This is a genomic window from Proteus mirabilis HI4320, from assembly GCF_000069965.1.
GTDB lineage: Bacteria > Pseudomonadota > Gammaproteobacteria > Enterobacterales > Enterobacteriaceae > Proteus > Proteus mirabilis.
Genome location: NC_010554.1, coordinates 1,845,485 through 2,076,170 on the forward strand (window position 1 = coordinate 1,845,485; position 230,686 = coordinate 2,076,170).

The 230,686-nt window shown below is 38.6% G+C and carries 197 protein-coding genes, 10 tRNA genes, 1 other RNA gene and 5 pseudogenes (2 of these 213 cut by a window edge); 70 read left to right on the forward strand and 143 right to left on the reverse strand.

All coding sequences use genetic code 11. The features are described from left to right. Together rcsD and rcsB are read left to right on the forward strand one after the other, a co-directional pair. Window positions 1-2,213 carry the 3' portion of a phosphotransferase RcsD gene (gene rcsD / locus PMI_RS08485; RefSeq protein WP_004243645.1) on the forward strand. The gene continues 481 nt to the left of window position 1, outside the view, so only the last 2,213 of its 2,694 coding nucleotides appear in the window; the start codon falls outside the window, past its left edge; the stop codon is at window positions 2,211-2,213. 17 nt (window positions 2,214-2,230) lie between these two features. Then, window positions 2,231-2,887, forward strand: coding sequence for a response regulator transcription factor RcsB (rcsB, locus tag PMI_RS08490; protein WP_004243646.1), 657 nt, complete (start codon window positions 2,231-2,233; stop codon window positions 2,885-2,887). Window positions 2,888-3,134: 247 nt separating this feature from the next. Here the strand turns inward: rcsB and rcsC are convergent, their stop codons facing one another. Both rcsC and gyrA read right to left on the reverse strand, forming a co-directional pair. Then, complete coding sequence (gene rcsC, locus PMI_RS08495) at window positions 3,135-5,963, reverse strand: two-component system sensor histidine kinase RcsC (protein ID WP_012368095.1); 2,829 nt, start codon at window positions 5,961-5,963, stop codon at window positions 3,135-3,137. A 200-nt stretch (window positions 5,964-6,163) separates the two neighbouring features. Next, complete coding sequence (gene gyrA / locus PMI_RS08500) at window positions 6,164-8,797, reverse strand: DNA topoisomerase (ATP-hydrolyzing) subunit A (protein WP_004248375.1); 2,634 nt, start codon at window positions 8,795-8,797, stop codon at window positions 6,164-6,166. Window positions 8,798-8,981: 184 nt separating this feature from the next. Between gyrA and ubiG the strand changes: the two genes are divergently transcribed. From ubiG to tyrP, 6 genes are all read left to right on the forward strand, one after another. Further along, on the forward strand, window positions 8,982-9,719 hold the full coding sequence (gene ubiG, locus PMI_RS08505) for a bifunctional 2-polyprenyl-6-hydroxyphenol methylase/3-demethylubiquinol 3-O-methyltransferase UbiG (RefSeq protein WP_004243650.1): 738 nt from the start codon (window positions 8,982-8,984) through the stop codon (window positions 9,717-9,719). A 361-nt stretch (window positions 9,720-10,080) separates the two neighbouring features. Continuing rightward, a complete protein-coding gene (gene nrdA, locus PMI_RS08510) occupies window positions 10,081-12,372 on the forward strand; it encodes a class 1a ribonucleoside-diphosphate reductase subunit alpha (protein WP_004243653.1) in 2,292 nt (763 codons plus the stop codon). 11 nt (window positions 12,373-12,383) lie between these two features. After that, complete coding sequence (gene nrdB / locus PMI_RS08515) at window positions 12,384-13,514, forward strand: class Ia ribonucleoside-diphosphate reductase subunit beta (RefSeq protein ID WP_004248376.1); 1,131 nt, start codon at window positions 12,384-12,386, stop codon at window positions 13,512-13,514. A 24-nt stretch (window positions 13,515-13,538) separates the two neighbouring features. Then, a complete protein-coding gene (gene yfaE, locus PMI_RS08520; protein ID WP_004243655.1) occupies window positions 13,539-13,817 on the forward strand; it encodes a class I ribonucleotide reductase maintenance protein YfaE in 279 nt (92 codons plus the stop codon). Between the two features lie 107 nt (window positions 13,818-13,924). Beyond that, the gene (locus tag PMI_RS08525) at window positions 13,925-14,158 is read left to right on the forward strand and encodes a YgdI/YgdR family lipoprotein (protein ID WP_004243656.1); all 234 of its coding nucleotides are present in this window, start codon (window positions 13,925-13,927) and stop codon (window positions 14,156-14,158) included. 190 nt (window positions 14,159-14,348) lie between these two features. Continuing rightward, window positions 14,349-15,560: a tyrosine transporter TyrP gene (gene tyrP / locus PMI_RS08530; RefSeq protein WP_012368096.1), complete on the forward strand. Its 1,212-nt coding sequence runs from the start codon at window positions 14,349-14,351 to the stop codon at window positions 15,558-15,560. A 104-nt stretch (window positions 15,561-15,664) separates the two neighbouring features. On the opposite strand, the gene PMI_RS08535 is transcribed toward tyrP, so the two are convergent. Next, window positions 15,665-16,207 carry a YfaZ family outer membrane protein gene (locus PMI_RS08535; protein WP_004248380.1) on the reverse strand — a complete coding sequence of 181 codons (543 nt, stop codon included), beginning with the start codon at window positions 16,205-16,207 and terminating at the stop codon, window positions 15,665-15,667. 282 nt (window positions 16,208-16,489) lie between these two features. On the opposite strand from PMI_RS08535, the gene PMI_RS08540 reads away from it, so the two are divergent. Continuing rightward, on the forward strand, window positions 16,490-17,944 hold the full coding sequence (locus tag PMI_RS08540) for a catalase (protein WP_004248382.1): 1,455 nt from the start codon (window positions 16,490-16,492) through the stop codon (window positions 17,942-17,944). Between the two features lie 95 nt (window positions 17,945-18,039). Here PMI_RS08540 and menE read toward each other — a convergent pair whose 3' ends face one another. The 6 genes from menE to PMI_RS08570 form a co-directional block, all read right to left on the reverse strand. Beyond that, the gene (gene menE, locus PMI_RS08545) at window positions 18,040-19,464 is read right to left on the reverse strand and encodes an o-succinylbenzoate--CoA ligase (RefSeq protein ID WP_012368097.1); all 1,425 of its coding nucleotides are present in this window, start codon (window positions 19,462-19,464) and stop codon (window positions 18,040-18,042) included. Beyond that, window positions 19,452-20,423, reverse strand: a complete 972-nt coding sequence (menC, locus tag PMI_RS08550; RefSeq protein WP_004243667.1) for an o-succinylbenzoate synthase — start codon at window positions 20,421-20,423, stop codon at window positions 19,452-19,454. The genes menE and menC overlap by 13 nt, the downstream gene beginning before the upstream one ends. After that, window positions 20,423-21,280, reverse strand: a complete 858-nt coding sequence (gene menB / locus PMI_RS08555) for a 1,4-dihydroxy-2-naphthoyl-CoA synthase (protein WP_004243669.1) — start codon at window positions 21,278-21,280, stop codon at window positions 20,423-20,425. Before menB ends, menC begins: the two co-directional genes overlap by 1 nt. A gap of 12 nt (window positions 21,281-21,292) precedes the next feature. Further along, window positions 21,293-22,060: a 2-succinyl-6-hydroxy-2,4-cyclohexadiene-1-carboxylate synthase gene (gene menH / locus PMI_RS08560; protein ID WP_004243671.1), complete on the reverse strand. Its 768-nt coding sequence runs from the start codon at window positions 22,058-22,060 to the stop codon at window positions 21,293-21,295. Then, window positions 22,044-23,729: a 2-succinyl-5-enolpyruvyl-6-hydroxy-3-cyclohexene-1-carboxylic-acid synthase gene (menD, locus tag PMI_RS08565; protein WP_012368098.1), complete on the reverse strand. Its 1,686-nt coding sequence runs from the start codon at window positions 23,727-23,729 to the stop codon at window positions 22,044-22,046. The genes menH and menD overlap by 17 nt, the downstream gene beginning before the upstream one ends. Before the next feature lie 341 nt (window positions 23,730-24,070). Further along, complete coding sequence (locus tag PMI_RS08570) at window positions 24,071-25,399, reverse strand: isochorismate synthase (RefSeq protein ID WP_012368099.1); 1,329 nt, start codon at window positions 25,397-25,399, stop codon at window positions 24,071-24,073. Window positions 25,400-25,610: 211 nt separating this feature from the next. Between PMI_RS08570 and PMI_RS08575 the strand changes: the two genes are divergently transcribed. Together PMI_RS08575 and PMI_RS08580 are read left to right on the forward strand one after the other, a co-directional pair. Further along, window positions 25,611-26,822 (forward strand): alpha-xenorhabdolysin family binary toxin subunit A, encoded by a 1,212-nt coding sequence (locus PMI_RS08575; RefSeq protein WP_004243675.1) that lies wholly within the window; start codon window positions 25,611-25,613, stop codon window positions 26,820-26,822. A 14-nt stretch (window positions 26,823-26,836) separates the two neighbouring features. Beyond that, entirely contained in the window at window positions 26,837-27,844 is a 1,008-nt protein-coding gene (locus tag PMI_RS08580) for an alpha-xenorhabdolysin family binary toxin subunit B (protein WP_004243678.1), read from the forward strand. Window positions 27,845-28,208: 364 nt separating this feature from the next. Here PMI_RS08580 and nuoN read toward each other — a convergent pair whose 3' ends face one another. The 14 genes from nuoN to hexA form a co-directional block, all read right to left on the reverse strand. After that, window positions 28,209-29,678 (reverse strand): NADH-quinone oxidoreductase subunit NuoN, encoded by a 1,470-nt coding sequence (nuoN, locus tag PMI_RS08585; RefSeq protein ID WP_012368100.1) that lies wholly within the window; start codon window positions 29,676-29,678, stop codon window positions 28,209-28,211. A 6-nt stretch (window positions 29,679-29,684) separates the two neighbouring features. Then, window positions 29,685-31,214, reverse strand: coding sequence for an NADH-quinone oxidoreductase subunit M (gene nuoM / locus PMI_RS08590; RefSeq protein WP_004243685.1), 1,530 nt, complete (start codon window positions 31,212-31,214; stop codon window positions 29,685-29,687). Between the two features lie 19 nt (window positions 31,215-31,233). Beyond that, window positions 31,234-33,069 carry an NADH-quinone oxidoreductase subunit L gene (gene nuoL, locus PMI_RS08595; protein ID WP_012368101.1) on the reverse strand — a complete coding sequence of 612 codons (1,836 nt, stop codon included), beginning with the start codon at window positions 33,067-33,069 and terminating at the stop codon, window positions 31,234-31,236. Beyond that, window positions 33,066-33,368: an NADH-quinone oxidoreductase subunit NuoK gene (gene nuoK, locus PMI_RS08600; protein WP_004243687.1), complete on the reverse strand. Its 303-nt coding sequence runs from the start codon at window positions 33,366-33,368 to the stop codon at window positions 33,066-33,068. Before nuoK ends, nuoL begins: the two co-directional genes overlap by 4 nt. Further along, window positions 33,365-33,898: an NADH-quinone oxidoreductase subunit J gene (gene nuoJ, locus PMI_RS08605; RefSeq protein ID WP_004243688.1), complete on the reverse strand. Its 534-nt coding sequence runs from the start codon at window positions 33,896-33,898 to the stop codon at window positions 33,365-33,367. Before nuoJ ends, nuoK begins: the two co-directional genes overlap by 4 nt. 12 nt (window positions 33,899-33,910) lie before the next feature. Beyond that, complete coding sequence (nuoI, locus tag PMI_RS08610; protein WP_004243689.1) at window positions 33,911-34,453, reverse strand: NADH-quinone oxidoreductase subunit NuoI; 543 nt, start codon at window positions 34,451-34,453, stop codon at window positions 33,911-33,913. Between the two features lie 14 nt (window positions 34,454-34,467). Next, window positions 34,468-35,445, reverse strand: a complete 978-nt coding sequence (nuoH, locus tag PMI_RS08615; RefSeq protein ID WP_004243690.1) for an NADH-quinone oxidoreductase subunit NuoH — start codon at window positions 35,443-35,445, stop codon at window positions 34,468-34,470. After that, window positions 35,445-38,168 carry an NADH-quinone oxidoreductase subunit NuoG gene (gene nuoG, locus PMI_RS08620; protein ID WP_170827684.1) on the reverse strand — a complete coding sequence of 908 codons (2,724 nt, stop codon included), beginning with the start codon at window positions 38,166-38,168 and terminating at the stop codon, window positions 35,445-35,447. The genes nuoH and nuoG overlap by 1 nt, the downstream gene beginning before the upstream one ends. Before the next feature lie 62 nt (window positions 38,169-38,230). After that, window positions 38,231-39,595 carry an NADH-quinone oxidoreductase subunit NuoF gene (gene nuoF, locus PMI_RS08625; protein WP_004243692.1) on the reverse strand — a complete coding sequence of 455 codons (1,365 nt, stop codon included), beginning with the start codon at window positions 39,593-39,595 and terminating at the stop codon, window positions 38,231-38,233. Beyond that, a complete protein-coding gene (nuoE, locus tag PMI_RS08630) occupies window positions 39,592-40,137 on the reverse strand; it encodes an NADH-quinone oxidoreductase subunit NuoE (protein ID WP_004243693.1) in 546 nt (181 codons plus the stop codon). Before nuoE ends, nuoF begins: the two co-directional genes overlap by 4 nt. Before the next feature lie 2 nt (window positions 40,138-40,139). Further along, window positions 40,140-41,936, reverse strand: coding sequence for an NADH-quinone oxidoreductase subunit C/D (gene nuoC / locus PMI_RS08635; protein WP_004243696.1), 1,797 nt, complete (start codon window positions 41,934-41,936; stop codon window positions 40,140-40,142). 76 nt (window positions 41,937-42,012) lie between these two features. Further along, window positions 42,013-42,687: a NuoB/complex I 20 kDa subunit family protein gene (locus PMI_RS08640; protein WP_004243697.1), complete on the reverse strand. Its 675-nt coding sequence runs from the start codon at window positions 42,685-42,687 to the stop codon at window positions 42,013-42,015. Window positions 42,688-42,704: 17 nt separating this feature from the next. Continuing rightward, window positions 42,705-43,157, reverse strand: coding sequence for an NADH-quinone oxidoreductase subunit A (locus PMI_RS08645; RefSeq protein WP_004243698.1), 453 nt, complete (start codon window positions 43,155-43,157; stop codon window positions 42,705-42,707). Between the two features lie 795 nt (window positions 43,158-43,952). Further along, entirely contained in the window at window positions 43,953-44,870 is a 918-nt protein-coding gene (gene hexA, locus PMI_RS08650) for a transcriptional regulator HexA (protein ID WP_004243703.1), read from the reverse strand. Between the two features lie 842 nt (window positions 44,871-45,712). On the opposite strand from hexA, the gene PMI_RS08655 reads away from it, so the two are divergent. Both PMI_RS08655 and yfbR read left to right on the forward strand, forming a co-directional pair. Then, complete coding sequence (locus PMI_RS08655) at window positions 45,713-46,927, forward strand: pyridoxal phosphate-dependent aminotransferase (protein ID WP_012368102.1); 1,215 nt, start codon at window positions 45,713-45,715, stop codon at window positions 46,925-46,927. Between the two features lie 132 nt (window positions 46,928-47,059). Continuing rightward, a complete protein-coding gene (yfbR, locus tag PMI_RS08660; protein ID WP_012368103.1) occupies window positions 47,060-47,641 on the forward strand; it encodes a 5'-deoxynucleotidase in 582 nt (193 codons plus the stop codon). Between the two features lie 69 nt (window positions 47,642-47,710). On the opposite strand, the gene PMI_RS08665 is transcribed toward yfbR, so the two are convergent. The 4 genes from PMI_RS08665 to yfbV all read right to left on the reverse strand — a co-directional run bounded on the left by PMI_RS08665 (window position 47,711) and on the right by yfbV (window position 51,437). After that, on the reverse strand, window positions 47,711-49,540 hold the full coding sequence (locus PMI_RS08665) for an SLC13 family permease (RefSeq protein WP_012368104.1): 1,830 nt from the start codon (window positions 49,538-49,540) through the stop codon (window positions 47,711-47,713). Window positions 49,541-49,649: 109 nt separating this feature from the next. Then, on the reverse strand, window positions 49,650-50,312 hold the full coding sequence (locus tag PMI_RS08670) for a sugar phosphatase (protein ID WP_012368105.1): 663 nt from the start codon (window positions 50,310-50,312) through the stop codon (window positions 49,650-49,652). 34 nt (window positions 50,313-50,346) lie between these two features. Then, the gene (locus PMI_RS08675) at window positions 50,347-50,841 is read right to left on the reverse strand and encodes a YfbU family protein (RefSeq protein ID WP_023843594.1); all 495 of its coding nucleotides are present in this window, start codon (window positions 50,839-50,841) and stop codon (window positions 50,347-50,349) included. A gap of 140 nt (window positions 50,842-50,981) precedes the next feature. Continuing rightward, window positions 50,982-51,437 carry a terminus macrodomain insulation protein YfbV gene (gene yfbV, locus PMI_RS08680; protein WP_004243712.1) on the reverse strand — a complete coding sequence of 152 codons (456 nt, stop codon included), beginning with the start codon at window positions 51,435-51,437 and terminating at the stop codon, window positions 50,982-50,984. A 391-nt stretch (window positions 51,438-51,828) separates the two neighbouring features. Here yfbV and ackA point away from each other — a divergent pair, with 391 nt between their 5' ends. The 6 genes from ackA to PMI_RS08695 all read left to right on the forward strand — a co-directional run bounded on the left by ackA (window position 51,829) and on the right by PMI_RS08695 (window position 59,446). After that, entirely contained in the window at window positions 51,829-53,031 is a 1,203-nt protein-coding gene (gene ackA, locus PMI_RS08685; protein ID WP_004243716.1) for an acetate kinase, read from the forward strand. A gap of 77 nt (window positions 53,032-53,108) precedes the next feature. Beyond that, window positions 53,109-55,253 carry a phosphate acetyltransferase gene (gene pta / locus PMI_RS08690; protein WP_004248391.1) on the forward strand — a complete coding sequence of 715 codons (2,145 nt, stop codon included), beginning with the start codon at window positions 53,109-53,111 and terminating at the stop codon, window positions 55,251-55,253. A 338-nt stretch (window positions 55,254-55,591) separates the two neighbouring features. Next, complete coding sequence (locus tag PMI_RS19000) at window positions 55,592-55,735, forward strand: Hok/Gef family protein (protein ID WP_004247166.1); 144 nt, start codon at window positions 55,592-55,594, stop codon at window positions 55,733-55,735. Between the two features lie 397 nt (window positions 55,736-56,132). Next, the gene (locus PMI_RS19005) at window positions 56,133-56,276 is read left to right on the forward strand and encodes a Hok/Gef family protein (protein ID WP_004247166.1); all 144 of its coding nucleotides are present in this window, start codon (window positions 56,133-56,135) and stop codon (window positions 56,274-56,276) included. Between the two features lie 396 nt (window positions 56,277-56,672). Next, complete coding sequence (locus tag PMI_RS19010; RefSeq protein ID WP_004247166.1) at window positions 56,673-56,816, forward strand: Hok/Gef family protein; 144 nt, start codon at window positions 56,673-56,675, stop codon at window positions 56,814-56,816. Window positions 56,817-57,046: 230 nt separating this feature from the next. Continuing rightward, window positions 57,047-59,446: a membrane-bound PQQ-dependent dehydrogenase, glucose/quinate/shikimate family gene (locus PMI_RS08695; protein WP_012368106.1), complete on the forward strand. Its 2,400-nt coding sequence runs from the start codon at window positions 57,047-57,049 to the stop codon at window positions 59,444-59,446. A gap of 77 nt (window positions 59,447-59,523) precedes the next feature. Here PMI_RS08695 and alr read toward each other — a convergent pair whose 3' ends face one another. From alr to PMI_RS08715, 4 genes are all read right to left on the reverse strand, one after another. Beyond that, entirely contained in the window at window positions 59,524-60,747 is a 1,224-nt protein-coding gene (gene alr, locus PMI_RS08700; protein WP_012368107.1) for an alanine racemase, read from the reverse strand. 256 nt (window positions 60,748-61,003) lie between these two features. Beyond that, the gene (gene ulaA, locus PMI_RS08705) at window positions 61,004-62,260 is read right to left on the reverse strand and encodes a PTS ascorbate transporter subunit IIC (RefSeq protein ID WP_004243721.1); all 1,257 of its coding nucleotides are present in this window, start codon (window positions 62,258-62,260) and stop codon (window positions 61,004-61,006) included. Between the two features lie 10 nt (window positions 62,261-62,270). Continuing rightward, window positions 62,271-62,558: a PTS sugar transporter subunit IIB gene (locus PMI_RS08710; protein ID WP_012368108.1), complete on the reverse strand. Its 288-nt coding sequence runs from the start codon at window positions 62,556-62,558 to the stop codon at window positions 62,271-62,273. Between the two features lie 29 nt (window positions 62,559-62,587). Continuing rightward, entirely contained in the window at window positions 62,588-63,031 is a 444-nt protein-coding gene (locus PMI_RS08715; protein ID WP_004243724.1) for a PTS sugar transporter subunit IIA, read from the reverse strand. 226 nt (window positions 63,032-63,257) lie between these two features. Here PMI_RS08715 and PMI_RS08720 point away from each other — a divergent pair, with 226 nt between their 5' ends. Next, window positions 63,258-64,304 carry a LacI family DNA-binding transcriptional regulator gene (locus tag PMI_RS08720; protein WP_004243725.1) on the forward strand — a complete coding sequence of 349 codons (1,047 nt, stop codon included), beginning with the start codon at window positions 63,258-63,260 and terminating at the stop codon, window positions 64,302-64,304. Here the strand turns inward: PMI_RS08720 and yfcD are convergent. Further along, a complete protein-coding gene (yfcD, locus tag PMI_RS08725; RefSeq protein WP_004243726.1) occupies window positions 64,301-64,843 on the reverse strand; it encodes an NUDIX hydrolase YfcD in 543 nt (180 codons plus the stop codon). The two genes, PMI_RS08720 and yfcD, sit on opposite strands and share 4 nt — an antisense overlap. Before the next feature lie 195 nt (window positions 64,844-65,038). On the opposite strand from yfcD, the gene PMI_RS08730 reads away from it, so the two are divergent. Both PMI_RS08730 and PMI_RS08735 read left to right on the forward strand, forming a co-directional pair. Continuing rightward, complete coding sequence (locus PMI_RS08730; RefSeq protein WP_004243727.1) at window positions 65,039-65,653, forward strand: glutathione binding-like protein; 615 nt, start codon at window positions 65,039-65,041, stop codon at window positions 65,651-65,653. Between the two features lie 64 nt (window positions 65,654-65,717). Then, entirely contained in the window at window positions 65,718-66,623 is a 906-nt protein-coding gene (locus PMI_RS08735) for a TIGR01777 family oxidoreductase (RefSeq protein ID WP_004250688.1), read from the forward strand. Between the two features lie 19 nt (window positions 66,624-66,642). Here the strand turns inward: PMI_RS08735 and PMI_RS08740 are convergent, their stop codons facing one another. The 11 genes from PMI_RS08740 to PMI_RS08790 all read right to left on the reverse strand — a co-directional run bounded on the left by PMI_RS08740 (window position 66,643) and on the right by PMI_RS08790 (window position 77,472). Further along, on the reverse strand, window positions 66,643-67,224 hold the full coding sequence (locus PMI_RS08740; RefSeq protein ID WP_004243729.1) for a UbiX family flavin prenyltransferase: 582 nt from the start codon (window positions 67,222-67,224) through the stop codon (window positions 66,643-66,645). Between the two features lie 121 nt (window positions 67,225-67,345). After that, entirely contained in the window at window positions 67,346-68,863 is a 1,518-nt protein-coding gene (gene purF, locus PMI_RS08745; RefSeq protein ID WP_004243730.1) for an amidophosphoribosyltransferase, read from the reverse strand. Between the two features lie 30 nt (window positions 68,864-68,893). Beyond that, entirely contained in the window at window positions 68,894-69,385 is a 492-nt protein-coding gene (gene cvpA, locus PMI_RS08750; RefSeq protein ID WP_004243731.1) for a colicin V production protein, read from the reverse strand. Between the two features lie 182 nt (window positions 69,386-69,567). Beyond that, window positions 69,568-70,206 carry a cell division protein DedD gene (dedD, locus tag PMI_RS08755; protein WP_004243732.1) on the reverse strand — a complete coding sequence of 213 codons (639 nt, stop codon included), beginning with the start codon at window positions 70,204-70,206 and terminating at the stop codon, window positions 69,568-69,570. Continuing rightward, window positions 70,196-71,494, reverse strand: a complete 1,299-nt coding sequence (folC, locus tag PMI_RS08760) for a bifunctional tetrahydrofolate synthase/dihydrofolate synthase (RefSeq protein WP_012368109.1) — start codon at window positions 71,492-71,494, stop codon at window positions 70,196-70,198. The genes dedD and folC overlap by 11 nt, the downstream gene beginning before the upstream one ends. Then, window positions 71,487-72,449, reverse strand: coding sequence for an acetyl-CoA carboxylase, carboxyltransferase subunit beta (gene accD / locus PMI_RS08765; RefSeq protein WP_004243734.1), 963 nt, complete (start codon window positions 72,447-72,449; stop codon window positions 71,487-71,489). Before accD ends, folC begins: the two co-directional genes overlap by 8 nt. 296 nt (window positions 72,450-72,745) lie before the next feature. Next, window positions 72,746-73,447, reverse strand: a complete 702-nt coding sequence (locus PMI_RS08770) for a DedA family protein (protein ID WP_004243735.1) — start codon at window positions 73,445-73,447, stop codon at window positions 72,746-72,748. Window positions 73,448-73,486: 39 nt separating this feature from the next. After that, window positions 73,487-74,356, reverse strand: coding sequence for a tRNA pseudouridine(38-40) synthase TruA (gene truA / locus PMI_RS08775; protein ID WP_004243736.1), 870 nt, complete (start codon window positions 74,354-74,356; stop codon window positions 73,487-73,489). Beyond that, entirely contained in the window at window positions 74,356-75,366 is a 1,011-nt protein-coding gene (locus PMI_RS08780) for an aspartate-semialdehyde dehydrogenase (RefSeq protein ID WP_004243737.1), read from the reverse strand. The genes truA and PMI_RS08780 overlap by 1 nt, the downstream gene beginning before the upstream one ends. A gap of 44 nt (window positions 75,367-75,410) precedes the next feature. Beyond that, entirely contained in the window at window positions 75,411-76,538 is a 1,128-nt protein-coding gene (gene pdxB, locus PMI_RS08785; RefSeq protein WP_004243739.1) for a 4-phosphoerythronate dehydrogenase PdxB, read from the reverse strand. Window positions 76,539-76,686: 148 nt separating this feature from the next. Next, window positions 76,687-77,472, reverse strand: coding sequence for an AraC family transcriptional regulator (locus tag PMI_RS08790; RefSeq protein WP_004248400.1), 786 nt, complete (start codon window positions 77,470-77,472; stop codon window positions 76,687-76,689). 121 nt (window positions 77,473-77,593) lie between these two features. Here PMI_RS08790 and PMI_RS08795 point away from each other — a divergent pair, with 121 nt between their 5' ends. After that, complete coding sequence (locus PMI_RS08795; RefSeq protein ID WP_004248401.1) at window positions 77,594-78,514, forward strand: DMT family transporter; 921 nt, start codon at window positions 77,594-77,596, stop codon at window positions 78,512-78,514. Window positions 78,515-79,082: 568 nt separating this feature from the next. On the opposite strand, the gene fabB is transcribed toward PMI_RS08795, so the two are convergent. After that, the gene (fabB, locus tag PMI_RS08800) at window positions 79,083-80,294 is read right to left on the reverse strand and encodes a beta-ketoacyl-ACP synthase I (RefSeq protein ID WP_004243743.1); all 1,212 of its coding nucleotides are present in this window, start codon (window positions 80,292-80,294) and stop codon (window positions 79,083-79,085) included. Between the two features lie 204 nt (window positions 80,295-80,498). Here fabB and mnmC point away from each other — a divergent pair, with 204 nt between their 5' ends. Further along, the gene (mnmC, locus tag PMI_RS08805) at window positions 80,499-82,538 is read left to right on the forward strand and encodes a bifunctional tRNA (5-methylaminomethyl-2-thiouridine)(34)-methyltransferase MnmC2/FAD-dependent 5-carboxymethylaminomethyl-2-thiouridine(34) oxidoreductase MnmC1 (RefSeq protein WP_012368111.1); all 2,040 of its coding nucleotides are present in this window, start codon (window positions 80,499-80,501) and stop codon (window positions 82,536-82,538) included. An 87-nt stretch (window positions 82,539-82,625) separates the two neighbouring features. On the opposite strand, the gene PMI_RS08810 is transcribed toward mnmC, so the two are convergent. The 7 genes from PMI_RS08810 to prmB all read right to left on the reverse strand — a co-directional run bounded on the left by PMI_RS08810 (window position 82,626) and on the right by prmB (window position 88,499). Then, window positions 82,626-83,174 (reverse strand): GNAT family N-acetyltransferase, encoded by a 549-nt coding sequence (locus PMI_RS08810; protein ID WP_004243745.1) that lies wholly within the window; start codon window positions 83,172-83,174, stop codon window positions 82,626-82,628. A gap of 101 nt (window positions 83,175-83,275) precedes the next feature. Continuing rightward, window positions 83,276-84,172, reverse strand: coding sequence for a hypothetical protein (locus PMI_RS08815; RefSeq protein ID WP_004243747.1), 897 nt, complete (start codon window positions 84,170-84,172; stop codon window positions 83,276-83,278). Between the two features lie 321 nt (window positions 84,173-84,493). Further along, the gene (locus PMI_RS08820; RefSeq protein WP_004243748.1) at window positions 84,494-84,766 is read right to left on the reverse strand and encodes a YfcL family protein; all 273 of its coding nucleotides are present in this window, start codon (window positions 84,764-84,766) and stop codon (window positions 84,494-84,496) included. Window positions 84,767-84,902: 136 nt separating this feature from the next. Continuing rightward, entirely contained in the window at window positions 84,903-85,457 is a 555-nt protein-coding gene (locus tag PMI_RS08825; protein WP_004243749.1) for an elongation factor P hydroxylase, read from the reverse strand. Window positions 85,458-85,473: 16 nt separating this feature from the next. Then, a complete protein-coding gene (locus tag PMI_RS08830) occupies window positions 85,474-86,274 on the reverse strand; it encodes a sulfite exporter TauE/SafE family protein (protein ID WP_004243750.1) in 801 nt (266 codons plus the stop codon). A gap of 172 nt (window positions 86,275-86,446) precedes the next feature. Beyond that, complete coding sequence (aroC, locus tag PMI_RS08835) at window positions 86,447-87,532, reverse strand: chorismate synthase (RefSeq protein WP_004243753.1); 1,086 nt, start codon at window positions 87,530-87,532, stop codon at window positions 86,447-86,449. An 88-nt stretch (window positions 87,533-87,620) separates the two neighbouring features. Next, entirely contained in the window at window positions 87,621-88,499 is an 879-nt protein-coding gene (gene prmB / locus PMI_RS08840; protein ID WP_046334445.1) for a 50S ribosomal protein L3 N(5)-glutamine methyltransferase, read from the reverse strand. A 448-nt stretch (window positions 88,500-88,947) separates the two neighbouring features. Here prmB and PMI_RS08845 point away from each other — a divergent pair, with 448 nt between their 5' ends. Both PMI_RS08845 and smrB read left to right on the forward strand, forming a co-directional pair. Beyond that, on the forward strand, window positions 88,948-89,502 hold the full coding sequence (locus tag PMI_RS08845) for a Dps family protein (protein WP_004250672.1): 555 nt from the start codon (window positions 88,948-88,950) through the stop codon (window positions 89,500-89,502). A 152-nt stretch (window positions 89,503-89,654) separates the two neighbouring features. Further along, the gene (gene smrB, locus PMI_RS08850; protein ID WP_004243759.1) at window positions 89,655-90,197 is read left to right on the forward strand and encodes an endonuclease SmrB; all 543 of its coding nucleotides are present in this window, start codon (window positions 89,655-89,657) and stop codon (window positions 90,195-90,197) included. Between the two features lie 42 nt (window positions 90,198-90,239). On the opposite strand, the gene sixA is transcribed toward smrB, so the two are convergent. From sixA to PMI_RS08870, 4 genes are all read right to left on the reverse strand, one after another. Beyond that, a complete protein-coding gene (gene sixA / locus PMI_RS08855; RefSeq protein ID WP_012368112.1) occupies window positions 90,240-90,725 on the reverse strand; it encodes a phosphohistidine phosphatase SixA in 486 nt (161 codons plus the stop codon). Window positions 90,726-91,158: 433 nt separating this feature from the next. Next, a complete protein-coding gene (gene fadJ, locus PMI_RS08860) occupies window positions 91,159-93,327 on the reverse strand; it encodes a fatty acid oxidation complex subunit alpha FadJ (RefSeq protein ID WP_012368113.1) in 2,169 nt (722 codons plus the stop codon). Further along, complete coding sequence (gene fadI / locus PMI_RS08865; protein WP_004243765.1) at window positions 93,327-94,631, reverse strand: acetyl-CoA C-acyltransferase FadI; 1,305 nt, start codon at window positions 94,629-94,631, stop codon at window positions 93,327-93,329. Before fadI ends, fadJ begins: the two co-directional genes overlap by 1 nt. A gap of 236 nt (window positions 94,632-94,867) precedes the next feature. After that, window positions 94,868-95,164 (reverse strand): YfcZ/YiiS family protein, encoded by a 297-nt coding sequence (locus PMI_RS08870; protein ID WP_004243769.1) that lies wholly within the window; start codon window positions 95,162-95,164, stop codon window positions 94,868-94,870. A gap of 345 nt (window positions 95,165-95,509) precedes the next feature. Here PMI_RS08870 and fadL point away from each other — a divergent pair, with 345 nt between their 5' ends. After that, entirely contained in the window at window positions 95,510-96,871 is a 1,362-nt protein-coding gene (fadL, locus tag PMI_RS08875; RefSeq protein ID WP_012368114.1) for a long-chain fatty acid transporter FadL, read from the forward strand. Window positions 96,872-96,946: 75 nt separating this feature from the next. On the opposite strand, the gene mlaA is transcribed toward fadL, so the two are convergent. Further along, window positions 96,947-97,690, reverse strand: coding sequence for a phospholipid-binding lipoprotein MlaA (gene mlaA, locus PMI_RS08880; RefSeq protein WP_004248410.1), 744 nt, complete (start codon window positions 97,688-97,690; stop codon window positions 96,947-96,949). Window positions 97,691-99,012: 1,322 nt separating this feature from the next. Here mlaA and PMI_RS08885 point away from each other — a divergent pair. From PMI_RS08885 to phsC, 6 genes and pseudogenes are all read left to right on the forward strand, one after another. Next, the gene (locus PMI_RS08885) at window positions 99,013-99,708 is read left to right on the forward strand and encodes a fimbrial protein (protein WP_004243775.1); all 696 of its coding nucleotides are present in this window, start codon (window positions 99,013-99,015) and stop codon (window positions 99,706-99,708) included. 326 nt (window positions 99,709-100,034) lie between these two features. Further along, a tRNA-Arg gene (locus tag PMI_RS08890) sits at window positions 100,035-100,109 on the forward strand. A gap of 228 nt (window positions 100,110-100,337) precedes the next feature. Continuing rightward, the gene (locus PMI_RS08895) at window positions 100,338-101,141 is read left to right on the forward strand and encodes a sulfite exporter TauE/SafE family protein (RefSeq protein WP_004250658.1); all 804 of its coding nucleotides are present in this window, start codon (window positions 100,338-100,340) and stop codon (window positions 101,139-101,141) included. Window positions 101,142-101,922: 781 nt separating this feature from the next. Then, window positions 101,923-104,202 (forward strand): thiosulfate reductase PhsA, encoded by a 2,280-nt coding sequence (phsA, locus tag PMI_RS08900; protein ID WP_012368115.1) that lies wholly within the window; start codon window positions 101,923-101,925, stop codon window positions 104,200-104,202. Between the two features lie 14 nt (window positions 104,203-104,216). Then, window positions 104,217-104,799 (forward strand): annotated as a pseudogene (locus PMI_RS08905) (4Fe-4S dicluster domain-containing protein). Further along, window positions 104,796-105,563 carry a thiosulfate reductase cytochrome B subunit gene (gene phsC / locus PMI_RS08910; RefSeq protein ID WP_004248413.1) on the forward strand — a complete coding sequence of 256 codons (768 nt, stop codon included), beginning with the start codon at window positions 104,796-104,798 and terminating at the stop codon, window positions 105,561-105,563. Before PMI_RS08905 ends, phsC begins: the two are co-directional and overlap by 4 nt. Before the next feature lie 570 nt (window positions 105,564-106,133). Here the strand turns inward: phsC and PMI_RS08915 are convergent. From PMI_RS08915 to PMI_RS08955, 8 genes are all read right to left on the reverse strand, one after another. After that, window positions 106,134-106,436 carry a helix-turn-helix domain-containing protein gene (locus tag PMI_RS08915; protein WP_004243781.1) on the reverse strand — a complete coding sequence of 101 codons (303 nt, stop codon included), beginning with the start codon at window positions 106,434-106,436 and terminating at the stop codon, window positions 106,134-106,136. A 2,067-nt stretch (window positions 106,437-108,503) separates the two neighbouring features. Then, a tRNA-Val gene (locus PMI_RS08925) sits at window positions 108,504-108,579 on the reverse strand. Window positions 108,580-108,593: 14 nt separating this feature from the next. Next, window positions 108,594-108,669, reverse strand: a tRNA-Lys gene (locus tag PMI_RS08930). Window positions 108,670-108,709: 40 nt separating this feature from the next. Next, window positions 108,710-108,785: transfer RNA gene (locus PMI_RS08935), tRNA-Lys, on the reverse strand. A 38-nt stretch (window positions 108,786-108,823) separates the two neighbouring features. Then, a tRNA-Lys gene (locus tag PMI_RS08940) sits at window positions 108,824-108,899 on the reverse strand. A 41-nt stretch (window positions 108,900-108,940) separates the two neighbouring features. Beyond that, window positions 108,941-109,016 (reverse strand) — tRNA-Val (locus PMI_RS08945). Between the two features lie 43 nt (window positions 109,017-109,059). Further along, window positions 109,060-109,135 (reverse strand) — tRNA-Val (locus tag PMI_RS08950). Between the two features lie 39 nt (window positions 109,136-109,174). Next, window positions 109,175-109,250, reverse strand: a tRNA-Val gene (locus PMI_RS08955). A 348-nt stretch (window positions 109,251-109,598) separates the two neighbouring features. On the opposite strand from PMI_RS08955, the gene gltX reads away from it, so the two are divergent. The 3 genes from gltX to PMI_RS08970 all read left to right on the forward strand — a co-directional run bounded on the left by gltX (window position 109,599) and on the right by PMI_RS08970 (window position 111,353). Continuing rightward, window positions 109,599-111,017: a glutamate--tRNA ligase gene (gene gltX / locus PMI_RS08960; RefSeq protein WP_012368116.1), complete on the forward strand. Its 1,419-nt coding sequence runs from the start codon at window positions 109,599-109,601 to the stop codon at window positions 111,015-111,017. A 158-nt stretch (window positions 111,018-111,175) separates the two neighbouring features. Beyond that, a tRNA-Ala gene (locus PMI_RS08965) sits at window positions 111,176-111,251 on the forward strand. Between the two features lie 26 nt (window positions 111,252-111,277). Beyond that, a tRNA-Ala gene (locus PMI_RS08970) sits at window positions 111,278-111,353 on the forward strand. A 94-nt stretch (window positions 111,354-111,447) separates the two neighbouring features. On the opposite strand, the gene PMI_RS08975 is transcribed toward PMI_RS08970, so the two are convergent. Then, on the reverse strand, window positions 111,448-112,200 hold the full coding sequence (locus PMI_RS08975) for an SDR family NAD(P)-dependent oxidoreductase (RefSeq protein ID WP_012368117.1): 753 nt from the start codon (window positions 112,198-112,200) through the stop codon (window positions 111,448-111,450). Window positions 112,201-112,356: 156 nt separating this feature from the next. Between PMI_RS08975 and PMI_RS08980 the strand changes: the two genes are divergently transcribed. Next, entirely contained in the window at window positions 112,357-112,797 is a 441-nt protein-coding gene (locus PMI_RS08980; protein WP_004248417.1) for a MarR family winged helix-turn-helix transcriptional regulator, read from the forward strand. Here PMI_RS08980 and PMI_RS08985 read toward each other — a convergent pair. From PMI_RS08985 to zipA, 4 genes are all read right to left on the reverse strand, one after another. Continuing rightward, window positions 112,794-113,015, reverse strand: a complete 222-nt coding sequence (locus tag PMI_RS08985) for a DUF3820 family protein (protein ID WP_012368118.1) — start codon at window positions 113,013-113,015, stop codon at window positions 112,794-112,796. The two genes, PMI_RS08980 and PMI_RS08985, sit on opposite strands and share 4 nt — an antisense overlap. Window positions 113,016-113,178: 163 nt before the next feature. Further along, a complete protein-coding gene (locus PMI_RS08990; RefSeq protein ID WP_004248418.1) occupies window positions 113,179-114,363 on the reverse strand; it encodes a NupC/NupG family nucleoside CNT transporter in 1,185 nt (394 codons plus the stop codon). Between the two features lie 228 nt (window positions 114,364-114,591). Beyond that, a complete protein-coding gene (ligA, locus tag PMI_RS08995) occupies window positions 114,592-116,619 on the reverse strand; it encodes an NAD-dependent DNA ligase LigA (RefSeq protein ID WP_004248419.1) in 2,028 nt (675 codons plus the stop codon). A 174-nt stretch (window positions 116,620-116,793) separates the two neighbouring features. Continuing rightward, window positions 116,794-117,849: a cell division protein ZipA gene (gene zipA, locus PMI_RS09005; RefSeq protein WP_012368119.1), complete on the reverse strand. Its 1,056-nt coding sequence runs from the start codon at window positions 117,847-117,849 to the stop codon at window positions 116,794-116,796. Between the two features lie 222 nt (window positions 117,850-118,071). Here zipA and cysZ point away from each other — a divergent pair, with 222 nt between their 5' ends. From cysZ to crr, 5 genes are all read left to right on the forward strand, one after another. Beyond that, window positions 118,072-118,842, forward strand: coding sequence for a sulfate transporter CysZ (cysZ, locus tag PMI_RS09010; protein ID WP_004243796.1), 771 nt, complete (start codon window positions 118,072-118,074; stop codon window positions 118,840-118,842). 148 nt (window positions 118,843-118,990) lie between these two features. Next, window positions 118,991-119,944, forward strand: a complete 954-nt coding sequence (gene cysK / locus PMI_RS09015) for a cysteine synthase A (RefSeq protein WP_004248422.1) — start codon at window positions 118,991-118,993, stop codon at window positions 119,942-119,944. A 330-nt stretch (window positions 119,945-120,274) separates the two neighbouring features. Then, complete coding sequence (gene ptsH, locus PMI_RS09020; protein ID WP_004243798.1) at window positions 120,275-120,532, forward strand: phosphocarrier protein Hpr; 258 nt, start codon at window positions 120,275-120,277, stop codon at window positions 120,530-120,532. Between the two features lie 143 nt (window positions 120,533-120,675). Further along, window positions 120,676-122,403, forward strand: a complete 1,728-nt coding sequence (ptsI, locus tag PMI_RS09025) for a phosphoenolpyruvate-protein phosphotransferase PtsI (RefSeq protein WP_004243799.1) — start codon at window positions 120,676-120,678, stop codon at window positions 122,401-122,403. Window positions 122,404-122,452: 49 nt separating this feature from the next. Further along, window positions 122,453-122,962 carry a PTS glucose transporter subunit IIA gene (gene crr, locus PMI_RS09030; RefSeq protein ID WP_004243800.1) on the forward strand — a complete coding sequence of 170 codons (510 nt, stop codon included), beginning with the start codon at window positions 122,453-122,455 and terminating at the stop codon, window positions 122,960-122,962. Between the two features lie 90 nt (window positions 122,963-123,052). On the opposite strand, the gene cysM is transcribed toward crr, so the two are convergent. From cysM to PMI_RS09070, 8 genes are all read right to left on the reverse strand, one after another. Then, the gene (cysM, locus tag PMI_RS09035) at window positions 123,053-123,934 is read right to left on the reverse strand and encodes a cysteine synthase CysM (protein WP_004243801.1); all 882 of its coding nucleotides are present in this window, start codon (window positions 123,932-123,934) and stop codon (window positions 123,053-123,055) included. Between the two features lie 209 nt (window positions 123,935-124,143). After that, entirely contained in the window at window positions 124,144-125,232 is a 1,089-nt protein-coding gene (cysA, locus tag PMI_RS09040; protein WP_004248424.1) for a sulfate/thiosulfate ABC transporter ATP-binding protein CysA, read from the reverse strand. A 19-nt stretch (window positions 125,233-125,251) separates the two neighbouring features. After that, window positions 125,252-126,094: a sulfate/thiosulfate ABC transporter permease CysW gene (gene cysW / locus PMI_RS09045; RefSeq protein ID WP_004243804.1), complete on the reverse strand. Its 843-nt coding sequence runs from the start codon at window positions 126,092-126,094 to the stop codon at window positions 125,252-125,254. Continuing rightward, entirely contained in the window at window positions 126,094-126,927 is an 834-nt protein-coding gene (gene cysT, locus PMI_RS09050; protein ID WP_012368120.1) for a sulfate/thiosulfate ABC transporter permease CysT, read from the reverse strand. The genes cysW and cysT overlap by 1 nt, the downstream gene beginning before the upstream one ends. After that, a complete protein-coding gene (gene cysP, locus PMI_RS09055; RefSeq protein ID WP_004248426.1) occupies window positions 126,927-127,958 on the reverse strand; it encodes a thiosulfate ABC transporter substrate-binding protein CysP in 1,032 nt (343 codons plus the stop codon). Before cysP ends, cysT begins: the two co-directional genes overlap by 1 nt. A 251-nt stretch (window positions 127,959-128,209) precedes the next feature. Beyond that, window positions 128,210-129,106, reverse strand: coding sequence for a Dyp-type peroxidase (locus tag PMI_RS09060; RefSeq protein ID WP_004243807.1), 897 nt, complete (start codon window positions 129,104-129,106; stop codon window positions 128,210-128,212). Window positions 129,107-129,254: 148 nt separating this feature from the next. After that, complete coding sequence (locus tag PMI_RS09065; RefSeq protein WP_012368121.1) at window positions 129,255-129,845, reverse strand: RpoE-regulated lipoprotein; 591 nt, start codon at window positions 129,843-129,845, stop codon at window positions 129,255-129,257. Between the two features lie 294 nt (window positions 129,846-130,139). Then, window positions 130,140-130,577 (reverse strand): GNAT family acetyltransferase, encoded by a 438-nt coding sequence (locus tag PMI_RS09070; protein ID WP_004243811.1) that lies wholly within the window; start codon window positions 130,575-130,577, stop codon window positions 130,140-130,142. Between the two features lie 133 nt (window positions 130,578-130,710). Between PMI_RS09070 and hemF the strand changes: the two genes are divergently transcribed. Next, a complete protein-coding gene (gene hemF / locus PMI_RS09075; protein WP_012368122.1) occupies window positions 130,711-131,619 on the forward strand; it encodes an oxygen-dependent coproporphyrinogen oxidase in 909 nt (302 codons plus the stop codon). A gap of 79 nt (window positions 131,620-131,698) precedes the next feature. Here the strand turns inward: hemF and PMI_RS09080 are convergent, their stop codons facing one another. From PMI_RS09080 to trmJ, 23 genes are all read right to left on the reverse strand, one after another. After that, a complete protein-coding gene (locus PMI_RS09080; protein WP_223232020.1) occupies window positions 131,699-132,058 on the reverse strand; it encodes a hypothetical protein in 360 nt (119 codons plus the stop codon). A gap of 200 nt (window positions 132,059-132,258) precedes the next feature. Next, the gene (gene der / locus PMI_RS09085) at window positions 132,259-133,749 is read right to left on the reverse strand and encodes a ribosome biogenesis GTPase Der (RefSeq protein ID WP_012368124.1); all 1,491 of its coding nucleotides are present in this window, start codon (window positions 133,747-133,749) and stop codon (window positions 132,259-132,261) included. Between the two features lie 119 nt (window positions 133,750-133,868). Beyond that, entirely contained in the window at window positions 133,869-135,041 is a 1,173-nt protein-coding gene (gene bamB / locus PMI_RS09090) for an outer membrane protein assembly factor BamB (protein ID WP_004243816.1), read from the reverse strand. A 14-nt stretch (window positions 135,042-135,055) separates the two neighbouring features. Then, the gene (locus PMI_RS09095; RefSeq protein WP_004243818.1) at window positions 135,056-135,676 is read right to left on the reverse strand and encodes a YfgM family protein; all 621 of its coding nucleotides are present in this window, start codon (window positions 135,674-135,676) and stop codon (window positions 135,056-135,058) included. A 10-nt stretch (window positions 135,677-135,686) separates the two neighbouring features. Next, entirely contained in the window at window positions 135,687-136,970 is a 1,284-nt protein-coding gene (gene hisS, locus PMI_RS09100; RefSeq protein ID WP_004243819.1) for a histidine--tRNA ligase, read from the reverse strand. 122 nt (window positions 136,971-137,092) lie between these two features. After that, window positions 137,093-138,214, reverse strand: coding sequence for a flavodoxin-dependent (E)-4-hydroxy-3-methylbut-2-enyl-diphosphate synthase (gene ispG / locus PMI_RS09105; protein ID WP_004243820.1), 1,122 nt, complete (start codon window positions 138,212-138,214; stop codon window positions 137,093-137,095). A gap of 47 nt (window positions 138,215-138,261) precedes the next feature. Continuing rightward, window positions 138,262-139,224, reverse strand: a complete 963-nt coding sequence (rodZ, locus tag PMI_RS09110; protein ID WP_004243822.1) for a cytoskeleton protein RodZ — start codon at window positions 139,222-139,224, stop codon at window positions 138,262-138,264. A gap of 72 nt (window positions 139,225-139,296) precedes the next feature. After that, entirely contained in the window at window positions 139,297-139,731 is a 435-nt protein-coding gene (locus PMI_RS09115; RefSeq protein ID WP_004243824.1) for a hypothetical protein, read from the reverse strand. Between the two features lie 85 nt (window positions 139,732-139,816). After that, complete coding sequence (gene rlmN / locus PMI_RS09120; RefSeq protein ID WP_004243825.1) at window positions 139,817-140,998, reverse strand: dual-specificity RNA methyltransferase RlmN; 1,182 nt, start codon at window positions 140,996-140,998, stop codon at window positions 139,817-139,819. Window positions 140,999-141,139: 141 nt separating this feature from the next. Beyond that, complete coding sequence (gene ndk, locus PMI_RS09125) at window positions 141,140-141,565, reverse strand: nucleoside-diphosphate kinase (protein ID WP_004243827.1); 426 nt, start codon at window positions 141,563-141,565, stop codon at window positions 141,140-141,142. Between the two features lie 235 nt (window positions 141,566-141,800). Further along, on the reverse strand, window positions 141,801-144,122 hold the full coding sequence (gene pbpC / locus PMI_RS09130; protein ID WP_012368125.1) for a peptidoglycan glycosyltransferase PbpC: 2,322 nt from the start codon (window positions 144,120-144,122) through the stop codon (window positions 141,801-141,803). Between the two features lie 48 nt (window positions 144,123-144,170). Then, window positions 144,171-149,255: an alpha-2-macroglobulin family protein gene (locus PMI_RS09135; RefSeq protein WP_004248434.1), complete on the reverse strand. Its 5,085-nt coding sequence runs from the start codon at window positions 149,253-149,255 to the stop codon at window positions 144,171-144,173. A gap of 267 nt (window positions 149,256-149,522) precedes the next feature. Further along, a complete protein-coding gene (locus PMI_RS09140; RefSeq protein WP_004248435.1) occupies window positions 149,523-149,948 on the reverse strand; it encodes an enhanced serine sensitivity protein SseB C-terminal domain-containing protein in 426 nt (141 codons plus the stop codon). A 27-nt stretch (window positions 149,949-149,975) separates the two neighbouring features. Beyond that, window positions 149,976-151,271 carry an aminopeptidase PepB gene (pepB, locus tag PMI_RS09145; RefSeq protein ID WP_004243837.1) on the reverse strand — a complete coding sequence of 432 codons (1,296 nt, stop codon included), beginning with the start codon at window positions 151,269-151,271 and terminating at the stop codon, window positions 149,976-149,978. 280 nt (window positions 151,272-151,551) lie between these two features. After that, the gene (gene iscX, locus PMI_RS09150; protein ID WP_004243841.1) at window positions 151,552-151,746 is read right to left on the reverse strand and encodes a Fe-S cluster assembly protein IscX; all 195 of its coding nucleotides are present in this window, start codon (window positions 151,744-151,746) and stop codon (window positions 151,552-151,554) included. A gap of 15 nt (window positions 151,747-151,761) precedes the next feature. Then, window positions 151,762-152,097 carry an ISC system 2Fe-2S type ferredoxin gene (gene fdx / locus PMI_RS09155; protein WP_004243842.1) on the reverse strand — a complete coding sequence of 112 codons (336 nt, stop codon included), beginning with the start codon at window positions 152,095-152,097 and terminating at the stop codon, window positions 151,762-151,764. A 2-nt stretch (window positions 152,098-152,099) separates the two neighbouring features. Then, entirely contained in the window at window positions 152,100-153,950 is a 1,851-nt protein-coding gene (hscA, locus tag PMI_RS09160) for a Fe-S protein assembly chaperone HscA (protein ID WP_012368127.1), read from the reverse strand. A gap of 11 nt (window positions 153,951-153,961) precedes the next feature. Further along, the gene (gene hscB / locus PMI_RS09165) at window positions 153,962-154,483 is read right to left on the reverse strand and encodes a co-chaperone HscB (RefSeq protein ID WP_004243844.1); all 522 of its coding nucleotides are present in this window, start codon (window positions 154,481-154,483) and stop codon (window positions 153,962-153,964) included. Between the two features lie 48 nt (window positions 154,484-154,531). Next, entirely contained in the window at window positions 154,532-154,855 is a 324-nt protein-coding gene (gene iscA, locus PMI_RS09170) for an iron-sulfur cluster assembly protein IscA (RefSeq protein ID WP_004243846.1), read from the reverse strand. A 90-nt stretch (window positions 154,856-154,945) separates the two neighbouring features. Then, window positions 154,946-155,332, reverse strand: a complete 387-nt coding sequence (gene iscU, locus PMI_RS09175; protein ID WP_004243847.1) for a Fe-S cluster assembly scaffold IscU — start codon at window positions 155,330-155,332, stop codon at window positions 154,946-154,948. 24 nt (window positions 155,333-155,356) lie between these two features. Beyond that, complete coding sequence (locus tag PMI_RS09180) at window positions 155,357-156,571, reverse strand: IscS subfamily cysteine desulfurase (protein ID WP_004243849.1); 1,215 nt, start codon at window positions 156,569-156,571, stop codon at window positions 155,357-155,359. A 67-nt stretch (window positions 156,572-156,638) separates the two neighbouring features. Beyond that, window positions 156,639-157,133, reverse strand: a complete 495-nt coding sequence (gene iscR / locus PMI_RS09185; protein WP_004248437.1) for a Fe-S cluster assembly transcriptional regulator IscR — start codon at window positions 157,131-157,133, stop codon at window positions 156,639-156,641. Window positions 157,134-157,262: 129 nt separating this feature from the next. Next, entirely contained in the window at window positions 157,263-157,991 is a 729-nt protein-coding gene (gene trmJ / locus PMI_RS09190) for a tRNA (cytosine(32)/uridine(32)-2'-O)-methyltransferase TrmJ (protein WP_012368128.1), read from the reverse strand. Window positions 157,992-158,115: 124 nt separating this feature from the next. On the opposite strand from trmJ, the gene suhB reads away from it, so the two are divergent. After that, on the forward strand, window positions 158,116-158,919 hold the full coding sequence (suhB, locus tag PMI_RS09195; RefSeq protein WP_012368129.1) for an inositol-1-monophosphatase: 804 nt from the start codon (window positions 158,116-158,118) through the stop codon (window positions 158,917-158,919). Window positions 158,920-159,025: 106 nt separating this feature from the next. Here suhB and PMI_RS09200 read toward each other — a convergent pair whose 3' ends face one another. The 4 genes from PMI_RS09200 to glyA all read right to left on the reverse strand — a co-directional run bounded on the left by PMI_RS09200 (window position 159,026) and on the right by glyA (window position 163,670). Continuing rightward, a complete protein-coding gene (locus PMI_RS09200; RefSeq protein WP_004248440.1) occupies window positions 159,026-159,700 on the reverse strand; it encodes a CerR family C-terminal domain-containing protein in 675 nt (224 codons plus the stop codon). 25 nt (window positions 159,701-159,725) lie between these two features. After that, on the reverse strand, window positions 159,726-160,994 hold the full coding sequence (locus PMI_RS09205; protein ID WP_012368130.1) for a M24 family metallopeptidase: 1,269 nt from the start codon (window positions 160,992-160,994) through the stop codon (window positions 159,726-159,728). A 175-nt stretch (window positions 160,995-161,169) separates the two neighbouring features. Next, entirely contained in the window at window positions 161,170-162,324 is a 1,155-nt protein-coding gene (locus PMI_RS09210; protein ID WP_012368131.1) for a 3-phenylpropionate MFS transporter, read from the reverse strand. Between the two features lie 92 nt (window positions 162,325-162,416). Next, window positions 162,417-163,670 (reverse strand): serine hydroxymethyltransferase, encoded by a 1,254-nt coding sequence (gene glyA / locus PMI_RS09215; RefSeq protein WP_004243862.1) that lies wholly within the window; start codon window positions 163,668-163,670, stop codon window positions 162,417-162,419. 366 nt (window positions 163,671-164,036) lie between these two features. Here glyA and hmpA point away from each other — a divergent pair, with 366 nt between their 5' ends. After that, the gene (gene hmpA, locus PMI_RS09220; protein WP_004243863.1) at window positions 164,037-165,227 is read left to right on the forward strand and encodes an NO-inducible flavohemoprotein; all 1,191 of its coding nucleotides are present in this window, start codon (window positions 164,037-164,039) and stop codon (window positions 165,225-165,227) included. Window positions 165,228-165,322: 95 nt separating this feature from the next. Here the strand turns inward: hmpA and PMI_RS09225 are convergent, their stop codons facing one another. The 7 genes from PMI_RS09225 to purL form a co-directional block, all read right to left on the reverse strand. Further along, entirely contained in the window at window positions 165,323-165,964 is a 642-nt protein-coding gene (locus PMI_RS09225) for a hypothetical protein (protein WP_004243864.1), read from the reverse strand. A gap of 383 nt (window positions 165,965-166,347) precedes the next feature. After that, on the reverse strand, window positions 166,348-166,686 hold the full coding sequence (gene glnB / locus PMI_RS09230) for a nitrogen regulatory protein P-II (RefSeq protein ID WP_004243865.1): 339 nt from the start codon (window positions 166,684-166,686) through the stop codon (window positions 166,348-166,350). 15 nt (window positions 166,687-166,701) lie between these two features. Further along, entirely contained in the window at window positions 166,702-168,318 is a 1,617-nt protein-coding gene (locus PMI_RS09235) for an NAD+ synthase (protein ID WP_012368132.1), read from the reverse strand. Window positions 168,319-168,392: 74 nt separating this feature from the next. Then, complete coding sequence (gene glrR, locus PMI_RS09240) at window positions 168,393-169,730, reverse strand: two-component system response regulator GlrR (protein ID WP_004243867.1); 1,338 nt, start codon at window positions 169,728-169,730, stop codon at window positions 168,393-168,395. A gap of 11 nt (window positions 169,731-169,741) precedes the next feature. Then, on the reverse strand, window positions 169,742-170,668 hold the full coding sequence (gene qseG, locus PMI_RS09245; protein WP_012368133.1) for a two-component system QseEF-associated lipoprotein QseG: 927 nt from the start codon (window positions 170,666-170,668) through the stop codon (window positions 169,742-169,744). An 83-nt stretch (window positions 170,669-170,751) separates the two neighbouring features. Further along, window positions 170,752-172,200: a sensor histidine kinase gene (locus tag PMI_RS09250; protein WP_004248446.1), complete on the reverse strand. Its 1,449-nt coding sequence runs from the start codon at window positions 172,198-172,200 to the stop codon at window positions 170,752-170,754. 687 nt (window positions 172,201-172,887) lie between these two features. After that, window positions 172,888-176,778: a phosphoribosylformylglycinamidine synthase gene (gene purL / locus PMI_RS09255; protein ID WP_012368134.1), complete on the reverse strand. Its 3,891-nt coding sequence runs from the start codon at window positions 176,776-176,778 to the stop codon at window positions 172,888-172,890. Between the two features lie 264 nt (window positions 176,779-177,042). Here purL and mltF point away from each other — a divergent pair, with 264 nt between their 5' ends. The 6 genes from mltF to PMI_RS09285 all read left to right on the forward strand — a co-directional run bounded on the left by mltF (window position 177,043) and on the right by PMI_RS09285 (window position 185,002). After that, on the forward strand, window positions 177,043-178,512 hold the full coding sequence (gene mltF / locus PMI_RS09260) for a membrane-bound lytic murein transglycosylase MltF (RefSeq protein ID WP_012368135.1): 1,470 nt from the start codon (window positions 177,043-177,045) through the stop codon (window positions 178,510-178,512). An 831-nt stretch (window positions 178,513-179,343) separates the two neighbouring features. Beyond that, window positions 179,344-179,898, forward strand: a complete 555-nt coding sequence (locus tag PMI_RS09265) for a fimbrial protein (RefSeq protein WP_004243875.1) — start codon at window positions 179,344-179,346, stop codon at window positions 179,896-179,898. 174 nt (window positions 179,899-180,072) lie between these two features. Continuing rightward, a complete protein-coding gene (locus tag PMI_RS09270) occupies window positions 180,073-182,559 on the forward strand; it encodes a fimbria/pilus outer membrane usher protein (protein WP_012368136.1) in 2,487 nt (828 codons plus the stop codon). Window positions 182,560-182,590: 31 nt separating this feature from the next. Continuing rightward, complete coding sequence (locus PMI_RS09275) at window positions 182,591-183,355, forward strand: fimbrial biogenesis chaperone (protein WP_004243877.1); 765 nt, start codon at window positions 182,591-182,593, stop codon at window positions 183,353-183,355. Between the two features lie 25 nt (window positions 183,356-183,380). Then, entirely contained in the window at window positions 183,381-184,454 is a 1,074-nt protein-coding gene (locus tag PMI_RS09280) for a fimbrial protein (RefSeq protein WP_004248451.1), read from the forward strand. Continuing rightward, a complete protein-coding gene (locus PMI_RS09285) occupies window positions 184,454-185,002 on the forward strand; it encodes a fimbrial protein (RefSeq protein ID WP_012368137.1) in 549 nt (182 codons plus the stop codon). The genes PMI_RS09280 and PMI_RS09285 overlap by 1 nt, the downstream gene beginning before the upstream one ends. A 19-nt stretch (window positions 185,003-185,021) precedes the next feature. On the opposite strand, the gene tadA is transcribed toward PMI_RS09285, so the two are convergent. Then, a complete protein-coding gene (gene tadA, locus PMI_RS09290) occupies window positions 185,022-185,552 on the reverse strand; it encodes a tRNA adenosine(34) deaminase TadA (protein WP_012368138.1) in 531 nt (176 codons plus the stop codon). 312 nt (window positions 185,553-185,864) lie between these two features. Here tadA and PMI_RS09295 point away from each other — a divergent pair, with 312 nt between their 5' ends. Next, on the forward strand, window positions 185,865-186,125 hold the full coding sequence (locus tag PMI_RS09295) for a YfhL family 4Fe-4S dicluster ferredoxin (protein ID WP_004243886.1): 261 nt from the start codon (window positions 185,865-185,867) through the stop codon (window positions 186,123-186,125). A gap of 29 nt (window positions 186,126-186,154) precedes the next feature. Here PMI_RS09295 and acpS read toward each other — a convergent pair whose 3' ends face one another. The 12 genes from acpS to trmN all read right to left on the reverse strand — a co-directional run bounded on the left by acpS (window position 186,155) and on the right by trmN (window position 196,769). Then, a complete protein-coding gene (gene acpS, locus PMI_RS09300; protein ID WP_012368139.1) occupies window positions 186,155-186,535 on the reverse strand; it encodes a holo-ACP synthase in 381 nt (126 codons plus the stop codon). Then, window positions 186,535-187,266 carry a pyridoxine 5'-phosphate synthase gene (gene pdxJ, locus PMI_RS09305; RefSeq protein WP_004243888.1) on the reverse strand — a complete coding sequence of 244 codons (732 nt, stop codon included), beginning with the start codon at window positions 187,264-187,266 and terminating at the stop codon, window positions 186,535-186,537. Before pdxJ ends, acpS begins: the two co-directional genes overlap by 1 nt. Window positions 187,267-187,335: 69 nt before the next feature. Beyond that, on the reverse strand, window positions 187,336-188,076 hold the full coding sequence (recO, locus tag PMI_RS09310; protein ID WP_004248456.1) for a DNA repair protein RecO: 741 nt from the start codon (window positions 188,074-188,076) through the stop codon (window positions 187,336-187,338). Between the two features lie 12 nt (window positions 188,077-188,088). Beyond that, window positions 188,089-188,997 carry a GTPase Era gene (gene era / locus PMI_RS09315; RefSeq protein ID WP_004243892.1) on the reverse strand — a complete coding sequence of 303 codons (909 nt, stop codon included), beginning with the start codon at window positions 188,995-188,997 and terminating at the stop codon, window positions 188,089-188,091. Continuing rightward, window positions 188,994-189,674: a ribonuclease III gene (gene rnc, locus PMI_RS09320; protein WP_004248457.1), complete on the reverse strand. Its 681-nt coding sequence runs from the start codon at window positions 189,672-189,674 to the stop codon at window positions 188,994-188,996. Before rnc ends, era begins: the two co-directional genes overlap by 4 nt. A 195-nt stretch (window positions 189,675-189,869) precedes the next feature. Continuing rightward, complete coding sequence (lepB, locus tag PMI_RS09325; RefSeq protein ID WP_004248458.1) at window positions 189,870-190,841, reverse strand: signal peptidase I; 972 nt, start codon at window positions 190,839-190,841, stop codon at window positions 189,870-189,872. A 14-nt stretch (window positions 190,842-190,855) separates the two neighbouring features. Next, on the reverse strand, window positions 190,856-192,652 hold the full coding sequence (lepA, locus tag PMI_RS09330) for a translation elongation factor 4 (RefSeq protein WP_004243894.1): 1,797 nt from the start codon (window positions 192,650-192,652) through the stop codon (window positions 190,856-190,858). A 321-nt stretch (window positions 192,653-192,973) separates the two neighbouring features. Then, entirely contained in the window at window positions 192,974-193,438 is a 465-nt protein-coding gene (gene rseC / locus PMI_RS09335) for a SoxR-reducing system protein RseC (protein ID WP_004243895.1), read from the reverse strand. A 12-nt stretch (window positions 193,439-193,450) separates the two neighbouring features. Further along, a complete protein-coding gene (gene rseB, locus PMI_RS09340) occupies window positions 193,451-194,422 on the reverse strand; it encodes a sigma-E factor regulatory protein RseB (RefSeq protein ID WP_004243896.1) in 972 nt (323 codons plus the stop codon). A gap of 48 nt (window positions 194,423-194,470) precedes the next feature. Continuing rightward, window positions 194,471-195,094, reverse strand: a complete 624-nt coding sequence (gene rseA, locus PMI_RS09345; RefSeq protein WP_012368140.1) for an anti-sigma-E factor RseA — start codon at window positions 195,092-195,094, stop codon at window positions 194,471-194,473. A gap of 37 nt (window positions 195,095-195,131) precedes the next feature. Then, window positions 195,132-195,710 (reverse strand): RNA polymerase sigma factor RpoE, encoded by a 579-nt coding sequence (gene rpoE / locus PMI_RS09350; protein WP_004243899.1) that lies wholly within the window; start codon window positions 195,708-195,710, stop codon window positions 195,132-195,134. A 300-nt stretch (window positions 195,711-196,010) separates the two neighbouring features. Beyond that, a complete protein-coding gene (gene trmN / locus PMI_RS09355; RefSeq protein WP_012368142.1) occupies window positions 196,011-196,769 on the reverse strand; it encodes a tRNA(1)(Val) (adenine(37)-N(6))-methyltransferase TrmN in 759 nt (252 codons plus the stop codon). Window positions 196,770-197,037: 268 nt separating this feature from the next. On the opposite strand from trmN, the gene srmB reads away from it, so the two are divergent. Then, a complete protein-coding gene (gene srmB, locus PMI_RS09360) occupies window positions 197,038-198,393 on the forward strand; it encodes an ATP-dependent RNA helicase SrmB (RefSeq protein ID WP_004243902.1) in 1,356 nt (451 codons plus the stop codon). 149 nt (window positions 198,394-198,542) lie between these two features. Here srmB and grcA read toward each other — a convergent pair whose 3' ends face one another. Beyond that, the gene (gene grcA, locus PMI_RS09365; RefSeq protein ID WP_004248459.1) at window positions 198,543-198,926 is read right to left on the reverse strand and encodes an autonomous glycyl radical cofactor GrcA; all 384 of its coding nucleotides are present in this window, start codon (window positions 198,924-198,926) and stop codon (window positions 198,543-198,545) included. A 334-nt stretch (window positions 198,927-199,260) separates the two neighbouring features. Here grcA and ung point away from each other — a divergent pair, with 334 nt between their 5' ends. After that, a complete protein-coding gene (gene ung, locus PMI_RS09370; RefSeq protein ID WP_012368143.1) occupies window positions 199,261-199,941 on the forward strand; it encodes a uracil-DNA glycosylase in 681 nt (226 codons plus the stop codon). A 91-nt stretch (window positions 199,942-200,032) separates the two neighbouring features. Here ung and grpE read toward each other — a convergent pair whose 3' ends face one another. Further along, window positions 200,033-200,644, reverse strand: a complete 612-nt coding sequence (gene grpE, locus PMI_RS09375; RefSeq protein ID WP_012368144.1) for a nucleotide exchange factor GrpE — start codon at window positions 200,642-200,644, stop codon at window positions 200,033-200,035. A gap of 101 nt (window positions 200,645-200,745) precedes the next feature. On the opposite strand from grpE, the gene nadK reads away from it, so the two are divergent. The 3 genes from nadK (at window position 200,746) to bamE (ending at window position 203,868) form a co-directional block, all read left to right on the forward strand. Then, window positions 200,746-201,645 (forward strand): NAD(+) kinase, encoded by a 900-nt coding sequence (gene nadK / locus PMI_RS09380; RefSeq protein WP_004243910.1) that lies wholly within the window; start codon window positions 200,746-200,748, stop codon window positions 201,643-201,645. A gap of 85 nt (window positions 201,646-201,730) precedes the next feature. Then, complete coding sequence (gene recN / locus PMI_RS09385; RefSeq protein WP_012368145.1) at window positions 201,731-203,392, forward strand: DNA repair protein RecN; 1,662 nt, start codon at window positions 201,731-201,733, stop codon at window positions 203,390-203,392. A 113-nt stretch (window positions 203,393-203,505) separates the two neighbouring features. Beyond that, a complete protein-coding gene (gene bamE, locus PMI_RS09390; protein WP_004243912.1) occupies window positions 203,506-203,868 on the forward strand; it encodes an outer membrane protein assembly factor BamE in 363 nt (120 codons plus the stop codon). 131 nt (window positions 203,869-203,999) lie between these two features. Here bamE and PMI_RS09395 read toward each other — a convergent pair whose 3' ends face one another. Then, window positions 204,000-204,293, reverse strand: coding sequence for an RnfH family protein (locus tag PMI_RS09395; RefSeq protein WP_004243913.1), 294 nt, complete (start codon window positions 204,291-204,293; stop codon window positions 204,000-204,002). Next, window positions 204,286-204,720 (reverse strand): type II toxin-antitoxin system RatA family toxin, encoded by a 435-nt coding sequence (locus tag PMI_RS09400; RefSeq protein ID WP_004243914.1) that lies wholly within the window; start codon window positions 204,718-204,720, stop codon window positions 204,286-204,288. Before PMI_RS09400 ends, PMI_RS09395 begins: the two co-directional genes overlap by 8 nt. 156 nt (window positions 204,721-204,876) lie before the next feature. On the opposite strand from PMI_RS09400, the gene smpB reads away from it, so the two are divergent. The 3 genes from smpB (at window position 204,877) to PMI_RS09410 (ending at window position 206,612) form a co-directional block, all read left to right on the forward strand. After that, window positions 204,877-205,359, forward strand: coding sequence for an SsrA-binding protein SmpB (gene smpB / locus PMI_RS09405; RefSeq protein WP_004243915.1), 483 nt, complete (start codon window positions 204,877-204,879; stop codon window positions 205,357-205,359). Window positions 205,360-205,418: 59 nt separating this feature from the next. Continuing rightward, window positions 205,419-205,785: a transfer-messenger RNA gene (gene ssrA / locus PMI_RS19020) on the forward strand. 491 nt (window positions 205,786-206,276) lie between these two features. Further along, the gene (locus PMI_RS09410; RefSeq protein ID WP_050955852.1) at window positions 206,277-206,612 is read left to right on the forward strand and encodes a colicin E1 family microcin immunity protein; all 336 of its coding nucleotides are present in this window, start codon (window positions 206,277-206,279) and stop codon (window positions 206,610-206,612) included. A 26-nt stretch (window positions 206,613-206,638) separates the two neighbouring features. Here PMI_RS09410 and PMI_RS18765 read toward each other — a convergent pair whose 3' ends face one another. The 8 genes and pseudogenes from PMI_RS18765 to PMI_RS09450 all read right to left on the reverse strand — a co-directional run bounded on the left by PMI_RS18765 (window position 206,639) and on the right by PMI_RS09450 (window position 215,057). Beyond that, window positions 206,639-208,333, reverse strand: coding sequence for a colicin-like pore-forming protein (locus PMI_RS18765; RefSeq protein WP_012368147.1), 1,695 nt, complete (start codon window positions 208,331-208,333; stop codon window positions 206,639-206,641). A 155-nt stretch (window positions 208,334-208,488) separates the two neighbouring features. Continuing rightward, window positions 208,489-209,025: a phage tail fiber protein gene (locus PMI_RS09420; protein ID WP_050955853.1), complete on the reverse strand. Its 537-nt coding sequence runs from the start codon at window positions 209,023-209,025 to the stop codon at window positions 208,489-208,491. 41 nt (window positions 209,026-209,066) lie between these two features. Next, window positions 209,067-209,402, reverse strand: coding sequence for a colicin transporter (locus PMI_RS09425; RefSeq protein ID WP_012368149.1), 336 nt, complete (start codon window positions 209,400-209,402; stop codon window positions 209,067-209,069). Beyond that, window positions 209,399-210,724, reverse strand: a complete 1,326-nt coding sequence (locus tag PMI_RS19495; RefSeq protein WP_012368150.1) for a colicin E5-related ribonuclease — start codon at window positions 210,722-210,724, stop codon at window positions 209,399-209,401. Before PMI_RS19495 ends, PMI_RS09425 begins: the two co-directional genes overlap by 4 nt. A gap of 479 nt (window positions 210,725-211,203) precedes the next feature. Further along, on the reverse strand, window positions 211,204-212,640 hold the full coding sequence (locus PMI_RS09435; RefSeq protein WP_012368151.1) for a DNA translocase FtsK: 1,437 nt from the start codon (window positions 212,638-212,640) through the stop codon (window positions 211,204-211,206). A gap of 70 nt (window positions 212,641-212,710) precedes the next feature. Then, window positions 212,711-213,955: pseudogene (locus PMI_RS09440) on the reverse strand (type I restriction enzyme endonuclease domain-containing protein); the annotation flags it as partial. Further along, window positions 213,951-214,316, reverse strand: a pseudogene (locus PMI_RS09445) (type I restriction-modification system subunit M N-terminal domain-containing protein); the annotation flags it as partial. The pseudogenes PMI_RS09445 and PMI_RS09440, both read right to left, overlap by 5 nt. A 174-nt stretch (window positions 214,317-214,490) precedes the next feature. Continuing rightward, window positions 214,491-215,057 carry a hypothetical protein gene (locus tag PMI_RS09450; RefSeq protein WP_012368152.1) on the reverse strand — a complete coding sequence of 189 codons (567 nt, stop codon included), beginning with the start codon at window positions 215,055-215,057 and terminating at the stop codon, window positions 214,491-214,493. Between the two features lie 228 nt (window positions 215,058-215,285). Between PMI_RS09450 and PMI_RS09455 the strand changes: the two genes are divergently transcribed. After that, complete coding sequence (locus PMI_RS09455; RefSeq protein ID WP_012368153.1) at window positions 215,286-216,056, forward strand: PDDEXK-like family protein; 771 nt, start codon at window positions 215,286-215,288, stop codon at window positions 216,054-216,056. A gap of 15 nt (window positions 216,057-216,071) precedes the next feature. Then, window positions 216,072-216,722, forward strand: a complete 651-nt coding sequence (locus PMI_RS09460) for a hypothetical protein (RefSeq protein ID WP_012368154.1) — start codon at window positions 216,072-216,074, stop codon at window positions 216,720-216,722. Between the two features lie 29 nt (window positions 216,723-216,751). Here the strand turns inward: PMI_RS09460 and PMI_RS09465 are convergent, their stop codons facing one another. Both PMI_RS09465 and PMI_RS19645 read right to left on the reverse strand, forming a co-directional pair. Then, window positions 216,752-217,291 (reverse strand): hypothetical protein, encoded by a 540-nt coding sequence (locus PMI_RS09465; protein ID WP_226693030.1) that lies wholly within the window; start codon window positions 217,289-217,291, stop codon window positions 216,752-216,754. Next, a complete protein-coding gene (locus PMI_RS19645; protein ID WP_223293358.1) occupies window positions 217,242-217,526 on the reverse strand; it encodes a nucleotidyltransferase domain-containing protein in 285 nt (94 codons plus the stop codon). Before PMI_RS19645 ends, PMI_RS09465 begins: the two co-directional genes overlap by 50 nt. Before the next feature lie 158 nt (window positions 217,527-217,684). On the opposite strand from PMI_RS19645, the pseudogene PMI_RS19650 reads away from it, so the two are divergent. Both PMI_RS19650 and PMI_RS09470 read left to right on the forward strand, forming a co-directional pair. Further along, window positions 217,685-217,780 (forward strand): annotated as a pseudogene (locus PMI_RS19650) (hypothetical protein); the annotation flags it as partial. 384 nt (window positions 217,781-218,164) lie between these two features. Further along, complete coding sequence (locus tag PMI_RS09470; RefSeq protein WP_012368155.1) at window positions 218,165-218,860, forward strand: fimbrial protein; 696 nt, start codon at window positions 218,165-218,167, stop codon at window positions 218,858-218,860. 116 nt (window positions 218,861-218,976) lie between these two features. On the opposite strand, the gene PMI_RS09475 is transcribed toward PMI_RS09470, so the two are convergent. Beyond that, window positions 218,977-220,098, reverse strand: a complete 1,122-nt coding sequence (locus tag PMI_RS09475; RefSeq protein WP_012368156.1) for a hypothetical protein — start codon at window positions 220,096-220,098, stop codon at window positions 218,977-218,979. Window positions 220,099-220,603: 505 nt separating this feature from the next. Between PMI_RS09475 and PMI_RS09480 the strand changes: the two genes are divergently transcribed. Next, on the forward strand, window positions 220,604-221,299 hold the full coding sequence (locus tag PMI_RS09480; RefSeq protein WP_004243945.1) for a DUF1120 domain-containing protein: 696 nt from the start codon (window positions 220,604-220,606) through the stop codon (window positions 221,297-221,299). 126 nt (window positions 221,300-221,425) lie between these two features. Here the strand turns inward: PMI_RS09480 and PMI_RS09485 are convergent, their stop codons facing one another. Next, window positions 221,426-222,553, reverse strand: coding sequence for a hypothetical protein (locus PMI_RS09485; protein WP_012368157.1), 1,128 nt, complete (start codon window positions 222,551-222,553; stop codon window positions 221,426-221,428). A 528-nt stretch (window positions 222,554-223,081) separates the two neighbouring features. Here PMI_RS09485 and PMI_RS09490 point away from each other — a divergent pair. Continuing rightward, window positions 223,082-223,789 (forward strand): hypothetical protein, encoded by a 708-nt coding sequence (locus PMI_RS09490; RefSeq protein WP_004243947.1) that lies wholly within the window; start codon window positions 223,082-223,084, stop codon window positions 223,787-223,789. A 116-nt stretch (window positions 223,790-223,905) separates the two neighbouring features. Here PMI_RS09490 and PMI_RS09495 read toward each other — a convergent pair whose 3' ends face one another. Beyond that, window positions 223,906-226,149, reverse strand: a complete 2,244-nt coding sequence (locus PMI_RS09495) for a hypothetical protein (protein WP_012368158.1) — start codon at window positions 226,147-226,149, stop codon at window positions 223,906-223,908. Between the two features lie 162 nt (window positions 226,150-226,311). Further along, window positions 226,312-226,764, reverse strand: a complete 453-nt coding sequence (locus PMI_RS19655) for a tetratricopeptide repeat protein (RefSeq protein ID WP_232504886.1) — start codon at window positions 226,762-226,764, stop codon at window positions 226,312-226,314. Between the two features lie 247 nt (window positions 226,765-227,011). On the opposite strand from PMI_RS19655, the gene PMI_RS09500 reads away from it, so the two are divergent. Further along, window positions 227,012-227,269, forward strand: coding sequence for a MafI family immunity protein (locus tag PMI_RS09500; protein WP_004248486.1), 258 nt, complete (start codon window positions 227,012-227,014; stop codon window positions 227,267-227,269). Window positions 227,270-227,322: 53 nt separating this feature from the next. On the opposite strand, the pseudogene PMI_RS19025 reads toward PMI_RS09500, so the two are convergent. Next, a pseudogene (locus PMI_RS19025) lies at window positions 227,323-227,403 on the reverse strand (SymE family type I addiction module toxin); the annotation flags it as partial. 566 nt (window positions 227,404-227,969) lie between these two features. On the opposite strand from PMI_RS19025, the gene PMI_RS09505 reads away from it, so the two are divergent. The 3 genes from PMI_RS09505 to mqo all read left to right on the forward strand — a co-directional run. After that, window positions 227,970-228,656: a fimbrial protein gene (locus tag PMI_RS09505; protein WP_004250420.1), complete on the forward strand. Its 687-nt coding sequence runs from the start codon at window positions 227,970-227,972 to the stop codon at window positions 228,654-228,656. Window positions 228,657-229,248: 592 nt separating this feature from the next. Continuing rightward, on the forward strand, window positions 229,249-229,644 hold the full coding sequence (locus PMI_RS09510; RefSeq protein ID WP_004243954.1) for a cupin domain-containing protein: 396 nt from the start codon (window positions 229,249-229,251) through the stop codon (window positions 229,642-229,644). Window positions 229,645-229,655: 11 nt separating this feature from the next. Beyond that, window positions 229,656-230,686: the 5' portion of a malate dehydrogenase (quinone) gene (mqo, locus tag PMI_RS09515; RefSeq protein WP_012368161.1), read on the forward strand. 466 nt of this gene lie beyond the right edge of the window; 1,031 of the gene's 1,497 nt are visible here — the first part of the coding sequence; it begins with the start codon at window positions 229,656-229,658; its stop codon lies beyond the right edge, outside the window.

A 230,686-nucleotide genomic window follows, 5' to 3' on the forward strand; every position in this document is an offset into this window, starting at 1 on the left:
CAGAATTGCGCTATAAAGAAAGCTATTTAACACTAACGGCTGAAAACAAACGTTCTGAGCTATTAATGCAATCAACGGCATTAGATGAAAAAGAGAGCCTTTCTCCCATTAGGAAAATGCCGACAGAAAATATTTATTACTATACCTACCGCACCATGTTTAATGTGCCAGGGCAACTGACCAGTGTTATTGCCTTTGATTTACCCATAAATAATTTTCTACCTGCTGAGCTATCACCTCAATATTTAAGATTATTACCCACAGGACAGCAGAGTGTTTATGATAAAAACAATATTGAGGTATCAACGGATGGGACTTCACTCATCTTCTCACAGCCCATCGCAGGAATACCCTACTCTTTATCTTATGAGTATCCACTAAAATCGATTTTCAATGAGATTGTGTATAAAAATATCTGGTTACTTATCAGCCTACTCATTTTTATCTCGATTTCAGTGTTTGGCCATATCTATATTCGTAATAAATATGTATTCCCTTATATTTCGATGACGCGTAATCTTCGCATCAAAGAAGAGATGACTAACGATATCATTTCTAATCTTCCTATTGGTCTATTGGTGTATAATTTTTCATCTAACCATAAGATTATTAGTAATAGCCACGCAGAGAAACTATTACCTCATATCGATTTATCTAAGATCCGCCAGATGGCGATTGAACATAATGGTTTAATCCAAACGGCCATTGATAACGAAATTTATGAGATCCGCACCAGTAGCAACAGCAATATCGATAATACTGCTCTATTCATTTTTCTGAATAAAGACAACGAAGCATTAATCAATAAGAAATTGCAGCTAGCACAACAAGAATATGAAAAAAACACGATTGCACGCCGCAAGATCTTATCCAATATGTCATTGGAACTCATACGACCAATTAAAGATATTAATGAGATGGTATATCAATTTAAAGATCTACTTCCTAACGATACTCACCAACAATTACTGAGTCTGCTATTAGAAAAAACGAATTATATTTCTGAGTGGATAGAAAACATTACGCTAATTAATAAGTTAGAAAATCAAGAATGGAAAATACATCAAGATGAATTTGAACTTTCAACGCTAGTTGAATCTATTCTAATAACCGCATCACCATTTATGATAAGAAAGGGATTAACACTTTATTTCCATAATAATATTAAACCTAGTTTACTTTTATTTAATGATGGCCCAGCATTAAGTAAGATTATTTTATCATTGATTAATTATGCCATTAGTACGACTAATTATGGAAAAATAACCGTCAATCTAAATTTAGAAAAAAATAATGATAAAGAAGAAATAGTAATTGATATTATTGATAGTGGCAGTGGGTTAACAGCTCAAGATCTGGCTAATATTAAATATCCATTTTTAGGTCAAGCTATGGGTGATAAATATTATTCCAACTCGGGTATTATTTTTTATTTATGTCATTTGTTGTGTAACAAAATACAAGGCACTTTGACCATTACAAGCCAAGAAAGTATTGGCTCTCATTTCCGTATCGTACTTCCATACCAGCATATAGATACAGAAGAGCGCTCTTTTGACATATTATTAGAGGGTATAACTGCAAAACTCGCCATAAAAAACCCTGAAATAGAAAAAATAATCTGCCAACAGCTTGATAAATATGGCGCTACATACTTTGATAAAAATAAAGAGAATCTTTACTCAGAATACGATATCATACTTAGAGACACTCCGGATAATAATCCTGAATCAGCAACAGTATTATTAGTTAGCTCTATTACCGGATTTGAAAAAATAGCAAGAAATTTAATAAAGTGTAACTATAACTTCGGTGATCCATTAATTGAGGCTATTACTTATTTGATTGAAGAAAATGAACAACTTTCTCTCGAAACAACTCAAACGAGTATTCGTAATGAGAATAATAACCTTGATCATCACGAAGTAATTCTTAATAATTATAGGAAGAAGTTGAATGATAGTGATTATAAGGAACTATTTATCAATACTGTTCCCATTGATGTTGAAAAACTACACTTAGAAGCAACTAATAAAGACTTTCATTCTCTAGCTCAGACAGCTCATCGTCTGAAAGGGGTTTTTGCTATGTTAGATTTAGAATATCTCAGAGAGAACTGCGAATATTTAGAAGATGACATAAAAAATCATAATGAATTAGAGATAAAAGAACGTATCAATCAACTGGATAAATGGATCCGACAGTTGCTGTAGCAAGGTAACAATTAAACATGAATAACCTTAATATTATTATTGCCGATGATCATCCAATTGTTTTATTCGGCATTCGTAAATCTTTAGAACAAATTGAATGGGTTAATGTTGTTGGTGAATTTGAAGATTCCACTTCACTTATCAATAACTTATCTAAATTAAATGCAGATGCTCTTATCACCGACCTATCTATGCCTGGTGATAAATATGGTGATGGTATTACGTTGATAAAGTACATCAAAAGACATTATCCTAATTTGTCTATTATTGTACTCACTATGAACAATAACCCAGCTATCTTAAGTGCTGTTCTTGACCTTGAAATCGAAGGTATTGTATTAAAACAAGGTGCGCCTGCTGATCTACCTAAAGCACTTGCAGCATTGCAAAAAGGCAAGAAATTTATGCCTGAAAGCGTGGCTAAGCTGTTAGAAAAAGTGAATGCCAATGGTTATGGTGATAAACGCTTATCTCCCAAAGAAAGTGAAGTGTTGCGCTTATTTGCCGAAGGTTTCCTTGTCACTGAGATTGCTAAAAAACTCAATCGTAGTATCAAGACTATCAGTAGTCAGAAAAAATCAGCCATGATGAAGCTCGGTGTCGACAATGATATCGCTCTGCTTAACTACCTATCATCAGTCACTATTGATAAGGAAATTAACGGAGAAAGCTAACCCGTTAACTTTTCTTCTCTATGCTGTATAGATAAAATCAGGAAGCTCATACCCATTGTGGGAGCTTCTCTGCTTTTTTATTACTTTTTATCCGCCATCACATCGTTGGCAACAAAAAAATGTTTTCCCCTCTTCCCCTATCATCCTGAGCCGGCAACCTAGCAACAATATTTATCACTGTAATATCGAAATTTTTCAATCAGATCTACCATGAAAAAACCTCGTTTTTCCGAGATTAATCGTTGGATTATGCCACATAGGTGAGTAATACGTCTTTTAATACAGTAAGAGAGACTGGCTTGGAAACACAATCATTCATTCCCGCATCAATACAACGTTGTTTTTCTTCGGCAATTGCATTTGCTGTAACGCCAATAATAGGAATAGTGCGACTCAATTCACGCACTGTTGTCGCTAATTGATAGCCATTCATATTTGGCATATTGACATCGGTTAAAATAATATCGACATGATTTTCTTGCATAAAGGCTAAAGCATCACAGCCATCTTCTGCCGTTGCGGTATTAAAACCAATTTTTTTCAGTTGATCGGTCAACAATAAACGATTGATAGGGTGATCATCAACAATGAGCACTGTCAATAATTGTAGATCGTGATCCGTCATTAACGCATTATTTTCTGAGTCATCAGACTCTAATTTTGTTTGTGGTAATTGTAGGATAATCTTAATTAATTCATTTAATTTATATGTACTACATAACCAATTATTCTCAGAGATTTTCTTTGCAGGCTCAAAATAGTGTTCATAAATACGGATAAATTGGCAAGAGTTATCTAAACATTCATCATGATCGGTGATAATAAAATCATTCTCAGATACCTGAGTCACTTCCGTGAATAATTGACAATGTAAGCCCACATAACTTAGATATCGTTCAACAAAGCTTTCTAGATAGAGATTTTTAATACTGATAAAGCAGCGAATAGTACTCTCTTTATAGAGATTATATTTGGTTTGTCCATCACTCGAATTTAGTGCCCCATATAAAGGGATCCGCACAGTAAAACGGCTACCCACATTTTCTTGAGAAACAACACTGATATCACCATCCATCAAGTTAATCAGTTTTTCACAAATTGCTAATCCTAATCCTGTACCTTCTGAAGCACTTTCTGTATTTTGCGAGACCTGAAAGAAGGGTTCAAAAAGCTGATGAAGCATTTTTTCATTTATCCCTCTGCCGGTATCATGAATATCGAAATAGAGATAATATTCATCTCGATACAGGTGCAAAGTAATACATCCTGTCGTAGTAAATTTAATACTATTATTTAGTAGATTAGAGATAACTTGTTGGACACGAACCGGATCGTTATTAACGATTTTAGGTACATCCGGCTCAATAAAGCAGTAAATAGCTAAATCTTTTTTAGCAATTAACGGCAAATAGTTAGAGATAACAAAAGAGACAACTTGGCGACAATTGAATGGTTTAACGTCAATTTTTAATTGTTTCGATTCTATCTTCGAGAAATCAAGGATATCGCTGATAATTTTGAGTAGCAGCGATGAAGAGTTATCCATTGTTTTTAATAATCTGGCAGTCTCTTCATTTTGCGTCAATGATTGTAATAATTCTAAGTTACCAATAATGCCATACAGTGGTGTACGCAGCTCATGGCTGACTGTCGCTAAGAACATTGATTTAGCTTGGTTTGCTTGTTCTGCGGCCGTTGCCATATTTTGTAGAGAGCGTTCCATTTTAACACGAGCGCTGATATCTACTAATACGCAAATCGCCACATCTTCATTCTGATAACGTGAATTCACAAAACTAATTTGCAAATGATTATGATTATTAGTGACCACATCCACTATATTGCTACTTTTTTCAGCAATAATAGAGAGAATATTTTGTTTATCACTATGACTTAATAAGCGAAAATAATTATGGGCGAGCTCATTACTTAAAATAATCATGCCATCACGTATTCTTAAGATACTTATTCCTACTGGGGCTGACGCGACAATTTTATGATTAAACTGCTCATGCTCCTCTAAGCGTGAAGCATTATTTTCTGCAGGTGAAAATATTTTTCGCTCAAAAATCCAAACGAAAATAAAGATAACAATCGCCGAAATGATATTTAAAATAATGGCATTAAAAATAGTAAACTTAAATTCATTTAAAATTTGTTTTAATGGTAGTGAATAAACCACACTAAAAGAAGAAGGAAGTAGCTTACGTTTTGCAACTAAATCACTAAAATCATCATCAAAGCCAAAGTAAGGAGCACTAACATCCGGTACATCCCTTACACTGCGATAATTATTCTCTTCAGGATAACTTAAGACTGGATTATTTTTATTGTTTAAAAGATGAATAGAGATAACGCGATCTTTCGTAGGTGAAAAATACTCCAATCGGATCGCCCTTTCGATACCAATGAGTGCAATAAATTTCCCTGACGCATAAACTGGCGACATGACATAGAGGATACCGCTATCCCCCTTGGCATCAGGTACTATCCAGTATTGATTACTCTCTTTCCCTTGAGCTCGTTGATTAATGTAATTACGTGTATTTTCATAAACCATTTTTTTCAACAGTTCAGTATCAATAGGTGATGCACGCAATGGGAAATTAATCATACACATACTATGAGAGCCAACCATAAATACTTGGTTGATACCTTGTAAAGCAGGGGTATTATCTTTCCAGTAATACAGAATACTATTAAATGATCGAAAATAATTGTTTGTTTGCCCTTTGAATAATTCACAATCGGCACTTTCACTTAATTTATGAAGTGAAAAAGGCCCTTCATAAAAAAAAGAATTATTCATCTTAGGGTTTAAATTGAGTTGCTCTTGATGCCGCTCTGCTAAATATTGCAAATCGCGGATAGTACTCGAGGTTTGGCGAAAGAAGCCCAATAAATCGGTATAGTTATTACTATATTCTTGTCGGATATCTGATTTAGTATCATTAAAGATGTTGATGAGATAAAACATGGTTAATAATGCGCCCATTGCCCACAACATGATACCCAGTGCACGAAAAAGGTAGCGGGAAATTTTTAATGACGTTTTAAATGACGAAAGATATCGCAAATAACCACCCTAATCGGTAATACAGATAATCAACTTTCTCATTCTAACAGAAGTTACTCTAGGTCTGAATGAGATGATCTTTATCATCAGGATAATTTTTTCTGATGACTGATAAAATTTTTTGACTAATAAATGCTTATAATATAAAAAAGCAGGCATTCCGCCTGCTTTTTTTGCTTTAAGTTACTGAAAAATAGCTATTATTCTTCTTCACTATCCGCATCATCTGTTGGTTCAGACTCTGGAACATCAGAGATATTGTCGCTGATCATTTCATCAACTTCATCATCATCTAATGCATCATCTTCATCTTCAACACGTTGTAAGCCAACGACTAGCTCGTCTTCTGTAGTACGGATCAAGGTAACACCTTGTGTATTACGTCCCACAATGCTGACTTCTGATACTCGGGTACGCACTAACGTTCCGGCATTGGTGATCATCATAATCTGGTCAGTTTCTTCAACTTGAATAGCGCCTACCACTTTACCATTACGCTCACTCACTTTAATCGAGATAACGCCTTGTGTTGCACGGTTTTTGGTTGGGTATTCACTTTGAACGGTACGTTTACCATAACCGTTTTCAGTCACTGTTAAGATATCACCTTCGCCACGAGGAATGATCAGTGAAACCACTTTATCATCATCAACCAGTTTCATACCACGAACACCTGTCGCAGTACGACCCATTGGGCGAACACACTCTTCTGCGAAACGAACCACTTTACCATCTGCTGAGAACAGCATAGCTTCATTACTACCGTCGGTTAAATCAACACCGATAAGCTCATCGCCATCATTTAAATTAACCGCGATAATACCAGCACTACGAGGACGACTGAAGTCTTGTAATGGTGTCTTTTTAACCGTACCGCTCGCCGTTGCCATAAAGACAAATTTACCTTCTTCATACTCTCTTACTGGAAGAATAGCGGTGATCCGCTCATCTTGCTCTAGAGGTAATAAATTGATAATTGGACGACCACGAGCACCGCGGCTCGCTTCTGGTAACTGATAAACTTTCATCCAGTACAGGCGACCACGACTTGAGAAACACAAAATAGTATCGTGTGTATTAGCCACCAGTAGGCGATCGATAAAGTCTTCTTCTTTGATCCTTGCGGCTGACTTACCTTTTCCTCCACGACGTTGCGCTTCATAATCAGTCAATGGCTGATATTTAACGTAACCTTGGTGAGATAGTGTCACAACCACATTTTCTTCATTAATCAGATCTTCGATATTAATATCAGCGGTATTTTCAGTGATTTCAGTACGACGAGGATCGTTATATTGTGTTTTAATTGCTGTTAGCTCTTCACGAATAACGTCCATTAAACGCTCAGGGCTTCTCAAAATATGCAATAACTCAGCAATTTGTAGCAGTAATTCACGATATTCATCTAGCAGTTTTTCATGCTCAAGTCCGGTCAGTTTCTGCAAACGCAGATCTAAAATGGCTTGTGCTTGTTGTTCTGTTAGATAGTATTTACCGTCATGCACACCAAATTGTGGCTCTAACCACTCAGGGCGAGCAACATTGCTATCACCAGCACGCTCTAACATCGCAGACACGCTACCGAGATCCCAAGGTTGGGCAATTAATGCTGCTTTCGCTTCTGCTGGGGTTGGTGCTTGACGAATTAATTCAATCACAGGATCGATATTGGCCAAAGCGACCGCAAGTGCTTCTAAGATATGAGCACGATCACGCGCTTTACGTAATTCAAAAATGGTACGACGAGTCACCACTTCACGACGATGGCGAATAAAGGCTGCGATAATTTCTTTTAGGTTCAATAATTTTGGTTGGCCTTGATGAAGCGCAACCATATTAATACCAAAAGAGACTTGCATTTGAGTTTGTGAAAAGAGGTGATTTAATACTACTTCACCGACTGCATCACGTTTGATCTCAACAACAATACGCATACCGTCTTTATCAGACTCGTCACGTAATCCGCTGATACCTTCAATACGTTTATCTTTTACAAGCTCCGCAATTTTTTCAATTAAACGGGCTTTATTCACCTGATAAGGAATTTCTGTCACGATAATGGTTTCGCGACCCGTTTTCTCATCAGTTTCAATATCAGCCTGAGCACGGATATAAATCTTTCCACGCCCTGTACGATAAGCATCTAATATTCCTCTGCGACCATTAATAATCGCAGCAGTCGGAAAATCAGGCCCGGTAATATATTCCATTAATTCTTCTATGGTGATGTCTTCATTATCAACATAGGCAAGACAACCGTCGATAACTTCACCGAGGTTATGCGGAGGGATATTCGTTGCCATCCCAACGGCAATACCTGAAGAGCCATTAACTAACAAGTTTGGAATACGGGTTGGCATAACAGCCGGTATATTTTCTGTTCCATCATAGTTAGGAACAAAGTCGACCGTCTCTTTTTCCAAATCCGCCAGCAGTTCATGGGCGATCTTCGCCATACGAACTTCGGTATAACGCATAGCCGCCGCGGAGTCACCATCAACTGACCCGAAGTTACCCTGACCGTCAACCAACATGTAGCGCATAGAAAAAGGCTGTGCTAAACGAACAATCGTTTCATAGACAGCACTGTCACCGTGCGGGTGATATTTACCGATTACATCCCCAACAACACGGGCTGATTTTTTATAAGGTTTATTCCAATCGTTTCCCAGTACATTCATCGCAAATAGCACTCGGCGGTGTACTGGCTTCAGTCCGTCTCGAACATCGGGTAATGCGCGTCCTACAATAACGGACATCGCATAATCCAAATATGAGCTTTTCAGCTCTTCTTCGATATTAACTGGTGTGATTTCTCTGGCAATGTCGCTCATGGAGCCACTGTCCCTCATACTACGGATTCAAAGGTGTAGAACTATACCACAAATCGCCAATTTTAGGAAAACTGAAACAATGAAATTAATCACTCTTTCGCGATTCTCTTCGATTTAGCTTCGATTTCGCTCTCTAACATTGGTAGAATCATCGGTAATATGAAAATAGGAGTAATACTTTCTGATGAATGATAAAACAACCTCTTTGCATGCTAACGTAGATCAGCATGAAATCGACAAATTTGAGAGTGTCGCATCAAGATGGTGGGATCTTGAAGGTGAATTTAAACCCCTACATCGCATCAATCCACTAAGACTTAATTATATCCAAGAACGTGCTGATGGCTTATTTGGTAAAAAAGTACTCGATGTTGGGTGTGGTGGCGGTATTTTATCTGAAAGTATGGCCCGTGTTGGTGCAGAAGTCACCGGACTCGATATGGGGAAAGAGCCATTAGAAGTCGCACGTCTCCACTCACTGGAAACCGGTATCCCTGTCACCTATATACAAGATACCGTTGAAAACCATGCCGCAGAATATCCACAACGCTATGATGTGGTCACTTGTATGGAAATGTTAGAACACGTTCCAGACCCTTCCTCCATTGTAAGATCATGTGCCAAACTGGTGAAACCAGGTGGACATGTATTCTTTTCTACCATCAACCGTAATAAAAAAGCGTGGTTTATGCTGGTGGTAGGCGCGGAGTATATTCTGAATATGGTTCCTAAAGGCACCCATGATGCGAATAAATTTATTCGTCCTTCAGAATTATTAAGCTGGGTCGATGAAACCAATTTACGTAGCAAAAATATGATTGGGTTACATTACAATCCTATTACAGACAAATTCCGATTAGCGCCAAATGTTGATGTTAATTACATGGTGCACACTCAAGCGACCGATAATTCGGATTTGTGAAATAGAGAGATTGATTTGGTTTAATAAAACATCAAACGATCACATTTTTAAAAATTGACTTTGCCTCTTTTTAGCGTCGTTTTAAGTTTCTGACTGCCTGTATTTATGCAGGGTACAGGCAGTTGTTAAAAAAATTATCCCCTATTTATCCACAGAAACATTCAGATTTGTACACTTGATCAATCCCTCAATTACCATTATCTTGTTATCACCATTTGAACAAACCCCTATATATTGTGTTTCCTTAAATTTCACACCACAAGACTCCTTGGCAATGTTTGTCATCGGGAGCGCTTTTTTGCGGTATAAAATTTCAGGTTGCCCATTTATAGGTCATTAAAGCCAGAAAGGTGCATCGCTCATGAATCACAGCCTGCTCGTCACAAAACGTGATGGTCATAAAGAACGCATTGACTTAGACAAAATTCACCGTGTTATTACTTGGGCCGCTGAAGGTCTAGAAAATGTCTCTGTTTCTCAAGTTGAGTTACGTTCTCAGATTCAGTTTTATGATGGTATCAAAACTGCCGATATCCATGAAACACTGGTTAAAGCTGCTGCAGACTTAATATCTGGTGAAACACCTGATTATCAGTATCTTGCTGCTCGTCTTGCTGTCTTTAATTTACGTAAAAAAGCCTATGGTCAATTTGAGCCACCGGCATTGTATGATCACGTTAAACATTTAGTTGAACTCGGTAAATATGACCGTCATCTTCTCGAAGATTACACCAAAGAAGAGTTCGAACAGATGGATAAGTTTATTGTTCATCAACGTGATATGAATTTCTCTTATGCAGCAGTGAAACAGCTAGAAGGTAAATATTTTGTTCAAAACCGTATTACCGGTGATATTTACGAAAGTGCACAATTTCTCTATGTGTTAGTTGCCGCTTGCCTATTTTCGCGTTATCCAAAAGAGACGCGTATGGATTATATTGAGCGCTTTTATAACGCGGTATCCACATTTAAAATCTCACTCCCAACACCTATTATGGCGGGTGTAAGAACTCCGACACGTCAATTTAGCTCCTGTGTTCTAATTGAGTGTGATGATAGCCTTGATTCTATCAATGCGACCTCAAGTGCTATTGTTAAATATGTATCTCAACGTGCAGGTATTGGAATTAATGCCGGTCGTATTCGTGCATTAGGTAGTGCTATTCGTAATGGTGAAGCATTCCACACCGGTTGTATCCCATTCTATAAGCACTTCCAAACTGCGGTAAAATCTTGTTCACAAGGTGGGGTACGTGGTGGTGCAGCAACGCTATTTTATCCTTTATGGCATTTAGAAGTTGAAAGCCTACTGGTATTAAAAAATAACCGTGGTGTTGAAGATAACCGTGTACGCCATCTCGATTATGGTGTGCAGTTAAACAAATTAATGTATGAACGTTTAATCAAAGGTCAGGATATTACATTATTTAGCCCGTCTGATGTGCCGGGCCTCTATGATGCATTCTTTGCTGATCAAGACGAATTTGAACGTTTATATGTACAATATGAGAAAGATAAGAGTATTCGCCAAAAACAAGTTAAAGCGGTTGAATTATTCTCACTCATGATGCAAGAGCGTGCCTCTACAGGTCGTATCTATATTCAAAATGTTGACCACTGTAATACACACAGTCCGTTTGATCCGGCGATTGCACCTATCCGTCAATCAAACTTATGTTTAGAAATAGCACTACCAACCAAACCATTAAATGATATTAAAGATCCAAATGGTGAAATTGCCCTGTGTACACTTTCGGCCTTTAATCTTGGGGCGATTGAAAATCTAGACGATTTAGAAGAGCTAGCACGTTTAGCCGTTCGCGCGTTAGATGCTTTGTTAGATTACCAAGATTATCCAATTTTAGCAGCTAAACAAGGTGCTATGGGTCGTCGTACACTGGGTATTGGTGTGATCAACTTTGCTTATTATCTGGCTAAACACGGTGTTCGCTACTCAGATGGTAGTGCAAACAACTTAACACACCGTGCCTTTGAAGCTATTCAATACTATTTATTAAAAGCATCAAATGAATTAGCAAAAGAGCAAGGGGCATGCCCATGGTTTAATGAAACCACCTATGCAGAAGGTATCTTACCTATTGATACTTATAAAAAATCATTAGATGTACTGACTAATGAACCTCTGCATTATGACTGGGAAAGCTTACGCAAAGAGATCAAACAATACGGTTTACGTAACTCAACGCTCTCTGCATTGATGCCATCAGAAACATCATCACAAATATCAAATGCAACCAATGGTATCGAACCACCTCGTGGTTATATCAGTATTAAAGCTTCTAAAGATGGCATCTTACGTCAAGTGGTTCCAGAATATGAGCGCCTAAAAGGGGCTTATGAATTACTGTGGCAAATGCCAAGTATCGAAGGTTATTTGCAGTTAGTCGGTATTATGCAAAAGTTTGTCGACCAAGCGATTTCTGCCAACACTAACTACGATCCTACTCGTTTCCCTAGTGGTAAGGTTCCTATGAACCAGCTGCTAAAAGATTTGCTGCTCGCCTATAAATATGGTGTGAAAACACTCTATTATCACAATACCCGTGATGGTGCAGAAGATGTACAAGGTGATCTGGAAGAAGTCGTTGAAACGGCAGATTCAGATTGTGAAGGCGGCGCGTGTAAAATTTAATTGAGGAAGCTATGTCTTATACCACTTTTTCACAAGTTAGAAATGATCAGCTTCAGGAGCCCATGTTTTTTGGGCAACCTGTTAACGTAGCGCGTTATGATCAGCAAAAGTACCCTATTTTTGAAAAACTAATTGAAAAGCAACTCTCTTTCTTCTGGCGTCCAGAAGAAGTTGATGTTTCTCGTGATCGTATTGACTACAATGCGCTTCCCGATCACGAAAAACACATTTTTATTAGTAATTTAAAATATCAAACTCTGCTTGATTCGATCCAAGGTAGAAGCCCTAACGTGGCATTTTTACCTTTAATTTCGATTCCAGAATTAGAAACTTGGGTAGAAACATGGTCGTTCTCTGAAACCATCCATTCACGCTCTTATACCCATATTATTCGTAATATCGTCAACGATCCGTCGGTCGTTTTTGATGATATTGTTGAAAATGAAGAGATTTTAAAACGTGCTCGTGATATCTCATCTTATTATGATGAGTTAATCAATTTAACTAACCTTTACCATATGTTTGGTGAAGGTACGCATCAAATAAAAGGTAAAACTGTTGAAGTTACTTTACGTAAGCTCAAAAAACAGCTTTACCTATGCTTAATGAGTGTTAATGCTTTAGAAGCGATTCGTTTCTATGTCAGCTTTGCCTGTTCATTTGCCTTTGCAGAGCGCGAATTGATGGAAGGTAACGCTAAAATCATTAAATTGATTGCCCGTGATGAAGCATTACACTTAACTGGCACACAGCATATGCTCAATTTACTGCGTTCAGGTCAAGATGATCCTGAAATGGCCGAAATTGCCGCAGAATGCGAACAAGAATGTTATGACCTATTTGTTGAAGCAGCAGAGCAAGAAAAAGAGTGGGCAGAATACCTATTCTCAGAAGGCTCTATGATCGGTTTAAATAAAGAGATCCTTTGCCAATATGTTGAATATATTACTAATATTCGTATGCAGGCAGTAGGACTTAAATTGCCGTTTAAAGCACGTTCAAACCCTATTCCATGGATTAATGCTTGGTTAGTATCTGATAATGTGCAAGTTGCACCACAAGAAGTTGAAGTAAGCTCATATCTAGTAGGTCAAATCGACTCACAAGTAGATACTGATGATTTAAGTAACTTCGAACTGTAAAACAGAGAACTAGCGCTATACATTATGGCATCTCATAAAGTGACCCTGCACCAGCAGGGTCTATCAACCGCATTAGAATTTAGCTCTGAAACGCATCCTTCCTTGTTGGAGACGTTAGAGCGCAGCAAAATTCAAATCGAATATCAATGCCGAGAAGGTTATTGTGGCTCTTGCCGATTACGCTTAGTAAAAGGCAAAGTATGTTATCGCAATGAGCCATTGGCATTTATTCAAGCTGATGAAATTTTACCTTGTAGCTGTCACCCTGTGAGTGATATCGAAATCGAGATCTGCACAAAGTAAAACTATTGACTATAATGATCACTGTTTTCTTATATTGTTCTTTTTCTAACACAAATGCGTATTTTTAACTAAAGTTAAATAACAGAGTTATAAAAAGGATCGTTACTATGAAACTAAAAACTATTTTACCGATTTGTGCCGCCTCTTTCTCTTTACTGCTATTAGCAGGTTGTTCATCGCCACAAAAAATTGAAACCGTCGATGGGCAAACTATTTTGACCACAGATAAACCTCAAGAAGATGAGTCTACCGGATTAATTATTTATAAAGATGCTGAAACCGGTGCAATCAAACAAATTAATCGTGATCAAATAAGAAGAATGGTTGAGCTTGATGATTAATTAATCTTTTTTTGTCATTCAACAACCAAAGACATGTTAAATAGCGCCAACATTTTGTTGGCGTTTTTTTATATCCCCTTTATTTTGTAAACAAAACATTACACCAATCGTAATTAAAATTTGACAGAAATTTACCATTCTTATACCCTACTTTTAACTAGGTAAAATAGTTTGGAAAAACGAGGACTTTGTGAAAAATCGCACTATAGGCAGTGTATTTATTGTTGCAGGAACAACAATTGGTGCAGGAATGTTGGCAATGCCACTTGCTGCTGTGGGTATTGGCTTTAGTACCATGGTGTTATTGCTGGTGGGCTTATGGCTATTAATGAGTTACACCGCGCTTTTATTAGTGGAAGTCTATCAATACAACGATCCCCATACAGGCCTTGGCTCTATTGCGAAACGTTATCTGGGTATTGGAGGACAAGTCGTTACAGGTTTAGCTTTGCTACTTCTTATGTATGCTTTAACAACGGCTTATATCAGTGGTGCGGGTGAATTATTAGCTTCGACTTTATCTTCTTGGATTGGTCATAAGATAACCATCACACAAGGTATCATTATCTTTACAGTTATTGGTGGTGCGGTAGTCGGTATTGGTACCACTTCTGTGGATATGATTAACCGCTTACTCTTTACAGCAAAAGTTATTTTCTTAATTTTTATGCTGGTAGTCATGTTACCCCATGTGGAAAAAGTCAACTTAACCTCTATGCCTATCGCTAAGGGGCTCGTTCTTTCTGCGATCCCGGTTATTTTTACCTCTTTTGGTTTCCACGGTAGTGTACCCAGTATTGTCAGTTACATGGATGGCAATATCAAAAAACTACGCCTAATATTTATCGTAGGTAGCGCAATCCCTCTTATTGCTTATATTTTATGGCAATTAGCAACATTAGGAGCTATTCCCACCACCACCTTTATGGGGATTTTAGCCCAAGAATCTGGCTTAAATGGTCTACTCACCGCCATCCGTGATGTGGTTGCTACACCGCGAGTCAATATTGCTGTCAACCTTTTCGCAGCCCTTGCACTCGCCACCTCTTTCTTAGGCGTAGCATTAGGATTATTTGATTATCTAGCTGATTTGTTTAAACGCAGTAATCGCGCATCTGGTCGTTTTCAATCTGGTTTATTAACCTTTGTTCCACCGCTATTCTGTGCGTTATTTTTCCCTAACTTTGTGCAAGCCTTAGCCTATGCCGCAATTGCTTTATCTATTCTCGCACTATTATTACCGGCACTACTGGTGTGGAAAGTAAGACAACAAAAGCAGACTACAGAGCATTATAAAGTTAAAGGCGGTAAGCCAGCCTTAGCTATTGTATTTATCTGCGGGTTAGTGGTGATTGGTATTCAAATAGCGATTACCTTTAATATATTGCCACAAGTGGGTTAATCACCATTAGCTGATAAAAATCAAATAAAAAGCAGGTGTTAATTGTAACACCTGCTAAAAATAAATAACTAAACGGGAAAAACCTAATGTTCCCGTTATTGATATTAGAAACTTAAACCAGCTCCTACATAGAAACCATCAGCAAGTTTATTGTTACTGTGATTATGCGCGTTTTCAATTTCAATCACCCGATAACCCGCATTAACATGAAGTGGTTTAAATACCGTGTATTTAGCACCAACATCAGCTTCATAATAGGATTTACTTCCTGATGTTAATCCTTCCGGCGAAGCATAAGCTTCACCATAAACACTCAGTGAAGGTAAAACACGCCAATTAAGTCCAACACCACCAGCTAATGCCGCGCCGTCATCACCATTTTTGGGGGAGAGGTAAAGTGCTTTACCACCAACACTTGCTGAGAATGGGCCAAGAGGTAACGCAAATTTTGCACCTAAACTACCTAATTGACCATCGTGATCACTACGTGCCCAATTACCGTTAAAAGAAAGTCCAGAATCGGCATCACCTAAACCTGCTTGTACATCGGTATAATGTTTACCCGCTTGCACATTCATCGATATGGCATTGGCATTAGCAGAAATAAGCAATGCGCTCATTGCTCCTAATAATAAAAACTTTTTCATTATGATTACCCCAGCAAATAATTTTCCCAACTTATAATTATACAGCAAATTTATTAAACAATTTTACTGAGAATTGAAAGTCAATGTTTAGATTTTTCAATCTATGTAAATAAGTTACATCTATCAATACTATCGGTCCAATGGGTTTTATTAATAATTTTAATCTTGCTAAAGTGGAATTACAGTAAAATTTAACCATAATAAATATAAGGCTGTTCGCTTCGTTTTATTCACCCATGCTATTTTTTAATGTTCACTATTCCACAAATTGGAGAAGATGTGATGGAAAAGAAAAAGCTCACAACGGCGGCTGGTGCACCAGTTGTAGATAATAATAATGTAATAACAGCAGGACCTCGTGGCCCAATGTTACTACAAGATGTCTGGTTTTTAGAAAAACTCGCCCATTTTGATCGTGAAGTTATTCCTGAAAGACGTATGCACGCAAAAGGCTCTGGTGCCTTTGGTACATTTACGGTCACTCACGATATTACGAAATATACTCGAGCTAAAATTTTCTCTGAAGTGGGTAAAAAAACAGAAATGTTTGCTCGTTTTTCAACAGTGGCGGGTGAACGTGGTGCAGCTGATGCTGAGCGCGATATTCGTGGATTTGCCTTAAAATTTTATACAGAAGAAGGTAACTGGGATATGGTGGGTAATAATACTCCTGTATTCTATCTACGTGATCCCCTTAAATTCCCTGATCTTAACCATATCGTAAAACGTGACCCTCGCACTAATATGCGTAATATGGCTTATAAATGGGATTTCTTTTCTCATTTACCAGAATCTCTACACCAATTAACTATTGATATGAGCGATCGTGGTTTACCTTTAAGCTATCGCTTTGTGCATGGTTTTGGTAGCCACACTTATAGCTTTATCAATAAAGATAATGAACGTTTCTGGGTTAAATTCCATTTCCGTTGCCAACAAGGCATCAAGAACTTAATGGATGATGAAGCGGAAGCTCTAGTAGGTAAAGATAGAGAAAGCTCTCAGCGTGATCTTTTTGAAGCCATTGAACGTGGTGATTATCCGCGTTGGAAGTTACAAATTCAGATCATGCCAGAAAAAGAGGCATCAACTGTGCCTTATAACCCATTTGATTTAACCAAAGTTTGGCCACATGCTGATTATCCGCTCATGGATGTCGGTTACTTTGAGTTAAACCGTAATCCAGATAACTACTTCTCTGATGTTGAACAAGCTGCATTTAGCCCTGCGAATATTGTTCCAGGTATTAGTTTCTCACCAGATAAGATGTTACAAGGTCGTCTATTCTCTTATGGTGATGCGCATCGTTACCGTTTAGGCGTTAATCATCATCAAATCCCTGTTAATGCACCAAAATGCCCATTCCATAATTATCATCGTGATGGTGCTATGCGTGTTGACGGTAATAGTGGTAATGGTATTACTTATGAGCCAAATAGTGGCGGTGTGTTCCAAGAGCAACCTGACTTTAAAGAGCCACCACTTTCTATTGAAGGTGCAGCCGATCACTGGAACCATCGTGAAGATGAAGATTATTTCAGCCAACCTCGTGCACTGTATGAGCTATTAAGCGATGACGAACATCAACGTATGTTTGCGCGTATTGCGGGCGAATTATCACAAGCAAGTAAAGAAACACAACAACGTCAAATCGACTTATTTACCAAAGTTCATCCTGAATATGGCGCTGGTGTTGAAAAAGCGATTAAAGTGTTAGAAGGGAAAGACGCTAAATAACCTGATAACAAGAAGCCCTGTGAGCAACTCGGCAAAATAATAAGGCGCCTGTAGTTTGGGCGCCTTTCTTAAAGTCGTTCGATAAAATCGCAATATCAATTTACTTGTTGCCCTTTCACCCACTGTTGCACTTGTTTACGAGAGATTTTGATCCCTCCATTCTTTAGCTGTTCTGGTAATAGTAAACAAGCGATGGGACGTTGAAAGCCTGCTAAACGCGTATGATACCATTGTGGTAATTGATTAATTGTCTCAATATCAGTATCAACAACAGCAACGGGACGTTGACCAAATTCAATATCGTCAATCGGGACAATAAATGTTTGGCGAACATTCGGGTGACTATTTAGCACCTTTTCAATATCTTCTGGCTGTATACCTTCACCCGCACTAAAAAACAGATTATCTAATCGCCCTAAAATGCACCATTCCCCCTCTTTAAAACAACCTCTATCCCGTGTTGCATACCAATCATCCTGAGTCTGTGATAACGGCTTTAATTGACCATCAAACCAATATCCTAATGCAACACTATCAGATTTGATCTGGATTTCATTATCCACTAATCTGACCGCTTTACCCTTTAATGGCGTACCAACTCCCGCTTTACCATCTGCGCGTTTTGCACAAACAGTAGAGGCCATTTCAGTCATGCCATAACCACACCAACACTGAATACCTTTACTTTCCGCACATTGGGTTAATTCAGTTGGGATCATCGCTCCCCCTAATAAAACAGCTTTTAATGTGATGGGCTGCGAACTATCCTGTTGTGTATTTTGTAATAAACGCCAAAGTTGCGTTGGCACTAAAGAAGCATGAGTACAGCCTTGCAAAGCAGCAATAAAGGGGTGCATATTACGCACTACCAAGGTAGCGCCTCGTAATAACCAACGCCAAAGAATTCCTTGCCCAGATACATGAAAGAGAGGTAAAGACAATAACCAACTGTCGCTTTTTTCAAAGGGTATCAATTCAAGAACACCTTCTGCACTACAAAGATGAGCTTGAAAAGTATGCACAGCGGCTTTAGGTAGACCTGATGATCCAGAGGTTAAGATCAGTGTTGCCATACGAGAAGATGCCCATGCAACACCTGCCATGTTATTTTTATCTTGATGTGATTTGTTATTGAATTCGACACCTGAAAGATCGAGTAACCTCGCATCTAACTCAAGTGTTGATCCACTTAAATCAGCATAAAAATCGATGTTTAAATGGGGTAATAAATCATCAAGTAGAGACTTAGGGAGCTGAGGATCTAACGGTAATACTTTTGCACCGCATTGAAAAACAGCAAGTAGAGTAAAAACAACATGAATATGATTTTTACCACGTAGCAACACGGTACTTTTAGTATTAACACCCTGTTTTGCTAAATGGTTCGCCAATCGATTGATATGACAACTTAATTGTTGCCATGTTATAGGTGAATCACCGGATATGATGGCCGTTTCATTTGGGTTAAGCTGCGCCCAGTGATGCCACGGCCATTGTGTAAAATTAACTACTGTTGCCATACTGTCTTAAGCTGTTCAAGCGTAATAAGCGGAATATCTACATCTGGCCAACAACGAATAAGTTGTTGTTTGATAAGATCAACGGTATCTAAACCGGGAATAGAATCTGGTGTTAACCACTGAGCTACTCTTGCCAGTTGTGTCAATCCAAAGCTACTTTCAATACTCGAGCTAATAATCGCCTCTAGACCTAAAGCATGCGCTTGTTCAACGATAGATTGGCAACGAGCAAGACTTCCTACTAGCGTAGGCTTGATAACAATCGCCGTAACACCCTCTTGAGCTTTCACTTCAAAACCTTCATCACGCACAGTCTCATCCCAAGCAATATTGATACCTGTTGCTTGTGAAAAGGCGAGTGACTCTTCTGGGGTTTTGCATGGCTCTTCTAAAAATGCAATGCGGTCGCGCCATTGTGGGTTCACGTACTTGGCAAAACCTTCTGCTTTAGCTGGCGTCCAACTGCGATTGGCATCAAGCCTTAGTTTTAAGTCGGGGATCGCCTCTAGTAATAAGTTGACGACAATACCATCTCGTACCGCTTCATACAGACCGACCTTAACTTTAGCAACTTTCTCCCCGCTCATTTCATTAAGACTTAAAATTAAGTCATCAGGATCACCGTTGCATAAAGGTGCGGCACGATAATTGGCTTCTTCTGGTAAAGTGCCTTCAAGCTCTGCTAATGCGCAACTAATACCAAAAGCGACACTTGGCAATTCACTGTCAGTAGGATTTTCACCTAGACACCAAGCTGCTAGCCAAGATTGTGCGGCATCTTGTGCTTGTTCTAACGTTTCATGGCTAAACTCAGGAAGAGGTGAAATTTCACCCCAACCTTGTTTGCCATTTTGCTCTAAACAGACAAGAAAACCATCACGCGTTTTTAATCTTTGGTAGCGCAGAACAACACCTGCCTCCATTGGCAGGCTGAATGAATAGAGTTTGGCGTTTCGCATTATGGGTTACGTTTAAATTTAGTGAAATCAGGATGACGTTTTTCATTAAAAGCATTACGTCCTTCTTGACCTTCATCTGTCATATAAAACAGCATGGTTGCATTACCAGCCAATTCTTGCAGACCCGCTTGACCATCACAGTCAGCATTTAATGCTGCTTTCAAGCAACGTAGTGCCATTGGGCTATTTTCTAGCATTTCACGACACCAACGTACCGTTTCTTTTTCAAGAGAAGCATAAGGAACAACGGTATTTACCAATCCCATATCTAATGCTTCTTGCGCATTATATTGGCGGCATAAGAACCAGATTTCGCGAGCTTTCTTCTGCCCGACAATACGTGCCATATAAGAAGCACCCCATCCACCATCAAATGAGCCTACTTTAGGACCAGTTTGACCAAAAATGGCATTGTCTGCAGCAATGGTTAAATCACACATCATATGTAAGACATGACCACCACCAATGGAGTAGCCAGCCACCATAGCAACAACAGGTTTAGGACAAGTACGAATTTGGCGTTGGAAATCTAATACGTTTAAGTGGTGAGTGCCACTTTCATCACGGTATCCACCGTAGTCACCCCGGATCTTTTGGTCACCACCGGCACAAAACGCTTTTTCGCCTGCACCAGTAAGAATAATAGTACCAATTGAGTCATCGTAACGTGCATCGGCTAATGCTTGGATCATCTCTTTCACAGTCAAAGGACGGAAAGCATTACGCACTTGCGGGCGGTTAATCGTAATTTTGGCAATGCCATCGACAGATTTGTGGTAGAGGATATCTTCAAAACCTTCAGAACAATCCTGCCATTCAATCGGTGCATATAGCTTTTCTTCGCTCGGGTAAAGCATAATTAGGTTCCTTTAACCAAAGAGGGATAATACATGGTTTATCACCGCAGCATAAGCATCAGGCTGTGCCTGATGGGCATTATGACCAGCTTGCGGGATAGTCGTTAATGGCAGCGAATATTGCTGCGCTATTGATTGAAATTTTTTATCTTGCTCACCACACAACCAAATAAAGGGTAAGGTGAGTTGTTGTAATTCTGCAACTAACCAAGGCTGATGGCCTAAAGAGAGTGTTTCTAAACTTTCCGCAATACAAAAACCTGCATTACTACTGCGTTTTTCAACTAATAACTGACGCATTTCATCGCTTAAATCAGCAAAGACAGGCTGTTGATACCATTGCGTTAATACATCATTAATAGGTTCATTGCGAAAACGCGCGGCCCAACGTTTATCATGTGCAATACGGTTTTGTCTTTCTATTGCATCATATAAACCTGGGTTTCCCCCTTCAACAATCAATCCCATTAATCCCGATGTTTCACCAAAACATGCGTGATACATCGCAATTCTGCCACCTAAAGAGTAACCAATCAGCCAGTAATGATTAATATCGTATTCTTTTAAAGTGTCATGGAGTAATGCACTCATCTCGACAAAATTATTTACCCCAATAGAGGCAGAGTTACCATGACGGGGCAAATCAATCACGAGTGAGGGATATTCATGGCAAGCCTTAATGACGGTCTCCCACTCATGACTGTCTCCTAATAGTCCATGCAACCAAACTAACCATGGCCCTTCGTTATGCGTGTTATATTGCCTACAAGCTAAAGTCATAAGCGGTTACCTGTTTTACCAACTGATTTAAGGTTTCAGCACCCTCAGTTTCATTGACAATCAATTCAATTAATGTTGTTTTGGCTTCCCCCTGCCAACATGCAGTCACTGTAGTAAACAGATCATCCCAACAGTTTGGTGCAACATAATCTAAACCAAACATGGCAGCAGCATGTTTAAAATTTAAAGCATGGGGCATACAGTAAAAACGCTCCCGCTCTGCCATAGGCGTCGGTAACATAGAGAATATCTGCCCACCATTGTTATTGACGATAATCACCACATTTGGGGCATAGACTTGTTGATGTAGTGCCAAACTATTTAAATCATATAATGCCGATAAATCACCCAAGATAGTTAACGTCGGTTTTTGAGTGGCTCGATGAACACCTGCTGAGGTTGAAAGTAATCCATCAATGCCACTAGCACCACGATTACTCATAACAGGATAGCCCTGTGGCAATTGTGCAAAAGCATCAATTAAGCGCACAATTAAACTATTGCCAACAAAAAGCTGGCCATTGTGAGGAAGTAAATGATCTAACTGATGAGCAACTTGTGCTTCACCAAAATAGTCTGTTACTTCAGTAACATGTTGATAAGTTTGTGTAGCAATATGACTTAATGACAACGCCCAAGGTAAATTATCAATAGCAGGATGTGCCGTTAACCATTGACTCGGGGATAAGGTAAATTTCTCCCCTTGATGATGCCCCGGATCTAAACGTCCCGGAATAGCATCAATCACCCAATACATTTGCGGTGAGCAATTCGCTTGCCATTGTAATAAGCGTTTGCCTGTTAAACTAGAGCCAAATTGGATCACTATTTCTGCTTGGTTTAATTCAGCCTTCACTTGTGGATTATTTAGCCATAAATCAGCACAAGGTAGTGGTTGTCCAGTTTGTGATAACACATCACCTAACAGAGGCCATCCCAATTTTGAGGCCCATTTGGCAACGGCAATCCCCTCTTTCGCACTAATACGTCCAGCAATAACGACCCCTTTTTTCTGACGTAGTCGATCCCATTGAGGGTGTGTAGTCACAGAGGGAGAAAGCGTTTCTTGTAACCAAGGTTTATCACTTTGCCACCACTTTCCTAATGCTTGTGTCCATGGTGTGTCATGCTCTATATCATCACCATATAATGGCTCTGCAAAAGGGCAGTTTACATGCAAAGCACCATGCACAAGATTATTCATGGCATTATCTAATGTAGAAACCAGCCAACGAGCAGAAATATCTGCTGTAGGGCGTGGTAAAGAGAGTGTTTCTGAGGGATGGCTGGCAAAAATACCTTGTTGGCGTATAGCCTGATTGGCGCCACAATTAATCAGCTCAGGCGGTCTATCTGCCGTGAGAAAGATCACCCGTTCACCAGTAAGTCCCGCTTCAATTAAAGCGGGGTATAAGTTTGCCACTGCGGTACCTGAGGTGACAATCACTGCAACAGGCTGTTGAGTGGCTTTTGCCAAACCTAATGCTAAGTGACCTAAACCACGCTCATCGAAATGCGTATGACAAATAAGTTTATGATTGGCGGCTGCCGCAAGCGTTAAAGGCGTTGAACGTGATCCGGGTGCGATACAGATATGACGTAAACCATGACGAGTCAAAGTTTCCAGTATAACTTTAGCCCATTGGCGATTAAACGAACTATTAGACATTGATCATCCCAATAACGAAAACCTGCAATGACTATTATAATATCTGTTCCTAAATACTTTTCCTTAGCCTAGTTCAATGAACAGAAGTTTTCGTTAAATAAATCGTGAAAAAGAACTCTGATAAGAGTGTATTATTTAAGCTAAAGTACTTATCTTTTTAGGCTTAATTTTTATCGTTAACAAAAAGATAGCAATAACACTAGCTAGCACAAGAATAACATTAATTTATTAACAAGATGCAGTGACGAGTTGAAAGTAGCACTAAATGGCATCCTAATCAGTACTACTTATCAACACCCAGTTTATATATTATGAGAGCCATTGGATAAACTGCAAAGAATTCAACACTCTTTTTCTAATAAAGTGCGTAAACCTGCTGCTTTATTTTCAATTTCAGCCCACTCTTGCAAAGGATCAGATCCCGCAACCACCCCTGCGCCAGCATAAAGCGTTAATGCATCATCATGCAATTCACCGCAACGCAGGCTAACCGCAAATTCGGCATGAGGCAAAGACAAATAGCCCGCAGAGCCAGCATACCAACGGCGTTCAAAAGGTTCATGTTGACGAATAAAAGTGCGCGCAATAGAGCGCGGTAAGCCACAAACAGCCGCGGTAGGTTGTAAACGCTGTAAACAATCCACATCATCAGCATGGATAAGTTTACCGTGGATATAGCGACGCAGATGTTGCACTTTACGTAAGCGGATCACATCTGCTGATGATACATCAATCCCTTCTATCCCACCTTGTAATCGCTGACAAATATCATCAACTACCACCAGATTTTCATGTTGATTTTTTTTATCGTTCATTAGCCAATCAGCAAATGCTATGGCCTGTTGTTCATTATCAGAACTTGCCACAGTGCCCGCCAACGCTTCGGTATAAAGCACAAATTCATCGCGTTTATACAATCTTTCTGGTGATGAGCCCATAAAAGCATCAGTAGGTGAAAAAGCCAGCATATAATGATAGCAATGATGATTAACATCTCGACTTGCTTTCATAAATTGAATAGCTTTTAACGGATTATCTAAGCTTAAGCAGGTTGCCCGTGCAGGTACTACTTTTTCAAATACGCCTTGATTGATTTCATCTAAAGCAATATTAAGATAGTCAGTCCATTGCTGTTGCGTTAACGAGTGCTCTACAGATGTTACTTTGACAGATAAAGGTGCAATATTCAGTGCATTTTTAAGTGAGCGAATAAAAGCAAGCGCACTTTGCTTATCTTCTTCTGCCAATAAATTAATATGGATCGACAGTTGTTGCTGACGTCTTATTTCAATACGAGGTAAAAAAAGGTAAGCATCATCCCCCCTTTCTTTATCAATACGCCCTGGAATAATGGTATCCCACGCGTTTAATCCCCAAATACGCACATCATCAGCATGCAATGAATGCCGATGTGTTGCTAAAAATCGATGAGCATCACGGATATGATTAAAGCACTTAACTTGTCCACAAACGGCTACTTCTTCGCTTTCATCACGATGTTGCCAATAAAATTGCGGGTAATACGTTTGTGCTGCTAGCCATGAAAGTAAGGAAAATGACACCTCTGATGGCAAGATAACTTTCAAATGTAAAAGATCATCTTGTGCTGTCAGATTTATATTTTTAACTTTTTCGTACAGTGTCGAAAACACAGGATTAACCTTTTCCACTCTAAATACCTACTACTAATGAAAAGAAAGATTATACGTCTCTATAAGAATTATCAAAGTGCTGATTAATTATAACCTTTGTCATTTATCAAACTTTTGTTGTTTTCATGTTACAAAGGAGAAGCATTGACCAGATAATCGCAAATGGAAAACAGATCACTTCTAAATTATGCCTTAATCATAACAAATAATTATACATAAGAGAGGTTATATGGATACAACCACCCTTGATCATATAGATAAAGTGATTGAACAATACCAACTTCCCGAAGTCACTCTTAGCTTAATTCTAGGTAAAAATATCGATCATGGACGTAGTGCGGGTATTTTTACACCTTATGATCTTAATAAAATCAAATCTTATATTGATAAAGTATTAAAATTACCTTATCAAAAAGACACTATTATTGAATTATTAGGCTACGAAGATATTAACATTTCCCAAATATCAGCTGAAACTATTCAAACCCTCTTCTTAAATATGAGAACACATGCCTTTGAATGGCAAAAAATTGAATACTCAGTAAAACAGCAAGCTATTGATTTAGAGATCACCGGTAGAGAAATCACGAGTACAGGTGAGCAACTATTGGCATTTATTAATAAAATGCCAATTATAAAAAAAATAAATAGGAAAATTGAAGATATCACACCAGAAGAACTCAGTTCAATAAAATATTCAACACAAGATAAAAAAGTGTCTAAGCAACTTGTTGCCATTTTAGAAAGCATGAAAAATGATATTAATGAGCAATATAATAATACCTTAAAAATAAAAAACATGATTTATGATTTTAGAATAGAAATTGTGGGAGGTGAAAATAGTAAAGGTAATATATGTCATTCAATTTATTATGATATCATTAATAAAAAGAAATATATTAATGATTTTTTTGATAATAGTGATGACTCACTAAATGAACAGAGAATTTTATTAGAAAATGAAATTGAAATATTAAAAAAAGAGTATCAACACTTCGTGAAACTCGCCTTTACGGGGTTAGCATTCGGTATTATTGGTGTGATCATTACTGGAGGGATCTTTGGTTCAAAAGCTGAAAAAATCCGTAAAAAAAGAAATGAAACAATAGAGAAACTACATAATATCAATAAAGGAATAAAACAACAATCAACTATTTCTGAGTGTTTACAACGTTTTCAAGTCGATTTAGACGAAATAGAACAATATATTGAAGATGCTGATATGTCTGTGGAGCATCTTCTTTATATGTGGCAAACAATTTTAACTGAAATTAATGCTTCATTAATTAATTTTAAAAAAATTGATAATGCAATGGAGTTAATTAGATTTAGTATTTATTTAGAAAAAATCATTGCACCTTGGTATATGGTGGTCGGTTACTCAAAGGAAATGATGGCGGTATTTGATGAAGCTTTATCCTCTTTTTATTCATCTAAATAACAAAAGGAAATGTTATGAATAGCGTAACTTCGCAATTACAGGAATTTGATTGCAATCAATTTTTCCATACTATTAAATCAATTAGAAAAATAACTTCTGAACTATTTGAACATGATAATATCTTAAATCATAATCTTATTACCATATCAATAAACAATAATAAAATTTATGATGAAATAATTATTTTCTCTATTCTGCTAAAAAGCCGGCTAAACCAGAAATTGTTAACAGGGATATTTAAAAATATTAATGAAATTAATCATGCAATGGCTGATAGAGAGTTAACACAGCAATTATCAGAAAAACTGCTCCAAGAGAAAATGTTTATTGAGCAGTTATTTAAAGATGAATTAACTGAATCTATAGAAATTATAGAAAAGCACATCAGTTTTATTAATGATAAAAAACAGCTCTTAACAACCACCACTATTATTAGTGAAATAGATAAATTAATTAGAAATAAAGAAGAAATATCTATTGAAATCAATGAGAAAATAGCCAAGCAAAAGTTATCGATTAATGAAATTAAAGAACAACTCGATATAATTACTAAAAGTGAAGATATTATTTATAATAAAAATATCCTCGATTTTTTTACCTCTCACCTGCCAAGTAAACAGACAATTTCTAAACTGCAGTTGGCTTCTTCAGAAAAAGATATTCTCTCTGTTTTTATCGATCTGCTAAAGCAATTTTTTACCCATCTGGAGAAAGGGTTTTCTTACCAAAAACTGGTAGAGACACGTCATACTCTTATTGATAACTATTTGATACAGATAAAAAATCTAACCAAACTAGAACAGAAAAAACAAGCTCTCTTATTTACCCTAAGTCGTTATTATGCAGTCACAGAAATCAATCAATATATTGATATGTTAAATCAACAATTATCGCTATTAGAGCAGTATTGGCATACATTAATAGAGCAACTGATACAATTAAAACGCAATCTTTCCGAGGCAAAAACCGTGCTCTCACCTCATCTTGTATTCCTTAATCACTTTTCACACCATTATCAATAATATTTTCACTAGCCAGACATCATAACCCCCTTAAAACAGGGGGTATGATTGGTATAGTAGATATAGAACCGTTCAATATAATCTGGTGCATTCACTCGGTATAAGCAACAACATCATAAATAAATTCAAAGTCCATAATGGTATCGACTTTATGAATAAGGTCATCTTCAGGAACAAGTTTATCAAGGGGGATTGTTGCGAACAAAAATTGCTGGGGGAAGGTATTCTTTTAACATATCGGTTAGCTCACTATTTGTACTAACCTGAGTAGATCAAACTTCTAACTAAAAGCGAGGACTTTTCCGTAGTTTGAAGAGCCTGATAAAATATCAGGCTCTTTATCATAACAACGGGCAGATAAAAATTAATTTATCGCAGGTGCAATGATTGCAAAACGTGTCAGCTCAATCAATGGTTGTGGCCATACACCTAATACAATCACGATAATGGCGCAAACTAAAGTAATTAATGTTGCCATATTTTGTGATGTGGTCGTAACCGCTGGTGCATTATCGTTATCTGGTTTGCGTAAGAAAACGATAGCTGCAGCACGTAGATAGTAGAATAAACCTATCGCACTACCTAACACTACCATGCCTGTTAACCACCACAAACTTGAATCAATACCAGCAAGAATAACATACAGTTTACCAATAAAGCCTAATGTTATTGGCACCCCTGCCAGTGATAGCATCATTAATGACATCACGACGGCAGCAACAGGACGACGCCAGAAAAGCCCACGATAATCTTCAAGAGACTCTAATTCACCTTTATTGTACGGGCTAGAAGCCACAGCAATCGCACCAAATGCACCTAAACTTGCAAAGAGATAACCTGCTAAATAAATCTCAGCGGTTTCTTGTGCCAGTATAGGGCTATATTGCAAGACAATTAATGCAACCAGTAAATAACCAAGGTGAGAGACAGAAGAGTAACCGAGTAAACGTTTTACGTTCTTCTGAGTCAGCGCCATGATATTACCAAACAGGATAGAGGCAATAGCCATAAAGCCTAAGATCATGCGTAATGTTTCGCTATCCGCCGCCGGTGCTTCAAGGAATAAGCGCATCACTACCGCAAATATACCAATCTTGCTCGCTGTCGCTAAAAATGCACCTGTTGGTGCTGGTGCACCTTGGTATACATCCGGTGTCCATAATTGGAATGGGAATAAAGAGAGCTTAAAACCAATTCCCACTAACATCATGCCTAACCCAGCAAGTACTAATGGTTTATGGATATTGCTATCACTTAAACTTTGCCCCATCGCCGTAAAGGAGAGATTTCCTGCTTCAGCATAAAGTAGTGCCATACCAAATAACAAGAAAGAAGAGGCCGCCGCAGAAAGCAGCATATATTTAATGCTCGCTTCCAGTGAAGGACGTTGTTGGAAAGCATAACCAATCAGACCAAATAACGGCAATGTTAGTAACTCAATACCAATAAACATTGACGCCAAGTGGTGCGCAGAAGAGAGTAAAATACCGCCAATGACAGCAATCGCCACCAGCATATAAAACTCTTCTTTATTATCTTGATAGCCTTCCAACCAAGGATAAGCAAAAGCAACCGTACCTAAACCAGCAATAATAGTTAATGCCGTGAAAAAGCTGGAATAACCATCTACATGGTAGAGGGTGGTCACATCAACTACGCCTAATGCATTAACGTAGTAAAGTGATCCGAGAGCGATGATAAAACCAGTTGCTGTCAAGGTGGCAATAGTAAAGTGATCGCGTCGCCACGCAATGGACAGCATCACCACCACCACCGTCAAGATGACGACTAACAGCGGTAGCATTGCGATCAATTGTTCAGGAGTTATTGTCATGGCGAATTACAGCCTTACTGTTGAAAGAGAAGCGGAATACCAAGTCTGGAGATTTTCCATTGCTGATATCGAAGTATCTAATACTGGTTGTGGGAAGAAGCCCAAAATAACCAATAAAACCACCAAGATAAACAGGATCAAAAATTCTCTCAGATTTAACCCTTTATAGGTTCTTTCTGCTGTTTTCGGTGAACCATAGTAAGCCTGTTGCATCATCCACAAAGCGTAGACAGAAGCAAAAACTAACCCAAAGACCGAAATAATAGTGATCAGCTTAAAGTGGCCATAAGTACCAAATAGGATCATAAACTCACCAACAAAGTTACCTGTTCCTGGCATACCTAAAGAGGCAACCGCAAAGAACAGTGAAAATGCTGGTAAGAAACGGATGCTTTTCCACAATCCACCCATTTGATTCATATCACGCGTACCTAAACGCTCATACAGCATGCCACACATGATAAACAGACCGGCAGCAGACAAACCATTGGTGATCATTTGAATAATCGCACCTTGGTAAGCCAAAACAGAGCCAGCATAAATCGCAATCACGATAAAGCCCATGTGAGAAATACTACTGTAAGCGGCCAGACGTTTAATATCCGTTTGACGGAATGCTAACAGTGCAGCGTAGAATACGGTGATTAAGCCTAGCCACATCGCAACAGGTGCCAGTAATGCAGACGCTTCTGGGAATAACGGTAAGTTAAAACGTAATAAACCGTAAGCGGCTGTTTTTAGCAAAATACCTGATAAGTCAACAGAGCCCGCCGTTGGTGCTTCTGCATGTGCATCAGCTAGCCAGCCATGAACGGGGACAATTGGCATTTTTACTGCGAATGCAGCAAAGAAGCCAAGCATCAGAATAAATTGCAGTTCACTACCTAATAAGGTGTGCGCTTGTAGTAAGGTGTCATAATTAAACGTCCAAATACCTGTTTTGCTGTAAAAAGCGACAGCTAAACCGATAATGGCCAGCAACATTAACAAGCCACTCGCCTGTGTATAAATAAAGAACTTAGTTGCTGCACTAACATGTTTCTCATCACTACTTCCTTTATGTCCCCAAAGAGAGATAAGGAAATACATTGGGATCAACATCATTTCCCAAAAGAAGAAGAATAAGAACAAGTCAGTCGCTAAGAATACCCCCATAACACCTGCTAAGATCCACAGCAGGTTGAAATGGAAAGCCCCTTGTGATGGTTGATTTTCGCTCCATGAAGAGAGCACCGCTAAAATACCTAAAATAGCAGTTAATACCACCATCAATAATGACATGCCATCAAGTGCAAACTGAATATTAATCCCCAAAGCAGGGATCCACGGTACAAAGTAAAACTCTGTCCAGCGAGGTGCTCCATCAACACTAATCAGTTGATAGTCACCTTGCAACCACAGTTGCACAGAAATAACGAGTGTTAATCCCATCGTCAGCAACGCAACCCAGCGAGGAACTTGCGAGCCGATTCGTTCAGCCTGCCAACTTAGCAGGCCACCGATGAAGGGAATAAGTATTAGCCAGGGTAATAACATGGCGCAATGTGTCCCTTAATTAAACCAGAAGCAGCAGAGCGATAACCAGCACTGCACCTAAACCGAGAGAAGCCGCATACCAACGCGCTAATCCGTTTTCACTGAAACTCAAGCCTTTATTGGCGCCTTTAAAGAGACAACCAAAGAGATTAAAGAATTGGTTAACAGGATCATTTTGGATAAGCCATGCCGCACCTTTATAAGGTTTGACAAACAGCACCTCATACAGTGCATCAAATCCCCATGCGTGGAACCACCATGTTGAGAAGAAACGCCCTGTTTTGGTATTTGCCACCTGAGAAACAAGTTGACGCTGTTTCAGGTATAACCATGCTGCAATGGCAACGCCTACAATCGCTACCACACCAGAAAGGATTTCTAATACATACTTACCTTCATGAGTAACGGTGCTTTCTGGGAAAACATCGCCTAACGGTTGGGTAATTAACGCCCCAATAAAGGTTGATAACAACGCTAATACCGCTAATGGGAAAGTATGAGTGAAGCCTTTAACTTGGTGTGCTTCGGTTTTGGTTTCACCATGGAATACGATGAAAATTAAACGGAAGGTATAAAGTGACGTAAAGAATGCGCCAATTAAACCTGCTAACATTAAATTGAAATGTCCGTTTGCGTACGCACCCCATAAGATTTCATCTTTACTGAAGAACCCTGCTGTTAACAGTGGTAATGCTGCTAAAGCACCTCCACCAATTAAAAAGCATGCATAAACAAATGGGATCTTCTTACGTAACCCGCCCATCTTAAAGATATTCTGTTCATGATGGCAGGCAATAATCACTGAACCTGCAGATAAGAACAGTAATGCTTTAAAGAATGCGTGAGTCATTAAGTGGAAAATTGCGCCATCCCATGCTTGAGCACCCAACGCCAAGAACATATAACCAATTTGGCTCATGGTTGAGTAAGCAAGAATACGCTTGATATCGGTTTGTACTAAAGCCGCAAAACCCGCTAATACTAATGTCACTGCACCAACGATACCGACTAATTCTAAGATATCAGGTGCCATTAAGAATAGCGCATGACTACGGGCAACTAAGTACACACCAGCGGTAACCATGGTGGCGGCGTGGATCAACGCAGAAACAGGTGTTGGACCGGCCATCGCATCCGCTAACCAAGTTTGTAATGGCAGTTGTGCTGATTTACCTACCGCACCCCCTAAGACCATTAACATTGCCCAGTTAATGATGCTTGATCCTGCGGTCAGTTGTTCAGGAGCCAGTACCGCCATTTCGCGGAAACTTAGCGTACCTAATTGATCAAACAGGATAAACATACCGATAGCTAAGAAGACATCACCAATACGGGTAACAATAAATGCTTTCATTGCTGCCGCGCCATTAGCTGGGTTGTTATAGTAGAAACCAATTAATAAGTAACTACATAAACCAACCCCTTCCCAACCCATATACATCAGCATCATATTATCAGCCAATACTAAAACAACCATACTCGCGATAAATAAGTTGGTATAAGCAAAGAAGCGAGAATATCCTTCTTCACCACGCATATACCAAGATGCATACATATGAATAAGAAAACCAACGCCAGTGATAACACCTAGCATGGTTAATGATAGGCCATCAAGCACCAACGTAAATGGGATAGTAAAGTTCCCCGCTGACATCCAAGTCCAGAGTGTTAAGACTTCTGTTTCTTGTCCGTGAGCAAAGAAATCTATCCCCACCCAAAGTGTCACTAAAGCTGATAAACCAACAGCGCCCGTGCCAATCCATGCTGATACATTTTCAGACCAACGACCACCTGAGAATGCGAGCAGTAAAAATCCCAGCAGTGGTAGCACAAAGGTTAAATAGAGTATATTCATCCGCGCATCTCACTGACTGTATCAATATTGAGGTTTTGGCGATGACGATGAAGTTGTAATAACAATGCCAAGCCAATACTTGCCTCTGCCGCTGCCAAACTGATTGCCAGAATATACATAATCTGACCATCTGTTTGACCCCAATAGCTACCACCAACCACAAAGGCTAGCGCAGCTGAATTAATCATAATTTCGAGTCCGATCAACATAAATAACAGGTTGCGGCGAAGTACTAAGCAAGTAAAACCTAACACAAATAGTACCGCAGCCAAGATCAAACCATGTTGAAGAGGTATCATTTTGGCTCCCCTACTTTTTCGTTTTCGACGAGATCGTCATGGCTCTGATCACGACCGATGTGATAAGCAACAATTAATCCTGACAATAAGAGAACGGAGGCTAACTCAACAGCCAGAATATAAGGCCCAAATAAGCTAATACCGACTTCTTTCGCCCCAATAATCTCGCCACTAATCTCACCATGAGTGACACTACTAATTGCATAAACCAATACAATTAACAGTACCAGAGACAAAATCGCCGGCCCTATCCAAAATCTAGGCTGTAACCATTTTCTCTCTTGCTCAACGACCGATTTTCCTAAGTTAAGCATCATCACAACGAATACGAATAGCACCATAATCGCGCCGGCGTAAACGATGATCTCTAAAGCACCTGCAAAATAGGCACCTAACGAGAAGAACACCACTGAAAGGCCAATTAATGAAACAATCAGATACAGCAGTGCGTGTACCGGATTGGTATGCGTTATTACTCTCAAAGTGGCAAGGATTGAAATCAGTCCTGCAATATAGAATGCAAATTCCATGAATATCGCTCCTTACGGTAACAGGCTTTTGACATCGATAGGTTTCGCTTCATCATCTGCTTCACCTTTATCTTTGCCATTAATCGCCATACCTGTTTTACGGTAAAAGTTATATTCAGGATATTTACCAGGCCCTGAAATTAATAAATCGTCTTTTTCATAAACCAGATCTTGACGCTTAAATTCACCCATTTCGAAATCAGGGGTTAATTGTAGAGCCGTTGTTGGACATGCTTCTTCACATAAGCCACAAAAGATACAACGCGAAAAGTTGATACGGAAAAACTCAGGATACCAACGACCATCTTCATGTTCTGCTTTTTGTAATGAGATACAACCAACAGGGCACACCGCTGCGCACAAGTTACAAGCAACACAACGCTCTTCACCATCAGGATCACGGGTCAATACAATACGTCCACGATAACGCGGTGCAACATTGACAGGTTCTTCCGGGTACATCTGCGTTTCGCGTTTGGCAAAGGCGTGTAAGCCAATCATCCAAATGCTGCGTACCTGGGTGCCGAAACCAGTCACTAACTCTTTTAAAGTCATGGTTCAATCACCCCTTATTGAGCGTTGTAGAGGATCACTGCAGCAGTGACCAACAGATTGATTAAAGTTAACGGTAAGCAGATCTTCCAACCAAAAGCCATCACTTGGTCATAACGCGGACGCGGTAATGATGCACGGATCAGAATAAACATCATCATGAAGAATCCTGTTTTCAGTGCAAACCAAACGAATGACGGTAAGAAAGGACCTTGCCAACCACCGAAGAATAACGTCACTATTAAGCCAGAAACGGCAACGATACCGATATATTCACCGACAAAGAACAGACCGAATTTCATACCGGAATATTCAATGTGATAACCATCAGCCAACTCTTGCTCTGCTTCGGGTTGGTCAAAAGGATGACGGTGACAAACGGCAACGCCAGCAATCGCAAAGGTAATAAAGCCAAAGAATTGTGGGATAATGTTCCACATATGGGCTTGCGAATTGACAATATCCGTTAAGTTAAACGAACCCGCTTGTGCCACAACACCTAAAATAGAAAGTCCTAAGAAAACCTCATAACTAACTGTTTGTGCTGAAGCACGCATTGCACCTAATAACGAATATTTATTGTTACTTGACCAGCCAGCAAATAAAACGGCATACACCGCTAAACCCGCTACCATCAAGAAAAATAAAATACCGATGTTTAAATCAGCCACAACCCAGGTTGAGCTAACTGGCACAATAGCAAATGACAATAATAAGGAAGAAAAGGCAATCACTGGTGCTATGGTAAAGATAAAGCGATCAGCAAATTTTGGGATCCAGTCCTCTTTAAAGAACATTTTGATCATATCCGCAATTAACTGTGCTGAACCTGCATAACCTACACGGTTAGGCCCATAACGGTTTTGGAATAATCCCAGTAGACGACGCTCCCCCATACTCATAAAAGCACCACAAGTGACAACCACCAGCAAGATCACCACGGCTTTTAAAACAGTGAGTAAAATCTCTGTAACTTCAGGAGATAACCAGCTCATTATGCAATACCCCGCAGTTGACGAACCGATACACCCACCAGTGATGGCGAAATGCCAGCCATCCCTAACGGAAGGCCAATTTGACCTCGGGTTAAGTGAGCACTGATTTTCACAGGTAAGGTGAATTCACGACCTTCGTAAGTAAACATCGCTTGTTGACCTTGAGATAATGCTAATGCGATGGCATCAGATTCACTCACGGTTAAATAAGCGTTGTCCATACGTTGTTGGATCACTTGTGAACGTTGCGATAACTCTTCGCTACCAAACAGACGATAGTAAGGAGCTACAACCCATTGATTTTCAACTAGGTTAAAGGCTGGTGGAATATCAGTGAAATAACCTAATGTGTTATCACTGCATTCGATTAAGCGTACACCCGGATCACCAAAACGTAAGCTTCCCCCGACTTCAGACTGGAACTTATTCCATGCTTGTGGTGAGTTCCAACCCGGTGCCCATGCAAATGGAATTTGCTGGCGAGGAGCCGTTGGACTGTTGTTTCCTTCCATAGAGAAAGCAAATGGGCTATCGATATCTTTAGGTTGACGCTGTTCATGTACTGAAACATTTGCCAACATGGAAGTACGACCACTATAACGATGCGGTTCACGGGCTAATTTTTGACCACGAATACGGAATGATGCATTAGGTGCCGCATTCACAATACCGGCAAATTGCGGTAGACGCGTTGCACATAGCTCAATCACATGATCTAACTGCGTCCAGTCAAGATTACCTTCATGCCATTGTGAATCAACAGCACTTAGCCAACGCCAGCTTTCATGCATCACCACTTCTTTGTTATAGAAAGAAGGTTCAAACACTTGGAAGTAACGTTGCGCTCTGCCCTCTTGACTCACCATAGTGCCATCACTTTCAGCAAAGGAGGAAGCAGGTAACACAAGGTGTGCTTTTTCCATGATCTCAGTTTGCTGATGGTCAATCACAATTAGGTGATCCACTTTAGCAATCGCGTCATCAATGACGTCGGCGGCAAAATGGCGATACAAGTCGTTTTCCATCACAATAGCGCTATCTGCTTGACCACTACGCATCACTTTCAATGCGTCATCCAGTGGTTTCGCTTTCATCATCGCCAGCCCCATGCTATTGGCATCATCTGCCACATAAGAGAGACCAACTTCGCTCCCCTTGGCTTTTAAGGCAAAAGCGATATTAGCAGCCGCTTTGATAACCTCTTCGCTACCCGCATGACTACCACTAATGATTAACGGTTTTTTCGCTTGCGATAAGGCTTGAACAATCATGTCAATCTGTTTATTCAATGCTTCATCTAAGCCATCAACCGCAGGGGCTTCACCATTAATATGATGAGCAATGGCAAAACCTAAACGCGCTTGTTCAACCACCGGCGCACGATAACTCCAAGCGGCAACATCATCCAGACGAGTTTCATCAACATGGGTGACAAACAGTGGATATTTCGCCCGTTGACCGATATTCATGATGGCAGCAATTTGCCAATCAGCCACTTTTTGTGCGGCTGCCATCTCACGTGCTTTACCTTTTACGGCTTGACGTACTGACAGTGCCATACGAGCACCTGTCTGTGTTAAGTCTTCACCTAACACCAGTACTGCGTCATAGTCTTCAATCTCACGGAGAGATGGAGTATAAACGCCACCTTTTTGTAAAATATCCAGCATTAAGGTCAAGCGAGCCTGCTCTGCAGCTGAAATACCACTATAGAAATTTTCAGCACCAACCACTTCACGTAAAGCAAAGTTGCTTTCAATACTGGCTCGTGGTGAGCCGATACCGACAACACGTTGCCCTTTCTTCAGCATTTCTGCAGCGGCTTGCGTTGCTTGTGCTGCACTGATTTCAAGCCAGTTACTGCCTAAACGTTTTTTAGGTTGACGAGGTCTACTCGCTAAATTGACATAACCGTAGCCAAAACGACCACGATCACAAAGGAAGTAACGGTTTACTGTACCGTTATAACGGTTTTCAATACGGCGCAATTCACCATAGCGCTCACCTGGGCTGATATTGCAACCCATGCTACAACCTTGGCAAATACTAGGTGCAAACTGCATATCCCACTTACGGTTATAACGTGATGAGTGAGTTTTGTCAGTAAAGACACCCGTTGGACAAATCTCAACTAAGTTACCTGAGAATTCGCTCTCTAATGTGCCATCTTCAACCCGTCCAAAGAACACGTTGTTATGTGCACCAAAGACACCCAGATCAGTGCCATCAGCATAATCTTTGTAGTAACGAACACAGCGGTAACAAGCAATACAGCGGTTCATTTCATGAGAAATAAACGGCCCTAACTCTTGGTTTCTATGTGTACGCTTAGTAAAGCGATAGCGACGCATAGTATGACCTGTCATAACGGTCATATCTTGAAGGTGGCAGTTTCCCCCTTCTTCACAAACAGGACAATCGTGAGGATGGTTAGTCATATACCATTCAACAACGCTTTCGCGGAATTTTTTCGCTTCTTCGTCATCAATGGAGATAAACGTGCCATCAGCCGCAGGTGTCATACAAGACATTACCAAGCGACCGCGGGTATCCTCAGCATTTTGATACTGCTTAACCGCACACTGGCGGCAAGCGCCAACGCTTCCCAGCGCTGGGTGCCAGCAAAAATAAGGAATATCTAAGCCTAAATTAAGACAGGCTTCTAACAGGTTATCAGCCCCGTTAACTTCATATTCTTTGCCGTCTACATGAATCGTAGCCATAGTCAGCATGCTTCCCAAAGGCCTGCATTGCAGGCGTTAAACCTAGAATGTATCGTGAAAAACTACCAGCGGCTTTTCAGCAAGTTAGGCTGAATACCACGGATAAGATTGGCATTGGTATAGTCTTCTTGAATAATGCCAGCCTCAAATTCTTCACGGAAATATTTGATTGCGCTTTGTAAAGGCTCTACTGCCCCTGGTGCGTGAGCACAGAATGTGTGCCCTGGGCTTAAAGAGCGGCAGAGGTGCTCAAGAGTCTCAATATCACCAGGACGACCTTGACCTTTTTCTATCGCGCGTAAGATTTCGACACTCCATGGCAAGCCATCACGACAAGGTGTACACCAGCCACAAGATTCACGCGCAAAGAACTCTTCCAAGTTACGGGTTAATGAAACCATGTTAATTTCATTATCTACCGCCATCGCCAACGCAGTACCTAAACGGCTACCAGCTTTGGCGATCGTGCCAAAATCCATAGGGAGATCGAGATGATCTTCTGTTAAGAAATCCGTTCCTGCACCACCGGGTTGCCAAGCTTTTAATTTCAGCCCATCACGCATCCCCCCCGCATAATCTTCTAAGATTTCACGAGCTGTAGTACCAAAAGGTAATTCCCATAAGCCTGGATATTTCACGCGACCAGAGAATCCCATTAATTTAGTACCTGCATCTGGACTTTTACCGGCGCTTAAACCGATATACCAATCTTTGCCATGCTCAATAATCGCGGGTACGTTACACAGCGTTTCAACGTTATTCACGCAGGTAGGTTTTCCCCAAGCACCGGAGGTTGCAGGGAATGGCGGTTTCGAGCGAGGGTTAGCACGACGACCTTCCAGTGAGTTGATCAGTGCTGTTTCTTCACCACAGATATAACGACCTGCTCCTGTGTGAACAAATAGCTCAAAATCGATACCAGAGCCGAAGATATTTTTGCCTAAAAAACCCGCTGCTTTGGCTTCTTCAATAGCATGACGCAGGTGCTTAGCCGCTTCAATATATTCACCACGTAGGAAAATATAACCACGATAAGCTTTCAGTGCATGCGCACCGATAATCATCCCTTCGATTAACAGATGTGGCAGTTCTTCCATTAACAGGCGGTCTTTATAGGTTCCCGGCTCCATTTCATCTGCATTACAAAGGATGTAACGGATATTCATACTTTCATCTTTTGGCATCAGGCTCCATTTCAAGCCTGTTGAGAATCCAGCACCACCACGTCCTTTTAAGCCTGCATCTTTAACTTCAGAGGTCACCTCATCGGGTGCCATGCTTTTTAATGCTTTTTCTGCCGCTTTATAACCGTTTTTTGCACGGTATTCATCCAGCCATACTGGCTGACGATCATCACGTAAGCGCCACGTTAGCGGATGCGTTTCTGCGCTACGAATAATCGGTTTTGCTCCTGAAATTGCTGTCATGGATACTGCTCCAGTAACGTTTCAATCTCTTCAGGTTTAACAAAACTGTGAGTATCGTCATCTACCATCATAGTAGGACCTTTGTCACAGTTACCTAAACAACAGGTTGGCAGTAAGGTAAAACGACCATCTGGTGTTGTTTGGCCAGGAAGGATATTGAGGTGCTTCTCAATAGCTGCCTGAATGCCTTGATAACCTGTAATATGGCAAACCACACTGTCACAAAAACGAATAATGTGACGGCCGACGGGTTGGCGGAAAATTTGACTATAAAAGGTTGCTACCCCTTCTACATCGCTAGCCGGTATACCAAGCACATCGGCAATAGCATAGATAGCACCGTCTTCAACCCAACCTCGATTTTTTTGCACTATTTTCAGCGCTTCAATCGATGCAGCACGGGGATCTTCATAGTGATGTTTTTCTTGTTCAATTTCAGCACGCTCTTCTTGCGTTAAAACAAACGTGTTTTTCTTTGAATGAGTTACATCAACGATTTCAATCTTCGCGGCATCCTCTTTATGGTTTAATTCATTTTGCATGATTAACGATCCACATCCGACATTACAAAATCGATACTTCCCAGATAGACAATCAAGTCAGAAACCAGACTACCGCGGATAACCGCTGGGATTTGTTGCAGGTGAGCAAAACTTGGCGTACGAATACGCGTACGATAGCTCATCGTGCTGCCATCACTGGTTAAATAATAGCTGTTGATCCCTTTAGTGGCTTCCACCATCTGGAATGATTCATTCGCAGGCATAACAGGGCCCCATGAAACCTGTAAGAAGTGGTTAATCATGGTTTCAATATGCTGTAATGTGCGCTCTTTTGGTGGCGGAGTCGTCAGTGGATGGTCGGCTTTAAATGGCCCTGCTGGCATATTTTTATAACACTGCTCGAGAATACGTAAGCTTTGACGTAATTCTTCGACTTTCAGCATGACACGATCGTAACAGTCACCATTGCTTGCCACTGGAATTTCAAACTCAAAGTTTTCATACCCTGAGTATGGACGCCATTTACGCACGTCAAACTCAACCCCTGTAGCACGAAGCCCGGCACCCGTTACCCCCCAATCTAACGCTTCTTTAGCGTTATAAGAGGCAACACCAATGGTACGGCCTTTTAAAATGCTGTTTTGCAAGGCGGCTTTAACGTAAGAATCAAGACGTTTTGGCATCCAATCTAAGAATTCACGTAGTAAGCGTTCCCACCCTTTTGGTAAATCGTGGGCAACACCACCGATACGGAACCATGCCGGATGCATACGGAAACCGGTGATTGCTTCCACAATATCGTAAACTTTTTGACGATCAGTAAAGGCAAAGAATACCGGTGTCATCGCACCAACATCTTGGATAAAGGTACTGATATACAGTAAATGGCTATTAATACGAAATAGCTCAGACAGCATGACACGAATGACTTTAACGCGCTCAGGTACTTCAATACCGGCAAGCTTTTCCACCGCCAGTACATAAGGCATTTCGTTAACACAACCACCAAGGTATTCAATTCGGTCGGTATAAGGAATATAACTATGCCATGATTGACGCTCGCCCATTTTCTCTGCACCACGATGGTGATAACCAACATCAGGTACACAGTTGACGATTTCTTCGCCATCAAGTTGCAAAATAATACGGAATGCACCGTGAGAAGATGGGTGATTAGGACCGAGGTTTAAGAACATAAAGTCCTCATTCTCAGTACCGCGTTTCATTCCCCACTCTTCTGGTTTAAAGGTCAGTGATTCCATTTCCAGATCCTCTTTCTGCTTAGTCAGCACATAAGGATCAAATTCTGTCGCACGAGCGGGATAATCTTTACGCAGTGGATGACCTTCCCAATTCGGCAACATCATAATACGGCGTAGATTAGGGTGTCCGTTAAAGACGATCCCAAACATATCCCACACTTCACGCTCATACCAATTCGAGTTCGGAAAGATAGAAGTGAGAGTCGGTAGATTAAGATCTTTTTCACTTAATGCGACTTTCAGCATGATATCTTTATTACGATCGAGTGATATCAGATGATAGAAAACGGAAAAATCAGCTGCCGGCAAGCCTTGACGATGCGTGCGGACACGCTCATCAACGCCATGCAAGTCGTACAGCATGACATATGGTTTTGGTAAAGATTTGAGGTATTGCATAACCTCAATAAGTTGTTCCCGCTTAACCCATACCACTGGCATGCCGGTACGAGTCGGCTGGAATGTAAACGCATCTGGCCCAAATTTCTGACGCAGTTCGTTAACCACCTGATCATCAATATGATCGCTGGTTTCCCACGCTGGCCGTGCGCTATTTTGCGCTATCTGATCGGTCATTTCTATTCACCACAACTTTGATCAGGGTTACTATGATCGCAACACATTGCTCTGGTTACGTCTTAGGCAAAAGCCTTTAAATTTCGTCTGGAGTACGCAGATTTTTTACTGCGATCCGCTCACCGTGTTTTCTTTCTCGTTCTGACTGCATATTGGCACGGTAAACGCCTTGGTCGCCCACCACCCAAGATAATGGGCGACGTTCTTTACCAATGGACTCTTGTAATAACATCAATGCTTGCATATAAGCTTCTGGACGAGGTGGGCATCCTGGGATATACACATCAACAGGAATGAATTTATCGACACCTTGCACTACCGAATAGATGTCATACATACCACCAGAGTTAGCACAAGCTCCCATGGAAATAACCCACTTAGGCTCTAACATCTGATCGTATAAACGCTGAATAACGGGCGCCATCTTTGTAAAGCAGGTTCCTGCAACCACCATAAAGTCAGCTTGACGAGGGGAAGCACGTAATACTTCAGAACCAAAACGCGCTACGTCATGGACCGCAGTAAATGACGTCACCATTTCAACGTAACAACAGGAAAGACCAAAATTATATGGCCATAAAGAGTTTTTTCTGCCCCAGTTCACAACGTCATGTAACGCATGTTCCAGTTTTCCCATATACACGCTGCGATGAACGTGAGCATCTAACGGGTCACTGACAATTTCCTGTGATTGCAGGGGATAACGGTCATTCTCACCGTTCGGATCTATGCGGGTGAGCGTATAATCCATTTTTAATGCCTCGCTTATTACTGCTGCGGATGTTTGCCGCTGGTTAATCTGACATGGCTTTTACCCGCGGTTTCACGGCGAGAGCGAACTGGTGTCCAATTTAATGCACCAATACGAACCAAATAGAATAATCCAGCTAATAAAATTGCGATAAAGACAGCTGCTTCAATAAAGCCTAACCAGCCCACTTCACGTACGGAAACGGCCCAAGCATAAAGAAACAGTGCTTCAACATCGAAAATTACGAAAAACATGGCAACTAAATAGAATTTAGCTGACATGCGCAGACGAGCGCTGCCAACGGAATCAAGGCCAGATTCATAAGGAACATGTTTAGCCCTTGCTTGTGCACGGCCGCCTAAATAGCGGGCACCCAGCAACATGAGCGAACATAACCCCAATGCGCCTATTAAGAAGACAGCAAATGCCCAATAGTGGGCGATAACTTCGGTGGTCGTAGACATACTCATTGCTTACTCATCAAAGGTGGTGTCAATTAACCAACTCTTATCCGGCGGTTTACACCACATTTATTAATACGAAAAAAAAGGTAAAACAACAGACTTGCTAATTAAATAAATGATAACAATCTATTTAAACCTTTCTTCTTTTAAGGAAAACATTGTGATAACTCACTCAGTTTTCCGTCGCTTCTTAACAAATTTAACACTCATTTTTAACACCCAATTACTGGCCAATGCTAAAACGTGTCAGTCAACCTACAAATTTTCTGCTAACACGCTTAGTCTAACCGATAATTCGATTTTACTACACCAGTATCTCAGGAAAAACCTGACTCTATATAGGCAAATGTGCCTTATTTTTTTGATCAAACTCACAAAATAGTCGAAAAAATACATAATCAGTTTAAATTTTATCCAAATTTTAACAAATTAACTTTCCAATAATGTGGAGAAGGTCAAATATCCGTTTTCATTTGACTATTTATTCCCTGAAAACCTAGACAAACCTTTTATTTGTTAACAATTTCTACAAGCGTGTAACCCATCACAACTGCATACAATTTTTTAACAAAGCGACTGAGCGGGAAAAGAGAGGTGGATCACACTGTGATATACATTAATCTCTATAAATATTAAACCAATGTGACTATTTAAAAATAAAGCATAAAAAAACGGAAACAAATGCGTTTATAGCACCTGTTTCCGTTGATTGTGATATATCACTTTATTGTTTCGTTTGACTATTTTTAACCGTTAATATGGGTTATCCAAATAATCATGATAACAATATCACTCTGCGCCTTACTCTAAATCTAAAGAATGCGCTTCTTCAACTGAAGTGACAGTATAAGGCGTTTTCTTATTTTCGATGGCATTGAATACCGTTAATACAGCTTCGTTTTGCTCATCAAAATTACGATATAACCAGTACTGAGTCTCAGGCAAACGAGGTAACCCTTCACTTTCGCCTAATATACGTAAATCAGCATTTTGCATTTCTAATGGACGAGCTGTGATCCCCACTTCGGCATTTACAGCAGCACGAACCGCAGATAAAGAAGCCGCTTCATACGCAATACGCCATTGAATACCTGCGTCATCTAGTGTATTTGTTGCCAACTGACGGAATGGGTTAGTTTCGTCCATGACCACTAAAGGAATAGGCTCATTCATTTGTAATTGGAAATCAGGGGCACAATGCCACAAAACAGGCGCTGTACGTAACGCTGTGCGTGGATGATGTCCAATACGTGCAGTAGTTAATGCTAAGTCGATTTCGTGGTTATCAAGCATAGTCTCAATAAATTGAGAACGCTTAATACGCACATCAACCGCTAAACGTGGATATACTGATGCAATACGATTTAACAAAAATGGTAGTAGTGTATCGACGGAATCATCAGATGCACCAATACGTAACTCACCTTCAGCATCGCTATATGTTAATGAAGCAGTTGCATCATCATTAGCACGGAGAATTTGACGTGCATAGCCTAATAATTGTAAGCCATGCTCTGTTAACAGTTTATTACGACCATGACGGGCAAAGAGTTCTCTGCCGACTAATTGCTCTAAACGTTGCATCTGCTGACTGACTGCAGATTGAGTTCGACATACAGCGGCCGCAGCGGCTGCAAAAGTATTCAAATCTGCTACAGCAACAAACGTTCTAAGCAGATCGAGGTCGAGATTCATTATCGGACGATTTGCATTAATCATTGTTTATTCTTCACTTATTTTTGATTTTTAAATTACATATACCTGGTGTTTTTTATCAAAAGTCTAAATTGGACTTCCGATTCAGACAGTACCTTACTCTGAAAAAGAGAGCAAAGACATACTGAATACTTTACATTTGTTTGTTGTCGTTTACACCTCCTAGTTCGCAAGCAACTGCATTTTTTTGTAACAAATTAAATTTTATTATCATTCTAAGGATCTACAAGAAAGAACTGTATACCATCATTACAAGTTAGATGTAGATCATACAATGCTCTCTAGGAATACATAAATTTTAACATTTTTAAAATAATTTAAATTACCTTAACTGTGTATGCTATTTTAAGTATCCACCCTTATAAAATATATTTAAGATTTCAATTTAATTTATATAAAAACTATTTGATTGATATGAATAAAAATAGATTTAACCATATTATTTGAAAATTTAATATATTAAGTAAGATAATACAAATCCGATAAAATTATTCAATAATTGATTATGCAACATCTTATCAACGTCCCTCTCACATCTGGTTATTGTTAAAAAACGCACTAAAAACCCTCTCTTCACCAGCATAATGTTTTTGATTTTTATTCAAAGTAAGAACATACCACCAGATTAAGTGATACTTTCAGTCATCAAAATAAGTTCTTTAGAATAAACTGACCTTTTACACCAAAAATTATCTAGCATCTTCAAAAGTTTGTAGTGTAAGAGTAGAGTGATAGAACAGTTAATTTGCTGGGACAGCCTTTTCATTTATATCTTCCCGAGATGTGTATGAGAAATATAAATGTCGCTATGTAGATAAAGTCATACCCGATTAGGTAAACGTGCTATGAATCAAATAAAAAAATCAAGTAAACTCGACCATGTTTGTTATGACATTCGAGGACCGGTTTTGCAAGAAGCAAAACGTCTGGAAGAAGAAGGTAATAAAGTATTAAAACTCAATATTGGTAACCCAGCACCTTTCGGTTTTGAAGCGCCAGATGAAATCTTAGTAGATGTTATTCGTAACCTACCTAGCTCTCAAGGCTATAGCGACTCTAAAGGGCTTTTTTCAGCACGTAAAGCCATCATGCAACATTACCAAGCCCGTGATATGCGTGATGTAACTGTTGAAGATATCTATATTGGTAACGGTGTTTCAGAGCTTATCGTACAAGCTATGCAAGCATTATTAAATGATGGCGATGAAATGCTAGTTCCAGCGCCTGATTACCCATTATGGACCGCTGCAGTTTCTCTTTCTGGGGGTAATGCTGTTCATTACATGTGTGATGAGCAACAAGGTTGGTTTCCTGATTTAGATGATATCCGTCGTAAAATCTCCCCCAGAACGCGCGGTATTGTGATTATAAACCCTAACAATCCAACCGGCACGGTATATAGCAAAGAGATTTTGCTGGAAATTGTTGAAATTGCCCGTCAACACAATTTGATTATTTTTGCTGACGAAATTTATGACAAAATTCTTTATGATGATGCCCAACATCACTCTATCGCCGCAATGGCACCTGATTTATTAACTGTTACCTTTAACGGTTTATCGAAAACCTATCGTGTTGCAGGATTCCGCCAAGGTTGGATGGTACTTAATGGCCCGAAAAAACAAGCAAAAGGCTATATTGAAGGCTTAAATATGCTGGCATCTATGCGCTTATGTGCCAACGTGCCGATGCAACACGCGATCCAAACGGCATTGGGTGGCTATCAAAGTATCAGTGAATTTATTCTACCCGGAGGCCGTTTATACGAGCAACGCAACCGCGCATGGGAGCTTATCAATCAAATTCCAGGGGTTTCTTGCGTTAAACCAATGGGAGCGTTGTATATGTTCCCTAAAATAGACTTAAATCGTTATAGTATTAAAGATGACCAAAAAATGATCCTCGATTTACTATTACAAGAAAAAGTCTTATTAGTGCAAGGTACTGCATTTAACTGGCCTCACCCTGATCATTTCCGTATTGTGACACTCCCTCGTGAGAATGATTTAGAGATGGCGATTCAAAAATTCGGTCGTTTTATTGTCGGCTACCATCAATAGTTATTATTAATAAAGATAAAACGCAATATCACTGAGGTTATATTGCGTTTTTTATTTTCTTTCTGATCACCGTTTACATCTAGTGTCTATCCACTCACAATAATCTCTTCAATCACGCTATTGGGAGATATTATGAGTTACTTTTTTGCCCACCTTTCTCGTTTAAAGCTAATTACACGCTGGCCTCTGATGCGTAATATTCGCCAAGAAAATGTCTCTGAGCATAGTTTACAAGTGGCTTTTGTTGCCCATGCATTAGCGGTGATTAAAAATCGTAAATTTGATGGCAATGTCAACGCCGAGCGTATTGCACTACAAGCAATGTATCATGATGCCAGTGAGGTTATCACCGGTGATATGCCAACTCCTATTAAATACCACAATCCACAAATTGCTCATGAATATAAAAAAATAGAAAAATATGCTCAGCAAAAATTGATTGAAATGTTACCCGAAGAGTTACAAGAAGATTTTCGCCCTCTTATCGATGAGCAATTACATAGTGAGGAAGAAACGTTTATTGTCAAACAAGCTGATAGTTTATGTGCCTATTTAAAATGCCTTGAAGAGTTAGCTGCGGGTAATAGCGAATTTAATTTGGCCAAAAATCGTTTAGAAAAAACGTTAGCAGAAAGACATAGCCCTGAGATGGACTATTTTATGCAAGTGTTTGTACCAGGCTTTAGTTTATCCCTAGATGAGATCAGTGAATAAGTAGCAAAAACGCCGTTTAGCCGTTTATAATAAATGAAACTAAACGGCGTTTTTGCAAAAGATAACCGATTAAAATGGGAATAATAGCGGTATTAAGAAAACGCTAATCAACATCACAATGATGGTAAAAGGCACCCCTATTTTAATAAAATCAGCAAATTTATAACCACCAGGCTCAAGGATCAGGGTATTAACCGGGGATGATACAGGTGTCATAAACGCCGCCGATGCAGCAACACCAATAACCATTGCAAAAGGTAACGGAGAGACATTCATTTGATGAGCTGCTGCTATTGCAATCGGTGCCATTAACACCGCCGTTGCCGTATTAGAGATAAATAAACCAATAGTGGCACAAAGTACAAATAAACAGACTAACATAACCTGTGGCCCTGCATTCCCTGCTACATCCATAAGTCCATTAACGATAAGCTCGATGCCCCCAGTTTTTTGCAATGCAGCCGCAAAAGGCATCATCCCGACAATCAAGATAATACTTGGCCAATGAATAGAACGATAAGCACTTTCCATATCTATACAGCGAAATTTTCCCATCAATAAGCAAGCAATTAACGCGGCAATAAAGTTAGGTACTTCATTGGTCACCATTAATGCAACCATTAATGCTAATGAAAAAAGTGCATGTGGTGCTTGCGATGAGGCCGGTGCAACAGTATCAATTTCAGCCGCTAAATTTAATACAATAAAATTACGCGGTTTTGTCGAAAGTATACGAATTAATTTCCAATCACCAATAACCAGTAACACATCTCCCAGACGTAATGGCTCATCAACAATTTTCCCCGGTAAAGCACTCCCTTCACGGCGAATAGCCACAACGTTTAGCCCATAACGTGTACGGAATTTGATTTCTCTTAATGATTTTCCTAATAATTCTGAGTCAGGGTTCATAGAGACTTCTGCTAATCCCACATCACGAGATTGCTCAGAAAAATACTCTCCACGTAACACCATCGGCTCTAACATTTGTTCACGACAGAACTCTCGTAAATCTACCTCACTTGCTGACATATCCACTAATAGGACATCTCGCTCTCTTAATTCAGTGCCTCCTGTCGCACTGACCATAACACGCCGAAAACGCCTCCAGCGTTCAATACCGACAACGTTTGCTCCATAGCGAGAGCGTAAATGTAATTCATCTAGAGAGTGACCAATCAGTGGTGAACCTTTACGTATGGCTAAGCGACGTGCACGCCCTGCTAATTGGTAATCACGGATAAGATCACGAAAAGTACGACGATAAACCTCTTTTTGCTTACCCCCTTCACTTGAACCTAACCAACGACGTACCACCAGCATATATAACACACCCGCAACTAATACAGCGATCCCTATTGGGGTAATAGAGAAAAACTGAAAACTGGGTAGCCCTTCCCTAACTAATTCACTATTAACCACCATATTAGGCGGTGTCGCAACTAGGGTCATTAAACCACTAATTAACCCCGCAAAGCCAAGAGGCATCATTAATCGACTGGGAGAAGTTTTCATCCGTGCCGCCACACTGAGCACCACAGGAATAAAAATAGCCACCACCCCTGTCGAGCTCATAAAAGCCCCTAAACTTGCAACACAGATCATTAATAGCACCAGCATTTTTACTTCACTACTACCCGCAACTCGTACTAGCCAATCTCCCATTTGATATGCCACACCTGTTCTTACTAATCCTTCCCCAATAACAAAAAGGGCCGCAATCAGTAATACGTTCGGATCGCTAAATCCTACCGTGGCTTCATTTAATGAGAGTGTGCCGCTAAGAACAAAAGCGACGATGACAAGTAAAGCGACCACATCCATGCGGATTTTGTTGGTCGTAAAAAGGACAATAGCTATCAATAGCAGGCTTAAAACCCATAATAATTCGCTATTCAAAATGGCCTCGATCAGCAATAAGTGAAAACAGATTAATACGTCAATTCACTGCATTGATAAGTAGACCATTTTTACCAATATAAATCTCGTTATATGATCAAATAAATGATTAACATTTATGCTTAATAACGACTTGCTGATTTTCTTTGTCAATTTGTAAATCATTTAATGAATCAATGATTAAATCAATTTCATTACGACGAGGAAGGGAAATCGGAGCATGTACGGCAATAACCTGACACCCGGCATCTAAACCAGAATAAATACCTGCAGCAGCATCTTCAAAAACCACACACTCTTCGGGAGCCAAGCCTAATTTTTTTGCCCCTAAAAGATAAGGCTCAGGGTTGGGTTTCCCTTGAGTGATACATTCTGCCGTCACCCAATGTTTAGGCTCAGGAATACCTGTAACTGACTGACGAGTAGAGGCAATTGGTACTGTGCCTGAGGTGACAATTGCCCAAGGGATCGCTAAGTCGTTTAAGCGATTAATGAGTTCGATAGCCCCCGGAAGAGGGGCTAATCCTTCTGTTTGTGTCGCTTCTAACTTTTCTAGCCAACGAAAAGTCTCTTCAATCTGTGCTTGCGTAGCATTAGGCATAAAATGGCGAATCGACTCAATGGCCGGCTTTCCATGGATATAGTTATTAATTTCTTGTGTTGATACCCCTACTCGCTCACCAAATAGTGCCCAACAGTATTCAACAACAGGCAATGAATCCACTAATGTACCATCTAAATCAAAAAGAAAGCCTTTACAGGTGATTGTCATATTTTATGCCTACCTTATCGTGATGCGTTAATAATTACGCATTCAGTATTTGTTGGATCTCAACACTGCTTAGGTGATATTGACGTGGACAGGCTAACCAAACAGCCAGCATTCTTTGGTATTTCTCCCACATAGGAGTTTGAGAGTTAAAACCATGACTACCACTATCAAAATGCGTATATCGCCCTTCAGTATTGACCATAAAGCGTACATAGCTAAGATAACGAGATTCTGTTGCTGCATCAAAGCCCATAAATGCCACTCGACGAGCATCCGGCATTTCTGGTGATTTTAAATTTTCTCGAGAAACTTGCAATGCATGGTACATTTCCATGATGTTAATAATGGTTCGGCAGGTCTCTTCTGACATCTCATCAAAATCGCGGTCTAATTCACGTAATTGTAATCCATAACCACGTTCAATAATTGTCTGATAGCGACGATAACGTTCAGCGTTATCAGGATCCATCATGGTCATCATTTTATATTGATTAGAGAGGATCAAGCGTTGTGCGTGTGTCATTTCCATCATTAATTCTCCAAAGAAATTATTGGAGAGAGCATGGCATTAATCAAAACACTTGAGTAGTGCTAACAACACGTTTTTTGATCTAAACAGGGGTAATTTTAATCCATTAAATAACCCATGAAGAAGGTAGAACAAATGTTCTACACATCATCAAGAAAAGAGCGATCAAGTTGCTTAAAAGCACGTTTAAGCAAATGCGCTAATGAGAGATAGGTTGGCGTCTTTTCTACTGGGGCTAATGCAATACCCGCTTGCTCAAATTTTTCACGAATTTCATAAAACCAATTGAGTAACACCGCGGGTAATGGCGTTGCAGCGCGTTTTCCTAACCACCATAATCCTTGCATTGGCAGGCTACAGGCAAAAAGTGCAGTAGTGATCGCCGGCCCCAAATCGCCACCTAATGCAATTTGCCAGGTTAATGTAAAAATAGCGATAGGAGGCATATAACGTATGCCAAAACGCGTTGCTTTTATCATTCTATTTTCAGGAAAAACTGGGGCTAATTGCTTCTCAACCGGCCAGGTTTTTAGATACTCGTTCCCTAGGCGTAACTTTTTGAAGAAACCTGGGGGAGTCACTGTCGGTTCGTTCATAATGACCTCAATCAATTTTTTCTATAACTTTTAAAAAACATCTATAAAGAATAAAAATCTTTTAGTAGAATTAAGTATATTTTGTCTTTGTTGCCTTTACTCTGTATCCTGTGCTCATTCTAAAGGTTTGTGGCAATAAAGCGCTATATTTTGTTTGCCGGCGTGATTTTCAACCCTTTTCGCCGATTTTCGGGCAAAAACTTTGGGGTGAATAAAAATCGTCCAATTGATGATTGGCAACTATAATTAGCATCAAGTTTTTTACCCTAAGCATGATGCGTATCATTAATGTCATCATAGTAATGCGATAGGCTTTTATGAGTGACGTTTTATTAACCATCGTCTTTATAATATAAAAGACACTACGACAACAAGATAAATAGGTAATTCCATGTCAAGTAAGCTGGTGCTGGTACTGAACTGCGGTAGTTCTTCTCTTAAGTTTGCAATTATTAACCCAGAAAATGGTGAAGAATTCCTTTCAGGCTTGGCTGAGTGCTTCAACCTTCCTGAAGCCCGCCTGAAGTGGAAAATGGATGGTCAGAAACATGAAGCGGCTTTAGGCGCTGGTGCTGCCCACAGCGAAGCATTAAACTTTATTGTTAATACTATTCTGGCTGAAAAACCAGAACTTTCACAACAAATCGCAGCAATTGGTCATCGTATTGTTCACGGTGGCGAGAAATTTACTAAATCTGTCGTCATTACTGACGAAGTCATCAAAGGTATTGAGGCGGCTATTCCATTTGCCCCATTACATAACCCAGCTCACCTTATTGGTATTGAAGAAGCGCGTAAAGCCTTCCCTCATTTAATTAATAAAATGGTGGCAGTATTTGACACTGCATTCCACCAAACAATGCCAGAAGAAGCTTATCTGTATGCTCTGCCATACAGCTTATATAAAGATCACAGCATCCGCCGTTACGGTGCTCACGGAACTAGCCATTTCTTTGTTTCCCGTGAAGCAGCTAAAATGTTAAATAAACCTGTTGATGAACTGAACGTAATCACTTGCCATTTAGGTAATGGTGGTTCTGTTTCTGCTATTGTTAACGGTAAATGTGTTGATACTTCTATGGGTTTAACACCATTAGAAGGTTTAGTCATGGGTACTCGTAGTGGTGATATCGATCCTGCTATCGTGTTCCATTTACATGATACTTTAGGTATGAGCGTTGAAGATATTAATAAACTGCTCACTAAAGAATCTGGTTTATTAGGTTTAACGGAAGTTACTAGTGACTGCCGTTATGTTGAAGATAACTACGAAACAAAAGCTGATGCTAAACGTGCAATGGACGTTTACTGCCATCGCTTAGCGAAATACATCGGTTCTTATTGTGCACTGATGGAAGGTCGTTTAGATGCCATTATCTTCACTGGTGGTATCGGTGAAAATGCAGCAATGGTTCGTGAATTATCACTGAAAAAACTCGCTCTATTAGGTTTTGAAGTTGATCATCAGCGTAACTTAGATGCACGTTTCGGTAAATCAGGCACCATCACTACCGATAACAGCCGTCTTGCTGTTGTTATCCCAACTAACGAAGAGTTAGTTATCGCTCAGGATGCTAGCCGCCTGACCGCTTAAGTTTTTTGATGTACTGCCAGTGTTATGCTGGCAGTACTGTTTCACATAACGAGCAACCGATATTTAAAGAGGTTTCCGTGTCCCGTACAATTATGCTAGTCCCAACTGATACACGCGTAGGTTTAACCAGCGTCAGCTTGGGTGTAATCCGTTCTATGGAACAAAAAGGCGTTCGCCTTAGTGTATTCAAACCTATCGCACAGCCTCGTGTTAAAGGCGCATTAGATCAAACCACTGCGATTATCCGCTCTCACTCCACAATTCAATCCGCAGAACCTTTAAATATGGATTACGTTGAGTCATTACTCAGCTCCAATAAAAAAGATGTTCTGATGGAAGAAATTGTTGCTAGATATCACGAAAATACTGCTGATGCAGAAGTTGTACTGATAGAAGGCTTAGTGCCAATGCGTAAGCACCCTTTTGCACAATCTTTAAACTATGAGATTGCCAAAACATTAGGTGCTGAAATTGTTTTCGTTACTGCATTAGGCAACAACACCGCTGAGCAGTTAAAAGAGCGCATTGAATTTGCTCGTGCTGAATTTGGTGGTGTAAAAAATCAAAATATCACAGGTGTGATTGTTAATAAATTAAATGCCCCTGTGGATGATCAAGGTCGTACTCGCCCTGATTTATCAGAAATTTTTGATGACTCAAGCAAAGCGATTATCTCTAATGTCGATTTAAATACCATCGAAAAAAATAGCCCACTTCCTTTATTGGGTTGCATTCCATGGAACTTCGATTTAATCGCTACTCGTGCTACAGATATGGCAAAACACTTAAATGCGACTATCATCAATAAGGGTGATATTGAAACTCGTCGTATTAAGTCTGTGACTTTCTGTGCTCGTAGTATTCCACATATGTTAGAGCATTTCCGCCCAGGTTCATTGCTTGTCACTTCTGCCGATCGCCCAGATGTTTTAGTTTCAGCATGTCTTGCTGCAATGAATGGCGTTGAAATCGGTGCTATCTTACTCACAGGTGGTTACCAAATCGATGCACCAATTAAACAATTGTGTGAGCGTGCATTTGAAACTGGTCTACCTATCTTTATGGTTAATTCAAACACTTGGCAGACTTCATTAAATCTGCAAAGCTTTAGCTTAGAAGTGCCAGCAGATGACCATGAGCGTATCGAAAAAATTCAGAACTATGTTGCTCAACATATCAATAACCAATGGATTGATTCACTGACAGCAAACTCTGAACGTCCTAATCGTTTATCACCACCAGCATTCCGTTATCAATTAACGGAATTAGCTCGTAAGGCGAAAAAACGCATCGTATTACCTGAAGGTGATGAACCTCGTACCGTTAAAGCCGCGTCTATTTGTGCTGAACGTGGTATCGCAACCTGTGTACTGTTAGGTGATCCTGAAGAAATTCGTCGTGTTGCTGCAGCACAAGGTGTTGAATTAGGTACAGGTATTGAACTCATCAATCCTAAAGAAGTACGTGAAATTTATGTACCTCGCTTAGTTGAACTGCGTAAAAACAAAGGTATGACAGAAGTTGTTGCTCGTGAACAGTTAGAAGATAACGTTGTTCTCGGTACCTTAATGTTAGAAAAAGGCGTCGTTGATGGTCTTGTTTCTGGCGCTGTTCATACAACCGCTAACACTATTCGCCCACCACTACAGTTAATTAAAACTGCACCCGGTAGCTCATTAGTGTCTTCTGTGTTCTTTATGCTATTACCAGAACAAGTCTATGTTTATGGTGACTGCGCAATTAACCCAGATCCAACCGCAGAACAACTGGCTGAAATCGCTATTCAATCTGCAGACTCAGCAAAAGCGTTTGGTATCGACCCACGCGTTGCGATGATCTCTTACTCTACAGGTAACTCAGGTGCTGGCAGTGACGTTGAAAAAGTGCGAGAAGCAACTCGTTTAGCACAAGAAAAACGTCCAGATCTGATTATTGATGGTCCTTTACAATACGATGCGGCTGTAATGGCTGACGTTGCTAAATCTAAAGCACCAAACTCACCTGTTGCAGGTAAAGCAACTGTGTTTATCTTCCCTGATCTAAACACCGGTAACACTACCTATAAAGCAGTACAACGTTCAGCAGACTTGGTTTCCATTGGACCAATGTTACAAGGTATGCGTAAACCTGTTAACGACCTTTCTCGTGGCGCGTTAGTCGATGATATCGTCTACACTGTTGCATTAACTGCAATTCAAGCAAGCCAACAAGAAAATGCCTAATTATTGAATTCACTTCAATAAATTATAAAAACGCCAGTTCATATCACTGGCGTTTTTTTATAATGGTTGATAAATCAAAAAACACATTATAAACCCCACCTATAAAACAAAATAACTCATTGATTTAATAAATCTTTTTAGCTTTATTTTGGCAAAATAAACAGAGACACACGGCTATTTTCTGTTAGTATACAGGCGGGTGCTTGGATCATTTTGGTTCAAGCATTTGCAAGGACCAAAAAGACGAAAGCCCCGAATTCTATTTACATAAAATTCGAGGCAGTCTCAAGCCATCAACAACTTGATTCTGTCTCCTTTAACAAGGAGTGTCAAGAGAAATGACTAAGCTTGCCCTTATTGGGCTGATTACTGTATGTATTACAGTTTTGTGTTTTACCCTACTGAGACATGAAAGATTATGCTCTTTTAATATCAGCAGTGGTAACACCCTAGTTCAAGCGAATTTATCTTGCGATAAATAGCTTTGTGGGGGAATTTTCCCCCACAATTTCTCACCCAATGTTGTTGCGCCTTGTGTTCACAAGCACCCTACTTTAAACAATCATATCACTTGCGTTCAATATATATCACGGACGTTTTTAAATAGATCACAAATCAAACAACGCATTATAAACCCCACTTATAAAACAAAATAACCCATTGATTTAATAAATCTTTTTAGCTTTATTTTGGCAAAATAAACAGAGACACACGGCTATTTTCTGTTAGTATACAGGCGGGTGCTTGGATCATTTTGGTTCAAGCATTTGCGAGGACCAAAAAGACGAAAGCCCCGAATTCTATTTACATAAAATTCGAGGCAGTCTCAAGTCCCAAACAACTTGATTCTGTCTCCTTTAACAAGGAGTGTCAAGAGAAATGACTAAGCTTGCCCTTATTGGGCTGATTACTGTATGTATTACAGTTTTGTGTTTTACCCTACTGAGACATGAAAGATTGTGCTCTTTTAATATCAGTAGTGGTAACACCCTAGTTCAAGCGAATTTATCTTGCGATAAATAGCTTTGTGGGGGAATTTTCCCCCACAATTTCTCGCCCAACGTTGTTGCGACTTGTTTTCACAAGCACCCTACTTTAAACAATCATATCACTTGCGTTCAATATATATCACGGACGTTTTTAAATAGATCATAAATCAAACAACGCATTATAAACCCCGCTTATAAAACAAAGTAACCTGTTGATTTAATAAATCTTTTTAGCTTTATTTTGGCAAAATAAACAGAGACACACGGCTATTTTCTGTTAGTATACAGGCGGGTGCTTGGATCATTTTGGTTCAAGCATTTGCAAGGACCAAAAAGACGAAAGCCCCGAATTCTATTTACATAAAATTCGAGGCAGTCTCAAGTCCAGACAACTTGATTCTGTCTCCTTTAACAAGGAGTGTCAAGAGAAATGACTAAGCTTGCCCTTATTGGGCTGATTACTGTATGTATTACAGTTTTGTGTTTTACTCTACTGAGACATGAAAGATTGTGCTCTTTTAATATCAGTAGTGGTAACACCCTAGTTCAAGCGAATTTATCTTGCGATAAATAGCTTTGTGGGGGAATTTTCCCCCACAATTTCTCGCCAACGTTGTTGCGCCTTGTGTTCACAAGCACCCTACTTTAAGTATTCATATCACTTACATTCAATACTAGTGTTTTATATTAAAATTTCTCATAAATGCATATTAATGTAATGGTTGTTAGAGACAAACAGGTGAGCTAATAAATTATTGTCTATTCTATTTATAAGATGGTAAGAAAGAATAGGACGATAGCATTATGAAAATATCACATTTCTATCGATGGATAGTATTCATCATACTCACAATATTGGCGCTTTACTTTACTGTACTCGGAGGGTATTTAGTTTCATTAGCAGGATCGCCTTTTTATCTCTTTACCGGTGTCATGCTTCTTATTATTGCAGCTTGCTTTCTAAGTCGAAAGAAAAGCACCCTATTACTCTTTAACTTTCTATTTTTAATAACGATTGTCTGGAGTATCTGGGAGTCAGGATTTGATTTTTGGGCACTCGCTCCTCGCTTAGATATTATTTTTATTCTAGGCTTACTCCTTATTCCTTTCACACTCAATAATAATGTTTACACTTGTCGTACCAATAAAATTGGCTTATTCACACTATTAGCCACAACACTTATCATTATATTAGGTAGTTCACTAACCGATCCTCATGCCATTAATGGTCAATTTACACAACAACAGCCCACCAACTCTATATCTCCTATCGGAGTAAATGATAATGACTGGCCCGCTTATGGCAGAACGCAAGCCGGAATACGCTATTCACCATTAACTCAAATCAACAGTGATAATGTTGATAAGTTAGTTGAGAAATGGACTTTTCATACCGGTGATGAAAAAAGAGCTAATGATGCCGTTGAGATAACCAACGAAGTTACGCCTATAAAAATTGAAGATAATCTCTTTCTATGTACACCTCACCAATATTTAATTAGCTTAGATCCCGCAACAGGTAAAGAGAAGTGGCGTTTTGATTCTAAATTGCAATATAACAAAAGCTTCCAGCATATGACTTGCCGAGGGGTTGCCTATTATAATCAAAATAATAGTGCCGAATTTGCCAAAAGCCTCGACGTTCGCCAACCAAGCATATCAGATGAATGTCCTGAAAAAGTCTTTCTTCCAGTCAATGATGGCCGCCTAATCGCAGTTAATGCGCAAACGGGTAATGCATGCCGTGATTTTGGTCAGAATGGAGAAATCAATCTGTTAGCTTCTATGCCTTATGCTTATTTGGGTGGATATAACCCAACATCTCCCCCTATCGTCACCGGTAATACTATTATTATAGGTGGCTCTGTTACTGATAACTTATCAACTCAAGAGCCTTCTGGTGTGATCCGTGGCTATGATGTTAATAGCGGAAAATTAATATGGGTATTTGATACTGGCGCAGAAGATCCCAATGCGATGCCAGGTAAAGAGACTCAATTTGTTCATAACTCTCCTAATGCATGGGCGCCTTTAGCTTATGATGCACAAACGGATGTGGTCTATATTCCGACAGGAGTAGGTACACCCGATATTTGGGGAGGCGATCGTCATCCATTAAAAGAGCGTTACGCTAATTCAGTTTTAGCACTAAAAGGGTCGACAGGCGAGCTATTGTGGCATTTCCAAACCACCCATCATGATTTATGGGATATGGATGTACCTTCGCAACCATCACTGGTTGATATCAAAACTGATAAAAATGAAACAATACCTGCCATTTATATCGTCACGAAAACAGGGAATGTGTTTGTTCTTGATAGAAGAGACGGTACACCTATTGTTCCCGTAACAGAAAAACCCGTTCCTACCAGTGTCAAATATGGTCCACAAACACAAGGTGAGCATTACTCACCCACTCAGCCTTTTTCAGCACTTAATTTAGCACCTAAAAATAAGTTGCAAGGTTCAGATATGTGGGGCGGCACAATGGCAGATCAGCTGTTATGTCGTATCGCTTTCCATCAGTTAAATTATGAGGGAATTTATACACCACCATCAGAAAACGGTACGCTTGTTTTTCCTGGTAACCTCGGTATTTTTGAATGGGGCGGTATTTCTGTTAATCAAGATAGACAAGTCGCGGTAATGAACTTTATTACCTTGCCTTTTATCTCAAAACTTTATTTAAAAGATCCTCAAGATAGTCAAGCAATTGACGCAGGCCACGGAGAGCAAGGTTTACAACCCATGACGGGAACACCTTATAGTGTTGATATTCATCCATTCTTATCACCACTAGGATTACCTTGTAAACAACCCCCTTGGGGACTTGTTGCTGGTGTTGATTTAACAAAAAATGAGCTTGTTTGGCAACAACGATTTGGCACCATTAGGGATAGTTTGCCTAATTTAGTGGAATTACCACCATTAAAAATTGGTGTTCCTGGGCTAGGAGGCGCTATCTCAACCGCAGGTAATGTGATGTTTGTTGCTGCTTCTCAGGATAATTATATTCGAGCATTTAATGTGACGAATGGCAAAATGTTATGGGAAGCACGATTACCCGCAGGTGGACAAGCAACGCCAATGACCTACTCTATTGGAGGCAAGCAATATGTGGTCATTATGGCCGGCGGACATGGTTCATTTGGTACTAAAATGGGCGATAACTTAGTGGCCTATGGGTTACCTGATAATTTATAGCTTTAAATTATCAATAATATCAGGCGATTGTTATTTTCAATCGCCTTTTTATTATTTGCTAACACTCACAACCTAGCTTAATCAACTAATACCCGTTGATTGGTTGCTCCCCATAAAATTGACATTTCGGTAAACAATGCACCACTGATATCTTCAATTTCTTCTGCGGTAATTTCGCTATTACCTTGTTTGCCAAAAAATACAACTTCATCACCTGGTTTGATATTGTTAAGACTGGTAATATCAACCATAACGGTATTCATTGATGTTTTTCCTAAAACAGGTACGCGTTGCCCAGCAATTAATGCATGCCCCGCATTACTAAAAACGCGACGATAACCATCTGCATAACCTACAGGAATATTAGCTAGTACTGAGTCACGTTTTAATGTGTAAGTACGATCATAGCCAACCGTATTACCTTTAGGATAATAATTGATTGAAGCAATGTTGGATTTAAAGGTCATCACACGTTTATAGTCTGTACTTGCAATGGTATCACCATAAAAAATACCTCCCACACGTACCATATCCAGCCATGACTCAGGCACGGTAATTGTCGCAAAGGTATTTGCCATATGTAATGTGACATTGTTACGCTCTAATCCCATCACCTCCAACACTTTCTGAGATTGTTGCTTAAAACGAGCCAGATCTTCCCTTACTTTATTAACATCTTCTTCGGGATAATGAGACATAATACCAACCACTTTTAGGTTAGCTAATTGAGAAATTTGTTTTGCTTTTTCAAGCCCAGATTTATTATCGACCTCTAAACCATTACGAGACATGCCACCTGAATTTAATGCTAAATGAATAGGAATGACTTTATTTTGTTGCTTGGCAATAGCATCTAATCTTTTTGCCATATCAAGATCACCAATTAACTCTTCTACGTTATAGTTGGTTGCCTGTGCCATTTCTTGTTCTGTCGCATTACGCACTCGCATTAAACGGCCTTTAAATCCTAAATCACGTACTTCTTTTAATTCTTGGTTATTTGTTACACCAATACATTGCACATTATTTTCTATCATAATTGGGGCAACTAACGATAAATCATGCCCATAAGCATCTCCTTTTAACACAGCACAAAGAGAGGATTGCTTACCTAATAATGATTGGACTTTTTTTACATTAAAGTCGAGTGCGCTTCGTGAAATTTCAATCCATGAATTATTGACAATAGCAGGCTGAGCTTGAGCCACTTGAGTTGCTGGTGGATTATAATTTACAGGCTGTTGGCAAGCAGTAATAACGAAAAGTGGTAATAACGCAAGATATCGAATAGCTAAAGACATCTTCTTTCTTCCTTAGTGATTATGATGTTAAACCTATTTTTATAATTAATTAGGCACAAAAATATACACATAGTGAATATTCACTTAGGATAATAGCATTATTATTCAGATAATAAATATAAAAATTCATCTCTGCATAAATGCCAATAAGAGAGAGGATTTAAATACACTATTTCTACCAAAAAAATGCCCGACTGGTTAAAAAGTCGGGCATTTATTAAAATTCCACTAATAAGTAATATCAACGTCGGTAATATTAACGAACAATAATCCCTAATAGAATACCAATCACACCGAAGTCTGCATCACTAAATGTGGTATTGGCAATACCAATATCACCAAGTACAGGTAATAAAAATACGGGTAAGAAAGTAATCAATAAACCTTGAGCAAAAGCACCTAAAATAGCACCTCGGCGTCCCCCTGTGGCGTTACCAAATACGCCTGCAGTTGCCCCCACAAAGAAATGAGGTACCACCCCAGGTATAATGACAGTCCAATCTAAAGCATAAAGAATAAACATGCCAATGACACCCGCTGCAAAACTACTCAGAAAACCGACTAAAACGGCATTAGGTGCATAAGGAAATACCACGGGACAATCAAGCGCAGGTTTTGCATTGGGGACTAACTTATCAGAAATGCCTTTAAATGCAGGAACAATCTCTGCAATCACCATACGTACACCTTGTAGGATAATATAAACACCTGCCGCAAAGGTGATGGATTGCATTAAGGAGAACATAAACCAGTTTTTACCACCACTAACTTCACGAACAAAAGTGTCACCGGCAAATAAACACGTAATAATAAAAATTATGCCCATGGTGAAAGCGATCGCAACTGGCGTATCACGCAAAAAGAGTAAACTCTTAGGTACATTCATCTCTTCCGTTGAATGCGCTTTATTGCCAAATTTACTACCAATAAAACCAGATACAACATAGGAAATAGTAGAGAAATGGCCTAATGCGACATCATCAGAGCCGGTGATCTTTTTCATATAAGGATGTGCAATGGCTGGGAAAAATACCATTGATACCCCAACAACTAATGAACCTACTGCAACTAATACCGCCCCTTCTAAACCCGCTGTTGCCAAAATCACCGCGACCATCATCGACATAAATAAAGTGTGGTGACCCGTTAAGAAAATATATTTCCACGGTGTTAAGCGTGCAATTAATATATTGATTAACATGGCAAAGAACATAATCAGTGCCATCTCTTTACCAAAGCTTTTTTGTGCAATAGAGACAATGGCTTCGTTATTAGGTACAACACCTTGAATGCCAAATGCATGTTGGAAAATCGTTGAGAAATCACCAAGCGAGTTAATGACTAAACCTGCCCCTGCACCTAAAATAACAAAACCCATAATAGTTTTAACGGTGCCCTTAATACATTCTGTCGCAGGTTTTTTCTGAGCAATTAAACCAATCAATGCGATTAAACCCACCAATATAGCAGGCTCTGAAAGCACATCGCTCATTAGAAAGCGGAAAAAGTCCATACTAGGCTCCTTATAGCGCGCCTAATTCACGTAATGCGGTCGAAAGTTTCTCTTTCATCGCAACTTTATCAATCATATTATCTAAAGAAACAATTTTGCCATTAACCGCTTGAGCATTAAGTTGTTCCGCAATATCACGAGTTCCCACATAAATATCACTCGGTGTCCCTTTTGCCGAACCTAAATCGACATGATCAACATCAGCATTGACGGCCAGATCTTTTAAAATACTTTTGATGCTCATTTCCATCATTAAGCTACTTCCTAAACCATTTCCACATACAACGGTAATTTTCATCATATTCCCCTTGGTTATTTAAAATTGAATTAATAGTGATTAATAACAGCCAATACTTCTGCCTTACTTTTTGCTTGCAACAAAGTGTCTATATCATCTTGGTTATCAAAAAGTTCAGCTAATTTCACAATGGCATTAATATGGCTATCGTTATCTGTTGCGGCTAAAACAATTAAAAGTTTCACCGGATCATTTTCATCAGCACCAAATTCCACCCCTTTTTCGATGATAGTTAATGCTAAAGAGAGCTGATTAACCCCTTCTTCAGGACGTGCATGAGGCATAGCAATACCTGGTCCTAATACATAGTAAGGGCCTATTTGCTCGTGTGATTTATAAATCGCATCAACATAACGAGGCTCAATACAACCTTTGTCAATTAATGGCTGACAGGCGATTTTAATTGCTTCACGCCAATCTTTGACTTGTGGGATCACTTGTACCACATCCGGTGTTAATAATGTTTTAAGCATATTTATAACCTCAGTAAGGTGCTTTTTTGATCTCTGTATTAAGGATAATAATCACTAATGGTAGCGCTATCTAGATAGATTATGTGTAATTGTGATAGCGCTATTATTTTGATGAAATGTTAATTGCGAATAAGTGCAACAATTGACACTGTATTGTTTCTGCAGAGTGGGAAAATTTCAGGTAGGATCTGCGAATTAAAAATAAAGCCGAATAAATCTGATCACGATGATAAAAACACGTAAACGCCGAAATACAGGTCGCGTCACTTTACAAGAAGTTGCTAAACATGCCGGAGTCGGTTCAATGACCGTATCTCGCGCATTGCGTACGCCTGAATTAGTGTCGGATAAATTAAGAGAAAAAGTTAACCAAGCAGTGGCAGAGTTGGGATATATCCCTAATGCCTCAGCAGGGGCCTTAGCTTCCGCTCAAAGCCATATTATTGCTGTACTACTGCCCTCTTTTACTGATAAAGCCAGTGCTGATTTTATGCAATCATTGCAGCAGATCCTCAGCCGTCATCATTATCAAATATTAGTGGGATGTTATGAATATCAGCTCCATAAAGCAACTGATGTAATTAATATGCTATTACAGAGTAACCCTGCCGCATTAGTTGCCTTTGGCTCCCAATTAAGTGATGTACAGTTCTTACATATCAGTAATGCCAATGTGCCTGTTGTCAGTGTCGCGAGTCAATCTAATGAGCAATCTGCAATAAGTATTGATTGCGGTTATGAAAAAGCGGCATTTGATTTAACCCATTATTTAATTCAGCAAGGTAAACGTTGTGTCGGCTATGTTGGTGCGCTACAAGGACAACGTTTACACCACCAGCAAATTACTGGTTGGTCGCGTGCTTTATTAAAAAATTATTTAAATGCTGAGCAAAGTGTTACTACGCCCGACCCCGCTTCTATGGCATATGGTCGACAAGCATTAACAGAGATCTTATTACGTCAGCCCGAACTAGATGCCGTTATTTGTAGCCATGAGAGTATTGCTTTGGGAATGATGTTTGAGTGCCAACGAAGATTAATTAAAATTCCCCAAGATCTCGCTATCGCCTGCTTAGAAGGCTCTGAAAATAGCGCCCAAATAGCACCTTCCCTGACATCTATACATTTTAATTACCATAAAATAGGTAAAGAGGCAGGTAAGCACCTAATTGCACTATTGCAACATTTACGTGATGAGGTTGATAACGCTATGTTTGAAAATACCGTTATCAACTATGCTTATCGTTTAGAACTCGGACAAAGTACCCCTTAGTCAGTGGTTTCTTTTGTGTCCAAGCGAGTACTATTATTTCGCGTTAACCATAGAGAGAGTGCTTTAAGTGAATCAGGGGTAAATTCATCACAACGTTCAGTGATTTCTAAGGGAGTAAGCCAGCATACTTCCTCGATTTCTTCTGGCTGTAATGCAAATGGCCCATGTGATACACAACTAAATAAGCTTCCCCAAACGCGGCAACTCTCATCGTCATAATAGAATTGTCCATGTTCGGCAAAAGGAACCCCGGCAATACCTAGCTCTTCTTCTGCTTCACGACGTGCACTTTCGAGTGCATTTTCACCTTGTTGTACTACACCACCCGCGGTTGCATCTAACCAACCTGGATAGAAATCTTTTGTTTCAGTACGGCGTTGTGCCAAAATTTTTCCCATGCCATCGTGCACGACAATATAAGTTGCTCGGTGACGTAGGTTTTCTGCTCGCATTTGTTGACGTGTTGCTTGTGCAACAACTTCATTTTTTTCATCAACAATATCAACCCACTCGACCACTGCCGTATTTTCTTGTTCCATCCTCAACAAACCTTTTTTAATCGATGCTAAACGATCGTAATTTTTATCCTGAATATACCAAAATCACCATATTTCACCACTATAATAATCATAGGTAATTTGCTTTATTCATCTTGCGATTTTTTGCTTTTTATGATGTTACTAGGCAGACTGTAAAATATACGCTATTGAATATCACCTTATTGCGGAGGTTTTATGATCGATCTTTATTATGCAAACACCCCGAATGGCCAAAAAATTACGCTTTTCCTCGAAGAAGTCGCCATGCCTTATACTTTGCATCATGTTGATATTGGCAAAGGTGATCAATTTAAACCCGAATTTTTAGCTATTTCACCCAATAATAAAATTCCTGCTATTGTCGATAATGCTCCCGCTGACGGTGGTGAACCACTCTCTATTTTTGAATCAGGTGCTATTCTTATCTATTTAGCAGAAAAAAGTGGCAAATTACTTAGCCATGATCTGCGAGAAAAAATGACCCAACTACAGTGGCTATTTTGGCAAGTGGGGGGATTTGGTCCTATGCTTGGACAAAATCATCACTTTACGCGTTACGCCCCTGAAAAAGTACCTTACGCAATCGATCGTTATACAAAAGAGACCGAGCGTTTATATCAGGTGTTAGAGAGCCGACTCGCTCAATCTCCTTATCTTGGTGGAAACGATTATAGCATTGCTGATATAGCCACCTATACTTGGGCTCGTTACCATGACACACATCATATTGATCTAGCAGATTATCCTGCGGTAGAAAAATGGCTAAATACAATAAGCCAACGTCCAGCAGCCAAAAAACTGTTTGGTTAGTGACTAATCTCACCTATCAGGATGATACAACCTTAATTAGGATAGAGTAATCAGGAGGATGGTGATGAATATACTTATCACAGGTGGAACCGGATTAATTGGCAGAGCACTTATCTGCCAACTCGCATTAGATAAACATAATATTACCGTACTTTCCCGTTCGCCACAGAAAGTCTACTCTCATTTCTGTAATGAAATGGCGTGTTGGACGCATTTAGATGATAAAGAAAACTTAAACCAATTTGATGCAGTGATTAATCTTGCTGGAGAACCAATTGCAGACAAACGCTGGACACCGGAGCAAAAACAAACGTTAGTTAATAGTCGATGCAAATTAACCCAAAAGCTGGTGGATTTAATAAAAGCCAGCGACTCTCCCCCTAGTGTTTTAATTTCTGGCTCTGCGGTGGGTTTTTATGGTGATCAAGGTGAAAATAATGTCACTGAAGAGACGCCACCTAAGGATGAATTTACTCATCAACTCTGTGCCAAATGGGAAAATATTGCACTCGATGCACAAACGCCATTAACACGGGTGTGTTTGCTACGTACTGGTATTGTACTCTCTACAAAAGGAGGGGCATTACCTAAAATGAGCCCGCCTTTTAAATTAGGTTTAGGTGGAAAATTAGGTAATGGTAAGCAATATATGCCATGGATACATATTGATGATATGGTCAATGCCATCGTATTTTTACTTAATAATAACAATACCCAAGGCGCCTTTAATCTGACAGCCCCTCATCCAGTACAAAATAAAGCATTTACCACGACTTTAGCTCACGTACTGAAACGCCCTGCATTTATGACGGTTCCTGCCACAATATTAAAATTAATGATGGGAGAAAGTGCCACATTAGTTTTAGGTGGGCAACAAGCGTTTCCTAAGAAACTGCTCGATGCAGGATTCAGCTTTCGTTACCCACAACTGGAAGGCGCTTTAGAAGATATTATTCGCCATAAAAAATAGTCACTCGTCACACAGGGGATCAACGGGCAGGTTTATCCCCTTGCCAACGCTGAAAAAGATCATCCGGCAAGTCAATGTCAAATTGATCAAGCACTCGATTTACTGTCTGATTAACAATGTCATCGATCGTTTTAGGCTGAAAATAAAATGCAGGTACTGGTGGCATAATGATGGCACCAAGCTCAGCAGCTTGAGTCATTAAACGTAAGTGCCCTAAATGTAACGGTGTTTCGCGTACACATAGCACTAATTTACGTCCTTCTTTTAACACGACATCAGCGGCACGTGTCACTAACGTATCAGTATAGCTATGTACAATACCGGAGAGGCTTTTAATCGAACAAGGTAAAATAACCATACCATTGACCCGAAACGAGCCTGAAGAGATAGTCGCCCCTATATCTCGATCGTCATAAATAATATCAGCTAAAGCATGAATATCTTTGAGAGAATAATCCGTTTCTAATGAAATGGTACGACGCGCCGCTTGACTGATCACCAAGTGAGTTTCTACGGTTGGCACGGATTTAAGTATTTCTAATAAACGAATACCATAAATTGCGCCACTGGCACCTGTTAGCCCGACAATCAGCTTTTTCATTATAATCCTCAGAATATATATCTTTGTTAATCATTATGATGATTAACCCTCAAAAAACAAGCGCCGATGTAGTGTTACGCTAGCATCGACGCTTGATAAAGGTGGCTATTTTAACGGAAAATTAGCCTTCGTTATAGATTTCTAAGTTCTCAGCTTCATGTTGATCACGAATTTTATGTTCATCATCACGACGTAAATTTTCAAGGTAATCTAAATAGCCTTGATCAATATCTTTTGTGATATAGACACCATCAAATACAGAGCATTCGAATTGGTTGATATCTGGATTTTCTTCTTGAACAGCGGCAATTAAATCAGAGAGATCTTGAAAAATAAGTCCATCAGCACCAATCAGTTTACGTATTTCATCCACTTCACGCCCATGAGCAATTAATTCATTGGCATTAGGCATATCAATACCATAAACATTAGGGAAACGCACTTCTGGAGCGGCTGAGGCAAAATAAACTTTTTTAGCCCCCGCTTCTCTCGCTAACTCAACAATTTGCTCTGATGTTGTGCCACGTACGATAGAGTCATCGATAAGTAACACGTTTTTATCGCGAAATTCTGCACGGTTGGCATTTAGTTTACGACGTACTGATTTGCGACGCTCTTGCTGGCCGGGCATAATAAAAGTACGTCCAACATAACGATTCTTCACAAAACCTTGTCGATAAGGTTTATTTAAGATGTGGGCAATTTCTAATGCAATATCACAAGAAGTTTCAGGAATAGGGATCACCACATCTATTTGTAAATCTTCCCACTCTTTAGCAATTTTAGCGCCGAGTTTTTGCCCCATACGTAGACGGGCGTTATATACGGAAATTTTATCAATAAAAGAGTCTGGACGCGCAAAATAAACATACTCAAATAGACAAGGCACTAATTGCGGATTTTCAGCACATTGACGAGTAAACAGTTGTCCTTGCTCTGTGATATAAACAGCCTCACCGGGTGCTACATCACGCAAGAATTCAAATCCTAGTGTATCTAGAGCGACACTTTCAGACGCAACCATATACTCACTGCGTCCATCTTCTAAAGTACGTTTGCCTAACACTAAAGGACGAATGCCATAAGGATCACGAAAAGCTAATAAGCCGTGGCCGATGATCAAAGCAACGCAAGCATAAGCGCCACGTAATTTTTTATGCATAGCCGCAACAGCGGTAAAAATATTATCTGGCTCTAGCGGAAAATGATCGAAGCGATCTAATTCATACGCTAGCACATTGAGTAAAATTTCGGAGTCTGAGGTGGTATTGATATGTCGACGAGCAGTTTCAAATAATTGACGACGCAACAAATGCGCATTGGTTAAATTACCATTATGTGCAAGTGTGATCCCAAAAGGTGAGTTAACATAAAAAGGTTGCGCTTCTGATGCACTCGAACTGCCCGCGGTTGGATAACGTACATGTCCTATTCCGATAGTTCCTTTTAAACGCAACATATGACGCGTTTCAAAGACATCTTTCACCAGCCCATTTGCTTTGCGTAGACGAAAACCGTTATTCTCATCAATTGTTGCAATGCCTGCTGCATCTTGACCTCGGTGTTGTAACACCGTTAACGCATCATAAATCGATTGGTTTACTGGATTAACTCCAGCGATACCGACAATACCGCACATGAAAAGATCCTCATCAGCCAGACGGAGAGGTTACATTTTCTCCGACACGAAACTTGACGCATTTTGTAGGTAGTCAAAGAACCACCTAATAATATGGTTGAATTGAGGAATAAGCTCAGAACGTTGCCAATCGGCACTGTCTGCCATAGGAGTAAAAGCACCCAAGACAAAAAGTAACGCTGATACAATCAGCACACCTCTTAAAGCCCCGAAACAGATCCCCAACACACGATCTGTACCTGATAACCCTGTGCGTTGAACAAGAGAGCTAATCACATAATTAATCACCGCACCGACAATTAGCGTTGCAATAAACAGTGTGACAATCGCAATCCCGTTACGAACCAGCTCATCTTCAAACCGAGTAAAATAGACGGCTAGATAAGGATAAAACTGACTTGCAACAAAAAAACCACAACCCCAGGTGATAAGTGATAATGCTTCACGAACAAAGCCACGGATCAGGCTAACTAATGCAGAAAAACCGATAATGGCAATAATGGCGTAATCTATCCAGACCATAAATCTCTATCCAATAACGATGCCCCGCATTAATACGGTAGCATTCTAACAGAAAACGAAAACGTTTGCGTAACGCTAATTTTCGATAATTTTAAAATAATTTACGGCGACATGAAAAATCATAATCGCCGCAATAAGTTAACACCTTGTTACTTCACTCATCTGATGTCTCATCAACATAGTTATGGTTTATAGGCTCTTACTTCACCTTGCAGGCCTGTTAGCTCTTTAAGGCGAGGTAACATCGCCTGTAACTCTGCTTTTGAGGCATTAGGCCCAATATAGATACGTGTCACTTTTCCTGAAACAGGGCGAGCAGGCACGGTATATACTGGATAACCGGAGAGGTGCATTTTTGCAATAATTTCTTCAACTTTCGCCGCATTTTTCAAGGCACCTAACTGCACAACCCAAGCCTCACCTTTCGGCGCGGTTGTTTCTGATACCGCCGGTGGCGGAGTAGTTGGTGGCTCTACAGGCGGATTAACCACTTTAGGTGGCTCAACAACCGGGGTTGATGGCGCTACTTGAGGCTCCGATACTTCAGGAGTAGAAACTTGAGGCTGTTCAACCCCCGTTACCGCTTCAGAGATCATCGCCTCAGAAGCACCCTCTGATGGCGTTGACGGTGTCGTGGTTTGCTCAATCGGCGCTATTGATTCAATATCTTGCTCATCACCGGGTTTGGGGACTAAAGGAATAGAGGCAAATTGGTCTTCGTTATATTTCTTATCGCCGTCAAATAATGTAGGAAGAAAAATAACCCCTACCGCCACAAGAACAACGGCTCCGACTAAGCGATTTTGAAATTTACTTGCCACTCGCACTCTCCTTTTCCAATAGTTCCATTACATGAGCAACGGTATGGAATGATCCACATACAACCACAATATCATTTTTTTGCGCCTCAGATATTGCTTGTTGCCATGCTTGCTCGACACTATCAAATACTGCCGGATAGTCGAGGTGCTGAGCTAATACCTGAGCTGATGCGCCACGAAACTCATTCAATGGTGCAACATACCACTGATCGGCTTGAGGGGATAAACACGCTAATGTACCCGCAATATCTTTATCACCCAGCATACCAACAACAATGCGCACTTTGGTATCAGAATAACGCGGTAATTGCGCCAGTTTTTCGGCTAAATATCCAGCAGCATGCGGATTATGAGCAACATCAAAAATAACTAATGGATGCTGCGAAATTATCTGAAAACGTCCCGGCAACTGAGCTTTACTCATTCCCTCAACAATACTTTGATGGGTGATCCCTTGGCTCACTTTATCGTCGCTTTTCAATAAGCAGCGTATTACTGCCATTGCCGTACCTGCGTTGGCTAAGGGAATATTAGGGATGGGAAGTTTTTCAAACTGCTTATCTGCACTACGCCAATGCCAGTGATCACCATCAATAGAAAATGACCAATCAACACCACGACGAAATAATTTAGCCTGTTTCTGTTGCGCGACTTGTGCAATAGACAGTGGCATATCTGGCTCGCCTACAACAGCATAGTGATTTTTACGGAAGATACCGGCTTTTTCATGACCAATATGCTCTCTATCAGCCCCTAACCAATCGGTATGATCAAGGGCAATACTGGTGATAGCTGCAATATCGGCATCAACAATATTGGTCGCGTCTAAACGCCCCCCTAACCCAACTTCAAGAATAACCACATCAAGCTGAGCTTGTTGAAATAGTTTCAATGCGGCGAGTGTGCCGTATTCAAAAAAAGTCAGCGAAATATCGCCTCTGGTTTGCTCTATTTCAGCAAATACTTGACAAAACTCAGCTGGTGAAAGCTCTTTACCTTGAATGCGAACACGCTCGGTATAACGGACAAGATGAGGTGAACTATAAACCCCCACTTTCAATCCTGAAGCCATCAAAATTGACTCGAGCATATGGCAAGTGGTTCCTTTACCATTAGTACCCGATACAGTGATAACTTTAGGGGCAGGACGTAATACATTCAGTAATTGACCTACCTTGCCCACGCGCTCAAGTCCCATATCAATAGCACTTGAGTGTAAGTGTTCAAGATAAGAAAGCCACACCGACAAAGGCGATGTGGCTTGAGGAGCAGTTATGATATTAGACATCTTCTTTTTTATTCGTTTCGATGTTAATTTCTGGCTCATTGTCAGAAGATTCGATGTCATCAGCGATCATTTCTTCGCCTAGCAGTTCATCTTCGTCTTTCGCTAAATCATACTGAGTCAGCTTAGCCAGTAATTCAGCTAGCTCATCACGCATTTCAGGACGGCGAACTATCATATCTATCGCCCCTTTTTCTAGCAGGAATTCACTACGTTGGAAACCCGCGGGTAATTTCTCACGTACAGTTTGTTCAATAACACGTGGACCGGCAAAACCAATCAAGGCTTTCGGCTCAGCAACATTAATATCGCCTAACATTGCTAAACTTGCAGAAACCCCACCCATAGTAGGATCGGTCATCACTGAGATATAAGGTAAACCACGCTCTTGCATTTTAGCTAATGCGGCACTGGTTTTTGCCATTTGCATTAATGACATCAATGCTTCTTGCATACGTGCACCACCACTTGCAGAGAAGCAAATCAGTGGACAATTATCTTCTAATGCTTGTTCAACCGCACGAACAAAACGCGCACCCACAACCGACGCCATAGAGCCGCCCATAAATGCAAATTCAAAAGATGCGGCCACAACAGGCATTTCTTTTAACGTACCTTTCATCACCACTAGGGCATCTTTTTCATGGGTTTGTTTCTGAGCCGCAGCAATTCTGTCTTTATATTTTTTAGAGTCGCGGAATTTCAGAATATCTTTAGGCTCTAACTCACTGCCCAGCTCAGTCGTGCTTCCTGTATCAAGAAAAGTTTCTAAGCGACGGCGTGCTGAAATACGCATGTGATGATCACATTTGGGGCACACTTCTAAATTACGCTCTAATTCTGCGCGGTAAAGTACTTGCCCACAGCTATCACATTTTGTCCAAACCCCTTCTGGGATATTGGCTTTACGTGAACTCGTGATATTGCTTTTATTAAGAATTTTTTCAATCCAGCTCATTAACGGACCTTTTCGTCTGAATCTGACCTTCGCCAGTTTATACTCGTCATATTTTAAGTTGCAGCATGTTGACTGCGTTTAATTGCACAAGTCACCTACTTTGTCGGTGTGCTTTTCGTGCTGCATTCACTTATCGCCTAGCTACAACCCTAATTATTTAGAGCAGATTATTGTGAACATGTTAACTCACAATATACTGGCTATGTGGTTAGCAAAGTTTATGATGATACCGCTTACTGAATTTCAGCGCATCTCTTTATTATTGCTATTCTACGGCAAAAGCTAATGATAACTGCTCAAACCTCTTGGTTATCACTCTCTTTTTTGGCCTTTGCACTCGCTCTACGATGGCGTATCACTTCGATAACACCTGGTAAAATAGAAATAACAATAATGGCAACAATTAGCAATTTTAAGTTCTTTTGAACAATATCTAAGTCACCAAAAAAGTATCCAGCATAAGTAAATAGCAGTACCCATGCAATGGCACCCGTAACATTATAAAAAGCAAAATGACGATATGACATTTTGCCCATTCCTGCAACGAATGGCGCGAAAGTTCGGACAATCGGCACAAATCTTGCCAAAATTATCGCTTTACCACCATGTTTTTCATAGAAAGCATGGGTTTTATCTAAGTATTCTCGTTTAAAGATACGTGAATTGGGATTACTAAAGAGTTTTTCACCAAAAATGCGCCCAATAGAATAGTTAACCGCATCACCTAAAATCGCAGCGAAAAGCAGTAAGAGAACCATTAGGTGAACATTAACATCATTGGTATCTAACGCAGATAAAGCCCCCGCAACAAACAGTAACGAATCGCCCGGTAAGAATGGTGTGACAACAAGCCCCGTTTCACAAAAAATAATTAAAAATAGAATGGCATATACCCATGTACCATATTGAGCGACTAACTCGGCTAAATGGACATCAATGTGTAAAATAAAATCAATTAGAAATTTTATTAAATCAGCAAATTGCGTTAATAATTCCATAAATCCTCAGAAAACGGGGTAATTTTATGTTTAAAGTATTTAAAATGGGTTATCTGCTAAAAATAGCGGCCCCATTGCAGGTTTAGGAAGTTCGAAACGTTCAGGGTAATCAACCGAAACAAGATATAAACCATTTGCTTTTGCAGTTGCTGCTGCTTTAGTCCTATCTTTTAAGGCTAATAATTCAGCCATCCAAGTAATAGCCTGATTACCACAGCCAATTTCCAATAGACTCCCCACAATATTTCTTACCATATGATGGACAAAAGCATTGGCTTTTATATCTACCACCACATAATCACCATAGCGTGAAACATTCACATGCATCACATTACGCCAAGGTGTTCTAGATTGGCATTGTACGGCTCTAAACGAGGTAAAATCATTCTCGCCCAATAAACATTGGGCAGCTTGATGCATTCGTTGTGCATCTAGAGGGTAATGGAAATGCGTTACCCCTGAGGATAAAATTGCAGGACGATAGCGATGATTAAAAATCACATAACGATAACGTCTTGCGGTTGCGCTAAATCGAGCATGAAAATCATTCGCTACCGTTTTTACCCAACGAACGGCAATATCTTGAGGTAAATGGGTATTAACCCCCATCGTCCATGCCGCATCTTTGCGATGAGCCGTTGTCTCAAAGTGCACAACCTGCCCGGTTGCATGAACTCCGGCATCAGTTCTGCCGGCACAAAAAACAGAGATAGGCTCATTTGCTACTTGAGATAACGCTTTTTCTAACCTTTCTTGGACACTACGAACCTCATTTTGACGTTGCCAGCCATAATAGTGGCTACCGTCATATTCAATGCCTAGCGCTATCTTTAATGGTGTACTTTCTGCCACAATCGCAGGCTCACTGATTGACTGCGCTATCACATCAGCACTCTCTTGGTCGTTCATCAGTAAAACTGCTCCTGCACTAATTTTTCAGCCACTTCTACAGCCATTAATGCTCCGCCAAAACGCACGTTATCTGCAACAGACCAAAATTGTAACGCTTCAGGCACACCATAATCATTACGTAAGCAACCTAAGTTCAAGCTAACATTACCGGAGGCATCGGTGACTTGAGTTGGAAAATCATTTTCATCACTAATATTGAGGGAGTCATGTTCTTGTAATGTTTCCCGTGCTTCTTCACTTCCCATTGGACGTGATGTTTCCAACTGCACAGATTGTGCATGACCATAGAAAACAGGCGCTTGTAATGTGGTTACTGAGATAGGTAGTCCATCGTCTTGCAAGATTTTACGGATCTGATCAACCATTTGGCGCTCTTCTTGAATAGAGCCTTCATTATCAACTAACAATGGTAAAATATTAAATGCCAGTTGTTTATTAAAGCGACCAAGTTCTGGAGGAACACCGTTCAGTAAGCGCGCACTTTGCCCCGCTAATTCATCAACAGCTTGTTTACCAAAACGAGATACTGACATCAAATTTGTCACATTCAAGCGAGTTAAGCCTGCGGCTTCGGTTAATGGATAGATAGCGCGTAACAGTTGGCTTACCATGCTATCAGCAATAGCGATAATATTGCGGTTACGATACTCTGCCAGCATAGATGTATTCACCCCTGGTACAACTAAAGGTACATCCCACTCCATCGCAAATAAACCACTGCAATCAATAACAATACAACCTGAATCTGCTGCAAGTTGTGCGTATTGCGCACTAATCTCAACCGGCGCGGCAAAAAAAGCGAGTTGAATATCCGCCCATTCGATATTATGAATACCTTGTACTGCAACACTTTTACCCTTTACACGGATAGTTTTGCCAATACTGTCTTCACTGGCGATCGCCGTTAATTCGCCAATAGGAAAATCACGCTCTTGCAGAAGCTCTAAAATAGCTTCACCCACAGCACCTGTTGCGCCCACAAGCGCAATATTCCAACCCTCTCCCATAAAATATCCTCCAATACAGTAAAATGTTTAAATAATGTCACGTCTTATTTATGTGTTGCATTAAACCCAATAGCATTGAGTAAGCTCGCCGTTGTCGGGTTATCACATACCACCTGTAATGAAGACCATTCACGACGGACAGGGTAAAACTTACGTAGCTTATCAAACTCCCCTTTGATACCGGCAACTTTGCGCAATGGTGCATCATCACGACGTACATCATAGACAAGATGAATAAGCTGTTTGAGTAATGTTTGAGTTAATTCACCTTGTACAGAAATTGTGGAGATCAACGGTTTTGGTAACAGTGTTGATAATTCAACGTGTTGAGGTTGACCAATAAAATCACAATAAGCCTCATAAACCTGCGTTGTTCCTCTCGCCTTCCCTTCTAAGGTATAGCCAGCAATATGTGGTGTTGCGATATCAACTTTATTTAATAACTCAAGAGAAAGATCGGGTTCTGGCTCCCAAACATCTAGAACAACGCGTAACTTTTTACCTTGGTTTAAGGCTGATAATAATGCAGCATTATCAATAACCTCGCCACGGCTTGCATTAATTAAAATACGACCTTCAGGTAAAATATCGAGGTTGCTCTCATTAATTAAATGGTAACTGTTATAACGACCCGATTTATTTAGCGGTGTATGGAAAGTCAGGATATCTGCCTGCTTTAATAGCGTTTCTAAAGAATGAAATTGTTCATCATCCCCTCTGTCAGCTCTAGGCGGATCACAAAGTAGTACATTCACACCTAATGCGCGTAAGCGTTTTGCCAGTCTCCCTCCAACATTGCCAACGCCAACAATGCCAACGGTTTTATCTGTTAATTGAAATCCTTCTTGCTCAGCAAACACCATCAACGCAGAGAAGACATATTCAACAACAGCGATCGCATTACAACCTGGCGCAGATGAAAACGCTATTTTTTGTTGCTCTAGCCATGCTGTATCAACATGATCAAAACCTGCCGTTGCGGTGCCGACAAATTTTACCGGTTTGCCCGCTAATAGTGATGCATTGACTTTAGTAATCGATCTCACCATCAATGCATCAGTATCATCAAGCTCTTCAATAGGTAAAGGGCGACCCGGTACAGCTTTTACTTCGCCTAATTGGCAAAAAAGCTGCTGCGCATAAGGCATGTTTTCATCAACCAGAATTTTCACGGTGTTATCTCACTGATTTGTTTTTTATGTGTGTAAACAAAGGATCAAAAATAAAATTAAGCGGTCTATTTTGCCACTTATTCCAAGTAAAGCCTATTATTGACGATAAAAACTGACGCTATTTTAAGTAAATATATGAAAAGAAACCTTAACCATTGGGTAAGCGACGAAATCTTTCTGGTGTTGTTCCAGCAAATTGCTGAAACATGGCAATAAATGAGGATGATGAGCTATATCCAACATCAAAGGCCACATCATTAACACTTTTTCCTTGTTCTAACAAAGAGATAGCATGTAAAAAACGTAATCGCTTACGCCATTCACTAAAAGACATGCCTAACTCTTGCTGACAACGACGTGATAAGGTTCTTTCTGAGGTATAACGTTTTTTTGCCCATAATTCTAATGAGGTATTATCAGCAGGATTTTGCTCTAATGCTGCCAAAACGGGTGCTAACAGCTTATCTTTTGAGGAAGGTAAATAGGTATGGTGAATAGGAGATACTTTTAGTTGGTCTATTAACACTTGAGATAAACGTAGATCTTCTTTTGTTTGCGGTTTACAAACGCCACGACGGAAGAAATCGGCAAAAATCGTCGAAAAAATAGGACTTAGTTGAATAAGACAGGGTTTATCCAATAAACCTTCACACCAACTGGGTGCAATATCTAGCACCTTAAAAGATAAGGTTTTTTTATTGTAACTTGCGTGCCCTACTTTTTCAGGGATCCATACACTAAATTCAGGTGGCGCTAAAAAACGTTGCCCGCCAGCTTCTAAATCCATTACTCCAGAGATCACATAAAGCAATTGACCAAACTCATGTTGATGATAACGAAATTCAGTTTCTGCAAGCAATTGCTCATCACGAAAACGGACCGTATCTGGATCAGAGAGTAACCACTGCATCTCTTTTTGTTGTTCAATTGTCATCTTAATGTTGCTCTTTTATCGTTTTGTCTTTATTGGCCTATCGGTTGTCTGCTTTTCATTATATATATCTAATCAGACAGGCTTACAATAGCCATCTGGTTTAAAAATAGATGTGAGAATAATGAAAAGTGTAATCTTCCCGCTGTTAGCGGTACTTATTTGGTCAATTAATGCGGTTGTCAATAAAGCGGCAACATCTGTGATAGATCCAGCCGCTATCTCATTTTATCGCTGGTTCTTAGCATTTTTACTGATGACGCCGTTTCTGTTAGTCCCTGTTTGGCATCATCGTAAAACCGTAAAACAATATTGGTGGAAATTATTTATTCTCGGCGCATTAGGTATGGGGTTATATCAAAGTTTAGCTTACTATGCGGCTTATTATGTGACAGCAACCTTTATGGGAATATTGAATTCACTTATTCCATTATTAACCGTTATTATTAGTATTTTTGTACTGCGTGTCGTGCCTACTGTAGGGATTGCACTCGGAACTATTTTATCTATTAGTGGGCTTGTCTGGTTAGTCAGCCACGGTGATCCTTCACAACTCCTTTCTCAAGGTTTAGGACGTGGTGAATTAATGATGTTTATCGCATCAACTGCCTATGCATTTTACGGAGTACTTACCAAACGTTGGTCAATTCCTTTACCTAATTGGCAGTCTCTATATGTACAAATAGGTTTTGGTGTTTTATTACTAATACCTAATTTTCTTACCGCAGAAAGTATTGCATTAACAAAAGATAATGTTGGATTAGTTATTTTTGCAGGGGTTGGCGCCTCTATTTTAGCGCCTTATCTGTGGATCTTAGGTGTAATGAAATTAGGTGCAAATACAACCTCTATCTTTATGAATTTAATTCCTCTATTTACCGCAATGATCGCTGTAGCAGTGTTAGGTGAAGAGATGCACAGTTATCATTTTATTGGCGGAGGCGTTATATTGTTAGGGATATTCTTAGTACAAAAACTAAGAGCACCACTGAATTTCCGTCGTCAATCTGTCACAAAAAAAGCAGATTGTCAGCAGGAGATGTGAGTCAATGTCAGCTAGACTATAAATAAAAAAATACCGGCTAAGCAATTAGCCGGTCACTTTGCTCCCCTAGTTTTTATAAATAAAAACCAAGGCAAGAAAATCAAAGTATAAAATATAAAGTAATACAAGTATCCGTTGCAAACATTACCAACTTTTATATTAAATATCTCCTGCTTATTTAATATAAAATAATCCAGATCAATTTTTCCCCTCACCTTTTTAATGCTATCGATATTTTCATTAAGTTAACTATTTATAAAATAAAGGATTTAATCTATAAAATTAGTTTTTAATTAAATGATTGATTTAAAATCATAGTGAAAACAACTAATTTTAAACAATTAGATAGTTATTTTATCTATTGGATCTGTATGATAAAAAAATGACAATCAATAAGATTATGCTTTAATAATATTTACAGCATTTTTTTAACATAGTTTTCTATAAAACCAAAAGGATCTTTATTTATTTTGCAGAACAAATTTATTTATACAAAAAATAAAAAAGCAGTCACTTATTATAAGCAACTGCCTTTATCATTTATACAAGGAAATCTAAGTATAACTAACTATTTCTTATACTTACTCATCACAAGTGAAGCATTAGTGCCACCGAAACCAAAGCTATTTGACATCACTGTATCTAGTTTTTGCTCTGTTGGTTTGGTAATGATATTCATACCATCCGCTTTATCATCAAGCTCTTCAATATTAATACTTGGTGCGATAAAACCATGCTCTAACATCAGTAGACTGTAAATGGCTTCATGAACACCTGCAGCCCCTAATGAGTGACCTGTCATTGCCTTAGTTGCAGAAATAGCCGGTGTTTTAGTTCCAAAAACTTCAGCAATCGCTTCAAGCTCTTTTAAATCACCCACAGGCGTCGATGTACCATGAGTATTGATATAATCAACATGATCAATACCTTGCATTGCCATTTGCATACAACGTACGGCACCTTCTCCCGATGGAGCAACCATGTCAGCACCATCAGATGTTGCACCATAGCCGACAATTTCAGCGTAGATATGCGCACCACGTGCTAATGCGTGCTCTAATTCTTCAACAACCACAATACCGCCACCACCAGCGATAACGAAACCATCACGGTTTTTATCATAGGTACGAGAAGCTTTGGCTGGTGTATCATTATATTTTGTTGAAAGTGCCCCCATAGCATCAAACTCACAGGTCATCTCCCAACTTAGCTCTTCACCACCACCGGCGAAAACCACATCTTGTTTACCTAATTGAATTAATTCAACCGCATGACCAATACAGTGTGCTGATGTTGAGCAAGCTGAACTAATTGAATAGTTAACACCTTTAATTTTAAACGGTGTAGCTAAACAAGCTGATACACCAGACGCCATTGCACGAGTTACCATATAAGGACCTACACCGCGTAGACCTTTAGCTCTCATGCCGTCCGAACCTTGTACTTGGTTACGAGGAGAACCACCACCGGAGCCGACAACTAAACCAGAACGAATGTTAGAAACTTGATCTTCTGTTAGACCTGAATCTTCAATCGCTTGTTGCATAGATAAATAGGCATAAACCGATGCATCACTCATAAAACGGCGGATTTTACGGTCAATAAGACCTTCAGTATCAAGCTTAACATTACCCCAAATGTGGCTACGTAGCCCCATCTCTTTAAATTCTTCTGAGAAAGTTATCCCGGAACGGCCTTCTTTTAAAGAGTCCAGCACTTCTTGCTGGTTATTACCAATGCTCGAAACAATACCCAGACCCGTGATCACTGCGCGCTTCATTTATACCTCTTTACAATAATAGTTGTAGCTGCGGGATTTCTGAATAGCACTTTAGCGTACACTTGTACGCTGAACAAGTCCGATCAGGATCTTTTTTACAAAAATGCAGATAATATGAAAAATCTCTGCGTACTCAAAAGGTGGAAGATGCTTAAGAACAGCGTTAAGATAGCCCATTATTTTTGGTAAAATACAGGTAGTTCCGTGAATAACACTGCTATAAATACCGCCTCTTTAAGTTGGAATGAACTTGGTACTCCGATTTCAAAACAGTTTGATGATATCTATTTTTCCAACCAAGATGGTCTTGAAGAAACTCGACATGTATTCCTACATGGAAATCATTTTCCATCTCGTTTTGGTACACATGTACGCTCTGAGTGTGTTATAGCAGAAACCGGATTTGGCACAGGATTAAACTTTTTAACACTGTGGCAAGCCTTCGAGCAATTTCGTCATCACTCACCTGATGCGCCATTAAAGCGTTTACATTATGTCAGTTTTGAAAAATTTCCTCTGACTAAAGCTGATTTGCAAACAGCCCATAGCCATTGGCCAGAACTAGCACAATATTCAACAGCGCTTTGTGCACAGTGGCCTTTACCTATTGCCGGTTGTCATCGTCTTATTCTTGCTAATGGCGCGATAACGCTTGATTTATGGTTCGGTGATATCAATACATTACTGCCACAAACTCGCCAAGCTTTACATAATAAAGTTGATGCGTGGTTTCTTGACGGCTTTGCACCAAGTAAAAACCCACAAATGTGGAGTGAAACATTATTTCAAGCAATGGCAGACTCGATGCGTGAAAATGGCACTTTTGCCACCTTTACCGCAGCTGGGATAGTAAAACGAGGATTGCAACATGTTGGTTTTGAAATAAAGAAAATAAAAGGCTTTGGTCAAAAAAGAGAAATGTTAACAGGGGTATTTCCCCATCCTCCTGCCAATGCATTTGTTCCCTACTATGCCAGACCTTGTGCTACACAAAGAAAAGATATCGCTATTATCGGTGGGGGGATCGCCAGTACATTAACTGCACTCGCCTGCTTAAAAAGAGGCGCCAAAGTCACGCTCTATTGTGAAGATACACATCCTGCGGCAAATGCCTCAGGCAATCGGCAAGGTGTGTTATACCCATTACTTAATGGCAAATCTGATGAGTTAGAACACTTTTTCACTAGCGCTTTTTTATATGCCCGCCGTTATTATGATGAGTTAAACCATAAAGGCGTAAACTTTTCACATCAATGGTCTGGTGTTGCCCAAGTTATCTATAATGAAAAAGTACGCAAAAAAATAGCGCGAATAATCGAGCATTCCACACCTTTTTCTCAACTTGCTCATTATGTTCATCAAGATGAAATGAATTCACTTTGTGGATTAGCCATCAACCAAGATGGTCTTTTTTATCCTCAAGCAGGTTGGCTTTCTCCCACAGAGTTAACCACCAATGCATTAAAATACGCACAACAACAAGGTCTCAAGCTACTCTTTGAACATCAAGTCACTCAATTAACCTCACAACAACAGCATTGGCTGTTAGAGGTGACTCACCAAGCAACAACGTATAAAACACAACATGATTGCGTTATTTTAGCTAATGGGCACCGTATTACTGATTTTATACAAAGTGAAAAACTGCCTATCAGTGCAGTAAGGGGTCAAGTTAGCCATATTTCAACGACACCTGATATCGCACAATTAAAAGCGGTGCTCTGCTATGATGGCTATTTTACGCCGGTTGATCCTCAAGATAATCTGCATTGTGTTGGGGCAAGCTTTCGTCGTGATCGACTAGATTTAAATGTTTCAATTGAAGAGCAACAAAATAATCAATGGCACCTCACGCACTGTTTAGCACAATCACCTTGGGCACAGCAGGTAGATTTTAGTGATAACGATGCACGTGTCGGGATCCGCTGTACAATAAGAGATCACCTTCCTTTATTAGGTGAAGTACCCGATTTTGAAAAATTAGTTGTCGCCTATACGCATTTAGATCGATTTAAGCGTAGAAAGCAAACACCTATTTTGGCACCGAGTTATCATCAGCTTTATATTATTAGTGCATTAGGTTCACGTGGTTTATGCTCTGCACCTTTATCTGCGGAGATCTTAGCAAGCCAAATCTTTGATGAGCCATTTCCTGTAGAAGATAGTGTGTTAAATGCCTTACATCCAAATCGTTTCTGGGTAAGACCATTACTACGCGGAAAAGCTATTGAATTAAAATCATAGGATCAGTCACTGAAATTACGGTTGATATTTAAGTAACTATTGTTAATGGGTTACTTAAATATCTTTATAGTATTTAAATTATAGTATTTAAATTTCACACTTCATCGCACAACGCATTTCTCTCGCAAATCCCCCATGCTCTACTTCATTATCTAAAATTTGTTGTAAAGAATAGGGTATTTGATGCTCAAGTAAGATATGGAAACCTAAACGCTGATAATAGGGGGCATTCCAAGGGACATCGCGGAAAGTCGTTAACGTTATCGCATTAAATTGCTGTAATTTAGCTTCATTTTTTACAGTCTGGATCAGCAATTTACCAATCCCTTTATTTTGCCAATCTTTACTTACCGATAATTCATGAATAAATACACTTTCAGGTAATTGTTGCGTCATGATAAAACCAACGGGATGATTGTCATGATTAACAGCAACCCAGTGAGCATGTTGATGGATAAATTGAATATGCGCCTCAACACTTTGTACACCACTTTCGCTGATCCAACTTAATTCTTTTATGCTGCTAAATAACTCTCCTGCCGATTGTTCAATCTTCGGTAGTTGGTTGGCATCAGCCAATTGAGTTGGCCGAATAGTGATCTCGTGAGTAGCGATTTTATTTGATGCGTTGGTCATAAATAATCTCTTTTATAACTTGCTATTTGCTTATTAAGAGTATCAATTACCTATAAAAAAACCATCCATAAGGATGGCTTTTTATCCGTTCTACCAAAAATTTAATCTCTAGGTAAGATCCCATAAGATTGATATTGGCTCGCTTGGTGAATAAAAGAATTATAGTATTTATTATCTTCAACAGAGTTTTTTACTGCTCTTTCACTATCGGCTTTTGATAACTTATTTATTGCTTCATGTAATGGTGTTTTAAGCTGTTTATGGATATTAGGATCATTACTTTCTTTAATTTGATCAAGCAATGCAACCCAATTTTCTGCCTCTGCTTGAATATCAGGATCAGTAAATTGTGGTTGAGGTAAACTGTAGTCTAACGCTAGATTAACAGTATCGTTATACTCATCTTGAGGGGAAAGCGGTTTTAGATCTTGACCATAATCAGTCATAATATATTGGATTAATTCAGGTTTATCAAAACATTTGGTTTTGATGTTCCCCATTTCGTTTTTATTATGGCTTTTAATTTCACTGGGGAAAGGTTCACCTAACGTATAAGTACATTTAAATACATTGCCATCAATCAAGGTAGCATTCGTGCTTTGTAATGGCATTTCTAACTGATAGCCATTAATAACCACTTTATATTCTGTTGGTTTAAAGCGATCTCCCTTACCTTGTACAGCATAGACTTCAGATAAACGGTAATACATAAAATTATCAGGATTTAAAATTCCACCATTGTTGTTTTCATACACCATAAAAGTGGATTTATTACCTGCACTATCTTGTAAACTATGTTCGCCCGGTGAGAGTGTTAAATAACCACTTTTACCCGGCTCAACCTGATATGTTTTATCATCAACAACAAAGCTCATGCTTTTTTCACTGGGATTACTGTAATAAAACTTATCTTTTTTATTATCTAAATCAAGTTGATCACAGGCAGATAAAACCAATACCGTGCTAGCAATAAGGCTTATTTTAAAGAAATTTTTCATCGTATTGTTATCCTTATCATAAATATTTTATGCAAATCATTTGCATCCCGAGAAACATTCCTAAAAAACATTTAAAAGTAATTTGGCAGAAATGGCAAGGAGTAACAAAAGATAGCACTATTATGCTTTAATCAATGAAAGAGACATCGACTTTGAAAAATCAAATAAAAACAATTGATAAATAGTAAGGAGAATTTTTGTATAAAATCCTTTCTTTTTCAAGCTCAACTGTCTTAAACAAGGTTTTCGATGTGGTTAATCGTTAGCAATCAAAGAAAAACAACCGATAGTATCGGTTGTTCTCAATATAGGTTATTTATACTAATTAATCGAGTTAACTAAATCATGCCACGTCGATAAAACCAATATTTGATCAGGAGGAGAAAGCTCTCCTGCTTTGATAGCTTTTTGAATGCTCTCTTCTACACGGGATTTTAATGCTGATAATTGCGTATTGTTTTCTTGCTCAAGCTCCGCAATCGCTAAAGTGATGTGGCCTTGTAAATATCCACCAGCAAATAATTCATCATCCGTAGCATGTTCAACACGGCTATCAATTTTATCTAATAAGTACGTTTCATACTCAGAAAGCATTATTTATCCTCAATATATAATGTTGCTATCAGATTTAAGTCACTCGATGTTTCAATAGCAACCTTATTACCTCAGGCTTTATTGGTTTACTAAAACCTGCGCAGTGGATAGACGAGGATAGTTTATCTCGTCATCCTTAATTAACGAGGGGATTTTCCTGATAAGGAAATTGCTCCGGCGTTAACTCAGGTGTATTGTAAAACAAATGTAACGCATTAATAAATAGCTGTGCACGTGGCGGGATATTTTTATCGCGCAAATAAGCTAATACTTGCTCTCTCACCTTGTTTCTAAACTGGTAACGGTCTGGCTCAAAATCCCCGTCTAAATTATCGCAACTCACGTTAAATGGATAATTGGCTGCTTGGCAGAATAACCAGTCAAGAGCTTGAGGCTTGATTTCAACTCGTTCAAACTGCTCTTGAGTCACTTGATCTCGCCCATCAGGACAATACCAATAACCATAATCAACCTGCTGACGACGCGCGTCCCCAGCAATACACCAATGCGATATTTCATGTAATGCACTCGCGTAAAATCCATGTGCGAAAATGATTTGGTGATAAGGTATCTCTTCACTCTTAGGCAAATAAATTGGCTCGTTATCACCTTTAACTAAACGTGTTTGGTAACTATCGCTAAAACATTGATTAAAAATATCAATTAACTGCTGATAATGATGTGCTGACATTTAAAAATTATCTTTCCTAATTAAAAAGTGCAGAAAACCAAAGTGCAATAGTATCACCATGATTGTCATGAATGAGTTTGATGCTCATCAAAAAGGAGATAATGACCAGCATTGGTCTAATTAATTTTTGTCCTTTGGTTAACACCAACCCTGCACCTAAGCGAGCACCAATAAACTGCCCGCATAACATAACTAAACCTATGGTCCAAATTACCTGTCCACCAAGAATAAAAAATAGCAAAGAGCCAAAATTAGAGGTGAAATTGAGTAATTTAGCATGTGCCGTCGCCTTTGAGAGATTATAACCAAGTAACATGACATAACCTAAAGCGAAAAAAGATCCTGTTCCAGGACCAAAAACACCATCATAAAAGCCAATACCACCGCCAATAATAACCCCGAAAGTATAATAGCCAAGACGTTGCTTACTATCCTTAGCCCCGATAGATGGTGTTAATAAAAAATAGAGACCAATTGCGATAGTAAGAACAGGCAGCGCTTGTTTTAGTAATTCAGGATTAATAAATTGTACTAACATCGCACCAGAAACAGCACCAATAAAAGTCATAAAAATGGCAAAGCGCTGTGCTTTTAAATCAATGACGCGACGACGAATAAAATAGAGTGTGGCTGAAAAAGAACCGCCCACTGATTGAAGCTTATTTGTTGCCAACGCTTGTACGGGTGATATTCCCGCAGAGAGCAAGGCAGGAATAGTGATCAAGCCACCACCGCCAGCAATAGAGTCAATAAAGCCTGCTAATACAGCAACAAAAAAGAGTAGAAGGTAGATGCCATCTGAAAATAGCCAATCCATTTATCTATCCGAATTATCAGAAATGAGGGGGCGTGTGTTACTGATTTATTTGATTATTTTAAATAAAAACAGTAACACTATCTGAGCATAGAATAATAAGGCGCTCACACCTTTAAAAACTCATAGCAAACTTACTACAGATTATGCGCTGTATTATTGATGTAAGCTAAGATCACCATTGCATTAATGGAGGAATAACATCACCACATTGACCCCGTTGACGTAACGCATGATCAAGTAACACAATAGCCATCATAGCTTCTGCAATAGGAACAGCTCGGATACCGACACACGGATCATGTCGCCCTTTGGTGATCATATCGACTTCTTCACCTTGTCGATTAAGTGTCTTACCAGCAATAGTAATACTTGAAGTTGGCTTTAAAGCAATGTGTGCAATAATAGGTTGACCACTACTAATGCCACCTAATACGCCCCCCGCGTGATTACTGCTAAAACCTTCTTTGGTAATTTCATCGCGGTTTTCAGTCCCTTTTAAGGTCACCACATCAAAACCATCTCCGATTTCAACGCCTTTTACTGCGTTGATGCTCATTAACGCATGAGCCAAATCGGCATCAAGTCTATCAAAAACGGGTTCGCCTAATCCTGCAGGTACACCTTCTGCAACCACGGTAACTTTGGCACCTATAGAATTACCCTCTTTTTTTAGCGCTCGCATATATTCATCAAGGGCATCTAGGCGAGAAGGATCTGGGCAAAAGAATGGGTTGGTTTCTACAATTGACCAATCAACTAACTCACAACTAATCGGCCCTAATTGAGATAAGTAACCTTTTACTTCAATACCAAATTTTTGTTTAAGGTATTTTTTGGCAATAGCACCCGCTGCGACACGCATGGCGGTTTCTCGAGCAGAAGAGCGTCCCCCGCCACGATAATCACGTAAACCATATTTCTGTTCATAGGTGTAGTCTGCATGCCCTGGGCGGAATACATCTTTAATTTCGCTATAATCTTGAGAGCGCTGATCCGTATTTTCTATTAATAATCCAATACTGGTTCCCGTTGTTACACCATTAAAAACACCCGATAAAATACGCACTTGATCAGGCTCTCTACGTTGTGTGGTATAACGTGAAGTTCCCGGTTTACGTCTATCTAAATCAACTTGTAGATCCGCTTGCGTTAAAGGTAATCCGGGAGGAACACCATCCACAATGCAACCTAACGCTGTGCCATGAGACTCACCAAAAGTGGTTACTCTAAATAATTGCCCGATACTGTTTCCCGCCATCCCTCAATTCCTATCTTATGACTGACTGTGTGATGTTATTAATATGTTATTTGCAACCATAACAATCTACCGTTTCATCACATTGACATCAACGTTTATCGCTAGCAAAGCTATCTGAAAATTCGACAAGTTGCTCACGCGTTAACATAAAGACACCAATGCCTCCCTTTTCAAACTCAAGCCAAGTAAAAGGAACTTCAGGAAATTGTTCGATAAGATGCACCATGCTATTACCGACTTCACAGACAAGAATGCCTTTTTCGCTTAAATAATCAGGTGCTTTTAGCAAAATTTGTCTGGTGATATCTAAGCCATCCACACCAGAAGCCAATGCAAGTTCGGGTTCAATATGGTATTCATCAGGCAAGTCACCCATATCTTCAGCATCAACGTAAGGTGGATTCGTCACGATAATATCGTATGGTGTAGGAACAATTGCCTCAAAGAGATCAGATTGCATTGGATAAACACGATGAATTAAACCATGATTTTCAATATTAAACTCGGCAACTTCTAACGCATCAGCTGAAATATCGACTGCATCGACTTCTGCTTCTTGAAATTCATGGGCGCAAGCAATAGCAATACATCCACTGCCAGTACATAAATCAAGGATACGGGTTGGCTCTTGCCCAATCAGTCCAGCAAAATGGTTATTAATCAATTCACCAATGGGAGAACGAGGGATCAAAACACGTTCATCAACATAAAATTCATGTCCACAAAACCACGCTCGATGCGTTAAATAAGGCACAGGAATTTTTTGTTCAATACGAACCTCAATAAGTTGAATGATTTCCATTTTTTCAGAGGTTGTAAGTTTGGTTGATAAAAGAGCATCAGGAATATCTAAAGGAAGAGCCAGTGTAGGTAGAACAAGCTGTAACGCTTCATCCCATGCGTTATCCGTACCATGACCATAATAAATATCTGATGAATTAAACTGACTCATAGCCCAACGTAACATATCTAAGATCGTGCTTAAATCAGCTACGGCTTCTTCTTTTGCTGTGATATCCAAAACTGTTGTCCTCTGACGGATCTGACGAAATAGAAAGTCTGTAGTTTGCCATGAAGATCGTGATAAATCAGCGTTAGATAATAAAAAAAGACAATATTATTAAATTCATCTCGTTTTATCTTTATGACGAAACAAATTTAATATTAGCCAGATAAACCAAATAAATCACACAAAAACCATACAATCAACTAACAACAGATAAAAAACCAGAACAAATAATTATATTTATCACTTTAACTAGTAATTATAAGAAATCGATCCATACTTATTTACATGTGATTTATTATTGAACTGAACAGTCAGTAATATCAATAACATCTTGTTCTGCAATTGGTTGTTCTGTTTACGATGTTGTTCTCTCAATAATACTTTTTCGATTTATTAGGAGATGAAAATGAGCAGTAAAAAACTAACCCCTGCTGAAGTTAATGATGCACATAAACTCCAAACCCGTCCTCTATCTACCCCTACAGATTTAGCACCTAAAGCAACAAAAGAAGTTAGTGCAGCGATGAATGCTATTCTTGCGGATGTGTTTGCTTTATATCTAAAAACAAAGAACTTCCACTGGCATGTGAGCGGTCCTCATTTTCGTGACTATCATCTAATGTTAGATGAACAAGGTGATCAGCTCTTTGCCATGACAGATCCTATTGCCGAGCGTGTACGTAAAATTGGTGGCATGACATTACGCTCTATAGGCCAGATCTCAAAAATGCAACGTATTAAAGATAATGATGCTGAATTTGTTGAACCTTTAGATATGTTAGCTGAGCTATGTCAAGATAATCAATTACTTGCAGCAGAACTGAGAAAAGCACATGTTGTCTGTGATGAAAATAACGATATTTCTACCGCAAGCTTAATTGAAAATTGGATCGATGAAACAGAGCGTCGTACTTGGTTCTTATTTGAAGCTTGTCGACGTGCAGAAACATCAGGGCACTAATTAATCTATTTGCTAGCTATGTGACTATTTTGGCAGGGATCCCCCCTGCCTTTTTTGTTTCATCTATTTAACAATAGTTTTTTATCTCCCCTTATATTTAAGGTACTATTATTTATAGATATAGATGATAGCAATGATGAAGAACGCTAAAAATGAACAAAAAATTCATATTACCTCCTTCAGAAATAGAATTATTTCAGGAGATGATAAAAGGCACCAAAAAGCTCCCACAAGATAAAATACGCCACCAAACACCGCGAAAAAAAGTGACTCATTATCCAACAGAGCGATTACAGCAAGAGCAAATAGATGCTTCTTACTATTTCTCCGATGAGTTTCAACCCAACTTGGCAACAGAAGGCCCGATGCGTTATTTAAGAGAAGGGGCAAATGCGTACGAGCTAAAAAAATTGCGTCGTGGTGATTATGTACCAGAGTTTTTTTTAGATTTACATGGATTAACACAATTAATCGCCAAACAAGAAATTGGTGCCTTAATCGCGGCCTGTAGAAGAGAGCATGTGTATTGTGCCTGTATTATGCATGGGCATGGTAAACATATTTTAAAACAGCAAACCCCTCTTTGGTTAGCTCAACACCCTGATATTATTGCTTTTCATCAAGCACCAAAAGAGTGGGGAGGTGATGCTGCACTATTGCTGTTAGTCGAAAATGATGATATTGCGCGTCGTTAACATCACCGAATAAATCCGAACAATATAAATAACATATAGACTTTATTCGGTAATTTGTTTTAAGTTTGCTGGGGAGACTTGCCACAGCAATTTCCCCGAGCCTATTGATAAATCAAAATCAACACAAGCAATCGTTGAGGTTGAAAACATCGGTGCACTCACTGTTGGACAAAGCTCTGCCACGACATACCCTACTAAAGGTAGATGTGATATAACTAGAATATTGTGATACCCCACTTCCCCTAATGCCCTTAAATAATGAGCAATATGATCAGGATTGCCCCCAGGAATAAGCCCTTCATCGGTTTCTATCTTAGCGGGTAATACTAAGCCTTGTTGCACAACATTCAGTGTTTGTTGTGCCCGCAAATAAGGACTAACTAAAACATAATCGATACTATGATCTTGCTGTGTCATCCAATTCGCCATGGTTAATGATTCATATTCACCACGCTCTGTTAAAGATCGTAGTGCATCACTGGGCGCATCAAAAGTAGCCTCACCGTGGCGCATAATAAAAATTTGCATAATCAATATAAACCTATTTTGTTGTTATCATTTCTAAGGGTATCAATACATAAAGCAAGTAAGAATAACAAATATCTAGTCTTAACCAAAAGCCCCAAACAAATAATACGCTATTTTATCCAGTAAATTTGCTCTATTTGGTATATTTTAACACCAAAAAATTATATTTAATCTCTTATTAAAACAAACTGTCTTTAGAATATACCATTGGCGTTTATTGTCCCCCAAAAACACTTTTCACTCAGCTATCATTAACATTTATAAGCCGATTTTTGATTAATAATAACACCTTGTTTAATCAGCGCTTAATTTAGCGAAAAACGCCGTAACCCCTCGCCCAATGAGTGAACTGCATCTCAATTATATAGGTACAAAAAAAGGCGCATAAGCGCCTTAATCATCCTTTCTACTCATTGCATTATAGAATAGATAGTTAGCTATAGAATCGTTCATTTAACTCGGCCATTGCTGCTAATCGCTCACATGGCTGGAACTTTTCACCGTATTTTTCAGTTAATTGATTAAGCTTATCGACTATTTTTGTTGTTCCCATACTATCTATATACCGGAATGGTCCACCAAAGAAGGGAGGAAAACCAATACCGAAAACAGCACCAATATCACCATCCCTAGGTTGTTGAATAATGTTTTCATCTAAACAACGAACAGCTTCATTAAGCATAAGCAATAAACAACGTTCGGTTATTTCTGAAGCCGATAACTGATTTTTAGGTTTAACCTGTAATAAGCGATAAATCATCGGATCTGCACGCTTTTTATTTTTTCCTAAAGAGAAAGGTAAGGCATGCTGATTATAGAGATAAAAACCACGACCGTTTTTACGCCCTTTTCTGTCATCCGCAATAATCGCATCAACCGCAGGAGGAGATGCAAAACGCTCACCAAACTCATTGACTAAAATAGGCGTTATTTTAGTACCAATATCAATTCCCACTTCATCTAAAAGTTGAATGGGGCCGACTGGAAAGCCAAATTGAACTAATGCCTTGTCAATATTCTCTATCGTTTCCCCTTCAACCAAACAGGTTAAGGCTTCACTAATATAAGGGGCGAGAATTCGATTGACATAAAAACCGGGTTTATCTCCTACCACAATGGCAACTTTGCCTTGTTTTTTAGCAAAAGCAACGGTTGTGGCGATTGTCTTAGCATCCGTTTTTTCATGAGGGATCACTTCAACTAAGGGCATTTTTTCAACGGGACTAAAATAGTGCAGCCCAATTATTTTTTCTGGATATTGTGCTTTTTCAGCAATTTTATGGATAGGAAGAGAAGACGTATTTGAAGCAAAGATGATCTTGCCTTCACCTAAGGCTTCAATATCAGCCACCATTTTTTGCTTTAAAGCCAAATCTTCAAAAACAGCTTCGACAATAAGGTTAGTTTGATGGAAACCGCTATAATCCAATGTCCCTGATAATAACCCCATTTGTCTTTGGCGTTCACGAGCAGAGAGCCGTTTTTTCTTGACCTTAGTTGATAACGCTTTCCAACTATAGTTAAGTGCCTGCGCAATACCTTTATCACTAATATCTTTAATTCTAACGGGTAAATTACCTTTTGTTGCTGTCACAAAAGCAATACCGCCCCCCATTAACCCCCCACCTAAAATACCTATATGGTGTAAGTTATCTGGCTTTGCAGATGATCCTGTTTCATTTTTCAATGCTGTTGAGGCAAAAAAGAGATGCCGTAATGCAGATGAAACCGGGGTCATGGCTAATTCACCAAACGCATTAGCTTCTTCTTTAAAACCTGTTTGAATATCTTTCTCTAAGCCTCGTTCAATAACGTGAAGAATACGCTCTGCCGCTGGGTAATGACCTTTGGTTTTAGCTAAAGTGCGCTTTTTAGCTTGATCAAAGAGGATATTTCTTCCTAATGTGGTATTTGCCCAAAAACGCTCCATAATAGTCTGTTTTTTAGCAGCTTTTTTAGCTGTTAAAATCCATTGGGCTGCAACATCTAATAAAATAGCTTGTGGTACAACGTCATCAACTAAGCCAAGCTTGAAAGCCCGTTTGGCATTAATTTGTCGTCCAGTTAAAATCATATCTAAGGCGGTTGTAACCCCTATTAAACGTGGTAATCTTTGGGTTCCCCCCGAACCTGGTAGTAATCCTAATTGAACTTCAGGAAGGCCTAAACGTGTTTTACTGTTATCGGAGCAAATTCGCCCATGGCAGGCTAATGCTAGTTCTAATCCCCCACCTAAACAGGCGCCATTGATGGCTGCGACGACAGGCAAAGGATAATTTTCTAATTGAGTAAAAAGATCTTGTCCTGCTTTTGCTAATGCGGTGGCCTCTTCTTTGGTTTTGCAATCTGCAATCATTGATATATCAGCACCAGCAATAAAATTATCAGGTTTACCTGAGGTGATAATTAATCCTTTTACACCTGAATGTTGCTGAGCCTGTTTTAATACATTTTGAAACTGTTCAACAAAAGCAGCTTTCAGTGTATTGACCTTTTCATCTACAACATTAATGGTGATAATTCCGACCTTATCGGGACGCACTGAAAACTGGAATACCGGTGATTTCTCTGATGAGGTTTGTATCCTTTGTTGAGTCGCCATTATTCCACCTCCAAAATCATCGCTGCACCCAATCCGCCCGCAGCACAAGCTGTTGTTAAACCAAAGCCACCACCTCGGCGTTTCAGTTCATGTAATGTTTGAGTCACCATTCTCGCCCCTGTTGCAGCAAAGGGGTGTCCATAAGCAATAGAGCCACCAAGAACATTGAATTTATCCATATCAACTTCGCCTATTGCTTTTGACAGTCCGAGTTGCTCTTGAGCAAATTTATCACTTGCAAATAAGGTTAAGTTACTCAACGTTTGAGCCGCGAAAGCTTCATGCATATCTATTAGTGTTAAATCACTCAAAGTAAGACCGGCTCTTGATAGTGCTAACGGAGTCGCATAAGAAGGCCCCAGCAACATATCTTTCCAGACATCAATGGCGGTAAAAGCATAACTACGTAGATAACCTAAAGGTTGATAGCCTAAACTTTTGGCAACAGACTCTTTCATCATTAGCACAGCAGCAGCACCATCCGTAAGGGGCGTACTATTAGCCGCTGTCACACTACCGTGGCGCCTATCAAAGGCAGGCTTCAGTTTTGCGTAAGAATCAAGTACAGAATTTTTGCGAATATTATTATCTTGATGAAAACCTGATTTATAAGGTGGGAAAAATGCCGTCATAACTTCGTCATTTAATTTTCCCATTTCCCACGCTTTGGCAGCTAATTGATGAGAGCGATGTGCTAATTCATCTTGCGCAACTCTTGAAATATGATAAGTCTTAGCCATCTGCTCAGCAGTATCCCCCATACGCAATCCTGTGGAATACTCAGCCACTGCGGGTGCAACGGGTAGCAGATCACCAAAACGTAGTTGACTTAAATAACTAAGCCGTTGCCCTAATGTTTTCGCTTTACTTAAACTGAGTAAAACATCGGCTAATTTTTTACTCACGCCAATCGGTAATACAGAAGATGAATCTGCGCCACCAGCAATACCCACTGAAACGTGACCTGCCAACATACTTTCAGCCACATTAGCAATAGCCTGAAAACTCGTTGCACAAGCACGGGTTACACTATAAGCATCTGTTTTTACACTTAGCCCTGCGCCAAGTACAATTTCGCGGGCAATATTCGGTGCGGCAGGCATTTGTACTACTTGACCAAACACCAGTTGATCAATAATTTCAGGAGGAATTTCATTACGGATCACTAATTCTTGTACAACCGAGCGCCCCAGCTCAACCGCAGGGATCCCCCGATAAGCGGTTGCTTGTTTAGCAAATGGGAGACGCAATCCACTGACAATCGCAACACGATCTTTTATGGTACTGCTCGCTGATGACTTCATAACGACTCCTGACAAAATGAATTCCTAACACCAAAGAGGTCTGACCTGATTAATAGAGTTAACAAAATTTTCACTTATCAGAAACATCATTTTATAAGAAGTGGGAGTTAGCGCTCATTATTTCATTCAATTAGCTGTAACTCGAAGAAAACAATAAAAGGAAGGAATAAATAATGATAAAAAATAAAAAAGGCTACTGAATTTCAATAGCCTTGAAGAAGTTTAATTTCAAAGGATTAACGTAATCCTAATTGGAAGATCAGATTTTCTGCTTCACAAGAGAAAGTAAAATCAGCGGTTAATTGAACGCCACCTTCGACATCAGCAAATTGATGTTTAATTTGGCAAGGTTCAGATGCAGTGGCATTAGCTTTAGCTGTTAGCTCATTTAACATCGCTTCAGCTTGAGCCTTATCGGCAAAAACGTGCTGATAAGATGCGGTACAATTTTTGTTGTCGATAATAGTACCAACATCAACACAACAACAAGCAGCTGTTTCTTCTGCATTACAACGATTAATTGCGTCTGCCATTTTAGTCTCCCAACAAAAGAAGTGTTAATTATCTATCATAATAGCAAAAAAATAAAATAACCTGCGTTAGCTCAAATTAACCTACAATTTTACAAAAAAAATTGATTTTACTGTTTGTTTAATAAACAAAACCATCTTTATTGGCATTTAATGTAAAATTAATGTTAACTAAATCCCAAATTTTAAATCAAATTGGAAATATATATAAAACAAACTTGCAACATTACCACTATTCATCTTTATACTTAAGCAACTGGTCTGATTTGTCATAACGACAACCGCACCTAAAATCCAGCGCTTCTAATCAGAAGTTACTTATTTAAAAAAATTATGAGGGTTTAGGTCATGAACCGTAAAAACCTGTTTACTCGCACAGCTCTCGCTGCCATTGTAGGAACACTTTCCTCTTATGCAAGCGCTGCCGGTTTTCAGTTAAATGAATATTCAACTTCAGCACTAGGTCGTGCTTTTTCAGGAGAAGGCGTTATTGCAGATGATGCGAGTGTAGGTAGTCGAAACCCTGCCGCATTGACCATGTTTGATCGTCCTGAGTTTTCCGTTGGTGCTATCCATATTAATCCCAGTGTTGATATTAAAGGTAAATCTCCACTCTCTGGCGCCAGCACTAATGCCGGCGATATCGCCCCAAGTGCTTTAGTCCCCAATATTCACTTTGTTGCGCCTATCAACGATAAATGGGCAATTGGTGCATCAGGTACTACTAACTTTGGTTTAGCTACCGACTTTAAAAAAGATTACCCAGCAGGTTTAATTGGCGGTAAAACTGATTTAAAAACCATGAACTTAAATTTAAGTGCAGGTTATCGAGTTAATAAACAATTTAGTGTCGGTTTAGGCTTAAATGCGCTCTATGCTGATGCTGAAATTACCCGCCATGTAGGTGAAGCAGGTAAGCTATTGGGTGGTACCTTATCTCAACATCCAGATCCTAACTATCAGGGATTAGGCCGTTATTTATCAAGCTTATCGCCAAGTGATCGCTTTGCACAATTAAAAGGGGATGCTTGGGGCTTTGGCTGGAACGCCGGTTTATTATATGAGTTTGATGAAGATAACCGTATCAGCTTCACTTACCGCTCTAAAGTAAAAGTGAAATTTAAAGATGGTGATTATCAAAGTGACTTAAAAACGATCCCTCTTCCTGGTGGCAATACCATCGTAGGTACCGAAGGTGGCACAATCAAAGGTAAACTTGATCTTAACCTACCGGAGATTTGGGAATTTGCAGCTTACCACCGTGTCGCCCCTAAATGGGCTGTCCATTATAATTTAGCTTATACCAGTTGGAGTGAGTTTAAAGAGTTAAGAGCAACACGTAAAAGTGATGGCCAGCAACTCTTCAACAAAGAAGAAGGCTTCCGTGATGCATGGCGTATTGCATTAGGAACCACTTATTACCATGATGATAATTGGACATTCCGCACCGGTATTGCCTTTGATGATAGTCCTGTTCCTGCGGATAAACGCTCTATCTCGATCCCTGACCAAGATCGCTTCTGGTTAAGTGCAGGGGCAACCTACGCATTTAATAAAGATATGTCTGTGGATGTTGGTTTAGCCTATATGCACGGTAAGAAAGTGACAATTAAAGAGAAGCTATCTGAAAGCTTACCATTGCCGGCTTATGAATTTGAATCATCAGGTAAAGCATGGTTATACGGTATGAACTTTAACTATCGCTTCTAAGCTGATTTGCTACTTTAAATACAAAAAATGGTCTTAAAAAAGACCATTTTTTATTTAAACAACCAGATAAACAGATTAATCGATAGAATCTAAATCATCTTCAATCGCTTTTGCGTTTGGATTTTCACCTGTTTTCCCGCCATTAGCATCGAAATCATTTTTTTGGAAATAGGCTTCACGCATCATTAAATATGGATCAGATGAGTTTTGTAAAATTGCATCTGAATCTAATAATTGAGCTCGCGTTTCAATACCTTCAAGGGCCCATTTACCCGCAGACATCCAGAAAGTGAGGTAACTCAGTACTGGATAGGTGGCATCAGCCCAATCGCCCCCCTCTTCTCGTACTGTAAAGCTGCCATAGCCCGGTAATACCACATAAGGGCCATATCCCACACCATAATGCCCTAACGTACTACCAAACCTTACAGGAACTTCTTTTTCCATTGACTCTCTAGACATTCCTGCAACATCGATTAAACCACCAATACCAAATACGGTATTGATCCAAAAACGTCCGAAATGCTTAGCCCCTTTTTCAAAATCTCCACGTAAGATGCTATTTAGCATACTTGCTGGCTCTTCAAGGTTACCTAAGAAATTCGATAGTCCATTACGTGCTGGTGGTGGAACATAATCACGCCATACTACGGCTACAGGTCGTAATACGTAAGGATCTAAAACATAATAGTTAAAATTAAACATCTGGCGGTTAAACCCTTCCAAGGGATCAGAACGACTGTCACCATTGTTAGGTGTGCTTGCACATCCTGAAAGTAAAGCTACTAAAAGAGCAACACCGCACAGGCGATACTTCATAATGTTCTCCGCTAACTGTCCTATGATAATCAGAGCATAGGTCACTATTCATCATCTTTACATATAATACTGTCAATAGGCGATAAGTGATACTGTTATTCGTTTTTAATCTTATAAGAACATTCGGGATTTATTTTTATCCAATAGAGCTAACTATGCCCCATTGACAAAAATATTTTAGATTGTTTTTTATGCAAAACACCTATAGTTACATAGTTCAAAGAAGAAGTAATTCGCAATAATCAAGCTAAGAATTTTCTCACCTTAAAGTATCTATCTATATAAAAAATACGCTATTTTATTTGTTAGTTTCATCCACTTTATATCAAAAAATAAAAAAACATAAAGATACATATACAAATTTACCTATCCAAATAAAACATAAAAATAATTTATCAATATTTTTTAATTATAATAAGCAAAATTAGAATGGATTAAATATAGTCATAAATAGATAAAATAAAGATATCATGATTAGGCTATCAATAGCTAAATTATCATTTTCGATATTAGGATATAATGAAGAAAAATTTCTCTATTTTTCCTTGCTGACCCATTATATCATCAAGTTTTACCAGATACCTTCAGCTAAGTTACAAATTAATCGAGATATCAAGCCACCAACATACACTATCAATTATTCCTGAAAATGCTAAGTATGCATTAGGCTCTCAACGTAGCGATATTAAAACATCCTGTAATGTAGATACTTTTTTAACATTTACAGTTTCAGATTTGTTTGTAGAAAATAAAGCTAACACATGGAAAAAACTTTAGTGTAACTTTAGAAACCAGAGGAGCAGAAAGTAATGTAATTTATTGATATATAAATCAATTAAAAAACCTCTAAATAAAACATCGATATTCCTGAAGAATTTAGATTATATAGAGTAAGCTACTATTACATTTAGTTTTTGAATTTAACATTTAAACAAAATGAGTAATAAATATCACATTATAAGTAAGCTATTATTAATAATCTCTTTTTGATGCCCCACTACATATAAAATCAAAAAGCATTAAAATTTTCATTACTCATTATTAAAATGGGCAGAAATAACAATATAACCATTAACGAAATGATTATACTTTTATGATAAAAATTTAAACAATAGCTTTACGATTCATTTTAAATAAAACATTTTTTGATATTCTAAATTAGATGAAAAATAATAAAATATTTTCAATAACATCATAATTTGATTAAACAGACTAAAATAAAAGAAAATACTTAATTTTAAAACTTAAATAATAATTTAAAAGGGGTATCATAATCCTCTAATTTAATAATTCATTATTCATTCACGAAAAGGAAGAGTAAAATGAAAAAGAATTTTCTCTATTTTACCTTACTAGCGGCTATATCAACATCAGCGCTAGCTGTAACACCTTCGGCTCAATTACAGATCAATGGGGATATAAAACCGCCAACTTGTACAATCAATAGTTCTAACAATACAGAAGTTGTCTTTGACTATGGCCGCATATCGCCAAGCTTGATACCACAATCTTCAAACTATCAATATGTGGATATGAAACCAGAAACAAGCATCAGTATTGAATGTGATGCTAAAACTTATTTGACTTTTATACCTACTGACACATATGGTGATGTAGATCTTGATTATAATACTAGTTTTGATAGTGCTTGGTTTCGCTTAGTTGATAAAGCCAACCCAGATAAAGCTGTTGGGGCTTCATTTTTTAATTGGAAAGATGCAACTGTTGACGGAAAAACGGCTTTTATAAGCCGAGCAACACCTAAAACAGCTGAAGTAGGGGTATCTGTCTTAGTTAAAAATAATATTCATGGGTGGACATCAGAGCAACAAGAGGATGTATCCGCCGCATCTCTTAAATTAGTCTCAGGTGAAATCTTTACCACAAAATTTATACCAGGAATATCATCTCATACATTCATTCTTTCTCGTGATAAGCTAGCTAAAAAAGCGATAGATATTAGTAATGGACTCGATTTTATTGGTGAGGCCGTATTAACATTCTCTTTCGGTGTTTAAAAAGTTTAACAAAAACACTCTCACTATATTAACAAGCTATTAGCTTGTATACATTAAACGGGTAGGAGCCTTCTTTATTTTATTCCCCTCCCGTTTATTGCTTTAATTTTTTATGACTCATTCAATTAACCTACTAATTTTATATTTATCATTTTTATTACGATCTACTGTGACAATATAAAAATATAGAAATAGCTATTAAGGCAGTATTATCATTGATTACAAAATAAACCTTGCTAACTCAATGACTAAATACCTTGATCCCCCCACCACAAAAACGGTACTATACGGACACTGAGAAACAGTTAAGCACCCTCTCGCAAAATGTTCCCTTAGTTAAATGGATATAACGAGCCCCTCCTAAGGGCTAGTTACAGGTTCGATTCCTGTAGGGAACGCCAATTATAACAACCTATCATTTTACCCACTGTTTATTCTCGCTATAAAGAATAGGTTATTTATTAACAACACCCAATGAGAGTTTGGTGATTTAATAAAGCCTTATCAAAAATAATAACCTTTATTGTCGATAATTTGGCCTAAATTCCTATTTCACTGTCTGCACCACAGAAGTAAATCAAATCTATATTCGGTAGCTTATATCACCTGTTATGGACAGGAGAATTTAAATGATACTTTGGCTGATCTCTTTTGGCTTAATTTCAGGTATTACTACATGGTTATTTGGTTTTGGCGGTGGTTTTGTTACTGTGCCCCTACTCTATACTCTCATTCTTACACTTTGGGCGGGTGATAGCTTAGCGGGTGAACATGCTATGCAAATTGCTGTGGCTACCTCTGCGCTCATTATGCTGTTTTCCGCTATTATTACGACCCTAAAACACCATAAGGCGAAAAAAATAGATTGGAAATTAATTATGATCTTATTTTGGGGGATTGCATTCGGTGGGATCTTCGGTGCCTTACTTGCCTCATCCGTCCAAGGTGAATGGATCCGATGGATTTTTATTGGCTATCTATTCCTTACTATCTTAGATTGCTATTTTCGCCCCGGATTTATGGCGCCACGCAAAGAAATACAAAAAGTAACCAACAAAAAAGAAGCGTTAACTGGCACTATTATTGGCATTATTGCAGCTTTTTTAGGTGTAGGTGGAAGTGTTATGACCGTACCTTTATTACGCCGTAGAGGTATGTCAATGACTCAATCGGCTGCAATGGCAAACACATTGACATTCCCTTTAGCATTAACGGCAACACTCACTTATATCTTATTGTCTTTCACTACCCCGTTAGGGGATAGCGCTGGATTTGTTGGCTATATTTGGATAAAAGCAGCCGTTATTCTAATCTGTAGTACATGGATAGGATTAAAAATAGCTGAACGTTTTTTATCACGTATACCGGATAAATGGCATGCGAGAGTTTATCCGCTGTTATTGATATTGGTGTTAGTCGTTATGCTGAACTAACCCGCTAACATACCTCTGGACAAGGCAATTCTTATCTATCTGTATTGCCTTTAATATTTCACACAAAAGTGAAATTGTTACATTTACTCGACTCAATAGTAGCGTATTTTGACACCCTAGATACAACCCAATAACCATTAATATAATTAATTAAAAATTATACATAATGAATAATATATTATAATTTATCTTATCTTTTTTATGATGGCATAATTATCTACCTCTTAGATAAATTAAATCTTAATTGACATTTAATTCTATCTTTTATAGATATTTCATTATTAAAATAAGACATTATAGCAAATATAATAAAATAGCTTCTTTAGCTTAAGAAAATTAAAAAACTTGTTTAGTCTTTATTTCAATAACAATTTAATTACAATTAAACCTCTCACCGATATATATAAAAATACATATCGATTGAAAATTATATCAATATTTTTTCTTACCTTAATAATATATTATAGATACACTTTAAAAGAATAAATCATTCCTATAACCATATGAATATTAAAGGCATGGTTGTTTTTTTATAAAACTCTTAATTCATTTCCTTTAACAATAACCAGCCCCTAACTAATGCCTTAGAAGAAAATAATTATCATTTTATTTTGTCTCTATTTGTTAAATTATTTTGTGATATTTATTAACTTCTTTGTTGCTATTATTTATTATTTCCAACTAACTCATCACTTATTAATGAATAAATTGAAGACACCATCAAATATTTATTTAACCAACTGTATATAATATTTAGCTATAAGAAGAAACTGGAGGTTATATGAGTATTAGTCGTCGTTCTTTTATTAAGGGGATGGGTATAGGATGTGTTGGGTGTACGGTGGGAAGTTTACCACCAGGGGCCCTCGCACTTAATCCAGTAACATCTCTTAAGGGTCAGTCTAAATTAACACCAAGTTTGTGTGAGATGTGTTCTTACCGTTGTCCTATAGAAGCTCAGGTTGTTAATAACAAAACTGTCTTTATCCAAGGTAACCGAAATTCACCACATCAAAAAACTCGAGTCTGTGCGAGAGGAGGCAGTGGTGTTAGCCTTATTTATGATCCGAAACGCATTGTAAAGCCCATGAAACGCAAAGGCCCTAGAGGTGCCGGAGAATGGGAAGTTATTAGCTGGGAACAAGCTTATACAGAAATTGCCGAAAAGATGGCAAGCATCAAACAACATTATGGTGCTGAAAGTATCTTTTTCTCATCAAAATCAGGCTCTCTTTCCTCTCATTTATTTCATTTAGCGGCGGCATTTGGGTCACCAAACACCTTTACGCATGCATCAACTTGTCCTGCGGGCAAAGCCATTGCTGCATCGGTAATGATGGGTGGTGATTTAAAAATGGATCTCGCAAATTCTAAATATATTCTTTCTTTTGGTCATAATCTTTATGAAGGAATTGAAGTTGCAGAAACCTATGAATTAATGACGGCACAAGAGCGTGGTGCAAAATTAGTCAGTTTTGATCCTCGATTGTCCGTTGTTTCCAGTAAAGCAAATGAGTGGTTTGCTATCCGACCAGGAGGCGACTTACCTGTTCTAATGGCCATGTGTCATATTATGGTAAAAGAAAATCTTTATGATAAAGATTTTATAGAAAAATTTACTGTCGGTTTCCCTCAATTGGTGGAAGTATTACAAGATACCACGCCTGAATGGGCACAAGCTCACTCTGATGTTCCCGCAAAAGATATTATTCGCATAACACGTGAAATTGCAGCTAAAGCTCCTCACGCATTAGTCATGCCAGGCCATCGCGCAACCTTTAATAAAGATGAAATTAATATGCGCAGAATGATCTTCACCTTCAACGCCCTACTGGGAAATATTGAACGTGAAGGTGGCATGTATCAAAAGAAAGCTGCTGCAAAATATAATAAATTAGCGGGCATCGACGTTGCCCCTGAATTAGCTAAACCAACCGTTAAAGGCATGCCTAAAATTACGGCAAAACGCGTCGATGCTACAGCACCTCAATTTAAATATATCAATAAAGGCGGTGGTATTGTTCAATCTATCATTGACTCCACACTCCATGGTGTACCTTACCAAACCAAAGCTTGGATTATGTCACGCCATAATCCATTTCAAACAGTAAGTTGCCGACCTGATCTAGAAAAAACAGCCCAAAAACTCGACTTAATTGTCAGTTGTGATGTGTATTTAAGTGAAAGTGCATCTTATGCAGATTATCTGTTACCAGAAAGCACTTATTTAGAAAGAGATGAAGAGATTTCTGATGTCTCTGGTTTAAATCCTGCTTATGCATTAAGACAACAAGTTGTCGAACCTATTGGTGATACCAAACCAAGTTGGTTAATTTGGATGGAATTAGGAAAAAAACTGGGGTTAGCAAGTTATTATCCTTGGGAAAACATGGGAGTTCGTCAACTTTATCAAGTTAAAGGGGATGAAAATCTCTATAAAGAGATCCACCAAAAAGGCTATTTATCTTATGGTATTCCGCTACTTTTACGTGAACCATCCTATGTAAAAGCCTTTGTTGCACAATACCCAGATGCTATCAAACATGTTGATAGTAACAATATGATGGAAAAATCTCTTTCTTTTAAATCACCAAGTGGTCTTATTGAGATCTATTCGGAAGAGTTAGAAAGTCTATTAGAGAATTATGGTATTCCTCGTTTCCATAACTTCCCATTAAAACAAAAAGATGAACTCTATTTTATCCAAGGAAAAGTCGCAGTACATACCAATGGTGCGACTCAATATGTACCTTTATTAGCAGAGCTAATGTGGAAAAATCCTGTCTGGTTACATCCTGATACCGCAAAAAGTCATGGAATTAAGCATGGTGATGAGATCATTTTAGAAAATAGCGTAGGCAAAGAAAAAGCCCATGCCTTAATTACCACAGGTATTCGTCCTGACACAGTGTTTGTCTATATGGGTTCAGGCTCTAAGACCGGCGAAAAAACGCCAGCAACCACAAATGGGATCCACTGCAGTAGTTTATTACCTCATGAAATTAGCCCTGTTTCAGGCACTGATGTACATACTTCAGGCGTCAAAATTAGTCTGGCTTAAGGAAAAAAATAACGATGAATAGCAACTCTAAACAATTTGTCATGCTACACGATGAAAAACGTTGCATTGGCTGCCAAGCTTGTACCGTAGCATGTAAAGTCATCAATGATATTCCTGAAGGATACAGCCGATTACAAGTACAAATTCAAGGCCCTCCCTCATAATGATGAGGCAGGAGATCCACATTACCAATTTTTCCGAGTTTCCTGTCAACATTGTGAAGATGCGCCTTGCGTTTCTGTCTGCCCTACAGGTGCTTCATTTATTGATGAAAATGGCATTGTACAGGTTAAAAAAGAGCTCTGTATTGGCTGTGATTACTGTGTTGGTGCTTGTCCTTATCACGTTCGATATATCAATCCATTAACACACATTGCCGATAAATGTAATTTCTGTGCTGATACTCGACTAACAGAAGGTGAGTTACCCGCTTGTGTAACGGTATGTCCAACTGATGCATTGGCATTTGGTCGCATTGACTCACCCGAGATCCAAGCTTGGATCAAACAGAAATCCGTTTATCAATACCAATTAGATAATGTCGGAAAACCAAATTTATTCCGCCGTAAAGAGATCCATCAGGGAGATAAAGCATGACAAGTATCTGGGGAGCCGAACTCTATTATACGCCAGATTACTGGCCTGTATGGTTAATTGCAGCAGGTTTGATCATTGTCGCCATGATAGCCATATTGGTGCTACATGGTTTTTTACGTTATGCACTGGCACCTAAGCAAAGTGGTCACTATGAAGAAGAGCGTGTTTACTTATACTCTAAAGCCATTCGTTTTTGGCATTGGGGTAATGCCTTACTGTTCATTCTTCTATTAATCAGTGGATTGTTAGGCCATTTTTCTATCGGTAATGTTCCATCGATGGTACTACTACATAAAATCTGTGGTTTTATTCTCATCGCTTTTTGGATAGGTTTTGTTGTAATTAACCTAACCACAAATAATGGTGTACATTACAAAGTCAGACCACAAGGATTAATTGGACGCTGTATCAAGCAAGCTCGCTTTTATCTTTATGGTATTATGAAAGGTGAACCACATCCTTTTGCCGCGACTGCAACAGATAAATTTAACCCTCTCCAACAACTTGCTTACTTAGGTGTTATGTTTGGGTTAGTTCCACTACTTCTTATCACAGGCGTACTATGCTTATACCCTGAAGTCCTAGGTTATGGCTATTGGATGTTAAAAGTACACTTTATATTAGGCATCGTTGCACTCATGTTTATTTGTGCGCACTTCTACTTATGTACTTTAGGCGATACTTTTACACAAACATTCCACAGCATGATTGATGGGCATCATCGACATCAAAAACATGGTGAAAGCACAACAACAAAAAATTGATAATTAGCTTTTGATAATTATTAATATCCCCATGCCTGCTTACCGAGCAGGCATTTTTACGTATTGGTATTTTTAGCTAAGATCACTGATACGTAAAAATACAGAATATTCTCCTATTCACTACGATTTTTTTATTTATTATTAACAGAACAAAATTGATATAGCTTAATTTTCTAAAAATGAATCTTTTTATGATGATATTCTACTAAATTAGTATTTTTTTGAACTAGCTAGTTTTTATTTTTACTAAAATTTTTTATATATTAAAAAATATAATTAACCAATCTTTTATATAAAGATTTTTTAGTCATAAATAACAGTAAAAAATAGCGACAAAAAAGATATGTTATAGGTAATGGTCAATATTATTATACTAATGGAATAATTTAGATATTCTTATTACTGTTAAAAAATAAAAATGCCCATTAAGGGCATTTTATTTAGATTCAAGGCGTAAATGATAATAAGATAATTCTTATTATTAAATAATTAGATTAACACTCTCATAAGAATCATCTTATTTATCTAATTATTTGTATACTAGCTAACTTTCTAATTAAAAGCTTACAATCAGAAAATAGAAAGAGCCTTATTGTCGAAATGAGCTGGGATATGTTGTTCATTATTCTCAGGAACATCAACCATACCCCCCATAACATCTTCAAAGAAGTTACCTATATTAATGCCTAACACATCAAGGACTTTAACTAAGCAATCAATGTCGATACGATTAACTCCGCGTTCGTAGCGAAATAATTGCTGTTCACTAATATCGATTTCTTTTGCTAACTGAAATACGGTATAACCTTGAGATTTTCTTAATGATTTTATTTTTTGTCCAACAGCGTAAGCAACTGGATACTTGTTACTCATAATATGTTCTCGCTTTTCACTTTGATTGATATCTAATTTATAATAGTGCGGGCCATCATTAATAATATATGAAAAAATATAATATCATGGGCACCTTTTTTAATTTTATTAAAATAATATTTTGACTTGATAAGAGTATTACAATTCATAACAACACTTATCATATGTAAATAATATACTACGCATTTAAACACTTTCAACCAGTCAAAAAATGACAATAATAACTAACACCTTTACTCTCACTAGTTATTAATACCTAGGAGAAGTCACAAATCCAATATTAATCAATAGGTTATAATATATTAAATATAAATATAGTCTTTTTTTATCTTTAGAATTACTCATGTATTAGATTTATATTCTATTAATGCAATAATTTACGAATAAATATATCAAATTGACAAAAAAATAATCAATAAATTTCAGTCTAATTTATTTAAATTTGTGAATTAACCTCGTTAATAGAACATTTTTTACATTTTTACAAAAAATATTGAGCAATCTCAATAAATTCTAATTAATACAAAATGACACAGATTAAAACCAATAGAAACAATTAGTTACATAATTTTCATAAAGTAATAGAACTCAATCTAATTTTAAACATTTGTTAATTAATTTATATAAGCATAAACACTTAGCGTTAGAGTACTTATTAAATTTAAATAAATTTCCAATTATTATTTACTATAATTTGAATTATAATTTCCGTTATGGATTATTATTTATTTATATTTTTTCTTGTTCTCTTATTAAAGATAATCCAAATAGAAAAAGACCATAAAAAGAAGAATAAATGATAAAAACTATTTTATATCATATGGTTATAATACATTTCTTAATTTATAGAACATCTAATGTTCTACTAAAAACATGCCAGCATAGCTTTTTGCCACCTTCCGCAAACCACATATTTAAACAAAAGAACTTCTTATCAGTTATTGTAACTTAGGGTAAATATTTGCTATATTAAGCTGTTAAATGACCATTTAACAATGATCTCATTTTGTTAAAAATTCAAAATTAGATAATCCTTTAATCCTAAGTGTAAATACTTATTTCTTATAAAGTGTATTTTTGCCTCTCTGCAAACATTAATATTTTTATATAATTTATCTTTCTGCTATATACACAATTTTCTCTTTTTTCGTGTAAAAAAGGAATTTCCCCCTTTAAGACAACATCTAAACAAATGAAAATGTCGTTTATTGGCATAGATCATTTTCTTTTGAATTCATAAGGATAGCGACTTGATAAAAATCAACAATTAAAATAAACGTTTAAAATCAACAAATTAATATAAAAATTTTGTTCAAAAAATAGCACCAAAAAAAACGATATTTCAGAAAAAACACATAATAATTTTTAATTAAAAAGATAATTTGGTTACTAACCACATAAAAATATTAAGGGTGTTTACTGTAAAGGATAATTTTGAATTATTTTTATTTTAACCCATATAAAAACCATAATACGTATAATTAACTAATAATAAAAAAATACTTTTTTTTTAAAATTAATTTAAAAATCTTATCTATATCAAGGCGATAAAAAATGAATATCCTTGACGTTGCTATTTTTAAACTATCTTATAAGCAATTAAATAACCTATGTGCACTCAATAAAAGTATCATCTTAGCTATTTCTCTCAGTAATTTTGCTAATCCTTTTAAATAATCATTTCATCATCAATATTTTTAACACTACTAGTAGGGTAAATAAGTCGGTAATCAACCCCTGATAGCACAAAAATAATTCAGACCGATAAATAGGAGAACAGAACAGGGATCACAGCTCGATATAAAACCACCAAGTAGACAGATAGATAGACAGATAGACAGATAGACAGATAGATAGATAGATAGGTCGATGTAGTCTAGTAACAGACCTGAATACAAAATGAGCGCTATGGATAATAGATAAGGATAATAGATAAGGATAAGGATAAGGATAAGGATAAGGATAAGGATAAGGATAAGGATAAGGATAAGGATAAGGATAAGGATAAGGATAAGGATAAGGATAAGGAATAATAAAAGAATTTTTATCGAATGATATAAAAAGAAGTGGTGGGCGGTATTGGGCTCGAACCAACGACCTCCTCCTTGTAAGGGAGATGCTCTACCAACTGAGCTAACCGCCCGCTTAATTATTAAATGGTGGGTCGTGGGCGACTCGAACGCCCGACCAATTGATTAAAAGTCAACTGCTCTACCGACTGAGCTAACGACCCATTTAATAATTTTACGTAAAACTTGAGGTAGTATTGTGAATGGTGGGTCGTGGGCGACTCGAACGCCCGACCAATTGATTAAAAGTCAACTGCTCTACCGACTGAGCTAACGACCCATCACAATGTTCACTACTCTTTGTTGTATATTTAGGAATGGTGGGTCGTGGGCGACTCGAACGCCCGACCAATTGATTAAAAGTCAACTGCTCTACCGACTGAGCTAACGACCCATACCTAACTGTGTGATATTGCGTAAAATAACCGGATGAAGTGGTGGGCGGTATTGGGCTCGAACCAACGACCTCCTCCTTGTAAGGGAGATGCTCTACCAACTGAGCTAACCGCCCACTTCATAATGACTAAATTCTCATTACCACGCTTTAATGTAATTGGTGGGCGGTATTGGGCTCGAACCAACGACCTCCTCCTTGTAAGGGAGATGCTCTACCAACTGAGCTAACCGCCCAATTACATTAAATAATACAACTATCACAACGAATAATAATGGTGGGCGGTATTGGGCTCGAACCAACGACCTCCTCCTTGTAAGGGAGATGCTCTACCAACTGAGCTAACCGCCCGTCGTGATGGGGTGCATTATAGGGATACTGCGCTATGAGTCAACGATTTTTATCGGTTTTTTATCGTAAAAATGATCGTTCGTTTTATTTTTAGTCAAGATGCTTTTTTTAGCACCATAACTGACACAGCAATTAACCAAAATAATCCGTTGTTGTTACTTCGTCAAACAAAAAATAACCTATTTGAAATTTTTCTGCAGGTTAAAAGCTTAATGCCATTGAGGAATTAGCATCCAGTGATAAAATAAAGCAACAATTTCGTTTTTTTGATAATCACGGTTACTTATCTTCTATTTTTGGCTCCTTATATAAGAAAGAATATAAGTAAAACGTACTAAGGCAATCTCAATGAGTAAAATAAAAACCCGTTTTGCACCAAGTCCTACAGGCTATCTACATGTTGGTGGTGCTCGTACTGCACTGTATTCCTGGTTATTTAGCCGTCACAACAAGGGTGAGTTTGTACTGCGTATTGAAGACACCGATTTAGAACGTTCTACTCAACCTGCCATTGATGCAATTATGGACGGTATGAATTGGTTAAATCTAAACTGGGATGAAGGTCCTTACTATCAAACCAAACGCTTTGATCGTTATAATCAAGTTATCGATCAAATGTTAGCAGCTGGTACTGCTTATCGTTGTTATTGTTCTAAAGAACGTTTAGAGAAACTACGTGAAGATCAAATGGCGAAAGGTGAGAAACCTCGCTACGATGGTTGTTGCCGTCACGGTGATCACAACCATACCCCAGATGAACCTCATGTAGTTCGTTTTTTAAATCCTCAAGAAGGATCTGTGATTTTTAATGACAAAATTCGTGGCCCGATTGAGTTTAGTAACCAAGAGCTTGATGACTTAATTATCCGTCGTACTGATGGTTCGCCTACCTATAATTTCTGTGTAGTGATTGATGACTGGGATATGGAAATTACACACGTTATTCGTGGTGAAGATCATATCAACAATACCCCACGTCAGATCAATATATTAAAAGCACTTGGTGCTCCAGTACCTGAATATGCACACGTATCCATGATCTTAGGTGATGATGGTAAAAAATTATCTAAACGCTATAACGCAGTAAGTGTAATGCAATATCGTGATGACGGTTATTTACCAGAAGCGTTATTAAATTACTTAGTACGTTTAGGTTGGTCTCATGGCGACCAAGAGATCTTTAGCATCGATGAAATGATTAAAGATTTCACTTTAGAAGCTATTAGTAAATCAGCAAGTGCATTTAATACTGACAAATTACTTTGGTTAAACCATCACTATATTAATACCTTACCTGCTGAACAAGTAGCCGTACACCTAGATTGGCATATCAAACAACAAAATATTGATACTAGTAATGGCCCATCACTGGTTGAATTGATTAAATTACTCGGCGAGCGTTGCAAAACATTAAAAGAGATGGCGGAAAGTTGTCACTACTTTTATGTTGACTTTGATAGTTTCGAAGAAACCGCGGCGAAAAAACACTTACGTCCTGTCGCTCGTCAACCATTAGAAGTAGTTCGTGATAAATTATCAGCAATTACTGATTGGACAGCGGAAAATGTACATAAAGCAATCCAAGAAACCGCTGAAGAATTAGAAGTTGGTATGGGTAAAGTCGGTATGCCTCTACGTGTTGCTGTCACAGGTGCGGGCCAATCTCCTGCACTAGATGTTACTGTTCATGCTATTGGTAAAGCTCGTAGCATCGCTCGTATTAATAAAGCATTAGATTTTATTACTGACAGAGAAAATCAAGCTTAATTGAGCTGATTATCTTATTTCACAACGAAGAGTCGTCACTTATTTTTAAGCGGCGACTCTTTTTTTGTATTCTTTTTCATCAATCAATAAATAATGTGAGATTAAGTGATTGACAGCATTGTGCTTGTTGCCTATTATCAAGCCCGTTCCAGTATGTTGGGGCTATAGCTCAGCTGGGAGAGCGCTTGCATGGCATGCAAGAGGTCAGCGGTTCGATCCCGCTTAGCTCCACCAATATACTTTTGAACAATCCATTATGTGGGGTTATAGCTCAGTTGGGAGAGCGCTTGCATGGCATGCAAGAGGTCAGCGGTTCGATCCCGCTTAGCTCCACCAGAATCTTAAGATCCTGAAGAGAAATCTTCAGGATTTTTTATTTTCACCAATGTATTCACTTAATTAGTGATTCACACTACCCGCAAAGATAAAACTACTGCGCAGTATATCCCCCATCTACCGCATAAAAAGCGCCTGTTGAAAAACTACTCTCATCTGAAAGTAAAAAAGCCACCATATTAGCCACTTCTTTTCGCGTTGCCATTCTCTTCATCGGATGTGTTGATGCCATCCATTGACGAACTTCATCCGGTAACTGTTGCATTCGCGGTGTGTCTACATACCCAGGCCCTATTGCATTCACACGTATACCTTGCTGTGCAAATTCCAAGGCAGCTGAACGGGTGATCCCTAACACAGCATGTTTGGCTGCAGTATAAGCAGAAATACCGGCAATACCGACAATACCATTTGTCGAAGATAAATTAACGATACTCCCTCCACCACTTCTTAGTAAGGCCGGAATACCATATTTCAATCCGTAAAATACGCCGTTAATATCGGTATCCATAACCGCTTTCCAATCATCAATATTATAATCAACAATCGATGTATTATGCGGACCTGTAATACCTGCATTATTCACTAATCCATGTAATGCGCCTGTTTGTGCTAATATTGCTTCAAACATGCTTTTAACTTGCTCAGGTGATGTCATATCTGCTTGTAATGCTATGACTTTTTCACCTGTAGGATCGATTGTGTAAGCGGTTTTTTTAACCTGTTCTAATTGTCGCCCACTTATAAAGACTGTTGCACCCGCTTGATATAATCGTTGGGCAACGCCTTCCCCTACTCCTGTTGCAGCCCCAGTCACTAACACCGTTTTGCCTTCAAAATAACTCATATTCACCTCAGTTCACTTAGTTTAAGTAATTAACTTTAGTTAATCATGTTAAATAGGATATTTGATTAACTAAAGTTAATCAATATAAATTTTCTTCAGCTAAAATGAGCTGTTATTATTAACTTCAATTAATTTGATAGAAAAATGTAGGTACTAATGGAGCAACTTGAGCTAGAAAATGCCCTATCGCTTTTACAGTGTACTCTGGTTGCACAACGCACCCGTTATACACCAGAGCAAGTAACTTGGGGACAATATGATATTTTAGAATTATTGCGTTTACGCGGTGATTTAACGCCCTCTCAACTTTGTGAAATTTTAGCTATCTCACGCCAAAATTTATCTAAGTTTATGCGAGGATTAAAATCATTAGGTTTTATTGCTCAGGATCGTTCTAAGAAAGATAAACGTGAATTAATTACGCATTTAACAGATGAAGGTAAAGCTTTTTTAGCAAGAGCCGCTTTAGGCCGAAAACAGAACGCACAGAAGCTACAAGCGCAATTAACACCTGCAGAACAAGCTATGTTTATTGAATTGAGTCATAAAGTTATTAACGCACTAATAGCGGATAAGTTACCTACAGAGCCTGATTAATGCGACTGCTTTAATGGTTTTAGTAACCCTTCTAAGCCATCAATTTTAATTGCTAGGGTCATTTCCATTAGTTGCCCTAGCTTTCCTTCAGGGAAGGTGCCTTTCTTGGCAAACCACAATAAATACTCTTCAGGTAAATCCACCAGCATTCGCCCTTTATATTTACCAAATGGCATTTGTGTGTTGGCTATATCTATAAGATGCTGTTTTTCTAGCATGATCTCTATCGCTTTATCGAGAAGGAATGATAAGGATTATAAGGTAATTTAACGATAAAAAAAGCAGTACCGACGGGTACTGCTTGATTTATGTTACATGATAACTAAGTTATCCATCTTACATTGTTATTTATTTCACATGCTATCTGTCTTATCTCAATGATTAAACAAACAGGCCTGTGATAGCAGCAGATAAGAAGCTAACTAGCGTAGAACCAAATAGTAATTTAAGACCAAAACGAGAAACCACATTACCTTGCATTTCGTTCAGACCTTTAATAGCCCCTGCAACAATACCGATAGAAGAGAAGTTAGCAAATGAGACTAAGAAGACAGATAAGATCCCAACAGAGCGAGGTGTTAATTCAGCAGCCAGATCTTGCAAGCTTCCCATCGCGACGAATTCATTAGAGACTAATTTAGTTGCCATCACACTACCTACACGTAATGCATCTTGCTCAGGTATACCAATCACCCATGCTAATGGATAGAACACATAACCTAAGCAATCTTGGAAACTAATACCGAAAATCATACTAAAGATAGCGTTTACCGCAGCAATTAATGCGATAAAACCAATCAACATTGCCGCAACGATTAAAGCAACTTTGAAACCAGCTAAGATATATTCACCTAACATTTCGAAGAAGCTTTGACCTTCATGCAGATTCCCCATCTGGATATCTTCTTCATTTTCAACAGAATATGGGTTAATCACTGATAGGATAACGAAAGTACTGAACATATTCAGAACCAGTGCAGCAACAACGTATTTAGGATCAAGCATAGTCATATAAGCACCAACAATTGACATTGATACCGTAGACATCGCTGTCGCCGCCATAGTGTACATACGGCGCTGAGACATTTTGCCCAATACATCTTTATAAGCGATAAAGTTCTCAGATTGGCCAAGTACTAAGGAGCTAACCGCATTAAACGATTCTAGTTTCCCCATACCGTTCACTTTGGACAGCACTGTACCGATAATGCGGATCACGAAAGGCAATACTTTGATATGTTGCAAAATACCAATTAATGCAGAAATAAAGATGATAGGACATAATACATTCAAGAAGAAGAATGCTAGACCACCTTTCATCATACCACCGAAGACGAACTCAGTACCTTGTGCGGCATAACCTAATAAGTGATCAAATAGCCCAGCGAAACCACGGACAAAGCCTTCACCAATATCAGAATTGAGGAAGAACCATGCCAATGCGATTTCAATAATTAATAACTGCACAATATAACGCAGACGGATCCCTTTGCGGTTATTACTTGCAATAAATGCTAATGCACCAATAACTGCGAGAGCCAAAACAAAGTGAATGATAGAAGACATGCATGCTCCAAAAATAAAAATAAATCTTGGAGAGCATTTTATGTAACGCGTAACATTACGATGTGATTATTGTCACAATACAGTGAAACCATATACACACTATTTATTAAATAAGATAGGTTGATCACACTTTAGGAGTAACTTAAGTAACACGAAATGTGAATTTAGCTTAAATTAAAGATGCTACTGAGAACTGCTCTCAATAGCATCTAAGTTTATTGTAAACGATTATTTAGATTGATCAAGCAAGCGGATCATTTCGTCTTCATCAATAACAGTAATACCTAATTCATTTGCTTTGGCTAATTTAGAACCCGCCGCTTCACCAGCAATGACCATATCTGTCTTTTTCGAAACACTACCACTCACTTTTGCACCAAGTGCAACTAATCTATCTTTTGCTTCATCTCGCGTTAATTGAGAAAGAGAGCCTGTCAGCACGACTGTTTTACCAGCAAAAGGATTATCACCTGCTTCATGAGTAGCCACAACCGGTGCCGGCCAAGTAATGCCAATGTCATTAACAAGTTGATCAATCACATTTTTATTATGTTCTTCTTGGAAAAAATTAACCACATGCTTTGCAACAATATCACCCACATCAGGAACTGCCTTTAAGGCTTCAATATTTGCTTCACGTAATGCCTCTAATGAAACAAAATGAGCGGTTAATCCATTGGCCGTTGCTTCTCCTACTTCACGAATACCAAGGGCATAGATAAAACGGGCAAAAGTGGTTGATTTTGCTTTTTCTAATGCATTAAGCAGTTTTTTGGCTGATTTCTCCCCCATACGTTCTAAACCAGATAAGATCTTTTCATCTAAACGGAATAAATCAGCCGGTGTTTTGACATACTCTTTTTCAACCAATTGGTCGATAATTTTATCTCCCATGCCGTCAACATCCATCGCACGACGAGAAACGAAATGTTTAAGCGCCTCTTTACGTTGCGCTGCACAAATTAATCCCCCCGTGCAGCGGGCAACAGCCTCACCTTCTATACGCTCAATATCAGATTGACAAATAGGGCATTGGGTTGGAAAAACAATTTCTTGTGCATTCTCAGGGCGTTTTTCTTCAATCACACTCACAACCTGAGGAATAACATCGCCTGCACGGCGAATAACCACCGTATCACCAATACGTAATCCTAAACGTTCAATTTCATCAGCATTATGAAGTGTGGCATTACTGACTATTACCCCTGCCACTTGTACGGGATCTAAACGAGCGACAGGTGTAATCGCCCCTGTACGCCCCACTTGAAATTCAACATCTTTAATCACCGTCATCTGCTCTTGGGCTTGGAATTTGTAAGCAATCGCCCAACGGGGAGCACGAGACACAAATCCCAACTCTTCTTGTAGAGCTATATCATCTACTTTGATAACCACACCATCAATATCAAAGCCTAGATTAGGGCGAATTTCTGCTACATGATGGTAAAAATCAAGTACAGCTTTAGTTCCGGTACATAATTTAATAGCATCACTAACAGGTAATCCCCATTTTTTAAATTGCTGTAAGCGTGCATAATGACTTGTCGGTAATTCACCGCCTTCAAGCACGCCAACACCATAACAGAAGAAAGTCAAAGGGCGCTTGGCTGTAATACGAGGATCTAACTGACGTAATGAACCCGCTGCTGCATTACGAGGATTAGCAAATACTTTTCCTCCCGTGCGTCGAGCTTCTTCATTTAAATGCTCAAACCCTTTTTCAGTCATAAAGACTTCTCCACGAATTTCAATTCGTGCGGGGATATTATCGCCATATAAACGCAAAGGAATGGCTTTAATGGTTCTGACATTCTCAGTAATATTTTCTCCAGTGGTACCATCACCACGGGTTGCAGCTTGTACTAAGCGACCATTTTCATACAGTAGACTTACCGCAAGTCCATCTAATTTTAATTCACAACAAAAAGTGATCTCTTCATTATTTTTCAGACGTTCACGTAAACGTTTATCAAATGCTAAATAGGTTGTTTCATCAAAAGCATTATCTAAAGAGAGCATTGGAATTTCATGTCTAACTTGCTCAAAAGCCGTTAAAGGTAATGCCCCTACCCGTTGAGTAGGAGAATCTGGGGTAATGAGTTCAGGATGTTCGGCTTCTAATGCTTTTAGCTTATTCATTAAGCGATCGTATTCAGCATCAGGAATTTCAGGTGCGTCCATGACATGATAGAGATATTCATGGTGACGTAGTGTAACGCGAAGTTCATCAATTTGTTGTTGAATATTTTGATTCATGAGGTATCACCAAAGAAAGAAAAGCCCCCGCAAGCGGGGGCTGAGGTTGTTGGCAATGTGAGAAAAACCAAGTTTCCCCACTTTGTATTATCAGCCGAAAATCAAGTCATTAATTTTCCTGATTTCTTTAAATCTATCCAACCTAGCACCGCAAGCGAGCTTTTGATAAAAAGACTATTGATGTAAATCTAGTGTTCTACGAATTCTAGATTTATAAAGTTCAATTTTTTGTGGTGTTAACAGTTTGCGCTCTTCATCAAGCACAACACCGCCCACATCAGAGGCAATACGCTGAGCTGCTTGCAACATCAATTTAAAGTTTTGGTTAGCATCACCATAAGATGGCACCATCATAAACATGGATACGCCAGGCGTGGTTAATTCAGCCATCGTATCAATATTGAAAGTACCCGGTTTTACCATATTGGCAAGACTAAACAATACAGGGCCATTACCCGTCGGGTTAAGATGTCGATGGAAAATATTCATCGCACCAAACTGGAAACCCGCTTGAATAATGCTCTGCATTAACACCTCACCGTCAAGCATTTGACCATGATGAGCGCTGACATTTAATACTAATACCAGCTCTTCTTCTGCTTTTGGCTCTTCTGTTCCGGATAAAGCTTGCTCAGCTTGTTTCACATCAGATGAGGTTTCAGCATCCAATGGCCTATCTGTATCAGTGGTATGTATTTCATCACTAGCAACAGAGTTCGACGATACTGGCACTGGCTCTACATCGGCAAGTTTTGTCTCACTAATATCACCTTCTTTTACATCAGCATGGTTTACCTCTACCTCGGGTATCGGTTGTTTTTGCTGAGGCGCAGAGTCATTATTTTGTTCAATAACATCAAAAACACCAAGACTAGGCTCTCGTTGTAATGAAGTATCGTTAGAATGTCCCTGTGCTGGTGTTCCAGACATAAGTGGATCTTTATCTGCAACTGAGGATTGTGGCGCAAGTGTTGGCTCCGATTTAACCGGTGGCACACTTTGAGCCTCCTGCGTTGAAGTTAAAGACGACATCTGATGATTTGCCTCAGTATACTGGGGTTCATCATCGTTCTCATCTGACTGATAATTCTGTTTCTGACGTTTTACTGGGCGATTACGGAAAAGCTTAGAACGCTCTTTTCGACCAATCCATAAGCCGTGTAATAACAAAGCTATGATTAAAATCGCACCAACAACGATTAATATCAGACGCAAATTTTGCTGCATCATTTCTATCTCTGTTGTCTTGAGGTTTAATAGCCACAATGGCGAATATTACTTTTACTAAGAGTATTTGCCAATGCTTATAAGTGCAAGCCAATACTTAATTTTCTTGTCACAAAGATACACTCTTCAATACCTTATGCGCATTTTTTAGACAATTTATCACTAGTAAGGCTGATTATCTCTCTATATGATACTAGCTTGCCCTTATAGGAGAGAATAGGAAGTATGACAAATTTGACAGAATCGACCAAAAATTTAAATGGATTTCACTATTTTGCACTTGGGTGGCGATTAATTACTCGCCCGGGTCTAAAACGTTTTGTTATTTTACCCTTACTTGCCAATATTATTATTCTCGGTAGTGCCTTTTGGTGGTTATATGGCCAGATTGGTGAAATGGTCAATTGGATGATGGAAAAAGTCCCTGATTGGCTACAGTGGTTAAGCTATGTTATCTGGCCACTGTCAGTTATTTTTATTTTGCTGGTCTTTACCTATTTCTTTAGCACCATAGCCAATATTATCGCTTCGCCTTTTAATGGATTATTAGCGGAAAAATTAGAAGGCCAAATAACGGGTATTAATCCTCCGGATACCGGCTTATTAGGTATTACAAAAGATATTCCACGTATTTTAAAACGAGAAATCATCAAGGTCGTTTATTATTTGCCAAGAGCCATTGTATTGTTATTGCTCTATTTTGTTCCCGTTGTTGGACAAACTATCGCCCCAATTCTTTGGTTTATATTTGGTGCTTGGATGATGGCAATCCAATATAACGACTTTCCATTCGATAACCATAAAGTCTCTTTCGCCAATATGAAATCAACGCTGAAAAAAGACAAATGGAACAATTTACAATTTGGTATGGTAATTAATATCTTCACTATGATCCCAATCTTAAACCTAGTCATTATGCCGGTTGCAATTTGTGGTGCCACTGCCATGTGGTGTGATCGATATCGTCATCAACATGTACAAGCAGGCCAGTGGTAATACCACTGGTTTCATTGTGATTAGAATCTTTTGGAATAAAAAGTAAAAAAAGTTATAAGGATATTCATAAAGCTTATTTCCATCTTTTGCTTGATGGCGTATGGTAATTTCATCTGACCTTATAAAAAATCATGTACCGAGGATAAAAATGAGCAAAATTTTCGAAGATAACTCGCAAACTATTGGCCATACCCCCCTAGTTCGTTTAAAACATTTCGGTAATGGCAATATCTTAGCTAAAGTAGAATCTCGTAATCCAAGCTTTAGTGTAAAATGCCGTATCGGTGCAAATATGATTTGGGATGCAGAAAAAAAAGGTATCCTGAAACCCGGCGTAGAGCTAGTTGAGCCAACCAGTGGTAATACTGGGATTGCCTTGGCTTATGTAGCTGCTGCACGTGGCTATAAGCTGACACTGACTATGCCTGATACCATGAGTATTGAGCGCCGTAAATTATTAAAAGCATTAGGTGCTAACCTTGTGTTAACTGAGGGCGCTAAAGGTATGAAGGGAGCGATTGATAAAGCGAACGAAATTCGTGATAGCGATCCTAGCCGTTACCTTCTACTACAACAATTTAGTAATCCAGCAAACCCAGAAATTCATGAGAAAACCACAGGCCCTGAAATTTGGAATGACACTGATGGCAAAGTTGATGTAGTTATCGCAGGTGTCGGAACGGGTGGTACCATCACGGGTATTGGTCGCTATTTGAAAAATACTCAAGGTAAAGCTGTCACCATGGTTGCGGTAGAACCTAAAGATTCTCCTGTTATTAGCCAAGCATTAGCAGGTGAAGAAATTAAGCCTGGTCCACATAAAATCCAAGGTATTGGTGCAGGTTTTATCCCTGAAAACTTAGAGTTATCACTATTAGATCGCGTGATCCAAATTACTAACGAAGAAGCATTTGAAACAGCTCGTGACGTTATGACCAAAGAAGGTATTTTAGCGGGTATTTCATCCGGTGCGGCAATTGCGGCTGCAGTGAAATTAGCTAAAGAGCCAGAATTTGCTAATAAAGAAATCGTAGTGATTTTACCTTCTTCAGGTGAACGTTATCTCAGCACCCCACTTTTTGCTGATATCTCTGACAGCTAAATCGCGTCACCTAAAATGTAAAATTTTTATTAAAAAAGCACCTTCAGGGTGCTTTTTTTGTGGTAGAGATCAAACTTTGTTATCCAGATAGGTGATTTATTCTGTCGAGTTTAGTATTTAATCAAGTAATTATTTCGAAGGTCGAAATTAATCAGAAAATAGGCAAGTGATAAAAACAGCACTGCTTTCAATTTCTGGGGACTATTTTTATCGGATAACGTAACATGGCTTATATTATCTGATATTGCTACGCAAAGCAGGACAATTTCATCTACACTTACTAAGTCCTGACTTAATGTGAATAATTGAGTTATAAAAGGAAAAAATCCTATGTACCAGCAAGAAGTTACTATTACAGCACCAAACGGCTTACATACTCGTCCTGCAGCACAGTTAGTAAAAGAGGCTAAAACTTTCTCTTCTGATATTAGCCTTATTTCTGGTGGTAAATCAGCCAGCGCGAAGAGCTTATTCAAATTACAAACTTTAGGATTAACCCAAGGTACTGTAGTCACTATTTCTGCTGAAGGCGAAGATGAAAAACAAGCAGTAGAACATTTAGTTAAGTTAATGGCTGAGTTAGAGTAATCCAGTTACCTTTCGCTATTCATTAACGTCCTATTTTCCCCTGAAAATCGCTCAGGGGAATTTATAACTCGATGATTTTAAAACAGCAGTGTCTCTTGATCCTATTTTTTTAAAATTATCACCAGCAAGTCGTAGGATAAATTATGATTTCAGGAATTTTAGCTTCACCGGGTATCGCATTTGGTCAAGCTCTTCTACTTAAAGAAGAACCTATTATTATTAGCCAACGTAAAATCCAAAGTGACGAAGTTGACACCCAAATCGAACGTTTTAAAGATGGTCGTAATAAATCAGCGCAACAACTAGAAATCATTAAAGCCCGTGCTGAAAAAAATCTTGGTGCCGATAAAGCTGAGATTTTTGAAGGCCATATTATGTTATTAGAAGATGAGGAACTCGAACAAGAGATCATATCCCTCATCAAAAGTGACAAGAAAACCGCAGAAGCAGCGGTTCAATCTGTTATTGAAGATCAGGCAACCGCATTAGAAGCCTTAGATGATGAGTACTTAAAAGAGCGTGCGGCTGACGTTCGTGATATTGGTAAGCGCTTAATGCGTAATATCTTAGAGATGCCAATTATCGATTTAAGTGCTATTTCTGAAAAAGTGATTTTAGTTGCTACAGATTTAACGCCATCAGAAACAGCGCAGCTTAGCTTAGACAATGTGTTAGGCTTTATCACTGACTTAGGGGGTAGAACATCACACACCTCTATCATGGCGCGCTCTTTAGAGATCCCAGCGATTGTTGGTACATCTAATGCAACAGAAACCATTAAAAAAGAAGATTATCTGGTTCTTGATGCGATTAACAATAAAATCATTATTAATCCTTCTGATGAAGAGCTCGAAGCATTAAAGGCTATCAAAGAAGAGTACCTACATGAAAAAGAAGAGCTGGCAAAACTAAAAGATTTACCAGCAATTACCCTTGATGGGCATCAAGTTGAAGTTTGCGCTAATATAGGTACTGTACGTGATGTCGCAGGTGCTGAGCGTAATGGTGCGGAAGGTGTTGGACTCTATCGTACTGAATTCCTATTTATGGATAGAGATTCCTTACCAACAGAAGAAGAGCAATTCCAAGCTTATAAAGCTGTGGCTGAAGCTGTAGGCAGTCCTGCGGTCATTATCCGTACTATGGATATTGGTGGCGATAAAGACTTACCTTACATGAATTTACCGAAAGAAGAGAATCCATTCTTAGGTTGGCGTGCAATTCGTATTTGTCTTGACCGCAAAGAGATCCTTCATCCACAATTACGTGCTATCTTAAGAGCGTCTGCTTTTGGTAAACTACGTATTATGTTTCCAATGATTATCTCTGTTGAAGAGATCCGAGCATTGAAAGCGGAACTTGAAATACTGAAAAGCCAGCTTCGTGAAGAAAATAAGCCTTTTGATGAATCTATCGAAGTTGGTGTTATGGTTGAAACGCCAGCAGCGGCTGTTATGGCTCGCCATATGGCAAAAGAAGTTGACTTTTTCAGTATTGGGACTAACGATCTAACACAATATACTCTGGCTGTAGACCGTGGAAATGAGCTGATATCTCATCTATATAATCCAATGTCACCTGCTGTACTTAATCTGATTAAACAGGTGATTGATGCATCACACGCTGAAGGTAAATGGACTGGAATGTGTGGTGAGCTTGCCGGGGATGAACGGGCAACAATGTTGCTTCTGGGCATGGGATTAGATGAGTTTAGTATGAGTGCTATATCAATTCCTCGCATCAAAAAAATTATTCGTAACGCCAATTTTGATGATGCAAAAGCACTGGCAGAGCAAGCACTTGCTCAGCCGACTGCAAAGGAATTAATGGACTTAGTAGAAACTTTTACTAAAGAAAAAACACTGTGCTAATAACGTTAGCCAGAGCCCGGTCCCAACTAAAATAATTAGGAGAAGATTCATGGGTCTGTTTGATAAATTAAAATCACTGGTTTCAGAGGAAAAGAAAGGCAGTGGCACGATTGATATTGTTGCACCACTTTCTGGTGAAATCGTCAATATCGAAGATGTTCCTGATGTTGTTTTCGCTGAAAAAATTGTAGGTGACGGTATTGCTATCAAACCTGCTGGTCATAAAATTGTTGCACCAGTTGATGGTACTATCGGTAAAATTTTCGAGACTAACCATGCTTTCTCTATTGAGTCTGACAACGGTATCGAATTATTTGTCCACTTCGGTATCGACACAGTTGAACTAAAAGGTGAAGGATTTAAACGTATCGCTGAAGAAGGTCAACAAGTTAAAGTCGGTGATACTGTTTTAGAATTTGATTTAGCTGTTTTAGAAGAAAAAGCAAAATCGGTATTAACACCGGTTGTAATTTCTAATATGGATGAAATCCAAGGTTTAACTAAAATGACAGGCCCAGTAACTGTTGGTGAAACCGTTGTAATGCAGATCAAAAAATAATTTTTAATCTGTTCTCACTTTTAAACCGCCACATTTCCTCTGTGGCGGTTTTTATATGCAAGCGAATGAGCTTTAACGAGCGCAGAAAACTCAACCAAACACCCCAGTTGATAAATAGCGATCGCCTCTATCACAAATAATCGCCACAATCACAGCCCCTGGGTTCTCTTTAGCAACGCGTATTGCACCAGCTACGGCTCCCCCAGAACTAACGCCACAGAATATACCTTCTTTACTCGCTAATAGGCGCATGGTTTGTTCTGCTTCTGTTTGGGACATATCTATAACACTATCAACCAACTCTTTTCGAAAAATACCGGGTAAATAGGCTGGAGACCAACGACGAATACCCGGAATTTGACTTTTTTCTTCCGGTTGTAAACCGACAATTTTTACTGTGTCCGATTGTGTTTTTAGGTAACTCCCCACCCCAGTTATCGTACCTGTTGTTCCCATGCTAGAAACAAAATGGGTAATACGCCCTTGAGTCTGTTGCCAAATTTCAGGGCCAGTTGAAGTAAAATGCGCTCGAGGGTTATCGGGGTTATTAAACTGATCTAATACCTTGCCTTCACCTTTACGCTCCATTTCTTGCGCTAAATCTCTCGCCCCTTCCATACCAATTTCGCGGCTAACCAAAATAAGCTCGGCGCCATACGCTTGCATGGATGCTTGACGCTCTTTACTCATATTTTCTGGCATTAATAATTTTAGTCGATAACCTTTTACTGCCGCTATCATCGCTAAAGCAATCCCTGTATTACCACTGGTTGCCTCAATTAATGTATCGCCAGGTTTAATTTCACCGCGTAATTCAGCTTGCTCAATCATCGATAACGCGGCTCTATCTTTCACAGAACCCGCCGGATTATTGCCTTCAAGCTTAACCCATATTTCTGCATCTAATCCTTGTGAAAGTCGTTGTAATTTGACCAATGGTGTATTACCAATAAATTGTTCTAAGCCTGCCACAATAAATCCCTGATCATTTATTTGTTTGTATTAATGAAGAAATCATATTTAACTTATTAACGCAATAAAATTAACATTTTTTAATAGATTTTATTCTTTTTCGTGCAATAGCCTGTATAGTCAGTTTTACTCAATAGCCAAAATACCCATGCAAAAAAATCTGCATGGGCAGTCATTAACTGTAATAAAAGAATAATGCTACTTTTTAATTAAGCTGTGTATGCCAGTGAAACTGTTGTTAAGGGACGATCTTGTGCATATAACCGCGCTTTCGCACCGCCCATATAGTAAATATCACCTTTATGGGGTATTGATGTCATATCATTCCATACCGCGCTAATTGGCGTATTTCCCCATTCAATAGGCTGTAAAACCAATTGCCAATAGTGTCCTTTAGGAGTCACTTCTATTACTTTGACGGGAAGTTTACATAAGCTATCACTATGCGGGCTAAGTGAGATTTCCCAAGGACGTAAAAAAACATCAACTTTGCCTTGATAGAGCGGCGTAACCGATAAAGGTAAGTGATAGCCAGCAATTTGTAATTGCGCACCATTAATTTCACCTTGGAGATGATTAACATCTCCGAGAAATTCTAAAACAAAGCGACTTTCAGGCGTGTGCCAAACTTGTTGCGGTGTACCCACTTGTTCGATTTTGCCATTTCCCATAATAACGATGCGATCAGCGACTTCCATTGCTTCTTGTTGATCATGGGTGACAAAAACACTGGTAAATTTAAGCTCACTATGTAATTCCCGTAGCCAACTGCGTAATTCAGTTCTCACTTTGGCATCTAACGCACCAAAAGGCTCATCGAGTAATAAAATTTGCGGCTCTACAGCCAATGCTCTCGCTAAAGCTACGCGCTGTTTTTGCCCCCCTGAAAGTTGTGCAGGATAACGCTGTGCTAAATGAGGCAGTTGGATCATCTCTAATAATTGCGTGACTTTTTTATCAATCGCGGCTTTGTTAGGACGTTCGCGACGTGGTAATACGCTTAAGCCAAAGGCAATATTTTCAAATACCGTCATATGGCGAAACAGTGCATAGTGTTGGAAAACAAACCCAACTTTGCGCTCGCGGGCATGTAAACGACTGACATCTTGCCCTGCAAAACAGATTTTACCTTCCGTTTGATGCTCAAGTCCTGCAATGATACGTAATAGAGTAGTTTTACCTGAGCCTGATGGCCCCAATAGCGCCATCATCTCACCGGAATTGACCGTTAAATTCACGTCATGCAACACTTCAGTGCGATCAAAATATTTTGTGACATGATTAATTTCAATACTCATATTTTGCCCCTGTTTTGCGTTATTGCTGACGTTCTAAATGCCATTGCAACGCACTTTTAACCATTAATGTAATAATTGCCATCATGGCAAGTAATGCTGCTGCCGTAAAAGCCCCCACAGTGTTGTAGTCTTGGTGCAAAAGTTCGACCTGTAAAGGCAGTGAATAGGTTTCACCACGAATAGCCCCCGAGACAACAGAGACGGCACCAAATTCCCCTATAGCACGTGCATTTGTTAAAACCACACCGTAGAGCAATGCCCAACGAATATTAGGTAATGTCACTCGCCAAAACATTTTCCAACTACTGGCACCTAATAACACAGCAGCTTCATCCTCTTGGCTTCCTTGGCTCATCATCACTGGGACAAGCTCTCTCACGACAAAAGGACAAGTGACAAATACCGTCACTAATACCATACCGGGCCAAGAGAACATTAACTGAATATCGAATTGTTCCAACCACTGCCCTGCCCAACCATTGCTACCATAAAAAAGTAGATAGAGCAGTCCCGCAACGACAGGGGATACCGCAAATGGGATATCAATCAGCGTCATTAACCACTGACGCCCCGGAAAACGAAAACGCGTAACAAGCCATGCCATACTAATACCAAACAACATATTTATCGGTACAGTAATTAAAGCGATAAGTAGCGTAAGCCAAACAGCATGTAACATATCGCTATCTAGCAAGTTGTCGGTAAATATTTCTATGCCTTTTGAAAACGCAGTCATAAAGATCCACGCAATAGGCACCACTAAAAATAAAATGGATAACACAACGCCTGTAAGGATCAATCCCCATTTTACCCAATCAATTTGGCGACGATAAAGAGAGCGTTGTTGCGCTATATCCGACATTAGTGCCCCCTTAATCGCTTGCCAAAGCGGCTTTGTAATCCATTAATTGAAAACAGTAAGACTAATGAAACCAATAAAATAACAGAAGCGACCGCGCTGGCTGCAGGATAATCAAACTCCTGTAATCGAATAAATATCATCAAAGAAACCACTTCGGTCTGCCATGCAATATTGCCAGCAATAAAAATAACAGCACCAAATTCCCCTAAACTACGCGTAAAAGAGAGCGCAGTACCGGCTAATAACGCCGGAGACAATTCAGGTAACATAACTTTACGGAACGTTTGCCAACGGTTTGCCCCTAATGTTTCAGCCGCTTCTTCATATTCAGGGCCTAACTCTTCTAAAACAGGTTGCACTGTTCTGACCACAAACGGCAAACTAGTAAAAGACATCGCCACAGCAATACCAATCCATGTATTGATCACCTTGATATCAAACTTATCTAACACCAAGCCATACCATCCTTGTGTAGAAAACAACGTTGCTAAGGTCAATCCCGCTACCGCTGTAGGTAAGGCAAAAGGTAAATCCATTAATCCATCAAGAAATTTTCTGCCGGGGAAACGATAGCGCGTAATGATCCACGCTAATAACATGCCAAAAATAGCATTAAAAATACTTGCAACACCGGCTGACAACAAAGTGACTTTATACGCTGCCACGATTTGAGGGTGGGTTATCACCGCCCAATATTGTGCCCAACTCATTTCAGATAACTGCACAACCAGCGCACTCATAGGTAGTAATAAGATCAAACAAGTATAAAAAAGCGTACTACCTAAACTAAGCCCAAATCCGGGTAATACTCGCTTGCTGGCTGTGGCAAACATTATTGGCGTCCTTCTAATAATAATTTATCTAGCGTGCCATCTGTAGCAAAATGCGTTTTCATCACTTGGTTCCAATCACCAAACACATCTTCAATGGTAAATAATGAAGTCGCTGGAAATTGATCTGCTTTTTTCGCCATCACCGCTTTATCATTTACGCGATAGTTAAATTGTGTGATGATCTCCTGCGCTCTCGGGCTATATAAATAATTTAGGTAAGCTTTGGCGAGGTTTTCTGTTTTATTGCGTTGCACATTTTTATCAATCCATGCCACAGGAAACTCCGCTAAAATATCTACAGGAGGGACAATAACTTGATAATCATCTTCACCATATTGCTGGCGAATATTATTTACTTCAGACTCAAAACTAATTAAAACATCACCAAGTCCACGTTCAATAAATGAGGTCGTTGCCCCCCGTCCCCCGGTATCAAATACCGCAACATTTTTAAGTAACTTTGTCATAGCATCACGGGTTTGCGCTTCATTTCCATAAGCTTTTTCAAACGCTCCCCATGCGGCTAAATAGGTATAACGACCGTTACCTGATGTTTTTGGGTTAGGGAAAACCACTTTGACATCTTCACGGGTCAAATCTTGCCAAGAAGTGATATTTTTAGGATTTCCTTTACGAACCAAATAGGCCATTGTGGAATAATAAGGTGAGCTATTATTAGGTAGACGTTGTTGCCAATCAGCAGGAATAAGCTTGCCTTTATCATGCAAAATTTGTACATCCGTCACCTGGTTATAAGTGACAACATCCGCAGGTAAACCTTGTAATATGGCTAATGCTTGTTTAGAAGAGCCAGCATGCGACTGTTTGATAGTGACTTTGTCATCAGGATGTTGAGCATCCCATTGGGTTTTAAAATCACTATTAAGCTGTGTAAATAACTCGCGAGCAATATCGTAAGAGCTATTAAGTAATTGAGCTGCATTTGCATAACTACTCGCAACCAAAGACAATGCAACGGTTGCCTGTAATGCAAAAGTTCGGATTGTTTTGTTCTTCATTATAGTACCCATCAGCGTAAGTCTTATTCTAATGGTTACTCTATCGGCTTTATTTATAACAGTGTAGTTAGCTTTTGTTATTTGATATAACTAATAGCTATTATAAATGGATAAAGAGTGAGATTGCCCAAATAAATAAGCATCATAATGATTTAACTGAAAATAATTCAACATTGAGATATCGAGAAACAACCTCGTCAAAATAAAAACGCCAGCATAGTAAATGATACTGGCGTGGCAAAATAGTAGTGTAACGCTAAGACTTACAGAGCGGCTAATACTTCATAAGAAGGAGCGAAATAGTAGCTACCTGTCACAGGTTTACTCATACGCAGTAAATCATCGTATTTACCATCAACTTCACCAAACATACTGAGTAATTGCTGTTCAATATTATATAAACGGCCACAGTAGGCTAAGAAATAGAGGCCATGTTTACCACTAGCAGTTCCATAAGGTAAGCTATGACGCAAAATCGCTAACTCTTCACCATTTTCTTCAATAGCAACACGGGATACATGAGAGGTAATATTGCGTTCTGATTCATCCAACTCAATGCTCTCTTTTTTAGTACGACCAATCATTTTTTCTTGATCTGATTCACTAAAACGCGCCCATTTTTTTAGGTTATGCTCATAGCGTTGAACCAAAACATAGCTACCACCAGCATCAATACCTTCATTAATTAAAGCAACACCATAGCGCTCGTCACCAACTGGATTTTCTGAGCCGTCAATAAAACCACTAAGATCACGCTCTTCAATCCAGCGGAAACCGTGGATCTCTTCTTCTATTTGGAGCACGTTACCAAAAGCAGCTATTGCAGCTTGCGCTAATGAGAAATTCACATCATGACGCATGGATTGGATATGGATAAGCATATCGCGCTGAGTCGCAGGAGCTAACCCTTTGCCTAATGGACGAAATGGCTTTAACTCTGGCGCACTATTGTTATCTGATAATTTTTTCCAAAGATCTGAACCAAAAGCTACCACGGCACCTAATGAAGCATCAGGATACTGTTTTTGTAATTCACTAAGGGATTGCATAAATTGTTGGCAGCCTTGACGTAGTTGATCAATTTCCCCCACCACCATTGCTTCAATAAATAGACCGAATTTACTATGTGCGACTAAAATACCGCTTTGTGCATGAGACATATTGCTTCCCTAATAAATAATAAAAAACATATAAATTAATGTGGTTTATTATATCCAACATTTATTTTTAGGCTTTGCTATTTAACAAATTTTTGTTAGCAGAAAAGGTAAATATAAAATTATTTTATTAATAACACTTAAAAATAACCTATTTTTGCCAAACAATTTGTGTTACCTGCCAATTTGCTAATGTTTCATCGGGTGGCATCAGACCATCAGGGCCATCCCATTGCCCAGCAAAAACATAGCTCACTGATTTTGCTTGTTCTGATTGGCATTGAATGGTTTTTTGTTTATCGATTTTCGGCCCGTTACTGCACATACCAAATGCTTTTTTATAAATATCTTTAAATGGTGTACCTATTGTCGTTCCCCACGCTGTTTTCGCATTAGGATCAGATACCGTGATTTTATCTACTGTGCCCTTTTCTTGGCCATAAAAAGCCACTTGTACTTTTTCATCTTCAAGTGCTTGCACAATAACTATAATATTGCCTTGTTGCATTTCCATTCCTTGTCGGTAATGGAAACGGCTACCCAACTCTTTTTCGATCGCTTGCTCCGTCACTGCCGTTGAAGCAGTGATATTACCTAATCCATTTGCAGAAACCGTTAACGTCTCATTTGAGAACCAATTCATTGGATTAAGTGCAGAAAAAGACATTCCCCCCATGGATGAACAGCCACTTAATAGCAAGACACTTGTGCTTAAGCACAAGGGTAACCAAAATTTAGGCATTATAAATACTCCATTTCACTTTTTCGTTATAAATTCAATTGATGCTAAGGCAACAAGTTTTTACTCGCATAAAACTAAAATAACTGAATACTTCAGACTAGTTACGACCATAACTCAGCCAAGTTTGTTCCCTTAAATCGACAATATCAGATTTTATCCAGTAAATAAGCAAGGTTAAGTTCTTTTTTATCGAGGCAACATCATGATAGGAAAGAAAGTACAAAAAAAGAAAATCCTCTCTATTAACCGATTAAAATTATCTTAACAGTCAATAAAAGAGGATTTAGCGAAGAATTAAAGATCGAAGTCCTGATCGATAATTAGGCGTTTAGTGTAAGCCGTATTCTCTTGATTTTGATCTTCATAGAGAAGCTTTTCAAACATACAAATAGTGGCATCGTTCTCTTCGGGGATCATTAAAGTAATTTGTGGACACCCTTTTGCAATGAGTTTTTTCTCTAGCCGAGAGATTAGTGCATTGGCAATTCCTCTACCGCGAAACTCAGGATGAACGCCCAAATAGTAAAGCGAGCCACGATGACCATCATAGCCTCCCATTACACTACCGACTATTTCGCCAGCAACCTCTGCGATTAAAAAGAGATCGGGGGAGTGGTTAATCTTTCGTTCAATATCAATTTCAGGATCATTTTCTGGTGAGATCAAGTCGCAACGTTCCCAAAGTGTAATGATTGCCTCAAAATCATCTTGACGGAATACACGTATTTCCATTGTTTTGCCTGTTATCTTTCACAAGTTACTAAATTTATTATCCCTTGTTTACTTTATCAATCAACTTCAAAATGAGAGCATAGGTCATATCGCGTTCCATTTTTAATAAATATGATAAAAACTGTAGGTTATTATGAGTTTACCTGATATTCATCGTGTGCAATCATTTTTTTTGTCGTTGCAAGATAGTATTTGCCATGCTATTGAAAATATAGACCAAAAAGCAACCTTTCAGCAAGATAATTGGCAAAGAGAAGCTGGCGGTGGTGGTCGTACTCGAATGCTCACCCAAGGTGCTATTTTTGAACAAGCGGGTGTTAATTTTTCCCATGTTTATGGAGATGCCTTACCTGCATCAGCCACGGCTCATCGCCCTGAATTAAGCGGTCGTCGTTTTCAAGCAATGGGCGTTTCATTAGTTATTCACCCTCTTAATCCCTATATTCCTACTTCACATGCAAATGTTCGTTTTTTTATTGCTGAAAAAGAGGGAGAAGATCCTGTATGGTGGTTTGGTGGAGGCTTTGACTTAACGCCTTATTATGGATTTGAAGAAGATGTTATCCATTGGCATAAAGTTGCTAAATCTGTGTGTGATCCCTTTAGCCAAGATTATTATGCTCGATATAAAAAATGGTGTGATGACTATTTTTATTTAAAACATCGTAACGAGCCGCGTGGCGTCGGTGGTCTATTTTTTGATGACTTAAACACTCCTGATTTCGATCACTGTTTTGAATTTGTACAACATGTCGGGCAAGGCTACCTGGATGCCTACTTGCCGATTGTCGAAAAACGCAAATCTATACCCTGGGGAGAGCGTGAACGCCAATTCCAACTTTATCGCCGTGGCCGTTATGTCGAGTTTAATTTGGTTTGGGATAGAGGCACGCTATTTGGTTTACAAAGTGGCGGACGTACTGAATCCATTTTAATGTCAATGCCACCATTAGTGCGCTTTGCATATGATTATCGCCCTGAACCTAATACTCCCGAAGCTAAGCTGTATACTGATTTTTTAATTCACAAAGAGTGGGTATAGCAGTTACTGACGCATTAAAACTAAAGCCATTTATTTATTATAATTGGCTTTAGTTTGGTAAAAATTACTGCTTTATTAATTAGTCATTAAATAAAAAGGCGAGTAATCCAGTCACTTTATTTTTATTTTCCCACCCCTCTCCTCTCATACAAATATCAAAATACTGTTTACGCTCTGCTTCATTGGCATCATAACGAGAATAGGAATGATAATTTGAATTAGGAATAGTAACTTCTTTACCATCTACTGTTATCGTTGAAGAAGAAGGATAGCTATAATTTGGCGTTGAACTCAAATAATGCTCAGGGTAGCGTTGTTTTGCTTCTTGCATGCATAGATTTTTAGCGATATCTAAAGGTGTGGGATTTTTCATATTTACTTGCCATTTTTCTGGGGTGGCACAGCCAGAAAGTAAAAAAATAGCAAAACCCATAGTCATTTTTTTCAAAGTAAAAAACTCATTAATACGAATAGTAATCAGTTACAATTTAACTGTTTTTTGAAAAAAATACTTAATTTTTGCTTAAATTGTTTCGATTTCTTTTATGAAAGTATGAAGAATTCATCAATAATTAATAAAAAAACTGAGTCCAGTGAAACGAACTCAGTTTTTATTCTACATTTAACTGGCTATTTAATTTATTTTGATTTCTTTAAATGAGCCATTAAACGCTTACGTTTACGTATTTGCGAAGCTGTTAATTTATTTTTCTTATCCGCATAAGGGTTTTCCCCTTCTTTAAATTGAATACGGATAGGCGTTCCCATCACTTGTAGTGTGCGACGGAAATAATTCATTAAATAGCGTTTATAGCTATCAGGTAAATCAGACACTTGGTTACCATGAATAACCACGACAGGTGGATTATATCCCCCAGCATGGGCATATTTCATTTTTACACGGCGTCCACGAATAAGAGGGGGTTGGTGATCATCCTCTGCCATCTTCATTATGCGCGTCAACATTGATGTACCAACACGACGTGTCGCGCAAGTATAGGCTTCTTGAATCGACTCAAACAGATTACCAACACCACTACCATGTAATGCCGAGATAAAATGAACGCGGGCAAAATCAACAAAACCTAATTTGAGATCAAGCATATCTTTAACTTGTTCGCGATCTTCTTGGGTCATACCATCCCATTTATTGACAGCAATAACTAAAGAGCGTCCAGAATTAAGAATATAACCTAATAAAGAGAGGTCTTGATCTGAAATCCCCTCACGAGCATCAATAACAAGTAGTGCAACATTACAATCTTCAATCGCTTGTAATGTTTTGATCACTGAGAATTTTTCTACCGTTTCTTTTACTTTTCCGCGTTTACGAACGCCAGCGGTATCAATAAGGATATACTCCTTACCATCACGCTCCATCGGTATGTAAATACTATCACGGGTAGTGCCTGGCATATCGTAAACTACAACACGCTCTTCACCTAACATACGGTTAGTCAGAGTTGATTTACCTACATTAGGGCGGCCTACAATAGCTAATTTAACAGGAAGTGTTGTCGGATCGAAATCATCCTCTTCTTCCTCTTCTTCTTGCTCTTTCTGCTCTGCTTCTAAAGCAGCCCAATAAGCGGCATTCTCTTCTTCTTCTGTTAATTCTTTCTCTTCTTCGACGAATTTACCCACAATAGGTAACAACGCTTGCTCAATCAGTTGAGAAACACCACGACCATGTGAGGCAGCAATAGGGAATATTTCCCCTAATCCTAAAGAGTAGAAATCAGCCAAGGCGGTATCAATATCGATACCATCTGTTTTATTCGCCACTAAATAGGTTTTTTTCTCAACACCACGCAAGTGTTTAGCAATACCTTGGTCGGCAGGCATTAATCCTGCTCGCGCATCGACTAAAAATAGCACAATATCGGCTTCTTGAATGGCTTGCAGTGATTGTGATGCCATATGGGTTTCTACCCCCTCTTCTGCACCATCAATACCACCAGTATCAATGATAATAAATTCTTCACCGTCTAATTCTGCACGACCATATTTACGGTCACGGGTAAGTCCAGGAAAATCCGCAACTAATGCGTCTCTTGTGCGTGTCAGTCGGTTAAATAATGTGGATTTTCCCACATTAGGGCGCCCTACTAAGGCAATAACGGGTATCATTTTTTGATGCCTCATAAAAATACAATCATAAATCTGATGGTATTTTACATGTAAATACTAAAAAGACGAAACGGCTCCTTTAAAGGAGCCGTAAAATAATTATATTTGTCAGTGCTTAATTACCGACGATATAGATAAAGTTTACCGTCACGTGCTTGGATCATCAGTTTATCTTGAACAGCCTGTGGACGGCTTAATAAACCTGAGCTATTGACTTTATTTTGAGCAATAAATTTGCCTGTACTGGTATCAATCCAATGGAGATAGCCTTCTGCATCTCCCACCACTAAATAACCATCAACGATAGCCGGGGCGGTTAAATTACGGTGCAGTAGATCTTCTTGTGTCCATAATGTCACACCATCAGATTTGCGCACAGCTAAAACTCGGTCATTTTGGTCGACAAGGTATAGATTGTCACCCAAAAGTACCATGTCATTAACTGAACCTAAATCACGTTTCCAGATGATCTGCCCTGAACGCATATCTAGACTGACTAAATTACCGTTGTAAGCCATGGCATAAACAGTATTTTCATCAATAATTGGCGTAATATCGACATCATTTAAGCGGCTGATCTCAGTAGAGCCTTTCACTTGTGAAATATTTTGCTGCCAAACTAATTGCCCTTGAGATAACACCACCGCACTAACACGGCCATTATCAGCGCCCACAATCGCTGCACCATAAGCAACAGCCGGTGCTGATTCACCACGTACGGATAATGATGGTGTATCTAAGTTGACCGTCCATGATACTTCACCTGTCAGCAAATCAAGCCCTTGCAACATACCGTTACTGGTATGAATAAGCACTAAACCATCACTAACAACAGGTTTGGAAATCGCTTCTCCGGCAACATCTGTTTCCCAATCAATAGAGCCATCATCTGTATTTAAAGCATACACTTTTGCTTTTTCTGTGCCGACAAAAACACGAGTACCAGAGACGGTTAAACCACCGGAAAGTAATGCTGATTCATTAGAGGAGAAGAAACCTTTTTTAGTTGAGAGATCTTGAGACCAAATCTCTTTACCCGTTTCTAATTCTAATGCTTTAACTACCCCATGGCGATCAGCGACATACACAACTGAACCATCCCATGCTGGTGACAAGTGGGAATAGTATTTTCCAATACCATTGCCAACCGATTTGTCCCACACCACATAAGGGGTAAATTGGCTCTGCACCTCAGGCAATGGAGACATTGTCACATTATCCTGCTCACTAGAACACCCAGCTAATAATGCTGATGCTAGTAGACCGATCAGGAGAGTTTTACGCAGTTGCATGTCTGAAGATCCCTTTAATTGGATAAATTATTGAGTTTAAGTTCAACCAATGAGCGAATAGCGCCTGCATTTTCATCATTCAATGCATTACGATAAGCGGCGGCTGCACCTGCGTTATCGCCTTTTTTCGCTAATACATCACCACGGATATAATTTTTCATTCCATCCCATGCTTTACTTTTCACTTGCTCTAATGAAATTAACGCAGCATCAGTTTTATCTAATGCCAGTTGCACACGAGCTAAGCGAAGGTTAAGCATATCTGCAAATGCTTCATTCTTTACCATAGATATTGCTTTAGTCAGGTGAGTTTCACCTTTGGCTAAATCGTTGGCATCAATTGCTAATTGAGCTAACTCTAAAGAGGCTAAAGCACCATAAATATCGTTAGTTTCAGAAACAAATTTTTCGGCTAATGCGATATTTTCAGGCGTTGGTTTCGTTAATGCTTCATTTATTGTTGCAAATTCACCCGCACTTTCTTGTAGACGGTTGGCTTGATGTGATTGCCAATATTTCCAACCCCAAATTCCACCCACGCCAATGACAATAGCGAGAATGATCGTTAAACCATAATTTTTTAAAAACTGTTTAATTGCATCAACTTGTTCGTTTTCGGTGCTATAAACTTCCACAAGTCTCTCCTTAACCTAATAACAGCGTCAATTGTTGGGCCAGTTCGCTACGCGATACAATGGTCTGTTCACCTGAACGTAAATCTTTCACGGCTACTGTGCCAGCGTTAATTTCATCTTCACCTAAAATTAACGCGATTTTAGCACCATGTTTATCAGCACGTCCTAATTGCTTTTTAAAATTGCCTTTACCGTGATTGGTCATTAAGCGCAATGTAGGTAATTGATCACGGATTTCTTCTGCCAGCATTAATGCTGCACTTTGGCTATTATCACCAAAAGACGCAAGGTAAACATCAGCGACATGAGTATCAGCAACAAACTCAGGATTAACCGCTTGAACTAATAAGATCATGCGCTCCATCCCCATGGCAAAACCGACCGCAGGCGTTGGGTGTCCACCTAATTGTTTCACTAATCCATCATAGCGACCACCCGCACATACCGTTCCTTGTGAACCTAATGCACTGGTTACCCATTCAAAAACAGTACGGTTATAATAATCTAAGCCTCGGACTAAACGCTGATTAACACGATAAGTAATACCTACAGCATCAAGTAATGCACATAAACCATCAAAGTGTTCTCTTGATTCGTCATCAAGATAATCGAAAAGTTCAGGCGCATCATTCAATAAAGTCTGAATTTCAGGATTTTTAGAGTCTAAAACACGTAATGGGTTAGAATACATACGACGTTTGCAATCTTCATCTAATTGATCAACGTGTTGCTCTAAAAATGCGACTAATGCTTCACGGTATTTTGCCCGCGCTTCGAGTGAACCAATAGAGTTCAGTTCTAAAGTCACGTGCTCTGCAATACCTAAAGCCTTCCACCAGCGTGCCGTTAACATAATCAGTTCAGCATCAATATCAGGCCCTTGTAGGCCAAATACTTCTGCACCTAATTGGTGAAATTGGCGATAACGACCTTTTTGAGGGCGTTCATAACGGAACATTGGCCCTAAATACCATAAGCGTTGCTCTTGGTTATAAAGTAAACCATGTTCAATTCCTGCGCGGACACAACCTGCGGTATTTTCAGGACGTAAGGTTAAGCTTTGTGCGTCTTCACCTCGATCGGTAAAAGTATACATTTCTTTTTCAACAACATCGGTCACTTCACCAATTGCTCGCTGAAATAGAGGGGTATGCTCTACGATAGGTGTTCTAATTTCACTAAAACCATAACCGGCTAAAATTTGTTTTAGCGTATTTTCGATTTTCTGCCATACCCGCGTATCAGCAGGCAGGTAGTCATTCATACCACGAATGGCTTGGATTTTTTGTGCCACTTTTTTTCTCTAATAGTTATTAATTGATCAATAAACTGATTATAGAAGCGAAAACAATCAGTATTCAATGTGAAATCAATAGTAATACAGACTCATTAGTTAATGAGCCTGTTAATTGCGTGTTATTTATCCAATTGATTTATATTAATTCGGAGGTTGCCGTCAAGCATTGCCGCTTTTGTACGGATTTTCGCCTCTAATAAATCAATCATATTACTATTATCAAGACGCTCTTTTTGTCTTACACCGTCTTCATAAAAACCACTGCGTGTTTTAGCTCCGGTTACACCTAGTGTAGAAACCTCCGCTTCACCAGGACCATTAACCACACAGCCAATAATAGAAACATCCATTGGTGTAATGATATCTTCAAGACGTTGTTCTAATTCATTAACTGTACCAATAACATCAAACTCTTGACGAGAGCATGTTGGACAAGCAATAAAATTGATACCACGAGAGCGAATACGTAATGATTTTAAGATATCAAAGCCAACTTTTACTTCTTCAACCGGATCTGCGGCTAAAGAGATACGTAAAGTATCACCAATACCTTCTGATAGAAGGATCCCAAGGCCAATAGCTGATTTCACTGATCCGGCTCTTGCACCACCAGCTTCGGTGATCCCTAAATGTAAAGGCTGATCAATTTTCTTCGCTAATAAACGATAAGAATCAACAGCAAGGAAAACGTCAGAAGCTTTTACACTGACTTTAAACTGATCAAAGTTCAATTTATCTAAGATATCAACGTGGCGCATAGCCGATTCAACTAGCGCTTCAGGGGTTGGCTCACCATACTTTTCTTGAATATCTTTCTCTAGTGACCCCCCATTCACACCAATACGAATGGGAATATTACGATCCCGGGCACAATCGACAACTTGACGAATACGCTCTTCATTACCAATATTACCAGGATTAATACGTAAACAATCGACACCATATTCAGCAACTTTAAGTGCAATACGATAATCAAAATGAATATCAGCGACCAAAGGTACTTTCACTTGTTGCTTAATTAGTTTGAATGCTTCAGCCGCATCCATAGTTGGTACAGAAACACGTACAATATCCACCCCAACACGTTCCAGAGACTTAATCTGGTTTACAGTCGCTTCAACGTCTGTTGTTCGTGTGTTCGTCATCGACTGTACCGCGATAGGAGCCCCATCGCCAATAGGTACATTACCAACATAAATTCGCGTCGATTTACGACGAATAATAGGTGATTCTTTATGCATTGATTAATTCTCCCATGCTTCCATGCTTGCTCAAATGTATAGTCAGATTAAGCGCTCGGTACTGTTATTTTTGCTATTTTTCCAGTAAAACGGCTTAAGTCAACAGCTTCACCATTAAACTGTAAACGAGTAACAGAAGGTGCGCCTATTTTTAGTTTATAAGGTTGCTCACCATTAAATTCCAAACGGTCACCGGCTTTCTTAATACCATTAAATAAAACTTTATTTTGAGCATTACGAATTTCTAACCAGCATTCACCATCAAACATCAAGACCAGTTGATTTTCCACAATTGGTGCGGGTGTTGAATTGCCTTCAGCAGAATCAGCACGAGAAGTCGTTGATGTGGTTAATGGTGACACCGGTAATGGAACTGTTTTAACTTCTGCCTCAGGTGTGGCGTCTGTTACTGATGGCTCGGCAACCTTATTAGCCTGATTATCTACTAATGGAGAAGCAGGCACTTGTACATTTTCACCCTCAGATGATGGGCTATTATTATCTAAGGTTGATAAAGGAGATTCTATCGTATTGGTGTTTTCTTGCGGACTATTTTGTCCTATGTCTTGCGAAGCCATAGAGACTAATTCTTGTTGATCGGCTTGATGCCCCTGCCACCACCATAAACCGACTAAAGCTATCATTGCTATTACAATAACCCAAGTCAATTTCATCAACCAGCCTTCACGCTTTTTATGACGTTTACCCAATGAGTAATTTTGTGTTGTTGTTACTTTGACTTGTTTTATTGGGGCTTGTTGATCAATTAGACCTAGAATTGCGCTTTCAGGAACACCGACAAGTTTTGCATAAGAGCGCATATAACCACGTAAAAATGTCGGTGCAATACCAGAAGAGATAGTATCAGCTTCAATTTCACATACTGTTGTTAACTTCAAACAAAGTCGATCAGCAACAGTCTGCTGAGTTAGCCCCGCTTTTTCACGTGCCTGACGTAAAAGTTGACCCGCTGTTAATTTCACTTCTTCGGTTTTGTTTTCAGTATTCATTAGCAATCTAGGCACTGTGGCTATTGGATGTTTAACATTGATGAACACGAGAAAATACAGTTTTTAACGTCCTCATCGCGAATTTGGTGATTTTTGGTATTCAGCATGCTGACAAACCAAATAATCTGACGGTATATCCTCAATTAACACATTATTGTTGTTTAATAAATTTTGTTCACAAAGGAAATTACCATAAAACCTTAATACATTAACATTTACTGGCTTCGACTTCATCGCTAATTTGTAATAATCTAGCGCCTGAATAGGATTTCCCAATAACTGGGATGTTAATGCCATTCCTAAATTTGCTTCAGGATGCTCAGGCATCACTGACAGCACTTTTTGAAAATGATATTGGGCTATCTGATATTGTTGCTCAGCCAGATAAGCTTCCCCTAATTGAAGACGAAGAGGCACTGCAACATGTTTTTTATTTGCTGTTGATTGGCAGCCTATTGTCAATAACACCAAGCAGATAGCAACAACCTTTGATGACATCCTTATCATCGTTATCTTCCTTAAATTAATCCATTCTTGCAACTCTCTACTTTGTTTTAAAAACACAGCACAAAGCGAGAGTTACCCACCTCTATCAGACTGCTTTTACTGAAATTGGTTCACCTTGCAGACGTTTTTTCAGAGTACGCTTAGTTCGGTCAATCACATCACCAGCAAGTTGACCACAGGCAGCGTCAATATCATCACCACGAGTTTTACGTACAATAGTGGTGAAACCATATTCCATTAACACTTTAGAGAAACGATCAATGCGACTATTAGAACTACGTCCATAAGGTGCGCCTGGGAACGGGTTCCATGGAATTAAGTTGATTTTACAAGGTGTATCTTTTAAGCACTCTGCTAATTGATGTGCTTGTTCAGTGCTGTCATTAATATGATCAAGCATGACATACTCAACAGTAACTCGACCTTGGTTTGCATTAGATTTAGCAATATAACGACGCACGCCATCAAGAAACATTTCAATATTATATTTCTTGTTAATAGGAACAATTTCATCACGAATATCATCTGTTGGTGCATGCAATGAAATCGCTAAAGCAACATCAACCGCATCAGCTAATTTATCTAATGCAGGTACGACACCGGATGTAGACACGGTGACTCGACGTTTAGATAAACCAAAGCCAAAGTCATCCATCATAATTTCAAGAGCCGGAATAACATTGTTAAGGTTAAGTAATGGTTCACCCATTCCCATCATAACAACATTAGTGATTGGACGACGGCCTGTCTCTTTTAAAGCACCAATAATTTTAGCAGCACGCCACACTTGGCCAATAATTTCAGAAACTTTAAGGTTACGGTTAAAACCTTGTTGTGCCGTTGAACAGAATTTACACTCTAACGCGCAACCCACTTGTGACGAAACACATAACGTCGCACGATCATCTTCAGGAATATAGACTGTTTCAACTTGTTGAGAGCCTACTTTAATCGCCCACTTAATAGTGCCATCCGCAGAGCGTTGTTCTTCAGACACTTCAGGTGCCTTGATTTCGGCAATCTCTTTTAACTTCGCACGCAGCACTTTGTTGATATCTGTCATCTGATCAAAATCATCATAGCAATAATGATATATCCATTTCATGATTTGATCAGCGCGGAAAGGCTTTTCGCCCATAGAGACAAAAAGCTCACGCATCTGTTTACGATTTAAATCTAACAGATTGATTTTTGTTTTTTGATTCACAGTATTTTCTTTAGAAACAGCGACAGAAGCGCTTGGCGCTGGAGTGGTAGATTGGGTCATGACATTGCCTCGTTGTTACACTATGCGGCCTACGTTAATAAAATCTATTAACGGGATACTTATTAATTAATAAAAAGACGCCCCATTAAAGATTAACAGGGCGTCGCATTGTACATTTTTTCGTATACAGATGCTAATAAATTAGCGTGGGCAAATTTCGTTTTCAGTAAAGAAATAAGCAATTTCACGCGCAGCTGAAGCTTCTGAATCTGAACCATGCACTGCATTTTCTGTAAAGCTATCCGCGTAATCAGCACGTAAAGTACCCGCTAAAGCGTTATCAGGATTAGTTGCACCCATTAAGTCACGATGACGTTGGATAGCATTTTCGCCTTCTAATACTTGTACCATGATAGGGCCAGAAGTCATAAACTCAACTAAACCATCAAAGAAAGGACGGCCTTTATGCTCTTCATAAAAACCTTCTGCTTGTTCACGAGTTAAATGCAACATTTTTGCTGCTACGATGCTGAAACCCGCACTTTCAAAGCGGTTATAGATTGCACCAATAACATTTTTTTTCACTGCGTTTGGTTTGATAATAGAAAAAGTGCGCTGAATAGCCATGTATTACCTCAAAATATTGTATTAATAACAACTTATGTTGCCTGTTTTTATCGCAGATCATGGAAAAACAGCTCAAAACCGTATCCCCTGCAAAAATAAGGGATTGATTATAGGGGGATAACAATAAATTGCACAGATGAAATCCCGCTTTTTTTTAAAAAACTGTGGCAAAAAAGTTATAATTTATCGATTTAATCACATTTTTTACCTTCATTTGATTAAACTCTGCACTTATTTAACGAAAACTAAAATTCACCATATCCGTTTGACCGCTAAGATCAAGCACCGAAAGTTGGTATTTGCCACGTTTTTCTAATAAATAAGAGAACGTTGCCCCATTTTCAGTTTTACCGATTTGTTCACCATTTAAAAACCACCACTGCATACCACTTCCCCCTTGTGTAGAAACCGTTATTTCAAGCTGAGTTTCACCAGGCAATGGACGCAATAAATCCCCTTTTCTTATCCCAGAGATATACAAGGGGATCATATCTTCTTTAATCGGTGGACATGTTAATGAAATTGGTGGTAATCGTTTTGCTCTACGCTCTTTTTCAGGCAACCAAGCATCTAATGCTATCGGCCATAGAGCAATATCCTTTAATTGAGCACCAGGACAATTAGGCCCTGTACGTTTTCCTTCTTTATCTATCCATACTTTTTCATTGATGCCTAAAATGCCCTCTTGGCTTTCATTCAATAGTGTTGGGGGAATAGTATTATCAAGGATCCAGCTTCGTCGACTGACTCGACAGTTGCTATCTTCTTTAGGCAAAGCTTTTCCCGTTGGCCAACAAATAGCTGCGGCTGAGACACTATTTGGCCTAGGATCAACAGGAGGCCGCTGTTTATTTTGATAAAAATAACTCGTCAATAAATTATTAACTTGATTCATTATCGGTACAGCGGTTGCAAATCCAAACTGCCCCGCAACAGGTGTGCCATCAGGTCTCCCCACCCAAACACCAATGGTATAACGCGCATTAACGCCTATCGACCATGCATCACGATAACCATAACTTGTGCCTGTTTTCCAAGCCAAAGGAACAACCGCTGAAATAGCACTATCAGGACGAGGCCGTGCCTCTCCTGCTAAAATTCGCCGAATGATCCACGCAGCACCGGGTGACATTAACATACGTTCATTGATGGTTTGCTCTGGCGTAAAACGTAACGGCGCTGTTTTTCCATGCCTTGCAAGCGCACTAAAAGTCGCCACTAATTGATCCATTCGTGTTGCTGTTCCTCCTAAAATAAGCGCTAAATTAGGTTCAGAGCCATAAGGAAAACGCATTTCAAGGTGATTATGTCGCAACTTAGCTGCAAATTTTTTTGCGCCATAAGCTTCTATTAATTGAACGGCAGGTAAATTTAATGAACGACTAAGGGCTTCACTCGCACTCACGGCACCGTTAAATCCAGTATCAAAATTACCAGGACGGTAATCTTCAAAACGGCGCGGAACATCTTGTAATAGTGATTCTGCATGGATCAATCCTTCATCCAAAGCAAGACCATAAATAAAAGGCTTTAAGGTTGATCCCGGCGAACGCCATGCACTTATCATATCAACATGCCCAAAGCGTTGATTATCATTAAAGTCTGCCGATCCAACATAGCCTTTAACACTCATATCCGTGTGATCGACCACAAGTATTGCCAGAGAAGTTTTATCGGCTAGCTGATATTTCCACTGTTTGGCTAGCTCTTCTAGTTGTCGCTGAAGATTAATATCAATCGTGGTTGTGATCACCGGCGCTTTTTGCTCGTTATACATACGCCGAGCCAATAACGGCGCGAGTTGGGGCGTTTGTCTTGGTGCAAGTAGCACTTGCTCTTGCTTTATTTCAGCCACTTTCTCTTTGGGCCAAATTTGATATTCCGCTAATCTATCTAATACTTTATCCCGTGCAGCTTGAGCACGCTCTGGATACCGGTCTGGCCTTAAACGACTGGGTGCTTGAGGTAATACCGCCATTAATGTTGCTTCACCTGCTGATAAATCAGCGGGAGATTTACCTAAATAGGCCCAACTTGCAGCGCCAATCCCTTCTAAAGTGCCACCAAAAGGTGCACGGTTAAGATAAATTTCTAAAATCTCATCTTTCGAGTAATACCATTCAAGCTGTAATGTCCGCCATAATTGTTTTAATTTTCCCCCTAAAGTCCGTGAGTGGGGGTCAATCAAACGCGCAACTTGCATTGAAAGCGTACTACCTCCAGAAACAATTTTTCCCGAGCTTAAGTCTTGCCATGCGGCACGTAAAATAGCTATAGGGTTAACACCGAGGTGCTGATAAAACCAGCGATCTTCATAAGCTATCAAGGCCTGCAAATATTCAGGGGAAACATCAGAAAGGGTAACGTGATAACGCCATATTCCTTCTTTATCAGCAAAACGCCAAAGTGGTGTTCCATCTTCAGCCGTTACTATGGTGGCGATTTGAGGCTCGGGATCTGGCAGTGGCCAGATCTTATCTGCTATCCATAGCAATAATGGTGTTACTAATAGAAAAATAACGCTCGCGGCGATTAACCGCTTATATCCTAGTTTCATTCAATCACTCAAAGGAAAAAGCCCTTTCCGAAGAAAGGGCTGTCTAGCTTAAGGCACAACATCAATTTTATTTTTTGTTGCCCCTACGGCACGCCAATAAGGCACATACATTGACTCAACTTGCGGTGGCGGTACTTGATAACTCCCCGGAGTTACCGCTCTTGCTAAGTAAAGTAATGTCGTAGGACGATATTTATCAACCGCTATTGCGGCAACAAAACGATCATCACGATATTCAAGATGTTTAATATTGGCTTGTCCCATATCATCAATAAACTCCTGCAAATCAGCAGCGCTATCGCTTAAGCTTGCGCTGCTTGATGCTAAGTTTTGATTTTCAATTTCAAGCCCCGCAGGTAATAGATCAACCACTAAGGCATCAGGTACATCTCTATTAGCTGAAACCTCTAATTTTACCACCAGCATTTCACCACTTTGTAAGCGATTAGGATCGACTCGATTGCCTTTTAGATCGTAATAACTACGATTGATCTTCAATACATTGCTATAAGGCGCTGGGGCAACTTTTGGATATCCGACAACATTCATTCGAGAGTAAATGGTTGTACCACCTTGGTTGTTTAGCTCTAAACCTTCTTGCAATTGTGTTGCTGTCAATGCTTCATTAACTGCGCGATCACTACTCATTGCTGGCACTTGACGATTAATGGTTACTTCCCAAGGCTTCTCTGCCATATCAATAAAGAAACGACCAGCAAGGTATAGTGAGTTACTCTCTTGTGTAGAGAACCATTCACGCCCTGTTAAGTTATCAGATAATGTAATAACACTGGCATCACGAGTTTGAGTTTCCAAATTGTTTTCACTGAGTAGCGCAATAATCAACGCTTGGTCACGAATAGTACTGCCGTAATCACCTAAACCGTAATTATATTTACGTGGCATGGTGACACCTTCAGCAATTAGGCTTTCAGCACGAGAGTTATCTCCCATCAATTTCAAAGCAACACCTAACTGCACAAGCGCTAAACCACTACCCGCTTGATTACGTTCTAGATATAAACGGCGCAATTCTCCCAAAGGGGCTTTTTGCTGATTAGCCAGAACTAAAGCCGCATATGCTCTTGCTGAGAATCGAGCCGCATCTTGGTTAACCACATACTCTTCATTAACAATATTTTTATCTTGTAAATAACGTAGTAGACGATCATTTGCCCGTTTTAATGCCTCAGTAGGAACTTCATAACCTTGTTGAGACGCTCTAAATAAGAAATCTGTTGCATACGCCGTTAACCAAAACTCTTCACGCCCACCTTGAGCCCACAAGGCAAATCCTCCTTCGGATTTTTGCATTGTTAAGATATGAGCAATCCCTTTTTCTATGGCTTCTTTTCTTTGCATATCTGTTTGTGTTTTGATCCCCAATTGTTTCAACTCTTTCTCTGTTGAATACAAGGATGGATATAATCCACTAACAGTTTGCTCAAGACATCCATAAGGATATGCAAATAACTCTCTAACATAACGCGCTACCTGTAACGGAGGGCGACTAGTAAGTAATAATTCCCCCTCAAGCGTTGAGCGATTAAATTGATTTAATGCTTCGTTTGGTAGGCGCCAAGACTCACCATCTGCTAATGTATTGGCGTAATGTATTGTCTCAGCAGGATACGCAGGGCGTACACCTATTTTCCAAGTATTTTGATAAGGTTTTATCTCTTCATTAGGTACTTTAATACCATAAATAGACAGGGAAAATTCTCCTTGGCCAAATCCATGTTTTGCCGTAATAGGGATTTGAACTTGAGTTCGTTCACCTTTCGATAATGAAACGGTTTTACTGTCGACACCCGCTAAATCAACTAATCCTGATGCCGTATAATTTAACGTAATAGATTGTGGTGCATCCGTTAAGTTAGTTAAATCTAATGACAGTAACGCATCATCTCCCCCAGCCATAAAGCGTGGTAATGAGAGTTGAGTAACTAATGGCGCGGCAACAACAACTTTACCTTCTTGGCTACCAAATTTATCCGCAGTCCATGCTTGAGCCATAAGGCGGACTTCACCATTAAACTCAGGTATAGGTAAAGAAACCTCACCTTCACCTTGTGCATTTAATTTTACAGGTGTTGCTTGTTGAGCAATAATTTGCACATCTGTTAATGGCTTTTTACCACCACGAGATAATGCGCTTTCTTCGCTTCCATCACCACCAAAACGTAGGTTGGCTAAACGCCCTTCACCTTCAATTAACTGACCATAAACATCGTATTGATCAACGCTATAACGCTTACGACCAAAGAAAGCTTCGTACGGATCAGGCGTTTTATAGTCGGTAATATTTAAGACACCTGTATCAACTGCAGACACTAATACATTGATGTTTTCCGGCAATGGCTGGCCTGCAACGGGCTTAGCTTTAATCCGAATTTTTAGATCTTGATTTGGACGAATTTTTTCAGGTGCATCCAGTGCAATATCTATACGGCGATTGTTATCTTGTAGTGGTAAATGCAAAATACCTACTGCACGTTTTACCGTCGCTTGTTTGGATGTATCCCCCGGTCTTACCACCACCGAAGTCAAATATAAATCGTGTCTTGCCCACTCTTTATTAATAGGTACTTCAACATCAAGCCCTTTTTCAGGTACATCAATCTCTTGCCACCATAGTGGCCCATCACTCGATTCTAATAACACATAGCCTTTGCCAGGATGAGGGGCTGCAATATTGAGTTTGACTTTTTCACCCGGTAAGTAACTCTCTTTATCTAATTTTAATTTAACTTGATCAGGTCTTACTGCCCCGGTTCCGCCAGTATTATCCATCCAAGAATAGCCCGCCCAAAAACGTAAGCTACTGACAAGTTCTGTTTTAGGATCGACCACTTCTATACGATAAGAGCCCCATTCAACAGGGAAAGCCACTTTTGCGGTACCATCTTTAGCTATTTTGATAGTCTGCTCATCCATTTGCAGATCTTTTTGATTGTAGCCAGACTCCCAACCATTTGAATTAGACCAACGCCAATAATAATCATAACGTTCGTAAATAAATCTTACTTTTAGGTCATCAGCAGGTAATTTTTTACCCTCTTGATCGGTATAAACGATTTCAAACTCCGCCATTGAGTTTTCATCAACACTATAGCCTGATTTATATTTATCATTACGGTAGTCATACACCTCTTTTTTAGCAAAAACAGGGCGAATTCCCGCAAGATGTGTCGCTGGCCATACCGCTTGTTGATAACGGCGAGTAACAGGACGCCCTCCTGCTTCAAGTAAGCTTGCTTGTAAGATAATATTAATCGGTGATTTCACTTCAGCATAACGGTCTTTATCAACCGTTAATGCCCCTTCACCATCCGTATCAAGAGTAAGTTCAAATTCATCTAATAAACGACTTAAATTTTCATCTTTTACGGCACCAAATTCATAACCCGGCAGTTGACTGACGGCTTCTCGCGAAGCTTTTAAGAAAACCTGCCCTTGCAAGCGATTATCTGCTGCCGGTGCACCATAAAGATAACGACCTTTAATATCAAAATAAGCATTATTACCACTGAGTAAAATGCCTTTTTTACCGGTGATCTCTAATGCCATACGCTCAGGCATAAAATCTTCAACTTGGAATTGGTAGAAGCGTGGAGTGCCATCGCCTAAATCAAAACGTAATTTCCGAATACCTGTACTCTCATTTTCAGGGATCATCAGTTTCAACTGATAAAAACCATTTTCAGGTTGCCAAACAAAACTACGGGAAACCTGACCATCCGTTTTTAATAAGTCAACTTTAACAGGTTGCTCTTTAATCGGGTTTCCATCACCATCTCGCAATAAACCATTAACGATTAAGGTTTCGCCGGGGCGGTACAGATCGCGTGGACCAAAGACAAAAAATTGTTTGCTATAACCTTGTGGCCCGCCGATATCAAACTCGGATAAATCAAGGGCTGGTTTACGCAAATCAATCATACTGGTTTGCCCATTACGAATAGCGAGTAATAAACGTGCTTTATCACTCTTTTCTAATGTGGCATGCCCTTGATTATCAGTTTTTGTTTTAGATATTAAATTACCTTTTTCATCCAAAAGACGAATTTCAATATTGTCTAATGCTGCGCCATTTTTCAGGGATTGAGTAAAAATATCTAGCGTATTAAGGTAGCTATGTACTGATAAACCGATATCACTAAAAGTAAATACCGTTGCCGGCATGGTATAGGAGTATTTACCTGCCTGCTGCATTACGGCGATATAGACGCCCTCTTTTTTCAGGGCTTCAATAGATTTGAGTGGTAATAAGACATTTTCACGGGTGTTTTTTTCTGTATCAAGTTCAAAGCGCCCGCTATACACCAAATCCGCTTGTGACAGAAAATCGTCTGATTCCCAATAGTTAATATTAGAGCGGCTTTCCCATTGAGTTAAAAATTGTGTCAACCGATCATCTTTAACTCGGAAAAAGTTAACATCGACTTGTTCGACATTTAATGCGCTAATTGGCAAACCTTCCGTTGCTTCTAACGGTAATAATGAGCCTTTACTGGTAAAGCCGACCGATGGAAAAATCTCTTCTGTAGTAAATTTTTGGCTAAATGGCTCTACTAATTTACGTTCGTTAATTCCTTTAATTTGAGCATCAATAGTCAGGTTTAACTCTGTTGAAGGTGGCAAATGGCGGAATCGTAACTCCATCAGATTATCAGATAGCTCCCAAGCCCCTTCTAATTTACCTTTTTTAGTATCAACAAGACGGATAACATCATCAAATTTCTGATCAGGATCGAGTGGTACTGAAAAAGTCACTACCATCGTACTTGCGCCATCGCGTTGTAATTCAGAGGCATCTAGTACAGTCACCTCTTTACCTGCATAACGACGAGCAAGTTCATTGCGCACTTCTTGGCTAGTTAATGCAGTTTGATTATTCGTTTTGGTTGTAACTGCGGTTTTATCACCAAGTTGTGTTGTCGTTTGTTGCGATGTGCTTTTTTGTTCCGCAACTTGTGTTGGTTGTGAGTTATCACTCGTCGAAGATTGCTCATCTTCTGTTTTGTTATCATCACAGCCTGTTAAAGCTAATGCTGAAGCCAGTACCACTGCAAGTGTACACCAACGGTACCCTCTTTTTTCCGTGTACTGTCTAAATTGATCTCGATTCATATCCATTTCCTTTAATTCAACCCCTGAATTATATGATGTTTTATGCAGGCTACAATAATACCTAACTCATTAAGTAACCTAATTATTTAATACTACAGCCTTATTTGGGCTTTACTAATTATTTATTTGTGCGTTTTTAAGCAAAGTAATAGTAAAACAAAGAGTTACATATAAATGCAAACCATTTGCTATTTTAATCATTTTCTTATTATAGGGTAAAAAAAAGCGATATCTGATGAGATATCGCCTAAACTGCAAAAAATTAGGTTAGGTATTCAAATTAACGATTGGAATACCCTTACGAAGAAAGCCCCCTAATTTGCGTTGATAAAAAGGGGTTACATGGTGAGTCATAAAATGACTTACACCTTGCTCATCTTTATTCACAAAACAGAAATCCAGAGATTGTCCTTCTTCTAGGTGCTCAAAAGCGGCTTCAGCAGCTTGTGGGAGTATCTGAGCAATAATATTTTCTTCTCCAGTGATTTCTAGCCCAATCAAATAAAATGACTCATCATCACCTTGCTCCAAAGCATTAACAATAAATGCACGACGAATAGGCTTATGTTGACCAAAAAATTCGCTCAATGCTTGTGTTAATTTTTCAGGCTGTGGCTCAAGCACACTCAGTTGTAGAGAAGAACCTTCAACAGCAACAATTTCTTGTACTTCAAATTGTTCAGATACATCCATTACAAACTCCAAATCACATAATGTTTATTATTTTGCTTTTGTTAATAATAAATTAGCGATAGAACGAACACCATATCCTGTTGCCCCAGCAGCCCATTGCTCTACAGATGATTTTCTGTAAGTTGCTGAACAGTCGATATGTACCCAGCCTTTTTTATAATCTTTCACAAAGTGAGAAAGGAAAGCGGCTGCTGTACTTGCGCCTGCGGTATGTGAAGGTGCGGCAATATTATTGAGATCAGCAAAACTTGATGGTAACTGGCTACGATGGAAATCAGCTAATGGTAAGCGCCAGAACAGTTCATTTTCTTGATCTGCACTTGCTAATAATTCATTCGCTAATTTATCATCAAAACTTAATACAGAGTGATAATCATTACCTACGGCCACTTTAGCTGCACCTGTCAATGTTGCCGCATCGATAATCAATTCAGGGGCAAAGTTGCTAGCATCAATTAAACCATCTGCTAAAACTAAACGACCTTCTGCATCCGTATTCATGATTTCAACGGATTTACCATTACGATAACGGATAATGTCTCCTAACTTAAAGGCATTACCGCTAACCATATTATCAGCAATACATAGCAATAGTTTTACGCGTTTATTTAAACCTCGTGTAATAGCTAAAGCCAAAGCACCAGCTAAGGTTGCAGCACCGCCCATATCCGCTTTCATAGAATTCATGGAAGAAGAAGGTTTGATGCTATATCCGCCTGAATCAAAGGTGATCCCTTTACCAACAAGGCAGGCAAAGATAGGGGCTTCGGCATCTTTAGTTGGATTAAAATCTAATGCTAAATAGACGGGATCACGTGAAGAGCCTCGACCTACAGTATAAATTCCCGCATAGTTCTGATCTCTCAGATCAGCCCCTTTGGTGATTTTATAGCTGATATCTTCTTTATCTAAACCACAAAACAGATCAACAGTACGCTGTGCCAGTTGTTCTGGCCCTAACTCTTCTGCTGGGGTATTTATTGTGTCACGCACCCAATCAACAATGCGGATACGCGACTCTAATTCTTTTTTGTCCGCTTCACTTAATTGTGGCCATTCGATTGAACGTGCGCCTTTAGGTGCTCTAAAACCTAACCAAAACGCCCAACTACGTTCTAAATCCCAGCCGTCACCAACTAGAGCAACATTACGAATACCTTGACCATCAATTTTGCGTCCACCACGCTGAATGGCCCCTAAGCGGTTTTCTTCCGTTAAGTGAACGGTCATGCCAGTTTCGTTAGTGCTAATTAGTGCTTTTTCTCCCCAACATGCTGCTGCAGGTTCATTAGACAGCATGATAGGCATAATTTGTTTATTCATTTATTATCTCACTTATTATTACTGATGGCAGTTAACCTATTCAGACTACCAGATATTTACCTTTTAGCGTGATCAATTTACTGCAAAAAATCAGTCACGACCATTCTCATTAAAGCCTTTTAGCTAATTGCATGTTACTTTACGAGCAATATCCCATAAACACACGCTGGTTACTCAGTCTTTTGAGGTATTTATTCCTCTTTTAAGGTTAAATCATACTGAGCAATAAAAACAAAAAGACTGGCAATTAACCAGTCTTTCGCATTAATCATTTACTCGATTATTCAAATTCATCAAGCCAAACTAATAAAATTGCTTCAAGAATTTTTTCATTCGATTTTTGTGGATCATCATCAAAATCGTCTAATTGGCAAATCCACTGATGCATATCGGTAAAACGAACGGTTTTTGGATCTGTATCGGGGTAGAGATCATAAAGCGCTTCCCCTATTTCACGTGTATCACTCCATTTCATTTTAAACTCCTAAAATCAGTGTTCTCTCGCATGGTTGATAGAATATTTAGGTATTTCAACGACTAAATCTTCATCAGTTACCTTCGCTTGGCAACTTAAACGACTTTCTGGCTCTAATCCCCACGCTTTATCTAACATATCGTCTTCCAGCTCTGTACTTTCATCAAGAGAGTCAAAGCCTTCACGAACGATACAGTGACAAGTGGTACACGCACACGACATTTCACACGCATGTTCAATCTCAATGCCATTACGTAATGCAACATCAAGAATAGACTCACCTTCAGTGGCATCAACAACAGCACCTTCCGGGCAAAGTGTGCTATGGGGTAAAAATACAATTTTAGGCATAGTTATATCTCATCCACAGAATGACCTGCCAACGCTTGACGAATGGAAGTATCCATACGACGCGCAGCAAATTCCTGAGTTTGCTTATCCAGTTGTTTAATGGCGTTTTCAATGGCAACAGGATCTGTTCCCTCAACGCTTTCTATTAAAGTATCTACAACATTATCGATAGCCGTTTTCTCATCTTCAGTTAAGAGATGAGCATCTTCTTGTAATGCTGCGGTTAAACTTTCTAACACGCGAGCGGCTTCGACTTTTTGCTCGGCAAGACGACGAGCTTGTAAATCTTCTTTGGCATTTTCCATTGAAGATTGGATCATATTAGCGATTTCTGTATCACTAAGACCATAAGAAGGTTTTACCTGTACTGAGGCTTCAACACCAGTGGATTTTTCCATCGCACTAACGCTTAATAAACCATCAGCATCCACTTGGAAGGTAACACGTATATGTGCTCCCCCCGCCGCCATTGGCGGAATACCCCGCAAAGTAAAACGGGCTAATGAGCGACAATCACTCACCATTTCACGTTCACCCTGTACCACATGAACACTCATGGCAGTTTGACCATCTTTAAAAGTGGTAAATTCTTGTGCTCTCGCAACAGGGATAGTGGTATTTCGAGGGATCACTTTTTCAACCAGCCCGCCCATGGTTTCTAAACCTAATGAAAGCGGAATAACATCCAACAAGAGCATTTCGCTATCAGGTTTATTACCCACCAGAATATCTGCTTGAATAGAGGCACCAATAGCAACAACTTTATCAGGGTCAATCGAAGTTAATGGTTCACGTTTAAAATAATCGCCTACCATTTGGCGCACCAGCGGCACGCGAGTTGATCCGCCCACCATAACCACTTCGAGCACTTCATCCACGTCAACATCAGCATCTTTTAATGCTCGACGAACAGATAACAACGTACGTTTAACTAAAGGTTGAATTAATAATTCAAATTCAGCGCGGGTAATTTCCCCTTTCCAACCATTGATATTGATATCAGCCACATCATTATCACTTAAAGCGATTTTAGTTTCTGAGGCAATATCAAGTAATTGACGTTGTAAAATAACATCATTTTGATAGCCAAATCCCGCACGCTCTCTGATCCAGTCGGCTAACATCATATCAAAGTCATCACCGCCTAACGCAGTATCACCACCAGTTGCTAAGACTTCAAACACCCCTTTAGTTAAACGTAAGACAGAGATATCAAAAGTTCCGCCCCCTAAGTCGTAAACGACAATAGTGCCTTCTTTTCCGGAATCTAATCCATAAGCAATCGCGGCAGCAGTAGGTTCATTTAATAAACGTAATACATGTAAACCTGCACGACGTGCTGCTTCTTTAGTGCCTTGACGCTGTGCATCATCAAAATAAGCAGGTACAGTGACAACCACACCATCAAGTTCACCACCTAATGATTGTATTGCACGCTCTGCTAAGGCTTTTAAAATATCCGCAGAAACTTGAATAGGATCGACAATGCCAGCAGGTGTTTTAATTAATGGCAGTCCACTATCATTGTCATGAAAATGGTAAGGGAGGTTAGGATAACGACTGGTTATATCATTTAGCGAGCGCCCCAGCATTCGTTTTATTGAGCTGATAGTATTGGCGGGATCTTTTTCGGCTTCTTGTTTCGCCTGCCAGCCAACATTAATATTATCAACTTGATACTGCACAACAGATGGCAATAAATAGCGACCTTCACTATCTGAAAGCGCTTCGGCTTGCCCACTACGTACAGTGGCAACAAGTGAGTGTGTTGTTCCTAAGTCAATACCCGCAGCTAATCGACGCTGATGTGGCGCAGGTGTTTGTCCTGGCTCGCTAATTTGTAATAATGACATAACAATTTTCCTTAAAAACCATCAAACAAGCGTTCTTCAAGATGCTCGACTTGCTCTTTTAATTTCGCGAGAAAACGTAATTTTCTCACATTGTCTGCGGCAATGTCCCAAGTCTGACTGTCCAGTGTTTTCACCATTTCATCATAGCGTACAGTGTACATTTTCTCTAAGCGCGCAGAAAAATCAGCCAGTAAATTTTCAGCATCAGTACTATGCTCTATATCATCCAGCTCTTCACGAAGCGTAAGCTGCTCCATAAGAAAAGCCGTATCGTGCATCGTTTGTTGTTCATTAGCAATATCGATGCCCTGTAAAGAGAGCATATATTCAGCTCTTGAAAGTGGATTTTTTAAGGTTTGATAAGCCTGATTGATAGTCGAAGCAAACGAAATTGCTTGTACTTGCTCTTTGTCAGATTTACCCGCAAAACGATCGGGGTGATATTGACGTTGCATCTCTTGATAACGAGAAGCAAGCTGTTGTTTATCAATATCAAAACGATTAGGCATGCCTAATAGGGTGAAATAGTCCATACTTCTGCTCTTGGATTAATTGATATTAATACCGTGTATAAATATTGATTACACGGTAAAGCTTTCTCCACAACCACATTCGTTAGCCACGTTTGGGTTGTTAAACTTAAAGCCCTCGTTTAATCCTTCTTTAACGAAATCAAGCTCTGTTCCATCTAAATAGACCATGCTTTTACCGTCAATAATAACTTTCACACCTTTATCTTCAAAAACGGTATCTTCGTCATTGATGACATCAGCAAACTCAAGAACATAAGCCATCCCAGAACAGCCTGATGTTCTTACGCCTAAACGCAAACCTTCGCCTTTGCCACGATTAGCAAGAAAAGAGCGAACACGGTTAGCAGCGGCTTCTGTAAGGGAAATTGACATGGCACACCTCACTCATAAAGAACGAAAGCGGACACTGAAACATAACCTTCAGCATCCGCCAATATTTTATTTTTTTATTATAACAGGCAATTATTTGCCTTGGCGTTTGCTTTTATAGTCTGCAATCGCGGCTTTTATTGCATCTTCAGCCAGAATTGAACAGTGAATTTTCACTGGTGGTAATTCTAACTCTTCAGCAATTGCGGTATTTTTAATCGCTTCTGCTTCATCTAAGGTTTTACCTTTCATCCATTCGGTAACCAAAGAGCTTGATGCAATCGCTGAGCCACAACCATAAGTTTTAAAACGTGCATCTTCAATTACACCGTTATCATCAACTTTGATTTGTAGCTTCATGACGTCACCACAAGCTGGTGCGCCTACCATACCGCTCCCTACTGTAGGGTCGTTGTTATCAAATGAACCCACATTACGAGGATTTTCATAATGATCAATTACTTTATCGCTATAAGCCATGATTTAACTCCTGAAAACGTCTGATTAATGGTGAGACCATTCGATACTGTTGATATCAACGCCTTGTTTATGCATTTCCCAAAGTGGAGAAAGATCACGTAAGCGACCAATTGCACTGTGAATTTGTTCAATTGCATAATCGATTTCTTCTTCAGTGGTGAAACGACCTAAAGAGAAACGAATAGAACTATGTGCTAATTCATCAGTTAATCCTAAAGCACGTAGTACATAAGAAGGCTCTAAACTTGCTGATGTACAGGCTGAACCTGAAGATACAGCAAGATCTTTCAGTGCCATCATTAATGATTCACCTTCAACATAGTTGAAGCTGACATTAAGAATATTTGGCGCTGTATGTTCTAAAGAACCATTGATATACACTTCTTCAATATCTTTGATGCCATTCCATAAACGTAAACGTAATTCATTTAAACGTTTAGTTTCATCAGCCATTTCTTCTTTCAATATACGGTAAGCTTCACCCATACCCACAATTTGGTGAACGGCTAATGTACCTGAACGCATACCACGCTCATGCCCACCACCATGCATTTGTGCCTCTAAGCGAATGCGTGGTTTACGGCGAACATAAAGCGCACCAATACCCATAGGTCCGTAAACTTTATGTGCAGAAAGAGAAAGTAAATCGACTTTTAATTTGGAGAGATCGATTGGTAATTTACCGACGCTTTGCGTTGCGTCAACGTGGTAAATAATGCCTTTGCTACGGCATAATTCACCAATAGCAGCAATATCTTGCACCACACCAATTTCATTATTCACGTGCATGATAGAAACTAAAATAGTGTCATCACGCATAGCGGCTTCGAGTTCTTTCAAATCAATTAAGCCATCGCTTTTTGGTGCTAAGTAGGTCACTTCAAAACCTTCACGCTCAAGCTGACGACAAGTATCTAAAATCGCTTTATGCTCAGTTTTTGATGTGATGATGTGCTTACCTTTTTTCTGATAAAAGTTTGCAACACCTTTTAGTGCCAAGTTATCTGCTTCAGTTGCCCCTGAGGTGAAAACAATTTCACGAGGATCAGCACCAATAAGATCAGCAATCTGATTACGAGCGATATCGATCGCTTCTTCAGCTTGCCATCCAAAACGGTGCGAACGAGAGGCTGGGTTACCAAAAATGCCGTCAATAGTCAGGCATTGCATCATTTTTTCAGCAACTCGAGGATCAACGGGTGTGGTTGCTGAATAATCTAGATAAATGGGTAATTTCATTGCTCACTAACTCCAAAGACGACAGATCTTCTTTAATAATTTTGTTTTGTTTGCCTAGAGATCGCCGTTAAACTCGCATATTAACAATGGTTTCTTGTAAACGACCATTGATAGCATGACGTTTTTCATTGTCTTGACGATCAGCGACATCCATAACCTCTTCGTTATTAACTAACTCTTCAAGGCTAATGCTGCTAAGGAAACTGGTAATACGATCACTTAAATCACGCCACAAAGTATGAGTCAGGCAACGATCGCCACCTTGACATCCTTCTTTATTACCCTGACAACGGGTAGCATCAACAGATTCATCAACTGCTGAAATGACTTGAGCAACAAAAATTTGCCCCGCTTCACGACCGAGTAAATAACCACCACCCGGGCCACGCACACTTGCGACTAATTCATTTTTACGTAAACGTGAAAAAAGCTGCTCAAGGTAAGAAAGGGAAATCCCTTGACGCTCAGAAATATCAGCGAGGGGGACAGGGCCTTGCTGCGAATGCAATGCAACATCAAGCATAGCAGTAACTGCATAACGCCCTTTTGATGTCAGTCTCATAACAAATACTCCGTGGTGAACAATAGTCAAATTGTGTCATTCCTGAGTAATTTAGTCAACTATTTATCTGAGTGTTTTAGTCAGGTATTAAGCTCAGCAACAATGACGCATGTTAATCAACTTAATCCTTTATTTCTTAGCCCATTTTTCAACGGATGTTAAAATACCACGTAAGATATGAAGCTCTTGTGTTTCTGGACGTGCGCGTGTAAACAAACGGCGTAAACGACTCATCACTTGTCCTGGATGTTTAGGACGAATAAAACCAGACTCATTAAGTACCTGCTCTAAGTGAACATAAAAGCGTTCAATATCTTCAGCGGGTGGATAATCAATCTCTGATGAAGCATTTTCCTCTTGTTTTTCCTGTTGAGCAAGTGCAGCCATGCGAATTTCATAACAAACAAGTTGCACCGCCATCGCTAAGTTTAAAGAGCCATATTCAGGGTTGGTAGGAATATAGAGGTGGTAATCACATTTTTGTAATTCTTCATTAGTTAAGCCTGTGCGTTCACGGCCAAAGATCACCGCAACGGGCTTATTTGCTGCCTCTTTTACGCAACGTTCACCACATTCACGAGGTGCTAGCATTGGCCAAGAGAGCGTACGATTACGCGCACTTGTTCCAATCACTAACCCACAGCCTTCAATGGCATCATCAATAGTCTCAACAATATGGGCATTGCCAATAACATCGCTTGCCCCTGCTGATAAGGCTATAGAGTGAGAGTCGGGTTTTTCTTTAGGATTAACAAAATAAAGATTCGTTAATCCCATGGTTTTCATAGCACGAGCTGTCGAGCCCATATTGCCTGTATGTGAAGTTTCGACAAGGATAATGCGAATATTTTCTAACATTGATTTCTAACTAATTGTTTTATGATCCATCTATTTTATCACAAATGTAGCCAAAAACGCGAACGCCTGTTATACTTCGCCTCGTTTTTTATCCCCGTTCTTTAACATCTTGTGGAAGATAACCATGCATCCGATGCTGAATATTGCCATACGTGCTGCACGTAAGGCTGGTAATTTAATCGCCAAAAATTACGAAAATCCTGAATCTGTAGAAACGAGCCAGAAAGGTAGCAATGATTTTGTCACTAATGTTGATCGCGAAGCGGAACAGGCAATCATTGAAATCATTCGTAAATCTTATCCAAAACACACCATTATTACGGAAGAAAGTGGCGAGTTACTCGGTGAAGATCACGATATCCAATGGGTTATAGATCCACTTGATGGCACCACTAACTTTATTAAACGCCTACCACATTTTTCTGTTTCTATCGCTGTACGTATCAAAGGTCGCACAGAAGTTGCTGTGGTTTACGATCCTATGCGTAACGAACTTTTCTCAGCTGTTCGTGGTCAAGGTGCACAATTAAATGATTACCGCCTCCGTGGCTCTAATGCACGTGATTTAGATGGTGCTGTTTTAGCAACTGGTTTCCCATTCAAAGCAAAACAACATTCAGCAGCTTATATGAATATGCTGACTAAACTGTTTGTACCATGCGCTGATTTTCGTCGCACAGGTTCAGCAGCATTAGATTTAGCTTATGTTGCCGCGGGTCGTGTGGATGGCTTCTTTGAAATTGGTTTAAAACCTTGGGATTTCTTAGCAGGTGAACTTATTGCTCGTGAAGCGGGTGCAATTGTATCTGACTTTACTGGTAATCACGGCTATCTACAAACTGGTAATATTGTTGCGGGTAATCCTCGAGTTGTCCGAGCATTATTGGCAGAAATTCGTAGCGAATTAACTGATGCTTTAAAACGTTAATTGATACGAATAACAATAAAATATAAAAAAACTATCTTAAAAAAACTATCTTATAAAATGATCCCCAGTAGTTGGACAGCCAATTACTGGGGGTCTTTTTTATTGCCTATGCGTTTTCAATTAAAAGGGCATTTACTGAAAGTTGGCTAATTTCTTGTGCAATCTTATCTAATAGTTGTGATGTTATCTCTTGCTTATTAACACGTAATAGAAAAGCTTTTCTTGCAATGACAAACCCTAATATCTGACCAATAAGAGCATGAGCACGAATAGTGATTGTTACTTCATCACTCTTTGTATCCATTAATCCAACTAAGCGAGAAAGGCGAAGATGAAAAGGCTCTATCAGATTACTATAAATAAGATCGTAATTTTCCGTCGGTTCTAACTGTTCACGTAGGATCAACTGACTGTAATAATGGCGTTTTGGTGATAATAATGCACGAGTTAAACCTGTGACTAGTAATAGAACTAATTCAGCCACTTTTTCATTTTTATAAGGTCGGTTTTCTTTCAATAAAAACTGAAGCTTATTATCAAATTGGTCAAACTGAATTTCAGAGGCTAATTCTGTAGCAATATATCGGATCACTGCTGTATAAACCCCTAATTTTCCGCCAAAGTGGTAAGGTATTGCTGATTGATTAACACCAGCATCTTGCGCAAGTTGTCGCGTTCTCAATCCACTGATCCCATATAGTGCAAAAAGCCTAATACCTTCTTGCACTAATTTCTCTTGAGTTTGTTCTGTACTTACTGCAGTTTTACTGGTGTTTTTCATTATAATCAACTGGTTACTATTAGGACTATATATCTGCCCGCATTAATTGTGTTGAGTTAGAATTTAACTCAATCCCTTTGCTTTTGCCAACCACAACAGTGCCACCTAAATTACATAAGTGGTGGCCGAAGCCACAATTAGGCTCAAAAGCAAATGTCATACCTTCTTGTAATACCAATTCTCTCCCTGGATTAGGTAATCGCTCAATTTGTTTATAACGATGAGCAAGAGGTAATGATTCAATACCTGGCGCTGTGCCAAAGCCGATTGGGCCATAAGGATTAATACTGTGAATAAGTGGATGAACATGCCATCCCCCTGATTCTAATAGTGGTTTTTCCATTAAATCAACGACTTCACCAAAGGTTATCCCTGCTTTTAAATGTTCAACGCCAATTTCATAGCATTCACGTGCAACTAATGCTGCTTTTTCTAAGTTTTCGTGAATTTTACCTACAGCAACCGCCGCTTGATGTTGCGTTTCATACATTCCATATAAAGCAAAAATCTCTGATAATATAATATCACCCATTTGAATTTCACGAGGTGATTGTGAGCGATATTGCCAAGCAGGAGGCCCCCAACCGATATACTCAGATCCTGATCCCATTAAAATTTCAGCGGTAAATCCTCCCCTTGATAAACAAGTGGCAGTAATTGCAGCCGCAAGCTCCGCCTCTGTTGCACCAGGCCTTGCTGTCACTCGCATTGCCTCGCTCATTGCTTCACCAATGGCGGCAGCATATCTTACATGAGCGAGCTCTTCTTCACTTTTAACTGATGCCCGTCTAAAGAAATCACGATACACACTGCTAAATTTTGCATAAGGAAATGCTTCTTTAATACCATTTAGAGTATTAAATGGCATTGCACCATCAAAATAAAATGGGGGATAAGGTTCTAAGCCAATAATACCAATATGTGCATTTTGTTGTACTCCCATCTCTTTTAGAAAATGAGCAATACTACGCCCTGTTTTTCCTACAACAAGATTATCTTCATCAACCCACTGCAAATCACCACGTAGTTTTGCCTGCATATGATCAGCTATCATCATTGGTGCAAAAGTAACTATCAATGGTTTCTTATCTTCATGAAAAATAACAACCGATCCTAATCTGTCATTTGTAAAATAGTGGTCAATACAGAACGGTGCAGGTGCTGCAGATTCTCTATCACCATAAATAATCAATGTATCTAATTGGTTATCTCTCATAATGTCTCTAGCTAACTGCCAGCGTCGGTCTCTTTCTTGTAAAGAAAAACTAGCTGGGATCACTGATTTACTTTTCATAGTAATACCTTTTTTTATTCATTCATTTGAATGAATTAAATTTAGCTTTAATATTTAAAATGATCAATCGTTTGGTTGATCAAAAAATGCGCTTTAAAAAATAAAAAGAAAAAAACCTGTAATATCAAAAGGTATTACAGGCTTAGACGTTTATGAAAAATAGGAAATAAAAAGATTAAGTATTTTGCGGTTGTACTTTCGGTCTAATAAACATTGCAGGAATAGTTAATGCCGCCATCAACCAGAAAATGAGGTATTCTTGGTTAGGGAGTTTTTCATATAACCATCCCGATACAATCGTCATAATAGCGATACTTCCCCCCATTGCTAGAGCAGAATAAACCGCTTGTAAACGAATAATTTCATGCTCTTGACGTGCAGTAATAAAACGCATTGCCGCTAAATGGCATACGGTAAATGTGCCACTATGCAAAATTTGTACAATAATAAGTGCCGGTAATGCTGTAAAACTGCCCATCATCCCCCAGCGCAATAGCCCTGCAAATGCTGAAAGTAATAATAAGTTTCGAGCACTCCAACGGCGGAATAAACGACGGCTAAACATAAAGACAACCACTTCAGCAACTACGCCTAAGGACCAAAGATAACCAATCGTTGCTGTATCATAGCCTGCTTTTTCCCAATAGAGTGCGCTAAAACCGTAATAAGCAGCATGAGCACCTTGTAGTAAAGAAACACATAATAGAAAACGCCAGACTGGGCCATCTGAAATCAGTTTCATAAATGAAACATGATGGTGTTCCGCTTTTTTGACCTTACCTTGGGGCATGATTTTCGGACGTAACATTGAGGTAAGGAATAATGCAAGAGTACTGGCAATCAATCCATAAAGAATAATCGGGTGTCCAAAAGCATCAATCAATATCCCCAATAATGAGGAACTAATAATAAATGCAATAGATCCCCAAACCCGAATTTTTCCATAATCTAAAGGAAATTGTTTTTGCCATGTTCCCGCAAGTGAATCTCCCAAAGGCACCATGGGTGCAAAAAAAACGTTAAATCCGGTCATTACCAAAAAGAGCCAAGCCCAATGAGTGCCCAACATAAATGCAACGGTAAATAGGAGAGATAAAAAAGCAAAAAGTCGCAGTGCAGTAATGAGCTTTGATGGATCTTTTACAGCCGGCGTTAAAATCAAGCTTCCTACAAAACGAGCGGTTAAGCCCACCCCAAGTAGTAAGCCTATCATCGCAGGATCAACCCCCTCGCCCTTTAACCAGATAGACCAAAAAGGCAAGAAAATACCATATGAGAAAAAATACGTAAAATAATCTAAGGCAAGCCACAGTGTTGATGGAATAACCATCCAACCCCCCATTTTTAACATGCAAAAAAACCCGCCAAGAACATGTTCTCGAAGCGGGCTTGTATAACGGGTTTTATTATATCGTTACAAACTTATGCGTAAACTGGAAATTTAGCGCAGATATCCAAGACTTTTTGTTTCACTTTTTCAATGTTCGCTTCATCATTGATATTATCAAGGACATCACACATCCAACCGGCTAAATCTTTTGCTTCCGCTTCTTTAAAACCACGACGTGTAATCGCAGGAGAACCAATACGAATACCAGATGTAACAAATGGACTGCGAGGATCATTTGGCACACTATTTTTGTTCACAGTGATATTAGCACGACCCAGTGCAGCATCAGCATCTTTACCTGTAATATCTTTATCAACTAAGTCTAATAAAAACAGGTGGTTCTCTGTGCCACCAGATACTACTTTATAACCGCGCGCTAAGAAAACGTCTACCATTGCTTTCGCATTTTTTGCAACTTGTTGCTGGTAAACTTTAAACTCAGGTTCCATTGCTTCTTTTAATGCAACGGCTTTACCCGCGATCACATGCATTAAAGGACCACCTTGAGAGCCAGGGAATACGGCAGAGTTTAATTTCTTATAAAACTCTTCATCGCCACCCTTAGCAAGGATAAGACCACCACGAGGACCCGCTAATGTTTTGTGTGTTGTTGTAGTCACAACGTGAGCATGTGGTACTGGGTTTGGATAGACACCCGCTGCAATCATACCTGCAACGTGAGCCATATCGACAAATAAGTAAGCCCCTACGCTATCTGCGATTTCACGCATTTTAGCCCAATCAACCAAACCTGAATAAGCTGAAAAACCACCAATGATCATTTTTGGTTTATGCTTTTTAGCTTGCTCAGCGATATCTTGGTAATCAATTTTACCTGCTTCATCAATACCATAAGGAACGATATTGTAGAGTTTACCAGAGAAGTTAACCGGAGAGCCGTGAGTTAAGTGACCACCTTGGGCCAAATTCATCCCTAATACTGTATCACCCGGTTTAAGTAATGCCATATACACAGCCGCATTCGCTTGTGATCCAGAGTGAGGTTGTACGTTTGCATAATCAGCACCAAATAGTGCTTTGGCACGATCAATAGCTAATTGTTCAACAACATCAACGTATTCACAACCGCCGTAGTAGCGTTTACCTGGATAACCTTCTGCATATTTGTTGGTCAGCTGAGATCCCTGCGCCTGCATAACACGAGGACTAGTATAGTTTTCAGAAGCAATTAATTCGATGTGCTCTTCTTGACGAGTCACTTCACCTTCCATTGCATTCCATAATTCCGGATCGTAATCAGCAATATTCATTTCACGTTTTAACATTCACATCTCCTGACTCAGCTAACTTCACTAAAGGCGAACTCCCTTACGGGAGTAAGAATGACATACAGTGTAAACTCTTTTTCCTCATTGAGATAGTCCCAAAAGAAAAAATACGCAATCGTTTGCTAAGCCACTATAACACAGTTCTATTACTTTTTGATAACCTCATTTTATCTGCTGTTTTTGTTCTTTTTGAGGCACATCTCGCTAATTTATGTAAACCCTCAACATCATTCTCTAAGATTTCCCCATTTTCCTAAAAAAAAATAAAAACTCAGATTTACAAATAAAGCAAAAAGATATAAGTTGTATTAAAAATACATGTTATAAAAATCATATTAAACTGAATATTTTTCAGGAGCAATTATGTTAGATGCACAAACTATCGCGACAATTAAATCCACTATTCCTCTTATTGCTAAAACAGGCCCCGCGTTAACGGCACATTTTTACGACAGAATGTTCTCTCGCCATCCTGAGTTAAAAGATATTTTTACCATGAGCCACCAAAGCAGTGGCGCACAACGTGAAGCGTTATTTAATGCGATATGTGCTTATGCAACGCACCTTGAGGATTTACCTGCTATTTTGCCGGCGGTAGAAAAAATTGCACAAAAACATGCCAGTTTGAATATTCTTCCTGAACATTATCCTATTGTTGGAGAAAACTTATTAGCCACCATTGATGAAATGTTTAACCCGGGCAAAGAAGTGCTTGATGCTTGGGGAGCCGCTTACCAAGTTTTGGCTGATGTTTTTATTAATCGGGAAGAGCAAATTTATCAACAAAAAGAACAAGCATCTGGAGGCTGGCGAGGATTACGTCACTTTAAAGTTAAGCATAAAGTAAAACAAAGTGAGGTTATTACCAGCTTTGAATTAGAGCCTGAAGATGGACAAGCGGTTACACCTTACCGTGCAGGCCAATATTTAAGTATTTATATTCGTGATGAGAAACTTGCAAATCAAGAAATTCGTCAATATTCCTTAACGCAATCGGCAAACAATAAAACCTATCGTATTGCGGTAAAACGTGAAGACAAGGGAATTTTATCTAATTTTCTTCATGACCATATCCAAGAAGGAGACATCTTACAAGTTGCCGCACCAGGGGGCGATTTTTATTTAGATATCTCATCAACAACGCCTGTCACATTAATTTCAGCAGGTGTAGGCTTAACTCCTATGTTAGCGATGTTGCACACTCTCTCTTCTCACCAAGCACAAGTCAATTGGTTACATGCAGCGGAGCATGGTGGCGTGCATGCTTTTAAGGAAGAAATCGCACAAGCAGGAAAGCAAATTGAACAATATCAACAAGCCGTATGGTATCGTCTCCCTCGTACTGAAGATATAATCAATAAAGACTATCAATTTGAAGGGTTGATGGATTTAACCAAGATACATGAATGGCTATCAATACCTAATATGCAGTTCTATTTCTGTGGTCCATTACCTTTTATGCAATCTGTCGCTAAACAACTTATTACTCTCGGTATTGAAAGCGATAAACTTCATTATGAGTGCTTTGGCCCTCATACTGTTATTAGCCAATAACAGCCAGAATAGGTAAGAGAATAAATTAAATAATAAGGAAAAAGCGCTGATTATTTTACTATTCAGCGCTTTTTATATTGGAAACCACTAACTATTTAATAAGTAACTTTTATTGATGTCGGTATAACATGATATTTAGACGAATAGCGATACCAAATAACACTAATTAAACAGAGTGTATAGCCGAACAACTCGCTACCTTCTTCCACCATATTTTTTACTGTGCGGTTATAGTCTTCACCTAACAATTTCTCCCACAAAATCCCCATACCAAATAAGCGAGAGAACAGTAAAACACTGAGTAAACCCGCCATAAGCATTCCTTGACTAGAATGCGTTATAAAATGGGTTAAGCCATATAATGTTTTTTTCCCTTCTCTGATAGCGATCGCTATACAGACAAATGTTACCGTTAATGCAAACCAAACCCATGAACCATGTGCTAATTGGTCAAAAACACCATCTAACTCACGAATTAAGATACACAAGAAAAAGCCCATAATCAGTGTGTATCCCCCTCTCATTTCTGGCTGTTTATAAGCAGGTATAAAGAAAAGAAGACATATTATAGCCACAATAAGTTCTTGCCCCAGTTCGGTTGCTGAGGTTTCAGAAATACCATTATTCAGCACCAAAATATCGAGGAAAATAAACCCTGTTGTTATTGCCACAATCATGGCGGAAAACAAAAATAAAGCAAAACGCTTTAATAAATAGCTAAGCACGATATTACCCATAGAATAATAAATATTTAAGTTGATGATAATAACTGTCTACAAAAGTTATTGAATAACATTTTGTGCCTTAAAAGGTGAGAATTTTAGTAAAATAAATTGTTTATTATCATCAATAGACTTGTATAAGATATAAATAGCACAATAGGTGAAACATAAAAAAACATTTTATGAACAAAGAAAGATAATTATTAATATTACTTATTTAATGAGTATAATTATCAGCAATACAAATCATTTATTATCACTTATAAATTTATAAAAGATAATCAGTAAATAAATAAACTTATTGAGATAATATAAAAAAGAATTAATTAATAAAGATAAAAAAACCTGATAATTAAACTAATAATCATCAGGTTTCATAAACAACGCTTATTTATTTTTTAAATAGCTTCTTCGTCTTGCTCTCCAGTACGAATACGGATAACTCGATTCACATCAAAAACAAAAATTTTACCGTCGCCAATCTTCCCCGTTTGAGCGGTAGTCATTATAGTATCGACACAAGTTTCAGCTATTTCATCAGCAACAACGATCTCAATTTTTACTTTAGGTAAAAAATCGACCATATACTCTGCACCACGATAAAGTTCGGTATGCCCTTTCTGACGACCAAAGCCTTTTACCTCTGTTACCGTCATACCCGTGATACCAACTTCGGCTAATGCTTCTCTTACATCATCTAATTTAAACGGCTTAATTATCGCTTCAATTTTTTTCATCGGATTATCCTGCTATTACCAGTTATGGCGACCAAAACCGCTTGTGATCGGATAGCGACGATCTTTACCAAAATTACGACTGGTAATACGCGGTCCTACCGGTGCTTGACGACGCTTATATTCATTAATATCGACTAATTTTACCACTTTACGAACAATGGCTTCATCAAATCCAGCCGCAACCAAGTCAGAAACAGATTTATCTTGCTCAACATAGCCTTCAAGAAGGGCATCTAAAATATCATAAGGTGGCAGATTATCTTGATCTGTTTGTCCTGGTGCTAATTCTGCTGAAGGGGGCCTATCAATCACACGTTGTGGAATAGCGGGTGAAAGAGTATTACGATATTTAGCCAGTTCAAACACCAGTGTTTTAGGAACATCTTTTAAAACATCAAAGCCCCCCGCCATATCACCATATAAGGTCGAGTAGCCTACGGCAGATTCACTTTTATTACTCGTGGTGAGCACTAACCGACGACGTTTATTGGACATCGCCATTAAAATAACAGCACGACAACGCGCTTGTAGATTTTCTTCTGTGGTATCGACAGCGCTACCTTTAAACATAGGCGAAAGTTGATCCATAAAAGCATCAAACATCGGCTCAATAGAGACAGTATCAAACTCAACACCTAATAAATTAGCTTGCTCTTTCGCATCGTGAATACTCATTTCTGAGGTATAGCGAAATGGCATCATTACCGCTTGAACGCTCTCTTTACCTAATGCATCAACGGCAATTGCAACTGTTAAGCCTGAGTCGATGCCCCCTGATAATCCTAATATAGCGCCTTTAAAACCATTTTTTGTCACATAATCACGCGTTGCCAGCACTAGTGCTTGATAAACTTGCGCTAAAGGAGAAAGCTCTGGTGCCGCATCTTGCATCGGTACGATAGTTAACTCATCAAACTCCACCACGGCCACTTGCTCATCAAAAGCCGCTAAACGATGGGTGATTGTTCCTCGCTCATCAAAGACTTTAGAACATCCATCAAAAACCAATTCATCTTGACCACCAATTTGATTGAGATACACCACAGGCAGATGCGTTCTTTGGCAATGTTCTTTAATTAATTGGGTACGAATATGTGGCTTTTCACGACTATAAGGTGAAGCATTAATAGAAAGAACCAGATCAGCACCCGCTTGTTTTAGTGCATCAATAGGCTCGTTGATCCAAATATCTTCACAAATTAATAATCCTAAATGATAGCCTTTAAAAGGCACAACACAACGTTCATTTCCTTGCTGGAAATAACGTTTTTCATCAAATACACCATAATTAGGTAGCTGTTGTTTGAAGTAACGCGCCTGTAACTCACCTTGATAGAAAAATGACAGTGCATTATAGATAGTACCGTTTTGCCACCAAGGATGCCCAACCACAATGGCCGTTTTCTTACTTGCTTGTTCTAAACGAACCAGTTGCTCTTCACAACGTTGTTGGAAATCAGGGCGAAATAGTAGATCTTCAGGAGAGTAACCGCATAACGCAAGCTCAGAAAACAAAACCAGATCGGCATCTTCTTGCGCTTTTACGGTGGCTAACATGCGTTCACAGTTGCCTTCAATATCGCCAACAACCCAGTTTAACTGAGCAAGTGCGAGTTTTAATTTACGACTCATAAAAATTAGTCTCTCCAGCTATCTTTGCTATCTAAAGAAAGCAAGTTTAAAAAAATTTTTGTTATCTACAAAGATCATTCTTTGAAATCATTGGCATCAAGTCCATGACGTGACAACAATTTATAAAATTCTGTTCGATTTCGCCCTGCCATCCTTGCAGCTTGAGTGACATTGCCCTTTGTCATCTGCAATAACTTCCTTAAATAGGTCATCTCAAAATGGCCTCGTGCTTCAGCAAAAGTAGGTAATGCGGTATTTTCCCCTTGCAATGCTTGTGTGACAAGGGCTTCGCTAATCACAGGTGCAGTCGTTAAAGCGACACATTGCTCGATGACGTTAACTAACTGACGCACATTTCCCGGCCAACTTGCTGTCATTAGGCATTTCATCGCATCCGTTGAGAAGCTACGCACAAAAGGTTTATGTCGTTTTGCTGATTCGCGCAATAAATGGTTAGCAAGAACAGGAATATCCTCGGCTCTTTCGCTCAACGTGGGGATACGTAAATTCACCACATTTAAACGATAGTATAAATCTTCTCGAAATTCATTACGCTCCATCGCTTTTGGTAAGTCACGGTGGGTTGCAGAAAGAATACGCACATCAATATCAATATCACGATTACTGCCTAATGGCCGCACTTTACGCTCTTGTAATACACGCAGTAATTTCACTTGCAATGCCATTGGCATATCACCAATTTCATCCAAAAATAGAGTGCCTCCTTCTGCCGCTTGGAAAAGTCCTTCACGACTACTTACCGCGCCAGTAAAAGCACCTTTAGCATGCCCAAATAGTTCAGATTCTAATAATTGTTCAGGTAAAGCACCGCAGTTAATAGCAATAAAGGGTTTTTTAGCTCGTGGGCTGGCGCGGTGGATTGCTTGAGCAAGGACTTCTTTACCTGTACCGCTTTGCCCATTAATCAGTACGCTAACATCGGATTGTGCAACTAACTTGGCTTGCTCTAATAAACGTAACATTTGGGGGCTACGGGTCACGATATCTTTTGACCACTCTTCATCAGATACCGTCGTCACTAATTCTAATGCTTCATCGATAGCTTTATAAAGCGCATCTCTATCAACAGGTTTAGTCAAGAAACTAAACACCCCCTGTTGAGTTGCCGCGACAGCATCAGGAATGGAGCCATGTGCAGTTAAAATAATCACAGGCATACCGGGTTGTTGGCGCTGTATTTCTGCAAATAGCGCCATACCATCCATTTCATCCATACGTAAATCGCTGATCACCAGATCGATTTTTTCTTTTAATAATAGTTTAAGTGCTTCTTGCCCACTTTCAGCGGTAACGATATGAAACCCTTCACTTGTTAATCGCATACCCAGTAGCTTTAATAATCCCGGATCATCATCGACAAGTAAAAGATTCGCTGATTTATGGCCAGCCATGCACATTCTCCTTATTTAGATCCTGTTTCAGTAGGTTTAACCGTTGCGCTATTCTCTTTTTCTGTCGAGGTATTTTTCGCATCAGGTTTTACTTGTTCTGCTTTTGGTGGTTCAGGTTTAACTGCTGATACCGAAGGTTGTGAAACCTCATTATTTTCTTTGGTTATCGATTGCTCACTTGCCGTTGACTTATTGGATTGCTCCGCTATCGGTTTATCGGCTGGTTTTTCTGCATTACTCGCATCTGAAGATTGAACATCAGATAGTGCTTCTTCTTGAGAAATAGCATCCACAGAAGCCCCTTGTTTTCGGCTCGATAATTGACGTTCAATTTGTGTGAGACTTTCGAGTTTTTTACGTGTGGTATTTAACTCATGCTCTAATGCATTATTTTGTTTTTTCAGCAAATCCATTTTATTTTCCGTTTCTGTAACAAAACGGCGATTACGATTTTTCTCATCAGCGAGAGCAAGCGTAAGCGTTTGATTCTCAATCCAAGTAGATAATAGAACACGCATAGAGCTTGGAAATTGCAATTGATAGCTTTCTAATAAAACCAGCTGAGCACGACGTTCAGCAACCGTCATTCCCGCTCGCTCTAATAAAATACTTTTATAAAAGGCGCCATCCCATCCGGCAACGATAACACTACTGGCTTGACGTTGTGCTTCTGTAGACATAATACGCTGTGTGCACTCAATGGTACGTAACCAAAATAGCGGATTATTGAGCCCTTCATGATAAAAAGCAGCTAAAGTTTTACATTCTGCCCAACGATAATCGATAGTTTTTTGTTTAACAACGGGGGTTTCAGGCTCAATATTAGCGGTTTCGGTCAGCGATTTTTGTGCACATCCAGCAAGAAACATAGGCAACATAATCCAACACAGATACTGTTTCCAGTGTGAAGCGATCCTCTTAATTGATGCAGGGGCCATAGATAATTGCTCATTAGCCAGTGTCTTTCGCTTTAATTTTTTATACTGATGAAAAGACACCTGTTTTTGTGACCTGATATGCATTATTTATTCTCAGAAAGTAGCGGTAGTTCAATACGAAAACAGACATCAGCATAGTCAGAATGAACAATATTTAACTCGCCATCCATTCTTTTGATACAGTCATGAGCAATACTTAACCCCAAACCACTCCCTTTTACAGCCCCTTTACGTAATAGAGAACCTTGAAAAAAGGGCTCAAAAATCATTTTTTGTTCTGATTCAGGGATCGGAGTGCCTTTATTGGCTATATCAATAACTATTTTCTGTTCAATTTGATAACTAGAGATCCAGATATTACCCGATTCAGCGCCATAGTGCACCGCATTCGAGTAGAGATTATCAATAACTCTTGATAATAACGTCGTTTCTGCTCGACATTTTTTCAGATCAAGTGAAATTATCGTCTTAATGCCTTTCGCTCGGGCGGGTAAACTATGCGCTAACACCACATCATTCACTAATGTGGTTAAATCAACTTCCTCAATTTGCTGAGGTACTTCGGAAAGTTTACGATTATAATCAAGTAGTTGCTCAATTAATAATTGAAGTTGTTTACTACTATTATCAAGAATAGCTACGACTTCTTTTTGATCTAAGGTTAAAGGCCCTGCTACTTCATCCGCTAATAATTCTGTTCCTTCGCGCATACTGGCTAACGGTGTTTTTAACTCATGAGAAATATGACGTAAAAACTCATGGCGTTGCGATTCTAGCCATGCAAGACGTTCACTTAACCAAATAATACGTTGAGCTAAAGAGCGTAATTCACGTGGCCCCTGAAACGAATTCAAGTTATTATTTAATGTACGCCCTTCCCCCAATCGGTTAATCATTTTTTCTATACCTTTAACCGGACCGATGATCATACGGGTAAATAAGGCAATTAAAATCAGGCTAAAAACAAAAACAATTAAACTTTGCCAACCAAAATAACGCCCTTTTTCAGCAATAGCCATTTGTAGTTGCTCGCCACGACTAAAAATAATCTCTTTAGTTAACACGACAATGCGGTTATTGGCATAAGAAAATTGCTCTAATGCTTGTTGCATTTGAGAAGTGGGTTCACTATTTTTGCATTGAATTGATTTGAGCGTTTTCAAAGAAGTATTCAAGGCTTGTGCTTCTTTAGACTCAGAAAGAGGGATGATAGTCTGCTGCAAGGTAGAGAACATTTTGCTGTATTGTTGATAACGCTGTTGATACATTTCTTCATCAGTTTTATCACGCAATACACAATATCGTCGATAATTTCCTTCCATTTCAATAGCTAAATTACGCATCACCTCGCTACGCTCGGTATCCGCTAACGCATTTTTATTGGTAATAGCGGCTTGGTTACTAAGCTGATCCAAACTTTGATAAGCCTGATAGGCAAGGACGAGAAGCGGTAACAGCACCATCCAAAATGCCATGATAACCAATTGTCTTAAAGATCGGGGAAAAATACGCCACTTTTTCAATGAAATCATCTCAACACCTATTAGAGTAATGCGATGCTACATGACTTAATAACAAGAAAAAAGTCCGACATTGAAATTCAGATAGGAAAACGAACACAAGCGAGAACACGCAACAGGCTCTAGAAATGGGAGAGCGGAATATCTTACTGAGATATTCCGCTCGTCAATATTCATCTCTTTTCTCTCTAAAAGAGAATGAAGGTGGTGCCTCACTCCACGTGTCGCCCTGTGTTTGATAAGGCCCGAAGGCGAGTATCATGATGTTGGACGGTAGGCACCTTACTCTGGCGTCATTCTTGGCTTATGTGGTATGTTCCCACCCATATTGTGGACCGACATAAAAAGTTGAATGAGCAACTGATTAATATAATGCACAAGGCGTGCCAACTTTTCGATTAAAATCATAAAACATTAATTTTAAACGAAAAAATATTTTTATCTTACTAAAATAAAAAACAGCCCCAATTTTTGATAGCGAAAAAATCAACAAGCTGTCTCCATTTCCAGACACCGTTAATTAAAAAATATTAAATTATTAAAATTCAACAAGTTAAATGTCACCTTTTGGCGACAATGAAAAAACGATGTGTCGTCGATTTTATACATTGATAATTTTTTCCTTTTATATCAACAAAATAAAGCCCCTCTAACTTGAGGGGCTTTGGGTTATAACACTGACTCTTTTTTATTACATCATTAGTCAAATTGCTTTCTGGCATTACGGAATAAGCGCATCCAAGGGCTATCTTCTCCCCAATTTTCTGGATGCCAAGAATGGCTCACTGTTCTAAAAACGCGCTCAGGGTGAGGCATCATGATTGTTGAGCGGCCATCTGTTGTGGTAACAGCGGTGATCCCTTTTACTGATCCGTTAGGGTTTAATGGGTATTGCTCTGTTGGTTGACCATAGTGATCAACAAAACGCAGTCCTACTAAATTTTTTGCTTCTAACTGCGCTAATTGTGCAGCGTCACGAAATTCAGCAAAACCTTCACCATGAGATACCGCAATTGGCATCTGTGAACCCGCCATACCTTGTAATAATAGCGACGGGCTATCAGTCACTTTTACTAAGCTAAAGCGGGCTTCAAAACGCTCTGAGCGATTGCGTACAAAGCGTGGCCATAAATCTGCCCCCGGAATAAGCTCGGCCAACGTTGACATCATTTGGCAACCATTACAAACCCCAAGTGATAACGTATCTTGACGTGCAAAGAATTGGGCAAACTCATCACGTAAACGATGATTAAATAAAATAGATTTAGCCCATCCCTCACCCGCACCGAGTACATCACCATAAGAGAAACCACCACAAGCAACCAATACATCAAAATCACTTAATGAGCGTTGTGCCGTATGTAAATCGCTCATATGAACATCAATAGCATCAAATCCAGCGCGATCAAAAGCTGCTGCCATTTCCACATGAGAGTTAACACCTTGCTCTCTTAATACCGCAATACGAGGACGACTGCCTGTAGCAATATAAGGCGCCGCAATATCCTCTGCGGGATCAAAGGTTAAGTGAACATTTAATCCCGGATCGTGACTATCTTGTTTGGCACGATGTTCTTCATCTGCACATTCAGGATTATCACGTAAACGTTGCATTTGCCATGTCGTTTCAGCCCACCAGACACGTAATGTACTACGCTTTTCATGGTAAACTTCCGTTTCACGGCTTTGAATAATAATGTCATCACTTGGTGTTGCTTGCCCTAAGTAATGTAAACAATCTGCTAAACCATGTTCAGTAAACAGTGTTTCAACGCTTTCTTGATGCTCCCTTTTAATTTGGAACACCGCACCTAGCTCTTCATTAAATAGACCGGCTAAAATATCTTCGTCATAAGCACTGATATCAACATTAAGGCCACAATGTCCCGCAAACGCCATTTCGGCCAAAGTCACAAATAAGCCACCATCAGAGCGGTCATGATAAGCCAGTAATTTACCGTCGCTCACCAATTGTTGAATGACATTAAAAAACTGTTTTAACTGCTCTACATCACGTAAATCAGCCGCTTTTTGTCCTAGCTGACGATAAACCTGAGCTAATGCTGTTGCCCCTAATGCATTATGACCATTACCTAAATCGATTAGATATAAACGGTTTCCTTCTTGGGTAGAAAGCTCAGGGGTGACAGTTTTACGTACATCTTCAACACGGGAAAATGCGGTGATAACTAAAGAGAGAGGGGAAATAACTTCTTTCGTTTTCCCTTGTTCATCTTGCCAACGCGTTTTCATGGACATTGAGTCCTTACCCACCGGAATAGTAATACCTAATTGTGGGCATAGCTCTTCACCAATGGCTTTTACTGCATCATATAATCCCGCATCTTCACCAGGGTGACCCGCCGCAGCCATCCAGTTTGCGGAAAGTTTTATACGATTAAGTGACTGTACATCGCAACCCGCCATATTGGTTAAGGCTTCACCTACCGCCATTCGCGCTGATGCGGCAAAATCTAATAGTGCAATAGGGGCTCTTTCCCCTATTGACATCGCCTCGCCGTAATAACTATCTAATGTGGCCGTTGTTACCGCACAGTTAGCCACCGGAATTTGCCAAGGTCCAACCATTTGGTCACGCGCAACCATTCCCGTAACACTACGATCACCAATAGTAATTAAGAACGTCTTCTCAGCAACGGCGGGTAAATGAAGTACGCGATAAACCGCTTCTTTTAAATCGATATCTTTACGATCGAGATATTCACCTGCTGTTTTATGTGATGTGACATCACGCAACATTTTCGGCGCTTTACCTAACAAGATATCTAAAGGCATATCTATTGGTTTATTATCAAAATGTGTATCATTTAACACTAACTCACGCTCTTGTGTTGCCTCGCCAATGACAGCGTAAGGGGCTCTTTCTCGTTGGCATAGCGCATCAAATAGTGGCATTTTTTCTGGGGATACCGCTAATACATAACGCTCTTGCGACTCATTACACCAGATCTCTAGAGGACTCATACCCGGTTCATCATTTAAAACGTTACGTAACTCAAAACGACCTCCACGCCCGCCATCATTGACAAGCTCAGGCATGGCATTAGAAAGCCCCCCCGCTCCGACATCATGAATAAATAAAATCGGGTTATCATCACCTAATTGCCAACAGCGATCGATAACCTCTTGGCAACGACGCTCCATTTCTGGGTTATCTCGTTGCACAGAAGCAAAATCTAAATCAGCATCTGACTGGCCGGAAGTCATAGAAGAAGCCGCACCACCGCCTAGGCCGATATTCATCGATGGGCCACCAAGTACAATTAACTTAGCACCCACGGAGATCTCACCTTTTTGCACGTGATCTTCGCGAATATTACCAATACCACCAGCCAACATAATAGGTTTATGGTAGCCTCGAATTTCAACACCATTATGACTATTAACCTGCTCTTCATAGGTTCTGAAATAACCTAATAAGGCGGGGCGACCAAATTCATTATTAAATGCGGCTCCACCTAAAGGGCCTTCTGTCATAATGTCCAGTGCACTGACAATACGTTCTGGTCTGCCAAAATCTTCTTCCCAAGGTTGTTCAAACCCCGGAATACGTAAGTTAGAAACGGAAAAACCGACTAAACCCGCTTTAGGTTTTGCCCCACGGCCTGTCGCCCCTTCATCACGAATTTCACCGCCAGAGCCGGTTGCTGCACCAGGCCACGGAGAAATTGCCGTTGGGTGATTGTGCGTTTCCACTTTCATTAAGATATGGACAGGCTCTTGATGATAACGGTAATGCCCTTTTTCCGTATCGGGATAAAAACGCCCAGCAACGGAGCCTTCCATTACAGCAGCATTATCTTTATAAGCCGACAAGACATAATCAGGAGTTTGCTCAAAAGTATTTTTAATCATTTTAAATAATGATTTGTCTTGCGCTTTACCGTCGATTATCCAATCTGCATTAAAAATTTTATGACGGCAATGCTCTGAGTTTGCTTGAGCGAACATATAAAGTTCTACATCAGTTGGATTGCGTTGCAAACGTTTAAAAGCATCTACTAGATAATCAACTTCATCATCAGCCAGCGCTAACCCCATTTCAATATTGGCAGCAACTAGCGCATCTTTACCGTGAGCAAGAACATCAATTGTTTTTAATGGGGTGGGTGTCTGTTCAGCAAATAGCGCATTAACTTGTTGATAATCGGTAAAAATTGTTTCCATCATACGATCATAAATAAAACCGTATAACAACTGCCACTGTTCTTCGGCCATCGTATCGCTATCTATATAATAAGCAATACCACGTTCAATTCTAACCACTTGTGTTAAACCACAATTATGGGCAATATCTGTCGCTTTAGTCGACCATGGCGAAATGGTTCCCGGTCGTGGTACAACAATACGCATCTCTCCAACAAGCTCATGCTCTGTTAATGAAGGGCCATAGTGCAGTAACTTGCTTAATTTAGCTTGTTCATCTTCAGATAGCTGTCCATCCACTTTTACAAAATGGATAAACTCCGCATAAATACCACGGACAGGAAGTTGGTTTTCCTGACATAAAGTTAATAGTTTATTAATACGAAAAGCGGATAAAGCGGGGGAGCCACGCAGGATTTCCATAATATTGAGTTCTCTCTTTTAGCAGCTAGCCTGATCAATCATTCAGGGGAAACGCGCCTAGTATAATAGAATAACTGCTCAGACGAAACCGTTTGCGTGAACAAAATAACAGCATTTAACTTAGCGTGTTTTCATCATTAATTGGTGTAATCAAGTTGCGTCTTAGCAAAATGTTGAGCAAAATGGTCGATTACTGGAAATTTATCCATGTTTAAATGACTACTTTACACACAATAAAAAACAACGTTAACGAGAACCAACCTATTGAACAATATAAGGATTAACTATTTCGTTATCGTTATCATAGCGCTATTTTCAGCCGCGATTATTGCACTGAATATTACTTGGCCTGACAGGCAAAAAGCGCAGATAAATAAGATTTTATCTCGTGGTGAGCTTAGAGTGAGTACTATCCCTTCACCACTGATAACGATAAATGATAAAAAGGACCCCGTAGGTTTCGATTATGAATTAGTGAAACGCTTTGCTGATTATCTTGGCGTGAAACTTGTCGTTAATATGCGGACGAATATCAACCAACTCTTTGATGATCTGGAGAATAATAAAGCAGACTTTATTGCCGCTGGATTAATTTATAATAAAGAAAGGCTAGATACGACACGAAGTGGGCCAGCCTATTTCTCAGTTTCTCAACAACTGATCTATCGTAAAGGCACATTGAGGCCTCGTCGTTTTGATGAGCTTAATGGGCGCCTTGTCGTCGCAGCCGGTTCAGCTCATGCCAGCTTATTAAAAACATTAAAAGAAACGCAATATCCTGAACTCGAATGGGAAGAATCAGAGACTAAAACGACTTCACAGCTACTTGAAGAGTTATCTGAAGGTAAAATAACTTATGTACTGGCCGATTCAATCAGCGTCGCGGTACAACAACGCATTCACCCTAATGTTGCAGTCGCTTTTGAGGTGACGGAAAGTCGTCCATTAACGTGGTATTTACCAAATCAAGATGATAATAGTCTGTATGCAGCCATGTTGGATTACTTCAATCAACTTTCCCAAGACGATGTGCTCGCAAGACTAGAAGAGAAGTATTTTGGTCATGTTGGTTCATTTGACTACTTTGATACACTCTCTTTTATTACCGCCATTGACTCAATATTACCTAATTATCAACCTCTGTTTGAAAAATATGCCGAGACTTTTGATTGGCGTTTATTAGCAGCAATGGCTTGGCAAGAATCACATTGGGATCCCCATGCCACGTCACCGACAGGTGTAAGAGGCTTAATGATGCTAACACGTCCAACTGCGTCAAGTATGGGTATAACAGATAGGTTAGATCCCGAAGAAAGTATCAAAGGAGGTGCACAATATTTAAAACATCTTCTTTCTCGCCTACCAGATACTATCCCTGATGATGAAAAAATCTGGTTTGCACTTGCCGCTTATAACATGGGATATGGTCATATGTTAGATGCAAGAAAGCTAACCGAACAGCAAGGCGCCAATCCTAATAGCTGGTTAGATGTAAAAGCGCGGTTACCTTTGCTCAGCCAAAAGAAATACTATTTAGATCTTCCCTATGGTTATGCGAGAGGACATGAAGCTTATCGTTATGTTGAAAATATTCGTCGCTATCAACTCAGTTTAGAGGGATACCTACAAGCAAAAGAGAGTAAAAATAAGATCCTATCGAAAGACGAAAAAGACGATTCAGCCAATACTGCTTTATTACCGCCTCGCTCCGTAGGCTCCCCCCCTTCATCTTAGTTGTCAATTATATAGCCTCTTTTTAGGGGCTTACTACCCTCGTTTTTTATTCATCTAACCACAATTTTAGCAGCATAATCCTCTCTATACCGTGCCATAACTTGGTATCCTCCCCCCTTGAAGGACGGGTTTTACTGCGAACTTGATAAAAAATGTTACTATTTTAATACTTTTTTTATTAAAAATAGTTAAATTACTCATGTTAAAAAAAATAACAAATTAATCTAAAACCACTCACAGAATGAGTAATTTGACTTAAAAACAACCAATAAGGCTATTTTTAGTACATTGGAATAGGTTATATATAAGAAAATATTAATATAAATACTTAATCATTATCTCACTATTTACTATTCATTTTGTTATTAATTTCTTACAAAAATCTTATTTATCTATGAAAATTAACTTTATTATTACAAATAAAGCTTATAAATAACTGAAAAATATACTTTATTATATTTTATTATTAGTTTTATTAATTTTTTTAAAGTTATGTTAATAACAGCATAGTTTATAACGTTAATATAATGTTAATCATCATATCTATTAAATTTCTCTGCCATATAAACTTTTTTACCCGTATTAGGAGTAATAAAGGGAATATTTCTATATAAAAAACTATTAAAAAGGAATTTATAGATTAAAATATGAAAATTGCACAAACTAACAAAATCTTATATCACTGATAGTATTTTTACTGATATCATATAAACCAGTCATTATCCGACTTGATGAAAAATGTAATGTACATCAATTTTTACATTTGGACATCAATACTATTTTTATTTTTAGTCAATAATAATACGTACTACCTTCAAGGGATCATCTATAATGAAACTGAGTAAAATTGCTTTGGCTGCGGCTTTAGTATTTGGTATTAATTCTGTTGCTACAGCTGAAAATGAAACGCCTGCACCAAAAGTAAGTTCAACTAAAGGCGAAATTCAATTAAAAGGTGAAATTGTTAATTCAGCATGTGGATTAGCAGCATCTTCAAGCCCTGTAATTGTTGATTTCAGTGAAATTCCAACTTCTGCATTAGCAAATCTGCAAAAAGCAGGAAATATCAAAAAAGATATTGAATTACAAGACTGTGATACAACTGTAGCGAAAACTGCCACAGTTAGCTATACACCAAGTGTTGTTAACGCTGTAAATAAAGATTTAGCCTCTTTTGTTTCTGGTAACGCATCTGGCGCAGGTATTGGCTTAATGGATGCAGGTAGTAAAGCAGTTAAATGGAATACTGCAACTACACCAGTACAATTAATTAACGGTGTATCTAAAATCCCATTCGTTGCTTATGTTCAAGCTGAATCAGCTGACGCTAAAGTAACGCCAGGTGAATTCCAAGCCGTTATCAACTTCCAAGTTGATTATCAGTAATCATATTGATTTAAATATCTAAATTAATAAATAAGTAATTACTGCGAAAACGCAGAGGATTTCCTCTGCGTTAAATTCAATAAAACACTTCAATTTAATAAAAATAAAAAGTAATTAAATAAATATTTATTATTTAATTACTTTTTATTTAATATAATAATTAGGCGTTTATTCATGTTAATTCCTTATTCACCCCACACAATATGGAAGACCATTTGTGCGACTTTGCTATTAAGCTTGGCGTTTTTCTCACAAGCAGAGCAGGACGATTCTGTGGAATTTAACATTCATATGCTAGACGCGGAAGATCGCGATAATGTCGACCTTTCACGTTTTTCTACCTCAAATTATATCATTCCGGGTATGTACTATTTAGATATTCGTCTAAATGGTCGCGACTTTCCTCGCCAAAATATTAATTATATTGAAGTAGCAGATAATCATTCCGTGGCTTGTATCGACCCTACTCTTTTAAAAAAGTTAACAATCAACCAAGAAAACCAAAAATATATCAAACAAATATCACCAGATTGTTTTGATATTAGCCAATTACCCGGTATCTCGATTAAAAATGATGGTGGTGTACTTGATATCACGTTACCGCGCTCATTAATGAAATATGAAGAATCTGATTGGACACCTCCGGAGCTTTGGGATAGCGGGGTCTCTGGGCTTATTTTTGATTATACACTAACAGGAACGTCAACTCGCCCTAATAAAGGCAATAATAACAATACGTTAACTGGTTATGGTCAAGCGGGATTAAACTTGGGTGAATGGCGTTTACGAGCTGAATATCAAGGCAATTATTCTTCTGAATATTCATCTAACAATCGTTTTGATTGGAACCAAATTTATGCCTATAAGCCATTACCTGATCTCGCAGCTAAATTAACGGTTGGGGAAACTTATTTAAACTCTCAAATTTTTGATAGTTTCCGTTTTACAGGAGCCAATTTACAAAGCGATGAGAGAATGTTACCCCCTTCTCTCCAAGGCTATGCACCTGAAATTCATGGCATCGCCAATACCAATGCAAAAGTGACGGTAACCCAAAATGGACGTTTAATTTATGAGACAACCGTACCTGCTGGCCCTTTCGTGATTAACCATCTACAAAATACCGTACAGGGTCAACTCGATGTTAGAGTTGAAGAGCAAAATGGTAAGATTAACGAATTTCAAGTGCAAACCGCTAATTTGCCTTATATGACTCGCCCAGGATCTGTGCGTTTTAATACCTCACTGGGACAGTCATCCGTGAACAACCATAAAATGCAAGGCCCTCTTTTCTATCAAGGGGATTTTTCATGGGGGATGAATAATACATGGTCTCTCTATGGTGGTACTTTACTTACCGCTAAAGATTATAACGCATGGTCTTTAGGTATCGGCCATGATATGGGACGTTTTGGTACCCTTTCTGGTGATATTACACAGTCTTATAGCAAAACCTATGATAATGAAAAAATCAATGGGATGTCTTTTAAACTAAACTATGCAAAAACTTTTGATGAGTACCACAGTACCATTACTTTTGCAGGTTATCGTTTCTCAGAAAAAACATTTCGCTCTTTTTCTCAGTATATTGATGAGCGTTATAACGGCATCAATAATAATGGCTATGAAAAAGAAATGTACACCATTACCGGTAATAAAACTTTTTGGGCAGATGATGCAGAGAAATCGACCACCCTCTATCTCTCTTATCGCCACCAAAATTACTGGGATAAAAATACTCAAGAGCAGTATGGTGTCACAGTAAGTCGTAATTTTTCCATTATGGGGATTGAGCAAATCAATACCAACTTGTCAGCATTTCGTACCCAATATAAAGGGAATACTGACGATACGCTCTCTTTTAATATTTCACTACCATTAGGAAGTGGTCGCAATATTGGTTATAACTTGCAAGATAACAATGGCAAAGTGACACAAATGGCCTCTTATGCTGATAATCGCGATTATAATAATTTATGGCGCATAAGAGCAGGCTTAAGTTCGGATAAGAAAGCCAATACCGATGGTTATTATCAACATCGTTCTCAGTATGCAGAAATCAATGCCAATGCAAGCTATCAACAAGATAATTACTTAGCAGTGGGCGCAACGATAAAAGGCGGTTTTACTGCTACTCGTTATGGCGCTGCATTACACAGTAGCAGTATGACCTCTAGCACCGCAAGAATAATGGTGGATACTGATGGTGTTGCAGGGGTGCCCTTTAATGGTCAAAGCACGACTACGAACCGCTTCGGCATTGGCGTACTAACCGACTTAACAAGTTATAACAATGTTGATGCACGTATTGACGTCGATAAGATGGATCAAGATATCGAAACGCGTAAAGCCATTGCTTCAACAACCTTAACAGAAGGTGCCATTGGTTATTACCAATTTCCGGTTCGTCAAGGTGAACGCTTAATGGCTGTCTTACAGACAACTGATAATAAATACCCTCCTTTTGGTGCGGAAGTCACCAATCAAAAAGGGGAAAGTATTGGTATGGTGATGGAAGAAGGCCTTGTTTATATTGCGGGTGTTAACCTTAATGAATCATTAAATGTAATTTGGAACGGTAAAACACAATGTTCAATTACCATTCCCGCGGAAATAACAGATCCCTTAAAACATCAATCGCTCGTTTGTCAGGATCGTTAACAAATAAAATTAATAATGAGAGATAATTAACATGAACTCATTCAGCACACTAAAAACACTATTTTGTGGCTCTTTGCTGGCACTGAGTCTAGTGAATACAACACAAGCGGGTGTTTCACTGGATAGAACTCGTATTGTATTAACGGGTAATGAAAACTCAGCCAGTGTTAATTTAAAAAATACCAGCCCTGATATTCCTTTTTTAGCGCAATCTTGGGTTGAAAATGAAAATGGGCAGAAGATCTCTTCACCCTTAGTGGCACTTCCACCGTTACAACGCCTTGATGGTGCTCAAAAAGGCGTAGTTCGCATTACAAAAACAGCTGAAGTTGGGCTATTACCTCAAGATAGAGAATCACTGTTTTATTTAAATGTGCGTGAAATTCCCCCCGCACCAAAACAAGCCAACGTATTACAGATGGCGATGCAGTCACGCATTAAATTATTCTATCGTCCTAGTGCCATAGTACCTGAAAAACCGGGAATGGTTTGGCAAGATCAACTGGTGTTTAAAAAACAAGGTAATAAATTTATTGTTAATAATCCAACCCCTTATTACATCACGATTATCTCACTTTCTAATAAATTAAATGGTGAGGATAGCGATAAATTAACCACCTTCCCCGGATTAATGGTTGCGCCAAAAGCTTCACTGGATATACCAGTAAAAACCAGTAACGTTAATCAGTTTTATATGATGTATGTAAATGATTACGGTGGACACCCAGAGCTCAAATTTGTATGTCAGCAAGATAGCTGCAAAGTAGCCCCTAAAGATCAACAACCTAAATATTAATAAACTTGATGCCGGTAGGAATAAAATGATCCTCAATAAAAAAAACATTCATTCCAAATCAGTAATGCTATTTTGTGCCGGCATTGTTTCTTTAATGCCATTGCACGCAATTGCTTATTTACAAGGTGAAGTGAGAACCAATGGTGGCCCTAATATTTTCTATGCCGTATTAGATCACACCACCTTTCCTAATAACAAAGCGGGAGAATTAGCAACAGTAAACTTTTCGTTGCCTGATCGCTATGATGGCACGGTATATTGTCCTAACTCACGTATTTATGATCGTGCATTAACCTATTTTAAAGCAACCACTGATTTACCTCCTGTTGGTAATAACTTTTATCAATTAAATGAGTATGTTGATATCAAAATTAATTTTGAAATTTGGGGGCCTAATCCTTTACCCACAGTGCCCTTTTCTGACATACCTAATAATAGAAATAACCAACAAGGTTGCAGAGTACCCTCTTCACCTAAACCGCATATTTCCTCAGGAAGTAGCGGTCAACTCACTTTCCGTTTAAGAAAACCCATTATTAATGGTGTCAGTCTTAATGGGCAATCTCTTGCACAAATGTATGCCATGGTAAGTCACAGCGGTGCGCCAAAAACCTATGGTTCAGAGCCCATTTCTAAATTAGTGATCACCTCGGGGATCATTACCACTAAAGATAAATGTATTTTTAATAATGGTTCACCAATTACCTTTGACTTTGGTAATGTGGGAAATACCTCTGATTATCTCAATGGACAAAACTACAAAATTACTCGCAACATCCCCATCAAATGCGAAGGGGGAAGTTTTACCGATCCTAATAGCAGAATAATGTTTAAAGTTCAGACTGGTAGCTCAGGTATTGCGAGTTTTGATTCTAACTACCTTGGTACAACAGGCTCTGTAGATAGAAGTAACTTAGGTATCGTATTAAGAGATAAGTCAGGTACGATTATCCCACCTAACCAATATTTTTCAGTTGGCAAACTCAATAATTTCAACGGAAATTGGGAAGTAAGTGCAGCCCCCATCGCCAAAGCGGGCAGTAAAATTACTGAAGGTGAATTTTCAGCTCATGCGACACTCATTGCGGAGTTTATGTAATGAAAAACAGCATAATAAAGTCAGCTATAACTTGCTTGTTATTGCTCTCTCCTAGCACTTTTGCTGCCACTGATATTATTGGTGGAGAGATGGAATTTAAAGGTGTTGTTGTTGCACATGGTTGTACGATTGTTGCGGGAGATGAAAATAAAGTTATTGATTTCAAACAAATATCTGCAAAAGATCTCTATTCACTACAAAAAAGCAACCCCGTTGCTTTTAGTATCAGTTTAGAAAATTGTAGCCAAGATATTTATAAAAGTGTCACTATCACATTAGATGGTCAAGCACATTCAACAATGCCCAATCATATAGCCGTTACTGGGAGTGGCTCAGAAGATCCGAAAAGTATTGGTATCGCTTTTACCGACAAGGCACATAATATTATTGAATTAAAAAAACCAAGTGCCCCTCAACAGCTTAATAATAAACGAGTACAATTTAATTTTATGGCCTATGTTGAAGCAACATCATCAGCTATTCAAAATCAAACGATACTCACAGGACCATTTCAAGCACAAGCAACCTATACACTCAATTACCAATAACAATTAAGCCAAATAGATGCTATTTGGCTTTCTCTTGTATGATTAAACCTTGAGTAATTAAACGTTGCTGTTGTTTCAGTTGTTTTTTCTCTGCCCTTCTCATCTTAAAAAACTGGCTCAAGAGTTGTGCACACTCCTCACCTAAAACACCCGATGTTATTTCAACTTTATGGTTCATCCCGGGATGTTGCAAAATATCAATAAATGAGCCTGCGGCACCTGTTTTTAGATCAGATGCACCATAGACCACTCTTTTTACACGACTATGTACAATTGCTCCAGCACACATAACGCAAGGCTCTAACGTGATATATAATGTGGCGTCAAGTAGGCGATAATTCTGTAGATGTTTCCCACCTTTACGCAATGCCATAATTTCCGCATGTGCAGTAGGATCATTATCAATAATGGAGTGATTCCAACCTTTAGCAATGATTTTATTCTCAGCGACTAACACGGCTCCTACAGGAATTTCACCGAGTTGTTGTGCTTTATGTGCCTGCTCAATCGCTTTATGCATCCAATAAATATCATCTTTAATTTTATTCACAAGAACATCTCTTCATTATTATACAGCGCGGTATTGTAGCCTGTTTTAGATTGATAACTAAAGATATTAGCGTGTGAAATGTTGTAAAAGATATTCCCCTCTGCAACATCAATATATTTAGAATCTTTCACGTATATGATAATCTCACACTCTTTTGTATATAATTGTGTATTTATTTTGTGTGGCAGTGCTCTATTATTTGTAGTAACACTGTCAATTTGCAGTAAAAATACAACCAATAAACTAAAAGTAACATATAAGTGCAAGATATAAGTTACTGTAATTTAATAATTTATATATTAAGTGACTGATATGGCTTTACTAATTACGAAGAAATGCATCAACTGCGATATGTGTGAACCCGAATGTCCTAACGATGCCATTTCAATGGGGAATGATATTTATGAAATCAATCCTGATCTTTGCACTGAATGTGTAGGACATTATGATAAACCGACTTGTCAGTCGGTATGCCCTATCACGAATACAATTATCATCGATCCTGCTCATACTGAATCGCAAGATGAATTATGGGAAAAGTTTGTACTGATCCACCACGCTGACAAAATCTAAGCAAACGCAATCGGGAATAAATTTAAGCGTTATTTTTCTAAAATAACGGTTGCACAGGCGTAACGTTGCTCATCAGCCAGTGTCACGTGAATAGCATTTATTCCCGCTTTTTGCGCCATCTCTTTTGCCACAGCTAAAAACTGCAATGTTGGTTTACCTAATTCATCATTAGCGACTTCAAAATGGTTAAATGCCAATCCTAAGCGAATGCCTGTACCTAATGCTTTGGCTGCGGCTTCTTTTACCGCAAATCGTTTAGCTAAAAAACGAACAGGTTGTTTATGTGATTGATATATAATCCATTCATTATCAGTAAGAATACGTCGCGCGAGGCGTTCTCCTGAACGCCCTATTATCTCTTCAATACGTGATATCTCAACGATATCCATACCTATACCAACAATAGCCATTAGCGACGCGCTTCTCTCATTAGGCGTTTCATTTCTTCAACGGCTGGTGCAAGCCCACTAAATACCGCTCGACCAATAATCGCATGACCAATATTGAGTTCATAAAGTTCAGGTAATGCAGCAATACGTTGTACATTATGATAATGCAAACCATGACCTGCATTGACTTTTAAACCTTTAGACGCTGCATAGGTTACCGCATCACGAATGCGAACAAACTCCTTCTCTTGAGCCTGTTCATCTTCAGCGTCAGCATAAGCACCGGTATGAATTTCAATAAAAGGTGCGCCGACACGATCTGCTGCATTAATTTGCTCATGGTCAGGATCAATAAATAAAGAGACTTTAATCCCCGCTAATGATAAACGTTTAATCGCATCAGCCACTTTCTCTTCATTACCCACCACGTCTAAACCACCTTCTGTGGTCACTTCTTGGCGTTTTTCAGGCACTAAACAACAAAAGTCAGGTTGAGTTTGGCAAGCAATCTCAATCATCTCTTCTGTTACCGCCATTTCTAAATTTAATCTTGTTTGAACCGTTTGGCTGATCAGCATTAAATCACGATCGGTAATATGACGTCTGTCTTCACGTAAATGAATAGTGATCCCATCAGCCCCCGCTTGTTCCGCAATAAATGCCGCTTGAACCGGATCGGGATAAGTTGTGCCACGGGCATTACGTAGGGTTGCAATATGGTCAATATTAACGCCAAGTAGAATATCAGACATGCTCTTCTCCTGAAAAATAACGTTGTATTACCTTAGTTTACACATTCCATAGAGAAGAAAAAGACAATATTATTTATCCTCTATCAATACGCTTTTTTTCGCACACTTTTTAATAGCAAATTGCCGAAACAGCTCTCTACTTTTTAATGGTTTTCCACCTAAATAAGGTTTCAAGGCCATTCGTGTAAACCTTTTTGCTGCTTTCAATGTGCCAGCCGTAGGAAATTCTCGTTTTGCCAGCGATTTTAATTCCAATCCAGTAAAACTATAGTGATCAACCACCAAACTGGCAATAAAGCCTTTTTCTTCTCGGTATCGATAAGTCATGGTATCAGAAACAGGTTCACCACTTCCTGCACAATGCAAAAAGTCTAGGCCATAACCCAATTGCGTTAATAACGCTAATTCAAAGCGCCTTAGAGCAGCTTCTGGCGTGGTTTCACTGGCAGCAAGGATTTGCAAACAAGATAAGTATTCGAAAAAAAGCGTGCTATATGATGTGCCATTTTCCAAAACACGAGAAAGTAATTCATTGAGATACAGACCACTGTAAAGTACTGTGCCTGTTAATGGTAATGCTAAAGAGATAGGCTCAGCATCACGGAGAGTTTTTATCTCACCTCGCCCACTCCAACGAATGAGCAAGGGAGTAAAAGGTTGAAGAGCTCCTTTTAAAGGAGAGCGACGACCGCGCGCACCTTTTGACAATATGCGCACTCGCCCTTCATTCTCAGTGAAAAAATCGAGCAATAAACTCGTTTCACTGTAAGGCCGAGCATGGATAACAAATGCACGTTGCCAGCCTTCCACTTCAGTAACCTACTATTTTAAATCGTCCACATAGCCAAGGCTACGTAAAGCACGTTCATCATCCGCCCAACCCGCTTTTACTTTCACCCAAAGTTCAAGATGAACCTTGTTTTCAAATAAATCTTCCATATCCATGCGGGCTTCCGTACCGATTTTTTTGATTTTAGCGCCTTTATTACCAATCACCATTTTCTTCTGGCCTTCACGTTCAACCAGAATCAAACCGTGAATATCATATCCACCGCGATCGTTAGTAACAAATTGTTCAATTTCAACCGTCACAGAATAAGGTAATTCTTCACCTAAAAAGCGCATCAATTTTTCACGAATAATTTCTGACGCCATAAAACGTTGAGAGCGATCAGTAATATAATCTTCTGGGAAATGATGAATGGCTTCAGGTAAACAGTTACGCACTATTTTAGCAATAGTATCGACATTCATGCCTTTTTCAGCACTAATCGGCACTACATCTAGAAAATCCATTTGTTGACTTAAAAAACCAATATGTGGCAGTAACTTGGTTTTATCTGTAACGTTATCAACTTTATTAATCGCTAATAGCACAGGACAACGTAGTGATTTTAATTTGTTTAATACCATTTCGTCATCAGGCGTCCAATTGGTTCCTTCGACAACGAAAATAACCAGTTCAACATCACCAATAGAGCTACTTGCTGCACGGTTCATTAAACGGTTAATGGCTCGCTTTTCTTCAATATGCAAGCCTGGGGTATCCACGTAAATAGCCTGATATGCACCATCAGTATCAATACCCATGATACGGTGACGGGTTGTTTGTGGCTTACGTGAAGTAATAGAAACTTTCTGCCCCAATAATTGGTTCAGTAATGTTGATTTCCCTACATTAGGGCGACCGACTATCGCAATAAATCCGCAATAGGTTTGTTCTTCGCTCATTCAAGCTCCAATTGTATTAATGCCTGTTCAGCAGCGGCTTGTTCGGCTTTACGACGGCTGGTACCCATCCCTTTAACAGGTTGGTCGATACCGCTTATCTGACAATGGATCGTAAACTCTTGGTCATGAGCTTCACCACGTACTTGTACAACAACATAAGAAGGTAGTGGTAAATGACGTCCTTGCAAATATTCTTGCAAGCGAGTTTTAGGATCTTTTTGCTTATCACCCGGACTGATTTCAGCCAAGCGATTCTCATACCATTTTAAGATGATATTTTCGATATTTTGAATATCACTATCAAGAAAAATAGCACCAATTAACGCTTCTACTGTGTCGGCCAAAATAGATTCGCGACGAAAACCACCGCTTTTTAATTCTCCCGGCCCTAACCGTAAACATTCACCGAGTTCAAATTCACGTGCTAGTTCAGCGAGGGTATTACCTCGCACTAAGGTTGCACGCATCCGGCTCATATCCCCTTCATCGACACGAGGGAAACGATGGTAAAGCGCATTAGCAATGACATAACTTAGAATTGAATCACCTAAAAATTCTAAGCGTTCATTATGTTTACTACTTGCACTACGGTGAGTAAGTGCCTGTAAAAGTAATTCGTTTTGTTTAAAAGTATAACCCAGTTTTTTTTGTAACTGGTTAACTAATAGAGTATTCATGTGCGATCAATTTCCATTATTTAATTTGAAGCACACGCAACAAACCTGTTTAAAAACAACGAGATATTATCGGGTTGAATAACAGAACTGTTGCGTTTGCACTGGCTCCTGTTTATACAGGAGCCAATCATGTTTAAAGAAGTGGCATATTCTACACTGAGATAGAAAGGAATGCTGTAGCTATTTTGTTAAAAATTACTTAATGCCACCAATACGGCTGAAACGAACACCTGTAGGCCATTCATTTTCTTGTTTCTCGAAGCTCATCCAAATCGTTGTGGCTTTACCGACTAAGTTTTGCTCAGGCACAAAGCCCCAGAAACGACTATCTGAACTACCATCACGGTTATCACCCATCATAAAATACTGACCTTCAGGGACAATCCACGTACCTTGAGGTAATCCCGGCTGAATAAATTCAGGTACAGTAACATCTCCCGGAATAGTCATAATACGATGAGAGACATCACCAATCGTTTCAATTCTCTCTTCTTGGCGAAATTGCGTAGCTGTAGAAATTGGCTCTTCAATCGGAATCGATTTCATACCGCTAATACGTTGACCACCAGGTACACTTTGTAACAGTAATGTCCATTCACTAGGATACGCTGTACCATAGGTTACCGCTATTTCATCATCACATATTGCTTTATTACAATTTGGGTAAATGTGTAATTTCTTCGACGTCATGTCATACACTATTTTATCCCCCGGTAAACCAATCACCCGTTTAATAAAGTCAGTTGATGGATCACGTGGGTATTTAAATACCGCAATATCACCACGTTTAGGTTTACCCGTACTAATCAAGGTTGTTTGTGTAATAGGATCTTTTAATCCATAAGCAAATTTTTCAACCAAGATGAAATCACCGACTAATAAAGTCGGCATCATCGAACGAGATGGGATCTGAAACGGCTCATACACAAAGGAACGCAAAATCAATACAATCGCCAATACAGGAAACAGAGAGCCTAATGTCTCTGCCCAGCTTGGTTTATTAATCGATTTTGCTAACTCTTGCTGATCCTCACTTCCCTGCGTTAACTCTTGTAAACGTTTTAACTTCGCTTTACGGGCTGGCTTTAATTTAAAACGATCTATACACCAAAAAATACCCGTAATTAGCGTTGCCAACGTTAGGATCAAGGCAAACGTGCTAGCCATATTTTCTCCTTAAATTATTTATCTTTACCAACATGCAGTATGGCTAAAAACGCTTCTTGTGGTAACTCGACATTACCAATTTGCTTCATACGTTTTTTACCTTCTTTCTGTTTCTGCAACAGTTTTTTCTTACGGCTAACGTCACCACCATAACATTTAGCTAATACGTTTTTACGTAACTGTTTAACAGTTGAACGAGCAATAATATGATTGCCAATTGCAGCTTGGATCGCAATATCAAACTGTTGACGTGGAATGAATTCTTTCATTTTTTCCACCAACTCACGTCCACGATACGGTGCGTTATCATTATGGGTGATTAATGCAAGTGCATCGACTCTCTCACCATTAATTAAGACATCAACACGTACCATGTTGGAGCCTTGGAAACGCAGGAAGTTATAATCTAACGAAGCATAACCGCGAGAGGTTGATTTTAAACGGTCAAAGAAATCTAATACCACCTCAGCCATCGGAATTTCATAAGTTAATGAAACCTGATTACCATGATAGACCATATTAGTTTGAACGCCGCGTTTTTCGACACATAAAGTAATCACATTACCTAAGTATTCTTGCGGTAGTAACATATGACATTCCGCAATAGGCTCTCTGATCTCTTCAATATTGTTCAGTGCTGGTAGTTTTGATGGGCTATCAACCATGATGATATCACCATTAGTCATTTCCACTTCATAAACTACTGTTGGTGCTGTGGTGATCAGGTCAAGATCATATTCACGCTCTAGGCGCTCTTGGATAATCTCCATATGGAGAAGGCCTAAGAAACCACAACGGAAACCAAATCCTAATGCAGATGAACTTTCTGGCTCATAAAAGAGTGACGCATCATTTAAGCTTAATTTTCCTAATGCATCACGGAATGATTCATAATCGTCAGAACTGACCGGGAATAACCCCGCATAAACCTGTGGTTTGACTTTTTTAAAGCCCGGTAATGGTTTGTCTGCAGGCTTCTGTGCGGCTGTTAATGTATCCCCAACAGGGGCACCAAGAATATCTTTAATACCGCAAACTACCCAGCCTACTTCACCACAACTTAGCGATGTTGTATCAACTTGTTTAGGCGTAAAAATACCAATACGGTCGATATTATAAACTTGCCCTGTACTCATCACTTTGATTTTATCGCCTTTGTTGACTTTACCGTTTTTGATCCGGATAAGTGAGACAACACCAAGGTAATTATCAAACCAAGAGTCAATAATAAGTGCTTGTAGAGGCGCGTCAGGATCGCCTTCTGGCGCAGGTATTTCTTTCACCAGACGTTCAATCACTTCTTTTACACCCACGCCTGTTTTAGCAGAACAACGCACTGCATCGGTCGCATCAATACCGACAATATCTTCAATCTCTTCAGCGACACGCTCAGGCTCTGCGGCAGGTAAGTCAATTTTATTCAATACCGGAACGACTGTAAGATCCATATCTATCGCCGTATAACAGTTTGCTAATGTTTGGGCTTCAACCCCTTGCCCTGCATCGACAACAAGTAAAGCACCTTCACAAGCGGCAAGAGAGCGAGAAACTTCATAAGAGAAGTCAACGTGTCCTGGCGTATCGATAAAGTTAAGCTGATAAACTTCACCGTCATCAGCGGTATAATTGAGTGTTACGCTTTGTGCTTTGATGGTGATACCACGCTCACGCTCAAGATCCATAGAATCAAGAACCTGCGCAGCCATTTCACGATCTGTTAAGCCACCACAAATTTGAATAATTCGATCTGATAGCGTCGATTTACCGTGGTCAATATGTGCGATAATGGAAAAGTTACGTATGTTTTTCATTCTGAAATTATTTTTCTCTATTGCTTTGCTCTATAAATCTGGCTTTAGCGTCGTTCATGGACACAAAGCGAAAACTCTATATTGCAGGAGTTATGATTGATGACGCATTCTACACACTAGAGACATTATACTCAAAGAAACGTTCATCAAACACAAACATTTATGATAAAGCTTACCTTTATTTATGCATCGTAACTGCACTTTCACTAGATAGAAATTTGATTTTTATCTATCAATAAAAAAGATCAGAACCATAAAATAAGTTTAATAACAAAAAAATGGAGCCTATGCCCCATTTTTTATCATATTCATTCTTTATCATTATTCTTGATATTGTACTTGCAATTCATTGGGTGGAAGTCCTATTTGTAAAATAATAGGTTCAAATCCTTCATCTTTACTCCACCAGCGGGCAATATTTTTAGCTAATAAAAAGCCTAACACTCCCCCCACTAAACCACTACAAAAAATAGCCAACTCACTAGAAAGCCACAGGCTGGCTATCCCTGCAACGATAAATAATCCCAGCAAAGGAGTAAGATAAACCAACATAGCGGAGCGAAGTAAACTATTTTCTGGGATACCAACTTCCACTTTTTGCCCCACCACTAAAGGTTGCTCAACAGGAAGTTCTAACTGATGAACAGTTTCAGGGCCTATTTTATTTAATAAATAAGAGCCACAAGCTGCTCGAGCTTGGCAACTCCCGCAACCGGACGATGAGCCATAACGTAGTAAAGCCCTCCCTTGTTGCCAATGTACGACTGTTGCCCACTCTTTAACCATAACTTATACCTTTTACTTTTTGGTAAACACCACACTGTTGACGATTTTCTGTGCTGTTATAAATGGCAATTGTCCAATAAAGGTAATTTCATTGCCATCTTTATCATAGGTATAAATTGTATTACGACCATATCTCAATGCTTTATCACGTTCGGGGGAATTTAATTGCTGACCACTTTTGTTAACATAAATGGAGAAATCGAATAAGCCGTCACTATATAAAATAGATTGACTAAATTCATTTTCAGCAATTTGATGATTGCTACGTTTTACCTCTTTAAATCCTTCAGGTAACGTTGTCACACGCCAATTGTAATTCAGTGCTTGAGTGGCTTTGGGGATCAACAATAGCGGGGGCATATTCACTTTATTGAGTGAATCTAACTCACTGATGATTTCTTTATTTTGATTAGCGGTGATCACCCGAAATTGTTCAATAACATCATTATTTTTATCAAGCAGATCGACCCTTAATGGCAAATATCTCTCTTCATCAATAAATAAGACATATTCATAACGGTCATTATTTTTTGATAGCACACGAACAACACGACTTGGAATGTCGCCGATATGCGTTCTTCCCGCATCAATAAAATTGTAATACTCAGCGAGTTCAGCAAAATTTTGATAAATGATAGCAGGGAGATAATCAACGATATGTTCATTACGCAAACTAAACGCATCTAAACCTGGTTCAAAATAACTGATTTCATTCCCTCGTTGCACGATTTCTCGACGAGTGCTATCCATCTGCATTAATTGTGCTACTGGTTTACCATCGACAAGTGCATGACGATAACGAATAGGAACAATACCTTGAGAATTGATATTAATAAAAGATAATTCGTAAGTAGCGGTTTGCGTTGTATTACCCATCTTTTGCAACAAAGCCTCGGCATTTCCTATTTGAGGTTGTGCCAAGGCTTGTGTTGGTATTGATAGGTAACCCGCTAAAAGTAAAGCGGATAACCATGATTTTTTCATTACGACTCTATTGTTCCTACACGTAATTATAAATTGATACCACAATGATTACTGAGCCTGTTGCTGAGTTGTGTTTTGCGATGCTACAGGCACTTCATCTTGTGGTGCATTGTAGATACGGCGATCTAACTCATACTGTTGCAACATAAGTCCAAGGCGTTGATTACGCTCTTGTAGACGTGTTTGTTGATTTTGGCCTAAATTATCACTTTGTAAATTTAAGCTGACTGGTGCTCCATTCCCCATAATAGGTTGAGTATTAAACACCGGCGTATCAACTTGGAAATCCTCAGCGCTATTGTTGCCATTATATTGCTGAACACCCACAATGACAGCTAATGACACACAGGCAGCAACACCAATTTGTGTTAACTGGCTAGCCCAAGGACGTAATTTTTGTAAGAAAGAGTGCTGACGCCATTGAGAAGGCGCAGGTTGCTGCTCTTGCTGTTGTTCAGGACTTATGCGGACTGGCTCATTTTCTAAAGCGAGTGCTACGCGACTTGCGATATCAAAGTGGATAACCTCTCCTACATCACCACGCATTGCATCACGAACTAAGTGGTAACGTTGCCATGTTTCTTTCATAGATTCATCACGGGCAATCGATCCCATTAATTCTTTATCAAGAACTTCGCCATCCATAAATGCAGAAAGTTTCTCTTTTTGCATGTAAAAGTACCCTTCAGTAAATGAGGGTTCAGCCATCTTATAACTCTTGTATTAATGGTTGAACCTTATTATCAATAGCTTCTCGCGCCCTAAAAATACGTGAACGAACTGTACCTACAGGGCAATCCATAATAACGGCTATCTCTTCATAGCTTAAGCCGTCAAGTTCCCGAAGTGTAATAGCAACCCTTAAATCTTCGGGTAACGACTCTATGGTTTGAAAAACTACTCTCCGTAACTCTTCAGACAACATTAAATTCTCAGGGTTCGAAATTTCTTTTAATGCGTTTGATGTTTCAAAATTTTCAACATCACTTGCATCTAAGTCATTTGAAGGCGGACGCCGCCCTTGTGCTACCAGATAATTTTTAGCTGTATTCACAGCGATGCGATAAAGCCACGTATAAAATGCGCTATCACCACGGAATGATCCAATAGCTCGATAGGCTTTTATAAAGGCTTCTTGTGCAACATCTGGCACATCACCCTGAGGTACATAACGGGAAATCAGACTTGCTACCTTGTGCTGATAGCGGATAACTAGCAAGTTAAACGCTTTCTGGTCACCCAGTTGTACCTTCTCGACCAACATTTGGTCCGTTAACTGCTCGCTCATTAGAGATGGACTCTCCCGAAGTCAAGCCTCAAACTATTTTTCAATGACTCCGTCATATTACTCTCGTTATTCCTTCTCGTTTTTATGAGCTACTTACGTTAGAGCATTAAAATAGAATGAAGTTCAATTCAATTATAATAATAAGAGATGAATCACAAAAAACTGTCGTTGTAATCACCAACCAATCTGCAATTTGCCAAGAAAAAAGCGATAACACAATGTGATAATTTAAATATATACCTTTATTTACAACAATATATACAATCTTAAACAATGTAATATTAACGGCAACATTAGTCTTTAATAATATAAATAAAAATCTGTGACCCAAGATTGGAACTGGGTTGTGTAATGACCGTCATTATTGCGGATAATCAGCTCTTCAATATTACATGGTTTAGTTTCGCCTTGATACTGTCTTTGAAAGGCTAGCAATATGCGATGGTAAGGCTTATCTGCACTATCTTTAATATTAACTCGCTGTACGACATTCCACCCTTTTCTTTGTGAGATTTCAATAAACTGTTCACCGATTAAATAGGGTAACACCACACAAAATAGGCCTTCATCTGTAATAAGTTGTTGTGCACTGTCAAGCAAACCTTCATGGGTCAACGTTTTCGTATAACGGGCTTGCTCGCGCTCTTGGTTACGGCATGCAACCGCTGGCTCAAAATAGGGTGGATTACTCACAATAAGATCATAGCGAGTTGGCGCTTGTTGCGCATATTGATAAATATCATGATGATAAATATGGATTAACGAACTCCACTGTGATTGTTGCGCATTTTCACTCGCCTGTAATGCGGCATCTTCATCAAGTTCAATACCATCAATACGCTCAACCTGCGGGGCACGTTGCGCTAACATCAAGGCAATTAATCCACTTCCCGTACCAATATCAAGCACCGTTTTTGCTTTAGTGATAGGCGCCCAAGCACCTAATAAAACGCCATCAGTACCCACTTTCATTTCACACTTATCATGAGCGACAAAAAATTGTTTAAATGTAAACCCGCCTTTGCGTAAACCTGCTTTCTTTACTTTCTTTTGCTTCATTGAATCGCTCTAATGATTTGTATAACTCTTTCTATTCTTAGAATGAACGCAATCCATATAATAGAAAAAGCGATATATGGTAAGATAACTTTTTTGCTACCTCTATCTTAACATTAAACGCTTTATATTCGATGCTTGCTTATTGACTTTAAGCCTAAAAAACAACACATAGCTGAAACAATCGATGATATATAATGTGATAGCGGTAAATCCTCTGGCTTTTAACAGAGGATAATGTCAAAATCCGCGCCCTAAATAGAGGTATACAATGACAGCCACGACATTTTCCAGTCTTGAACTTGATGAAAGTTTATTGACCGCATTAGAAGAAAAAGGATATCAACGTCCTACTGCTATCCAAGCAGAAGCTATCCCTGCCGCAATGGAAGGACGTGATATATTAGGCTCTGCACCAACGGGTACAGGGAAAACAGCGGCATTCTTACTTCCTGCTATTCAACATTTACTTGATTATCCACGAAAAAAATCAGGGCCACCTCGTGTTCTGATCTTAACCCCTACCCGTGAACTTGCTATGCAAGTCGCTGATCAAGCAAAAGAATTATGCGCTCATACCCATCTAGACATCGCCACTATCACCGGCGGTGTTGCTTATATGAATCACGCAGAAGTTTTTAGTGAGAACCAAGATATTGTTGTTGCTACAACAGGTCGCTTATTGCAGTACATCAAAGAAGAGAACTTTGACTGTCGTGCTGTTGAAATGCTGATCCTCGATGAAGCTGATCGTATGTTAGATATGGGTTTTGCTAACGATATTGAAACTATTGCAGGGGAAACTCGTTGGCGTAAACAAACATTACTCTTTTCAGCCACATTAGAAGGTAATGCTGTGATTGATTTTGCACAGCGAATTCTTAATGAACCGGTTGAACTGAATGCCGACCCTTCTCGTCGTGAGCGTAAAAAAATTCAACAATTTTACTATCATGCAGATAATCTTGACCATAAAACTGCCTTACTTGCACATTTACTCAAACAAGAAGAAGTTAAAAAATCGATTGTTTTTGTACGTAAAAGAGAGCGAGTCAGAGAGTTAGCCGCAGCATTAGAAAAACAAGGTATCAAAGCCAGCTACCTTGAAGGCGAAATGGCTCAAACACAACGTAACGAAGCGATTAAACGTGTAGAGTCTGGCAAAATGCATGTGCTGATCGCGACAGATGTGGCGTCTCGAGGTCTTGATTTAGAAGATATCACCCACGTCTTTAACTTTGACTTACCGCGCACCGCTGATGTTTATTTACACCGTATTGGCCGTACAGGTCGAGCGGGTCGTAAAGGGACTGCCATTTCATTAGTTGAAGCACACGATTATCCGCTACTTGGTAAAATTAGCCGTTATATCCAAGAGCCGATTAAATATCGTGTTGTAGCCCAATTACGTCCAGTAACTAAAGCCCCTAGTCAAAAAGCATCATTTAAGCCTTCTAAAAAAGTATTAGCAAAACGCAAAGCGAAAAAAGTAGAAGAGAAAAAAAACGTTAAAGAGAAAGTACGCGCACGCGATCGTAAAAATATTGGTAAACGCCGTAAAACCGCTACTGATAAAACCACCATCACTGCGGAAAAAACTAATCATATAAAAACAGAGCAACAATAATCTGTCTTTTTTACGTTACTTTGAACCATAATAATAAACCGTCGTTATTTAATAGCGACGGTTTTTTATCTTATCTTCTTTATTGATAAACAAAAAACCTGATATAAACATACCAGGTTCTATCATTACTTAATAATTTTTAGTGAAAATTACAGGCTTTCAGTGAAAGTACGAGTAATTACATCACGTTGTTGTTCTGGTGTCAGTGAGTTAAAACGCACTGCATAGCCGGATACACGAATAGTCAATTGAGGATATTTCTCAGGATTGTTAACGGCATCTTCTAATGTTTCACGACTTAATACGTTGACGTTTAGATGTTGACCACCTTCTACACGTACTACCGGTTTAGATTCTACCGGTACTTCACGGTATTCGATGTTGCCTAATGCATCACGGCTAACAACTTGGCCTTCTTCAAAGCCTTTTTTCGCACAAATACAACGTGCTTCGCCGTTTTCATCATCTAACAACCAAAAAGAATGTAATAAATCGTCGTTATCAGCTTTAGTAATTTGGATACCAGTAATCATTTCGACCTCCAATGTGGGCACAAAATCAAATTCTAATGGCATATCAGAATTTGGGTATTTGGTCTAACCAATGTTTCTGTTTACTTATATACCAGTATAAATGGCGTCATTCTTTGATAAATATCAATAAAATTGATAAGGACATAACGGGTAATGGTGCAAAGTCTTGTTTTAAATCAATAATTACAACCCATATAATTGCAATTTTTTTTGTAAATTTTCAAAAATTTTTTTAAATAACAATTAATTCGATTTTTTCGAGACGGAACATTTTCTTTCCATGGGTGAAATCGGTAAGCTTAGCCCCATAAGATATCAACAAGGATTTTATGTTATGACTACACCATTAACTTGGCATGATGTAATAGGTGCTGAAAAAGAAAAACCCTATTTTCAGCAAATTTTGTCTCAAGTCGCACAACAAAGACAAGCAGGCAAAATAATTTATCCTCCACAAGAAGATGTATTTAACGCTTTTCGCTTCACTCCCTTTGAAAATGTTAATGTTGTGATTTTAGGTCAAGATCCTTACCACGGCCCCAATCAAGCCCATGGGCTTTCCTTTTCTGTACGTCCCGGCGTTCCGGCTCCCCCTTCATTAGTTAATATGTATAAAGAGCTTGAACAAGAATACCCTGACTTCAAACGACCTAATCATGGTTATCTTGAGAGCTGGGCTCAACAAGGGGTATTACTACTTAATACCGTTCTTACAGTAGAGAAAGGCCAAGCTCACTCTCATGCTAACTATGGTTGGGAAGTTTTTACTGACGCGGTTATCGAACAAATTAATCAACGTCGTGAAGGCGTTATTTTCCTACTTTGGGGCGCTCATGCTCAGAAAAAAGGTCGTTTTATTGATACTAATAAACACTTTATCTTAAAAGCCCCTCACCCTTCACCACTCTCTGCACATCGTGGTTTTTTAGGCTGTGGGCATTTTAAACAAACCAATAATCTATTAGCGCAACAAGGACGCACGCCCATTAATTGGCAACTTGATCCTATTGAATAAGCTAGTGATAAAAACACAAAACCGCACAAAAGTGCGGTTTACTTATCCCACGCTCTGACTTATTGGCGCATTGATATAAGAATTATGGCTCTTATTTCGATACCACTACCATTGCTGGACGTAATAGACGACCATTTAAGGTATAGCCTTTTTGCATCACATCAACGACATGGTTTGCTTCATGCTCAGGGCTATCAATTAATGTCATCGCTTGGTGTACTTCAGGATTGAAGGCGACATTTTTTTCTTCAACGACTTCAATACCAAACTTACGCACCGCATCTAAGAATGATTTCAGGGTTAACTCTAAACCTTCAATCATCGGTTGCATTTGTTCATTTTCATGATCAGCGGCAGATAAAGCACGCTCTAAATTATCCAATACAGGTAGTAGCTCATTAGAAAATTTCTCAAGCGCAAATTTATGTGCTTTTTCAACATCCTGTTGAGTACGACGGCGAATATTCTCAATTTCGGCTTGAGCACGGATCATCGCTTCACGTTCCGTTTTTTGTGATTGCTGCAACTGTTTTTCCAGCTCATCAACGCGTGCAAGCGCTTGAACTAACTCAGCTTGTGCATCAAACTCCGCCTGAGCGTCTTCGCTTTTCACTTGCTCTTGAGATTCATTCATTACCGATTCCATTCCTTCTTTTTCTTTTGAGACTTGCTCTTCATGTACGTTTTGTTCTTTACTACTCATGAATATCTCCGCGTAGTTTTAGTATTCATCTTCATATTTAGTTTATTATGGGGATCAATAAACGGGTTTCAAGGAATAGGCGCTAAACGAGGGTAAAAAAAATGCCAGATAATACCGTAACGGAAGAAAAACAATTTAAATGCATTGGCATCGTCGGTCATCCCCGCCATCCTGAAGCACTTTCGACACATGAAATGCTCTATTATTGGCTCCTTGATAAAGGATATGACGTCATTATCGATACCCAAGTTGCTGAAGAATTAAAGCTCACCGATGCACAAACGGGCGATTTAACACAAGTCGGCAAACTCGCTGATCTGGTTATTGTTGTTGGGGGTGATGGCAATATGCTAGGCGCCGCCCGTGTTTTATCGCGCTATAATATCAAAGTGATTGGTGTAAACCGCGGTAACTTAGGTTTTCTGACCGATCTTGATCCTGATAACGCATTACAACAATTAACTAATGTATTAGCAGGCCATTATCGTGAAGAAAAACGCTTCTTACTTGAAGCTCGCGTCTGTGCTGAAGGACAAAGAACACGGATTGGCACCGCCATTAATGAAGTCGTACTTCACCCCGGCAAAGTGGCGCATATGATTGAGTTTGAAGTCTATATTGATGATCGTTTTGCATTTTCACAACGTTCTGATGGTCTAATTATTACCACACCAACCGGATCGACGGCGTATTCACTCTCTGCAGGTGGCCCTATTCTTACACCTAATCTTGATGCGATTGCGCTGGTTCCGATGTTTCCCCATACGCTCTCTTCACGCCCTTTAGTCATTAGTAGCGACAGTCAAATTCGCTTAAAATTCTCACAAACCAATATTGATTATGAAGTCAGTTGTGATAGTCAGCTTGTATTACCTATCAAAGAAGGGGATGAGGTAATTATTAAGCGGAGTCGACAAAAACTTAACTTAGTCCACCCAACTGACTACAACTATTTTAATACACTCAGCTCAAAATTAGGTTGGTCAAAAAAAATGTTCTGATTTTTGTGCCTCGCTACTTTACTGTATAAAAAACCAGTTTATACTGTATGTAATTACAGATATGTTTTTATACAGGAGAGGCACTATGCTGACTCAATTAACTATTAGTCATTTTGCCATAGTCCGTGAACTTGAAATCGACTTTTCTGGTGGCATGACCACAATTACCGGTGAAACGGGCGCAGGTAAATCTATTGCGATTGACGCATTAGGCTTGTGTTTAGGAAACCGTGGTGATGCTAATATGGTTCGCCCTGGTGCCACTAGAGCGGATTTATGCGCACGATTTTCACTCTCTGATACCCCTTCCGCCCAGCGTTGGTTAGAAGAACATCATCTTGACGATCATAACGAATGCCTATTAAGAAGAACCATTGCAGCAGATGGCCGCTCTCGTGGTTTTATTAATGGTACTTCTGTCCCTTTGTCTCAACTAAGAGAGCTTGGCTCATTGCTGATCCAAATTCATGGGCAACATGCTCATCAACAACTGTTAGAGCCTCGCTACCAAAAACATTTACTTGATATCTATGCTAATGAACCTGCTTTATTAAAAAAGATGAAAGCGGCTTATCAAACCTGGCATCAGAGTTGCCAAACCTTAGCGACTTTTCAACAACAATCTTTAGAAAGAGAAGCAAGGCAACAACTGATTGATTATCACTTAAAAGAGCTTAACGAGTTCCAACCTGTCGCGGGGGAATACCCTGAATTAGATCAAGAATATAAAAGGTTATCTAATTGTGGTCAATTTCTGACCTTGAGCCAAAATAGTTTACAGATCTTAAGTGATAACGAAGAACAAAATATTTTAAGTATGCTGAATGTGGCCAAACATGAGATCAGCGAACTTTCCACAATGGAGAGCCAATTTAATTCACTGTTAGATATGCTGGAAGAAGCAAGTATTCAAATTAGCGAAGTGAGTGATGAACTACGCCACTACAGTGATCGTTTAGAAATGGATCCTAACCGTTTATTCGAATTAGAAAAACATATTTCCAAATATATTAGTCTATCTCGTAAACATCGTGTCACCCCTGAAGAGCTATATGAATTGCATCAACAATTAATTGAAGAAAAAGAGGCACTATTACGCCAAAATGATGACTGTGATGCATTAATGGAACAAGTTAAAATTGATCATGCAGCTGCATTGGACGTGGCAAAACAACTTCATCAAATTCGTCAACAGTATGCACACGAATTAAGCCAGTTGATTACCAATAGCATGCATCAATTATCAATGCCTCATGGCTATTTAACTGTAGATACATTGTTTGATGAAAATGTCTTACAAATTGATGGTGCGACAAAAGTTGAGTTCAATGTCACCACCAACCCGGGGCAACCTCATCAAGCTCTCTCTAAAGTTGCATCTGGCGGTGAGCTATCACGTATCGCTCTTGCTATCCAAGTGATCACCGCAAAAAAAATGGATACACCCGCGCTGATTTTTGATGAAGTGGATGTTGGTATTAGTGGACCAACAGCAGCTATTGTCGGTAAATTATTGCGTGAATTAGGCGAATCGACACAAGTTATGTGTGTTACTCACCTACCGCAAGTAGCAGGTTGTGGTCATCAACACTATTTTGTTAATAAAGAGACTAATGGTGAAGAGACAGAAACCACCATGAAGCTGTTAACTAAAAAAGAGCGTTTACAGGAGTTAGCCCGCTTATTAGCAGGAAGTGAAGTGACTAAAAACACCCTTGCTAACGCAAAAGATCTGCTGGCAGCCTAACGATTAACAAACTTTTATCGATATTTAGGGTCTTAGGCAGAGCGTGAAAGGTTTTCAATTGCTGCATTGTCGATTATCATCGTCACTATGACCCTAAAAGGAATGTAATAGCCATGCGTTTTAAACTGTTAAAAGTTGCCGCCTTATCTTTAGTCGTAATGACTTCAGGTTGCTCGATGTTCGAAAGACTGGTTTATCACCCAGATATCAATCAGGGTAATTATTTAACACCAGCCGAAGTCGCCAAAGTTCAACAAGGAATGACACAGCAGCAAGTTCAATTTGCCCTCGGAACACCTATGCTGAAAGATCCTTTCGGAACTCAAACTTGGTATTATGTTTTCCGTGAACAGCCAGGCCATCAAAAAGTGCGTCAAGAAACTCTGACACTAACATTTGATAATAATGGCATACTGACTAAGATTGATAAACAAGGTGATATGCCGAGTTTTTCTAATCAAACCAGTAAAGACTAATCTCACTATACGATTGGCAAAAACGAACTGCACCCCATTTGTAATTCAACAATGGGGTGTGTTTTATAACCAACATATCGACGCAATCAATGAGATACAATGATTTGATTATGACGTGGTGAAAATGTTAACTATTCAGTTTTTTGGCGTGCTTTTTCAGCGCGTTTACGGCGCATCTCTTTAGGATCAGCGATTAACGGTCGATAGATTTCAACGCGATCGCCATCACGCACATTATCACTCAATTTTGCTGGCCGACTATAGATACCCACTTTATTTTTAGTTAAATCGATATCATTACAAATCGTTAAAATATTTGAGGCAATAATTGCTTGTTCAACAGTATCCCCCAGTGTTAGCTCCACAGGGATAACATATTGTTTATCTGGTAACGCGTAGGCTACCTCAACCCATATTTTAGTCACGATAAATCTCTTTCGCTCTTTGAGTAAACGCCTGCACCATATTATTTGTTAAGTCTTTAAAAATACGGCCAAAAGCTAACTCAATTAATTTATTGGTGAACTCAAAGTCTAGCTGAAACTCAACCTTACATGCATTATCATCTAATGCGGTAAATACCCAGCCTCCGGTTAGTTTACGAAAAGGGCCATCCACAAGACGCATATCAACACGTTCATTGGTTTTTAAAAAATTATGGGTAGTAAATGTTTTACTGATCCCTGCTTTAGAAACCTGAACAGATGCAATCATTTCTTCTGGAGTGCTTTTGATCAGTTTACTTCCAACGCATCCTGGTAGAAAATCAGGATAAGTAAGAACATCATTCACTAGTTTAAACATTTGCTCTGCACTAAAAGGAACTAGAGCAGATCGACTAATCTGAGGCATAGTTATTCCTGTACGACAACACTGTGTGCGATCATATCATTGAACAGTGATTAAATAAAAATCTAATGGAATATAGCTTAAGTTTTACGCAATTGAAAAGAAAACAGACGCTTAAATGATTTCTTTCTATTGCTCATACAGTATAATGTGGAAATTATGACAAAGAAAAAATCACACAAACCCGGCTCTGCCACTATTGCACTCAATAAACGTGCTCGCCATGAATATTTCATTGAAGATGAAATCGAAGCGGGACTGTCGTTACAGGGCTGGGAAGTTAAATCACTGCGTGCGGGTAAAGCCAATATCAGTGATAGCTATGTAATCATGCGTGATGGTGAGGCGTACCTGTTTGGTGCCACCATTACACCGTTAAACGTTGCCTCTACTCATGTTGTTTGTGATCCGACACGTACGCGTAAACTGTTATTAAAACAACGTGAATTAGCTAATCTCTATGGCCAAATAAACCGTGATGGTTACACCGTGGTTGCCCTTTCCTTATATTGGAAAAATGCATGGTGTAAAATCAAAATTGGCGTAGCTAAAGGTAAAAAAGATCACGATAAGCGTGACACCATAAAAGATCGTGAGTGGAAATTAGACAAAGCACGGATCATGAAAAATGCTAACCGCTAAATTGCGTTAACTACTAGCAATAGCAGGTATTTTTCTGATATACTCACTTTCAACAACTTGGGGCTGATTCTGGATTCGACGGGATTTGCGAAACCCAAGGTGCATGCCGAGGGGCGGTTGGCCTCGTAAAAAGCCGCAAAAAGATAGTCGCAAACGACAATCAATATAAAGCACTAGCAGCTTAATAACCTGCCTAGAGCCTTCTCTCCCTAGCTTCCGCTCTTAAGACGGGGATAAAGAGGAGTCAAACCCAAAAGAGATCGCGTGGATGCCTAGCTTGGGGTTGAAGCGTTAAATTTAATCAAGCTAGCTTATTTGTGGCGTGTCTGTCCGCAGCAAGTAAGTGAATTTAAAGACTAGACTAAGCATGTAGTGCCGCGGATGTAGAAATTTCGGACGCGGGTTCAACTCCCGCCAGCTCCACCAAATTTGGTGGATCAGTGATAGGACAACGGTTTCAAAAACAAGAAGTTAGCGAAATCATTAAGACTATACACTGACAACAAAAGGACTTGAAAGTGCACGCGAAATGCACGTACATTTGAATAAAGAGCCCCAAGGGCAACTCCTTGGGGTTTTCTATTTGTAACAATATGTAATAAAATATTTCATTCAATCCCTTCGTTAGAAAGAATTTCTGAGCAATATTAATTCATTAAATACGAAATAATATGCATATCACCTAATCCTCTTGCTTAACACGTTAAGATGATAACCCCTTTTATTTGTATGTCTTATTGGTTCCTTATTGTAGGATAGATGTAACCCACAATAAGGGATTGCACAAATGAGAATGACTCAGCACAGCAAGTGAAATTATCTAGAATTAAAACTTTCAAACGCATTGAAAATAAGAATTATTACCATTAATATGGGTATCCTATAAAATAGGACTAATTATTCATTAGGAGCTGAATATGACTAAAAAATATTATATTCATAATATGTTCTGGGGCTATTTTATGATGTTGGTGATGATTTATCTTAATTATAACGATCACACTATTGAAAGCGTATTAATGCTAACTTTAAGCATACCTAGTGCAATTTTTTTTCCTTTCTCCAAGATGCTTATCGAAAAATTCACATTAAAATATACAACAAAAAAATTCTGGAATACTGGATTATTTATAAATACACCAGCTAAACATGGTGGAGTAGCTCTATACCACTTATTTTGTTTTATATTTTCAATTCCATTTAGCATGATATATCTAGCTCTATATTTCACAAAAAATAGGATAACCAATTAAAATCGATTATCCTATTAGCCTACATATTAAATACCTATCGCACTGCTGACTTTTTCAACCAAAGCATCGTCAATCAAGGCACTAACTGTTGCAATGATGAGGGCATACCCTAAAATTCCAACAGGCCCACCGACAATTAAACTAAAGGCAAAGGCTGTCAATGCCACTGCTGCCATACCAGCAGTAATTGCAGTGGCTTTAACAAAAAATGGACGCCAATTTCCTGTTTTAACCGCTTTTTTAAATTCAACAAGTAATTCCACGGCATTAATCGCGTGATTGGTATATCCAAGCCCTTTACTAAATTTACCTAAGTTTGAAGCTAACTGTTTTGCATCAATAGATTCTAATGCTTTTATAATAGCAGCTCTATCTTTGGCATTAATTTTATTATTAATATTCTGCCCATATTTTTCATATGTACGCAATGCATCCTCTACACTTCTGATTGTTTTTCCTTTTGCTTGTTCTGCTAATTCTCTAGATAATTGAGCCGCCTTTTTACCAAATTCTTGAGTTACTTTCTCATAAAATGAAATTGTAAATTTCACACCATCTTTGATGTCATTAAACTCTTTTTCCTGCTGAGGACGAGGATCTTTATCCTTCAGTTTAATTGCAGGAAAGCCTGAATAAACATATAAAGGGGGTAAATTTGAATTTTTAGGAAACACAATGATTGCATCATTAAATTGATGCGGATATGGTACATCTATCCTTTTGTTTTCTACCTTATTAGGTAATTCTATTTTTTCTGGATATGAGAATTTTTTATTTTCATTTGAATGTTTTTGAATAATATTTCCTTGTAAACCAAGGCCGCTAGGGGAACTAGTGGGCCTAAGTAAATATTCTATTCCTAAATTCTTTATATCTACATGATAGCTATTAGCAGCGTAATTAACTTTATATACAGGAACTTCTTTTGTCACCAATACACCATCAGTTCCAACTAACGCGGCATTCGCTTTATTGTTTTCTTTAATTATAGCCATTCTTGCATTAACATTAATTGTTCCATTGTTTTTTGCAATTTCATTAAGTTTTCCAGACATCAAATCAGGATTATTAATTAAGTTTTCTGCAGGAATGGTAGACATAAGGTCAAACTCATTAAATGAATTATTATCAAATTCACTAAACTCCATAAATTTTACTGAGTTCACCTTATTATCATCAATACGGTTTTCTTTGCTGTATAAACTAATAACAGACTCTATTAATTTATCTTGAATTAAATTAATAGCATCCTTTGTAAGAAAATATTTCTTTTTAAATGTCTCTAGTTGCTCAATAACAACGCCATTGAAATGCATCACACCTTTATTTGTAACTAATTCTTCCTTATTTGAGCTGTTAGTTAGTTTATTATTATTGCTAGAAATAATAACGGGTATTTGCGGTTTATTCACTTTAAATTTAGTATTTGGATTAAAAGGTGATGATCCGCCATTACCCATATTAGGAAATGGATATTCATCTTTATCACTATCAGCAAGAGTGGGTATTTTTGACCAAGGTAAGTTATTTGATGTAGCTGGCGTCACAATTAAACGTTCCACCCCATTATCTACACTGACCACTCCCCCTTCAGTGATCCAACCACCATCTTCATCAGCCCCTCCTTCCGTATCATAAATTAAGCCATTTTGTTTTATATCACGAATAATATCATCTGGGAGCGATGGGTATTGATCAACGTTAGCTCTTGTAATAAGCATATAAACTCCTTTTTATGTTTGATAGCACACAAACCCTGTGTGTAAATACAGTATATACAGAGAAAATATCGTCAGACAACCTGTTTGTTTCGGCTATATTCGGAATAATTATCATTATTCTTTAGCTCTTCCTTGAGCCAAATAAATATAATCAATCAATTATCAATTTCTGGTGCGCTATTGATATCCTGATTTTCTTCTTCTTTTTGTCTGCATTCTTCTTCCGCTTTCTGCGCTTCCTCCATCTCACGCATTCTCACGTTATAGATGGATTGCTCAGGCATCTGTACACGAACGGAAATAAAACGACCATCAGGGATATCTATTGGGTCGCCGTCTTTGTAACCATCAATATCATTACGGGCGAATTTAGGTGCGTTAGGGTGAGTTCGATGATACGTTCTCACGAGGATAGAACCGTCCTCCATAACTTCAGAGTCTACCCATATCAACGGCTGTTTATTAACATCAAGTGGAATTTCAATACCACCATCGACACCGCCCCAACCTGCATCTGAGTTAAAGCCTAAAACACCTTCGATGAAATATTCACCTTGAGCTACTCGAGTAACCGTAGCACCTTCTGATTCGTCGTTAGTGATGAATGAACCATCAGAATTGATATTAATTATTGGGGAGGCTTTCTTAATAAACCCTTGCGGAGCTATTGTGAATGAGTACCCGCCACTCATCCGCAAGTAACGGGTATCGTTTTATTTCATCCCTTAAAAAATTAAGGCATTCTTAACGTGACAATGAATGCTGTATATCCGGCTGCAGCATCTTCCTGAATATTTTCAATGGCCAACTGATTATTTTCTGATATTTTGTTCTCATTAAATAATTTAGTTTTGCCTGACCAAGATGCACTTCCATCTGGACGGAATCCAGGATTCAGCCAGTGACCACCATCGATACCTGAAATCCACAGATTACGCTTTGTTGCCTCCTGACACACTTCAATTGCAGCTTTTGGTGATAAGTACATGCAGGCGTTGCCTTTTAATTTAAAGAATTCTTCACCATTGTTATATAATACGTTGTAATCAAATAATTTTTTTTCCATCATTGTTTCTCCCATTGAATTCGTGAGTCATCAATCCATCTAGGATCATTTTTATTACTAATCTGTGCTACTTCTCCGGTGCGATCATTCACCACCACATATTTTCCTGGCTCACCATACACTGTGGCTGGATCATTACGACCTAAACCATCATCCGTATTTTTAGGTCTACGCTGATCAACAGATTTTCCTTTAGCACCTTTAGCAATAACATCTTGGATATCTTTTTCACTCCAACCACGTCCTCCCATCTGGTCTTGAATTTTTCCTTCAATTTTAATTTCCGAAGAATTGTCTTTTTTCCCTGTCGACAAATAGATCGGTTTTATCCCTAATTCCCACGGAAAAATCAAAATCACGGGCTCTCGCAATATCGACTGTCTTTTTTCATTTTCGCTGAAAAAAGTAGGTGCTTCTAACGGCAATTCATTAAATCTTGAAATATCATACACCTTACCAGGTAGATACCTATGCCTTTTCGGTTGAGGTGGGGCGATACCTTTTAAAATCGTCGCATTGCCTATTTGAACCTTTCTTTCTTGTTTTTCATTTGGTAACGTATAGGCAAAAACACCTTTCTCGGCCGTTTTTCTCGCTTCTACCACGCGTGTTTTAACTGGGGTCTCCGTTTTCACTAGTTCAATTTGCTTTGCTCCGTTCACCCCCTTTTCAACAATAACGGCAGACGTATTTATCATGCCTTTTTGTTTCGCTATTTCTCTTAACTGAGTTTCTTTCGGAATATTTAATACCCTACCTTCCCTCGTTAATGCGGTTTCTCTATTTTTAGGGTATTCATCATAAATCATGGCTGGGTAGCGATCACTGCCTTCACCCACCGGAGGTGAGTACAACATCAGCCCTGCCCCTAAACCCAGTGCCCGACCTAAAATCGCTCCTAACGTTTCTATTGCTGTTGTTGTACTAGCAGTGGTTAACGTAGGCGTAAAAACAGCAACAGGCGCGAGTGTCGCTTTATTAAGCGTTTTTCCTGGAATAAGCGTCGATTGTGCGGAGGTGATAGCCAAATTTAACTCTGAGGGGATTGGTTTATTGATATAATTACCCTGAGTGAAATGTGTAATCGAATCAAAAGTATCAATCGCTTTCTTTAATGCAAATCTCTGCATGCCAATAAATTGAGCATAACGTTGCATAAAGATTTTATGCGCTTTAGCGTACTCCCCTGAATGATAGAGATCCATCATCTCTTTGCAATGCTTATCTTTAGTCAAAAATTGGCAGTCCATTTTGCCACAGACAGGACAAATATTTCTTTTCATCAAATCCAATGACTTGATAATGGGTAGCCTTTTTTCATCCATAAAAATTTCCTTATTCATTTATCTGGATAAAGATAGAGTATATTAAATGCTCGACAAGCTAAGTATGATTTACACTGTGTATAAAAACAGTGCATGTAGCGTAAATACCCTCAGGCAACCCATTTATTTAGGCCGCATTAGGAATGATTATTATTATCATTTAATTTTCCCTTGAGCAAAATAAATATAATCAACCCATTATCAATTTTGGTATCTTATTGGGTCCTAATTTTCTTCTTCTTCTTTTTGTCTGCGTTCTTCTTCCTAATCAACGGATACAATATTGTTCGTCGGAATATCAGGAAATTCATAAAAAACATAATATTCAATGTTCTATGAGAGATAGTTATGACTGTTATCAAAATACATTAGCAGAGTGAGTCAATAGGATATTAAAAATAGAATACTAGTTAATAAAGCCGAGAAATTTAGAACAAGATCAGAGATTGGTTGACGAATCAATACAGATATAGTCATTACTAGCTATCAAACCGTGGAGCTAATACCTCTCGATTGCCATTACAATTTTGTTCACTAACGATACCCTGTAATTCTAACTGCTCTATAATCCTTGCTGCTCTGTTATAACCGATTCGAAATTGTCTCTGAATACCTGAAATAGAAACCCACTGTTTTCCTACCGTAAATTCAACTACTTGAGCAAATAATGGGTCAAGCTCTTCAGCTGACATATTTGTATTCTGGACATCATCATAAAGATTAAGATAACTCACGCTTCCCCATCGTTTACAATAATCGACCGCATCCCTAATATCTGAATCACTCACATAAGCACCTTGAATTCTTATAGGCCCAGAGAAACTCGGTGATACAAATAACATGTCACCCAAACCAAATAGTGACTCAGCGCCATACTGTCCAAGAATTAAATTAGAATCAGCCCTAGACGATACAGAAAGAGCAATACGTGTAGCGATATTAATTCGAAGCTGTGAACCGATACTGGTGGATACAGGGCTACGAGTCGTTAGTATTAGATGAATGCCAACCGCATAACCTTGCTGACTCAATAGAACTAACATCTCTCCTATTTGTTTATACTCGCCAATGAGTTGAACATAATCATCAACACAAACAACAATTTCAGGCTCACTGTCTAAATAAGGATGCTCACTATAATTTTTATTAGAGCGCCCAAAAGGATCAGGTATAGGCTTACCTAACTCTTTTGCATTTGATATTACCTTATTGTAACCACTCAAATTGCGCTGATTTAACGCACTAAATAATTTTTGACGGCGTTGCAATTCAGAGACTAAAAACGATAATGGCTTTATTGATTCAATAGAATCAGAGGCAACAGGAAACAATAAGTGGGGTATATCGTTGTATAAACTGAGTTCAAGCTGGCTTGTATCAAACATCACAAAGCGAACTTTATCCGGTGGGTTTCTGTATAAAATGCTCATTACCAAGGAATGCATTAACATTGACTTACCTGAGCGCGTTACACCTGTAATAAGTAAATGTGGCATTTGAGCCAAATCCCAGCCTATTGGTTCTCCTATAATATCTTCTCCTAACATGACAGAAAGGGAAGATAACCCATTGTTTTCGTTCCATTGATTAAAGCATTCAATAAAAGGCACCGCTCGACGATATGTGTTAGTCACGCGCAATCCGATATAAGGTGTACCCGCAATAAAATCAATAACTTTTATATCAACGACGCTCAGGGAACGACACAATTCTGGCACTAACGCTATCACTTGAGAGACTTTTATCCCTCTACCCAATTCGATTCTAAAGAGGGTAAATGTTGCGCCTTCATCATAACCGACAACCTCACCTCTAATTTGGTATTGCAAAAAGCAAGACTCGATCGCTTGAGCCATTAAATCCAATTCTTGAGATGACCAGCAAAGCTCAGAGGTATGAATAAACGGTTGTGCCATCAATTTCTCCCATCTAGGGGGGGTTAATTCAGTAAATTAGAGTCACCTTCGATATTTCAGCGATTACCAATCACCCCAATTGATATTTCTTAAAGTTCTCGGCTTGTTCCAGCACACTTTTATATACTTCATCATTGGCCACTGGCGGAAAACCATAACGATGTAATAACAAAATCAAGTCAACTTTCAGCTTCGCTTTGATATCTTCCCGGTTGCTCCAGTCAGGGTATTGTGTGCTGTCATCGACAATAAGTTTCATGTCCTTAGCAAGTGCCAGCATTTTGTCGTCATCGTAGGTAAAATCGTATTTCTGGCACATATGCTGCAAAATATCGAGAAAGGCTTTCTCCTCCATATCGATGCCGATATCCTCAAATGACATCATTTCTGCCTTGATGTCATAAATCATATCCGCCATTTGTGCAGTGAAATCGTCGAACTCTTCGCCATTGAGCACATCATTTTCTTTGCGTTGGTTATACTGCTCAACCAATGCTTGGAAACGCTTAGAGAAATTAATCCCTTGCAGCTGATTGACCTTTTGGAAATCACTAATGGCCTTTTGGAGCATCTTTTGCAACAGTTGCATTTTAGTATTCGGCAACTTGATTTTATTGATACGAGCCATGTATTCATCATCAAAAATATCGATATTTTCAGCTTTTTCGTCCCCTAAAGTGAAGATCTCTTCCACGCCTTCGGCTTTAAGGGCTTCCGCTATCATCTCACGTACTTTTTGATTCATCTGCGCCGTATCTGGGGCATCACCTTTGGTTAATTTATAGACTATAGAGCGTACAGCCAAATAAAAATGGATATGTTCACGTTCATCTTGGGTGATATCTTCACTGCCCACGCAAATATCATAAGCGGCTTTCAACCGCTTTACTAAGCCCATAAAGCGCAGTTCAACTTTCTTGGTTTGCAGGACAAACTCAGCCGCCCGATTAAGGCAGTCTAATTGCCGTGTTGGCGAGCCTGAAAAGTAATCGCGACTATCGAATTGATGAAATACCTGTGAAAGCAAATTGAGGTGATTACGGACTTCTACAATGGATTGCTGAACATCTTCAAAGTTAGACTTATCGGCTTTAGAATACATCGCCAGCGCCATATTCATACGGCTTTTAATCCCGATATAGTCAACAACCAGCCCCTTCTCTTTCCCCTCAAAACGACGATTCACTCGAGAAATGGTTTGAATAAGGTTATGCTTTTGTAGCGGCTTGTCGATATAGATGGTATCTAGCTCAGGCACATCAAAGCCCGTCAGCCACATATCCACCACAATGGCGATTTTAAAGTTGGATTTCGGGTAATGCGCCCGTTAAGGATGCGTTGCTTTTTTCGATAGTGGATAATGCAGTATCAATAATCACCGCGATATCATCTTGTTTCGCACGCTCTTGGACATAAGACCAACGGGATACTTGTGGTAAAAAGAAAACGTTATCTTGTTGATAGAAAACATCCATATCAACAAAAGCTTCCTGACCATTTTTGATTAATTGGCTGCGTTTGGCTTCGAATTTATCACTGATAAATTTCAGGAACACCAAACTGAGTACCACATGCTTATACTCAGAAGATTCAACACTGCCTCGCAGTTGATTAGCAGTATCCCAAAGGGTTTCTTCAAAGCCTTTGGTTGTTTTCTTCGCGGGTGATTTAGCCATGTCGATAGATTCTCTTTTTTATCAGTTATTATCGGCAAGCGCTAAGTTAGCTTCGGTTATTTTTACGCTAACTGCCGATAATATATACAAAATAGGTTTGGTTAAGATTATCTCATAAAATCAGGTTGGTTTGGGTGGTAAAAGCTAAATTATATCAACCTAGATACCCAATATTTATTGCTGAGCGTTAGGAGAGTAAAACTGATAATCAACAATATCTGCACCAATAGGCCCTGTTTTTGCTGTAACCCATACGGTTCCCGTATTTTCCTTGGTTTTCGATTTTGGATCTCTAATACACCAAAAAACCCATTCCCCTGTATAAATTTCTTTTATCCGTATACCATATTCACATTGAGGGGCTTTAAGACGTTCAGGCCCTGGCGAGACGATATGATATTGTGTTTGGTAGTGAATTGTTTGGTCTAATGATAAATAAGCAAGCACATTAAAAGTTGGAATAATTATCATAAGGCCAAGAAAAGCCCCCCAATAATCACTGATAACATACTTTGATGGGCGAAAAAAAGGGTGCCATATTCCCCCAATAATCCCTGTGAAAATAGCAAAAATAATAATAATCGTCCATTTAGGAAACCATTCAAATAATACAATGTTATCGCCTAAATAAAGCGACAAAAATAGATAAGCTAACCAAGAGCAGTACAGGATAACAAAGATGTAAGAAGGTAATGATTTTTTCTTGCTGCCTTTACTATATGATTTGAATTGGTATTCCATAAAAACCTTAATTTATTTCCCTAAATTAATGACAACCCGGCTGATTATAGTTACTTATATTCTTGTATAGCAATATCGTGTTGACTAGGGTACTTAATTAAATTTGTTACCCATACTCCAAACCAGCTATCTATTTACTGGCATAATCGATTGTAGAAGTAAGCAGAAGTATTAACCTTAGCGTTCATTACACTGAAATATATAGGTCATCAACAGGAAATATTCCGAATGGATAACTTAACGGAACATCGCAATTCATCTTTGGCAAATTGGCTTCCAGATTTTTTTAAACAATGGCCTAAAAATATCGATTGGTCTAGAGAAAAAAAGCACACCAAAATTGATATCAATACAGCAGAATTAACTCAGTTTCTCAACCAACTGTCTGCTCCCCTTAAATTAGTACAGCATCGTGCTTTATCGTTTGATCCATGGGAAGTAGCAGGCCTTGAACGTAAAGAAGTTCGCAATACAGCCATCCTTGCTTGGCTTCTTGATCCTAAGGGGACTCATGGTTTTGGTAGATTACCATTGCAAACACTGTTACAGATAATACGGCACAACAAAAATGATATTCCAAAAGATTATCATCACTATTGTCGAGTGCAAGTTGAAACCAATCCAACTGGCGATTGCACCAATCGTGTTGATATAGAAATCGATGCTGATAATTTTCTTCTATTTATTGAAGTAAAAATTGATGCTAATGAACAGCCAGAACAAATAGCCCGATACTGTAAGGATGCCAAACAGCGTTCCATGTCACGGCCATGGGCTGTTGTCTTTTTAACACCACAAGGAAAAGAATCACAGACCCGTGGTAAAGACTTTAAATCTGAATATGTGCCATGTTTATCATGGCGCCAACTCGCCAGTAGTTTGGAAGATCCCTTGCAATCGCACTATAACGAATTCATTTCTGCTGATAACTACTCTCCATCACGCCAAATAGCAGCACATGCCGTATTTTGCTTTCTTAATCGAATTCGTCAATTTTAATTCAAAGGAATAGATATGAATAAACTCAGTGAAACAGAACGCCAAGCGGGTGTACAACTTCTCTCACAACTGAAAATGTTTAACGAGGCGGTTGTTTATTTTGACCAACATATAGAACCTGCTTTTTGGAAAAGTTTTGATAAGTGTATTGACCGATTTATCAAAAATAATAATTGGGCAGGTGATGCTGATTATGAAAACAAAGGGTATTGCTGGCTCGCACCGAAAAATTGGCTTATTGAAGATGATAACTGTAAATATTATTTTGCAACTAGTACAACTGTTGATGAAGAACTCGACTATACCTTAGCCGTTCTGACTGGTCAGGGCATTGAGCAAGGGAATTTTGGTTTCGAATTTCAATTGAATGCCGCGCATTTTGGAGGAGCCAGAAAACTGGCTAGTTATAACAATTCAATGTCTGAAAAACATAAAGAAGACAAAGAAAAATTAATAAAAATAGGCTTAAAAGATCAGGTAAAAGGTAACTATTTTATTCCTATCATAATTGATTCAAAATTACTTGCTGATTGTTGGGCGCTCAATGGTGAATTCCCAGTAGAGCATGAGATTTTTTCTCCGCTTAGAAATGCCCTTGAGATACTATTCGAATCAACTAACACATTGGATAATATGTTCCGAGATGCCATTGAAGTGAGTGAATAAGCTTCGATGATGATTATCATTTAGTATGGTTAGGCTTTTTGGTTATTAAATTCGCAGCTAAGCCAGCGGGCAAATGCCATAGCCCGTTTTTCAAAGTCTGCTATGCTCTCTCGAGGTTTAATACTAATTTCTAATAGGTAATCCATATCTTCCGCTAATGCAGGATACCGTGAATTAAATTTGGCGCGGTACTCATGGAGAGAGTCCGGCCAGTCATTATCTTGTTCACTACGAAGGATGTTGGTTGCTCTGATAAGCTTTCGTGCAGCCGAGCGCCGAAGCTGTAACTTTTTATTTTCATTAGAAGATGCTTTTATTTGAATGACTAGTTTGTCCAAAACCTCCATAAAGTCACCATTCACGGCCACTGCAATAGCTTTTGAAGGTTTGAAAGCTTGAAAGTGATGGCTTAAGTCCTCGCCATAAACGCAGTGACAATGATGTTTAATCCAGTATCCCCAACTGAGTACATTATCTGGATCGAGAACCTGTTCTAACAGACCACAATCAAAATCAATTTTACTGATAACGGGATTGTTTTTTTTCAAGAACAGACTGAACAGTTGCAAATTGCTCTTTAATAGTCTGATCAGGTTCATATTTGAAAATAACTGTCATATCCAGATCAGACTTACCTACTTCTGCCCGGCCTTCAGCTACACTTCCGTATACGTATAGACTGTGTATAAGCTTAGGAAAGTAACGTGTTAGATTTGTCACAACACATTCAATTATATGTGAGAATTCAGGTTGAATTTCCGCGCGTCTTGGCTGGGAAATAAAATCATTATGATCGACGGCCATCTTTTCTCCTGTTTGCTAATGTTATTTTTCCTGATAACAGGCATTTTGAACCTGAAATTGTTGTATCCAAACTATTATGCCTTAATATCCACTCCTCTCTTACAGTAGCATTTTTCACGAAAACCATAAATCAGCATAATGGCTAACACACCTGCTATCTGATCCGCAGACTTCCGCCGACTATTGGGTTTTATGCACTTGAACGCACCATTTATATCACTGGATCCTCAAAGAACGTGGCAACTGGTTTGAGAAGACTAATAAGCTTGATTTAGCTAACCTAATTCCAGAGTATAAAACGTATCCTAAATACTAAAGCGTTTTAATGCGTTTATTATCTTATCGTTTTTATATTGAAATACAAAACACTCTAAATAAGAGTATCGCATTATAAATTTCAACCATTAAATATAAACATTACATATCTATTAAAAATAAAAATTAAAGTTAAAATTAAAACTCCATTTTAAATTATCTTTTTTAGATAATATTAGATATTAAAATAAACTCAGTTTAAGAGAGTCTAAATTGGATATATTAAAAATATATTCAGATATCATTAAATAAATAAACAAAAGGTGTATTATATAATATTGTTTTGTTATTTATCCTCTAAAAAAGAATAAAGGAATAATGATATGAAAAAAGTATTACTCAGTCTTGCTATGCTGAGTGTAATATCAACGCCGGTATTGGCTAAAGCTCCTGTAGCTAACTTAAAAATCAATGGTGATATTAAGCCACCAACTTGTACTATTAATGGGGCGACACAAAGTGATATGATTTTTGATTACCGAGTCATAAGCCCAACGCTTATCCCTCAATCGAAAAACTACGAATATCCTAACGGTATAGTCCAAAATACAGTTACGATTGAATGTGATGCTAAAACATATTTAACCTTTGTTGCATCTGACACTTATGACAGTGCGGAATTAGCTAATAATACGCTAGCACAGTTTCATTTAGTTGATAAAGAAAATCCTGAAACCGCAGTTGGAGCAGCCTCTTTTTTGTGGGAGGATGTGACTGTTGATAGTAAACCAGCGTACATTTCACGAGCAAATGATGTTACTATCACAGAGACAAATTACTATAACGTTCTATACAAAGGCGCAACCAATGGTTGGACATCAGAACAACAAAAAGGCAATGTTAGTAAAGAATCTCTGGCACTAATTCCAGGTGAAGTTTTCCAAGCAGTTTTTAAAGATGTATATAAAATTCCTTCTTTTCTTTTATCCAAAGATGCATTAAATAAAAAAGGAATAGATTTATCTAATGGCTTAGATTTTATGGGTGAAGCTGTTCTCACTTTTAACTTTGGTGTCTAATTTTTAAAATAACTGATAATCACAATATCATTAACTTTTATATTGTGATTATCTTTACGTTAAAAGTTTAACAGTGCTTGGCGCGCTATTAATGTTCTGAATATCAAATTAACACATCATTCAATCAGGAACGATACATCAATACTTCCTTTATAAGTATTCGTAGGTATATTCCCATTGGCACAAAGGTTGAATGATAATGACTTATAAACAGATCCCCCATTATATTTGCCTGAAGGTTGTCCTGCATAAAACTCTAAAGCTTCGGAGGAATTGTTATTACATACTGCATTAGTTATTGTTTTAGTTGCATCAGATACCGTGATATAAGGTGCAACTTCTTTATTTTTCAAAGGGATACTTGGAGACATTGTCATCCCAGTTTTACTCCCATTGACTAGCTCATTATAGGGTTTTAATGTCACATACATATTTCCTGAATGAGGACAAGAGACAAGCATACTAGCGACACTTTGCTCAAGTAACTTGGCTGACTTAAAATTTTGTGCTAGTTGAATAGCAAATTGTATGTTTGTTGAGCTAGCAGGAGAAACATTACATGTTTTTAAGACGTGAATAGGACCATTACCAAATGAAAAAGGAACTGAAGATAGATCTGGAGGAGCATCAGTTGCAGTTTGAGCTGTAGTAAAATATATCGGAGCTACAAAATCGTAAATACCAGGTTTAACATGACCTACTGCATAAATAGAATAAGAGCTTATTCTCAAACTAGTATTGTTTACACGTGATATATAACCATACCAGCACATTGGGTGACGATAGACAAATTGATCCGCATACTCAGCTGTTCTAGAAACCTCTTTTCCTCGGCGCAGAGTAATTCGAGTCGGAGAATATGTTCCATTCTGATAATACACCGCATCGATAGATACTATTCCATTGATAGCTGCAACTAAATAATTTTCCCTATTTTCCGCTTCACTTGCATTTTTATTATATAATTTTAATCCGTACTCCCCCTCTTGACTTCCTGGGAATGGGAATAAAAAACTCTGCCATTGTGCACTGTTTTTACTACAATAATCTACAACATTATTAACACCTACAGCCGCTCCATAGGTATTACCACTACTACTAAGTGACATATATGATTGAGGAGGTGTTAATTCACCTATATACCCCGTTCCATTATCTGGAATAACAAGTGCTTTTGTTAGGAGAGGGAAAAACAGTGACAATACAAAAAGACTGATTTTAATAGTTATCGTTTTCAATTTTCACCACCGACCATAATGACAAATAGAACCATCTATATATACTATTTATTATATGACTATTAGTGATTTTTATCTCTAACAATAAGAATTAAAATAAAAATAAAGTAAAGAAAAACATTCCAAAAAAGAATCACTCTCGTTATTTTTAGCAAAATAATATCTTAAGAATTGTTAACAAACATCATTTTAAGATTTTTATCCTACGTTCTTTTTTCACTTTCCGTGCTTCTTCCATTTCACGCATTCTCACCTTATAGATTGATTGCTCTGAAAAAACTTGTACACAAATGCGCTTAGAATAAAAAATAAAGCAGCTATTAGCAATATAAAAGGTCTATTTTTAATTATCTCTTTTAGATAATATTAGATATTAAAATAACTCAGTTTAAGAAAGTCTAAATTAGATATATTAAAAATACATTCAGATATTATTAAATAAATAAACAAAAGGTGTATTATATAATATTGCTTTGTTATTTATCCTCTAAAAAGGAATAATGATATGAAAAAATTATTACTTAGCCTTACTATGCTGGCGATAATATCTACGCCAGTGTTGGCTAAATCCCCTGTAGCTAACTTAAAAATCAACGGTGATATTAAGCCACCAACTTGTACTGTTAATGGGGCGACACAGCGTGATGTTATTTTTGATTACGGAGTCATAAGCCCAACACTTATCCCTCAATCGACTGTCTACTCTTATTCTGACATTGGAGTTCAAAATACAGTTACGATTGAATGTGATGCAAAAACATATTTAACATTTACTGCATCTGACACTTATGCTGATACAGAATTAAGTGTTAATAATACATCAGGCTGGTTTCATTTAGTTGATAAAGCAAATCCTGAAACCGCGGTTGGTGCGGCTTTCTTCGCATGGGATAATGTGACTGTCGATAGCAAACCTGCGTATATTTCACGAGCAAACGATGTGTCTATTACAGGAACCAGCTACAATAACGCCCTATACAAAGGGCCAACCAATGGTTGGACATCAGAAAAACAAACAAGCGTTGATAAAAACGCCCTGGCTCTAATTTCAGGTGAAATTTTCCAAGCAAGTTTTAGACAAGGAATGACAATGAGTACTTTTATTTTATCTAGAGATGAATTAAGTAAAAAAGGAATAGATTTATCTAATGGTTTAGATTTTATGGGAGAAGCTGTTCTCACTTTTAACTTTGGTGTCTAATTTTAAAGTAATTGATAATCACAATATCATTAATTTTTATATTGTGATTATCTTTTACGTTAAAAATTTAACAGTACTTAACAGTACTTAGCGCGCTATCAATGTTCTGAATATCAAATTAGTACATCATTCAATCAGGAACGATACATCAATACTTCCTTTATAAGTATTCGTAGGTATATTTCCATTGGCACAAAGGTTGAATGATAATGACTTATAAACAGTTCCCCCATTATATTTTCCCAAAGATTGTCCTGCATAAAACTCTAAGGCCTCGGCAGAATTGTTATTACATACTGCATTAGTTATTTTTTTAGCTGCATCAGATACCGTGATATAAGGTGCGACTTCTTTATCTTTCAAAGGGATATTGGGAGACATTGTCATCCCCGTTTTACTTGCATTGACTAGCTCATTATAGGGTTTTAATGTCACGTACATATTTCCTGAATGAGGGCAAGAGACAAGCATACTAGCGACACTTTGCTCAAGTAACTTGGCTGACTTAAAATTTTGTGCTAGTTGAGCGGCAAATTGTATATTTGTTGAGCTAGCAGGAGAAACATTACATGTTTTTAAGACGTGAATAGGACCATTACCAAATGAAAAAGGAACTGAAGATAGATCTGGATTAGCCCCGCCTGAGGTTGCTGTTTGAGCTGTAGTAAAATATATTGGAGCTACAAAATCGTAAATACCGGGTTTAACATGGCCTACTGCATAAATAGAATAAGAGCTTATTCTCAAGCTAGTATTACTTACACGTGATAAATTACCATACCAGCACATTGGGTGACGATAGACAAATTGATTAGAATATTCCTCTGTTCTAGAAATTTCTTTTCCTCGACGCAGGGTAATTCTTGTCGGGGAAGGTAATCCATTCTGATAATACAACGCATCGATAGATACTATTCCATTGATAGCTGCAACTAAATAATTTTCCCTATTTTCCTCTTCACTTACGTTTTTATTATATAATTTTAATCCGTACTCCCCCTCTTGACTTCCTGGGAATGGGAATAAAAAATTCTGCCATTGCGCACTGTTTTTACTACAATAATCTACAACATTATTAACACCTACAGCCGCTCCATAGTAATTACCACTACTACGAAGTGACATATATGATTGAGGAGGCGTTAATTCACCTATATACCCCGTTCCATTATCTGGAATAACAAGTGCTTTTGTTAGGAGAGGGAAAAACAGTGACAAAACAAAAAGACTGATTTTAATAGTTATCGTTTTCAATTTTCACCACCAAGCATAATGACAGATAGAACCATCTATATATTATTTATTATATGATTATTATTGATTTTTATCTCTAACAATAAGAATAAAAATCATTATTCCATATAAAAACTAAAATAAAAACAAAGTAAAGAAAAGCATTCTAAAAAAGAATCATTCCCGCTATTTTTAGTAAGATAATATTTTCAATAACTGTTAACAAACATCATTTTAAGATTTTCTCCTGCGTTCTTTTTTCACTTTCTATGCTTATTCCATTTCACGTATTCTCACCTTATAGCTTGATTGCTCTGACAATAATCTGCACACAAATGCACTTGAAAAAAAATAAAATAGCTATTAGCGATATAAAAGGTCTATTTTTAATTATCTCTTTTAGATAATATTAGACATTAAAATAAACTCAGTTTAAGAAAGTCTAAATTAGATATATTAAAAATATATTCAGATATCATTAAATAAATAAACAAAAGGTGTAATATATAATATTGCTTTGTTATTTATCCTCTAAAAAGGAATAATGATATGAAAAAATTATTACTTAGCCTTACTATGCTGGCGATAATATCTACGCCAGTGTTGGCTAAATCCCCTGTAGCTAACTTAAAAATCAACGGTGATATTAAGCCCCCAACTTGTACTATTAATGGAGCAACACAAAGTGATGTAATTTTCGATTACGGAGTCATAAGCCCAACACTTATCCCTCAATCGAAAATTTATTCTTATCCTGCCAGTATGGTTCAAAATACAGTTACAGTTGAATGTGATGCAAAAACATATTTAACCTTTGTTGCGTCTGATACTTATGATAATACAGAATTAAGCGTTAATAATACGTCAGACTGGTTTCATTTAGTAGATAAAGCAAATCCTGAAACTGCGGTTGGAGCAGCTTATTTTGTATGGGATAATGTGACTGTTGATGGCAAACCTGCGTATATTTCACGAGCAAACGATGCTGCTATCACAGGGACTAACTACTATAATGTCCTATATAAAGGGCCAACCAATGGTTGGACATCAAAACAACAGACAGAATCGGTTGATAAAGGCTCTCTGGCTCTAATTTCAGGTGAAATTTTCCAAGCAAATTTCAGACAGGGAATTGAAAGTAATCCTACTCAAACCTTTATTTTATCTAGAGATGAATTAAGTAAAAAAGGAATAGATTTATCTAATGGTTTAGATTTTATCGGGGAGGCTGTTCTCACTTTTAATTTTGGTGTCTAATTTTAAAGTAATTGATAATCACAATATAATTAAAATTTATATTGTGATTATCTTTTGCTATCAATAAGAACCCCTCAAAATTTAATATAATTAAGGACTTCTCATATAACATAAAATTATTTTTGTATTTCTTTTAAATAATCAGCAACACGATATTCAATATTTTTACGCTCAATGTCAGATAAAGAATAAAACATAGCGACATTATTCACATCATAATTTAATAGTAAACCATAATAATATGCTTCTTTCACATCACCTTTGAGTAGAAGTGCTTCATAAAGTTTGTCAAAAGAAGATATTGCAAAATTCATTTTTCCTAATCGAATATTCATATCTAAAATATAATCGTTATGATTTTTTAGTGTAGATAAATACACATTCACGAAAGGATCCTTACTTATGTATTTTGGTGCATTAGTATACATATTATTTAATTCAGAATACAAAAAATCATTTATTTCATATGGATAATCTAACGATAATTGATACCACTCAATAGCCTTATCAAGGTTTCGTTCAACTAAACACGGTGACTCTAAATAATAATCAGCAATGATACTAATACTAGAATATTTGTATTCATTAGAAGAGCTGTATTTACTAGGTTCTTCTCCTGTTGTTAGCCATTCTTTAAGATAGTAGTCTGCTTTATTGATATTATCTTTATCTTCACAGATATTTTGCATATAGTACCAATAAATTAACTCAGCCGCTTCTTTATTTCCTAAATCATATGCTTTTTTGGCATAAATTAAACTTCTTCCACTATCTTCAATACTATAAAATCTTGCTAATTCTAGTTGTTGTTTACTACTCTCTTTTTGGTTTAGTAAATAATCAAGTGTATTATCTCTTTTTTCCTTCCATCTTCTATCTATTTCATATTTTTCTGATTCTAATTCAAAGTTAGACGAATTGATGCTAATACGTCGTTCATATTCAGATGCTTTAGCAATGTTCTTTCTAACCCCCTCTTTACCGTCTCGATAAATTATAGCCAATTCTTTTAAGCAAATAAAATCACCTAAATCTGCACATTTTCTTCGCCAAGCCAAACGCTCCTTAATAGTGATATTAGTTAACTTATCAAAAGAATAGTCTTGATAAATTTCATCGCGAGCATTCTTATCTTTATACTCTTTTGTAATAATAAATTTAATTGCATCAATAGAACCTATTTCAGCTAATTTAAATATATCCTTATAATATTTTTTTAAATTATCTTCATTAATATTGTTAGCTGAGTTCTCATGTATTATATTCTTTATTGTATATTGAAATGCAAGATTTGTATTTTGACTTAATAATGGTTGAATAGCCTTTCTTATTTTATCATCATATAGCGAACGTTCCACAATAAAATCAATTACATACTGTGAATCCATTCCATATCGGAAAAGAATACTATATCCTTCCTGTCGTTTTTTTTCTGTCAACCTTCTGCTTTCTAAATCATCTTTCAATTCTGAAACAATATTAATAAGAGCTTGATCATCTATTATATTTTTATATTTAATAGTCGCAATTGCTTGATGAAAAGTAGCTTCATAGGCATAACCTCGTGCTTTTTGATATAATGAAAAAGCATATTCTTCATTATTGGCGACATCTTCTTCTAAAAGAAGATCTGCATAAAAATGAGCTAAGCTATAGTTTTGATTAAATGTACCAGCTGATTTATTTTTAATTACACTCTCTCTTAAAATATTCACAATCTCTTCTTTTTTAAGATAATCAGAAGCACCAAAATCAAAATATATTTTTACTAATTCTCTTTGGCTTTTACCTGTCAATTTATCATTAGTTATGTTTTCTTGCAGAAAACTAACTGCTTTTCTAATATTCTGATGAACCCTCTCACTATTAGAATATAATTTAGCCAATAATAATTTACTTTCAGGAGATGGCTGTATGTTATATGCTCTCTCTACCAGCTTAAGTGCTTTTTCAAAATTATAAAAACTACTATTTGGTTTTAAATAGACATTAGCGAGCGCTAGCATGGCTTGTGGAGAGTTTGGATATTTCAATAATAATGTATTAATATATTTTTCAAGCAAGTTTCTAAAATAATTTGATGATAATGTATCACTATTATTTAATTTCTCTATTATTTTAATTAATCCATCATGATGCGCTAAATCAGCAGATTTTTTTAAATATATATTAGCTAAAAAAGAATTTTCTTGAAGGGGATAGTTTTTCTTATCACCCTTGTAGATTTGATACAGAAGATATGTTGCCTCAGGATAGTTCAAATATGCTGAATCAAAAAGTAAGTTAATATCTTGACTTATTAACTTATATTTTAAATACATCATTTTAGGATCTTTTTCTTCAATAAAAGGACGTATCATATTTTTAGTCTTTCTTGATTGTTTTACTGAATCCTTATTCTCTAAATATTGATATACAGCTTCTTTATTGCCTTCTTCTGCTAATTTTTCTAATTCTTCAAGTGTTCTTTTTTTTTCAGACCAAGATTGCTCACCATAAATAGGGAGTAGCGTATATTCTTTTTAATCATAATAAATCACAGGAAAATTAAGGTCATGTAAAAAATCTTTCGCTATTGAAGAGCCTAAATCAGCAGCTTTAGTTAATGACGTTAATCCTTGAGCATCATCAGTAGGACTTTGGATTAATCCTTTGTTACGTAAATATCCTAAATTATAAAGTGCATTTTTATTTTGTAAATTTGCTGATTTTATTAACCATTTTTGTGAAGCTAAGGCATTTTTATCAACCCCTATGCCATCCCAATACATCATTGCTAAACTAAATGCTGCTTGCGGATCACTTTCCGCATGTTGTGAAAAATAATTAAACGCCTCTTTATAGTCACCTTTTTGATAATAGCTATAACCATTTGGCTTTGACTGTGGTTGGATTTGATTTTTATTGAGATAAAACCCCAAGGCCATAAATACTAAAAAAATGGAGATAAGTATATTTTTAATTTTACGAGACATAATATTCCTTTTAAAGCTCATTCTTTTTATATAAATATAGCACAATAGTAAAAATTAAAATCAATATAATTGCTATTCTTTTATTTATATTTTTATATTAATTTATTTAGATTTGCTATAAAAATTGATTGACATTCAATACTCCACTCTATAATCAGCCCTCGTTGTGTCGTATTATTCAGCAGCTTGGGTAGCCAAGGGATTTTGTTAGTCCTCAATAAAAAACTAATAGAGGTCAGCGATTGTTATGGACATTAATCAAGATATTAGACGTTTAGGTGAAAATCTGAAAGGGCGTTTGGCGCCTGATATTGTTGATTTTGACTTAGAATATATAGACCACTCAGAAAGTATTTTAGCTTTTGAAACGTTATGCGATCACATAGCTGACTATGATGTCGTAATAACCAGTGATGAGTATAAGCAGATCATTGGTATTGTAAATAAGCTAAATCTTGAGTTAGATGATAGATATTTATATATAAATCCAGATAATATTAAGTGAATTAGGGTCAATGAAAAGATCCTAGTTCAATACTAGGATCTTTTGTATTTATCTCATCCCTTCAGCCACTTACCGATAATAGTGAGTTGTGGGCTGGGGTTGGGTTTACCGTTGTTCGGTAAGTAACCCACTGTATAGTGTCTGGTTTTACCCCCCCTCTTCTTTAGCTGTCTAGCTTTTTGCCTTACAACTGCGCACTAATGCCAACCATCGAAAAGCGAAACCCACACCGACAGCCACCAGTCGCAAGGCAGTACCTTATTTACCGATATGAAGACCGCAGACTGAGTAATAGAAATGGTATAGCTGCAAATCAAGATAAAATATCTACTTTTATGGTTGAAAGCGATACTCGAATAGTCCTTAATCATGGTTCGTCTACAAATATAAATAGAGTTATCTATAAAGAACAAATATTAATAAATAATTAACTTACCATCATCAAAACAATAACAATTTAATTTTTAAAATTACTCTACACTTACTCTAAAAAAGATAAAAATTATTTTTATCTTTAGTAATATCTATGATAATTGGATAGCTACAGTTTAAAAATAGAATAAATATAAAATAACAATCACTTTAAGAATATCTTAATTAGATAAATTAAAAATATATCAATTTGTAATTAAATAAAATTATAGATTGTGTATTATAGAGTATTATTTATATTTTTAAATTTATAAAAAGGAATGGCTATATGAAAAAATTGCTATTTAGTCTTGCTACGCTGATTGTAATGTCAACACCAGCATTAGCTACTCCACCAGGCGCTAACTTAAAAATAAACGGTGATATTACTCCCCCTACTTGCACCGTTAATGCTGGTGATAATGATATTATTATTGATTATGGTGTAATATCCCCCTCTTTTATTCCTGCTGAGGAAAATTACGCACTAGGAGCTAAGAGTGCCAATATCAAAATATCCTGTGACGCAAGCAATTATTTAACACTTAAGGTATCAGATACTTATAAAACAAGTTCAACAGATTCAGCGAAAATTAGCGTTTTTGGATTAGTTAATGCAAAAAATACAGAACAAGAGATTGGTGGATATATAATTGATGTCATTGATATCAAAGTTGATAATAAACGAGCTTATTTAGGAAGAGTGGCAGATAAGATTTGGACTGGATCGTCTGCAACTATTTTTAAAGATACCTTAACAGCGTTAACTAGTGAACCTCAAGCCCAGGTTGATAAAAACAATTTAAAACTTATAGCTGGAAAAGTGTTTAATGCAAAAATACAAATAGGAGCTTATAACGAAAGTAGGTATGCGTATATTTTATCAAGAAAAAAATTGGCACAAAACAATATCGATTTAACTGATGGAATTGATTATATAGGTGAAGCTGTTTTTACTTTTAACTTTGGTGTCTAAATTTCAAAATCATTGATAATCACAATATAAATATATGTTAATTTTTATTGTGATTATCTTGTGTTATCAACTTATCTATAATGCTGTGTACTGATCGTGCTGATACCTAAAAACCGCCAATCAACCCTTCAGCTAAACTTAATCACATGCCAATAAGAGAGTAATTACTATAACGATAACAAAAAAAGAATCCCCCTCTTTCGTCAAAAGCGTGAGGAAATATCTCTATTTTCGTTAATCCAAACTCTGCACTCTAACTATTTTTATTAATATAAATTATCAGTATTAATACTTAAAATATGACACAACAACCAAAAATAATTAACTTTAAAAAATATCTTTTAGCGAATTATTTTCAATAAAAACAAAACACAAACATATCTATATATCACATCAATAAAAATAAGCCTTCCCCTTAAAGTTAGAGACTAAATAGCTATAATAATCAACTATATTATTTAATTACTGCTACGATTATTTTAGTAATAAAAACGCCTAATTGTGATAGTGATTGGAAGAAATAATAAGAAAGTTATCTATACTAAACTAATATCAAATTTTAAGTATCAAAATATTAAAGGAGTTTGACGAAATGATACGATGTGTTCGCTTATGGACCGGAGAAGATGGTAACTCTTTATTTGAAGAAGGTATCATCGAATTTAAGGATAGTTCACGAGGCGATAGTGAAAGTTTGCCAATTGCTGTTTCAGAGTTATCGTTTAGAGAAACAACTTCAGGTGGTTCATATGATTGGCATCAAGATCCCGTTCCTCGTTATGTTATTACGTTATCAGGAACATTAGAGTTTGAAACAAAAGATGGCTCAACTTTTATCATTAAACCCGGTGATGTGTTGTTAGCGCAAGATAACAGTGGCACTGGTCATAAATGGCGTCTTATGGATGATGAACCTTGGCGACGAGCTTATGTTGTTTACAAAGAAGATGCAGGATTATGTTTTAAACCGACCAAAACAACTAAGTAATTGGGGTCTGTATGAATAAAACTATTAGTGAACATGTAGATGTCGCGCTCATTGGTGCTGGCATTATGAGTGCAACACTTGGCACACTTCTTAAAGAACTAGAGTCTAATTTAAAAGTCGCGATGTTTGAAAGACTTAATGATTGTGGTCAAGAAAGCTCTAACTCATGGAATAACGCGGGAACAGGACATGCTGCTAACTGTGAGCTAAATTATACGCCACCAAATCCTGACGGCACCGTTAATATCAGTAAAGCGTTAGAAGTGAACACCGAGTTCGATTTATCGCGCCAATTATGGTCTTATTTAGTAACAAAAGGAAAAATTGCCGATCCGCGTGATTTTATTCATGCTTGCCCTCATATGAGTTTTGTTTGGGGTGCAGATAACGTTAAATTCCTTCATCAACGCTATCGCCAAATGTCTGCCAATCACTGTTATGAAAATATGCAATACAGTGAAGACAAACAGCAAATTGAAGATTGGGCGCCATTAATTATGGAAGGGCGTGATCCGAATCAACAGCTTGCTGTCACCCGAGTAGCTACTGGTACTGATGTCGATTATGGCGCATTAACACATCTATTAGTTAAGCAACTTTCTCAACAAGATAATTTTGAGTTGCACTATAAACATGATGTTATTGATATCAAAAGAAATGAGACTGGCGGTTGGAATATCGAAGTTAAAGATCTCACCACCCATGATAAATACCTAATTACAGCTAAATATGTATTTGTTGGTGCCGGTGGACGCGCTATCGATTTACTCCAAAAATCAGGTATTCCAGAAGGTAAAGGCTACGGTGGTTTCCCTGTTAGTGGTATTTGGCTGCGTTGTGATGAAGATAAAATCAGCTCTCGCCATCATGCCAAAGTTTATGGAAAAGCAGATGTAGGCTCACCACCGATGTCTGTCCCCCATCTTGATACTCGTATTATTGCAGGTAAACGCTCCCTACTCTTTGGCCCTTATGCTGGTTTTTCAAGTAAATTTTTAAAACACGGCTCCTATTTAGATTTATTTGAGTCAATTCGCCCCAG

What these genes read in the sequence shown, in the direction of transcription:
- rcsB (WP_004243646.1), top strand. Translation starts at nt 2,231, where the DNA reads ATGAATAACCTTAATATTATTATTGCCGATGATCATCCAATTGTTTTA.
- gyrA (WP_004248375.1), bottom strand. Translation starts at nt 8,797, where the DNA reads ATGAGCGACATTGCCAGAGAAATCACACCAGTTAATATCGAAGAAGAG.
- ubiG (WP_004243650.1), top strand. Translation starts at nt 8,982, where the DNA reads ATGAATGATAAAACAACCTCTTTGCATGCTAACGTAGATCAGCATGAA.
- nrdA (WP_004243653.1), top strand. Translation starts at nt 10,081, where the DNA reads ATGAATCACAGCCTGCTCGTCACAAAACGTGATGGTCATAAAGAACGC.
- nrdB (WP_004248376.1), top strand. Translation starts at nt 12,384, where the DNA reads ATGTCTTATACCACTTTTTCACAAGTTAGAAATGATCAGCTTCAGGAG.
- yfaE (WP_004243655.1), top strand. Translation starts at nt 13,539, where the DNA reads ATGGCATCTCATAAAGTGACCCTGCACCAGCAGGGTCTATCAACCGCA.
- PMI_RS08525 (WP_004243656.1), top strand. Translation starts at nt 13,925, where the DNA reads ATGAAACTAAAAACTATTTTACCGATTTGTGCCGCCTCTTTCTCTTTA.
- PMI_RS08535 (WP_004248380.1), bottom strand. Translation starts at nt 16,207, where the DNA reads ATGAAAAAGTTTTTATTATTAGGAGCAATGAGCGCATTGCTTATTTCT.
- PMI_RS08540 (WP_004248382.1), top strand. Translation starts at nt 16,490, where the DNA reads ATGGAAAAGAAAAAGCTCACAACGGCGGCTGGTGCACCAGTTGTAGAT.
- menE (WP_012368097.1), bottom strand. Translation starts at nt 19,464, where the DNA reads ATGGCAACAGTAGTTAATTTTACACAATGGCCGTGGCATCACTGGGCG.
- menC (WP_004243667.1), bottom strand. Translation starts at nt 20,423, where the DNA reads ATGCGAAACGCCAAACTCTATTCATTCAGCCTGCCAATGGAGGCAGGT.
- menB (WP_004243669.1), bottom strand. Translation starts at nt 21,280, where the DNA reads ATGCTTTACCCGAGCGAAGAAAAGCTATATGCACCGATTGAATGGCAG.
- menH (WP_004243671.1), bottom strand. Translation starts at nt 22,060, where the DNA reads ATGACTTTAGCTTGTAGGCAATATAACACGCATAACGAAGGGCCATGG.
- menD (WP_012368098.1), bottom strand. Translation starts at nt 23,729, where the DNA reads ATGTCTAATAGTTCGTTTAATCGCCAATGGGCTAAAGTTATACTGGAA.
- PMI_RS08575 (WP_004243675.1), top strand. Translation starts at nt 25,611, where the DNA reads ATGGATACAACCACCCTTGATCATATAGATAAAGTGATTGAACAATAC.
- PMI_RS08580 (WP_004243678.1), top strand. Translation starts at nt 26,837, where the DNA reads ATGAATAGCGTAACTTCGCAATTACAGGAATTTGATTGCAATCAATTT.
- nuoN (WP_012368100.1), bottom strand. Translation starts at nt 29,678, where the DNA reads ATGACAATAACTCCTGAACAATTGATCGCAATGCTACCGCTGTTAGTC.
- nuoM (WP_004243685.1), bottom strand. Translation starts at nt 31,214, where the DNA reads ATGTTATTACCCTGGCTAATACTTATTCCCTTCATCGGTGGCCTGCTA.
- nuoL (WP_012368101.1), bottom strand. Translation starts at nt 33,069, where the DNA reads ATGAATATACTCTATTTAACCTTTGTGCTACCACTGCTGGGATTTTTA.
- nuoK (WP_004243687.1), bottom strand. Translation starts at nt 33,368, where the DNA reads ATGATACCTCTTCAACATGGTTTGATCTTGGCTGCGGTACTATTTGTG.
- nuoJ (WP_004243688.1), bottom strand. Translation starts at nt 33,898, where the DNA reads ATGGAATTTGCATTCTATATTGCAGGACTGATTTCAATCCTTGCCACT.
- nuoI (WP_004243689.1), bottom strand. Translation starts at nt 34,453, where the DNA reads ATGACTTTAAAAGAGTTAGTGACTGGTTTCGGCACCCAGGTACGCAGC.
- nuoH (WP_004243690.1), bottom strand. Translation starts at nt 35,445, where the DNA reads ATGAGCTGGTTATCTCCTGAAGTTACAGAGATTTTACTCACTGTTTTA.
- nuoG (WP_170827684.1), bottom strand. Translation starts at nt 38,168, where the DNA reads ATGGCTACGATTCATGTAGACGGCAAAGAATATGAAGTTAACGGGGCT.
- nuoF (WP_004243692.1), bottom strand. Translation starts at nt 39,595, where the DNA reads ATGACAGCAATTTCAGGAGCAAAACCGATTATTCGTAGCGCAGAAACG.
- nuoE (WP_004243693.1), bottom strand. Translation starts at nt 40,137, where the DNA reads ATGCAAAATGAATTAAACCATAAAGAGGATGCCGCGAAGATTGAAATC.
- nuoC (WP_004243696.1), bottom strand. Translation starts at nt 41,936, where the DNA reads ATGACCGATCAGATAGCGCAAAATAGCGCACGGCCAGCGTGGGAAACC.
- PMI_RS08640 (WP_004243697.1), bottom strand. Translation starts at nt 42,687, where the DNA reads ATGGATTATACGCTCACCCGCATAGATCCGAACGGTGAGAATGACCGT.
- PMI_RS08645 (WP_004243698.1), bottom strand. Translation starts at nt 43,157, where the DNA reads ATGAGTATGTCTACGACCACCGAAGTTATCGCCCACTATTGGGCATTT.
- hexA (WP_004243703.1), bottom strand. Translation starts at nt 44,870, where the DNA reads ATGATTAATGCAAATCGTCCGATAATGAATCTCGACCTCGATCTGCTT.
- PMI_RS08655 (WP_012368102.1), top strand. Translation starts at nt 45,713, where the DNA reads ATGAATCAAATAAAAAAATCAAGTAAACTCGACCATGTTTGTTATGAC.
- yfbR (WP_012368103.1), top strand. Translation starts at nt 47,060, where the DNA reads ATGAGTTACTTTTTTGCCCACCTTTCTCGTTTAAAGCTAATTACACGC.
- PMI_RS08670 (WP_012368105.1), bottom strand. Translation starts at nt 50,312, where the DNA reads ATGACAATCACCTGTAAAGGCTTTCTTTTTGATTTAGATGGTACATTA.
- PMI_RS08675 (WP_023843594.1), bottom strand. Translation starts at nt 50,841, where the DNA reads ATGGAAATGACACACGCACAACGCTTGATCCTCTCTAATCAATATAAA.
- yfbV (WP_004243712.1), bottom strand. Translation starts at nt 51,437, where the DNA reads ATGAACGAACCGACAGTGACTCCCCCAGGTTTCTTCAAAAAGTTACGC.
- ackA (WP_004243716.1), top strand. Translation starts at nt 51,829, where the DNA reads ATGTCAAGTAAGCTGGTGCTGGTACTGAACTGCGGTAGTTCTTCTCTT.
- PMI_RS19000 (WP_004247166.1), top strand. Translation starts at nt 55,592, where the DNA reads ATGACTAAGCTTGCCCTTATTGGGCTGATTACTGTATGTATTACAGTT.
- PMI_RS19005 (WP_004247166.1), top strand. Translation starts at nt 56,133, where the DNA reads ATGACTAAGCTTGCCCTTATTGGGCTGATTACTGTATGTATTACAGTT.
- PMI_RS19010 (WP_004247166.1), top strand. Translation starts at nt 56,673, where the DNA reads ATGACTAAGCTTGCCCTTATTGGGCTGATTACTGTATGTATTACAGTT.
- PMI_RS08695 (WP_012368106.1), top strand. Translation starts at nt 57,047, where the DNA reads ATGAAAATATCACATTTCTATCGATGGATAGTATTCATCATACTCACA.
- alr (WP_012368107.1), bottom strand. Translation starts at nt 60,747, where the DNA reads ATGTCTTTAGCTATTCGATATCTTGCGTTATTACCACTTTTCGTTATT.
- ulaA (WP_004243721.1), bottom strand. Translation starts at nt 62,260, where the DNA reads ATGGACTTTTTCCGCTTTCTAATGAGCGATGTGCTTTCAGAGCCTGCT.
- PMI_RS08710 (WP_012368108.1), bottom strand. Translation starts at nt 62,558, where the DNA reads ATGAAAATTACCGTTGTATGTGGAAATGGTTTAGGAAGTAGCTTAATG.
- PMI_RS08715 (WP_004243724.1), bottom strand. Translation starts at nt 63,031, where the DNA reads ATGCTTAAAACATTATTAACACCGGATGTGGTACAAGTGATCCCACAA.
- PMI_RS08720 (WP_004243725.1), top strand. Translation starts at nt 63,258, where the DNA reads ATGATAAAAACACGTAAACGCCGAAATACAGGTCGCGTCACTTTACAA.
- yfcD (WP_004243726.1), bottom strand. Translation starts at nt 64,843, where the DNA reads ATGGAACAAGAAAATACGGCAGTGGTCGAGTGGGTTGATATTGTTGAT.
- PMI_RS08730 (WP_004243727.1), top strand. Translation starts at nt 65,039, where the DNA reads ATGATCGATCTTTATTATGCAAACACCCCGAATGGCCAAAAAATTACG.
- PMI_RS08735 (WP_004250688.1), top strand. Translation starts at nt 65,718, where the DNA reads ATGAATATACTTATCACAGGTGGAACCGGATTAATTGGCAGAGCACTT.
- PMI_RS08740 (WP_004243729.1), bottom strand. Translation starts at nt 67,224, where the DNA reads ATGAAAAAGCTGATTGTCGGGCTAACAGGTGCCAGTGGCGCAATTTAT.
- purF (WP_004243730.1), bottom strand. Translation starts at nt 68,863, where the DNA reads ATGTGCGGTATTGTCGGTATCGCTGGAGTTAATCCAGTAAACCAATCG.
- cvpA (WP_004243731.1), bottom strand. Translation starts at nt 69,385, where the DNA reads ATGGTCTGGATAGATTACGCCATTATTGCCATTATCGGTTTTTCTGCA.
- folC (WP_012368109.1), bottom strand. Translation starts at nt 71,494, where the DNA reads ATGTCTAATATCATAACTGCTCCTCAAGCCACATCGCCTTTGTCGGTG.
- accD (WP_004243734.1), bottom strand. Translation starts at nt 72,449, where the DNA reads ATGAGCTGGATTGAAAAAATTCTTAATAAAAGCAATATCACGAGTTCA.
- PMI_RS08770 (WP_004243735.1), bottom strand. Translation starts at nt 73,447, where the DNA reads ATGGAATTATTAACGCAATTTGCTGATTTAATAAAATTTCTAATTGAT.
- truA (WP_004243736.1), bottom strand. Translation starts at nt 74,356, where the DNA reads ATGAACGACCAAGAGAGTGCTGATGTGATAGCGCAGTCAATCAGTGAG.
- PMI_RS08780 (WP_004243737.1), bottom strand. Translation starts at nt 75,366, where the DNA reads ATGGGAGAGGGTTGGAATATTGCGCTTGTGGGCGCAACAGGTGCTGTG.
- PMI_RS08790 (WP_004248400.1), bottom strand. Translation starts at nt 77,472, where the DNA reads ATGACAATTGAACAACAAAAAGAGATGCAGTGGTTACTCTCTGATCCA.
- PMI_RS08795 (WP_004248401.1), top strand. Translation starts at nt 77,594, where the DNA reads ATGAAAAGTGTAATCTTCCCGCTGTTAGCGGTACTTATTTGGTCAATT.
- fabB (WP_004243743.1), bottom strand. Translation starts at nt 80,294, where the DNA reads ATGAAGCGCGCAGTGATCACGGGTCTGGGTATTGTTTCGAGCATTGGT.
- PMI_RS08810 (WP_004243745.1), bottom strand. Translation starts at nt 83,174, where the DNA reads ATGACCAACGCATCAAATAAAATCGCTACTCACGAGATCACTATTCGG.
- PMI_RS08815 (WP_004243747.1), bottom strand. Translation starts at nt 84,172, where the DNA reads ATGAAAAATTTCTTTAAAATAAGCCTTATTGCTAGCACGGTATTGGTT.
- PMI_RS08820 (WP_004243748.1), bottom strand. Translation starts at nt 84,766, where the DNA reads ATGCTTTCTGAGTATGAAACGTACTTATTAGATAAAATTGATAGCCGT.
- PMI_RS08825 (WP_004243749.1), bottom strand. Translation starts at nt 85,457, where the DNA reads ATGTCAGCACATCATTATCAGCAGTTAATTGATATTTTTAATCAATGT.
- PMI_RS08830 (WP_004243750.1), bottom strand. Translation starts at nt 86,274, where the DNA reads ATGGATTGGCTATTTTCAGATGGCATCTACCTTCTACTCTTTTTTGTT.
- aroC (WP_004243753.1), bottom strand. Translation starts at nt 87,532, where the DNA reads ATGGCGGGAAACAGTATCGGGCAATTATTTAGAGTAACCACTTTTGGT.
- prmB (WP_046334445.1), bottom strand. Translation starts at nt 88,499, where the DNA reads ATGTTACGTTGGGCTATGAGTCAGTTTAATTCATCAGATATTTATTAT.
- PMI_RS08845 (WP_004250672.1), top strand. Translation starts at nt 88,948, where the DNA reads ATGAGCAGTAAAAAACTAACCCCTGCTGAAGTTAATGATGCACATAAA.
- smrB (WP_004243759.1), top strand. Translation starts at nt 89,655, where the DNA reads ATGAACAAAAAATTCATATTACCTCCTTCAGAAATAGAATTATTTCAG.
- sixA (WP_012368112.1), bottom strand. Translation starts at nt 90,725, where the DNA reads ATGCAAATTTTTATTATGCGCCACGGTGAGGCTACTTTTGATGCGCCC.
- fadJ (WP_012368113.1), bottom strand. Translation starts at nt 93,327, where the DNA reads ATGGCGACTCAACAAAGGATACAAACCTCATCAGAGAAATCACCGGTA.
- fadI (WP_004243765.1), bottom strand. Translation starts at nt 94,631, where the DNA reads ATGAAGTCATCAGCGAGCAGTACCATAAAAGATCGTGTTGCGATTGTC.
- PMI_RS08870 (WP_004243769.1), bottom strand. Translation starts at nt 95,164, where the DNA reads ATGGCAGACGCAATTAATCGTTGTAATGCAGAAGAAACAGCTGCTTGT.
- fadL (WP_012368114.1), top strand. Translation starts at nt 95,510, where the DNA reads ATGAACCGTAAAAACCTGTTTACTCGCACAGCTCTCGCTGCCATTGTA.
- mlaA (WP_004248410.1), bottom strand. Translation starts at nt 97,690, where the DNA reads ATGAAGTATCGCCTGTGCGGTGTTGCTCTTTTAGTAGCTTTACTTTCA.
- PMI_RS08885 (WP_004243775.1), top strand. Translation starts at nt 99,013, where the DNA reads ATGAAAAAGAATTTTCTCTATTTTACCTTACTAGCGGCTATATCAACA.
- PMI_RS08895 (WP_004250658.1), top strand. Translation starts at nt 100,338, where the DNA reads ATGATACTTTGGCTGATCTCTTTTGGCTTAATTTCAGGTATTACTACA.
- phsA (WP_012368115.1), top strand. Translation starts at nt 101,923, where the DNA reads ATGAGTATTAGTCGTCGTTCTTTTATTAAGGGGATGGGTATAGGATGT.
- phsC (WP_004248413.1), top strand. Translation starts at nt 104,796, where the DNA reads ATGACAAGTATCTGGGGAGCCGAACTCTATTATACGCCAGATTACTGG.
- PMI_RS08915 (WP_004243781.1), bottom strand. Translation starts at nt 106,436, where the DNA reads ATGAGTAACAAGTATCCAGTTGCTTACGCTGTTGGACAAAAAATAAAA.
- gltX (WP_012368116.1), top strand. Translation starts at nt 109,599, where the DNA reads ATGAGTAAAATAAAAACCCGTTTTGCACCAAGTCCTACAGGCTATCTA.
- PMI_RS08975 (WP_012368117.1), bottom strand. Translation starts at nt 112,200, where the DNA reads ATGAGTTATTTTGAAGGCAAAACGGTGTTAGTGACTGGGGCTGCAACA.
- PMI_RS08980 (WP_004248417.1), top strand. Translation starts at nt 112,357, where the DNA reads ATGGAGCAACTTGAGCTAGAAAATGCCCTATCGCTTTTACAGTGTACT.
- PMI_RS08985 (WP_012368118.1), bottom strand. Translation starts at nt 113,015, where the DNA reads ATGCTAGAAAAACAGCATCTTATAGATATAGCCAACACACAAATGCCA.
- PMI_RS08990 (WP_004248418.1), bottom strand. Translation starts at nt 114,363, where the DNA reads ATGTCTTCTATCATTCACTTTGTTTTGGCTCTCGCAGTTATTGGTGCA.
- ligA (WP_004248419.1), bottom strand. Translation starts at nt 116,619, where the DNA reads ATGAATCAAAATATTCAACAACAAATTGATGAACTTCGCGTTACACTA.
- zipA (WP_012368119.1), bottom strand. Translation starts at nt 117,849, where the DNA reads ATGATGCAGCAAAATTTGCGTCTGATATTAATCGTTGTTGGTGCGATT.
- cysZ (WP_004243796.1), top strand. Translation starts at nt 118,072, where the DNA reads ATGACAAATTTGACAGAATCGACCAAAAATTTAAATGGATTTCACTAT.
- cysK (WP_004248422.1), top strand. Translation starts at nt 118,991, where the DNA reads ATGAGCAAAATTTTCGAAGATAACTCGCAAACTATTGGCCATACCCCC.
- ptsH (WP_004243798.1), top strand. Translation starts at nt 120,275, where the DNA reads ATGTACCAGCAAGAAGTTACTATTACAGCACCAAACGGCTTACATACT.
- ptsI (WP_004243799.1), top strand. Translation starts at nt 120,676, where the DNA reads ATGATTTCAGGAATTTTAGCTTCACCGGGTATCGCATTTGGTCAAGCT.
- crr (WP_004243800.1), top strand. Translation starts at nt 122,453, where the DNA reads ATGGGTCTGTTTGATAAATTAAAATCACTGGTTTCAGAGGAAAAGAAA.
- cysA (WP_004248424.1), bottom strand. Translation starts at nt 125,232, where the DNA reads ATGAGTATTGAAATTAATCATGTCACAAAATATTTTGATCGCACTGAA.
- cysW (WP_004243804.1), bottom strand. Translation starts at nt 126,094, where the DNA reads ATGTCGGATATAGCGCAACAACGCTCTCTTTATCGTCGCCAAATTGAT.
- cysT (WP_012368120.1), bottom strand. Translation starts at nt 126,927, where the DNA reads ATGTTTGCCACAGCCAGCAAGCGAGTATTACCCGGATTTGGGCTTAGT.
- cysP (WP_004248426.1), bottom strand. Translation starts at nt 127,958, where the DNA reads ATGGGTACTATAATGAAGAACAAAACAATCCGAACTTTTGCATTACAG.
- PMI_RS09060 (WP_004243807.1), bottom strand. Translation starts at nt 129,106, where the DNA reads ATGTCTCATGCACAAAGCGGTATTTTAGTCGCACATAGTAAATTCGGT.
- PMI_RS09065 (WP_012368121.1), bottom strand. Translation starts at nt 129,845, where the DNA reads ATGCCTAAATTTTGGTTACCCTTGTGCTTAAGCACAAGTGTCTTGCTA.
- PMI_RS09070 (WP_004243811.1), bottom strand. Translation starts at nt 130,577, where the DNA reads ATGGAAATACGTGTATTCCGTCAAGATGATTTTGAGGCAATCATTACA.
- hemF (WP_012368122.1), top strand. Translation starts at nt 130,711, where the DNA reads ATGAGTTTACCTGATATTCATCGTGTGCAATCATTTTTTTTGTCGTTG.
- PMI_RS09080 (WP_223232020.1), bottom strand. Translation starts at nt 132,058, where the DNA reads ATGACTATGGGTTTTGCTATTTTTTTACTTTCTGGCTGTGCCACCCCA.
- der (WP_012368124.1), bottom strand. Translation starts at nt 133,749, where the DNA reads ATGATACCCGTTATTGCCTTAGTAGGGCGCCCTAATGTGGGAAAATCC.
- bamB (WP_004243816.1), bottom strand. Translation starts at nt 135,041, where the DNA reads ATGCAACTGCGTAAAACTCTCCTGATCGGTCTACTAGCATCAGCATTA.
- ispG (WP_004243820.1), bottom strand. Translation starts at nt 138,214, where the DNA reads ATGCATAAAGAATCACCTATTATTCGTCGTAAATCGACGCGAATTTAT.
- rodZ (WP_004243822.1), bottom strand. Translation starts at nt 139,224, where the DNA reads ATGAATACTGAAAACAAAACCGAAGAAGTGAAATTAACAGCGGGTCAA.
- PMI_RS09115 (WP_004243824.1), bottom strand. Translation starts at nt 139,731, where the DNA reads ATGATAAGGATGTCATCAAAGGTTGTTGCTATCTGCTTGGTGTTATTG.
- rlmN (WP_004243825.1), bottom strand. Translation starts at nt 140,998, where the DNA reads ATGACCCAATCTACCACTCCAGCGCCAAGCGCTTCTGTCGCTGTTTCT.
- ndk (WP_004243827.1), bottom strand. Translation starts at nt 141,565, where the DNA reads ATGGCTATTCAGCGCACTTTTTCTATTATCAAACCAAACGCAGTGAAA.
- pbpC (WP_012368125.1), bottom strand. Translation starts at nt 144,122, where the DNA reads ATGAAACTAGGATATAAGCGGTTAATCGCCGCGAGCGTTATTTTTCTA.
- PMI_RS09135 (WP_004248434.1), bottom strand. Translation starts at nt 149,255, where the DNA reads ATGAATCGAGATCAATTTAGACAGTACACGGAAAAAAGAGGGTACCGT.
- PMI_RS09140 (WP_004248435.1), bottom strand. Translation starts at nt 149,948, where the DNA reads ATGGATGTATCTGAACAATTTGAAGTACAAGAAATTGTTGCTGTTGAA.
- pepB (WP_004243837.1), bottom strand. Translation starts at nt 151,271, where the DNA reads ATGAATAAACAAATTATGCCTATCATGCTGTCTAATGAACCTGCAGCA.
- iscX (WP_004243841.1), bottom strand. Translation starts at nt 151,746, where the DNA reads ATGAAATGGAGTGATACACGTGAAATAGGGGAAGCGCTTTATGATCTC.
- fdx (WP_004243842.1), bottom strand. Translation starts at nt 152,097, where the DNA reads ATGCCTAAAATTGTATTTTTACCCCATAGCACACTTTGCCCGGAAGGT.
- hscA (WP_012368127.1), bottom strand. Translation starts at nt 153,950, where the DNA reads ATGTCATTATTACAAATTAGCGAGCCAGGACAAACACCTGCGCCACAT.
- hscB (WP_004243844.1), bottom strand. Translation starts at nt 154,483, where the DNA reads ATGGACTATTTCACCCTATTAGGCATGCCTAATCGTTTTGATATTGAT.
- iscA (WP_004243846.1), bottom strand. Translation starts at nt 154,855, where the DNA reads ATGTCAATTTCCCTTACAGAAGCCGCTGCTAACCGTGTTCGCTCTTTT.
- iscU (WP_004243847.1), bottom strand. Translation starts at nt 155,332, where the DNA reads ATGGCTTATAGCGATAAAGTAATTGATCATTATGAAAATCCTCGTAAT.
- PMI_RS09180 (WP_004243849.1), bottom strand. Translation starts at nt 156,571, where the DNA reads ATGAAATTACCCATTTATCTAGATTATTCAGCAACCACACCCGTTGAT.
- iscR (WP_004248437.1), bottom strand. Translation starts at nt 157,133, where the DNA reads ATGAGACTGACATCAAAAGGGCGTTATGCAGTTACTGCTATGCTTGAT.
- trmJ (WP_012368128.1), bottom strand. Translation starts at nt 157,991, where the DNA reads ATGTTAGAAAATATTCGCATTATCCTTGTCGAAACTTCACATACAGGC.
- suhB (WP_012368129.1), top strand. Translation starts at nt 158,116, where the DNA reads ATGCATCCGATGCTGAATATTGCCATACGTGCTGCACGTAAGGCTGGT.
- PMI_RS09200 (WP_004248440.1), bottom strand. Translation starts at nt 159,700, where the DNA reads ATGAAAAACACCAGTAAAACTGCAGTAAGTACAGAACAAACTCAAGAG.
- PMI_RS09205 (WP_012368130.1), bottom strand. Translation starts at nt 160,994, where the DNA reads ATGAAAAGTAAATCAGTGATCCCAGCTAGTTTTTCTTTACAAGAAAGA.
- PMI_RS09210 (WP_012368131.1), bottom strand. Translation starts at nt 162,324, where the DNA reads ATGGTTATTCCATCAACACTGTGGCTTGCCTTAGATTATTTTACGTAT.
- glyA (WP_004243862.1), bottom strand. Translation starts at nt 163,670, where the DNA reads ATGTTAAAACGTGAAATGAATATTGCTGATTACGATCCGGAATTATGG.
- hmpA (WP_004243863.1), top strand. Translation starts at nt 164,037, where the DNA reads ATGTTAGATGCACAAACTATCGCGACAATTAAATCCACTATTCCTCTT.
- PMI_RS09225 (WP_004243864.1), bottom strand. Translation starts at nt 165,964, where the DNA reads ATGGGTAATATCGTGCTTAGCTATTTATTAAAGCGTTTTGCTTTATTT.
- glnB (WP_004243865.1), bottom strand. Translation starts at nt 166,686, where the DNA reads ATGAAAAAAATTGAAGCGATAATTAAGCCGTTTAAATTAGATGATGTA.
- PMI_RS09235 (WP_012368132.1), bottom strand. Translation starts at nt 168,318, where the DNA reads ATGAGTCGTAAATTAAAACTCGCACTTGCTCAGTTAAACTGGGTTGTT.
- glrR (WP_004243867.1), bottom strand. Translation starts at nt 169,730, where the DNA reads ATGGCTGGCCATAAATCAGCGAATCTTTTACTTGTCGATGATGATCCG.
- qseG (WP_012368133.1), bottom strand. Translation starts at nt 170,668, where the DNA reads ATGGCCCCTGCATCAATTAAGAGGATCGCTTCACACTGGAAACAGTAT.
- PMI_RS09250 (WP_004248446.1), bottom strand. Translation starts at nt 172,200, where the DNA reads ATGATTTCATTGAAAAAGTGGCGTATTTTTCCCCGATCTTTAAGACAA.
- purL (WP_012368134.1), bottom strand. Translation starts at nt 176,778, where the DNA reads ATGGAAATCCTGCGTGGCTCCCCCGCTTTATCCGCTTTTCGTATTAAT.
- PMI_RS09265 (WP_004243875.1), top strand. Translation starts at nt 179,344, where the DNA reads ATGAAACTGAGTAAAATTGCTTTGGCTGCGGCTTTAGTATTTGGTATT.
- PMI_RS09270 (WP_012368136.1), top strand. Translation starts at nt 180,073, where the DNA reads ATGTTAATTCCTTATTCACCCCACACAATATGGAAGACCATTTGTGCG.
- PMI_RS09275 (WP_004243877.1), top strand. Translation starts at nt 182,591, where the DNA reads ATGAACTCATTCAGCACACTAAAAACACTATTTTGTGGCTCTTTGCTG.
- PMI_RS09280 (WP_004248451.1), top strand. Translation starts at nt 183,381, where the DNA reads ATGATCCTCAATAAAAAAAACATTCATTCCAAATCAGTAATGCTATTT.
- PMI_RS09285 (WP_012368137.1), top strand. Translation starts at nt 184,454, where the DNA reads ATGAAAAACAGCATAATAAAGTCAGCTATAACTTGCTTGTTATTGCTC.
- PMI_RS09295 (WP_004243886.1), top strand. Translation starts at nt 185,865, where the DNA reads ATGGCTTTACTAATTACGAAGAAATGCATCAACTGCGATATGTGTGAA.
- acpS (WP_012368139.1), bottom strand. Translation starts at nt 186,535, where the DNA reads ATGGCTATTGTTGGTATAGGTATGGATATCGTTGAGATATCACGTATT.
- pdxJ (WP_004243888.1), bottom strand. Translation starts at nt 187,266, where the DNA reads ATGTCTGATATTCTACTTGGCGTTAATATTGACCATATTGCAACCCTA.
- era (WP_004243892.1), bottom strand. Translation starts at nt 188,997, where the DNA reads ATGAGCGAAGAACAAACCTATTGCGGATTTATTGCGATAGTCGGTCGC.
- rnc (WP_004248457.1), bottom strand. Translation starts at nt 189,674, where the DNA reads ATGAATACTCTATTAGTTAACCAGTTACAAAAAAAACTGGGTTATACT.
- lepB (WP_004248458.1), bottom strand. Translation starts at nt 190,841, where the DNA reads ATGGCTAGCACGTTTGCCTTGATCCTAACGTTGGCAACGCTAATTACG.
- lepA (WP_004243894.1), bottom strand. Translation starts at nt 192,652, where the DNA reads ATGAAAAACATACGTAACTTTTCCATTATCGCACATATTGACCACGGT.
- rseC (WP_004243895.1), bottom strand. Translation starts at nt 193,438, where the DNA reads ATGGTTAAAGAGTGGGCAACAGTCGTACATTGGCAACAAGGGAGGGCT.
- rseB (WP_004243896.1), bottom strand. Translation starts at nt 194,422, where the DNA reads ATGAAAAAATCATGGTTATCCGCTTTACTTTTAGCGGGTTACCTATCA.
- rseA (WP_012368140.1), bottom strand. Translation starts at nt 195,094, where the DNA reads ATGCAAAAAGAGAAACTTTCTGCATTTATGGATGGCGAAGTTCTTGAT.
- rpoE (WP_004243899.1), bottom strand. Translation starts at nt 195,710, where the DNA reads ATGAGCGAGCAGTTAACGGACCAAATGTTGGTCGAGAAGGTACAACTG.
- trmN (WP_012368142.1), bottom strand. Translation starts at nt 196,769, where the DNA reads ATGAAGCAAAAGAAAGTAAAGAAAGCAGGTTTACGCAAAGGCGGGTTT.
- srmB (WP_004243902.1), top strand. Translation starts at nt 197,038, where the DNA reads ATGACAGCCACGACATTTTCCAGTCTTGAACTTGATGAAAGTTTATTG.
- grcA (WP_004248459.1), bottom strand. Translation starts at nt 198,926, where the DNA reads ATGATTACTGGTATCCAAATTACTAAAGCTGATAACGACGATTTATTA.
- ung (WP_012368143.1), top strand. Translation starts at nt 199,261, where the DNA reads ATGACTACACCATTAACTTGGCATGATGTAATAGGTGCTGAAAAAGAA.
- grpE (WP_012368144.1), bottom strand. Translation starts at nt 200,644, where the DNA reads ATGAGTAGTAAAGAACAAAACGTACATGAAGAGCAAGTCTCAAAAGAA.
- nadK (WP_004243910.1), top strand. Translation starts at nt 200,746, where the DNA reads ATGCCAGATAATACCGTAACGGAAGAAAAACAATTTAAATGCATTGGC.
- recN (WP_012368145.1), top strand. Translation starts at nt 201,731, where the DNA reads ATGCTGACTCAATTAACTATTAGTCATTTTGCCATAGTCCGTGAACTT.
- bamE (WP_004243912.1), top strand. Translation starts at nt 203,506, where the DNA reads ATGCGTTTTAAACTGTTAAAAGTTGCCGCCTTATCTTTAGTCGTAATG.
- PMI_RS09400 (WP_004243914.1), bottom strand. Translation starts at nt 204,720, where the DNA reads ATGCCTCAGATTAGTCGATCTGCTCTAGTTCCTTTTAGTGCAGAGCAA.
- smpB (WP_004243915.1), top strand. Translation starts at nt 204,877, where the DNA reads ATGACAAAGAAAAAATCACACAAACCCGGCTCTGCCACTATTGCACTC.
- PMI_RS09410 (WP_050955852.1), top strand. Translation starts at nt 206,277, where the DNA reads ATGACTAAAAAATATTATATTCATAATATGTTCTGGGGCTATTTTATG.
- PMI_RS18765 (WP_012368147.1), bottom strand. Translation starts at nt 208,333, where the DNA reads ATGCTTATTACAAGAGCTAACGTTGATCAATACCCATCGCTCCCAGAT.
- PMI_RS09420 (WP_050955853.1), bottom strand. Translation starts at nt 209,025, where the DNA reads ATGAGTGGCGGGTACTCATTCACAATAGCTCCGCAAGGGTTTATTAAG.
- PMI_RS09425 (WP_012368149.1), bottom strand. Translation starts at nt 209,402, where the DNA reads ATGATGGAAAAAAAATTATTTGATTACAACGTATTATATAACAATGGT.
- PMI_RS19495 (WP_012368150.1), bottom strand. Translation starts at nt 210,724, where the DNA reads ATGGATGAAAAAAGGCTACCCATTATCAAGTCATTGGATTTGATGAAA.
- PMI_RS09435 (WP_012368151.1), bottom strand. Translation starts at nt 212,640, where the DNA reads ATGGCACAACCGTTTATTCATACCTCTGAGCTTTGCTGGTCATCTCAA.
- PMI_RS09450 (WP_012368152.1), bottom strand. Translation starts at nt 215,057, where the DNA reads ATGGAATACCAATTCAAATCATATAGTAAAGGCAGCAAGAAAAAATCA.
- PMI_RS09455 (WP_012368153.1), top strand. Translation starts at nt 215,286, where the DNA reads ATGGATAACTTAACGGAACATCGCAATTCATCTTTGGCAAATTGGCTT.
- PMI_RS09460 (WP_012368154.1), top strand. Translation starts at nt 216,072, where the DNA reads ATGAATAAACTCAGTGAAACAGAACGCCAAGCGGGTGTACAACTTCTC.
- PMI_RS19645 (WP_223293358.1), bottom strand. Translation starts at nt 217,526, where the DNA reads ATGGCCGTCGATCATAATGATTTTATTTCCCAGCCAAGACGCGCGGAA.
- PMI_RS09470 (WP_012368155.1), top strand. Translation starts at nt 218,165, where the DNA reads ATGAAAAAAGTATTACTCAGTCTTGCTATGCTGAGTGTAATATCAACG.
- PMI_RS09480 (WP_004243945.1), top strand. Translation starts at nt 220,604, where the DNA reads ATGAAAAAATTATTACTTAGCCTTACTATGCTGGCGATAATATCTACG.
- PMI_RS09490 (WP_004243947.1), top strand. Translation starts at nt 223,082, where the DNA reads ATGAAAAAATTATTACTTAGCCTTACTATGCTGGCGATAATATCTACG.
- PMI_RS09495 (WP_012368158.1), bottom strand. Translation starts at nt 226,149, where the DNA reads ATGATACGTCCTTTTATTGAAGAAAAAGATCCTAAAATGATGTATTTA.
- PMI_RS19655 (WP_232504886.1), bottom strand. Translation starts at nt 226,764, where the DNA reads ATGTCTCGTAAAATTAAAAATATACTTATCTCCATTTTTTTAGTATTT.
- PMI_RS09500 (WP_004248486.1), top strand. Translation starts at nt 227,012, where the DNA reads ATGGACATTAATCAAGATATTAGACGTTTAGGTGAAAATCTGAAAGGG.
- PMI_RS09505 (WP_004250420.1), top strand. Translation starts at nt 227,970, where the DNA reads ATGAAAAAATTGCTATTTAGTCTTGCTACGCTGATTGTAATGTCAACA.
- PMI_RS09510 (WP_004243954.1), top strand. Translation starts at nt 229,249, where the DNA reads ATGATACGATGTGTTCGCTTATGGACCGGAGAAGATGGTAACTCTTTA.